Source organism: Aeromicrobium sp. MLTX1, assembly GCF_046452335.1.
In the GTDB taxonomy this organism is placed as follows: domain Bacteria; phylum Actinomycetota; class Actinomycetes; order Propionibacteriales; family Nocardioidaceae; genus Aeromicrobium.
In genome coordinates, this window is sequence record NZ_JBKFDN010000003.1 from 164,768 (window position 1) to 360,584 (window position 195,817).

The 195,817-nt window shown below is 71.9% G+C and carries 194 protein-coding genes, 2 pseudogenes and 2 riboswitches (1 of these 198 only partly in view); of the genes and pseudogenes, 99 read left to right on the forward strand and 97 right to left on the reverse strand.

Annotation, left to right across the window (positions count from 1 at the left end; translation table 11 throughout):
• A protein-coding gene (locus tag ACK99Q_RS16270; RefSeq protein WP_410187151.1) for a GNAT family N-acetyltransferase crosses the window boundary here: on the forward strand, window positions 1-341 show its 3' portion. The gene continues 697 nt to the left of window position 1, outside the view; the window shows 341 of its 1,038 coding nt (coding positions 698-1,038); its start codon lies off the left edge, out of view; its stop codon occupies window positions 339-341.
• A 3-nt stretch (window positions 342-344) separates the two neighbouring features.
• Here the strand turns inward: ACK99Q_RS16270 and ACK99Q_RS16275 are convergent, their stop codons facing one another.
• From ACK99Q_RS16275 to ACK99Q_RS16285, 3 genes are all read right to left on the reverse strand, one after another.
• On the reverse strand, window positions 345-605 hold the full coding sequence (locus ACK99Q_RS16275; protein WP_410187152.1) for a hypothetical protein: 261 nt from the start codon (window positions 603-605) through the stop codon (window positions 345-347).
• Between the two features lie 152 nt (window positions 606-757).
• Window positions 758-2,872, reverse strand: a complete 2,115-nt coding sequence (locus ACK99Q_RS16280; RefSeq protein WP_410187153.1) for a thiamine pyrophosphate-dependent enzyme — start codon at window positions 2,870-2,872, stop codon at window positions 758-760.
• Window positions 2,872-3,603, reverse strand: a complete 732-nt coding sequence (locus tag ACK99Q_RS16285) for an MBL fold metallo-hydrolase (RefSeq protein WP_410187154.1) — start codon at window positions 3,601-3,603, stop codon at window positions 2,872-2,874. The genes ACK99Q_RS16280 and ACK99Q_RS16285 overlap by 1 nt, the downstream gene beginning before the upstream one ends.
• A gap of 124 nt (window positions 3,604-3,727) precedes the next feature.
• Between ACK99Q_RS16285 and ACK99Q_RS16290 the strand changes: the two genes are divergently transcribed.
• The 3 genes from ACK99Q_RS16290 (at window position 3,728) to ACK99Q_RS16300 (ending at window position 8,329) form a co-directional block, all read left to right on the forward strand.
• Complete coding sequence (locus ACK99Q_RS16290; protein WP_410187155.1) at window positions 3,728-4,174, forward strand: OsmC family peroxiredoxin; 447 nt, start codon at window positions 3,728-3,730, stop codon at window positions 4,172-4,174.
• A 146-nt stretch (window positions 4,175-4,320) separates the two neighbouring features.
• Window positions 4,321-8,145 (forward strand): multifunctional oxoglutarate decarboxylase/oxoglutarate dehydrogenase thiamine pyrophosphate-binding subunit/dihydrolipoyllysine-residue succinyltransferase subunit, encoded by a 3,825-nt coding sequence (locus tag ACK99Q_RS16295; RefSeq protein ID WP_410187156.1) that lies wholly within the window; start codon window positions 4,321-4,323, stop codon window positions 8,143-8,145.
• A 7-nt stretch (window positions 8,146-8,152) separates the two neighbouring features.
• Window positions 8,153-8,329 (forward strand): DUF6104 family protein, encoded by a 177-nt coding sequence (locus ACK99Q_RS16300; RefSeq protein ID WP_179425593.1) that lies wholly within the window; start codon window positions 8,153-8,155, stop codon window positions 8,327-8,329.
• A 115-nt stretch (window positions 8,330-8,444) separates the two neighbouring features.
• Here the strand turns inward: ACK99Q_RS16300 and ACK99Q_RS16305 are convergent, their stop codons facing one another.
• The 3 genes from ACK99Q_RS16305 to ACK99Q_RS16315 all read right to left on the reverse strand — a co-directional run bounded on the left by ACK99Q_RS16305 (window position 8,445) and on the right by ACK99Q_RS16315 (window position 11,220).
• Complete coding sequence (locus ACK99Q_RS16305) at window positions 8,445-9,413, reverse strand: zinc-binding dehydrogenase (RefSeq protein WP_410187157.1); 969 nt, start codon at window positions 9,411-9,413, stop codon at window positions 8,445-8,447.
• 79 nt (window positions 9,414-9,492) lie between these two features.
• Window positions 9,493-10,707 (reverse strand): NADP-dependent malic enzyme, encoded by a 1,215-nt coding sequence (locus tag ACK99Q_RS16310; RefSeq protein ID WP_179425597.1) that lies wholly within the window; start codon window positions 10,705-10,707, stop codon window positions 9,493-9,495.
• A gap of 117 nt (window positions 10,708-10,824) precedes the next feature.
• The gene (locus tag ACK99Q_RS16315) at window positions 10,825-11,220 is read right to left on the reverse strand and encodes a hypothetical protein (protein WP_410187158.1); all 396 of its coding nucleotides are present in this window, start codon (window positions 11,218-11,220) and stop codon (window positions 10,825-10,827) included.
• Between the two features lie 179 nt (window positions 11,221-11,399).
• Between ACK99Q_RS16315 and ACK99Q_RS16320 the strand changes: the two genes are divergently transcribed.
• On the forward strand, window positions 11,400-11,651 hold the full coding sequence (locus ACK99Q_RS16320; protein WP_179425600.1) for a WhiB family transcriptional regulator: 252 nt from the start codon (window positions 11,400-11,402) through the stop codon (window positions 11,649-11,651).
• Between the two features lie 6 nt (window positions 11,652-11,657).
• On the opposite strand, the gene ACK99Q_RS16325 is transcribed toward ACK99Q_RS16320, so the two are convergent.
• The gene (locus ACK99Q_RS16325) at window positions 11,658-13,052 is read right to left on the reverse strand and encodes a sensor histidine kinase (protein ID WP_410187159.1); all 1,395 of its coding nucleotides are present in this window, start codon (window positions 13,050-13,052) and stop codon (window positions 11,658-11,660) included.
• A 51-nt stretch (window positions 13,053-13,103) separates the two neighbouring features.
• Here ACK99Q_RS16325 and ACK99Q_RS16330 point away from each other — a divergent pair, with 51 nt between their 5' ends.
• Entirely contained in the window at window positions 13,104-14,792 is a 1,689-nt protein-coding gene (locus ACK99Q_RS16330; RefSeq protein WP_410187160.1) for an acetolactate synthase, read from the forward strand.
• A 66-nt stretch (window positions 14,793-14,858) separates the two neighbouring features.
• Here the strand turns inward: ACK99Q_RS16330 and ACK99Q_RS16335 are convergent, their stop codons facing one another.
• Window positions 14,859-15,737: a siderophore-interacting protein gene (locus ACK99Q_RS16335; protein WP_410187161.1), complete on the reverse strand. Its 879-nt coding sequence runs from the start codon at window positions 15,735-15,737 to the stop codon at window positions 14,859-14,861.
• The gene (locus tag ACK99Q_RS16340) at window positions 15,737-16,717 is read right to left on the reverse strand and encodes an ABC transporter substrate-binding protein (protein WP_410187162.1); all 981 of its coding nucleotides are present in this window, start codon (window positions 16,715-16,717) and stop codon (window positions 15,737-15,739) included. Before ACK99Q_RS16340 ends, ACK99Q_RS16335 begins: the two co-directional genes overlap by 1 nt.
• A gap of 57 nt (window positions 16,718-16,774) precedes the next feature.
• On the opposite strand from ACK99Q_RS16340, the gene ACK99Q_RS16345 reads away from it, so the two are divergent.
• The 7 genes from ACK99Q_RS16345 to ACK99Q_RS16375 are packed head-to-tail and all read left to right on the forward strand — an operon-like array spanning window position 16,775 to window position 23,661.
• Window positions 16,775-17,806 carry a FecCD family ABC transporter permease gene (locus ACK99Q_RS16345; RefSeq protein ID WP_410187163.1) on the forward strand — a complete coding sequence of 344 codons (1,032 nt, stop codon included), beginning with the start codon at window positions 16,775-16,777 and terminating at the stop codon, window positions 17,804-17,806.
• Entirely contained in the window at window positions 17,803-18,891 is a 1,089-nt protein-coding gene (locus ACK99Q_RS16350; protein ID WP_410187164.1) for a FecCD family ABC transporter permease, read from the forward strand. The genes ACK99Q_RS16345 and ACK99Q_RS16350 overlap by 4 nt, the downstream gene beginning before the upstream one ends.
• A complete protein-coding gene (locus ACK99Q_RS16355) occupies window positions 18,884-19,726 on the forward strand; it encodes an ABC transporter ATP-binding protein (RefSeq protein ID WP_410187165.1) in 843 nt (280 codons plus the stop codon). Before ACK99Q_RS16350 ends, ACK99Q_RS16355 begins: the two co-directional genes overlap by 8 nt.
• Window positions 19,719-21,419 carry an ABC transporter transmembrane domain-containing protein gene (locus tag ACK99Q_RS16360; protein ID WP_410187166.1) on the forward strand — a complete coding sequence of 567 codons (1,701 nt, stop codon included), beginning with the start codon at window positions 19,719-19,721 and terminating at the stop codon, window positions 21,417-21,419. Before ACK99Q_RS16355 ends, ACK99Q_RS16360 begins: the two co-directional genes overlap by 8 nt.
• Window positions 21,416-23,164, forward strand: a complete 1,749-nt coding sequence (locus tag ACK99Q_RS16365; RefSeq protein WP_410187167.1) for an ABC transporter ATP-binding protein — start codon at window positions 21,416-21,418, stop codon at window positions 23,162-23,164. Before ACK99Q_RS16360 ends, ACK99Q_RS16365 begins: the two co-directional genes overlap by 4 nt.
• 14 nt (window positions 23,165-23,178) lie before the next feature.
• The gene (locus ACK99Q_RS16370) at window positions 23,179-23,547 is read left to right on the forward strand and encodes a thioesterase family protein (RefSeq protein ID WP_410187168.1); all 369 of its coding nucleotides are present in this window, start codon (window positions 23,179-23,181) and stop codon (window positions 23,545-23,547) included.
• A gap of 39 nt (window positions 23,548-23,586) precedes the next feature.
• Window positions 23,587-23,661, forward strand: coding sequence for a 50S ribosomal protein bL37 (locus ACK99Q_RS16375; protein ID WP_410187329.1), 75 nt, complete (start codon window positions 23,587-23,589; stop codon window positions 23,659-23,661).
• Between the two features lie 60 nt (window positions 23,662-23,721).
• On the opposite strand, the gene rsrA is transcribed toward ACK99Q_RS16375, so the two are convergent.
• The 4 genes from rsrA to ACK99Q_RS16395 all read right to left on the reverse strand — a co-directional run bounded on the left by rsrA (window position 23,722) and on the right by ACK99Q_RS16395 (window position 26,121).
• The gene (rsrA, locus tag ACK99Q_RS16380; RefSeq protein WP_179425608.1) at window positions 23,722-23,982 is read right to left on the reverse strand and encodes a mycothiol system anti-sigma-R factor; all 261 of its coding nucleotides are present in this window, start codon (window positions 23,980-23,982) and stop codon (window positions 23,722-23,724) included.
• Window positions 23,979-24,593: a sigma-70 family RNA polymerase sigma factor gene (locus tag ACK99Q_RS16385; protein WP_410187169.1), complete on the reverse strand. Its 615-nt coding sequence runs from the start codon at window positions 24,591-24,593 to the stop codon at window positions 23,979-23,981. The genes rsrA and ACK99Q_RS16385 overlap by 4 nt, the downstream gene beginning before the upstream one ends.
• An 84-nt stretch (window positions 24,594-24,677) precedes the next feature.
• Window positions 24,678-25,388, reverse strand: a complete 711-nt coding sequence (locus ACK99Q_RS16390; RefSeq protein ID WP_410187170.1) for an SOS response-associated peptidase — start codon at window positions 25,386-25,388, stop codon at window positions 24,678-24,680.
• A gap of 85 nt (window positions 25,389-25,473) precedes the next feature.
• A complete protein-coding gene (locus ACK99Q_RS16395; RefSeq protein WP_410187171.1) occupies window positions 25,474-26,121 on the reverse strand; it encodes a hypothetical protein in 648 nt (215 codons plus the stop codon).
• 273 nt (window positions 26,122-26,394) lie between these two features.
• Between ACK99Q_RS16395 and ACK99Q_RS16400 the strand changes: the two are divergent.
• Window positions 26,395-27,072 (forward strand): annotated as a pseudogene (locus ACK99Q_RS16400) (RNA polymerase sigma factor); the annotation flags it as partial.
• 98 nt (window positions 27,073-27,170) lie between these two features.
• Here ACK99Q_RS16400 and ACK99Q_RS16405 read toward each other — a convergent pair.
• The gene (locus ACK99Q_RS16405) at window positions 27,171-28,298 is read right to left on the reverse strand and encodes a glycine zipper domain-containing protein (RefSeq protein WP_410187330.1); all 1,128 of its coding nucleotides are present in this window, start codon (window positions 28,296-28,298) and stop codon (window positions 27,171-27,173) included.
• 188 nt (window positions 28,299-28,486) lie between these two features.
• On the opposite strand from ACK99Q_RS16405, the gene ACK99Q_RS16410 reads away from it, so the two are divergent.
• The 8 genes from ACK99Q_RS16410 (at window position 28,487) to cls (ending at window position 35,270) form a co-directional block, all read left to right on the forward strand.
• Window positions 28,487-28,972 carry a DoxX family protein gene (locus tag ACK99Q_RS16410; RefSeq protein WP_179425618.1) on the forward strand — a complete coding sequence of 162 codons (486 nt, stop codon included), beginning with the start codon at window positions 28,487-28,489 and terminating at the stop codon, window positions 28,970-28,972.
• Window positions 28,973-28,974: 2 nt separating this feature from the next.
• Window positions 28,975-30,231: a 3-phosphoshikimate 1-carboxyvinyltransferase gene (gene aroA / locus ACK99Q_RS16415; RefSeq protein ID WP_410187172.1), complete on the forward strand. Its 1,257-nt coding sequence runs from the start codon at window positions 28,975-28,977 to the stop codon at window positions 30,229-30,231.
• Entirely contained in the window at window positions 30,228-31,205 is a 978-nt protein-coding gene (rsgA, locus tag ACK99Q_RS16420) for a ribosome small subunit-dependent GTPase A (protein WP_410187173.1), read from the forward strand. The genes aroA and rsgA overlap by 4 nt, the downstream gene beginning before the upstream one ends.
• Before the next feature lie 35 nt (window positions 31,206-31,240).
• On the forward strand, window positions 31,241-32,137 hold the full coding sequence (hisN, locus tag ACK99Q_RS16425) for a histidinol-phosphatase (protein WP_410187174.1): 897 nt from the start codon (window positions 31,241-31,243) through the stop codon (window positions 32,135-32,137).
• A gap of 87 nt (window positions 32,138-32,224) precedes the next feature.
• Complete coding sequence (locus ACK99Q_RS16430; RefSeq protein ID WP_410187175.1) at window positions 32,225-32,653, forward strand: CBS domain-containing protein; 429 nt, start codon at window positions 32,225-32,227, stop codon at window positions 32,651-32,653.
• 115 nt (window positions 32,654-32,768) lie between these two features.
• Entirely contained in the window at window positions 32,769-33,359 is a 591-nt protein-coding gene (locus ACK99Q_RS16435) for a PadR family transcriptional regulator (protein WP_410187176.1), read from the forward strand.
• Window positions 33,349-33,753, forward strand: coding sequence for an alternative ribosome rescue aminoacyl-tRNA hydrolase ArfB (gene arfB / locus ACK99Q_RS16440; RefSeq protein ID WP_410187177.1), 405 nt, complete (start codon window positions 33,349-33,351; stop codon window positions 33,751-33,753). Before ACK99Q_RS16435 ends, arfB begins: the two co-directional genes overlap by 11 nt.
• 53 nt (window positions 33,754-33,806) lie before the next feature.
• Window positions 33,807-35,270 carry a cardiolipin synthase gene (gene cls / locus ACK99Q_RS16445; RefSeq protein ID WP_410187178.1) on the forward strand — a complete coding sequence of 488 codons (1,464 nt, stop codon included), beginning with the start codon at window positions 33,807-33,809 and terminating at the stop codon, window positions 35,268-35,270.
• Between the two features lie 4 nt (window positions 35,271-35,274).
• Here the strand turns inward: cls and ACK99Q_RS16450 are convergent, their stop codons facing one another.
• Window positions 35,275-35,718: a CAP domain-containing protein gene (locus ACK99Q_RS16450; protein ID WP_410187179.1), complete on the reverse strand. Its 444-nt coding sequence runs from the start codon at window positions 35,716-35,718 to the stop codon at window positions 35,275-35,277.
• A 32-nt stretch (window positions 35,719-35,750) separates the two neighbouring features.
• Window positions 35,751-36,077: a hypothetical protein gene (locus tag ACK99Q_RS16455; protein ID WP_410187180.1), complete on the reverse strand. Its 327-nt coding sequence runs from the start codon at window positions 36,075-36,077 to the stop codon at window positions 35,751-35,753.
• A gap of 106 nt (window positions 36,078-36,183) precedes the next feature.
• On the opposite strand from ACK99Q_RS16455, the gene ACK99Q_RS16460 reads away from it, so the two are divergent.
• Window positions 36,184-36,369 (forward strand): hypothetical protein, encoded by a 186-nt coding sequence (locus ACK99Q_RS16460; protein WP_410187181.1) that lies wholly within the window; start codon window positions 36,184-36,186, stop codon window positions 36,367-36,369.
• Window positions 36,370-36,376: 7 nt separating this feature from the next.
• Here ACK99Q_RS16460 and ACK99Q_RS16465 read toward each other — a convergent pair whose 3' ends face one another.
• From ACK99Q_RS16465 to ACK99Q_RS16475, 3 genes are read right to left on the reverse strand one after another with little or no spacing between them, the layout of a single operon-like run.
• Window positions 36,377-37,081 (reverse strand): VIT family protein, encoded by a 705-nt coding sequence (locus tag ACK99Q_RS16465; protein ID WP_410187182.1) that lies wholly within the window; start codon window positions 37,079-37,081, stop codon window positions 36,377-36,379.
• A 40-nt stretch (window positions 37,082-37,121) separates the two neighbouring features.
• Window positions 37,122-37,613: a DUF456 domain-containing protein gene (locus ACK99Q_RS16470; RefSeq protein ID WP_410187183.1), complete on the reverse strand. Its 492-nt coding sequence runs from the start codon at window positions 37,611-37,613 to the stop codon at window positions 37,122-37,124.
• A complete protein-coding gene (locus ACK99Q_RS16475; protein WP_410187184.1) occupies window positions 37,610-38,761 on the reverse strand; it encodes an acyl-CoA dehydrogenase family protein in 1,152 nt (383 codons plus the stop codon). Before ACK99Q_RS16475 ends, ACK99Q_RS16470 begins: the two co-directional genes overlap by 4 nt.
• A 34-nt stretch (window positions 38,762-38,795) precedes the next feature.
• On the opposite strand from ACK99Q_RS16475, the gene ACK99Q_RS16480 reads away from it, so the two are divergent.
• The 3 genes from ACK99Q_RS16480 to ACK99Q_RS16490 all read left to right on the forward strand — a co-directional run bounded on the left by ACK99Q_RS16480 (window position 38,796) and on the right by ACK99Q_RS16490 (window position 41,925).
• The gene (locus ACK99Q_RS16480; RefSeq protein ID WP_410187185.1) at window positions 38,796-39,824 is read left to right on the forward strand and encodes a Gfo/Idh/MocA family protein; all 1,029 of its coding nucleotides are present in this window, start codon (window positions 38,796-38,798) and stop codon (window positions 39,822-39,824) included.
• 58 nt (window positions 39,825-39,882) lie between these two features.
• Window positions 39,883-41,526 (forward strand): lipase family protein, encoded by a 1,644-nt coding sequence (locus ACK99Q_RS16485; protein ID WP_410187186.1) that lies wholly within the window; start codon window positions 39,883-39,885, stop codon window positions 41,524-41,526.
• 123 nt (window positions 41,527-41,649) lie between these two features.
• Window positions 41,650-41,925 carry a hypothetical protein gene (locus ACK99Q_RS16490; protein ID WP_410187187.1) on the forward strand — a complete coding sequence of 92 codons (276 nt, stop codon included), beginning with the start codon at window positions 41,650-41,652 and terminating at the stop codon, window positions 41,923-41,925.
• An 80-nt stretch (window positions 41,926-42,005) separates the two neighbouring features.
• Here the strand turns inward: ACK99Q_RS16490 and ACK99Q_RS16495 are convergent, their stop codons facing one another.
• Both ACK99Q_RS16495 and ACK99Q_RS16500 read right to left on the reverse strand, forming a co-directional pair.
• Window positions 42,006-43,802: an ABC transporter ATP-binding protein gene (locus tag ACK99Q_RS16495; protein WP_410187188.1), complete on the reverse strand. Its 1,797-nt coding sequence runs from the start codon at window positions 43,800-43,802 to the stop codon at window positions 42,006-42,008.
• Between the two features lie 208 nt (window positions 43,803-44,010).
• Window positions 44,011-44,595, reverse strand: a pseudogene (locus ACK99Q_RS16500) (trimeric intracellular cation channel family protein); the annotation flags it as partial.
• Here ACK99Q_RS16500 and ACK99Q_RS16505 point away from each other — a divergent pair.
• Window positions 44,507-45,706: an MFS transporter gene (locus tag ACK99Q_RS16505; RefSeq protein WP_410187189.1), complete on the forward strand. Its 1,200-nt coding sequence runs from the start codon at window positions 44,507-44,509 to the stop codon at window positions 45,704-45,706. The pseudogene ACK99Q_RS16500 and the gene ACK99Q_RS16505 sit on opposite strands and share 89 nt — an antisense overlap.
• On the opposite strand, the gene ACK99Q_RS16510 is transcribed toward ACK99Q_RS16505, so the two are convergent.
• The 3 genes from ACK99Q_RS16510 to ACK99Q_RS16520 form a co-directional block, all read right to left on the reverse strand.
• Entirely contained in the window at window positions 45,703-47,994 is a 2,292-nt protein-coding gene (locus ACK99Q_RS16510) for an FdhF/YdeP family oxidoreductase (protein ID WP_410187190.1), read from the reverse strand. The two genes, ACK99Q_RS16505 and ACK99Q_RS16510, sit on opposite strands and share 4 nt — an antisense overlap.
• Window positions 47,994-48,821: a formate dehydrogenase accessory sulfurtransferase FdhD gene (gene fdhD / locus ACK99Q_RS16515; protein ID WP_410187191.1), complete on the reverse strand. Its 828-nt coding sequence runs from the start codon at window positions 48,819-48,821 to the stop codon at window positions 47,994-47,996. The genes ACK99Q_RS16510 and fdhD overlap by 1 nt, the downstream gene beginning before the upstream one ends.
• A 266-nt stretch (window positions 48,822-49,087) precedes the next feature.
• Complete coding sequence (locus ACK99Q_RS16520; RefSeq protein WP_410187192.1) at window positions 49,088-49,756, reverse strand: TetR/AcrR family transcriptional regulator; 669 nt, start codon at window positions 49,754-49,756, stop codon at window positions 49,088-49,090.
• A 172-nt stretch (window positions 49,757-49,928) separates the two neighbouring features.
• Here ACK99Q_RS16520 and ACK99Q_RS16525 point away from each other — a divergent pair, with 172 nt between their 5' ends.
• From ACK99Q_RS16525 to ACK99Q_RS16535, 3 genes are all read left to right on the forward strand, one after another.
• A complete protein-coding gene (locus ACK99Q_RS16525) occupies window positions 49,929-50,972 on the forward strand; it encodes an ornithine cyclodeaminase (protein WP_410187193.1) in 1,044 nt (347 codons plus the stop codon).
• Between the two features lie 67 nt (window positions 50,973-51,039).
• Entirely contained in the window at window positions 51,040-51,396 is a 357-nt protein-coding gene (locus ACK99Q_RS16530; RefSeq protein ID WP_410187194.1) for an ArsR/SmtB family transcription factor, read from the forward strand.
• An 11-nt stretch (window positions 51,397-51,407) separates the two neighbouring features.
• Complete coding sequence (locus ACK99Q_RS16535) at window positions 51,408-52,385, forward strand: SRPBCC family protein (RefSeq protein ID WP_410187195.1); 978 nt, start codon at window positions 51,408-51,410, stop codon at window positions 52,383-52,385.
• A 9-nt stretch (window positions 52,386-52,394) separates the two neighbouring features.
• Here ACK99Q_RS16535 and ACK99Q_RS16540 read toward each other — a convergent pair whose 3' ends face one another.
• Window positions 52,395-52,535, reverse strand: a complete 141-nt coding sequence (locus ACK99Q_RS16540; protein WP_410187196.1) for a hypothetical protein — start codon at window positions 52,533-52,535, stop codon at window positions 52,395-52,397.
• Between the two features lie 36 nt (window positions 52,536-52,571).
• Here ACK99Q_RS16540 and soxR point away from each other — a divergent pair, with 36 nt between their 5' ends.
• The gene (soxR, locus tag ACK99Q_RS16545) at window positions 52,572-53,009 is read left to right on the forward strand and encodes a redox-sensitive transcriptional activator SoxR (RefSeq protein WP_410187197.1); all 438 of its coding nucleotides are present in this window, start codon (window positions 52,572-52,574) and stop codon (window positions 53,007-53,009) included.
• A gap of 3 nt (window positions 53,010-53,012) precedes the next feature.
• Here soxR and icmF read toward each other — a convergent pair whose 3' ends face one another.
• The 4 genes from icmF to ACK99Q_RS16565 all read right to left on the reverse strand — a co-directional run bounded on the left by icmF (window position 53,013) and on the right by ACK99Q_RS16565 (window position 61,188).
• On the reverse strand, window positions 53,013-56,159 hold the full coding sequence (icmF, locus tag ACK99Q_RS16550; RefSeq protein ID WP_410187198.1) for a fused isobutyryl-CoA mutase/GTPase IcmF: 3,147 nt from the start codon (window positions 56,157-56,159) through the stop codon (window positions 53,013-53,015).
• A 257-nt stretch (window positions 56,160-56,416) separates the two neighbouring features.
• Complete coding sequence (locus ACK99Q_RS16555; RefSeq protein ID WP_410187199.1) at window positions 56,417-57,088, reverse strand: TetR/AcrR family transcriptional regulator; 672 nt, start codon at window positions 57,086-57,088, stop codon at window positions 56,417-56,419.
• Window positions 57,089-57,145: 57 nt separating this feature from the next.
• Entirely contained in the window at window positions 57,146-60,034 is a 2,889-nt protein-coding gene (locus ACK99Q_RS16560) for an AAA family ATPase (protein ID WP_410187200.1), read from the reverse strand.
• Window positions 60,031-61,188 carry an exonuclease SbcCD subunit D gene (locus ACK99Q_RS16565; protein ID WP_410187201.1) on the reverse strand — a complete coding sequence of 386 codons (1,158 nt, stop codon included), beginning with the start codon at window positions 61,186-61,188 and terminating at the stop codon, window positions 60,031-60,033. The genes ACK99Q_RS16560 and ACK99Q_RS16565 overlap by 4 nt, the downstream gene beginning before the upstream one ends.
• 118 nt (window positions 61,189-61,306) lie before the next feature.
• Between ACK99Q_RS16565 and ACK99Q_RS16570 the strand changes: the two genes are divergently transcribed.
• The 3 genes from ACK99Q_RS16570 to ACK99Q_RS16580 all read left to right on the forward strand — a co-directional run bounded on the left by ACK99Q_RS16570 (window position 61,307) and on the right by ACK99Q_RS16580 (window position 63,360).
• Entirely contained in the window at window positions 61,307-61,990 is a 684-nt protein-coding gene (locus tag ACK99Q_RS16570; RefSeq protein ID WP_410187202.1) for a histidine phosphatase family protein, read from the forward strand.
• 66 nt (window positions 61,991-62,056) lie between these two features.
• Window positions 62,057-62,611: a DUF3090 domain-containing protein gene (locus ACK99Q_RS16575; RefSeq protein WP_410187203.1), complete on the forward strand. Its 555-nt coding sequence runs from the start codon at window positions 62,057-62,059 to the stop codon at window positions 62,609-62,611.
• Entirely contained in the window at window positions 62,584-63,360 is a 777-nt protein-coding gene (locus ACK99Q_RS16580) for an SCO1664 family protein (protein WP_410187204.1), read from the forward strand. The genes ACK99Q_RS16575 and ACK99Q_RS16580 overlap by 28 nt, the downstream gene beginning before the upstream one ends.
• An 89-nt stretch (window positions 63,361-63,449) precedes the next feature.
• On the opposite strand, the gene ACK99Q_RS16585 is transcribed toward ACK99Q_RS16580, so the two are convergent.
• On the reverse strand, window positions 63,450-64,022 hold the full coding sequence (locus ACK99Q_RS16585) for a hypothetical protein (RefSeq protein WP_410187205.1): 573 nt from the start codon (window positions 64,020-64,022) through the stop codon (window positions 63,450-63,452).
• 190 nt (window positions 64,023-64,212) lie between these two features.
• A complete protein-coding gene (locus tag ACK99Q_RS16590) occupies window positions 64,213-65,814 on the reverse strand; it encodes an AMP-binding protein (protein WP_410187206.1) in 1,602 nt (533 codons plus the stop codon).
• Between the two features lie 260 nt (window positions 65,815-66,074).
• Here ACK99Q_RS16590 and ACK99Q_RS16595 point away from each other — a divergent pair, with 260 nt between their 5' ends.
• Entirely contained in the window at window positions 66,075-66,758 is a 684-nt protein-coding gene (locus ACK99Q_RS16595; RefSeq protein ID WP_410187207.1) for an SDR family NAD(P)-dependent oxidoreductase, read from the forward strand.
• 2 nt (window positions 66,759-66,760) lie between these two features.
• On the opposite strand, the gene ACK99Q_RS16600 is transcribed toward ACK99Q_RS16595, so the two are convergent.
• Window positions 66,761-67,843: a class I SAM-dependent methyltransferase gene (locus ACK99Q_RS16600; RefSeq protein ID WP_410187208.1), complete on the reverse strand. Its 1,083-nt coding sequence runs from the start codon at window positions 67,841-67,843 to the stop codon at window positions 66,761-66,763.
• Window positions 67,844-67,931: 88 nt separating this feature from the next.
• Between ACK99Q_RS16600 and ACK99Q_RS16605 the strand changes: the two genes are divergently transcribed.
• Window positions 67,932-68,861, forward strand: coding sequence for a LysR family transcriptional regulator (locus ACK99Q_RS16605; RefSeq protein ID WP_410187209.1), 930 nt, complete (start codon window positions 67,932-67,934; stop codon window positions 68,859-68,861).
• Here the strand turns inward: ACK99Q_RS16605 and ACK99Q_RS16610 are convergent.
• Window positions 68,850-69,725 (reverse strand): LLM class flavin-dependent oxidoreductase, encoded by an 876-nt coding sequence (locus tag ACK99Q_RS16610; RefSeq protein ID WP_410187210.1) that lies wholly within the window; start codon window positions 69,723-69,725, stop codon window positions 68,850-68,852. The two genes, ACK99Q_RS16605 and ACK99Q_RS16610, sit on opposite strands and share 12 nt — an antisense overlap.
• Window positions 69,726-69,855: 130 nt before the next feature.
• Window positions 69,856-70,992: an acyl-CoA dehydrogenase family protein gene (locus ACK99Q_RS16615; RefSeq protein WP_410187211.1), complete on the reverse strand. Its 1,137-nt coding sequence runs from the start codon at window positions 70,990-70,992 to the stop codon at window positions 69,856-69,858.
• Between the two features lie 66 nt (window positions 70,993-71,058).
• Between ACK99Q_RS16615 and ACK99Q_RS16620 the strand changes: the two genes are divergently transcribed.
• From ACK99Q_RS16620 to ACK99Q_RS16635, 4 genes are all read left to right on the forward strand, one after another.
• Complete coding sequence (locus ACK99Q_RS16620; protein ID WP_395487122.1) at window positions 71,059-71,835, forward strand: SDR family NAD(P)-dependent oxidoreductase; 777 nt, start codon at window positions 71,059-71,061, stop codon at window positions 71,833-71,835.
• Window positions 71,836-71,881: 46 nt separating this feature from the next.
• Window positions 71,882-72,421: a cysteine hydrolase family protein gene (locus ACK99Q_RS16625; RefSeq protein ID WP_410187212.1), complete on the forward strand. Its 540-nt coding sequence runs from the start codon at window positions 71,882-71,884 to the stop codon at window positions 72,419-72,421.
• Window positions 72,422-72,654: 233 nt separating this feature from the next.
• The gene (locus tag ACK99Q_RS16630) at window positions 72,655-73,224 is read left to right on the forward strand and encodes a carboxymuconolactone decarboxylase family protein (RefSeq protein WP_410187213.1); all 570 of its coding nucleotides are present in this window, start codon (window positions 72,655-72,657) and stop codon (window positions 73,222-73,224) included.
• Window positions 73,221-74,090 (forward strand): RNA polymerase sigma-70 factor, encoded by an 870-nt coding sequence (locus tag ACK99Q_RS16635; protein ID WP_410187214.1) that lies wholly within the window; start codon window positions 73,221-73,223, stop codon window positions 74,088-74,090. Before ACK99Q_RS16630 ends, ACK99Q_RS16635 begins: the two co-directional genes overlap by 4 nt.
• Window positions 74,091-74,110: 20 nt before the next feature.
• Here the strand turns inward: ACK99Q_RS16635 and ACK99Q_RS16640 are convergent, their stop codons facing one another.
• The 5 genes from ACK99Q_RS16640 to ACK99Q_RS16660 are packed head-to-tail and all read right to left on the reverse strand — an operon-like array spanning window position 74,111 to window position 77,035.
• The gene (locus ACK99Q_RS16640) at window positions 74,111-74,347 is read right to left on the reverse strand and encodes a hypothetical protein (protein WP_410187215.1); all 237 of its coding nucleotides are present in this window, start codon (window positions 74,345-74,347) and stop codon (window positions 74,111-74,113) included.
• On the reverse strand, window positions 74,322-74,987 hold the full coding sequence (locus tag ACK99Q_RS16645) for a methyltransferase (protein ID WP_410187216.1): 666 nt from the start codon (window positions 74,985-74,987) through the stop codon (window positions 74,322-74,324). The genes ACK99Q_RS16640 and ACK99Q_RS16645 overlap by 26 nt, the downstream gene beginning before the upstream one ends.
• Window positions 74,987-75,850 carry an SDR family oxidoreductase gene (locus ACK99Q_RS16650; RefSeq protein ID WP_410187217.1) on the reverse strand — a complete coding sequence of 288 codons (864 nt, stop codon included), beginning with the start codon at window positions 75,848-75,850 and terminating at the stop codon, window positions 74,987-74,989. Before ACK99Q_RS16650 ends, ACK99Q_RS16645 begins: the two co-directional genes overlap by 1 nt.
• Entirely contained in the window at window positions 75,843-76,058 is a 216-nt protein-coding gene (locus ACK99Q_RS16655; RefSeq protein WP_179425699.1) for a CDGSH iron-sulfur domain-containing protein, read from the reverse strand. The genes ACK99Q_RS16650 and ACK99Q_RS16655 overlap by 8 nt, the downstream gene beginning before the upstream one ends.
• Window positions 76,058-77,035 carry an iron-containing redox enzyme family protein gene (locus ACK99Q_RS16660; protein ID WP_410187218.1) on the reverse strand — a complete coding sequence of 326 codons (978 nt, stop codon included), beginning with the start codon at window positions 77,033-77,035 and terminating at the stop codon, window positions 76,058-76,060. Before ACK99Q_RS16660 ends, ACK99Q_RS16655 begins: the two co-directional genes overlap by 1 nt.
• A gap of 148 nt (window positions 77,036-77,183) precedes the next feature.
• Between ACK99Q_RS16660 and ACK99Q_RS16665 the strand changes: the two genes are divergently transcribed.
• The 8 genes from ACK99Q_RS16665 (at window position 77,184) to gdhA (ending at window position 86,874) form a co-directional block, all read left to right on the forward strand.
• Entirely contained in the window at window positions 77,184-77,348 is a 165-nt protein-coding gene (locus tag ACK99Q_RS16665; RefSeq protein ID WP_179425700.1) for a hypothetical protein, read from the forward strand.
• A 7-nt stretch (window positions 77,349-77,355) separates the two neighbouring features.
• Entirely contained in the window at window positions 77,356-78,852 is a 1,497-nt protein-coding gene (locus ACK99Q_RS16670; protein ID WP_410187219.1) for an FAD-dependent oxidoreductase, read from the forward strand.
• Between the two features lies 1 nt (window position 78,853).
• The gene (locus tag ACK99Q_RS16675; protein ID WP_410187220.1) at window positions 78,854-79,684 is read left to right on the forward strand and encodes a DUF72 domain-containing protein; all 831 of its coding nucleotides are present in this window, start codon (window positions 78,854-78,856) and stop codon (window positions 79,682-79,684) included.
• Between the two features lie 95 nt (window positions 79,685-79,779).
• A complete protein-coding gene (locus ACK99Q_RS16680) occupies window positions 79,780-80,460 on the forward strand; it encodes a sigma-70 family RNA polymerase sigma factor (protein WP_410187221.1) in 681 nt (226 codons plus the stop codon).
• A 39-nt stretch (window positions 80,461-80,499) separates the two neighbouring features.
• Complete coding sequence (locus ACK99Q_RS16685; protein ID WP_410187222.1) at window positions 80,500-81,198, forward strand: GAF and ANTAR domain-containing protein; 699 nt, start codon at window positions 80,500-80,502, stop codon at window positions 81,196-81,198.
• A 108-nt stretch (window positions 81,199-81,306) separates the two neighbouring features.
• The gene (locus ACK99Q_RS16690) at window positions 81,307-84,378 is read left to right on the forward strand and encodes an efflux RND transporter permease subunit (RefSeq protein ID WP_410187223.1); all 3,072 of its coding nucleotides are present in this window, start codon (window positions 81,307-81,309) and stop codon (window positions 84,376-84,378) included.
• 84 nt (window positions 84,379-84,462) lie between these two features.
• Window positions 84,463-85,416, forward strand: coding sequence for an NAD(P)H-dependent flavin oxidoreductase (locus ACK99Q_RS16695; protein ID WP_410187224.1), 954 nt, complete (start codon window positions 84,463-84,465; stop codon window positions 85,414-85,416).
• 120 nt (window positions 85,417-85,536) lie between these two features.
• Window positions 85,537-86,874: an NADP-specific glutamate dehydrogenase gene (gene gdhA, locus ACK99Q_RS16700; protein WP_410187331.1), complete on the forward strand. Its 1,338-nt coding sequence runs from the start codon at window positions 85,537-85,539 to the stop codon at window positions 86,872-86,874.
• A gap of 119 nt (window positions 86,875-86,993) precedes the next feature.
• On the opposite strand, the gene ACK99Q_RS16705 is transcribed toward gdhA, so the two are convergent.
• Genes ACK99Q_RS16705 through ACK99Q_RS16745 form a run of 9 tightly spaced genes read right to left on the reverse strand, consistent with a single transcriptional unit; the run spans window position 86,994 to window position 97,789 of the window.
• A complete protein-coding gene (locus tag ACK99Q_RS16705; RefSeq protein WP_410187225.1) occupies window positions 86,994-87,158 on the reverse strand; it encodes a DUF5302 domain-containing protein in 165 nt (54 codons plus the stop codon).
• Between the two features lie 57 nt (window positions 87,159-87,215).
• Window positions 87,216-89,693 (reverse strand): DUF6351 family protein, encoded by a 2,478-nt coding sequence (locus tag ACK99Q_RS16710; protein WP_410187226.1) that lies wholly within the window; start codon window positions 89,691-89,693, stop codon window positions 87,216-87,218.
• Window positions 89,694-89,751: 58 nt separating this feature from the next.
• Window positions 89,752-90,453, reverse strand: a complete 702-nt coding sequence (locus ACK99Q_RS16715) for a hypothetical protein (protein ID WP_410187227.1) — start codon at window positions 90,451-90,453, stop codon at window positions 89,752-89,754.
• Window positions 90,454-90,469: 16 nt separating this feature from the next.
• Complete coding sequence (locus ACK99Q_RS16720) at window positions 90,470-91,468, reverse strand: NAD-dependent epimerase/dehydratase family protein (RefSeq protein WP_410187228.1); 999 nt, start codon at window positions 91,466-91,468, stop codon at window positions 90,470-90,472.
• On the reverse strand, window positions 91,465-92,304 hold the full coding sequence (locus ACK99Q_RS16725; RefSeq protein WP_410187229.1) for a glycosyltransferase family 2 protein: 840 nt from the start codon (window positions 92,302-92,304) through the stop codon (window positions 91,465-91,467). Before ACK99Q_RS16725 ends, ACK99Q_RS16720 begins: the two co-directional genes overlap by 4 nt.
• On the reverse strand, window positions 92,301-93,293 hold the full coding sequence (locus ACK99Q_RS16730) for a glycosyltransferase (RefSeq protein WP_410187230.1): 993 nt from the start codon (window positions 93,291-93,293) through the stop codon (window positions 92,301-92,303). The genes ACK99Q_RS16725 and ACK99Q_RS16730 overlap by 4 nt, the downstream gene beginning before the upstream one ends.
• Window positions 93,290-94,360 carry a glycosyltransferase family 4 protein gene (locus ACK99Q_RS16735; protein WP_410187231.1) on the reverse strand — a complete coding sequence of 357 codons (1,071 nt, stop codon included), beginning with the start codon at window positions 94,358-94,360 and terminating at the stop codon, window positions 93,290-93,292. The genes ACK99Q_RS16730 and ACK99Q_RS16735 overlap by 4 nt, the downstream gene beginning before the upstream one ends.
• Window positions 94,357-95,502 (reverse strand): glycosyltransferase family 1 protein, encoded by a 1,146-nt coding sequence (locus tag ACK99Q_RS16740; RefSeq protein ID WP_410187232.1) that lies wholly within the window; start codon window positions 95,500-95,502, stop codon window positions 94,357-94,359. Before ACK99Q_RS16740 ends, ACK99Q_RS16735 begins: the two co-directional genes overlap by 4 nt.
• A 10-nt stretch (window positions 95,503-95,512) precedes the next feature.
• Complete coding sequence (locus tag ACK99Q_RS16745; RefSeq protein ID WP_410187233.1) at window positions 95,513-97,789, reverse strand: catalase; 2,277 nt, start codon at window positions 97,787-97,789, stop codon at window positions 95,513-95,515.
• Between the two features lie 116 nt (window positions 97,790-97,905).
• On the opposite strand from ACK99Q_RS16745, the gene ACK99Q_RS16750 reads away from it, so the two are divergent.
• From ACK99Q_RS16750 to ACK99Q_RS16760, 3 genes are read left to right on the forward strand one after another with little or no spacing between them, the layout of a single operon-like run.
• Window positions 97,906-98,091: a hypothetical protein gene (locus ACK99Q_RS16750; protein ID WP_410187234.1), complete on the forward strand. Its 186-nt coding sequence runs from the start codon at window positions 97,906-97,908 to the stop codon at window positions 98,089-98,091.
• A gap of 29 nt (window positions 98,092-98,120) precedes the next feature.
• Window positions 98,121-99,203 (forward strand): glutamate--cysteine ligase, encoded by a 1,083-nt coding sequence (locus tag ACK99Q_RS16755; protein WP_410187235.1) that lies wholly within the window; start codon window positions 98,121-98,123, stop codon window positions 99,201-99,203.
• Entirely contained in the window at window positions 99,200-99,355 is a 156-nt protein-coding gene (locus ACK99Q_RS16760; protein ID WP_410187236.1) for a hypothetical protein, read from the forward strand. Before ACK99Q_RS16755 ends, ACK99Q_RS16760 begins: the two co-directional genes overlap by 4 nt.
• A gap of 13 nt (window positions 99,356-99,368) precedes the next feature.
• Here ACK99Q_RS16760 and ACK99Q_RS16765 read toward each other — a convergent pair whose 3' ends face one another.
• The 4 genes from ACK99Q_RS16765 to ACK99Q_RS16780 all read right to left on the reverse strand — a co-directional run bounded on the left by ACK99Q_RS16765 (window position 99,369) and on the right by ACK99Q_RS16780 (window position 102,151).
• Window positions 99,369-100,547: an alcohol dehydrogenase catalytic domain-containing protein gene (locus ACK99Q_RS16765; protein ID WP_410187237.1), complete on the reverse strand. Its 1,179-nt coding sequence runs from the start codon at window positions 100,545-100,547 to the stop codon at window positions 99,369-99,371.
• Between the two features lie 82 nt (window positions 100,548-100,629).
• Window positions 100,630-101,160, reverse strand: a complete 531-nt coding sequence (locus tag ACK99Q_RS16770) for a DUF488 family protein (RefSeq protein WP_410187238.1) — start codon at window positions 101,158-101,160, stop codon at window positions 100,630-100,632.
• Window positions 101,157-101,708 carry a DUF2231 domain-containing protein gene (locus ACK99Q_RS16775; protein ID WP_410187239.1) on the reverse strand — a complete coding sequence of 184 codons (552 nt, stop codon included), beginning with the start codon at window positions 101,706-101,708 and terminating at the stop codon, window positions 101,157-101,159. The genes ACK99Q_RS16770 and ACK99Q_RS16775 overlap by 4 nt, the downstream gene beginning before the upstream one ends.
• Window positions 101,705-102,151 (reverse strand): DUF4383 domain-containing protein, encoded by a 447-nt coding sequence (locus ACK99Q_RS16780; RefSeq protein ID WP_410187240.1) that lies wholly within the window; start codon window positions 102,149-102,151, stop codon window positions 101,705-101,707. The genes ACK99Q_RS16775 and ACK99Q_RS16780 overlap by 4 nt, the downstream gene beginning before the upstream one ends.
• Before the next feature lie 82 nt (window positions 102,152-102,233).
• Here ACK99Q_RS16780 and ACK99Q_RS16785 point away from each other — a divergent pair, with 82 nt between their 5' ends.
• Window positions 102,234-102,965, forward strand: coding sequence for a hemerythrin domain-containing protein (locus ACK99Q_RS16785; protein WP_410187241.1), 732 nt, complete (start codon window positions 102,234-102,236; stop codon window positions 102,963-102,965).
• A 6-nt stretch (window positions 102,966-102,971) separates the two neighbouring features.
• On the opposite strand, the gene ACK99Q_RS16790 is transcribed toward ACK99Q_RS16785, so the two are convergent.
• Entirely contained in the window at window positions 102,972-103,382 is a 411-nt protein-coding gene (locus ACK99Q_RS16790) for a VOC family protein (protein WP_410187242.1), read from the reverse strand.
• A 603-nt stretch (window positions 103,383-103,985) separates the two neighbouring features.
• On the opposite strand from ACK99Q_RS16790, the gene ACK99Q_RS16795 reads away from it, so the two are divergent.
• Window positions 103,986-104,498, forward strand: coding sequence for a hypothetical protein (locus ACK99Q_RS16795; RefSeq protein WP_410187243.1), 513 nt, complete (start codon window positions 103,986-103,988; stop codon window positions 104,496-104,498).
• Between the two features lie 71 nt (window positions 104,499-104,569).
• Window positions 104,570-105,265, forward strand: coding sequence for a hypothetical protein (locus ACK99Q_RS16800; protein ID WP_410187244.1), 696 nt, complete (start codon window positions 104,570-104,572; stop codon window positions 105,263-105,265).
• 217 nt (window positions 105,266-105,482) lie between these two features.
• On the opposite strand, the gene ACK99Q_RS16805 is transcribed toward ACK99Q_RS16800, so the two are convergent.
• Together ACK99Q_RS16805 and ACK99Q_RS16810 are read right to left on the reverse strand one after the other, a co-directional pair.
• Complete coding sequence (locus tag ACK99Q_RS16805; RefSeq protein WP_410187245.1) at window positions 105,483-106,256, reverse strand: MerR family transcriptional regulator; 774 nt, start codon at window positions 106,254-106,256, stop codon at window positions 105,483-105,485.
• Window positions 106,249-107,469: an MFS transporter gene (locus ACK99Q_RS16810; protein WP_410187246.1), complete on the reverse strand. Its 1,221-nt coding sequence runs from the start codon at window positions 107,467-107,469 to the stop codon at window positions 106,249-106,251. Before ACK99Q_RS16810 ends, ACK99Q_RS16805 begins: the two co-directional genes overlap by 8 nt.
• 104 nt (window positions 107,470-107,573) lie before the next feature.
• Here ACK99Q_RS16810 and ACK99Q_RS16815 point away from each other — a divergent pair, with 104 nt between their 5' ends.
• From ACK99Q_RS16815 to ACK99Q_RS16875, 13 genes are all read left to right on the forward strand, one after another.
• Window positions 107,574-108,731: a DUF222 domain-containing protein gene (locus ACK99Q_RS16815; protein ID WP_410187247.1), complete on the forward strand. Its 1,158-nt coding sequence runs from the start codon at window positions 107,574-107,576 to the stop codon at window positions 108,729-108,731.
• Between the two features lie 85 nt (window positions 108,732-108,816).
• Window positions 108,817-108,909 (forward strand): potassium-transporting ATPase subunit F, encoded by a 93-nt coding sequence (locus ACK99Q_RS16820; protein WP_179425759.1) that lies wholly within the window; start codon window positions 108,817-108,819, stop codon window positions 108,907-108,909.
• The gene (kdpA, locus tag ACK99Q_RS16825) at window positions 108,906-110,564 is read left to right on the forward strand and encodes a potassium-transporting ATPase subunit KdpA (protein ID WP_410187248.1); all 1,659 of its coding nucleotides are present in this window, start codon (window positions 108,906-108,908) and stop codon (window positions 110,562-110,564) included. The genes ACK99Q_RS16820 and kdpA overlap by 4 nt, the downstream gene beginning before the upstream one ends.
• Complete coding sequence (gene kdpB, locus ACK99Q_RS16830; protein WP_410187249.1) at window positions 110,561-112,576, forward strand: potassium-transporting ATPase subunit KdpB; 2,016 nt, start codon at window positions 110,561-110,563, stop codon at window positions 112,574-112,576. Before kdpA ends, kdpB begins: the two co-directional genes overlap by 4 nt.
• Window positions 112,577-112,581: 5 nt before the next feature.
• Window positions 112,582-113,193: a potassium-transporting ATPase subunit KdpC gene (kdpC, locus tag ACK99Q_RS16835; protein WP_410187250.1), complete on the forward strand. Its 612-nt coding sequence runs from the start codon at window positions 112,582-112,584 to the stop codon at window positions 113,191-113,193.
• Window positions 113,194-113,197: 4 nt separating this feature from the next.
• The gene (locus tag ACK99Q_RS16840) at window positions 113,198-115,705 is read left to right on the forward strand and encodes an ATP-binding protein (protein ID WP_410187251.1); all 2,508 of its coding nucleotides are present in this window, start codon (window positions 113,198-113,200) and stop codon (window positions 115,703-115,705) included.
• Window positions 115,702-116,385, forward strand: coding sequence for a response regulator (locus tag ACK99Q_RS16845; RefSeq protein ID WP_410187252.1), 684 nt, complete (start codon window positions 115,702-115,704; stop codon window positions 116,383-116,385). Before ACK99Q_RS16840 ends, ACK99Q_RS16845 begins: the two co-directional genes overlap by 4 nt.
• Window positions 116,386-116,445: 60 nt before the next feature.
• A complete protein-coding gene (locus ACK99Q_RS16850; protein WP_410187253.1) occupies window positions 116,446-116,775 on the forward strand; it encodes a PadR family transcriptional regulator in 330 nt (109 codons plus the stop codon).
• A gap of 1 nt (window position 116,776) precedes the next feature.
• Window positions 116,777-117,127 (forward strand): DUF1048 domain-containing protein, encoded by a 351-nt coding sequence (locus ACK99Q_RS16855; RefSeq protein WP_410187254.1) that lies wholly within the window; start codon window positions 116,777-116,779, stop codon window positions 117,125-117,127.
• Window positions 117,124-117,882, forward strand: coding sequence for an ABC transporter ATP-binding protein (locus tag ACK99Q_RS16860; protein ID WP_410187255.1), 759 nt, complete (start codon window positions 117,124-117,126; stop codon window positions 117,880-117,882). Before ACK99Q_RS16855 ends, ACK99Q_RS16860 begins: the two co-directional genes overlap by 4 nt.
• The gene (locus tag ACK99Q_RS16865; RefSeq protein WP_410187256.1) at window positions 117,879-118,664 is read left to right on the forward strand and encodes an ABC transporter permease; all 786 of its coding nucleotides are present in this window, start codon (window positions 117,879-117,881) and stop codon (window positions 118,662-118,664) included. Before ACK99Q_RS16860 ends, ACK99Q_RS16865 begins: the two co-directional genes overlap by 4 nt.
• The gene (locus ACK99Q_RS16870; protein WP_410187257.1) at window positions 118,661-119,296 is read left to right on the forward strand and encodes a class I SAM-dependent methyltransferase; all 636 of its coding nucleotides are present in this window, start codon (window positions 118,661-118,663) and stop codon (window positions 119,294-119,296) included. Before ACK99Q_RS16865 ends, ACK99Q_RS16870 begins: the two co-directional genes overlap by 4 nt.
• Window positions 119,297-119,327: 31 nt before the next feature.
• Window positions 119,328-119,756 (forward strand): hypothetical protein, encoded by a 429-nt coding sequence (locus ACK99Q_RS16875; RefSeq protein WP_410187258.1) that lies wholly within the window; start codon window positions 119,328-119,330, stop codon window positions 119,754-119,756.
• Here the strand turns inward: ACK99Q_RS16875 and ACK99Q_RS16880 are convergent.
• Genes ACK99Q_RS16880 through ACK99Q_RS16895 form a run of 4 tightly spaced genes read right to left on the reverse strand, consistent with a single transcriptional unit; the run spans window position 119,716 to window position 123,484 of the window.
• The gene (locus ACK99Q_RS16880; RefSeq protein WP_410187259.1) at window positions 119,716-120,195 is read right to left on the reverse strand and encodes a MarR family winged helix-turn-helix transcriptional regulator; all 480 of its coding nucleotides are present in this window, start codon (window positions 120,193-120,195) and stop codon (window positions 119,716-119,718) included. The two genes, ACK99Q_RS16875 and ACK99Q_RS16880, sit on opposite strands and share 41 nt — an antisense overlap.
• Window positions 120,188-121,045 (reverse strand): LLM class flavin-dependent oxidoreductase, encoded by an 858-nt coding sequence (locus tag ACK99Q_RS16885; protein ID WP_410187260.1) that lies wholly within the window; start codon window positions 121,043-121,045, stop codon window positions 120,188-120,190. Before ACK99Q_RS16885 ends, ACK99Q_RS16880 begins: the two co-directional genes overlap by 8 nt.
• Window positions 121,042-122,826, reverse strand: a complete 1,785-nt coding sequence (locus tag ACK99Q_RS16890; RefSeq protein WP_410187261.1) for an FAD-binding oxidoreductase — start codon at window positions 122,824-122,826, stop codon at window positions 121,042-121,044. The genes ACK99Q_RS16885 and ACK99Q_RS16890 overlap by 4 nt, the downstream gene beginning before the upstream one ends.
• Window positions 122,827-122,839: 13 nt before the next feature.
• Window positions 122,840-123,484, reverse strand: a complete 645-nt coding sequence (locus ACK99Q_RS16895) for a dihydrofolate reductase family protein (RefSeq protein WP_410187262.1) — start codon at window positions 123,482-123,484, stop codon at window positions 122,840-122,842.
• Window positions 123,485-123,552: 68 nt separating this feature from the next.
• Here ACK99Q_RS16895 and ACK99Q_RS16900 point away from each other — a divergent pair, with 68 nt between their 5' ends.
• Window positions 123,553-124,050, forward strand: coding sequence for a hypothetical protein (locus ACK99Q_RS16900; protein ID WP_410187263.1), 498 nt, complete (start codon window positions 123,553-123,555; stop codon window positions 124,048-124,050).
• Window positions 124,051-124,056: 6 nt separating this feature from the next.
• Here ACK99Q_RS16900 and ACK99Q_RS16905 read toward each other — a convergent pair whose 3' ends face one another.
• The 7 genes from ACK99Q_RS16905 to ACK99Q_RS16935 form a co-directional block, all read right to left on the reverse strand.
• Window positions 124,057-124,464: a hypothetical protein gene (locus ACK99Q_RS16905; protein ID WP_410187264.1), complete on the reverse strand. Its 408-nt coding sequence runs from the start codon at window positions 124,462-124,464 to the stop codon at window positions 124,057-124,059.
• Window positions 124,465-124,484: 20 nt separating this feature from the next.
• Complete coding sequence (locus ACK99Q_RS16910) at window positions 124,485-125,426, reverse strand: DUF1214 domain-containing protein (RefSeq protein WP_410187265.1); 942 nt, start codon at window positions 125,424-125,426, stop codon at window positions 124,485-124,487.
• Between the two features lie 3 nt (window positions 125,427-125,429).
• A complete protein-coding gene (locus ACK99Q_RS16915) occupies window positions 125,430-125,687 on the reverse strand; it encodes a GlsB/YeaQ/YmgE family stress response membrane protein (RefSeq protein ID WP_179425793.1) in 258 nt (85 codons plus the stop codon).
• A gap of 62 nt (window positions 125,688-125,749) precedes the next feature.
• Window positions 125,750-128,323 carry a LuxR C-terminal-related transcriptional regulator gene (locus tag ACK99Q_RS16920; protein ID WP_410187266.1) on the reverse strand — a complete coding sequence of 858 codons (2,574 nt, stop codon included), beginning with the start codon at window positions 128,321-128,323 and terminating at the stop codon, window positions 125,750-125,752.
• 55 nt (window positions 128,324-128,378) lie between these two features.
• Window positions 128,379-128,771 (reverse strand): SHOCT domain-containing protein, encoded by a 393-nt coding sequence (locus ACK99Q_RS16925; RefSeq protein WP_410187267.1) that lies wholly within the window; start codon window positions 128,769-128,771, stop codon window positions 128,379-128,381.
• Window positions 128,772-128,887: 116 nt separating this feature from the next.
• Window positions 128,888-129,448 (reverse strand): hypothetical protein, encoded by a 561-nt coding sequence (locus ACK99Q_RS16930; protein ID WP_410187268.1) that lies wholly within the window; start codon window positions 129,446-129,448, stop codon window positions 128,888-128,890.
• A gap of 85 nt (window positions 129,449-129,533) precedes the next feature.
• On the reverse strand, window positions 129,534-129,824 hold the full coding sequence (locus tag ACK99Q_RS16935) for a hypothetical protein (protein WP_410187269.1): 291 nt from the start codon (window positions 129,822-129,824) through the stop codon (window positions 129,534-129,536).
• Between the two features lie 88 nt (window positions 129,825-129,912).
• On the opposite strand from ACK99Q_RS16935, the gene ACK99Q_RS16940 reads away from it, so the two are divergent.
• From ACK99Q_RS16940 to ACK99Q_RS16950, 3 genes are read left to right on the forward strand one after another with little or no spacing between them, the layout of a single operon-like run.
• Window positions 129,913-131,874: an MFS transporter gene (locus tag ACK99Q_RS16940; RefSeq protein WP_410187270.1), complete on the forward strand. Its 1,962-nt coding sequence runs from the start codon at window positions 129,913-129,915 to the stop codon at window positions 131,872-131,874.
• On the forward strand, window positions 131,871-132,413 hold the full coding sequence (locus tag ACK99Q_RS16945) for a TetR family transcriptional regulator (RefSeq protein WP_410187271.1): 543 nt from the start codon (window positions 131,871-131,873) through the stop codon (window positions 132,411-132,413). The genes ACK99Q_RS16940 and ACK99Q_RS16945 overlap by 4 nt, the downstream gene beginning before the upstream one ends.
• A gap of 38 nt (window positions 132,414-132,451) precedes the next feature.
• A complete protein-coding gene (locus tag ACK99Q_RS16950; protein ID WP_410187272.1) occupies window positions 132,452-134,122 on the forward strand; it encodes an ABC1 kinase family protein in 1,671 nt (556 codons plus the stop codon).
• 1 nt (window position 134,123) lies between these two features.
• Here ACK99Q_RS16950 and ACK99Q_RS16955 read toward each other — a convergent pair whose 3' ends face one another.
• The 4 genes from ACK99Q_RS16955 to ACK99Q_RS16970 all read right to left on the reverse strand — a co-directional run bounded on the left by ACK99Q_RS16955 (window position 134,124) and on the right by ACK99Q_RS16970 (window position 137,558).
• The gene (locus ACK99Q_RS16955) at window positions 134,124-135,713 is read right to left on the reverse strand and encodes an ABC-F family ATP-binding cassette domain-containing protein (protein ID WP_410187273.1); all 1,590 of its coding nucleotides are present in this window, start codon (window positions 135,711-135,713) and stop codon (window positions 134,124-134,126) included.
• A 110-nt stretch (window positions 135,714-135,823) separates the two neighbouring features.
• Window positions 135,824-136,477: a DsbA family protein gene (locus ACK99Q_RS16960; RefSeq protein ID WP_410187274.1), complete on the reverse strand. Its 654-nt coding sequence runs from the start codon at window positions 136,475-136,477 to the stop codon at window positions 135,824-135,826.
• Entirely contained in the window at window positions 136,474-137,190 is a 717-nt protein-coding gene (locus ACK99Q_RS16965) for a cation diffusion facilitator family transporter (protein ID WP_410187275.1), read from the reverse strand. The genes ACK99Q_RS16960 and ACK99Q_RS16965 overlap by 4 nt, the downstream gene beginning before the upstream one ends.
• A complete protein-coding gene (locus ACK99Q_RS16970; RefSeq protein ID WP_413789753.1) occupies window positions 137,187-137,558 on the reverse strand; it encodes an ArsR/SmtB family transcription factor in 372 nt (123 codons plus the stop codon). Before ACK99Q_RS16970 ends, ACK99Q_RS16965 begins: the two co-directional genes overlap by 4 nt.
• Window positions 137,559-137,636: 78 nt before the next feature.
• Between ACK99Q_RS16970 and ACK99Q_RS16975 the strand changes: the two genes are divergently transcribed.
• Window positions 137,637-139,343 (forward strand): CapA family protein, encoded by a 1,707-nt coding sequence (locus ACK99Q_RS16975; protein ID WP_410187277.1) that lies wholly within the window; start codon window positions 137,637-137,639, stop codon window positions 139,341-139,343.
• Here the strand turns inward: ACK99Q_RS16975 and ACK99Q_RS16980 are convergent.
• Window positions 139,304-140,053, reverse strand: coding sequence for a helix-turn-helix domain-containing protein (locus ACK99Q_RS16980; protein ID WP_410187278.1), 750 nt, complete (start codon window positions 140,051-140,053; stop codon window positions 139,304-139,306). The two genes, ACK99Q_RS16975 and ACK99Q_RS16980, sit on opposite strands and share 40 nt — an antisense overlap.
• A gap of 112 nt (window positions 140,054-140,165) precedes the next feature.
• Between ACK99Q_RS16980 and ACK99Q_RS16985 the strand changes: the two genes are divergently transcribed.
• Window positions 140,166-140,507 carry a DUF1330 domain-containing protein gene (locus tag ACK99Q_RS16985; protein WP_410187279.1) on the forward strand — a complete coding sequence of 114 codons (342 nt, stop codon included), beginning with the start codon at window positions 140,166-140,168 and terminating at the stop codon, window positions 140,505-140,507.
• Window positions 140,508-140,512: 5 nt separating this feature from the next.
• On the opposite strand, the gene ACK99Q_RS16990 is transcribed toward ACK99Q_RS16985, so the two are convergent.
• Together ACK99Q_RS16990 and ACK99Q_RS16995 are read right to left on the reverse strand one after the other, a co-directional pair.
• Window positions 140,513-141,403 carry a homocysteine S-methyltransferase family protein gene (locus ACK99Q_RS16990; RefSeq protein ID WP_410187280.1) on the reverse strand — a complete coding sequence of 297 codons (891 nt, stop codon included), beginning with the start codon at window positions 141,401-141,403 and terminating at the stop codon, window positions 140,513-140,515.
• Complete coding sequence (locus ACK99Q_RS16995; protein WP_410187281.1) at window positions 141,385-142,011, reverse strand: BTAD domain-containing putative transcriptional regulator; 627 nt, start codon at window positions 142,009-142,011, stop codon at window positions 141,385-141,387. Before ACK99Q_RS16995 ends, ACK99Q_RS16990 begins: the two co-directional genes overlap by 19 nt.
• Window positions 142,012-142,259: 248 nt before the next feature.
• Here ACK99Q_RS16995 and ACK99Q_RS17000 point away from each other — a divergent pair, with 248 nt between their 5' ends.
• Genes ACK99Q_RS17000 through ACK99Q_RS17015 form a run of 4 tightly spaced genes read left to right on the forward strand, consistent with a single transcriptional unit; the run spans window position 142,260 to window position 144,496 of the window.
• A complete protein-coding gene (locus tag ACK99Q_RS17000) occupies window positions 142,260-142,646 on the forward strand; it encodes a cupin domain-containing protein (protein WP_410187282.1) in 387 nt (128 codons plus the stop codon).
• A 40-nt stretch (window positions 142,647-142,686) separates the two neighbouring features.
• Window positions 142,687-143,817, forward strand: a complete 1,131-nt coding sequence (ald, locus tag ACK99Q_RS17005) for an alanine dehydrogenase (RefSeq protein ID WP_410187283.1) — start codon at window positions 142,687-142,689, stop codon at window positions 143,815-143,817.
• A 35-nt stretch (window positions 143,818-143,852) separates the two neighbouring features.
• Complete coding sequence (locus ACK99Q_RS17010; protein ID WP_410187284.1) at window positions 143,853-144,065, forward strand: hypothetical protein; 213 nt, start codon at window positions 143,853-143,855, stop codon at window positions 144,063-144,065.
• A gap of 47 nt (window positions 144,066-144,112) precedes the next feature.
• Window positions 144,113-144,496 carry a hypothetical protein gene (locus ACK99Q_RS17015; RefSeq protein ID WP_410187285.1) on the forward strand — a complete coding sequence of 128 codons (384 nt, stop codon included), beginning with the start codon at window positions 144,113-144,115 and terminating at the stop codon, window positions 144,494-144,496.
• Here ACK99Q_RS17015 and ACK99Q_RS17020 read toward each other — a convergent pair.
• Window positions 144,466-145,080, reverse strand: coding sequence for a helix-turn-helix domain-containing protein (locus tag ACK99Q_RS17020; RefSeq protein ID WP_410187286.1), 615 nt, complete (start codon window positions 145,078-145,080; stop codon window positions 144,466-144,468). The two genes, ACK99Q_RS17015 and ACK99Q_RS17020, sit on opposite strands and share 31 nt — an antisense overlap.
• A 65-nt stretch (window positions 145,081-145,145) precedes the next feature.
• Here ACK99Q_RS17020 and ACK99Q_RS17025 point away from each other — a divergent pair, with 65 nt between their 5' ends.
• Window positions 145,146-145,769 (forward strand): SAM-dependent methyltransferase, encoded by a 624-nt coding sequence (locus tag ACK99Q_RS17025; protein ID WP_410187287.1) that lies wholly within the window; start codon window positions 145,146-145,148, stop codon window positions 145,767-145,769.
• Here ACK99Q_RS17025 and ACK99Q_RS17030 read toward each other — a convergent pair.
• The 11 genes from ACK99Q_RS17030 to ACK99Q_RS17080 are packed head-to-tail and all read right to left on the reverse strand — an operon-like array spanning window position 145,760 to window position 156,393.
• Window positions 145,760-147,043 carry a Glu/Leu/Phe/Val family dehydrogenase gene (locus ACK99Q_RS17030; RefSeq protein WP_410187288.1) on the reverse strand — a complete coding sequence of 428 codons (1,284 nt, stop codon included), beginning with the start codon at window positions 147,041-147,043 and terminating at the stop codon, window positions 145,760-145,762. The two genes, ACK99Q_RS17025 and ACK99Q_RS17030, sit on opposite strands and share 10 nt — an antisense overlap.
• Before the next feature lie 50 nt (window positions 147,044-147,093).
• Window positions 147,094-148,017 (reverse strand): biotin-dependent carboxyltransferase family protein, encoded by a 924-nt coding sequence (locus tag ACK99Q_RS17035; protein WP_410187289.1) that lies wholly within the window; start codon window positions 148,015-148,017, stop codon window positions 147,094-147,096.
• The gene (locus ACK99Q_RS17040; RefSeq protein ID WP_410187332.1) at window positions 148,014-148,628 is read right to left on the reverse strand and encodes a 5-oxoprolinase subunit B family protein; all 615 of its coding nucleotides are present in this window, start codon (window positions 148,626-148,628) and stop codon (window positions 148,014-148,016) included. The genes ACK99Q_RS17035 and ACK99Q_RS17040 overlap by 4 nt, the downstream gene beginning before the upstream one ends.
• 5 nt (window positions 148,629-148,633) lie before the next feature.
• A complete protein-coding gene (locus ACK99Q_RS17045; protein WP_410187290.1) occupies window positions 148,634-149,446 on the reverse strand; it encodes a LamB/YcsF family protein in 813 nt (270 codons plus the stop codon).
• Window positions 149,427-149,879 carry a GlcG/HbpS family heme-binding protein gene (locus tag ACK99Q_RS17050; RefSeq protein WP_410187291.1) on the reverse strand — a complete coding sequence of 151 codons (453 nt, stop codon included), beginning with the start codon at window positions 149,877-149,879 and terminating at the stop codon, window positions 149,427-149,429. The genes ACK99Q_RS17045 and ACK99Q_RS17050 overlap by 20 nt, the downstream gene beginning before the upstream one ends.
• Window positions 149,876-150,634 carry an SDR family NAD(P)-dependent oxidoreductase gene (locus ACK99Q_RS17055; protein ID WP_410187292.1) on the reverse strand — a complete coding sequence of 253 codons (759 nt, stop codon included), beginning with the start codon at window positions 150,632-150,634 and terminating at the stop codon, window positions 149,876-149,878. Before ACK99Q_RS17055 ends, ACK99Q_RS17050 begins: the two co-directional genes overlap by 4 nt.
• Window positions 150,631-151,089 carry a hypothetical protein gene (locus ACK99Q_RS17060; RefSeq protein ID WP_410187293.1) on the reverse strand — a complete coding sequence of 153 codons (459 nt, stop codon included), beginning with the start codon at window positions 151,087-151,089 and terminating at the stop codon, window positions 150,631-150,633. The genes ACK99Q_RS17055 and ACK99Q_RS17060 overlap by 4 nt, the downstream gene beginning before the upstream one ends.
• Window positions 151,086-152,735, reverse strand: a complete 1,650-nt coding sequence (locus tag ACK99Q_RS17065; RefSeq protein ID WP_410187294.1) for a GMC family oxidoreductase — start codon at window positions 152,733-152,735, stop codon at window positions 151,086-151,088. The genes ACK99Q_RS17060 and ACK99Q_RS17065 overlap by 4 nt, the downstream gene beginning before the upstream one ends.
• Before the next feature lie 38 nt (window positions 152,736-152,773).
• Complete coding sequence (locus ACK99Q_RS17070) at window positions 152,774-153,766, reverse strand: ABC transporter permease (protein ID WP_410187295.1); 993 nt, start codon at window positions 153,764-153,766, stop codon at window positions 152,774-152,776.
• A 54-nt stretch (window positions 153,767-153,820) separates the two neighbouring features.
• Window positions 153,821-155,275 carry a sugar ABC transporter ATP-binding protein gene (locus ACK99Q_RS17075; RefSeq protein ID WP_269305921.1) on the reverse strand — a complete coding sequence of 485 codons (1,455 nt, stop codon included), beginning with the start codon at window positions 155,273-155,275 and terminating at the stop codon, window positions 153,821-153,823.
• Between the two features lie 5 nt (window positions 155,276-155,280).
• The gene (locus ACK99Q_RS17080; RefSeq protein WP_269305919.1) at window positions 155,281-156,393 is read right to left on the reverse strand and encodes a sugar ABC transporter substrate-binding protein; all 1,113 of its coding nucleotides are present in this window, start codon (window positions 156,391-156,393) and stop codon (window positions 155,281-155,283) included.
• A gap of 227 nt (window positions 156,394-156,620) precedes the next feature.
• On the opposite strand from ACK99Q_RS17080, the gene ACK99Q_RS17085 reads away from it, so the two are divergent.
• Window positions 156,621-157,334, forward strand: coding sequence for a GntR family transcriptional regulator (locus tag ACK99Q_RS17085; RefSeq protein WP_410187296.1), 714 nt, complete (start codon window positions 156,621-156,623; stop codon window positions 157,332-157,334).
• Window positions 157,335-157,397: 63 nt separating this feature from the next.
• Entirely contained in the window at window positions 157,398-158,816 is a 1,419-nt protein-coding gene (locus ACK99Q_RS17090; protein WP_410187297.1) for an NAD-dependent malic enzyme, read from the forward strand.
• 9 nt (window positions 158,817-158,825) lie between these two features.
• On the opposite strand, the gene ACK99Q_RS17095 is transcribed toward ACK99Q_RS17090, so the two are convergent.
• Window positions 158,826-160,064 carry an alpha-hydroxy-acid oxidizing protein gene (locus tag ACK99Q_RS17095; RefSeq protein WP_410187298.1) on the reverse strand — a complete coding sequence of 413 codons (1,239 nt, stop codon included), beginning with the start codon at window positions 160,062-160,064 and terminating at the stop codon, window positions 158,826-158,828.
• 30 nt (window positions 160,065-160,094) lie between these two features.
• Between ACK99Q_RS17095 and ACK99Q_RS17100 the strand changes: the two genes are divergently transcribed.
• Complete coding sequence (locus ACK99Q_RS17100) at window positions 160,095-160,694, forward strand: DUF998 domain-containing protein (protein WP_410187299.1); 600 nt, start codon at window positions 160,095-160,097, stop codon at window positions 160,692-160,694.
• Here ACK99Q_RS17100 and ACK99Q_RS17105 read toward each other — a convergent pair.
• Window positions 160,646-161,377, reverse strand: a complete 732-nt coding sequence (locus ACK99Q_RS17105; RefSeq protein ID WP_410187300.1) for a PaaX domain-containing protein, C- domain protein — start codon at window positions 161,375-161,377, stop codon at window positions 160,646-160,648. The two genes, ACK99Q_RS17100 and ACK99Q_RS17105, sit on opposite strands and share 49 nt — an antisense overlap.
• 62 nt (window positions 161,378-161,439) lie before the next feature.
• Here ACK99Q_RS17105 and ACK99Q_RS17110 point away from each other — a divergent pair, with 62 nt between their 5' ends.
• Both ACK99Q_RS17110 and ACK99Q_RS17115 read left to right on the forward strand, forming a co-directional pair.
• Window positions 161,440-163,068: an acyl-CoA dehydrogenase family protein gene (locus ACK99Q_RS17110; RefSeq protein ID WP_410187301.1), complete on the forward strand. Its 1,629-nt coding sequence runs from the start codon at window positions 161,440-161,442 to the stop codon at window positions 163,066-163,068.
• Between the two features lie 3 nt (window positions 163,069-163,071).
• Window positions 163,072-163,836, forward strand: coding sequence for a crotonase/enoyl-CoA hydratase family protein (locus ACK99Q_RS17115; RefSeq protein WP_410187302.1), 765 nt, complete (start codon window positions 163,072-163,074; stop codon window positions 163,834-163,836).
• A 1-nt stretch (window position 163,837) separates the two neighbouring features.
• On the opposite strand, the gene ACK99Q_RS17120 is transcribed toward ACK99Q_RS17115, so the two are convergent.
• Both ACK99Q_RS17120 and ACK99Q_RS17125 read right to left on the reverse strand, forming a co-directional pair.
• The gene (locus ACK99Q_RS17120) at window positions 163,838-165,322 is read right to left on the reverse strand and encodes an MFS transporter (RefSeq protein ID WP_410187303.1); all 1,485 of its coding nucleotides are present in this window, start codon (window positions 165,320-165,322) and stop codon (window positions 163,838-163,840) included.
• A complete protein-coding gene (locus ACK99Q_RS17125) occupies window positions 165,319-166,212 on the reverse strand; it encodes an ABC transporter substrate-binding protein (RefSeq protein WP_410187304.1) in 894 nt (297 codons plus the stop codon). Before ACK99Q_RS17125 ends, ACK99Q_RS17120 begins: the two co-directional genes overlap by 4 nt.
• Window positions 166,213-166,420: 208 nt before the next feature.
• Here ACK99Q_RS17125 and ACK99Q_RS17130 point away from each other — a divergent pair, with 208 nt between their 5' ends.
• The 4 genes from ACK99Q_RS17130 to ACK99Q_RS17145 are packed head-to-tail and all read left to right on the forward strand — an operon-like array spanning window position 166,421 to window position 171,643.
• Window positions 166,421-168,010 carry an ABC transporter substrate-binding protein gene (locus ACK99Q_RS17130; RefSeq protein WP_410187305.1) on the forward strand — a complete coding sequence of 530 codons (1,590 nt, stop codon included), beginning with the start codon at window positions 166,421-166,423 and terminating at the stop codon, window positions 168,008-168,010.
• A 59-nt stretch (window positions 168,011-168,069) separates the two neighbouring features.
• Entirely contained in the window at window positions 168,070-169,122 is a 1,053-nt protein-coding gene (locus ACK99Q_RS17135) for an ABC transporter permease (protein ID WP_410187306.1), read from the forward strand.
• Window positions 169,119-170,033, forward strand: a complete 915-nt coding sequence (locus ACK99Q_RS17140; protein WP_410187307.1) for an ABC transporter permease — start codon at window positions 169,119-169,121, stop codon at window positions 170,031-170,033. The genes ACK99Q_RS17135 and ACK99Q_RS17140 overlap by 4 nt, the downstream gene beginning before the upstream one ends.
• A complete protein-coding gene (locus ACK99Q_RS17145) occupies window positions 170,030-171,643 on the forward strand; it encodes a dipeptide ABC transporter ATP-binding protein (RefSeq protein ID WP_410187308.1) in 1,614 nt (537 codons plus the stop codon). Before ACK99Q_RS17140 ends, ACK99Q_RS17145 begins: the two co-directional genes overlap by 4 nt.
• A 16-nt stretch (window positions 171,644-171,659) precedes the next feature.
• Here the strand turns inward: ACK99Q_RS17145 and ACK99Q_RS17150 are convergent, their stop codons facing one another.
• From ACK99Q_RS17150 to ACK99Q_RS17175, 6 genes are all read right to left on the reverse strand, one after another.
• Complete coding sequence (locus ACK99Q_RS17150) at window positions 171,660-172,748, reverse strand: LLM class flavin-dependent oxidoreductase (RefSeq protein ID WP_410187309.1); 1,089 nt, start codon at window positions 172,746-172,748, stop codon at window positions 171,660-171,662.
• An 86-nt stretch (window positions 172,749-172,834) separates the two neighbouring features.
• Window positions 172,835-173,278 carry a hypothetical protein gene (locus ACK99Q_RS17155; RefSeq protein WP_410187310.1) on the reverse strand — a complete coding sequence of 148 codons (444 nt, stop codon included), beginning with the start codon at window positions 173,276-173,278 and terminating at the stop codon, window positions 172,835-172,837.
• 98 nt (window positions 173,279-173,376) lie between these two features.
• Window positions 173,377-173,709, reverse strand: a complete 333-nt coding sequence (locus ACK99Q_RS17160; RefSeq protein WP_410187311.1) for a transposase — start codon at window positions 173,707-173,709, stop codon at window positions 173,377-173,379.
• 92 nt (window positions 173,710-173,801) lie between these two features.
• Window positions 173,802-174,233, reverse strand: coding sequence for a hypothetical protein (locus ACK99Q_RS17165; RefSeq protein ID WP_410187312.1), 432 nt, complete (start codon window positions 174,231-174,233; stop codon window positions 173,802-173,804).
• A gap of 36 nt (window positions 174,234-174,269) precedes the next feature.
• On the reverse strand, window positions 174,270-175,247 hold the full coding sequence (locus ACK99Q_RS17170) for a ribonucleotide-diphosphate reductase subunit beta (protein ID WP_410187313.1): 978 nt from the start codon (window positions 175,245-175,247) through the stop codon (window positions 174,270-174,272).
• A gap of 28 nt (window positions 175,248-175,275) precedes the next feature.
• Complete coding sequence (locus ACK99Q_RS17175; RefSeq protein ID WP_410187314.1) at window positions 175,276-177,786, reverse strand: ribonucleoside-diphosphate reductase subunit alpha; 2,511 nt, start codon at window positions 177,784-177,786, stop codon at window positions 175,276-175,278.
• A 118-nt stretch (window positions 177,787-177,904) separates the two neighbouring features.
• Window positions 177,905-178,113: riboswitch (cobalamin riboswitch) on the reverse strand.
• Window positions 178,114-178,214: 101 nt separating this feature from the next.
• Window positions 178,215-178,396, forward strand: a riboswitch (cobalamin riboswitch).
• Window positions 178,397-178,491: 95 nt separating this feature from the next.
• Between ACK99Q_RS17175 and ACK99Q_RS17180 the strand changes: the two genes are divergently transcribed.
• The 4 genes from ACK99Q_RS17180 to ACK99Q_RS17195 are packed head-to-tail and all read left to right on the forward strand — an operon-like array spanning window position 178,492 to window position 182,718.
• Entirely contained in the window at window positions 178,492-179,511 is a 1,020-nt protein-coding gene (locus ACK99Q_RS17180; RefSeq protein ID WP_410187333.1) for a FecCD family ABC transporter permease, read from the forward strand.
• Window positions 179,512-179,546: 35 nt separating this feature from the next.
• The gene (locus ACK99Q_RS17185) at window positions 179,547-180,347 is read left to right on the forward strand and encodes an ABC transporter ATP-binding protein (RefSeq protein ID WP_410187315.1); all 801 of its coding nucleotides are present in this window, start codon (window positions 179,547-179,549) and stop codon (window positions 180,345-180,347) included.
• Window positions 180,344-181,444: an ABC transporter substrate-binding protein gene (locus ACK99Q_RS17190; RefSeq protein WP_410187316.1), complete on the forward strand. Its 1,101-nt coding sequence runs from the start codon at window positions 180,344-180,346 to the stop codon at window positions 181,442-181,444. Before ACK99Q_RS17185 ends, ACK99Q_RS17190 begins: the two co-directional genes overlap by 4 nt.
• Window positions 181,445-181,485: 41 nt before the next feature.
• Entirely contained in the window at window positions 181,486-182,718 is a 1,233-nt protein-coding gene (locus ACK99Q_RS17195; RefSeq protein ID WP_410187317.1) for an MFS transporter, read from the forward strand.
• On the opposite strand, the gene ACK99Q_RS17200 is transcribed toward ACK99Q_RS17195, so the two are convergent.
• Complete coding sequence (locus tag ACK99Q_RS17200; protein ID WP_410187318.1) at window positions 182,651-184,735, reverse strand: hypothetical protein; 2,085 nt, start codon at window positions 184,733-184,735, stop codon at window positions 182,651-182,653. The genes ACK99Q_RS17195 and ACK99Q_RS17200 overlap by 68 nt on opposite strands.
• A gap of 153 nt (window positions 184,736-184,888) precedes the next feature.
• On the opposite strand from ACK99Q_RS17200, the gene ACK99Q_RS17205 reads away from it, so the two are divergent.
• From ACK99Q_RS17205 to ACK99Q_RS17235, 7 genes are all read left to right on the forward strand, one after another.
• On the forward strand, window positions 184,889-186,910 hold the full coding sequence (locus ACK99Q_RS17205; protein ID WP_410187319.1) for an Ig-like domain repeat protein: 2,022 nt from the start codon (window positions 184,889-184,891) through the stop codon (window positions 186,908-186,910).
• 89 nt (window positions 186,911-186,999) lie between these two features.
• Window positions 187,000-187,989 carry an ABC transporter substrate-binding protein gene (locus ACK99Q_RS17210; RefSeq protein WP_410187320.1) on the forward strand — a complete coding sequence of 330 codons (990 nt, stop codon included), beginning with the start codon at window positions 187,000-187,002 and terminating at the stop codon, window positions 187,987-187,989.
• On the forward strand, window positions 187,986-190,220 hold the full coding sequence (locus tag ACK99Q_RS17215) for a hypothetical protein (RefSeq protein ID WP_410187321.1): 2,235 nt from the start codon (window positions 187,986-187,988) through the stop codon (window positions 190,218-190,220). Before ACK99Q_RS17210 ends, ACK99Q_RS17215 begins: the two co-directional genes overlap by 4 nt.
• Window positions 190,217-191,011 carry a hypothetical protein gene (locus tag ACK99Q_RS17220; RefSeq protein WP_410187322.1) on the forward strand — a complete coding sequence of 265 codons (795 nt, stop codon included), beginning with the start codon at window positions 190,217-190,219 and terminating at the stop codon, window positions 191,009-191,011. Before ACK99Q_RS17215 ends, ACK99Q_RS17220 begins: the two co-directional genes overlap by 4 nt.
• 8 nt (window positions 191,012-191,019) lie before the next feature.
• Window positions 191,020-192,009 carry a FecCD family ABC transporter permease gene (locus tag ACK99Q_RS17225; RefSeq protein ID WP_410187323.1) on the forward strand — a complete coding sequence of 330 codons (990 nt, stop codon included), beginning with the start codon at window positions 191,020-191,022 and terminating at the stop codon, window positions 192,007-192,009.
• Complete coding sequence (locus tag ACK99Q_RS17230; protein WP_410187324.1) at window positions 192,006-193,049, forward strand: FecCD family ABC transporter permease; 1,044 nt, start codon at window positions 192,006-192,008, stop codon at window positions 193,047-193,049. Before ACK99Q_RS17225 ends, ACK99Q_RS17230 begins: the two co-directional genes overlap by 4 nt.
• On the forward strand, window positions 193,046-193,888 hold the full coding sequence (locus ACK99Q_RS17235) for an ABC transporter ATP-binding protein (RefSeq protein WP_410187325.1): 843 nt from the start codon (window positions 193,046-193,048) through the stop codon (window positions 193,886-193,888). The genes ACK99Q_RS17230 and ACK99Q_RS17235 overlap by 4 nt, the downstream gene beginning before the upstream one ends.
• Here the strand turns inward: ACK99Q_RS17235 and ACK99Q_RS17240 are convergent.
• Complete coding sequence (locus ACK99Q_RS17240) at window positions 193,812-194,513, reverse strand: FadR/GntR family transcriptional regulator (protein ID WP_410187326.1); 702 nt, start codon at window positions 194,511-194,513, stop codon at window positions 193,812-193,814. The two genes, ACK99Q_RS17235 and ACK99Q_RS17240, sit on opposite strands and share 77 nt — an antisense overlap.
• Window positions 194,514-194,557: 44 nt before the next feature.
• Between ACK99Q_RS17240 and ACK99Q_RS17245 the strand changes: the two genes are divergently transcribed.
• On the forward strand, window positions 194,558-195,697 hold the full coding sequence (locus tag ACK99Q_RS17245; RefSeq protein ID WP_410187327.1) for an alpha/beta hydrolase-fold protein: 1,140 nt from the start codon (window positions 194,558-194,560) through the stop codon (window positions 195,695-195,697).
• Window positions 195,698-195,817 lie beyond the last annotated feature (120 nt).

Here is a 195,817-nt window from a genome sequence, read left to right on the forward strand (position 1 = left end):
ACAGCTGGGACCACTGGTGGCTCGCGTACGTGGACACCGACGGGGGTCACCACGTGCCGGCCGGCACGGTCGTGTGCTCGTCGAGCGCGGCGCCCGAGGGTGGCACGCAGGGCACCTACGTGGAGTACATCGGCGTCACGCGTGCCGCTCGGGGTCGCGGCGTGGCCAAGTCGCTGCTCGCCACGGTGATCGCCGACGCCGCCCGCAACGGTCGCGACCGCGTCTCCCTCGAGGTCGACGCGGACTCGCCCACCAAGGCCGACGAGCTGTACCGCTCGCTGGGCTGGGAGACCGACTACGTCACCGAGTCCTGGTTCAAGGACCTCGACCTCGGCGACTGACGGTCAGCTCCCGGCGGGGCTGGTGCGCTCGCGCAGCCACGTCGTCGTGCCGGGCTCCAGGCCGCGCAGCTTCGGCCTGCGGTCGACCGGCGTCACGATGAGCGCCGCGTCGTCGGGCAGCGACCACTTGATCGCGTGGTAGACGACCGACAGCGTCTCGGAGCTCTCGACCAGCAGCAGCCCCGGCGCGACCTCGCGCGCCTCCACCCACGGCCCTTCGAGGTCCTCGGGCTCCCGTTCCGTCCACGCCAGGTACACGCTCACGCGACCATCCTGTCGGGCTCCGCGCACCCGCGCACGGGACCGCCGATTCCCCGGTTACGTGGGTTCGCCCTCACTTCCCGGGGATCGCAACCCCCGGGAAGTGACAGGAAACCCACGTAACCGGGGAAACCGTCACCGGCCGGCGGGGGGCGTCAGGCCATCAGGCCGAGGGCGGCGCGGACGATCTCGTCCTCGCCCAGCAGGACCTGGTCGGAGGCGGGTCCGAGGGGGATGAAGCTGTCGGCGCTCGCGACGCGGTCGATGCGACCCGGGTGGCGGGCCGCGACGAGGGTGCTGACGACGCCCTCCCCCACCCCGCCGGAGTGACGCGTCTCGTCCACCACGAGCACGCGGTCGAAGCCGCGGCACGCGTCGACGATCTGCTCCTCGGGCAGCGGCGCGAGCCAGCGCAGGTCGACGACGGTGGCCTCGACCCCTCGACCGCGCAGCACCTCGGCGGCACGCCGGCTCATGAACGTGCCGTTGCCGAAGGTCAGCATGACGAGGTCGCGCCCGTCGCCGTGCACGCCGAGCTCGCCCGGGGCGATCACCGCGTCTTCGGACGGCGGCGCGGTCCACAGCCCGTCGCCGTCCTCGTGGAGGTCGCGCGAGTGGTAGCGGGCGATGGGCTCGAGGTAGACGCAGACCCGACCCTCGCGCGCCAGCCGATGACAGGCGCGCAGCAGGCCGGGCGCGTCGGCGGGATGGCTCGGCACCGCCAGCACCAGGCCCGGGATGTCGCGCAGCACGGCGACCGAGTTGTCGTTGTGGAAGTGACCACCGAAGCCCCGCTGGTACGCCAGCCCGGCGATCCGCACCACCATGCCGTTGCGGTACTGCCCCGCCGAGAAGAACGCGAGCGAGGCGGCCTCGCCGCGCAGCTGGTCCTCCGCGTTGTGCAGGTAGGCCAGGTACTGGATCTCGGGGATCGGCACGAAGCCCGCGAGCGCGGTGCCCAGCGCCGTGCCCAGGATCGTCTGCTCGTCGAGGAGCGTGTCGAAGACCCGCTGCCCGCCGAACCGCTTGCGCAGCCCGCGGGTGACGCCGTAGACGCCGCCCTTGACCGCCACGTCCTCGCCGAACAGCAGCGTCTCGGGGTGGTCCTCGAGCAGCTCGCCGAGCGTCGCGTTGATCGCCTGCGCCAGCGTGCGCCGGGAGCCCTCGACCTCGCGCTCCGGCACCGACTCGAACCGCGGCAGCGCGAGCGGCGCGACGACGGCTGCCCGCGAGTCGAGTCGCGGCTCGCCGATGATCTCCTCGGCCTGGGCCATGACGCTGCGGCGCGTGCTCTCGTAGGCCTCGAGTGCCTCGGCGCCGGTCATCGCCCTGGCGTCCACGAGGGCGCGGGTCGTGGCGACGAGCGGGTCCTGGTCGTAGTCGGCCTCGATCCGCCTGCGCGTGCGGTAGGCGACCTCGGCGTCGGAGCCCGCGTGGCCCTGGAACCGCACGGTGCTGAGGTGCAGCACCCCGGGCCGGCGGCTGGAGCGGACGGCGTCGAGCGCGTCCTGCGTCTGACGCAGCAGGCCGACGGGGTCGTCGCCGTCGGCCGCGCGGTACTCGATCCCCGGCAGGCCCTCGAGCATCGCGCCGGGCCAGCCCTCGGGCGACGCCGTGCTGATGCCGATCCGGTTGTCCTCGCACACGAACAGCACGGGGCACGCGAGCCCACGGTGGGTCAGGTAGGCGGCCGCGTTGAGCGCGCCGACCGCCGTGGAGTGGTTGACCGAGGCGTCCCCGAAGCTGCACAGCACGACCGCGTCCTCGGGCCAGGCGGTGTGCCGTCCGAGGCGTCGCGCGAAGCCCAGACCGAGGCCCAGCCCCACCGCGCGCGGCAGGTGCGAGCTGATCGTGGAGGTCTGCGGAACGATGCTCAGCGCCGGGTGCCCGAACACCTTGTGCCGTCCACCCGACATCGGGTCGCTGCGCGCGCTGGTGAGGCTCTGCAGGATCGCCCGCACCCCGTCGTCGCGCCCCGCCCTCGCCGACCGTGCGGCGTACAGGCCGCCGGACCGGTAGTGCAGCAGCGCCGGGTCGCTCACCTCGGACAGCAGGCCCAGCGCCGCGTTGCTCTCGTGGCCGGCGGAGCCGATCGTGTAGTGCCCCTCGCCGCGCCCCTGCAGCCAGCGGGCCGCGAAGTCGAGGTGGCGGCTCTGCACCTGCGCCGCGAACAGCTGGCGCAGGGCCACCACGTCGACGTCGCGGGCGGCCTCGGCGTCGGGCAGCAGGTCGGGCAGGGTACGGACGACGTACTCGTCGATCGTCTCCATCAGGCACTCAGCGCCTGGCCGACCGCGCGGGCGATCGGGACGTGGGCCGCGGGACCGTGACCCGGCAGGACGAGGTCGGCGTCGAGCAGCGCGAGGTCGGGCAGCGTGGCCCGCAGCCGCGCCGTGTCGTGGTGGAAGAACGCGTCGATGGCCTGCGGCCCCTCGACCGGGCTCAGCGAGTGCCCCGTGACGAGCGCGTCGCCGGTGGCGACGGCGCGCTGCGCCGGGAAGTGCAGGGCGATGTGTCCCGAGGTGTGCCCGGGCAGCGACACCGGCACCGGGGAGCGCGGGATGTCGAGCGGCTGCCCCGGCACGACGGCCTCGACCGTTTCGACGCGCGGATGGCCCGACGCGCCCAGCCGTGCGATGCCGAGCGCCCACCGCAGCACGCGCGGGCGCCAGGCGCGCAGCAGGACGTCGGTGGTGGTGGCGCTCTCGATCCGCTCGCCACGCAGCATCGGCACCTCGTCGGCCCCCGCCAGCACGCGCACGCCGCGGGCTGCCAGGGCCGGCATGGACCCGGTGTGGTCGACGTGGTTGTGGGTCACGACGAGGGCCTCGACCTGCTCCATCGTGGCGCCCGCGCGCCGCACGGACTCCTCGACGAGGCCGGCCTGGCCGGGGTAGCCGCAGTCCACGAGCGCGGCGCGGTCTCCCTCCACCAGGACGATCCAGTTGACGTACTCGGTGCGGGCGAACCAGATCCCGTCGGCAACCTCGGTGACCTCCACGGCTCGAACCTAGGAGCCCGCGCAGGCCGTGTCCACGGACGCGCCGTGCAGACCCGCCGAAAGGTCGTTAGCGTCGAGAGGGAACCACCACGTGAGCACCAATCCCGAGCCACAGGAGGCCCTCATGCCCACTCGCACCGCACGCACCGCCTGGGACGGCGGCTTCGAGGACGGATCCGGCCAGGTCGAGCTGACGTCGTCCGGCCTGGGCACCTTCGAGATGTCGTTCCCCAAGCGCTCGTCCGACGACGGCGGCGGCGCCACCAACCCCGAGGAGCTCATCGCGGCGGCCCACTCGGCCTGCTACACGATGCAGCTGACCGCGCTGCTGGGTCGCGCGGGCGCCACGGTCAACGCCGTGGAGACGTCGGCCGACGTCACGCTGGGCCCCGATCCCGACGGCGGGTTCCGCATCACCCGCATCAACCTCACCGTGCGCGCCGAGGCCGAGAACATCGACGACGCGGAGTTCCAGCAGGTCGCCGAGGAGGCCAAGGAGACCTGCCCCGTGAGCAAGGCGCTCGACGGCGTCGACGACATGGGTCTCGACGCCACCCTCGAGACGCTCTAGAGCCCCGCGCCGGGTGCCGGCGCCAGGTTACCGACGGGTTCTGCGACCTGCCTGCGTCCCCGTGGGCGAGCGCGTTACCCTGTCTTGAGTCCACCATCCGTGCGCGATCACGCGAGCGATTTTCCCCGGAAGAGGCGATTCAGGCCGTGGCCGAGTCCTCCCCCACCGCGTCGGCGACCGACGCTCCCCACCCCGACTTCGGCAGCAACGAGTGGCTGGTCGAAGAGATGTACGACCAGTTCACCGCCGACCCGTCCTCGGTCGACGCCGAGTGGGCCGACTTCTTCCGCAAGGGCGGCTACGGCGCCAACGGCGCCGCCTCGTCCGAGCAGAGGTCGGCCGGGTCGAAGACGGCCGAGAAGCCCGCCCCGAAGTCCGAGTCCTCCGAGACCCGGACCGACGAGCCGGCGATCGAGCCGTCGCAGCAGCAGGCCGAGAAGCCGGCCACGCCGCAGAAGGCTCCGTCGGCGCGTGCCGCCGAGGAGAAGAACCCGCCGGCGCCGGCCGCCGCCCCGGCCTCGCCGAAGCCGGCCGCCAAGGCCCAGCCCACGAAGGCGCAGCCCGTCGCCGCCAGGTCCGCCGCGCAGGACAAGCCCGCCGAGACCCCCACGGGTCCCGGTGAGGTCGAGAAGGTCGTGCTCAAGGGCGCCTCGGCGCGCACGGCGACCAACATGGACGCCAGCCTCGCGGTTCCCACCGCCACCAGCGTCCGCTCGGTGCCGGTCAAGCTGCTGTTCGACCAGCGCGTCGTCATCAACAACCACCTCGCCCGCGCTCGCGGCGGCAAGGTGTCGTTCACGCACCTCATCGGCTACGCGGTCGTCAAGGCCGTCGCGGCGATGCCCGAGATGAACACCGGCTTCGAGTACAACGAGAAGGGCAAGCCGGTCCAGCTCAACCCCGAGCACGTGAACTTCGGCCTGGCCATCGACGTGCAGAAGGCCGACGGCTCGCGCCAGCTCATGGTGCCGAACATCAAGGCCGCCGAGACGATGGACTTCGCGCAGTTCTGGCGCGGCTACGAGACCATCGTGCGCAAGGCCCGCGACAACAAGCTCGAGGTCAGCGACTTCCAGGGCACCACCGTCAGCCTGACGAACCCGGGCGGCATCGGCACCAACCACTCGGTGCCGCGCCTCATGGCAGGCCAGGGCCTCATCGTCGGCGTGGGCTCGATGGACTACCCGCCGGAGTTCCAGGGCGCGTCCGAGGACACGCTCGCCCAGATGGCCGTCTCCAAGATGATGACGCTGACGTCCACGTACGACCACCGCGTCATCCAGGGCGCCCAGTCGGGCGAGTTCCTGCGTCGCGTGCACCAGCTGCTGCTGGGCGCCGAGGGCTTCTACGACGAGATCTTCACGTCGCTGCGGATCCCCTACGAGCCGATCCGCTGGGCGCAGGACATCTCGGTCCGCCACGACGACGACGTCGACCGTCAGGCGCGCGTCCTCGAGCTGATCCACTCGTTCCGAGTGCGCGGCCACCTCATGGCCGACACGAACCCGCTGGAGTACCGCCAGCGCACCCACCCCGACCTCGACATCGCGTCGCACGGCCTCACCCTGTGGGACCTCGACCGCGAGTTCCCGGTCGGCTCCTTCGGCAAGGCCTCGGGCAAGCGCTTCATGAAGCTGCGCGAGATCCTGGGCATCCTGCGCGACTCCTACGTGCGCACGATGGCCGTGGAGTACATGCACATCCAGGAGCCCGAGGAGCGCAGCTGGTTCCAGGAGCGCCTCGAGCGTCCGCACGTCAAGGAGCCCCGCGACGAGCAGCTGCGCATCCTGCAGAAGCTCAACCAGGCCGAGGCCTTCGAGACCTTCTTGCAGACCAAGTTCGTCGGCCAGAAGCGCTTCAGCCTCGAGGGCGGCGAGACGATGGTTCCGCTGCTCGACGAGATCTGCGAGGGCGCCGCCGCCGACGGCCTCGAGGAGGTCTGCATCGGCATGGCCCACCGCGGCCGCCTCAACGTGCTGGTGAACATCGCCGGCAAGGACCCGGCCAACGTGTTCCGCGAGTTCGAGGGCAACATCGACCCGCGCACCGTCCAGGGCTCGGGCGACGTCAAGTACCACCTGGGCGTCGACGGCGAGTTCACCTCGGTCCGCGGCGACAAGATCAAGGTCTCGGTCGCGGCCAACCCGTCGCACCTCGAGGTCGTCGACCCGGTGCTCGAGGGCATCGCCCGCGCCAAGCAGGACGTGCTGAACCGCGGCGAGGAGTTCCCGGTCCTGCCGGTCCTCGTCCACGGCGACGCGGCGTTCGCCGGCCAGGGCGTCGTCGCCGAGACGCTCAACCTGTCGCAGCTGCGGGGCTACCGCACCGGCGGCACGGTGCACGTCATCGTGAACAACCAGGTCGGCTTCACCACGAGCCCGTCCTCGTCGCGCTCGTCGACCTACTGCACCGACGTCGCGCGCATGGTCCAGGCGCCGATCTTCCACGTGAACGGCGACGATCCCGAGGCCTGCATCCGCGCCGCGCAGCTGGCCTACGAGTACCGCCGCGCGTTCCACAAGGACGTCGTCATCGACCTCGTCTGCTACCGCCGCCGCGGCCACAACGAGGGCGACGACCCGAGCTTCACGCAGCCGCTGATGTACGACACGATCGAGAAGAAGAAGTCGGTGCGCAAGCTGTACACCGAGGCTCTCGTCGGTCGAGGCGACATCACGCTCGAGGAGGCCGAGGAGGCGCTGAAGGACTACCAGAAGCTGCTCGAGCAGAACCTGGCGAAGGTCAAGCAGGCGCAGCACGACCCGGGCTACACGCGCACCCCGGACTACCCGGAGAAGCCGTACGACGAGGAGCTGGTCACCGCGATCAGCGCCGACACGCTCAAGGCCATCTCGGACGCCTACACGAACGTGCCCGACGGCTTCACGGTCCACCCGAAGGTGCTGCCCCAGCTGCAGCGCCGCGCGGCCTCGATCACGGCCGGCCCGATCGACTGGGGCACCGGCGAGATCATCGCCATGGGCTCGCTGCTCGCCGACGGTCGCCCCGTGCGCCTCGTCGGCCAGGACTCGCGCCGCGGCACGTTCACCACGCGCTTCGCCACGATCATCGACCGCAAGGACGGGGCCGAGTGGACCCCGCTGCAGCACGTGGCCGACGAGCAGGCGTCGTTCTACATCTACGACTCGCTGCTCTCGGAGTACGCGGCGCTCGGCTTCGAGTACGGCTACTCCGTGGCCCGTCCCGAGGCGCTCACGATGTGGGAGGCCCAGTTCGGCGACTTCGTGAACGGCGCCCAGTCGGTGATCGACGAGTACATCAGCTCCGGTGAGACCAAGTGGGGCCAGAAGTCGGGCGTCGTCCTGCTCCTGCCGCACGGCTACGAGGGCCAGGGTCCCGACCACTCGTCGGGCCGCATCGAGCGCTTCCTGACGCTCGCCGCGAACGACGAGATGACGATCGCCCAGCCGTCGACGCCCGCGTCGTACTTCCACCTGCTCCGTCGTCAGAACCTGCAGTCGCAGCACCGTCCGCTCATCGTCTTCACCCCGAAGTCGATGCTGCGCAACAAGCTCGCGGCGAGCCAGCCCGACGACTTCACCTCGGGCACGTTCCGCCCGGTGATCGGCGACGACACGGTCGACGCCGAGCGCGTGGAGAAGGTCATCCTCTGCTCCGGCAAGGTGACGTGGGACCTGCTGACCGAGCGCAAGAGCCTCGAGGGCGACAGCCCCCGTACGGCGATCGTGCGCCTCGAGCAGCTCTACCCGCGCCCGCTGGAGGAGATCAAGGAGGAGCTCGCGAGGTACCCCAACGCCCGTGAGATCCGCTGGGTCCAGGACGAGCCCGAGAACCAGGGCCCGTGGCCGCACGTCGCGCTGTACCTGCGCGACGCGCTGGGTCTGCCGATGACGCAGGTCACCCGCCCGGAGTCCTCGGCTCCGTCGGTGGGCTCGCACTCGGTGCACGTCACCGAGTTCAAGGACCTGATGAACCGCGCGTTCGCCTGATCGGTCGATGTACTTCACCGACCGGGGCATCGAGGAGCTGGCGGCCCGCCGCGGCGAGGAGGAGGTCTCCTTCGCCTGGCTGGCCGAGCAGCTGTCGATCTTCGTCGACCTGAACCCCGAGTTCGAGGTGCCCGTCGAGCGGCTCGCCACCTGGCTGGCCCGCCTCGACGACGACGAGGACTAGCCCGACCCGCACGACCCCGCACCGCCCCGCCACCCGCGAGTGGCGCAGAACGGCCCGCCACTCGACGAGTGGCGGGCCTTCTTGCGCCACTCGACGTTGGCCGGGCGGCGCGGGCTCAGCGGGTCAGGACGATCTTGCCGAAGACGTCGCCGTCGATGACGCGCTGGAGGCCGTGCGCGGCGTCCTCCATGGCGATCTCCGCGTCGATGAGCGGCTTGGTGCCCGTGACGTCCATGAACTCGGCGAGGCGGCGCAGCTCGTCGCGGGTGCCCATCGTGGAGCCGTGGACGCGCATCTGCTGGAAGAAGATGCGGGTCAGCTCGGCGTGCGAGGGGGCGTCGCCCGACGTGGCGCCGGAGATGACGATCGTGCCGCCGGGGCGCATCGCGCGGACCGAGTGCGACCACGTGGCCGCGCCGACGGTCTCCATGACTGCGTCGACCTTGACGGGCAGCCGCGCACCGGACTCGAAGACCTCATGAGCGCCGATCTCGAGGGCACGACGGCGCTTGTCCTCGTCGCGGCTGGTGGCGAACACGCGGAAGCCCGCGGCCCGGGCCAGCGTGATCGCCGCGGTGGCCACGCCGCCGCCCGCGCCCTGGACGAGCACGGAGTCGCCGGGGTGCAGGTCCGCCTGCGTGAAGAGCATGCGGTAGGCCGTGAGCCAGGCCGTGGGCAGGCACGCGGCCTCGGCCATCGACAGCCCCTCGGGCTTCGGGACCACGTTGCGCCGCGGGACCGCGACCTTCTCCGCGAACGTGCCCTGATGGCGCTCCGACAGCAGCGAGCGCCGCGGGTCGAGCGTCTCGTCGCCGATCCAGTCCGGGTCGCTGATGACCGCGTGCACGATGACCTCGTTGCCGTCCTCGTCGAAGCCCGCGGCGTCGCAGCCCAGGATCATCGGCAGCGACTCCTCGCGCAGGCCGACGCCGCGCAGGCTCCACACGTCATGGTGGTTGATCGACGCGGCCTTCACCGTGACCGTGGTCCAGCCGTCGGGGACCACCGGATCGGGTCGCTCCCCCACGACCAGGCCGTCCAGGGGGCTCTGCTTGTCCATCGAGGCGGCGTACACGGCGAACACGGGCGATCTCCTGGGGTCGGACGGCAACTACCGCTGCGACCCTAACCGGGTCCCGTCGTGCCCGCCCGCGAGGGGGTGATCAGTACGGGCGGCGCGCGAGGCCGTCGCGGCGCGCGGTGTCCGTCACGGCGCGGGCCACGGCCTGCGAGACCCGCGGATCGAACGGCGACGGGATGATGTGCGTCTCGGTCAGCTCGTCCTCGTCCACGAGGTCGGCGATCGCGCGCGCGGCCGAGAGCTTCATCGACTCGGAGATCTCGGTGGCCCGCACGTCGAGGGCGCCGCGGAAGATGCCCGGGAAGACCAGCACGTTGTTGAGCTGGTTCGGGAAGTCCGAGCGGCCGGTCGCCACGATCCGCGCGTGCCGGTGGGCGACGTCCGGGTGCACCTCGGGGTTCGGGTTCGCCAGCGCGAAGATGATCGCGTCGGGGGCCATGCGCGCGACGGCCTCCTCGGGGACCGTGCCGCCCGAGACGCCGATGTAGACGTCGGCGCCGTCGAGAGCGTCGGCGATGGTGCCGGGCCGGGCCCAGCCCGACGTCTCCTGCGCCAGCCACTGCTTGACCTCGTTGAGGTCGTCGCGCTCAGGCGTGATGACGCCGGCGCGGTCGGTGACGCTGATCTTGCGCACGCCGGCCGAGCGCAGGATCTTCGTGATCGCCACGCCCGCGGCGCCGGCGCCGGAGATGACGACCTTGACCTCGTCGGGCTCGCGGTCGGTGAGGCGCAGCGCGTTGTAGAGGCCCGCCAGCACCACCACGGCCGTGCCGTGCTGGTCGTCGTGGAAGACGGGGATGTCGAGGCGCTCGATGAGGCGGCGCTCGATCTCGAAGCAGCGCGGGCTCGAGATGTCCTCGAGGTTGACGCCGCCGAACGTGGGCGCCAGGCGCACGATCGTCTCGACGATCTCGTCGGTGTCGGTGGTGTCCAGCGCGATCGGCATGGCGTCGACGCCGCCGAACTGCTTGAACAGGATCGCCTTGCCCTCCATCACGGGCATCGCGGCGGCCGGGCCGATGTCGCCCAGGCCGAGGACGGCGGTGCCGTCGGTGATGACCGCGACGGTGTTGCCGACCCACGTGTACTGGTGCGCGACCTCAGGGTCGGCGGCGATCGCCTCGCAGACCTTCGCGACGCCGGGCGTGTAGGCCAGCGACAGGTCGTCGGCGTTCCCCACGGGTACCGTCGACGTGACCTCCATCTTGCCGCCGCGGTGCAGCGAGAACACGGGATCGTCGTCGTCGGTGAGCGTCATGAGCAGGTCGGTGTCGATCGGGTCGATGTGGGTGGACATGGTTCCTCGCGCAGCAGGGGGTGATCAGGTGCGGGCGGCGCCGATCCGGCTGCCGGGTGCGGTGTCGTGCCGCGGGTGAGGACGGGGTGTGCCCCACCGTCCAGTCTCCCACACGGGTCATTCCCCGTGGTCGTCGGCCAGCGCCCGCCGCGCCGGGCCGGTGGCCAGGCAGCCGAGCACGACCAGCGCCGAGACCGCGATCGCGATCCCGACGGCGCGGTTGTCGCCGGTGTTCGCATCGGGGTTGCGCAGGGACCACGCCAGCCCCAGGCCGATCAGCTGGGCGACCACCACGGGTCCGCGGGCGACGTGGGCGCCGCGCACGAGGCCCACGGCCGCGGCCACGAGGCCGGCGCCGAGCAGCAGCAGGAGCACCCCGATGCCCAAGCCCACGGCGATGCGTCCGGGGACGAGTCCGGTCAGGTCGAGCACCGCCAGGGCGACGAAGACCAGGCCCTGGAGGGCGACGACGACGGCGGCGATCCCGAGGGGGATGCGGGAGGACACAGGCACGCGCTCAGGCTAACGCGGCGTGAATGCAAGCATTTTCCACGTTACGAATATGTGACGTTTCCCTCAGGATCAGTCCGGGTACATCTGTTGTGGAGTGCGCAGAACCTTGCAAAACTGGTCGAGCGTGCGCCGCGGCGTACTCGATCCCCCCACGTAAGCAGCCCTAAGGAGTCATCCGCATGGATTGGCGTCATCGTTCGGCCTGTCTGGACGAAGATCCCGAACTGTTCTTCCCGATCGGCAACACGGGCCCGGCGATCCTCCAGGTGGAGGAGGCCAAGCTGGTGTGCCGACGGTGCGATGTTCGCGACCAGTGCCTGCAGTGGGCCCTCGAGTCGGGCCAGGACCACGGCGTGTGGGGTGGCCTCAGCGAGGACGAGCGTCGCGCTCTCAAGCGCCGCAACGCCCGCGCCCGCATCAAGACCGCCTGATCGTCCTCAGAGGCTGAAGGCGATCGTCACGGTCGTGCCGCCCGACGGCATCGACTCGTAGTCGAGGTCGCCCTTCAGCTCGCCACGCACCAGCGTGGACACGATCGACAGCCCCAGGCTCAGCGTCGGGTCGAAGTCGTCCGGCAGCCCCCGTCCGTCGTCACTCACCCTCAGCCGGATCCGTCCGCGGATCCGGTTGACGGCCAGTGTCACGCGCCCGCCCTCGGGTCCGAAGGCGTGCTCGGCAGCATTCTGCACCAGCTCGGTCAGCGTCATCGCCAGCGGGGTCGCGATCTCGGCGGGCACCAGCCCGAACGAGCCGACCCGCTCGGCCTTCACCACGCCACCGCCGACGTCCAGCACGGTGCGCAGCAGCGTGTCGGCGATCGCGTCGAACTCCACCGACTCGTCGAAGGACTGGCTCAGCGTCTCGTGCACGAGCGCGATCGAGCCCACCCGTCGCTCGGCCTCCTGCAGCGCCTCGCGCGCCGCGGGGATCTCCATCCGCCGGCTCTGGAGCCGCAGCAGTGCCGCGACGGTCTGGAGGTTGTTCTTCACCCGGTGGTGGATCTCACGGATCGTGGCGTCCTTCGACACCAGCTCGCGCTCGCGCAGTCGCAGCTCGGTCACGTCGCGCAGCAGGATGAGCGAGCCCGTGGCCGCTCCCCCGCTGCGCAGCGGCATGATCCGCAGCAGCATCGACGCGCCCGTCGCCTCGATCTCGGCCTCGGTCTCGCCGGCCCCGAAGAGGGTGGCGAAGGGCCGGTCGGCGTCGTTGCCGATGAGGTGGGTCGTCACGTCGATGAGGTCGGCGCCCTGGAGGTCGCCCACGTAGCCGAGCCGCCGGTACGCCGACAGCGCGTTGGGGCTCGCGTACAGCACGCGACCCTCGGCGTCGGTGCGGACGAAGCCGTCGCCCACGCGCAGCGAGTCGGCCAGCTCCGACGGCACGCCCGGCAGCGGGAACTCGCCACGCTGGATCATCTCGAAGAGCTCGTCGCTGGCGCGCTGGTACGCCGACTCGAGCGCGCTCGCGGTGCGACGGTCGGTGACGGGACGGCGCTTGACGATGACGCCGATGCGGCGGCCCGCCCACCGCACCGGCACGGCGGCCTGCGTGATGGAGGTGCCGTCGACCAGCTGCTCGTCCCCGACCGAACTGAGGTCGCGCGGGACGAAGGTGCCCACGACGTCCTCCAGCAGCGTGGTCGGGCCCGTCGTCGGGCGAATCTGCGCCGCGGCCCACATGCCCTTCTCCTCCGCGTCCTCCACCCACAGCACGAGGTCGCTGAACGAGAGGTCGGCGACGATCTGCCAGTCGGTGACCAGCAGCTGGAGCCGGTCGATCTGCGCCGTGGTCAGCGCGGTCTGCGCGTCGGCGATGTCTTCGAAGGAGGGCACGTTCCGAGCCTAGGGCTCCGCTGGAAGCGACTCGCGGGTAACCTGCGTCACATGACCGAAGACCAGCAGCAGGACGCCGCGTTCCCCGAGCCCACCGGGCCGCACGGTGGCCACCACGCACTCGACGTCGCGCGGGCCCACGGAGCCGAGGCGATGTTCACCCTTTCGGGCGCCCACATCTTCCCGATGTACGACGCCGCCGTGAAGTCCGACGAGCCGATGCCGATCATCGACGTGCGCCACGAGCCCTCCGCGGTCTTCGCCGCCGAGGCGATCGGCAAGCTCACGCGCACGCCCGGCCTGGCGGTGCTGACCGCCGGCCCCGGCGTGACGAACGGCGTGAGCCCGGTGGCGCAGGCCTACTTCTCCGGCGCTCCCCTCGTGGTCGTCGGCGGCCGCGCCGCGCAGTCGACGTGGGGCACCGGCACGCTGCAGGAGCTCGACCACCCGCCGATCTTCGAGACCATCACGAAGTCCGCCACGACGGCCAAGAGCCTGGCCGACATCGCGCCGGTGGTCGACGAGGCTTTCACCCTCGCCGGCTCGTCGCACCGCGGACCCACGTTCGTCGACATCCCGATGGACGAGTTCTTCAACTCCGGCCCGGTCACGCACGTGTCCAGCGGCCCCTCGACCGAGCGGATCGAGCCCGACCCCGACGCCGTCGCCTCGGTCGTGCGCCTGCTCGCCGAGTCCCGGCGTCCGGTCGTGATCCTGGGCAGCGACGTGTGGTCCGACCACGCCGAGGAGGCCGCCCTGCGCTTCGTGCAGGAGTCCGGCATCCCCGCGATCGCCAACGGCATGGGCCGCGGCATCGTCCCCGGCGGTCACCCGAACCTCGTCACGAAGGCGCGCTCGAAGGCGCTCGGCACCGCCGACCTCGTCGTGGTCGTCGGCACCCCGCTGGACTTCCGCCTCGGCTTCGGCCGGTTCGGCGGCAAGGAGGGCGGCGACCCCGCCGTCACGGTCCACATCGGCGACTCCCCCGGCCAGGTCTCGACCCACGCGTCGCTCGGCGCGTCGGCGGCCGGTGACCTCACCACGATCTTCGACGCGCTCCTGCAGGGACTCCAGTCCGGCACCAGCCGACCCGACTGGTCGCCGTGGCTGAGCGAGCTGCAGGACGTCGTCGCGGCGGCCGTCCAGCGCGACGCGGCGCTGCTGACCGCCGAGGCCGACCCGATCCACCCCGCGCGGATCTACGGGGAGCTGCTGCCGCGGCTGGCCGACGACGCGGTCGTGATCGGCGACGGCGGCGACTTCGTGTCGTTCGCGGGCAAGTTCGTCGAGCCGCAGCGGCCCGGCGGCTGGCTCGACCCGGGCCCGTACGGCTGCCTCGGCGCCGGACTGGGCGCGGCGATGGCGGCCCGGATCGCGCGGCCCTCCAGCCAGGTCGTCCTGCTGATGGGCGACGGCGCCGCGGGCATGTCGATCATCGACGTCGACACGCTGGTGCGCCATAACCTGCCGGTCGTCATGGTGGTGGGCAACAACTCCGCCTGGGGCCTCGAGAAGCCCCCGATGCAGATGCTCTACGGCTACGACGTCGCGGCCGACCTCGCCCCGAACACGCGTTACGACCAGGTGGTCCAGGCGCTCGGTGGCGGCGGCGAGTTCGTGACCGACCCGAAGGAGATCGGCCCGGCGCTCGACCGTGCCTTCGCCTCGGGCGTGCCGTACCTGGTCAACGTCGCCACCGACGTGAACGCGCTCTACCCGCGCAACACGATGGGCGTCTGAGCCGCACCACGCGACAGGGCCGCCCGGGGATCTCCCGGGCGGCCCTGTCACGTCCCCGAGGGCGTCTCAATGCGTGTGCTCCCGGCGGAGCAGGTGGTCGAGCCGGTGCTTCGCCTCGCCGACGATCCGCGCCGACAGCGCCGTGGGCACGCCGCTGTCCTTGCCACGGCGCCAGTACCCGCCGATGTCGCTGTCGTGCTTGACGAAGCCGTGGGCGCGCGCCCACCGCCGGACGGGCTTGATGCAGCCCGCCTCGCCCTGCGCGAAGACGTAGACGTGCTCGCCCTCGGGCAGCTCGATCGCCTCCGCGAAGTCGCCGAGCAGCGACGTCGAGCCGGCCGGGGCGCCCTGGCGCGAGAGCCAGTGCAGGCTGACGCCCTCGGGCACCTTCACGTCCTGGCGCTCGGCGTCCCCGTGGATCTCCACGGCGGCGACGCCCCGCGTGCCCGGCGGCAGCTCCTCGATCCAACGGGCGATCGCCGGCAGCGCGGTCTCGTCGCCGAGCAGGACGTGGAACCCGAACTCGGGCGGGACCACCAGGTCGGGACGCGGCCCCGCCACCCAGATCGTCGACCCGACGGGCGCGTTCTGGGCCCACTCGGACGCCAGGCCGCCGGCGTGCACCACGAAGTCGATGTCGATCTCGCGCGCCGCGGCGTCGTACCGCCGGATCGTGTAGTCGCGGGTGGGCGGGAACGGCCGCGGCCAGTCGAGGTGGTCGCCGTCCTGCGTCGGGTACCGGGTGACGCCGGTGTCCGGGTCGGGGAAGACGAGCTTCACGTGCTCGTGCGGCACGTGGCTCTCGAACCCGTCGAGCTGGGGACCGCCCAGCGTCACCCGCACCATCCGCGGGGTGACGTAGGCGCGACCCAGCACCGACAGCTGCCGGATCTTGATGTCGAACTCGGGCCAGTAGCTGCGGGGGCCCTCGACGGTCTCGGTCATCAGCGGGCCTTCTCGAGCGTCTCGAGCGCGGCCCGCAGGTCGTCGACCTGCTTCTGCGCGGCGTCGAACGTGTAGATCGTGCCCGAGGTCAGCGGGAAGGCGTGGCCGTCCTTCACCGCGGGCAGCCGCTTGAACGAGGCCTCCTCGAGGATCGTGTCGACGCCGGACAGGGTGCTGCCGTCGTAGTTGACGTCGTAGAACAGCGCCGACTGGTCGGCGAGGCTCGCCAGGTTCTCGCGGGTCAGCTCCTCGGCGTACCGCTCGGGATCGTTCGTGTAGGTCGGGTTGTACGTGAAGCCGGCCTTGTCCAGGCGCTCGTAGGTGAGCGACTTGCTGGTGTCGACCCAGATCGAGCTGCCGTCGTACTCGCTGCCGACCGACGTGACCTGTCCGAGGTCGGCGAGGGTGTCGGCGTGGTCCTCCGCGACCTTCGCCAGCTGGGCGTCGAGCTCGTCGTTGCGCTCCTCGAAGTCGGTCGACAGGCCGAGCACGTCGGCGACCTTCGGGTAGTTGGCCCACACGTCGGTCGGCTCGGCGATCTTGAAGATCACGGTCGGCGCGACCTCCTGGAGGGGCTCGTAGTCGATCTCGAGACCGCCGTGGTCCATGCCCACGATGAGGTCCGGCTTCAGCGCGATGACCTTCTCGACGTCGACGCCCTCGAACGTGCCGACGGTCGGGACGTCGTCGACCTTCGCGAAGGCCTCCGTCCCCAGCTCCTCCTCCAGCAGCTCTCCGTCGAGCTGGCCCACCGGGGTGACCCCCAGGTCGGCGACCTCGGAGCCGGTGCGCCACAGGACCACGACCCGCTCGGGCTTGACGGGGACGTCCTCGACGTCGCCCAGGAACGTGTCGGTGATCGTGCGCGTCTCGCCGCCGGCGGCGGCCGGGTCGGTGTCGTCGGTGCTGCCGCACGCGGCGAGTCCGAGCGAGAGGGCCGCCGCCAGGGCGACGGTGCGGACGAGGCGGAACTGGCTCATGGAACCTCCGGAAGGGTCGTGGTGGGCTCGTGCGGAGGTTAGGCTAGCCTGACCTTCGTGCTCGTCGTCACCGCGCCCCCCTCGACGCCTCGCCGGTCCCACCGGACCTGGCTCGTGCTCGCGGCCCTCCTGGCGCTGCTGCTGGTGGCTTTCCTGGCGAGCCTCGCGTTCGGCAGCCGCGCGATCCCCTTCGGCGACGTCATGGCCGCGATCCTCACGGACGTCGACTCCGACGACGCCACCGTCATCACCTCCCAGCGGCTCCCGCGCAACCTCGTCGCCGTGCTCGCCGGTGTGGCGCTCGGCGTCGCCGGAGCGCTCATGCAGGGCCACACGCGCAACCCGCTCGCCGACCCGGGACTGTTCGGGGTCAACGCGGGCGCGGCCTTCGCCGTCGCCCTGCTCGCATTCGTCGCCGGCTCCAGCTCCCCCGCCGCCCAGACGGTCGCGGCGCTGATCGGCGCGGCCGTCGTGTCGGTCCTCGTGTTCGTCACCGGACTGGGCTCGATGCGCGGCGGTGCGCTCGTGATGGTCGCGATCCTCGGCACGACGCTGTCGTCGCTGTTCGCCTCGCTGGCCACCGCCCTGCAGCTGCTGGACCGCGAGTCGCTCGACGCGTCCCGCTACTGGGAGGTGGGCTCCGTCGCCGGGCGCGACACCAGCCTGCTGTGGGCCATCGTGCCGCTCGTGGCGCTGGGACTCGTGCTCGCCGCGGTCAACGGCTTCGCGCTCGACGCGCTGGCCCTCGGCGACGACGTCGCGCAGGGCCTGGGGCACGACGTCCGGCGCACCCGGATCGCCGGCATCACCGCGATCGCGCTCCTCGCCGGGCCCGTGACCGCCCTGTGCGGCCCGATCGGCTTCCTCGGACTCGTCGCCCCGCACGCGGCCCGGGTCCTCACGGGTCACGACTACCGGCGCCTCGTGCCGTTCGCGGGGATCATCGGCGCGATCCTGCTGCTCGCGGCCGACACCGCCGGCCGTGTCGTCGCCTTCCACGGCGAGCTGCAGGCGGGCATCGTGATGTCCGCGATCGGTGCGCCCGTGCTCATCGCCCTGACCCGTCGTCGCCGGATGGTCTCGCTGTGAGCGCCACGACCACGGCACGCCCGCCGGTCCCCACGCGTCGGCGCACCACGCTCGCGCTCGGTCCCGTGGGCCTCGCGCTGCCCCGCCGCGTCTGGGTGACGTCCCTGGCCGTGATCGGCGTGCTGGTGGCCGCGACCGTCGCGGCGCTCTTCCTCGGCACCCTCGCGTTCGGCGCCGACCGCGTCGCCGCGACCCTCCTGGGCACCGGCACCCGCATCGAGCAGCTGGTGATCGTCGAGGGCCGGCTGGTCCGCGCCGTCGGCGCCCTGCTCGTCGGCTTCGGGCTCGGGATGTCGGGCGCGCTCACCCAGAGCATCACCCGCAACCCCATCGCGAGCCCCGACATCCTCGGCGTCACCGCGGGGGCGAGCGCGGTCGCGGTCTACTTCGTGACCAGCCCGGACACCGGACTGGGACCCTCGGACGCCTCGGCCACCTCGATCCTCACGCCCGCAGCCCTGCTCGGTGGCCTGCTGACGACGGCGCTGATCCTGGCGCTGGCCTGGCGCGGCGGCTTCGACGGCATGCGGCTGGTGCTGGTCGGCCTCGGCGTGAACGCGGTCGCCCTGGCCGCGATCAGCTGGATGATGACGCGCGCCACCACCGACGGCGCCGCCGTGGCCGCCCGGTGGCTGAGCGGCTCGGTCGCGGGCATGAAGGCCGAGGACCTCGCGCTGGTCGCCCCCGTCGTGCTGGCCGGAACCGTCGCCTGCCTGGCGCTCGGCCGCTCGGTCGCGAGTCTGCGGGTCGGGCGCGACGTCGCCGCCTCGCTGGGCGTGCGCACCGGACGCACCGAGCTCGCGGCGCTGGGCGTCGCGGTCGTGGCGGCCTCGGTGGTCACCGCCGTCGCCGGGCCGATCGGCTTCGTGGCCTTCGTCGCTCCCCAGGCCGCGCTGCGCCTCTTCCGCACGGCGGGACCCTCGCCCTTCGCCGCCGGCCTCGTCGGCGCCGCCATGCTCCTGCTGTCCGACCTGGTGGCCCAGCACCTGCTGTTCCCGCTCCCGGTCGGGGTCGTCACCTCGGTCGTCGGCGCTCCCTGCCTGCTCCTGCTGATCGTCACCCACCTGCGGAGGTCGAGTGTCTAGTCCCACCACCCGCACGGCACCCAGCGCGGTCCGTGCCCCGAGCACTCCCCCGACCTCGGCGATCCGCGCCACCGGGCTGCACTCCGGGTACCGCGGCCGCAGCGTCGTCCGCGGCGTCGACCTCGACGTCCCCGCGGGGCTGATCACGTCGATCATCGGGCCCAACGGCTGCGGGAAGTCGACCTTGGTCAAGACGCTGGGCCGGCTGCTGGCGCCCACCGCGGGCCGGGTGGAGCTGGGCGGAGAGCCCCTCGACTCGCTGCGGCCGCGCCAGATCGCCCAGCGGCTCGCGATCCTCCCGCAGAACCCCGTCGCCCCGGAGGGCCTGGTCGTCCGCGACCTCGTGGCACGCGGGCGCCAGCCGCACCAGCCCTGGTACCGCCAGTGGTCAGCGGCCGACGACCAGATCATCGATGACGCGATGGCCGCGACGGGCGTCCTCGACCTGGCCGACCGCGCGCTCGACGAGCTCTCGGGCGGCCAGCGCCAGCGCGCGTGGATCGCGATGAGCCTGGCCCAGCAGACCGACCTGCTGCTGATGGACGAGCCGACCACGCACCTCGACCTGGCCCACGCGGTCGAGGTCCTCGACCTCGTGGTCGACCTGTGCCGCACCACGAGCCGCACCGTCGTGATGGTGCTGCACGACCTGAGCCTCGCGGCGCGCTACAGCGACCACCTCGTGGTGGTCCGAGATGGTCGGGTGCACGCCGAGGGCGCCCCGGCCGACGTCGTCACGCCCGCGCTCCTGCACGAGGTCTTCGGCCTCTCGGCGCACGTGTTCGCCGACCCCGTCGACGGCCTGCCGACGGTCCTGCCGGTCAGCCATGCCTGAGGACGCTGCCGCGCCCCGCACCGGACCCGCGCTCATCCGCCGCGCGCTGCGGCGCCACCGAAGACTCCTCGCCTGCGGGTATCCGCTCATCCTGTGCTGGCAGCTGAGCGAGACGCTCGTGCCGGTCGTCATCGGCTTCGTCGTCGACCACGGCATCGCCACGAGTGACGGCCGGCGGCTGGTCGAGTCGCTGCTCGTCCTCGTGGTCCTGTTCCTCGTGCTCGCCAGCGCGTACCGCTTCGGCAGCCGGTTCGTCGTCCGCGCCATCGAGACCGAGGGCCACCTGCTGCGGCTCGAGATCGCCGGGCACGTCCTGCATCCGCGGGGTGCGCGCACCGACCTGCTGCCCGGTGAGGTGCAGGCGCTGGCCACCTCCGACGCGGCCCTCGTGCCGATGGTGTTCCGGCAGCTCGGCTTCGCCGTCGCATCGCTCACCAGCATCGTCGCGGTCGCGACCTATCTCATGGTCGTCGACGTCCTGGTGGGCCTGCTGGTACTGGTGGGCGTCCCCGCCGTGCTCGTGCTCGTGCAGGCGGTCACGCCCCTCGTGGCCCGGCGGACCGAGACCCAGCAGGAGCGCACCGCCGCCGCGACCGGCCTCGCCGCCGACCTCGTCCAGGGCCTGCGCCCGCTCAAGGGCATCGGCGGCGAGCGCACCGCCCTCGCGCGCTACCGCCTCCGCAGCCGCGAGGCGGCGGACGCGACGATCGGCCTCGCCCGGTCCTGGGGACTGCTCGGCGGTCTGACCACCGGCCTGAGCACCAGCCTGCTGGCCGCCGTCACGCTGGTCGCCGGCACGGCCGCGATCGAGGGCCGGATCACCCTGGGCGAGCTGGTGGCGATCGTCGGACTCACCCAGTTCCTCGCCGAGCCGATCAACGCCCTGGGCGACCTCAGTGCCCAGTTCGCCAGCTCGCGCGCGGCCGCCGGCCGCATCAGCCGGTTCCTCCAGACGCCCCGGCTGGTCTCGGTCGGCGACGCCCGTCCCGACCAGGCAACGGCGGTGGTCCTCCACGACGTCGCAGCCGGACCCCTCCGCTCACTCTCGCTCGCGACCCACGACGGGGAGGTCCTGGCCGTCACGGTGGACGACCCCGCCGTCGGCGACGCACTGCTGGCGGTGCTCGCCGGCGAGCGCACGGTCGACCGCGGCCGCGCCACCGTCGGCGGCGCCGACGTGACGCGACTCGACCTGGCGGCCCGACGCGCGCTCCTCACGGTGGCGCCGCACCACACCACGATCTCCGAGGGCACGCTGCGATCGGTCGTCGATCCCGAGGCGAAGCTGCCGCCCGAGACCCTGACGGCCGTGCTGGAGGCCTCCGCCGCCGAGGACGTCGTCGCCCTGCACGAGGACGGGCTCGACCGCCGCGTCCGCGCCGACGGCAGCACGCTCTCCGGAGGCCAGCGCCAGCGGCTGGCGCTGGCCCGCGCGCTGGCGCTGGACAGCCCGGTGCTCGTGCTGCACGACCCCACGAGCGCGGTCGACGCCGTCACCGAGCACACCGTCGCCGAGGGACTCGTCCGGCTGAGGCGACGCCCCGGCCGCTGCACCGTCGTGGTGACCAGCAGTCCCGCGTTGCTGCAGGCTGCCGACCGCGTCGCCGTCGTCCGCGACGGCCGAGTCGTGTCGGTCGCCATGCACACGACGCTGCTGGCCGACGCCGGCTACCGCGAGCAGGTGCTGCGATGACGGCCGAGCGCGTGCTCCTCCCCGTCGCGACCGGACGGGCCACCGCGCGCCGGTCGTGGGCGCTCGTGCGCGGCCGCGGCGGCTGGCTGTCCGTCACGGTCGGGGCGTTCCTCGTCGCGGGTGCCGCGGGCGTCGTCCCCGTCCTCATGATCGGTCGGGTCGTCGACGCCGCCGAGTCCGGCGGCGATCGCGGCGACGTCGTCCGCGCCGTGACGTGGATCCTCGTCGCCGGTGCCGTCGCAGCGGTCGCGACCGCCCTGTCCACCGCAGCGCTCGCCCGCGCGGTCGCGCCGTCGCTGGCCCGGCTGCGCGAGGACGTGCTCGACCGGGCGCTGCACCTCGACACCGAGCGGATCGAGGCGGCCGGCATCGGCGACGTCGTGTCGCGGGTCGGCGACGACGTCCGTCAGGTCACCGAGTCCCTCGACGAGGCGGTGCCGGCGACCCTCTCGTCCGTCGTCACCCTGGGCTTCACCCTCGGCGGTCTGTTCACGCTGGACTGGCGACTCGGCGTCGCCGGGCTGGCCGCGACGCCGTTCTACGCGGGCGCCGTCCGCTGGTACCTCCCGCGCTCGGGACCGATGTACCGCGAGGAGCGCCGCGCGCAGGGCGAGCGGGCCGATGCCCTCGTCACGGGCGTCCAGGGCGCGACCACGCTGCGTGCCTTCGCCCGCGAGCAGCCCGCCCTCGATCGCATCGAGAGCACCTCCGGTGCCGCCGTGGACGTGGCCCTGCGCGTATTCGTCATGTTCACGCGCTTCGGCTTCCGCATGAACCTGTCCGAGCTCGTCGGGCTGGCGGCCGTGCTGGCGGCGGGCTTCTGGACCGTGCGCTCCGGCGCCGGGTCCGTCGGCGACGCGACGGCCGCCGCCCTGTTCTTCCACCGGCTGTTCAACCCGATCGGCGCGCTGCTGTTCCTGTTCGACACCGTGCAGGCGGCGGGCGCGGCCCTGACCCGTCTCGTCGGCGTCGCCGACCTGCCCGCGCCCGACCCCGCGACGCTGGAGCCCCGCGACGCGACCCTCGAGCTCACCGGCGTGCACCACGCCTACGAGGCGGGACACCTCGTGCTCGCACCGGTCTCGCTGCGCGTGGAGCAGGGGCGCACCGTGGCCCTCGTCGGCGCGACGGGTGCCGGCAAGACCACCCTCGGGGCGATCGCGGCCGGTGCCCTGCGCCCGACCGGTGGCCGCGTGCTGCTCGGTGGACAGGAGGTGCACGAGGTCGCCGAGTCGCAGGCGCGCCGCCACATCGCGCTGGTGACCCAGGAGGTCCACGTGTACGCCGGCACGGTCCGCGACAACCTGCTGCTCGCGCGCCCTGACGCGACCGACGACGAGCTCTGGTCGGCGCTCGACGCCGGCAGCGCCCGCGAGTGGGTCGCCGCGCTGCCGTCCGGCCTCGACACCGTGGTCGGCGCGCACGGACACGCGCTCACCGCCCACCAGGCCCAGCACCTCGCCCTCGCCCGCGTCGACCTGGCCGACCCCACCCTCGTGGTCCTCGACGAGGCCACCGCCGAGGCCGGGTCGTCGGGCGCGCGCGACCTCGAGCGGGCGGCCGCCCGGGTGCTCGAGGGCCGCTCCGCGCTCGTGATCGCGCACCGGCTCACCCAGGCCCGCGACGCCGACCTCGTCCTCGTGCTGCACGACGGCGTCGTGGTGGAGCAGGGCACCCACGACGAGCTGGTGGCGCACGACGGCCGCTACGCCGCGCTCTGGCACGCCTGGTCGGCGCGCGGGTGAGTAGCGTGGGCGCCATGACTGACGCCACCGTCACGCACACCGTCGGCCCCGAGCACACCGCCCGCGCGGTGGGCAGCGGCGACCTCGAGGTCCTCGGCACGCCGGTCGTGCTGGCCTGGCTCGAGGCCGCCACGTGCGCCGCGCTCGACCTCGACCCCTCGCAGACCAGCGTGGGCACCCGCGTGGAGGTGCAGCACCTGGCCGCGAGCGCCGTGGGCGCCACGATCACCGCGACCGCCTCGGTCACCCAGCGCGACGGGCGCCTGGTGATCTTCGACGTCGCCGCGCGCGACCAGAACGAGGTGCTCGTGGCCAGCGGACAGGTGCGCCGGATCGTGGTCGATCGCGAGCGCTTCCTGTCCCGTGTGCCCGCGGTGGGCTGAGTGTGCGAGACTTGATGGTCAGCGTTTTGAGGAGGAACCATGGGCAAGACCGGTCGCAAGCGCCGGGCGCGTTGCAAGAAGGGCGCGAACCACGGTAAGCGCCCCAACGCGTGAAACCGCGCCGATAACGCACGAAACCCCATCCGGCGGATGGGGTTTCGTCGTCTCCGGGACTCAGCGCAGGTCGGTGATCTCGACCTGGACGGTGCGGATCTGCAGCCGCACCTTCTCGCGCAGGGGCTCGGGAGCGATCTCGGTGCACGAGCGACCGACGAGGGCCTTCACGATCTGCTCGAGGTGGTACTCGTTGAGGCAGTCCGAGCAGTCGTCCAGGTGCGCCTGGATCTCGTCGCAGCTGGCGCCGTCGATCTCCTGGTCGAGGAAGACGTAGAGGTTCTCGAGCGCCTTCTCGCAGTCGGGTCCGTCACAGCTCACTTCGCGTCACCTCCGGCCGGAACCTTCATCCCACGATCGCGGGCGTAGTCGGTGAGCAGGTCGCGCAGCTGCCGACGTCCGCGGTGCAGCCTCGACATCACCGTGCCGATGGGCGTGTCCATGATCTCCGCGATCTCCTTGTAGGGGAAGCCCTCGACGTCGGCGAGGTACACCGCGTAGCGGAAGTCCTCGGGAAGCGCCTGCAGGGCGTCCTTGACGTCGGAGTCGGGCAGGCGCTCGAGCGCCTCCATCTCCGCCGACTTCAGTCCCGACGAGCTGTGCGCCGCCGCCGCCGCGATCTGCCAGTCCTCGATCTCGTCCGTGACCTGCTGGGGCTGGCGCTGCTTCTTGCGGTAGTGGTTGATGTACGTGTTCGTCAGGATGCGGTACAGCCACGCCTTGAGGTTGGTGCCGGGCTTGAACTGGTGGAAGGCGCTGAACGCCTTCGCATAGGTCTCCTGCACCAGGTCCTCGGCGTCCTGGGGGTTGCGGGTCATGCGCAGAGCGGCCGAGTACAGCTGGTCGAGGAAGGGAAGCGCGTCGGCCTCGAATCGGGCCTGGCGCTCCTCCGGGGTCTCGTTCGACGGGTCCACGACGGTGTCGTCAGTCATCGTCGTCCAGCCTACTGTGGCCGGTCGTACGGGGCATGCGAGCATTCGTACCTCCTGTCAGGTCAAACGACTCGCGACGTGCCCCTATTCCCCCTCGATCGGGATCGGCTCGACCAGCTCGGGACCGTTGTTGCGGACGTTGTTGACCTCGGTGGACACGGGCCACGTGCGCAGCACGCCGGGCGTGGCCGGGACCAGGTGGTCGAGCGCCTCGGGCCACGGCTCGGCCGCCAGCCACCGGCTCGCGGCGTCGGGCTCGACGATCAGCGGCGCGCGGTCGTGGATGCGGCCGTCCTCGCCCTCGGCGGACGTGGTGAGGATCGTGTAGGTCAGCAGCCACTGCCCCTCGGGGTCCTTCCAGAACTCGTAGAGGCCGGCCAGGCCCAGGCCCGCCTCGGCGCTCATGAAGAACGGCTGCTTCGGCGGCTTGCGCTTCGCGCCGGGCTCTCCCTCGGGCTGGTACCACTCGTAGAACCCGTCGGCGGGCACGATGGCGCGCCGCTTCGCGAAGGCCTTGCGGAACGAGGGCTTCTCGGCCACCGTCTCGCTGCGGGCGTTGATCAGCCGGTTGCCGATCGAAGGATCCTTGGCCCACGAGGGCACCAGCCCCCACTTCGCCGTGACGAGCTCGCGCCGGACCGAGTCCCCGTCGGTGCGCTGGACCACGAGCGGGGCCAGCTTGGTGGGCGCCAGGTTGTAGTCGGCGCCGGTGTCCTCGAACAGGTCGCCCAGGTCGGCCTCGAAGTCGTCGACCAGGGTGGCCGGGGTCCGGGAGGTCGCGTATCGGCCGCACATGCGGCCATCGTAGGCGCGGGCACCGACGCTCCGGGCCGAGCCGGCGGGTTCCGCCACACCCGAGATGGTGGCGGATCCCGCCGGTTCAACCGGTGAGTGCGTCGAGCACCCAGGTCACGTCCTGGGCCACCGGCGGCAGCAGCTCGAGCCACACCCGCGGAGGGGGCGACTCGAACGTCCGGCGGAGCAGGACCGTGGCCAGGCTCAGCGTCGGCTGGTCCAGGCGCTGGCGTGCGGCCAGCACGCAGAACCGCCGCGGGCTCAGCTGCGCGATGACCTCGTCGCCGGGGAACGCGGTGCGCAGGGCGACGCTCACGTCGACCGCGTGCAGCGCCTGCTCCAGCGGGTGACCGGGCTCCGGAGGCAGCTCGACCACCACGAGGGCGTGACGATCCGTGACCGTCCCGTCGTCCCGGACCGCGCCGCGGTACAGCCCGTCCAGGCTGTGTCGCAGGTGTGCCAGGGTCGACAGCTGGGTCAGCGGGTCCTCGCACGACGTCTCGAGCTGCAGCGCCCGGGACGTCTCGGCCCACGCCACGGCGACCCCACGGACCATCGCGAACGACGGTTCGAGGCCGTCGAAGGCCCTCTCCACGCGGTCGAGGACCTCGTGGAGCGGGACTCCGAGAGACGCTGCACTCGCTCCCACCTCGTGTGCAACGTCCACTGCGTCCACCCGGCCGGCACGGACGGCCGAGTCGAGGTCGACATAGCTGACGTCGAAGGGATCCATCTCCGTGCCTCCTCTCACAGGTGCCGGGCGCAGTCGCCGTGTTGTTCACCCAAGAGACGCGCCGCACCGGGGGCCATGACGCGACTTCGGCGACGAGTTTTCGTGCAACCGTGAGTTCGTCCCGTGAAATCCGGGCAAAACGAGTCCGTCTCCGTAGTCACAAAGGGCCACCTGAACACCGGACAGCAGCGGATCGGCGACCTAGACTGAGGAGCGTGGCTGACCGAGGTCACGCGCGTTCTGCTTCGCGACCACTCGGGAAAGGGGCTGGCAGTGACCCTCGACGCCCCGCCGCCTGCCCTCGGGCAGGAGCGCAGCGACGCCGATCTGCTCACCGCGGTGCGCGGTGGTGACTCCGGTGCCTACGGCGAGCTCTACGCCCGCCACCAGGCCGCGGCCCAGCGCCTGGCCCGCCAGCTCATGCGCGGGCCCGACGCCGATGATCTCGTCGCCGAGGCGTTCACCAAGGTCCTCGTCACGGTGCAGAACGGCGGTGGCCCCCAGGAGTCGTTGCGGGCCTACCTGCTGACCGCGGTGCGCCGCCTGCACGTCGACCGCATCCGCGCCGTCACGCGCGAGCGTCCCACCGACGACCAGTTCGAGCTCGACGGTCGCGTGGACTTCGTCGACACCGCCGAGCTCGGCTTCGAGCGCACCACCACCGCCGAGGCGTTCGCGTCGCTGCCCGAGCGCTGGCAGATGGTGCTGTGGCACCTCGACGTCGAGGGCCAGAAGCCCGCCGAGATCGCGCCGATGCTCGGCATGAGCGCGAACAGCGTCTCGGCGCTGGCGTACCGGGCGCGCGAGGGACTGCGCCAGGCGTACCTGCAGAAGCACCTCGCCCCCACGACCACGCCCGACTGCCAGTTCGCGATCGGCAACCTCGGCGCGTTCGTGCGCGGCGGCCTCTCGCGACGCGACGCGGGCAAGGTGCAGCGCCACCTCGACGAGTGCCGCTCCTGCATGGGGCTGTACCTCGAGCTCCAGGACTTCAACCACGGCCTCGCGGGCATCCTCGCCCCGGCGATCCTGGGCACCGCCGCCTCGGGCTACCTGCAGGGCACCGGCGCCGCCGGCGCGCTGGCCGGTGCCGCGGGCGGCCAGGGTGGCGGCGGTGGTGGTGGCGGCGCGGGTGCCGGCGGTGGCGCGGGCGCCGTGGGCGGCTCGACGTCCGGCGTCATGGGCGTGCTGGGCACGATCGGTCCGGCCGGCATCGCGGCCGGCGCGGCCGCCAGCGTCGTGGTGATCGCCGGAGCGGCCGCCCTGATCACCGTGGACCGACCCCCGGCGTTCGACACCACCACGTCGGCCGACGGGCCGGGCTCGGTGCTGCGGCCGAACGGCTCGGTCGTCCCCCAGACCCAGGGCCCCGACGTGGGGCCGCTGCCGGATCCGCAGGTGTGGATGGACCCCGAGGAGCCCACGGACGATCCGACCGGTGACGACGAGCCGCCCCTGCCGGACGACCTCGCGCCCGAGGATCCGGTTCCCACCGACCCCGTCCCGCTGCCCCCTGAGCCCACGACGGAGCCGACGCCCTCCGAGCCGACCTCGATCCCGACCACGGAGCCGACGACCGAACCCACGACGGAACCGACCACCGAACCCACGACGGAACCGACCACCGAACCCACGACGGAACCGACCACCGAACCCACGACGGAACCGACCACCGAGCCCACGACGGAACCGACCACCGAGCCGACCACGGAACCCACGACGGAACCGACCACGGAGCCCACGACGGAACCGACCACCGAGCCGACCACCGAGCCCACGACCGAGCCGACCACCGAGCCCACGACGGAACCGACCACCGAGCCGACCACGGAACCGACCACCGAACCTACGACGGAACCGACCACCGAACCGACCACGGAACCGACCACCGAGCCCACGACGGAACCGACCACCGAACCCACGACCGAGCCGACCACGGAACCGACCACCGAGCCCACGACGGAACCGACCACCGAGCCCACGACGGCTCCGGTGGACCAGACCGTCCGCGCGTCCGCGACGACCTCGTGGTTCTCGACGAGCTTCGCTTTCACGGTCGGCCGCGACGCCCAGCCCGGGCAGGCGGCACAGATCCGCATCACCTTCACCGGCGGCTTCCCGGACCTCGAGATCATCACCGGCTGGTCGGGCTGGAGCTGCACCCGTCCCGGAGGCATCACGAGCCCGACCCTCACGTGCAACCAGACCGTCACCGCGAACCGCACGCTGCCGACCCTCACGGTCCGGACCCTGATCCCCTTCGCATCGGGCACCTACACCGTCACCAGCGGCGGCACCTCGCTCTCGGGCTCGTTCCGCTGAGCGCGACCTCGGCAGCGTCCGCATCCTGCGGCATGATGAGGGCATGACTCTCCTGCGCGCGGTGGCCCGTCCGATGCTCGCCTCGATGTTCATCTCCGGCGGGGTGATGGCGTTGCGCAAGCCCCAGGCCCTGGCCGCCAAGGCCCAGCCGGTGGCCGACGTCCTGCGCCGGATCGCCCCGCAGGCCGACCTGTCGGCCGCCAACCTCATCCGGCTCAACGGCGTCGTGCACGTCGCCGCCGGCGCCGCCCTCGCCACGGGTCACCTGCCGCGCACCTCCGCGCTCGTCCTGGCCGCCACGATGCCCGCCACCACGGTGTCGGGTCACCCGTTCTGGAACGAGACCGACCCCGTCGCGCGCCGCAACCAGTTCACCCACTTCGTCAAGAACGTGTCGCTCACGGGCGGCCTGCTGCTGTCGACCCTCGATCCCGACCCGCACAAGCCGTGGCTGGGCACCCGCGCGAAGAACACCGCCGTCGCCGCCAAGGACACGATCGTCGACCAGATCGACGACCTGCGGGGATGAGGATGGACTGGCCCGCCCCGCTCCCCTCGGCCGCCGTCGACGCCGACGTCCGGCTGCCGGGCTCGAAGTCGCAGACCAACCGTGCCCTCGTGCTCGCGGCGATCGCCGACGGCCCGTCCACGGTGCACGAGCCGCTGGCCGCCCGCGACACCGAGCTGATGGCCGAGGCGCTCGTCTCGCTCGGCGCCCGGATCGAGCGCGGGCCCCGCTCGTGGACCGTCACCCCGATCCGGCCCGTCGGGTCGGCCTCGGTCGACTGCGGCCTCGCCGGCACCGTGATGCGGTTCGTGCCGCCCGTCGCGGCCCTGGGCTCGGGCGAGGCACGGTTCGACGGCGATCCTCGAGCCCGCGAGCGTCCGATGGGCACCACGATCTCCAGCCTGCGCGACCTCGGCGTCCGCATCGACGACGACGGCCGCGGCAGCCTGCCCTTCACGGTCCACGGCGCCGGCTCGGTCCGCGGCGGGGCGCTCACCGTCGACGCCTCGGCCTCCAGCCAGTTCGTCTCGGCCCTGCTGCTCGTCGCGCCCCGGTTCGCCGAGGGCCTCGACCTGCGCCATGAAGGTGGCTCGCTGCCATCGCTGCCGCACGTCGCGATGACCGTCACCGAGCTGCGCCGCCGCGGCGTCGTGGTCGAGGAGTCCGCGGGCCGCTGGCACGTCCGGCCCGGGCCCGTGAAGGCGCTCGACGTCACGATCGAGCCCGACCTGTCCAACGCCGGCCCGTTCGTCGCGGCCGCCCTGGCCACCGGCGGCCGGGTGCGCGTGCGCGACTGGCCCGAGACCACCGACCAGGCCGGCGACGCCTGGCGCGACCTTGTCACGGCCTTCGGCGGAACCACCGAGCGCGACGGCGCCGACCTGGTCGTCAGCGGTCCCGAGAGTCTCGCCGGGGTCGAGCTCGACCTGCACGACGTGGGCGAGCTGACCCCCGTCGTCGCGGCGCTCGCGGCGCTGGCCGACGGCCCGTCCCGACTCACCGGCATCGGGCACCTCCGCGGCCACGAGACCGACCGGCTCGCGGCCCTGGCCACCGAGATCAACCGCCTCGGCGGGCAGGTCGAGGAGCAGCCCGACGGCCTCGTGATCACGCCGGCTCCGCTGCACGGTGGCACGTTCGCCACCTACGACGACCACCGCATGGCGCACGCCGGCGCGGTGATCGGGCTGCGCGTGCCCGGCGTCGTCGTGGAGAACATCGGCACCACCGCCAAGACCTACCCGGGCTTCGCCGACGACTGGGCGGCCGTGGTCTCGTGAGGGACGAGCACGACCAGTACGAGCGCCCCCGCCGGCGCACCCGGCCCCGCACGAAGGACCGGCCCGACTACTCCGACGCACTCGTCGCCGTCGTCACCACGGTCGACCGCGGCCGCTACACCCTGCTGCTGCCCGACGGCACCGTCCTCACCGCGATGAAGTCCCGGCCACTGGGCCGCCAGGGCGTCGTCGTCGGCGACGAGGTGCGCGTGGTCGGCGACGTCTCGGGCTCGGCCGGGAGCCTCGCCCGCATCGTCGAGGTGCTGGAGCGCCGCACGGTGCTGCGCCGCAGCGCGGACGACGACGACCCGATCGAGCGCGTCGTGGTGGCCAACGCCGACCAGCTCGTGATCGTGGCCGCTCTCGCCGACCCGCCGCCGCGTCCCGGCCTCATCGACCGCTGCCTCGTGGCCGCGTACGACGCCGGTATGGATCCGGCGGTGTGCCTCACCAAGGCCGACCTCGCGCCGGCCGACGAGATCCTGGCCCAGCTGGAGCCGCTCGGCGTGCGCGTCGTGACCACGCGGATCGAGGGCGACCTCGAGCCACTGCGCGACCTGCTGCGCGACCGCACCAGCGTCCTGATCGGCCACAGCGGCGTGGGCAAGTCCACCCTGGTCAACGCCCTCGTGCCCGACGCAGGCCGCACCACCAGCCACGTCAACGAGGTCACCGGCCGCGGCCGCCACACCTCCACGTCGGCGATGATCCTGCCCCTGCCGTTCGGCGGCCGGATCGTCGACACGCCCGGCTTCCGCTCGTTCGGCCTGGCCCACGTCGAGATCGACCGGATCCTGCGGGCGTTCGCCGACCTCAACACCGCAGCACGCGACTGCCCCCGCGGCTGCACGCACCTGGCGGAGGAGCCCGAGTGCGCGCTCGACGCCGCCGCGGCGGCCGGCGAGATCGATCCCGCACGGCTCGCGTCATTCCGCCGGATCATGGCCAGCCGCTCGCTGGCCGACGAGTACTGACCTGAGCGCGGCCGCCAGACCGTAGGGTGGGCCCCATGGCCAACCCGTACCTGGATGACCTGCGCCTGGCCCACGTGCTGGCCGACTCCGCGGACAACCTCAGCATGGACCGCTTCGGCGCCCTCGACCTCGAGGTCTCCACGAAGCCCGACATGACCTACGTGACCGAGTCCGACCGTGCCGTCGAGGAGGCGATCCGCCGCACCCTCAAGACCTCGCGCGGTCGCGACATCGTCCTGGGCGAGGAGGCCGGCGAGACCGAGGGCACCGCCGAGAACGCCGACCGCCGCTGGATCGTCGACCCCATCGACGGCACCTCGAACTTCGTGCGCGGCGTGCCCGTGTGGGCCACCCTCATCGCGCTCGAGGAGGCCGGCGAGATCGTCGTCGGCTGCGTGTCGGCCCCCGCGATCGGCCGCCGCTGGTGGGCGATGAAGGGCGACGGCGCGCACACGGGCAAGTCGTTCCGCCAGACGCGTCCCATCCAGGTGTCGGGCGTGCGCGAGCTGACCGCCGCGTCGATGTCCTACTCCTCGGCGCCCAGCTGGGGCCAGATCGGCCGCCAGGGCGAGTTCGACGCGCTGCTGCGCCAGTGCTGGCGCACGCGGGCCTACGGCGACTTCTGGTCCTACATGATGGTCGCCGAGGGCGCCGTCGACATCGCCGCCGAGCCCGAGCTGAACGTGTGGGACATGGCCGCCCTCGACATCATCGTGCGCGAGGCCGGAGGGCAGTTCACGAGCCTCGCCGGCGAGCCCGGCCCGTGGGGCGCGAACGCCGTCGCCACGAACGGTCGCCTGCACGACGCCGTGATGGCCTACCTGGGGCACTTCCCCGACGACGAGCCGTCGGCCTGGCCCGACGAGCCGGAGGACGACGACGAGCCGCTGGCCGACAACGTGACACGGCTGCGCTTCTCCCGCGACGACTGAGCCGTGAGACCGCCACCTGCGCTGCGGGTGTGATGCGGGCTACACTCCCCACACAGTCGAGTGTCGACGACAGTCGAGGAGGCAGCCATGCGCGTGCGTGACGTACTCACCGCCAAGGGCAGTGCGACCGTGTTCACCATCTCCCCCGACGCCACGGTCGAGGAGCTCCTCGACCTGCTGGCCGAGCACAACATCGGCGCCCTCGTGGTCAGTCCCGACGGCCGCTCGATGGCGGGCATCGTGTCCGAGCGCGACATCGTGCGCAAGCTGCGCGCCCTGCCCGAGCCCCGCTCGGCGACGGTGCAGCAGATCATGACCACCGACGTGCAGGTGTGCCACCCCGAGGACTCGTTCGGCTCCCTCATGAGCTCGATGACCGAGCACCGCGTGCGCCACATCCCCGTACTGGAGAACGAGGAGGTCGTCGGGCTGCTCAGCATCGGCGACGCCGTGAAGTTCCGCATGGACCAGCTGGAGTTCGAGCGCGACCAGCTGACGCACTACGTCCAGGGCTGACGCCCGCCCGCACCCGCCGTGACCGCTCTCACCTTGCATGTCGATATGAAATCGATATATCGTAAGTACATCGGAAGCCGCAGTGGCCTCCGTGGAACACCGAAAGGGGACGAGCATGCACCGCACTCCTCCCAACCCCGCCGGTCCGCACCGGCACCCCCGCCGGGCGCGTCGCGCCGGCGGACCCCGTGACTTCGACTGGGACCTCGGTCCCGGCCGCGGCCGTCCCGGACCTCGCGGTCCGCGTCGAGGCCGCAAGGGCGGCGACGTCCGCGCCGCCGCCCTGCTGCTGCTCGACGAGGCGCCCGCCCACGGGTACCACCTGATCCAGCAGATCGCCGCCCGAAGCGAGGGCGCGTGGTCGCCCAGCCCCGGGTCCATCTACCCGGTCCTGCAGCAGCTCGAGGACGAGGGCTTCATCGAGTTCGAGCGGGTCGACGGTCGCAAGACCGCCACCCTCACCGACGCCGGCAAGGCCTACGTCGAGGAGCACCGCGAGACCCTCGGCGAGCCGTGGGACCCCGAGCAGCTGCGCCGCGGCGGCGACGCCGAGTCCGGCGCGCTGATCACCTCGGTCAAGACCCTCAACGCCGCCACGCGGCAGGTCATGACCGTCGGCAGCCTGGCCCAGCAGGCCAAGGCCGCCGAGATCGTCAACGAGGCCCGGCGCCAGCTGTACGGCCTCCTCGCGGACGATGACGCCTGACGGACGCCTGAGGCTGCCCGAGTCGGAGCTGAGCTGGCGCTTCAGCCGCTCCTCCGGCCCGGGCGGCCAGCACGTCAACACCACCGAGACCCGGGTCGAGGTCCTCTGGTCCCCCGCGGACAGCACCGTGCTGACGCCCGACCAGCGCGACCGCGTGATCGCGCGCCTGCGCAACCGCCTCGTCGACGGCCGGGTCTCGGTGGTGTCGTCGACCCACCGCTCCCAGCTGCGCAACCGCGAGGACGCGCTGCGCCGGCTCGAGGAGCTCGTCGCCGAGGCGCTGCGCCCGGCCAAGCGCCGTCGCGCCACCCGACCCACCCGTGGATCGGTGGAGCGCCGGCTCGACGCGAAGAAGCGCCGCAGCCAGCTCAAGCGCGACCGCCGCGACTGGTGATCCCATCCGCCGGTGATGACCCCCGGCGGTCCCCCGGCCGATAGCCTGCGCCCATGGACTGGGGCACGATCATCTCGCTGGCGGCCCTGGTCGCCGTGGTCTCGATCAACATCGCGGCGCTGGGCATCATCCCGGAGAACCGTCGTCCCCAGACCGCGATGGCGTGGCTCATCCTCATCGTCTTCGCGCCGTTCCTGGGGATCCTGGCGTTCCTGTTCTTCGGCAGCGCGCGCATCGGTCACCAGCGCCACCGCCAGCTGACCGCGGCCAACGAGGTGATCGCGCGCGAGACGCAGGTCCTCGCCTCGGAGGTCCCCGCCGGCGCCCCCGACTACCTCGCGGGGATCGTGCGCCTCAACCACCGGCTCGCGCTGATGCCGCTCACCGAGGGCAACCACGTCACGCTGCTCCCGGACTACCAGGAGTCGATCGACGAGATGATCGCCGCGATCGACACGGCGCAGCGCCACGTGCACGTGGAGTTCTACATCATGGCGCTCGACGACATGACCCGGCCGTTCTTCGACGCCCTCGACCGCGCCACGGCGCGCGGCGTGACCGTGCGCCTGCTGTTCGACCACCTCGGCACGCGCGGCATCCCCGGGTACAAGGACCTCAAGGCGCGACTCGCCGCCTCCGACATCGAGTGGCACCTCATGATGCCGCTGCTGCCGTGGAAGCGGCGCTTCCGCCGGCCCGACCTGCGCAACCACCGGAAGCTCCTCGTGGTCGACGACGTCGTCGGCTTCACGGGCTCGCTCAACCTGACGCACCCGTCGTACAACAAGCCCAAGAACCTCGCCGTCGGCCGCGAGTGGGTCGAGCTGTGGATGCGGCTCGAGGGGCCCGTCGTCGCCACGATCGACGCGCTGTTCGCGGCGGACTGGGCGCTCGAGACCGAGGAGGTCCTCGGCGTCTCGATGCAGCAGGTCGACCAGGTGCCGCACTCCGAGCGCGACGTCGTCGGCGTGAGCGCCCAGCTGGTGCCGAGCGGCCCGGGCTTCGAGGCCGAGAACAACCTGCGCCTGTTCACGTCGCTGATCTACAGCGCGCGGCACCGGATCAGCCTCACCAGCCCGTACTTCGTGCCGGACGAGACGCTCCTCTACGCCGTCACGACGGCCGCCCAGCGCGGCATCAACATCGAGCTGTTCGTCAGCGAGCAGGCCGACCAGTTCATGGTCGGCCACGCGCAGGCCTCCTACTACCGCGAGCTGCTCGAGGCCGGCGTGCGCATCTGGCTCTACCCCAAGCCGTTCGTCCTGCACGCGAAGCACTTCAGCATCGACGAGGACGTGGCCGTCGTGGGCACGAGCAACATGGACATGCGCTCGTTCGCGCTCAACTACGAGATGAGCCTGCTGGTGGCCGACCCCGGGGTCGTGCGCCGGATCCGGGTCGTCGAGGACGACTACCGCGCGAAGTCACGCGAGCTGCTGCTCGACGAGTGGCTGGAGCGCCCCGCGCGCACGCGCTTCGTCGACAACGCGATGCGCCTCACCGCCACGCTGCAGTGAGCCGTCAGGGACGACCGAAGACCTGCACCGTGTAGGTGCGGCCGTCGGCCTTCGCGACGCCCGTGGCCAGGCGGGTGTACCCGCGGCTGAGCATGTTGCGGCGGTGGCCCGGCGACTTCAGCCACGCGCGCACGTTGGCCTTCGGCGACGTGAAGCCGGTGGCGACGTTCTCGGCGACGCGGCTCATGTTGCACTTCCTCAGCACGACGCCGAGGTTCTGGTGGTACATCCGGCGCTCCGCGGCCATGCGCTTGGCCTGGCGGTGGGCGTACCGGTTGAGGCACGAGTGGTGCTTCAGCTTCTTGATGTCACGGAACGCGCGCGACGTGTTGGTCTGCTGGAACAGCTTCTTGTCGAAGGTCGCGTTGGACATCGCCGACGCCTGTGGCGCCGCCGGGACGACGAGCAGGGCGAGAGCGGTCAGGAACGCTGCGATGACGTGACGCATACCTTCCAGTGTTGCGAGGGTGACCTCAGGGATCAAGCGCCGGAGTAGCCGTTCAGCAGCGCGAAGAAGACCAGGAGCGCGACTCCCGCAGCCAGCAGGCCACCCAGCGCGCCCAGGCCCGCGAGGCGTCCTCGGTCGTGTGGCCGCGACGACAGGCCGGGGATCAGCGACCACATGAGGGCGCCCACCACGACCATCACGACGACGAAGAGCGGCAGGATCAGGTTCTCGTTCGTCTCGTCGACCACCGCTGCCGTCGCCGGGAACAGGCCCAGCGCGAGCAGCATCAGGATGCCGCCGACGGCGAAGCGCCGATAGCCCCGGCGCTCGGGGGGCGAGTACCGCTCCTTGTCCTCCATGCCTCGAACCTACTGCGAGGTCCGGGCGCCCCGCACCCGCTCGCGGCACGCGCCCTGCGGGTGACCGCGCCGTGGGGCAGGATCGAAGGAGAGCGAAGGAGGCACCATGACCACGAGCCCTGACGAGCCCCTGCCCGACTCCCCGCTGCCGGAGGCCGACCCCGACCTCGAGCCCGCGGCCGAGCCCGCCGACGCCGCCGACCAGCGCCGCGAGGTCTGGCAGAACGAGGACGACGCCCTCGTCCCCGACGCCGAGCGCATCGTCCCGATCGACGAGGACGACGACGAGTGAGCGCGGCCTAGACCACCCCGGTCGTGCCGAGCAGCTGGCCGATCGCGTAGGTCAGCGCGAGGGCGAGCGCGCCGCCGATCACGAGGCGCCCGGCGGCGCGCACCTTGCGCCCGCCGCCGATGCTCGCCGAGATCGTGCCCGTGAGCGCGAGGGCGACGAGCACCGCCACGAACGTCACCGCCACGCGCCAGTCGGCGGACGTGAGCAGCATGGCGAGCAGCGGCAGCAGCCCGCCCACCGTGAAGGCGGTCGCGGACGAGAACGCCGCGTGCCACGGGCTGACCAGGTCGTCCTGGTCGAGGCCGAGCTCCACCTCCAGGTGCGCGGCCAGCGCGTCGTGCTCGGTCATCTCCTTCGCCGCCCGGAGGGCGGTGGGGGCGCTGATCCCGCGGTCCTGCAGCATCTGCGCGAGCTCGTCGAGCTCCCCCTCGGGATCCTCGCGCAGCTCGTCCTTCTCGATCGCGATGAGGTTGCGCTCGGAGTCGCGCTGGCTGCTGACCGAGACGTACTCGCCGAGCGCCATCGAGATCGCGCCGCCGACCAGGGCGGCCGTGCCGGCGGTCGCGATCGCGCTCGCGTCGTTGGTCGCGCCGGCCACGCCGACCACGAGCGAGGCGACCGAGACGATGCCGTCGTTGGCTCCGAGCACCCCGGCCCGGAGCCAGTTCAGCTTCTGCGACGTGACCGCGGCGTGCGGCTCTTCGACGACCATGCTCGAAGGCTAGGCCACGCCCCGGTCGGTGAGGACAGGCTCAGAGCCGCACGGACAACAGCGCCAGCAGCCAGGCCAGCGCGGTGAGCAGTGCCAGCGTCAGCTCGACCAGGATCGAGATGCCGGTGGCGCGCATCGCGTGGCCCGTGGCCCGCCGCGCCGCGACGGGATCGCCGAGGCGCTGCAGCTCGGAGAGGTAGGTGCCGCCGATGAAGCCGATGAACAGGCCCACGAACGGGATGACGAAGAACCCGATCACGCCCAGCACCGCGCCGATCAGCAGGCTGCGGTTGGGCACCCCGCGTCGCTTGAGGTAGCGCCCCGCGACGAGGTACTTCAGCACCAGACCGCCCACGGTCAGCGCGGCCGCGAGGACCGCGACCGTCCAGCCGGCCGTGCCGCCGGTGATCGCGCCCCACGTGAACACCGCGATGCCCACGACGAGTCCGCCCGGGATGACCTGGACGATCGCGCCGACGAGGCCGACGAGGATCGCCAGCGCGACCAGCAGGTCGAGGACGACACTGCTCACGAGAAGGCGCTGATCCCGGTCTCGGCCCGCCCGATGATGAGCTTCTGGATCTGGCTCGTGCCCTCGTAGAGGGTCATGACGCGGGCGTCGCGCATGTACTTCTGCACGGGGTACTCGTCGACGTAGCCGTAGCCGCCGAACGCCTGGATCGCGAGGTTCGCGGCCTTGACCGCCGCCTCGGAGGCGAACAGCTTGGCCTTGGACGCCTCGACGCTGAAGGTCTCGCCGCGGTCGATGAGGTCGGCCGCGCGCCACGTGAGCAGCCGGGCGGCGTCGGCGTCCACCGACATCTCGGCGATCATGTCCTGCACGAGCTGGTAGCTCGCGATCGGCTTGCCGAACTGCTCGCGCGACGTGCTGTACTCGACGGTCGCGTCGAGGCAGCCCTGGACGATGCCGACGCAGCTGGCGGCGATGCCCACGCGACCCTTGTCGAGCGTGGTCATCGCGATCCGGAAGCCCCGACCCTCCTCGCCGAGGAGGGCGTCGGCGGGCACGCGCACGTCGCTGAACGAGAGCGCCGCGGTGGCCTGGCCGCGCAGGCCGAGCTTGCCCGTGACCTCGGTGGCCTCGAAGCCCGGCGTGTCGGTGGGGACCAGGAACGCCGAGACGCCGCGCGCGCCGGGCCCGCCGGTGCGTGCGAAGACCAGCGCGACGTCGGCCCACGTGCCGTTCGTGATGAAGATCTTCGAGCCGTTGATGACCCACTCGTCGCCCTCGCGCACCGCACGGGTGGTGAGGTTGCCGGCGTCGGAGCCGTGATCGGGCTCGGTCAGACCGAAGCAGCCGAGGAGCTCGCCCGAGGCGATGCCCGGCAGCCAGCGCTGCTTCTGCTCCTCGGTGCCGAACGCCAGGACGGACTTGCCGAACAGGCCCGTCGACACCGACACGATGCCGCGGATCGCCGAGTCGGCACGGCCCAGCTCCTCCATCGCGAGGACGTAGGTGACGTAGTCGCCGCCGATGCCGCCGTACTCCTCGGGGATCGTGAGGCCCAGGAACCCGAGCTGTCCGAGCTTGGGGATGATCGCGGTGTCGACCGACTCGACGCGGTCCCACTCGGCGCGGAACGGCACGACCTCCTTGTCCAGGAACTCGCGCGCGAGCGCGCGGAAGCTGCGTTGGTCCTCGTTCAGGCTCAGATCCATGCCCCGATCCTGCCATCGACCTACGATGCAGAGCATGACCCTGCCCGTGGCACGCACCCCCGATCCTCGCGACGCGCCCGCCCTGCGCTGGGGCGTCCTCGGCGCGGGCGGCATCGCGGCGACGATGACCACGGCGCTGCAGGAGGGCACGCGGCAGCAGGTCGCCGCGGTGGGGTCGCGCGACCTCGGCCGGGCCCGCGCGTTCGCCGGCCGCTTCGGCATCGCACGCGCCCACGGCTCGTACGAGGAGCTCGTCGACGATCCCGAGGTCGACGCCGTCTACGTCGCCTCGCCGCACTCGGAGCACCACGACCACGCGCTGCTCGCGATCGCCGCGGGCAAGCACGTGCTGGTGGAGAAGGCGTTCACCCGCAACGCCGCCGAGGCCGACGCCGTGCTGGAGGCGGCGGACGACGCGGGCGTCACGTGCATCGAGGCCATGTGGTCGCGGTTCCTCCCCGGCTACGACGTCGTGCGGCAGGCCGTGCTGGACGAACTCGTCGGAGACGTGCGACTCGTCCAGGCCGACCACGGCCAGCTGCTCTACCCCGACGGACCCGAGCGGCTCGCCGACCCGGCGCTGGCCGGCGGGGCGCTGCTGGACCTCGGCGTCTACCCGATCCACCTGGCCGCGATGCTGCTGCCGGACATCGTCGAGGTGACCGCCACCGGCACCCTGACGCCGCTCGGCGTGGACGAGCAGGAGAACGTGACCCTGCGCGACGCGTCGGGTGCGCTCGCCGCCCTCAGCGCCACGATGTCCGCCACCTCGCCCACCGTGGCCACCGTGGCCGGCACGCGCGCCCGCCTCGACCTCGAGGGGCCGTTCTTCCAGCCGTCCACGATCCGCCTGGTGGACCCGAACGACCGCACGCTCGACGTGTGGGAGCCGCCGACGCGCGACGCGCTCTTGGGGCTGCGGTACGAGGCGGCCGAGCTCGCCCGGTGCGTGTCCGACGGGGCCCCGGAGTCCCCGTTGCTGCCGTGGTCCGAGACCCGGCGCGTCATGGCGCTGATGGACGAGATCCGCTCGCAGCTGGGCGTGGTGCTGCCCGGCGAGTGAGCCCCGACCGGCGGCGGCTGCGTCACCTCCGCCGCTCGGCCGTCTACCGTGGAGTCACATGCGTTTCGACCGATCCCGCCGCGCCGCCCCCGCGCTCGTCGCCGTGGCGATCGTCGTCGGCCTCCTGCTCGTGGCCCGGCCGCTCAGTGCCGTGGACGCGCTCGTCGTGGTCGTGGTCGGCCTGCTGGCGGTGGTGGGCGCACACGAGATCCTGACCGGCTCCCGTCTGCGCGACCGGCTGATCGGCGCGGGGGTGCTCGTCGCCTCGGTGGTGCTGGCGCTCGAGCCGCACTGGACCGTGCGCGTGCTGGTCGTGGTGTTCGCCGTGGTCCTGCTGGGCGAGGGGCTCGCCCGGGTCCGTCGCCGCCGCACCCGCTCCGAGCTGGCCACCGGTGCCGGACTGGCGATGCTCGGCGTGCTGGCGCTGGCCTGGCCCGACGTCACGGTCTTCGTGATCGGGCTCGTGCTCGGCCTGCGACTGATCCTGTTCGGGTTCCCGCGGCTGGGCGCCCGGGTGCCGCCGCCGGTCACCGCGACGTTCGTCCTCGGGCTCGCCCTCGCACTCGCCGCCTACACGGTCGCCGTCACGGCGATCGCGCCCCGGCCGGACACGTTCTACGCCGCGCCCGACGACACGCCCCGCTCCCCCGGCCTGCTGCTGCGCGCCGAGCCGTTCGTCACCGACGTGCCCGACGGCGCCCGCGCCTGGCGGATCCTCTACAGCACCACGCGCGCGGGCGACGAGCCCACGGTGGCGAGCGCGCTCGTCGCCGTCCCGCGCGAGCGTCTGCAGGACCGGCCGCCGGTGATCGCGTGGGCGCACGGCACCACGGGTTTCGACCGACGGTGCGCGCCGAGCCTGCGCCAGTCCAACACGATCGGCGCGGGCGGGATCGAGGCCGTGCACGCGGCGCTCGACGAGGGCTGGGCCGTCGTCGCCCCCGACTACCCCGGGCTCGGCACCCGCGGCGTGCAGCCGTACCTCGTCGGCTCGGGCGAGGCGCGGTCGGTGCTCGACGCCGTGCGGGCCGCGCGGCGGCTGCCGCAGCTGTCGCTGTCGCGGGAGACCGTCGTCTGGGGTCACTCGCAGGGCGGGCACGCGGCCCTGTGGACCGCGATGACGCAGCCGGGCTACGCGCCCGACGTGCCCCTCGCGGGCGTCGCCGCGATGTCGCCGGTCAGCAACCCGACCACGTTCCTGCGCGACCTCGGCCGGCGGCCGGTCGGCACGATCTTCGTGGCCTATGCGCTGGCGGCGTACAGCGGGACGTACCCCGACGTGGAGCCTGGCGACCACGTGCGCGCCAGCGCGCGGCTGCCGCTCGAGCGCATCGCCGACCGCTGCCTGCGCTCGCCGACCTCGGAGATCTCCCTTGCGCAGGCGCGGGTGATGGCCGACCGGTTCGTCTCGAACTCGCTGTACGAGGGTGCGCTCGGTCGGCGGCTCAGCGAGAACGACGCCACGGGCGTGATGGAGGCGCCCGTGCTGATCGCGCAGGGCGAGAGCGACCGCGTGGTGACCCTCGGACTCCAGGACGCGTACGTGCGCGAGCGGTGCGCGGCCGGACAGTCGCTGGACTACCGGACCTATCCCGGCCGCGGCCACGGCGACCTCCTGCGCGAGGGCTCCCCCTTCGTCGACGAGCTCCTCGACTGGACCACCGACCGCTTCGCCGACCAGCCCACCACGACCACCTGCTGACCTCCGCGCCTCCGGCGCGCCAGATGTGTAGCGCTGTCCACCCCTTTTCGGCCGATCAGACCGAAAAAGGGTGGCTACCGCTACAGATCTCGGTCGCCGGAGGCGACGAACTAGGGTGGGGGCGTGCGCCGCGTGCTGATGGTCCTCGCCGGGCTGGTGATCGTGCTGCCGCTGGTCTACCTCGACCCAGCCGCGATCGTGCTGCTCGACGTCGAGTTCCTGATCGCGCTGGTGTCCGTGGCGTGGACGATGACCCGCGAGAACCTCCGCCTGCTCTGGCATCGCATCGCGATCGGCGACACCGTGGCCTTCGTGCGCGCCGGCTGGCGAATGACCCGCGCCGAGCCGCGCTCGGCCTGGCACGGCACCGGCGACGTCAGCCGCATCCTCCCCGCCTGACCTCCGCGCCTCCGGCGCGCCAGATGTGTAGCGCTGTCCACCTCTTTTCGGCCGGTCAGACCGAAAAAGGGTGGCTGCCGCTACAGATCTCGGTCGCCGGAGGCGACGGAGCCGGTCTGGACGCGCCAGAGGGCGGCGTAGGCGCCGTGGCTGGCGACGAGCTCGTCGTGGGTGCCGGCCTCGACGATGCGGCCGGCGTCGAGGACCCAGATGCGGTGCGCGTGGCGGACGGTGGAGAGACGGTGGGCCACCATGATCGCGGTGCGGTCGCGCGTGGCGGTCTGGAGCGAGACCTGGATCGCGGCCTCGGTCTCGTTGTCCACCGCGCTGGTCGCCTCGTCGAGGATCAGCACCGCCGGGTCGCGCAGCAGCGCGCGGGCCAGGGCGAGCCGCTGGCGCTGGCCGCCCGAGAGCGTGACGCCGCGCTCCCCCACCCACGTGTCGTAGCCGTCGGGCAGCGCCTCGATGAACACGTCGGCCGCGGCCTGGCGGGCCGCCTCCGCGACGGCCTCGCGGTCGGCGCCGGGACGCCCGTAGGCGATGTTCTCGGCGATCGAGCCCGCGAACAGGAACACGTCCTGCGAGACGTAGCCGATCGAGCCGCGCAGCGACTCCCACTCCAGCTCGCGCAGGTCGCGGCCGTCGAGGCTCACCTCGCCCGCTCGGGGGTCGTCGAAGCGCAGCATGAGCCGCAGCAGCGAGGACTTGCCGGCGCCCGTGGGCCCGACGATCGCGTGCGTCTCGCCGGCGGGGACGACGAGATCGATGCCGTGCAGGACGTCCGGTCCGTCGGCGTAGCCCGCGCGGACGCCCGACAGCTCGAGCCGCCCGGCCACCGGCGACGGCAGCGCCACGGTGCCCGCGGGCACCTCGATCGGCTCGTCGAGCAGCGACAGGATGCGCGCCGTCGAGGCCCGGCCGCGCTGGTAGAGGTCGAGCATCTCGGCGATCTCGGTGAGCGGCCACAGCAGTCGCTGGGTCATGAACACGAGCACCGAGTACAGGCCGACCTCGAGCTCGCCGTTCAGCGTGGCCCAGCCGCCGAACAGCAGCGTGCACGTGAAGCCGACGAGGATCGCCATCCGCACGAGCGGCACGAACGCGGCCGACGAGCGGATCGCGTCGACGTTGGCCTGGCGGTAGTCAGCCGACGCCCGCTCCACCCGGTCGCGCTCGCGGTCCTCGGCAGTGAACGCCTTGATCGTCGTGATGCCGCCGAGGTTGGCCGCGATCAGGCCCGACAGGTCGGCCACCCGCTCGCGCACCGCGGCGTAGAGCGGCTCGAGTCGCCGCTGGAACCACAGCGAGCCGAACACGATGAGCGGGATCGGCAGGAACGCCAGCACCAGCAGCTCCCACGACGCCACGGCGAACACCGCGCCCACGAGCAGGATGTTGAGCGCGGTCTGCAGCAACGCCGGGGCGCCGATGTCGAGGAACCGCTCGAGCTGGTTGACGTCGTCGTTGATCGTGGCGAGCGTCGTGCCCTGCGGCCGGCCCTCGTGCCAGTGCACGTCGAGGCGCTGGGCATGGTCGTACGCCTCCACCCGCAGGTCGTGCTCGACCGACTGCGCCAGTCCGCGCCACGTCACGGCCGCGAAGTACTGCGAGGCCGACTCGACGATCCACACCAGCGCGTTGATCGCGGCGAGCCAGCCGAGCTGGGCGAACCGCGACTCGACACCGAGGACGTCGGCGACGAACGAGCCCTCCCCGCGGACCACGACGTCGACGGCGGCGCCGATCAGCAGCTCGGGGACGACGTCGGCCACCTTGTTGACCGTGGAGAGCACGACGGCGAGCACGAGCCGCTTGCGGTAGCGACCGTAGCGTCGCCACAGCTCCTCCAGGGGCGCGCGGTCGGCGCGGTCGGACATGCGGTCTCCTCGGTCGGTGGTTCGGGTCTCCGGCGTGGGGCGCCGAGAAGCGGGGCAGGTGCCAGTGCCAGTGGATGGCACCGACGCGGATCAGCAGGACGAGCGCGCCCGCGGACAGGGCGGCGGCGCCCGTGAGCCCCGTGGTCTCGCGCAGGATGACGTAGAGGGCGGCGCCGGCGACAGACGCCAGGGCGTAGATCTCGCCCACCAGGACGAGCGGCTTGCGGCGCACCAGCACGTCGCGGATCACGCCGCCGCCCGTGCCGGTGATGACGCCGAATACGACGGCGACCCACGGCCGGACGTCCTCGGCCAGCGCGATCGACGCGCCCGTGACGGTGAACGAGGCCAGGCCCACGGCGTCGGCGTAGAGCACGATGCGCCACGAGTCGACCTTGGACTGCGGGTGCCGCGACGCCACCGCGATCACCACGAGCGAGGTGACGGCGGCGACGACCAGCAGCCCGGGCGCGGTGACCCACCAGACCGGCTCGATGCCGAGCAGGAGGTCGCGCAGCGTGCCGCCGCCGACCGCGACGACCACGGCCAGCACGACGACGCCGAGCCAGTCCATGCCGGCCCGGACGGCCGCGTATCCGCCGGAGACCGCGAACGCGACGATCCCGACGACCTCGGCGGCCGCGAAGAGATCCTCGTTCACGGATTCCACCGTAGGGGGCCGTCCTGCCAGTAGCGTGCGCAGCATGGCCCGGACCCCCTCCTCGACCGACCACGCCTCCCGCGTCCTCGCGGCGCGCTGGCCGGCGCTGGCTGCCTTCGCCCTGCTGGTCATGACCACGCAGGTCCTGTGGCTGACGTTCGCCGCGGTGACCCCGCAGACCGCCACGCACCTGGGCGTCTCCGAGGGCGCCGTCGGCGACCTCGCCGTCGTCAACGCGGCGATGTTCGTGCTGCTGGCGATCCCGACCGGACGCTGGATGGACCGGTCCTACGAGCGCGCGCTGGCCGCCGGTGCGCTGTTCACCGCCGTCGGCGCGATCGCGCGCGCGTTCGACCCGTCGTCCTACGCGGTCATCCTGACCGGCCAGGTGATCATGTCGGTCGGCCAGCCCCTGGTCCTCAACGCGCTGACCAAGGTGGCCGCGCGCCACTTCCCCGACCGCGAGCAGACCACGGCGATCTCGGTGGCCGCGGGGGCCCAGTACGCGGGCATCCTCGTCGCGGTGCTGACCTCGGCCTGGCTCGTGGACGCCGGCGGGTTCCGGCTGCTCCTGGTCTCGCACGCCGTCCTCGCCGTGGTGGCCGCGGCGGCGGTGCTGCTGAGCCTGCGCCTGCCGGCGCACGCGGTCGACGTCCTGGGCCGCGCGCGGCTCGGCGAGCTCCGTCGCGATCCGCTCGTGTGGAAGATGGCGGGCCTGCTGTTCCTGGGCTTCGGCATCTACAACGGCATCGCCACGTGGCTGGACTCGATCCTCGTGGACTTCGGCCACCCGGGACTGGCCGGACCCGTCATCGCGACCATGACGCTGGCGGGCATCGCCGGAGCGGCCGTGCTGCCGGGGCTCGCGGCGGCCCGCGACGCCCGCCGCACCGTCGCGCTGGGCGCCACCGCCACCCTCGCGGTGGTCATGGTGACGCTCGCGGCCACGCAGCCGGTCTGGCTCGTGTACCTCGGCCTGGCACTCGTCGGCTTCATGCTGATGGGCACCCTGCCCGTGGTGCTGGACTGGTCCGAGATCCACGTCGGCCCGACCCGCGCGGGCACGGTCACCGGCCTGCTGCTGCTGGCCGGCAACCTCGGCGCCGTGCTCGTGGTGCTGACCGTGCAGCTGGCCATCGGCGACCCGACGGCCGCGCTGGTCGTGATGGCGGCCTGGGCCGTGCCGGGCTTCGTGGTGGCGTGGCTGCTCCCGCGGCGCCAAGCGGCCCGAGGTCGGGCCTAGGCCGCCTTCTCGATCCGGACGACCATGGCCTTCGAGACCGGCGTGTTGGACTCGCGGGCCGTGGAGTCCAGCGGGACGAGCACGTTGGCCTCGGGGAAGTACGCCGCGGCGCATCCCCGTGCGGTCGGGTAGGCCACCGCGCGGAAGCCGCGCAGCACGCGATCGGGCTGATCCGGCCACTCGCTGTACACGTCGATCGCGTCGCCGTCGGCGATCCCGCGCTCGGCGAGGTCGTCCGGGTGGACGAACACGACGTCGCGGCCCGACTTGATGCCGCGGTAGCGGTCGTTGCGGCTGTAGATCGTCGTGTTGAACTGGTCGTGCGACCGGACGGTCTGGAGCAGCAGGCGCCCCGGCTCGAGCTCGATCGGCTCGAACCGGTTGGCGGTGAACCGCGCCTTCCCCGTGGCGGTGTCGAACGTGCGCGAGTCGCGCGGGCCGTGCGGCAGGACGAACCCGTCCTCGCTCGCGACCTTGCGCTCGTAGTCCTCGCAGCCGGGGACGACGCGGCTGATGTGGTGCCGGATCCTCCCGTAGTCCGCCTCGAACGCGGCCCAGTCGATCGGCTGCCGGTCGGCGAGCGTGGCGCGGGCGAGACGGCTGATGATCGCCACCTCCGAGAGCAGGGTGTCGGCGACGGGATCGACCTTGCCGCGCGAGGCGTGGACGGCGCAGACGGTGTCCTCGACCGTGACGAACTGGTCGCCCGAGGCCTGCCGGTCGATCTCGGTGCGACCCAGGGTGGGCAGGATCAGCGCGGCGTCACCCGTGACCCCGTGCGATCGGTTGAGCTTCGTGGAGACCTGGACGGTCATCGCGGTGCCGCGCAGTGCCGCCTCGGCGGCCGCGGTGTCCGAGATCGCCGAGACGAAGTTGCCGCCCAGAGCCATCCAGAAGCGCACGTCGCCGCGCTGCATCGCGCGCACCGAGTCCACGGAGTCGAGGCCGTGCCGACGCGGCGGCTCGAAGCCGAACTCCGCGGCGAGGGCGTCCATGAAGCGGTCGGGCATCTTCTCCCAGATGCCCATCGTGCGGTCGCCCTGCACGTTGCTGTGGCCGCGGATCGGCGACGCGCCCGCGCCCGGCCGGCCCATGTGCCCGCGCAGCAGCAGGAGGTTGACGATCTCCTTGATCGTGGCGACGGCCTGCGTGTGCTGGGTGAGCCCCATCGCCCACGTGACGATGACCCTGTCGGCGGCGAGGTAGCGCCGGGCGAGCTCGTCGATCTCGGCCGAGGTCAGCCCCGTGGCGCGCAGCACCGCCTGCTCGTCGAGGTCGGCCACGCTCGCGCGCAGCTCCTCGAGGCCCGAGGTGTGCTCTTCGATGAACGCGTGGTCGAGCACGGTGCCGGGAGCGGCGTCCTCGGCGGCCAGGACGCGCTGGATGACCGCCTGGAGCAGAGGTCCGTCACCGCCGAGGCGGATCTGGCAGAACTGGTCGGCCATCCGCGTGCCCTTGCCGATCACGCCCCGCACGTTCTGCGGGTTCTTGAAGCGGATCAGGCCGGCCTCGGGCAACGGGTTGACCGCGATGATCGACGCGCCCGCCCGCTTCGCCCGCTCAAGCGCCGAGAGCATCCGCGGGTGGTTCGTGCCCGGGTTCTGGCCCATGATGATGATCAGGTCGGCCTGCGGGATGTCCTCGTAGGTCACGGTGGACTTGCCCACGCCGATCGTCTCCACGAGCGCCGAGCCCGTGGACTCGTGGCACATGTTCGAGCAGTCGGGCAGGTTGTTCGTGCCGAACGCCCGCACGAAGAGCTGGTACACGAACGCGGCCTCGTTCGACGCGCGTCCGGAGGTGTAGAACGACGCCTGGTCGGGGTGGTCGAGGCCGTTCAGCGCCTCCGCGGCGAGCCGGAACGCCTCGTCCCACGACACCGGCCGGTAGTGGTCCTCCCCCGGTGCCTTGTAGACCGGCTCGACGAGTCGTCCCTGCTGGCCGAGCCAGTACTCGCTCCTGCCGGCGAGGTCGTGCACGGAGTGCTCGGCCCAGAACTCGCGCGACACCGTCAGCGGCGTCGCCTCCCACGTCACAGCCTTCGCGCCGTTCTCGCAGAACTCCGCCGAGTGCCGCCGGCCCGGGTCGGGCCAGGCGCAGCTCATGCAGTCGAAGCCGTCCTTCTGGTTGATCGACGTCAGCAGTCGCGCCGTGCGCGCCACGCCCATCGCGCTCAGCGCGGGACGCATCGCGTGCAGCACGCCCGGGATGCCCGCGGCCCAGTCCTTGAGGCCGGTCACCTCGATGCCGTCGTCGTTGGGGTCCTCCACCAGCGGCTTGCGTGTCATCAGGCCTCCACCCGATCGGGACGTGAGTAGACGACCATCGACGACCCGCGCAGGAAGCCGACCACGGTCAGGCCGGCCTCCTCGCCGAGCTCGACGGCCAAGGACGAGGGGGCCGAGATCGCCGCGAGCAGCGGAGCGCCCGCCATCGACGCCTTCTGGACGAGCTCGAAGCCCGCGCGCCCGGAGACCAGCAGCACGCAGCCGGCGAGCGGCAGCTTCTCGTGCTCGAGCGCCCAGCCGACGACCTTGTCGACGGCGTTGTGGCGGCCGACGTCCTCGCGGACGACGAGGGGCTCCCCCGTGCGGCCGTCGAAGAGGCCCGCGGCGTGCAGTCCCCCGGTCTGGTCGAACACCGACTGGACGTCACGCATGCGGTCGGGCAGGGACGTGAGCAGGTCGGCGGGGACCGTCAGCGGGTCGGGACCGACCTCGAACGCCGACTTCGTCGTCACGGCGTCGATGCTGGTCTTGCCGCAGACGCCGCACGAGGACGACGTGTAGCCGTGGCGCTCGAGCGCGAGGTGGTCGAGGTGGGCGCTGGCGTCGACCTGGACGTCCAGGACGTTGTAGGTGTTGACGCCCTCGTCCGTGGCTCCGGCGCAGTAGCGCGCGGTGCGGATCTGCTCGCGCCGCGTGACGACCCCCTCGGACACGAGGTAGCCCAGGGCCAGCTCCACGTCATGGCCCGGCGTGCGCATGGTGACCGCGAGCGCGCGACCGTTGACGCGGATCTCGAGTGGCTCCTCGCCGGTCAGCCGGTCCTCGCGGACGCGCGACCGGCCGGCCTCGACCACGGTGACGAGGCGACGGACGGCGGGCTTGGTCATACGGCCACCGTATGCGAGATCGGTGGACCGGGCCGGGCGATGGGAGGCGGAGTCGGTGCCCCCGCCTCGGGGGGTGTGCAGGGGCACCGACTCACGACAGACACAGCTCGGCTGGGGGACCGAGCGCTTCCCTCCCGGCAGTCTCGAGTGGTGTGAGCTCGAGGCGCCGCGAGCCAAAAGTACCGGACTGGTACACAAGCTCGCCCGAAAATCGGACAATTTGTTCAGCACCTGCACAAAGCCTGCAACGGCAGGGGAAAATGGCCTCAGACCGGCCGGAGCAGGGTCGTGTGGATCGTGACGACCGGCGGCACGACCGAGGACAGCCGCAGTCGCCGACGCGGTGGGGTCCGCCGGATCTCGCGGGCGACGAGCTCCTCGGCGGCGCCGATCGCGCCGATGACCTCGAGCTCGGTGGGCACGCGCACGTCGGCGCCCGCCGCCGCGGCCAGCTCCGCCACGCGCGCGAGGCTGCGGGCGTGGCGCTCCACCACGACGTCGCGCTGGCGACGCAGGCGCTCCCCCGCGGCGTGGATCTCGACGACGAAGCTGCGCGCGAACGTCGGTCGCGCCTCGAGGCAGGCCGCGAGGCCGCGGACGCCGAGCTCGATCCGCTGCTCCCAGGCCGCGTCGTCGAGGGCCACTCCCTGGTCGCGGATGAACTGGACGAGCTGCTCGCTGATGGTCTCGTGGGCCGCGGCGAACGCCTCCTCCTTGTCGGAGAAGCACCGGTAGAAGGTGGTGCGCGAGACGCGCGCCCGCCGGGTGATGCCCGTGACCGTGGCGCCGGCGAACCCCGCGTGCGCCACCTCGTCGGACACGGCCTGCAGGATCCGGCCCCGCTGCGAGGCGGCGACCTCGGACTCCGGAAGTGCCGCGCGCCCCCGCGGGAGGTCGAGCCGCTCGGGCAGCAGGCTCAGGGCGTCTTCGGGCACCCGGCACACATTATCCGCAGGAATCCCGGGGTGTCTCGCACTTCTTCGGCTGTCCGAAGGCCGTCGCGACGCAGAAACGTTGCTCAGGAGCGTCTCGCACGCAACGTTTGCTACCTGAGCACGCAAGAAATTTCCGTTGTTTGCGCCCTGACCCCTGCGTAGCGTTGACTTCATGAGTTCCGTCCCCTTCCTCGACGTGGCCCACACCGTCCGCTGGGTCCGCTCCCGCGGCGCCGAGGCCGTCATCGCGGGCATGACCGACGCCGTCGAGGCCGACTTCCGCCGCTGGCCGTCCTTCGACAAGACCCCGCGCGTGGCCGCGCACTCGTCCGAGGGCGTCATCGAGCTGATGCCCACGAGCGACGGCGTCGCCTACGGCTTCAAGTACGTCAACGGCCACCCCTCCAATCCCTCGTACGGCCTCCAGACCGTCACCGCGTTCGGCGTCCTGGCCGAGGTGTCCTCCGGCTACCCGACCTTCGTGGCCGAGATGACCGTGCTCACCGCCCTGCGGACCGCGGCCACCTCGGCGATGGCGGCGCGCCACCTCGCCCGGCCGGACTCGCGGGTCATGGCGATGATCGGCACCGGCTCGCAGGCCGAGTTCCAGGCGCTCGGCATGCGCGCGGCGCTGGGCATCACCTCGCTGCGCGTCTGGGACGTCGACCCCGCCGCGATGGACAAGTTCGTGCGCAACTCCGAGCCGCTCGGCTTCGACGTCCACGTCGCGTCCAGCGCGGCCGACGCCGTCCAGGGCGCCGACGTCATCACCACCTGCACGGCGGACAAGCAGCGCGCCCTCGTGCTGACCGACGACATGGTGGCGCCCGGCGTGCACGTCAACGCGATCGGCGGCGACTGCCCCGGCAAGACCGAGCTCGACCCGGCGATCCTGCATCGTGCGGACGTGTTCGTGGAGTTCGAGCCGCAGACCCGCATCGAGGGCGAGATCCAGGCCGTCGCGGCCGACCACCCGGTCACCGAGCTCTGGCAGGTCGTCACAGGACAGGCGACGGGTCGCCGCGACGCGGACGCGATCACGGTCTTCGACTCGGTGGGCTTCGCGGTGGAGGACTTCGCGGCGCTCCGCTACGCGCACGAGTCCGTCGCCGGCACGGATCTCGTGAGCTGGCTCGACCTCATCGCCGATCCCGCGGACCCGAAGGACCTGTTCGGCCTCGTCGCCGGCGCCGACGTCCTGTCCGCCGCCCACTGACCCCGATCGGGACGAAGTCCGGCGTCGCTCTTGACGCCGGACTCCTCTCGGCATAACGTGCAACCAAATGGTTGTAGATTCTCAGAACGAGCTGACCGACGCCGAGGTCGACCGCATCTTCCACGCCCTCGCCGACTCCACTCGACGCGACATCGTGCGCCGCACCCTCGTGGGCGAGGCGTCGGTGTCCCGCCTGGCCGACTCGTACGACATGTCGTTCGCCGCGGTGCAGAAGCACGTGGCCGTGCTGGAAGGGGCCGGACTGGTGACCAAGCACCGACAGGGCCGCGAACGACTGGTCCGCGGCAATCCGCACACGATCGCCCGGGCCCAACAGCTGCTCGACGAGTTCGAGCTCATCTGGCGCTCGCGCGTGCAGCGCCTCGACGCCCTCCTGGCCGAGGACGACCCCGACCCCTCCTGAAAGGCACGACCATGCCCATCACCTCCGTGTCCAAGGACACCGACGACCTCACCATGACCGTCGTCGCCGACTTCCCCGTGCCGGTGCGCCGGCTGTGGGACGCCTACGCCGACCCCCGCCAGCTCGAGCGCTTCTGGGGGCCCGTCGAGTGGCCCGCCACGTTCAGCCGCCACGACATGACCCCCGGCGGCGAGTCCCACTACGTCATGACCGGGCCGGGCGGCGAGAAGAGCGCCGGCTACTGGAAGTTCCGCTCCGTCGACGAGGGCAAGGGCTTCGAGGTCGAGGACGGCTTCTGCACCGACCCGGGCGTGCCGAACCCCGACATGCCGTCCATGCGGATGACCTTCGCGTTCGAGGAGACCGGCGAGGGCTCCCGCGTCACGACCACGACGTGGTTCGCCTCCCTCAAGGACCTCGAGGAGCTCATCGCACAGGGCATGGAGGAGGGCATGACCTCCGCCATGAGCCAGATGGACGCCGTCGTGGCCGACCTGAGCTCGTTCGTCGCCTCCGTGGGCACCGAGAGCCAGCTGCTCGACGACACCCACGTGCGGATCACCCGCATCATCCGCGGCACGGTCGAGCAGGTGTGGCGCGCCCACACCGAGCCCGAGCTGCTGCGGCGCTGGCAGCTCGGTCCCGAGGGATGGACGATGCCCGTGTGCGAGGTCGCCACGAACGTCGGCGACACCTACCGCTACGAGTGGGAGCAGGAGGGGGGCGAGAACCGCTTCGGCTTCACCGGCGAGCTGCTCGAGGTGAACCCGCCGGTCCGCTCGGTCACCACCGAGCGGATGATCGGCATGGAGGGCGAGGGCACGATCAACGAGCTGACCCTCACGCCGGTCGCCGAGGGGACGCTCATGTCGCTCTACGTCACCTACCCGAGCCGCGAGCTGCGCGACCAGATCCTGGCCACCGGCATGACCGACGGCATGGAGACCAGCTACGCCCGGCTCGAGCGCGAGGTGCTCACGCCGGCGTGACCCACCGCCTCATCGCAGCCGCAGGCTCACCACCGCGGCTGCGATGAAGCGGTCCCGCGCCTCGGGCCGGATGCGGCCCTCGACGAGGCGGGCGGGGACGGACAGGGACGGGCGGACCCGGCGGCGCCGGGAGGGCTTCGACTGGAGCATGGTCTGATCGAACAACCTCAACTAAGGTTCAGGTCAATGACTGTCCTCCTGACTCCCTCCCAGGTCGCCGAGCGAGCCGGCGTCGCGGTGTCCGCCCTGCACTTCTACGAGCGCGAGGGCCTCATCACGTCCACCCGGACGGCGGGCAACCAGCGGCGCTACACGCGCGACGTCCTGCGGCGCATCGCGTTCATCCGCACGTCGCAGCGGGTCGGGATCTCCCTGGCGGAGATCCGCGAGGCGCTCTCGTCGCTGCCGACCGACCACGCGCCGTCGAAGGCCGACTGGTCGCGGCTGTCGCGACGCTGGCGCACCTCGCTCGACGAGCGGATCGCACGGCTCGAGCGACTGCGCGACGACCTCGACGGCTGCATCGGCTGCGGCTGCCTGTCGCTCCGGAAGTGCCGGCTGCAGAATCCTGACGACGCCCTCGCCACCGAGGGCCCCGGCCCCCGCCTCCTCGACCCCGACTGACGCTCAGACGTTGCGGCGGTACTGGCCGCCGACCTCGAAGAAGGCCTCGGTGACCTGCTGGAGGGAGCAGACGCGCGCTGCGTCCATGAGGACGGCGAAGACGTTCTCATGGCTCGCGGCGGCCTCCTTGAGCCGCTCGAGCGCGGCCTCGGCCTCGCCGCGGTGCGCCTGCTGGAACTCGTGCAGGCGGCGCAGCTGGGACTGCTTCTCGTCCTCGGACGCGCGGGCCAGGGCGAGCTTCTGCGGCACCTCGTCGCCGTGCGGGTTCTTGAACGTGTTGACGCCGACGATCGGCAGCGAGCCGTCGTGCTTGCGGTGCTCGTAGAGCATCGACTCGTCCTGGATGCGGCCGCGCTGGTAGCCGGTCTCCATCGCGCCCAGCACGCCGCCGCGCTCGCTGATCGCCTCGAACTCGCGCAGCACGGCCTCCTCGACGAGCTCGGTGAGCTCCTCGATGACGAAGGAGCCCTGCAGCGGGTTCTCGTTGGCGGCCAGGCCCCACTCGCGGTTGATGATGAGCTGGATCGCGAGCGCCCGGCGCACCGACTCCTCGGACGGCGTCGTCACGGCCTCGTCGAACGCGTTGGTGTGCAGGCTGTTGGCGTTGTCGTAGATCGCGATGAGCGCCTGAAGGGTGGTGCGGATGTCGTTGAAGTCCATCTCCTGCGCGTGCAGGGACCGGCCCGACGTCTGCACGTGGTACTTCAGCTTCTGGCTGCGCTCCCCCGCCCCGTACTTCTCCTTCATCGCGACCGCCCAGATCCGGCGGGCGACCCGGCCGAGGACCGAGTACTCGGGGTCCATGCCGTTGCTGAAGAAGAACGACAGGTTCGGCGCGAAGTCGTCGATCGCCATGCCGCGGGCGAGGTACGACTCCACGTAGGTGAACCCGTTGGCGAGCGTGAACGCCAGCTGGCTGATGGGGTTCGCCCCGGCCTCGGCGATGTGATAGCCCGAGATCGAGACGGAGTAGAAGTTCCGGACGCCCTGCTCGATGAACCACTCCTGGATGTCGCCCATCATCCGCAGGCTGAACTCGGTGGAGAACAGGCACGTGTTCTGGCCCTGGTCCTCCTTGAGGATGTCGGCCTGCACCGTGCCGCGGACCTGCCGCAGCGCCTCCGCCGCGTCGATGCCCTTCTCGGCGGCCTGGTCGATCACGGCGTTGAGGAAGAAGGCCAGCACCGTGGGCGCCGGGCCGTTGATCGTCATCGACACCGAGGTCGACGGGTCGAGCAGGTCGAACCCGTCGTACAGGACCTTCATGTCGTCCAGGGTCGCCACCGAGACGCCCGACGTGCCGACCTTGCCGTAGATGTCGGGGCGCAGGTCGGGGTCGCGGCCGTAGAGGGTCACCGAGTCGAAGGCCGTGGACAGTCGCGTGGCCGGCTGGCCCTCGCTGAGCAGCTTGAAGCGGCGGTTCGTGCGGAACGGGTCTCCCTCGCCGGCGAACATGCGCGCGGGGTCCTCGTTGTCGCGCTTGAACGTGAACACGCCCGCGGTGAACGGGAAGAAGCCGGGCAGGTTCTCGCGCCGCCAGAAGCGGACGAGGTCGCCGTGCGAGCGGTACCGCGGCAGGCTCACCCGGCGCAGCCGGTTGCCCGACAGCGTCTCGCGCACCAGGGAGAACCGCAGCTCGCGGTCACGGACCCTCACCACCTGCTCGTCGCCGGAATACGCCTCCACCACGCCGGGCCAGGCGTCGAGGGACTCGCGCACGGCGGCGGGGAGCTCCTCCTGGGCGCGCCGCGCAGACTCGGCGAGGGTCGCCTCGTCCGGCAGCGCGGCCGCCGCCGCGGCCAGGTGCTGCGCCCGGTCGGCCAGATCGGCCCAGCGCTCGGTCTCGTCGTGGAAGTCGCGCATGGTCTCGGCGATCTCGGCCAGGTAGCGCACCCGCTGGGGCGGCACGAGGTGGTGCTCGTCGCTGGAGTGCCGCACCGACACCTCCGGCAGGACCCCCGGCTCGATGCCCAGCACCGCCCGCAGCTCCTGGTAGAGCGCCGTGACGCCGTCGTCGTTGAAGTGCGCGGCCGACGTGCCGAACACCGGCATGTCCGACGGCTGCTGCCCGAACGCCTCGCGGTTGCGCACCAGCTGGCGGCCCACGTCGCGCAGCGCGTCCTTCGCGCCGCGGCGCTCGAACTTGTTGATCGCCACCACGTCGGCGAAGTCGAGCATGTCGATCTTCTCCAGCTGGCTGGCGGCGCCGAACTCCGGCGTCATGACGTAGAGCGAGGCGTCGACGTACGGCAGGATCCCGGCGTCGCCCTGGCCGATGCCGGGCGTCTCGACGATCACCAGGTCGTTCCCCGCCGCCTTCAGCACCGCGATGACGTCGGCGAGGTGATCGGGCACCTCGTGGCTGCCGCGCGTCGCGAGCGACCGGAACGAGACCGGGCCGCCGATCGCGTTCATCCGGATGCGGTCACCCAGCAGCGCGCCGCCGCCCTTGCGTCGCGTGGGGTCGATCGCCACGACGGCCACCCGCAGCTTGTCGCCGTGGTCGAGGCGCAGCCGGCGCACCAGCTCGTCGGTGAGCGAGCTCTTGCCCGATCCGCCGGTGCCGGTGATGCCCAGGACCCGCGCCGTCGAGCGCCCGGCGCCGGTCGTGACCGCCGTGGTGAGGTCGGTCCCGAGGCGCCCGGACTCGGCGGCCGTCAGCGCCCGCGCGACGGCGGCACGGTCGCCCGCCAGCACGGCATCCGCGGCCGGCAGCCCCGCCTCGACGAGGTCGACGTCGCAGGCCTCGACGAGCGTGTTGATCATGGCGGCCAGCCCGAGTCGCTGGCCGTCCTGCGGGCTGAAGATCGTCACGCCGACGCTGCGCAGGCGGCCGATCTCGTCCGGCACGATGACGCCGCCGCCGCCCCCGAACACGCGGACATGGCCGGCGCCGCGCTCGGCCAGCAGCTGCACGAGGTACTCGAAGTACTCCACGTGGCCGCCCTGGTAGGAGCTCACCGCGACGCCCTGGACGTCCTCCTCCACGGCGGCGTCCACGATCTCGGCCACCGACCGGTTGTGACCGAGGTGGATCACCTCGGCGCCCTGCGACTGCAGGATCCGCCGCATGATGTTGATGCTCGCGTCGTGCCCGTCGAACAGGCTCGAGGCGGTGACGAAACGCACCGGATTCACGGGAACGTGCATGGCGACCTCACCGATTACTAGGATGTCCTAGCAATATAGTCGGACGTCCGAGCATTGACCATGGGTCAACACCGCGCGATGCGGTGAGAAGTGAGGAGTGGACGAGGTCAGTGCCCCCGCGATCGGGGGGTGAGCGGGGGCACCGACCTGTCGGACGGGGTTCGGTCGGGGGAGACGAACCACACCGTCACTGGCAAAAGTACACGGTGAGTACAACTGTCCCCCACCCGCCTCCAGCGTGTCGGCTGTGGCCTGCGTCACGGTCGATGGATGACCGCGGCGACGATCTCCCGGATCGGCGGAGCCACGGCGGCCAGGTCGAGGGCCCCATCGTGACGCTGGCTGCGGACGCGCCGCGCCACGAGCTCGTCGAACGCGCCGATCAGGGCGCGCAGGACGTCGTGCTCGGGCAGCCGGATCGTGGGGTCGTCGGCCGCCGAGACCTTCGCCAGCTCGTGCAGGATCTGCACGTGCCGTTCGAGCATCTCCTCGCGCTGGCGCGCCAGCCGCTCCCCCGCCGCGAGGATCTCGACGAAGAAGCAGATGGTGAACGACCGCGCGGTCTCCAGCACGTCGAGGTAGCTCGCGAGGACCGTGGCGATGCGGTCGTCGAAGTCGAGGTCGGGCCGGGACAGCGCCGGCTCCCACACCCGCGTGAGGGCCAGGTCGCTGGCGTCCCAGTGCGCGGCGGCGAACGCCTCCTCCTTGTCGGCGAACGCGTCGTAGAACGAGGAGCGCGAGACGTGGGCCCGCTTCGTGATCGCGGCGACGGTGGCGGCGGCGTAGCCCGACTCCGCGACCTCGTCGAGCGCGGCCTGCATGATCCGTCCCCGGCGGGACGCCTCCACCGCGGACTTCGACAGGGCCGATCGGCCGCGGGGCAGGTCGAGGCGATCGGGCAGCAGGCTCAGCAGACCGTCGTCCTCCATTCCCGCAGAATAGGTCGGCGCGGACGGCCTGTCCGGCGCTTCGACAGACGCCTGCGATCAGGCGCGCGCCTCCACCCGGCTCCACCCGTCGGCGGTGCGCTCGACGGCCAGCTGCGCGGGGAGCCGCTCCTTCATCGTCTCGACGTGGCTGATGAGGCCGATCGTGCGGCCGTTCTGGCGCAGCCCGTCGAGCGTCTGCATCGCGACCTCGAGCGTCTCGGCGTCGAGCGAGCCGAACCCCTCGTCGATGAACAGCGTGTCCAGCGTGATGCCACCGGCGCGGTGGGTGACGACCTCGGCCAGACCCAGCGCGAGCGCCAGCGAGGCCAGGAACTTCTCGCCGCCCGAGAGCGACTCAGGGCTGCGGGTGACGCCGGTGTACTCGTCGCGGACGCGGACCTCGAGGCCGGAGTTCGAGCCGCGCGTGGCGGCGACGTCGCTGCGCTCGAGCGCATAGCGACCGCTGGACATCGCGTGCAGCCGCTGGTTGGCCGCGACGACGATCTGCTCGAGCTCGGCGGCGAGCACGTAGCTCTCGAGGCGCATCCGGCGCGTGTTGGGCGACTCGCCGTGGACCGACCGGGCCAGCCGGTCGAGCACCGCGAACTCCGCGCGCGCCTGCGCGTGCGTGGCCCACGCACGCCGGATCGTGGCGGCGAGCCGGTGTGCCGTGACGGCACTGGTCTCGACCGAGCCGTAGCGGATCGTGGCGGCCTCGCAGGTCTCGCGCGCCTGCCCGTGAACCGCCTGCGGGCCCTCGAGGTCGACCGGCTCGGTGGGCAGGTCCTGGAGCTCGGGAGCGGCGAGGGCGGTCTGGCTGGCCACCCGCAGCGCCTCGTGCTTCTCGATGCGCCGGCTGAGGTCGGCGATCGCGGCCGCGTCGAGCCGCGCCTGCGCGAACTCGTCCTCGTCGGCGAAGCCGTTCTGGTCCAGCGTGGCGGCGAGGGTCTGGCCGCACTCGCGGAGACGCTCGCGCGCGGTCTGCTCGGCGGCCCGCGCCTCGACGAGGCGACCGGTGGCCTCGAGGTGGCCGGTCACGACGGCGATCCGCTCCACGACCGAGCCGGAGTCACCGCGGATCTCGGCGACCGTGGCCGCCAGGGCCTCGGCCTGCTGCTCGGTGGTGGCGACGCGCTGCTCGACCGCCGCCCGCTGCTCGCCGAGATCGGCGAGCGCCGCGGCGATGCGCTCCTTGGCCGCGCGCGAGTCGACCCGCTCCTGCTCGGCCTGCTGGGCACGGGTCAGCCCAGCCTCGGCCTCGCGCACCGCGGCGGTGAGCTCGTCGAGGGGGCGGATCTCGGCCCAGCCCTGCACCGTGGCCCGCAGTGCCGCGGCCTGCTCGCCGGCTCGGCGCGCCGCGTGGTCGGCCGCGTCGAACGCCTGCCGCGCGTCGTCGAGCGCCTCCTCGGTGACGTGACCGTCGGCCAGGACGGCCGGTGCCGGGTGCTCGGCCGAGCCGCACACCGCGCACGGCTGGCCCGCGACGAGCTCCTGCGCGAGGGTGCCGGCGTACTCGGCGAGCCGGCGCTCGTTGAGCGAGTCCAGGGCCGTGGAGGCCGCCGTGCGGGCCTTGCCGCGCTGCAGCTCCTCGACCTGGGCCGCGGCGAGCTGCTTCTCGGCGGTGGCGCGCTTGCGCGCCAGTGCGAGCTCGTCGCGCAGCCGCTGGAGGGCCGACCCGGCCTGCTCCACCGTGACGTCGACCTCGCGCTCGAGGACGGCGTCGTGGTGGAGGGCCTGCGCCGCGAGATCGTCGGCGCGGCGACCGAGGTCGTCGAGCTGCTCGGCCAGCGTGCCCGAGAGCGCCCGCAGACGCTCCAGCTCCTGCTCGTCGGCCAGCCGGGCCGTGAGCACCGCGAGGTCCGACGTGAGCCGGTCGCGGTGCTGGACGAGGTCGGTCGGCGGCGGTCCGCCGACGACCTCGTCGAAGCCCGCCAGGGCTGTGGCCAGGTCGGCCGTGGCCTCCTCGGCGCGGGCTGCGGCGACGACCCGGGCGCGGTGGGCCACCTCGACCGCCTGCGCGGCCACGGCGAGGTCGCGACGCACGCGGTCGGCCGCGATCGCCGGCGCCTGCTGCACGACGAGGGCCATCGCCTCGGTGGCGCGCGCGAAGCGGCGCTGACGCTCGGCCAGCTCGGTGGCCTGCCGCAGCAGCTCGGCGGCGGCCTCGACCTCCTTGGTGGCCTGGTCGAGGTCGCTCCTGGCCAGCTCGACGTCGGCGTCGTGCGTCTCGAGGACCTCGGCGATCCACGCCTCGTCGACGTCCTCGGGCACGTCACGGCCGGCGTGCTGGGCCAGGGCGGAGATGGTGGCGGCCGTGCCGGACTCGGCCTCGCGCAGGGACTGGCGCAGGGCGCCGGCCCGGCGCTGGAGCTCGAGGTCGTAGTCGCTGAAGCGCTCGCTGCGGAACAGGGTGCGCAGCAGCTTCTGGCGGTCCTCGCTGGAGGCCACGAGGAAGCGCTGGAAGTCGCCCTGCGCGAGCAGGACGACCTGGAGGAACTGGTCGCAGCGCAGCGGCAGGATCTCGTGCAGCTCCTCGCCGACGGTGCGCGGCTGGGCGGCGATCCCGACCCACTGGTCGCCGTCGCGCACCGACAGCTCGGCGGTGGCCTTCTCGCGCGTCATGCCCGTGCCGCGCACCTTGGGGCGCAGGTACTCGGGCGTGCGGACCACGCGGTAGGTGCGGCCGGCCGCGCTGAAGACGAGCTCGACCCGGGTGGGCTCGTCGGGCGAGCAGTGCGTGCTGCGCACCTGCTTGCCGCCGCCCGAGGCGTAGCGCGGGGCCGAGTCGTAGAGGGCGTAGACGACCGCATCCAGGATGCTGGACTTGCCCGCGCCCGTGCGGCCGGTGATGAGGAAGATGCCGTGGTCGGCGAACGCGTCGAGGTCGACGGTCTGGGTCTGGCGGAACGGGCCGAACCCGGTCATCGAGATCTGGTGGATCCTCATCGCGCCGCCTCGGTGCCTGCCACGTGGCCGACGAGGTCGTCGAGGATCGCGGCCTCGGCCTCGGTGGGCCCCTCTCCCCCGCGCACGTACGAGAGGAACTCGGCCATGACCTGCTGGTCCGTGAGCGCGGCGAGGCGACGGGGATCCGTCGGCGCCGCGGAGTCGTCGACGCGGCCGGGACGGAACTCCAGGAGGGCACAGTGCGGGAAGCGGCGCTGGAGGCGGCGCATGGGGTCGTCGGGGCGGGCGTCGTCGGTGAGGATCGCGCGGACCCACGACGACTCGTGCACCGTGTGCGCGTCGTCGGTGAGCAGCTCGTCGAGGGTCCCGGTGAGCGTGGCGAGCGGCCGCGGCACCGGCAGGTCGAGCCAGTCGACCGCGCCGAGACCGTCGGCGTCGAGGGTGACGAGCCACGCGCCACGCGGCTTGTCCTGCTCGGAGAACGACAGGTGCAGCGGCGCGCCGCTGTAGCGGACGTGGGGCGCGAGCGTGTTGCGGCCGTGGATGTGCCCGAGCGCGGCGTAGGTGACGCCGTCGAACGTGGGCACGGGCACCCGGTCGAGCCCGCCGGCGGTGATGCCGCGCTCGGACTCGCACGACTCGCCCTCGGCACCCGACACGAAGGTGTGCGCCAGCACGACCGAGCGTCCGCCACGCTCGGCGAGGTCGGCCCGGATGTTGTCGAGCGCGAACCCGATCGCGTCGGCCTGGTGCGCGAGGCGCTGGTCGGGCCACACGTGGCGGATCAGCGCGGGCTCGAGGTAGGCGATGCCGTAGACGTGCACCGGACCGTGCTCGTCCTCGACCGTGACGGGGGTGACGTGGTCCTCGGGCCGGGTGATGACGTGGACGCCGGACTCGCGCGCGAAGGCGGCCTTGGCGCCCAGCCGCGCCGGCGAGTCGTGGTTGCCCGACGTGACGACCACCGTGGCGCCCGTGCGGCGCAGGGCGACCAGCACCCGGTCGAGCTCCTCGACCGCGGCGGCCGACGGGGTGGACGAGTCGAAGACGTCGCCCGCCACGACCACGACGTCGACCGCGTGCTCGCGCACGGCCTCCACGAGCGCGTCGAGCACCGAGGCGAGGGCCTCGGCGGTCGAGTGCTGGTGGAACGTCCGGCCGATGTGCCAGTCGGACGTGTGGAGGATCTTCACGTCTTCGACGCTAGCCAGCGGCTCGGACAATTCGGCGCACCCGCACCGGGCGGGTCGCCGTGGATCGCCGATCGGGATGCGGCGTCGGCCACATCGGGCTCCCGCTAGGGTTCAGGCCATGGCGATCGTCCTGCTGGTCCGGCACGGTCGGTCCACCGCGAACACGTCCGGCACGCTCGCGGGCCGGCTCCCCGACATCCACCTCGACGACCTCGGGCGCGAACAGGTCGAGACCACCGGCGCCCGCCTCGCGGACGTGCCCGTCGCCGACGTGGTCACCAGCCCCCTCGAGCGCTGCCGCGAGACCGCCGCCGCCATCGCCGGACGCCACGGCATCGAGCCCGCGGTCGACGAGGCGATCACCGAGTGCGGCTACGGCGACTGGCAGGGACGGGCCCTCAAGGAGCTCGCCGCCGAGGACCTGTGGAAGACCGTCCAGCTGCATCCCGCCGCGGCGGCCTTCCCCGGCGGGGAGTCGCTCGCCGCGATGCAGGCGCGCGGCGTCGCCGCCGTCCGCGGCCACGATGCGCGCGTCGCGGCCCAGCACGGCGACGAGGCCGTGTGGGTCGCGGTCTCGCACGGCGACGTCATCAAGGCGGTCCTGGCCGATGCACTCGGCATGCACCTCGACCTCTTCCAGCGGCTGCACGTGGACCCGGCCTCCGTGTCGATCGTGCGCTACGGGCCGCGCCGACCCGACGTCGTCGCCGTCAACACCTCGGCGGGCGACCTGTCGTGGCTCAAGGCCGCCGAGCCCGCCGCGGACGCCGCCGTGGGCGGCGGCGCGGGCCCCCGCGCCTGAGTCGCACGACCCGCCTCACGGCCGGGCGCCCAGCAGCGCGCGGCGCGGGCTCCTAGCATGGGTGGCATGGCGCAACGGGTGCACGAGTTCGACTGGCCGGACCGTCTGGTGATCGGCACGGTGGGCCGTCCCGGCGAGCGCTCGTTCTACCTCCAGGCGCGCACGGGCGAGCACCTCGTCAGCGCCCTCATGGAGAAGGAGCAGTCGGCCACCCTCGCCGAGAAGCTGGACGAGGTCCTCGACGAGCTCATGGCCCAGGAGGGCAACCCGTTCAGCGTGCCCGCCGAGGCCCCCGAGGGACTCGACGACGACGCCCCGCTGGACTCCCCCGTCGTCGAGCAGTTCCGCGTCGGGATCCTGTCGCTGGGCTTCGACCCCACCACGGCTCAGGTCGTGATCGAGGCGTTCCCGCTCGTCGAGGACTCCCCCGAGTCGCTGCTCGAGCCCGAGACCGAGGGTCCCTCGGAGGTCCTGCACGTCCGCATCCCCGTGGGTGCCGCCCGCTCGTTCTGCAAGCGCACCCGCGAGGTCGTCGGCGCCGGGCGTCCCCTGTGCCCGCTGTGCTTCGAGCCGATCGAGGGCGACGGTCACGTGTGCGGCGCCACGGACGACTCCTGGTGATGCTCGAGGGCGACCTCGAGCTCGAGGGCCGCATCCTGCCCGCGTCGAACGCCACGTTCGTCGGCCGGGTCGACGGCGTCCGCGTGGTCTACAAGCCGGTCGCGGGCGAGCGACCGCTGTGGGACTTCCCCGACGTCGTCCTCGCCCACCGCGAGGTCGCGTCGCGCCTCGTCTCCGAGGCCACGGGGTGGGACGTCGTGCCGCCCACCTGGTGGGGCGAGGGTCCCCACGGCCCGGGGATGCTGCAGGTCTGGCAGGACGCGGATCCCGGGTCCGAGGCCGTCACGCTGGTCCCCGCCGACGACCTCCCCGCCGACTGGTGCCACGTCCTCGACGGCCTCGACGCCGAGGACCGTCCCGTCTCGCTCGTCCACGAGGACACCGCCGGCCTGCGCCGCATGGCGGTGTTCGACGCCATGGTCAACAACGCCGACCGCAAGGGCGGCCACGTGCTGGCCATGCCCGGCGGTCACCGGCACGGCGTCGACCACGGCCTGACCTTCCACGAGGAGCCGAAGCTGCGCACCGTGCTGTGGGGCTGGCTCGGGCGGCCGCTGTCCGAGGACGAGCTCGACGGCGTGCGCCGGGTCCGCACCGGCCTCGACGCCGAGCTCGGCACGACGCTGGCGGACTGGCTCGGCGAGCCCGAGCTGACCGCCCTGCGCCGCCGCTGCGACCGCCTGCTCACCGAGGCGGTCTTCCCCTCGCCCGAGGGCGACATGCCCGCCGTGCCCTGGCCGCCCTTCTGACCCGAGCCTCAGCGACTGAACGAGGTTTCCTGTCACCGCGACGAGAAGCGGCCGCCCGGGGGTCCGGGCGGCCGCTCGTGTCGGGTCGGTCAGATGCTGGCCAGCTCGGCGTCGCGGGTCTTCGAGTGGCGCAGACCCAGGGCGGCGAGGACCGCCAGGACCACGGCTCCGGCGAAGGAGGCGATGGCCGTCAGCCCGGCGATGAGGCCCATGGTGCCGAACGCGTAGGCGTTCAGGAGCATCCCGCGCAGGGTGTTGCCCATGAAGAGCGACTGGCGCAGCGCGGCGACCTCCTGGCCGGCCTCGGACGCCTTCTCCTGGTCGGACAGGGCCATGAACTCACCGCTGACCTCCTCGTACGTGCGGTTCCCGCTGGAGGCGTTCATGTGGGCGAGGATGTAGTGGTCGGCGAAGGCGCGGGCCTCGGCGCCGGTGTCGAGCGGGCTGCCCGCGAAGGGCTCGAGCGCCTCGCGGTCCTCGTCGGAGAGGCTCGTCAGCGCATCGCCCTCGGGCATCGTGATCCGCTGCGCCACCAGCTGCGACTGCACCTGGTCGTCGATGAAGAAGTGGGCCCAGGAGGCCAGACCGCCCACGACCACCAGCAGTCCTGCCAGGGCCAGTCCGGTCCACGAGATGAGCTTGTCGAATGCCGAGCGGCGCATGATCTGTTCCTCCTGTGCGATGACTCCGCGTCGTTGCGTCGTCATCACTGACGCTACGGAGCGCCGCGGGTCCCGGGATGAGGCGAAGTGACCCACTTTCCCGGGCCCTTGGTCCCGGGTGCGTAGGGACCCCGGGACGCGACGACGCCCGGCCCCGCGGAGGGACCGGGCGTCGCGTGGACCTGCTGGGTCAGGACAGCGTCTCGAACGCCGGCAGGTTGCGCTTCATGACCTTGCCGGTGGGGTTGCGCGGCAGCTCGTCGAGGAACATCACCGCACGCGGCACGGCGAACCGGGCGACGTGCTGCTTGGCGTAGTCGACGACCTCGTCCTGCGAGAGCTCCTCGCCCTCGCGGACCACGACGTAGGCGGCCAGGCACTGGCCCCACTGCGGGTCGGGGATGCCGGTGACGACGACGTCCTGGACCTTCGGGTGCTCGATGAGGGCGTCCTCCAGCTCGCGCGGGAAGACGTTCTCGCCACCGGAGATGACCATGTCGTCGTCGCGGCCGGCGACGAACAGGCGACCCGCCTCGTCGAAGTAGCCGAGGTCGCCCGAGTGCATGAGGCCGTCGCGGAAGTCCTTCGTGCGGCCGTCGGTGTACCCGGCGAACATCATCGAGTTGCCCACGTGGATCACGCCGGTCTCGCCCTGCGGGACCTCGCGGCCGTTCTCGTCGAGCACCTTCACCACGGTGTGCCACGGCACGCGACCCGCGGTGCCCGGCGCGTCGCGCAGGTCCTTGGGGCCGGCGATCGTGACCCAGCCGGTCTCGGTGGCGCCGTAGAAGTTGTAGACCGAGTCGGTGAACGTGTCCATGAAGTGCGTGGCCAGCTCGCCGGCCAGGGCGGAGCCGCTGGACGCGGTGATCTTCAGGCTGGAGACGTCGTGGTTCTTGATGACCTCGGGATCGGCGTCGACGAGGCGCTGCATCATGAGCGGCACGACGACCAGGACCTCGGCCTTGTACTTCGCGATGTCCCGGATGACCTGCTCGGGCACGAAGCGGCGGCGCAGCACGTAGGTCGGGACGGTCGAGAGGCCGAAGCCGAAGTTCAGCAGGCCCCACGAGTGGAACAGCGGCGCCGCGACGACGACGGTGGAGTTGCCCTCGTACGGGATCGCGCCGAAGTAGGTCAGCAGCGGCTCGAGGTTCTCGGGCTCCTTGCGCTTCGCGCCCTTGGGCAGGCCGGTGGTGCCCGAGGTGAAGATGACGATGCTGCCCGGCTTGGCCGGCTTGGGGTGGTCGGCCGGCGAGAGGCCCTTGGCCAGGCTGCCCAGCGTGGGCAGGCCGTGGGTCTCGTCGTCCTCCCACGCCACGACGATCGACTCGCGGTCGATGTCGGCGGCGACGGGCAGGAACTCCTGGTCGAGGATGACCATCTTGGCGCCCTCGCGCTTGACCAGCTCGGTGAGCTGGCCGCCGCTGGCCATCGTGTTGAGCAGCAGCATGCGGCCGCCGAACTGGGAGATCGCGACCATGGCGATCACCATGTGGCGGTGGTTGCGGCACAGCACCGCGATCGGGTCGCCGGGGACGAAGCCCTTGTCCTTGAACGCCTGCGTCAGGCGGTTGATGGCGTCGCTCGTCTCGCGCCACGTCAGCTGGCCGGCGTCGTCGATGATCGCGACCTGCTGAGGCTTGCGGGCGGCCGCGGCGCCGACGGCGGACGGGAATCCGGGACCCCACGAGGCGAGCTTCTTGCCTGCCTTCACCAACCGGACGGGGTTCTGGGCCTTCAGCAGCCCGATTCGCCGCAGCACCTTCAACTTGTAACCGAGGTCGCCCATCTTCTCTCCGAATCCTGTGTGTACCGGCAGGTAATGTGACGAAGGTTACCAGCGGGTCACTTGATCGCGTCAGGGACTTGTCCAAGATGCGGCGGGTTCGCCCTCGAATCGCAGCGCGGATTCGCGCCCGGTGTAACTCCGGGTGACCCCACCGGTGGCGAAAGTCACTCGAATCCCAGCGGTTTCCAGATACTTCGGGAATGTCGCCGAAAGCCTCGCCCCGGCGTCCGCCCGCGCGCAGGATGGGTCGGGTGGGACGCGTGGCGCGTCCCGGGAACGAGGTCGACGTGACGCACCGGGTGGCTGTCGTGACGGGCGGGGCGAGCGAGACGGGGCTGGCCACCGCACGCCTGCTGGCGCGCGACCACCACGTCGTGCTCAGCGACGCGCGCGGCGAGCGGCTGGTGCGCGCGCTGGACCGCCTGGACTCCCTCGGCGTCTCGGCCGAGTCGATCGTCGCCGACGTCACCGACCTGCACTCCGTCGAGGCCCTGATGCTCGCGGCGCGCGAGGCCGGCCCGGTCGCCTCGGTCGTCCACGCGGGTGGCACCGCCGAGCCCGCCGACTCCCCCGAGGCCATCGTGCGCGCCCGGGTGCTGGGCACGATCAACGTCACGGCCGCCACCCTCGCGGTCGCCGGGCTGGGCACCACGCTCGTCCACGCCTCGTCCTCCGCCGCGTCGGCGCTGCCCGTGCTGCCGCGGTGGGTCTTCCGGCTCGCGCCGGCCGACCCGGAGGGTCTCGTCGCGACCCTCACGCGCCTGGCGACCCTGTGCCCGGCACGGCGCGCGCCCGCCGCGGCCCATGCGATCAGCAGCAGCTTCCTGCTGGGATACACCGCCCGGATGGGCGAGGTCTTCGACTCCTGCGGCGCCCGGCTGCGCTCGACCCCGGCCGAGTCCGTGGTCGAGCTGTGCCGCCACGACCTGGTCGCCGCGGCCTGAGGTCAGCCGCTGCGTCGTGCCAGCATCACCCGGTGGAACGGCGTCGTCGCCACCGTCTCGCACGAGGCGAACCCGGCGCCGGTGACGATCCGCGCCACCCGGGCGGGCCCGGCCTGGGTGCCGATCGCCGCCCGGCCGTTCTGCGACAGCGACGCCGGCGTGCACAGCAGCGTCGAGAACCCGTAGTAGGCGCGGCCCACCGGGTTGAAGTTGTCCTGCGGCGCGTCGCCCGCCATCGGCTCCACGATGAGCCAGCTCCCGCCGTCGGCGAGCAGGTCGAGCACGTGGCGGGCCGCCCCGGCCGGGTCGCCCATGTCGTGCAGGGCGTCGAACGTGGTGACGACGTCGAAGCCCTCACCCTCGGCCTCCGCCGCGAGCGAGGTCTCGAACGACGTGTTCGCGTCGACCCCGGCCTCCCGCGCCCGCTCGCGCGCGACCTCGATCGAGGCCTCGTGGTAGTCCGAGCCCACGAAGGTGGAGGCCGGGAACGCGCGCGCCATGAGGACGGTCGACGCGCCGTGCCCGCACCCGATGTCGGCCACCCGCACGCCCCGGCGCAACGGCTCGTCGAGGCCCGCGGCGGGCAGCCAGGCGTCGACCAGGTACGCCTGGTACGACGGCGCGAAGAACCGCTCGCAGCCGTCGATCACGTCGTCCCCGTGCTCGTGCCAGCCGACGCCGGCGCCCGAGCGCGCCGCGGCGGCCAGCCGGCCCGCGTCGGCCACCGTGCCCAGCGCGATCTGGAAGAGCCCCGGCAGGTACGCAGGGCTCGACGCGTCGGTGAGCGCGACTGCGTGCTCGGCCGGGAGCGTGAAGCGGCCGGACGCCTCGTCGTACTCTAGGAAGCCGCCGGCGGCCTGGGCGTGGCACCACTCGCGGGCGTAGGGCTCGGCCGTGGAGGTGCGCTCGGCCAGCTCGGCCGCCGTCAGCGGTCCGTGGTCGGCCAGGGCCCGGTACCAGCCGAGCTCGTCGCCGAGCACGACGAGCGCCGTGTTGAGCGTCGCGCCGACCTCCTCGACGGCACGGAAGACGAATGCCATGAGGCGGTCCTGGTCGATCGCGGGGGTGGTCTGCTGCGTGGTCATGATGATCTCCTGAGGGGTGCGTCCGGGGGCTCCCTCAGCATGCGTTCGCCCCGGCATCGCAGGCTGATCCGGTGCTAAAGTCCGATAAGTGGAGCTGATTCGATCGGTTTCCTCGCTGCGGGTGCTCGCGGCCCTCGACGGCGCCGACTCGTTCTCGGCCGCCGCGGACGACCTCGGCATGTCGCAGTCGGCCGTGAGCCAGCACATCGCCTCCCTCGAGCAGCAGGTCGGCCTGGCGCTCGTGCAGCGCGGCACGCGACCCGTCGACGTCACTGTGGCCGGCCGGGTCCTCGCGTCCCATGCCAACGCGGTGCTCGCGCGCCTCGACGCGGCCGGCCTGGACCTGGCCGAGCTCGCGGGCGCCCATCACCGGCGGCTGCGGGTGGGCGGGTTCCCGACCGCGCTCGCGACCTTCGTCCCGCGGGCCCTCGCCCTGCTGGCCAGCCGCCTGCCGGGGGTCACCTTCACGGTCGTCGACGACCACCTGCAGGGACTCGTGCCCCGACTGCTGAACCGCGAGCTCGACGTCGCGCTCGTCTTCGACGACGCGTCCGACCCGTGCCTCCCGGGTCCCGACGACGGCCTCGAGCTGACCCCGCTCTTCCGCGACCCCTACCGGCTCCTGCTGCCGCGGGCGCACCCGCTGGCGGGTCGCGACGGCGCGCTGGCGCTCGCCGACCTCGAGCGCGAGACGTGGGTCGGGGGTGGGCCGGCGAGCACGTGGTTCCAGATCGTGCGTGGTCACTGTCGCGCCGCGGGCTTCGAGCCGCGCGTCGGGATCGCCTCGGACGACTACCTCGCGGTGCAGGCGTTCGTGGCGGCCGGGCTGGGCGTCGCCGTGGTGCCCGGGCTGGTCGCCTCGCGGCGGATCGCGGGCGTCGAGGTCAGGACCCTCCACGGCCCGACGCCCACCCGCGAGGTGCTGGCGGCGTGCCCCGTGGACCCGTTCCGGCCGGCCGCCGCGACGACGATGGTCGAGCTGCTCCAGCAGGTGACGTCGAGCCGCTCAGCCGACTGAGGCTGCGACGCGCGGCAGCACATCCTGCGCCAGCCGCGTGAGCTGGCGCGTCTCGTCGCCCACGGGCCAGAAGTGCACGCGGCGGCAGCCGTGCTCGGCGTAGGCGCAGAGGAGCTCGGCGCAGGCCTGCGCGGATCCGACGCACACCCGGCCCCGCAGCGACTCGGGGTCGCGCCCCAGGGCCGGCGCGAGCAGTCCGGTGAGCACCCGCTCGGCGATGCGCTCGTCCTCGGTCACCCACGTCCACATCGTCACGAGGGCGTGGGGTGGCTCCTCCCGACCGCGACGGGCGCACTCCTGCGCGAGGGCGCGCCGGGCCGCGCCGAACTCCGCGGGCGTCGTGTGGAACGCCGAAGCGAGCCAGCCGTCGGCCGCGCGCGCGACCCGGTCGATCCCGGCGAGCGCGCCCCAGCTGGCCACCCAGAGGGGCAGCCGCGCGCGCGTGGGGTCGGGCTCGAACTCCGTGCGCAGCACGTCGAGCGCGGCATCGAAGCGCGACCAGCGCTCCTCCCAGGCGATCCCCGCGAGCGCGTAGTCGGCGCGGGACGAGCCCGGACCGGCCCCGGCGACGACGCGACCGGGCGCGAGCCGCTCGAGGGTGAGCATGGCCGCCGCGTACGACCGCGGTCCGCGCAGCACCGGCAGCGCGGCGGTCGTCATCAGCTCGAGCGAGCCGGCGCGCGGCGCCGCGGCCGCCAGCAGGACGAGGCCGTCGGCCCACGGGCTCGGGAACGTCAGGTGGTCGTTGGCCGAGATCCCGGCGAACCCGAGGTCGCGCGCGGCGTCCACCACCTCCGCGAGGTGGGCACCGTCCAACGGCGTCGCGGTGAAGTCGATCTGGGGCAGGTGGACACCGGCATCCACCCCTCCACGATGGCACGCGCCGGGCTCGCCAGACCTTCCCCACTTGTGGAACGCGTTGCACCGTTCCGCGCGCAGAAAGCGTGCATCCCGTTCCAAAAGTGGAGAGGGACGGGGCTGCGGCCCCTTGGGGTCAGCCGCGCTTCTTGAGGTCGCGCCCGATGACGAGGCGCTGGATCTGGTTGGTGCCCTCGAAGATCTGCATGACCTTGGTCTCGCGCATGTAGCGCTCGACCGGGAAGTCCTTCGTGTAGCCCGCGCCGCCGAGGACCTGGACGGCGTCGGTGGTGACCTTCATGGCGTTGTCCGTCGCGACGAGCTTGGCGATCGAGGCCTGCCGCGAGAACGGGCGGCCGAGGTCGCGCAGGCGCGCGGCGGCGAGGTACGTGGCGCGGGCGCTCTCGACCGCCGCGGCCATGTCCGCCAGCAGGAACGTCAGCCCCTGATGGTCGATGATCGGCACGCCGAACGCCTCGCGCTCCCGGGCGTAGGCGACCGCCGCGTCGAGCGCGCCCTGGGCGACGCCCGTGGCGACCGCGGCGATGCCGAGGCGACCGGAGTCCAGGCCGGCCAGCGCGATCGCGAGGCCCTGACCCTCGTCGCCGAGGCGCCGCTCGACCGGCACCCGCACGTCGTCGAACAGCATCGTGGCCGTCGTGGAGCCCATCAGGCCCATCTTGTCCTCGGGCACGTCCGCCGTGAGGCCCTCGGCGTCGGCGGGCACGAGGAAGCACGTGATGCCGGCCTCGGCGCGGGCCATCACCTTGTAGTAGTCGGCCTGGCCGCCGTGCGTGGTCCACGCCTTCGCGCCGCGGATCACGTAGTCGTCGCCGTCGCGCTTCGCGGTGGTGCGCATCGCCGCGGGGTCGGAGCCCGCGTGCGCCTCGGACAGGCAGTACGCGCCGAGCAGCTCGCCCCCGAGCATGTCGGGCAGCCAGCGCTGCTTCTGCTCGGGCGTGCCCGCGTGGTCGAGGCCGAAGCAGCTCAGCGCGTGCACGCTCGTGCCGACGCCGACGCTGGCCCACGCCGTGGCGATCTCCTCCACGACCTGGAGGTAGACCTCGTACGGCTGGCCGCCACCACCGAGCTCCTCCGCGTACGGCAGCCCCAGCAGGCCGGCGCGGCCGAGCGTGCGGAACACGTCGCGCGGGAACGTCGCCGACCGCTCGTCGGCGTCCACGCGCGGGCGCAGCTGGTCGTCGACGATCTGGCGGGTCAGGGCGATCAGGTCGGTCGCCTCGTCGCTGGGCATCACGCGCTCCACGGCCACGGTGGGTCCTCCTCGGTGTGTCGGCACCTCCAGCATGGACCACCGCCGGAATGGTTGGATCAGGACATGGAGATCACTGGAGCATCAGCCATCGTCACCGGAGGCGCCTCGGGAATCGGCGCCGCCGTCGTCCGCCAGCTCGCCGCGAAGGGCGCGCGCGTGGTCGTCGCGGACCTCAACGACGACGCGGGTCGCGCGCTCGCCGACGAGGTCGGCGGCGTGTTCATCCACGTCGACGTCACCGACACCTCGCAGATCGAGACGGCGGTCGCCGCCGCCGAGGAGCTCGCGCCGCTGCGCGTGCTGGTGAACTCGGCCGGCATCGGCTGGGCCCAGCGCACGGTCGGCCGCGACGGCTCGTTCGAGTCCGCGCACGACCTCGACGCGTACAAGAAGGTCATCGCGATCAACCTGATCGGCACGTTCGACGCGATCCGCCTCGCCGCCACCGCGATCGGCCGCACCGAGCCGCTGGAGTCCGGCGAGCGCGGCGCGATCTGCAACCTCGCGTCCGTCGCGGCGTTCGACGGGCAGATCGGCCAGGCCGCGTACTCGTCGTCGAAGGGCGGCGTGGTCGGCATGACCCTCCCCGTCGCGCGCGACCTCGCGGCGATCGGCGTCCGCGTCAACACCGTCGCCCCCGGCCTCATCGACACCCCCATCTACGGCGAGGGCGAGGCGGCCGAGCAGTTCAAGGCCAAGCTCGGCGAGTCGGTCAACTTCCCGAAGCGCCTCGGCCACCCCGAGGAGCTCGCGAGCATGGTCGTCGAATGCGTCACGAACTCGTACATGAACGGCGAGACGGTCCGCGTCGACGGCGCGATCCGGATGCCCCCGAAGTAGGTCGTCCCGGGAGGCGAGCACGCAGGGGCCCCGGCAGGATGGGCCCATGCGCGCTCTCCTTCTCATCGACCTCCAGGAGGACTTCTTCGACCCGCCGCCGCTGGCGGAACAGCGCTCGGACGTGGTCCGCGCGGTGCAGCGCTGGGCGGACTGGGCCCGCGACCACGACGTGCCCGTGATCGAGGTGCGCACGGTGCTGCCGGAGGACAAGTCCACGTGGGCGCTCAACATGCGCGAGGACGACCAGCCGGTGGTGCTCGAGGGCACGCCGGGCGCCGAGACGCTGACCGAGCTGGACCTGCGTCCCGACGTCGAGATCGTCAAGCGGCGCGACGACGCGTTCCACGGCACCGACCTGCTGGACCGGCTGCACGCGCTCGACGTGGACGAGCTGGTCGTGGGCGGCGTGGTGACCGAGGCCTGCATCGCGATGACCGCGGCCACGGCCTACGCCCACGACCTGCGCGTGGTGATCGCCGAGGGCGCCGTGACCTCGGCCGACCTCGACGCCCACGAGGCGGCGCTGACGTGGCTGCGCGAGCAGTACCGCCAGGACGTCGCCTCCCCCGAGGACCTCGACGACTGAGTCAGCCACTCCGCTGAGGAGCGGTGAGAGGTCAACCCTTCCCGCCGAGCGGCGGTGAGTCACCACCCGAATCGGGCTGCCATGAGGTTGACCACTCACCGCTCTGCCAGCCAAGCGGCGGCGCCAGGTCAGGCGGCGGCGCGAGCGGCCGTCGAGCGCCGGGTGTCACGGATCGGGCCCGACCGGTGTCTTGATGTCGGACGACCTCGCCGAGGTCCGATGAAGGAGACACCATGCCCAGCACGTTCCGCATCCCCGCCGCCCCGATGGACTCCCCTGCCGCGCGCGTCGTCAGCGCCGCCGCGCGACGGATGTACGGCCGTGTGCCCGACCTCGTGCCCGTGCTGTGGAACCACCGCAAGGTGCTGCGCGCCGTCCTGGCGTGGGAGCGCCGCGTCGCCACGTGGGACGCGCTCGACCCGCACCTGAAGTCCTACGCCGTGATGGCCTCGGCCGCGAGCATCGGCTGCAGCTGGTGCCTCGACTTCGGCTACTACCTCGCCCACGACGAGGGCCTGAACGAGCGCAAGGTGCGCGAGGTCCCGCGGTGGCGCGAGTCGGACGCGTTCACCGACCTCGAGCGCGACGTCATGGCCTACGCCGAGGCGATGACGGCGACCCCGCCGACGGTCACCGACGAGCAGGTCGCCGGGCTGCGCGCGGCCCTGGGCGAGCAGGCGCTCGTCGAGCTCACGATGATGGTGGCCGTGGAGAACCAGCGCTCGCGCTTCAACATGGCCGCCGGCCTGGCCAGCCAGGGCTTCAGCGACGTGTGCGAGCTGCCGCTGGCGGACGTCCGGTGACGTCCGTCCTCGACGAGTTCACGGCGCACCGCGCGCTGCTGTTCACGGTCGCCTACGAGATGCTCGGCTCGGCCGCCGATGCCGAGGACGTCGTGCAGGAGACGTGGCTGCGCTGGAGCGCCGACGACCGCGAGGACGTGCAGGAGCCGCGCGCCTACCTGGTCCGGATCGCGACGCGGCTGGCGCTCAACCGGCTGCGCACACTGGCCCGCCGGCGCGAGTCGTACGTGGGTCCGTGGCTGCCCGAGCCGCTCGTGACCGCGCCCGACGTCGCCGATGACGTGGCCCTGGCCGACTCGGTCTCCACGGCGATGCTGCTCGTGCTCGAGACGCTCGGCGAGACCGAGCGGGCGGTGTTCGTGCTGCGCGAGGTCTTCGACGTGCCCTACGAGGAGATCGCCGCCGCCGTCGACCGCACGCCCGCCACGGTGCGGCAGATCGCCCGGCGGGCGCGGGCCCACGTGGCCGCGCGGCGTCCTCGCGTGGAGGTGACGCCGCGCGAGCGGACCGAGGTGGTCGCGCGGTTCCAGCGCGCGATCGCCGAGGGCGACCTCCAGCAGCTGCTGGACGTCATCTCCCCCGACGTGGTGCTGGTGTCCGACGGCGGCGGCAAGGTCAGCGCGGCGCGGCGCCCGATCGTGGGGCGCGACAAGGTGCTGCGGTTCCTCGCGGGCGTCATGCCCGACGACGTGGTCGTCGAGGCGACGTGGATCAACGGCGAGCTGGGCCTCATCACCCGCGAGGCCGGCGCCATCACCGCGATCGCGACCGCGGTGGTGCAGGACGGAGTCGTCACGACGATGCACATCGTGCGCAACCCCGACAAGCTCGGGGCGACCGGCCCGGTGCCGCTCACCCGGGGCTGAGCGCCGCCTCGGGGCGAGCGTCAGGCGTCGTCGTCCTCGCCCTCGTCGCCCGGCCCGCCCGTGCCGGGGTCGTCGGGCGTCGGCAGGTCGGGCACCCCTGCGGGGCCCTCGACGCCGGGCACGGTCTCGGTGCCGGCCTCCTGCTCGTTCCCGCCCGGCTCCGAGACGCGCTCGTGCTGGGGGTCCACGGTGAGCTCGTCGGCCAGCTTCTCGGCCTTGCCCTCCGCCTGGTCACCGCTGTTCGGCGTGCTGTCCATGCTGTCCTCCTTCGGTGGCGCGGTGCAGCAGCAGGACGGCGCCGCCGTCGAGCTGCCGGCTCTCGGCGATCGTGAGACCGCGCTCGGCCGCGTCGGTCTCGAGATCGCGTCCTTGTCCCTCGTCGCGCAGCTGGAGCAGGCCGACGCCGCCGCGGCACAGGTGCCGGGCGATCACGGTCAGGCACTCGCGGGCGAGGTCGAGTCCGTCGGCGCCGCCGTCGATCGCGGTCAGCGGGTCCTCCGGGAACAGCGCGACGCCGTCCGAGGTCAGGTACGGCGGGTCGGCGATGATCAGGGGGAACCGCTCGTCGGGCTGCAGCGCCTCGGACATCGGGCCGTGGCGGATGTCGGAGTCCACGCCCCAGGCCCGCGCGTTGCGCGACGCCCACACGCACGCGTGCAGGTCGGCGTCGACCTGCACGAGGTGCCGATCGGTGCCGGCGACGGCGAGCAGGCCGATGTGGCCCGCCCCCGCGCACACCTCGAGCACGGGCCCGGCCGGCACGCGGTCGAGCCACTCGCGGGCCCACTCCGACTGCGCCTCCGTCCAGGGGCGGGGCGTCAGCACGCGCTCGTCGTAGCCGATCGACCGGCCGCCGAACGTCGTCGTGCGCGGTTCGGGCTCGGTGGCCTGGAGCATCAGAAGACCGGCTTTCCGCCGGTGACGCCCAGGACGGTGCCCGAGACGTAGCTCGCGTCCGTCTCCGACGCCAGGAACACAAACGCCGGGGCCACCTCGGCGGGCTGGCCCGCGCGTCCCAGCGGCGTGTCGGAGCCGAACTGCTCGAGCTTCTCCACCGGCTGGGTGGCCGGCTGCAGCGGCGTCCAGATCGGACCGGGCGCGACCGCGTTCACGCGGATGCCCCGCGGACCGAGCTCGGCCGCGAGGTTCACCGTGAGGTTGTTGATCGCGGCCTTGGTGGACGCGTAGTCCAGCAGGCTCGTCGAGGGCTCGTACGCCTGGATCGAGGTGTTGTTGATGATGCAGGAGCCCCGGCTCAGGTGCGCCAGCGCGGCCCGGGTGAGCCACAGCAGCGCGAGCACGTTGGTCGTGTACGTGCGCTCGAGGCGCTCGTCGTCCATCTGCTCCAGACCCTCGTCGCGCGCCATCTGGTAGCCCGCGTTGTTGACCAGGATGTCCAGGCCGCCGAGGCCGTCGTGGGCGTGCGCGATCACGCGGTCGCACGTGGTGCTGTCGCGCAGGTCGGCCTCGATGGCCAGGCACGTGCGACCGGCCTCCTCGACGAGACGCGACGTCTCGCGGGCGTCCTCGACCTCCTCGGGCAGGTAGGTGAACGCGACGTCGGCGCCCTCGCGGGCATAGGCGATCGCGACGGCACGGCCGATGCCGGAATCGCCACCGGTGATGAGCGCCTTGCGGCCCTCGAGCCGACCGGTGCCGACGTAGCTCTCCTCACCGTGGTCGGGCACGGGCTCCATCACGTCGGTGCGGCCCGGAGGCTCCTGCTGCTGCGGCGGGAAGCCGCTCTGTTCCTCACTCATGGGACTCTCCTTCGTCGTCGAATCGGGTCCTGATCGCCTGGTGGGTCGCGTCGCACCAGGGCAGCGACGCGGACTTGCCGCACCGGCACACGGCGCTGACGGGTCGCTCGGTGCGGTGGATCTCACCGTCGGGGGCGCGCACCCCGATGTCCCCGCGGATGAGCAGGGGTCCGTTGGGGCACACGCTCAGGTCGACGCGGCGCGACATCAGATCCCCCACTTCTCGAACATCGCCGTGGCGAACCGGCTCTCCTGGTCCAGGCACGTGAAGACGCCGAACGCGACGTCCTCGGCCAGGTGCGGCTCGGCCTCGACCAGCGCGCCGGCGATGAACCGCGCGGCGGTCTGCTCGTGCACCGCGTCGGCCTCGACGTGCTCGTCGTAGTAGGCCGCGATCTCCTCGGGCAGGCCCAGCCGGCGCAGGCCGCGCGCCATCCGGCGCGACGGTCCCGAGCTGGAGGCCTCGAACGCCACGAGGTGGCCCACCGAGGCACCGCGCAGGCGGCGCTGCAGGCCGAACATCGTCAGGGTCACGTTCATCTCGAGGACCTCGACCGGCACGTCGTCGATCGCCGCGCCCTCGCGGGTGTCGAGGCCGAGGGCGCGCATGCCCTCGGCGAACAGGTGCGCGTGCAGCCGCTCGGGTCGGCCTCCGCCGTACTCGTCGTACTGGAGCTCGGCCAGTGCGGCGCGCGCCGGACCGGGCAGCCGCGGCACGGTCCACGCGGTCGGGTCCGCCTCCTTGAGGTGGTAGATCGAGCGGTACCAGAGCAGCTCGCGCACCTGCTCCTCCGTGGCGGACCGCTGGACGTGCGCGGCCAGCGACGGCCCGTCGTCGGCCCGGACGTACTCGAGCAGGACGTCGGGGTCGGCGGACTCGGGCAGGCGCCCCACGGCGCGCTCGCGCAGTCGCGCCTCCAGGTCACGCTCGACCTCGTTGCGCACGGCGATCAGCTCGGGCGTCCACTCCGCGTCCTGCACGCCGGCGAAGCCGCGGTGGTGCAGCTCGTGGGCGATCCACGCCGTCAGCAGGCCGTCCTCCTCGCTCGACGGGCGGATCCGCGGGATCCGGTCCCACGGCATCGCTCCGGTGAGGGCCGCGACCGTCGCGGCACTCAGGTCGCCGCGAGGCTGCGGCAGGGTCGACGTCGTCGGTCCGCTGCCGGTGATGACGGCTGATGGCATCCGTGGTCCTTTCGATCTGCACCAGGGGGACACGGTGGGGGTACCCGCCGAGGCGGGCCTCATGCGCACCGCGCGCCCATCGTGCCCCGGCGCATGGAACCTCGCGAGTCGGGTACGTGAACCTCGACCGTCGAACCGAGGAGGATCCATGAGCACACCGCACCCCGACGCTCCCGCCGAGGGCCCCGATCCCGACGACCCGTCGACGCAGCCCGACCCGACCGAGCCGGACGACCCGCCGCACGACGCCGTCGACGCCGCGCCGAACCAGGACGTCCAGCAGCAGCTCCTCGAGCGCGACGGGCTGGCCTGAGGCGCCGATGACCGACGACAACCGACCTCTCTGGCTCGTGCCCGCGGAGGTCGCGGGCTCCGACGCGCTCCCCGACGCCTGTGACGACCTCGTCATCGGTGCTGGTGTGGTCGGCCTGACCACCGCCGTCCTGCTGGCCCGCGCGGGCCGGCGGGTCTGCGTGGTCGAGGCCCGCTACGTCGGCGCCGGCTCCACGGGTCACAGCTCCGCCAAGGTCTCGCTGCTGCAGGGCACGCGACTGTCCACGCTGCTGGAGCAGCACCCGCGCGACGTGGTGCAGTCCTACGTCGAGATGAACCGGGCGGGGTTCGACTGGCTGGTCGACTTCGCCACGGCGCACGACGTCCGCCTCGACCGTCGCACCGCGGCCACGTTCGCCGCCAGCCCGAACGAGACCTCACGGGCCCGTGCCGAGTTCGTCGCCGCGCAGTCCGTGGGGCTCCCCGTCGAGTGGACCGAGGAGCTCGACCTCCCGGTGCACGTGCACGGTGCGGTCACCCTCGCGGATCAGGCGCAGGTCGACCCCGGCTCGCTGCTCGCCGCCCTGGCGGCCGAGCTGCGCGCCCACCAGGGCGTGCTGGTCGAGGGCGCCCGCGTCGCGAGCGTGGACTGGGTCGGTCCGCCGACGGCCCACCTCGAGGACGGTCGCGAGGTGCGCGCCGAGTCCCTCGTCGTGGCCACGGGCTCGCCGATCCTCGACCGCAGCCTGGCCTTCAGCGATCTCGAGCCGCAGCGGTCGTACGTCGTCGGCTACGAGCTGGCCGACCCGCCCGAGATCATGGCGCTGTCGTCCGGCTCGCCGTCGGTGTCGCTGCGCGACGCCCGCACCGCCGACGGCCGGCCCGCGCTCCTCGTCGGCGGCTTCGGGCACGGCGTCGGACGCACCGAGTCCGAGCGCGAGCACGTCGAGGCCATCCGCACGTGGACCGCCGAGCACTTCCCGGCGGCCCGCGAGGTCGCCGCGTGGTCGGCGCAGGACTACACGACCGGCGACGGCCTGCCCCGCTTCGGGCGGATGCCCCGCGGCGGCGACCGGATCCGCTTCGCGACGGGGTTCGCCAAGTGGGGGTTCACGAACGGCACCGCCGCGGCCCTCGCGATCGCGCACGACGTGATCGGCGACCCGATGCCCTGGGCGGACAGCGTCGTCGACCACTCCTCGCCGCTGGAGTCGGTCAAGGGTCGCGCGTCGATCAACGCCAAGGTCGCCAAGGAGGTCGCCACCGGCGCCGTCCGCGCGCTGTCCGGGTCGGACACGCCACTGGAGCCGGGCGAGGGACGGGTGCACCGTGAGGGCGTCCACGTGGTCGCCGAGTCGCGATCCGAGGACGGCACCTGCCGGGTGTCCGGGCTCTGCTCCCACCTCGGCGGCGTGCTGCGCTGGAACGATCACGAGCGGTCGTGGGACTGCCCCCTGCACGGCTCGCGCTTCTCCCCCGAGGGCGACGTGCTCAACGGTCCCGCGACGAAGCCGCTCAAGCGGCTCGACGAGTCGACACCCTGAGGTGACCGCGCAGGGGCGCTTCCTGATCGGCGTGAGCGGCTGGAGCTACGACGGCTGGCGGGGCGACTTCTATCCGCAGGGGCTCCCCCGGCGACGCGAGCTGGAGCACGTGGCGTCGCGGCTGACGGCCGTCGAGGTGAACGGCACGTTCTACTCGCTCCAGCGACGCACGACCTTCGAGCGCTGGGCCTCGGAGGTGCCCGAGGACTTCGTGTTCGCGTTGAAGGGCAGCCGCTACGTGACTCACCTGCTGCGACTGGTCGGCGTCCGCACGGCGCTGGCGAACTTCTTCGCGTCGGGCGTGCTGGCGCTCGGCCGCACCCTCGGAGCGGTGGTCTGGCAGCTGCCCGCCTCGGTCACGTGGGACCGGACGCTCATCGAGGAGTTCCTGCGCCTCCTGCCGCGCACCACGGCGGAGGCGGCGGCGCTGGCGAGCGAGCACGACGACCGGCTGCCGCCCGAGCGCGCCCTCACCGAGGCCCTCGTCGACGCGCCGATCCACCACGCGCTCGAGGTCCGGCACCCGTCGTTCGCCGATCCCGGCTTCGCGTCGCTGCTGCACGACCTCGACGTCGCGGGCGTCTGGTCGGACGCGCCGAAGGACTGGCCCGTCCTCGACCTGCCCTCGAGCTCGATCGCCTACGCGCGCCTCCACGGGCACACCCGCCTCTACGCCAGTCGCTACAGCGACTCCTCCCTGGACGAGTGGGCGCAGTGGTGCCGCCGGCGGGCCGCCGAGGGCCGCGACGTGCACGTGTACTTCGACAACGACTCCGAGGGACACGCCCCGCACGACGCCGAGCGGCTGCTCGAACGGCTCCGCGGGATCTGACCTCCGCTCGGGTTGCCGACCCCCGGGGGCGGTGTGAGGCTGAAAGCGGTTGAACCCCCAGCCGCCCGGTTCTCTCCCGATCCGTCGGAGGCTCCATGACTGCGTTGTACGACCACCCGAACACCGCCACCTGCGAGGACCTCGTCCTCGAGCACCTGTCGCTCGCCACCGCACTCGCTCGCCGGTTCGGCAACCGCGGTGTCGACGCCGACGATCTGGAGCAGGTCGCGCGGCTCGCCCTCGTCAAGGCGGCGAAGCGCTACGACCCCGCTCACGGCCCGTTCCCGCCGTTCGCGACGGCCACGATCCAGGGCGAGCTCAAGCGCCACTTCCGCGACCGCGCCTGGATGGTGCGGCCCCCGCGCCGGGTCCAGGAGGTCCAGGCGCTCATCGCCGGCGAGCAGCTGCCCGAGATCACCACCGCGAACCTCGCCGAGATGGCCGCACGCCTCGGCGTCTCCCCCGAGGACCTCCGAGACGCGGCCGCCGCGCGGGGCTGCTTCCACCCCGACTCGATGGACGACGTCAGCCACGGCCGTCGCGAGCTCGTGCACGAGGACGACGACCTCGAGTTCGTCGACGAGTGGCTCACCGTCGCGCGCCCGCTGCGCGAGCTGGAGCGGGAGTCGCGCGAACTGCTGCACTGGCGGTTCGTCGACGAGATGACCCAGCAGGCGATCGCCGATCGACTCGGGATCAGCCAGATGCAGGTCTCGCGCCGGCTGTCCAAGGTGCTGACCTCGCTGCGTGGACATCCCGACCTGGCCGCGGCATAAAATGAAGGAGTTCCACCGGCTGTAGGAAGGATTGCGGGCGTGACCGGCGACACCACCACTCCCCTCATCAACCAGCTCGCGGACGTGGCCCTGTCGATGCATCAGGAGCACTCCGCCTCGGCGACCGTCGAGTCCGTGCTCGGCTACATCAAGACCGCCGTGGGCGCCCAGTACGCGGGCGCCCTGCTGTTCGGCGAGAAGGACAGGATCGACATCGTCCCGGGCTCGGACGACATCGTCGAGAAGGCGGGCACCGTCCAGGTGGAGGTCGGCGAGGGGCCGGACCTCACCGTCCTCGAGGAGGCCCAGTCCATCCTCGTCTCCGACATCCGCGCCGAGCCGCACTGGCCCCACTGGGCCCAGGCGGTCACGGAGCTGGGGCTGCGCAGCCTCATCAGCGTGAAGCTGTCCACCCGAGACCGCGCCTTCGGCAGCCTCACGGTCTACTCGATCCACCCCGATGCCTTCACCGACGAGGACCGGTCGATCGTGGAGGCGTTCGCGCGGCACGTCGCGATCGCGGTGTCGACCTCCGTGCGCGAGCACAACCTCAACGCCGCCATCGACTCGCGCAAGCTCATCGGCCAGGCGCAGGGCATCCTCATGGAGCGCTTCTCGCTGTCGGACGCGCAGGCGTTCGCGGTGCTGCTGCGCTACTCGCAGCACTCCAACGTCAAGCTGCGCGTCATCGCCGAACGGCTCGTCGCCGAGCGCACGCTGCCGCCCGAGTCCGACTGACCTTCCGCGGCGACACCTCCCCGTCGCCCCGGCTTGGTCCGGTTGTCGTAGTGGGGTGCAACACTTCAGTGTTCGCGCCCGGGCGAACGCGTCTTCTCGAGGAGTTCCGTGAATCTGTTCGCTCGCTTCAGCATGGCCAACCGCGCCCTCATCGCGCTGGTCACCGTGGTCGCCTCCATCGCCGGCGTCTACTCCGTGACCCAGCTGAAGCAGGAGCTGATCCCGGCCCTGGAGTTCCCCGCCGTCATCGTGGTCTCGCAGTACCCCGGCGCCTCCGCCGACGTGGTGGACGCCCAGGTCACCACGAAGGTCGACTCGGCCGCGAAGTCGCTCGAGGGCGTGGAGTCGATCCAGTCGACCTCCACCCCCGGCAGCTCGATCGTCATGGTCACGCTCGACTACGGCACCGACACCGCCTACGCGCGCCAGCGCCTCGAGAGCAGCCTGGGCTCCGCGCTGGCCGGCCTGCCCGACGACGTCGAGCCTCTCGTGATCGCCGGCAGCATCGCCGACATCCCGATCGTGCAGCTCTCGGTCTCGGGTGAGGGCGCCGACCTGGCCGACCTCACCTCGAAGGTCGACGAGGAGCTCGTGCCGCTGCTCGACGACATCTCCGGCGTCCGCGACGTCACCGTCTCGGGCGGTCCGGTCGACCAGGTCCAGCTCACGGTCCAGCCCGCGGCGCTGGCCGCCGCGAAGGCGAACGTCGGCGACATCGCCACCACGCTCCAGCAGAACGGCTCGCTGCTGCCCGCCGGCGCCGTCACCGACGACACCACCACCCTCAGCGTCCAGGTCGGCAGCGAGCTCCAGGACGTGAAGGACATCGCCGCGCTCCCCCTCGCGGGCAGCCCGGGCACCACGCTGGGCGACGTCGCCCGGGTCCGCCTGGCCGAAAAGGCCGCCACCTCGATCTCGCGAACCGACGGCAACCCCAGCATCGGCCTCGCGATCACCAAGACGCCCGACGGCAACACCGTCGACATCTCGCACGCCGTGGCCGAGGCCGTCGACGAGGCCGGCACCGCGCTTGGCGAGGGCACGTCGGTCGACGTCGTGTTCGACCAGGCGCCGTTCATCGAGAAGTCGATCGAGGACCTCACCACCGAGGGCCTGCTCGGCCTGGTGTTCGCGGTCATCGTGATCCTGGTGTTCCTGGCCTCGCTGCGCTCCACGATCGTCACGGCGATCTCGATCCCGCTCAGCCTGCTGGTCACCTTCGTGGGCCTGCTGGTGTTCGGCTACTCGCTCAACATCCTGACCCTCGGCGCCATCACCGTCGCGATCGGCCGCGTCGTCGACGACTCGATCGTGGTGATCGAGAACATCAAGCGACACCTCTCCTACGGCACGAGGAAGTCCGAGGCGGTGCTCACCGGCACCCGCGAGGTCGCCTCGGCGATCACGGCCTCGACCCTGGCCACCGTGGCGGTCTTCCTGCCCATCGGGCTGGTCGGCGGGCAGGTCGGCGAGCTCTTCCGTCCGTTCGCGTTCACCGTCGCGCTGGCGATGCTGTCCTCGCTGCTCGTGGCGCTCACGATCGTGCCGGTGCTGGCCTACTGGTTCCTGCGCGAGCGCCAGGGCGAGGTCGACCCCGTCGCAGTCGAGGCCGCCGCCCAGGAGAAGGAGCGTCGCACGCTGCTCCAGCGCGGCTACGTCCCGGTCATCGACTGGGCCCTGCGCCACCGCGTCATCACGCTGGTCCTGGCCGCGGTCCTGTTCGTCGGGTCGATGGCGCTCACGCCGTTCATGAAGACGAACTTCCTGGGCAACTCCGGCCAGAACACGTTCACGGTCGTGCAGTCGCTCGAGCCCGGCGCCTCGCTCGCCGCGATCGACACCGCCGCGAAGAAGGTCGAGGACGCGCTCACCTCGGTCGACGGCGTCGACACGGTCCAGGCCACGATCGGCTCGGGCGACGGCCTCGCCGCGCTCTTCGGCGGGGGCGGCGACGCCAACTTCGCGGTCACCACCGACGAGGACGCCGACCAGGAGGCACTCCAGGACGACGTCTCGGCGAAGCTCGACGACCTGCAGGACGTCGGCACGGTGCAGATCAGCGCCGCGGCCGCGATGGGCGGCTCGTCCACGATCGACGTCGTCGTCACCTCCGACGATCCGACGTCGCTCGACGACGCCGCCGCGCAGGTGCTCGAGGCGCTCACCGACGTCGACGGCTCGTCCGACGTGTCCTCCAATGCGCAGTCCGCCCAGCCGACGATCACCGTCACGCTCAACCAGGTCGGCCGCACGCTCGGCGTGAGCGAGCAGCAGATCAGCCAGGCCGTGTCGTCGCTCACCGGTCCCACGCCGCTGGGCAGCGTCGTGCTCACCGGCGCGCAGACCGACGTGGTCGTGCTGCCGGGTGGCGAGGTGCCCACCTCGGTCGAGGAGCTGCGACGGCTGCCGTTCGGCGACGCCACCCTCGGCGACGTCGCCGAGGTCGAGCAGGTCGAGCTGCCGGTGTCGGTCACGCGTCAGGACGGCGACCGCTCGATCACGGTCTCGGTCACGCCCGAGGGCGACGACCTCGGCACCGTGAACTCCTCCATCGCGAAGGCGATCGACGGGCTCGACCTGCCCGAGGGCGCCGAGGCCACCGTCGGCGGCGTGTCCGCCGACCAGGCCGAGGCCTTCGCCCAGCTCGGCATCGCGCTGCTGCTGGCGATCGCGATCGTCTACATCGTCATGGTGGCGACGTTCAAGAGCCTGATCCAGCCGTTCCTGCTGCTGGTGTCGATCCCGTTCGCCGCCACGGGCGCGGTGCTGCTGCTGGTGATCACCGGCGTGCCGCTCGGCGTCCCGTCGCTCATCGGCATGCTCATGCTGATCGGCATCGTGGTCACCAACGCGATCGTCCTGATCGACCTGGTGAACCAGTACCGGCGCCAGGGGGCCTCGGCCGAGGAGGCGGTCCGCGAGGGCTCGCGCCACCGTGTCCGTCCCATCGTCATGACGGCCCTGGCCACGATCTGCGCCCTGACCCCGATGGCGCTCGGCGTCACGGGCGGCAGCGCGTTCATCAGCCAGCCGCTGGCGATCGTGGTGATCGGCGGCCTGGCCAGCTCCACGCTGCTGACGCTCATCCTGGTCCCGGTGCTCTACCTCGTGGTCGAGCGCTGGCGCACGCGCAAGGAGCGTCGCCGCGCGCGTCGCGCCGCGCGCGCGGCCGCGGCCTGACGGTTGTGGTGCCTCCGGGCCACGGCTAGTATGCAACTTGTTGTATGCAACGAGTTGCATGAGTCCCGGCCCGGAGGTCACCCCATGTCCCTGCCCACCGTCCTCGAGAACCGCCTGTCCATCCCGGTGATGGCGTCGCCGATGTTCATCGCCTCGGGCCCCGAGCTGGTCATCGAGCAGTGCAAGGCCGGCGTGGTCGGCTCGTTCCCCGCCCTCAACGCGCGCCCGGCCTCGCTGCTCAACGACTGGCTCGACCGCATCGAGTCCGAGCTCTCCGGCACCGACGCGGCCCCGTTCGCGGTGAACCAGATCGTGCACCGCTCGAACAATCGCCTCGAGGAGGACATGGCCACGATCGTCGACCACCAGGTGCCGATCGTCATCACCTCGCTGGGCGCCCGCCCCGAGATCAACGACGCCGTCCACTCCTACGGCGGCATCGTGCTGCACGACATCATCAACAACCGCTTCGCGCACAAGGCGATCGAGAAGGGCGCGGACGGCCTCATCGCCGTGGCCGCGGGCGCGGGCGGCCACGCCGGCACCCTCTCCCCCTTCGCCCTCGTGCAGGAGATCCGTCAGTGGTTCGACGGACCGCTCGCGCTGTCGGGCTCCATCGCGCACGGCCGCTCGGTGCTCGCCGCGCAGGCCGCCGGCGCCGACCTGGCCTACGTCGGCTCGGCCTTCCTGGCCACCGAGGAGGCCAACGTGGTCGACGGCTACAAGCAGATGATCGTCGAGAGCTCCGCCGACGACATCGTCTACTCCGACCTCTTCACGGGTGTGCACGGCAACTACCTGCGCGGCAGCATCGAGGCGGCCGGCCTCGACCCGCTGAACCTCCCGGCGGGCGACCCGTCGACGATGGACTTCGGCTCGGGTGGCACCACCGACGCGAAGGCATGGAAGGACATCTGGGGCGCCGGTCAGGGCCTCGGCGTCGTCGACGCGACCGTGCCGACGGCCGACCTCGTCGCCCGCCTCGCCCGCGAGTACGACGAGGCCCGCCGCGACCTGCTCGCCGCCGTCCCGGTCTGAACGAGGCGGAGCCGTCGGACCGGGGTGCGGTCCGACGGCTCCGAACCGTAAGGCAGGCTTGGTCCCGCACGCCACGAAATCTGAACGTAACAAAGCAGACGGGAATGAAGCCTGGTGACCTTGCACGAGAGCCTCGGGACGATCTACGACGAAGTCCTGCACCGCAACCCCGGTGAGACCGAGTTCCACCAAGCCGTGCGCGAGGTGCTGGACAGCCTCAACCCCGTGGTCAGCAAGCACCCGCAGTACACCGACGCCGCCGTCATCCGCCGCGTCTGCGAGCCCGAGCGCCAGATCATCTTCCGCGTCCCGTGGGTCGACGACCAGAACAACGTGCAGATCAACCGCGGCTTCCGCGTCGAGTTCAACTCCGCGCTCGGCCCGTACAAGGGCGGCCTGCGGTTCCACCCCAGCGTCTACCTGGGCATCGTCAAGTTCCTCGGCTTCGAGCAGATCTTCAAGAACTCCCTCACCGGCATGCCGATCGGCGGCGGCAAGGGCGGCTCGGACTTCGACCCGAAGGGTCGCTCCGAGGCCGAGATCATGCGCTTCTGCCAGGCCTTCATGACCGAGCTCTACCGCCACATCGGCGAGTACACCGACGTGCCCGCGGGCGACATCGGCGTGGGCGGCCGCGAGATCGGCTTCCTCTTCGGCCAGTACAAGCGCATCACCAACCGCTACGAGTCCGGCGTCCTCACGGGCAAGGGCATCACGTGGGGCGGCTCGCTCGTGCGCACCGAGGCCACCGGCTACGGCACGGTGTTCTTCGCCGGCGAGATCCTGCGCACCCGTGGCGAGTCGTTCGACGGCAAGCGCGTCGTCGTGTCGGGCTCGGGCAACGTGGCCACCTACGCGATCGAGAAGCTCCAGCAGCTCGGCGCCACCGTCGTGGCCTGCTCGGACTCCAGCGGCTACGTCGTCGACGAGAACGGCATCGACCTCGAGCTGCTCAAGGACGTCAAGGAGGTGCGCCGCGCCCGCATCAGCGAGTACGCCGAGGGCCGCGACGGCGCGCACTTCGTGAGCGACTCCTCGATCTGGCACGTGCCGTGCGACATCGCGCTGCCGTGTGCCACGCAGAACGAGCTCGACGAGACCGACGCGAAGACGCTCGCACAGAACGGCTGCACGATCGTGGCCGAGGGCGCGAACATGCCCTGCACGCCCGAGGCGATCAAGGTCTTCGGCGAGTCGGGCATCACCTTCGCGCCCGGCAAGGCCGCGAACGCCGGCGGCGTCGCCACCAGCGCGCTCGAGATGCAGCAGAACGCCTCGCGCGACCGCTGGTCGTTCGAGTACACCGAGGAGCGCCTCGCCGAGACGATGCGCGGCATCCACGACCGCTGCCTCGAGACCGCCGACGAGTACGGCACCCCCGGCAACTACGTCGCCGGCGCCAACATCGCCGGCTTCACCCAGGTCGCCGACGCGATGCTGGCCCTCGGCGTCATCTGAGACCCAGCGAGAGCCGTCCGTCCCGGACGCGAGATGTGTAGCGCTGTCCACCCTTTCTCGGGTGGATCCGCCGGAAAACGGTGGATGCCGCTACACATCTCGCGCGGCGGAGCCGTGGGTCAGGTCGCCTTGCGGCGGAACTCCGGCTGCTCGATCGGCTTGCTGGAGCCGTGGGACTTCTCGCTGCCGTCGTGCTCGGCGCCCTCGGCCGTGGCGTGGTGACGGTGCTTCTTCTTGTCGAGAGCCTCGCGGAACTTGGCCTTCATCTCTTCGGAATCGGTCACTGCGGCCTCCTCAGGTCGTGTCCAACGTAGCCCGGCACACGGGTGGGCGCGAGGGCGTCACCACCAGTGCCCGTGTCCCTTCGGCTTGCCGACGTCGCCCTTGCGGTAGTCGCAGACGCCCTCGGGGAACACCTGCTCGAGGCGGGCGATCTCCGCGCGACTGGGCCGCCACGAGCCGTAGAGGCCCGACTTCACGGCCTTCGAGACCGGCTGGAGCGCGCACTTCCAGATGCCGCCCTCGTACGGGCCGCCGGCCACGCGACGCGAGCTGGAGTAGATCGGGAATCGCTGCGTGCACTCCCCCGCCGCCTTCGTGTCGAGGACGCCGTTCCAGACCTTCGACCCGGCGGCGATGACCTCGCCGCTCGTCGTGAAGCACGTGTCCACGGCGCGCGCCGGCTTGTTGCCCGAGACGCCCCGCTTCGGGTTCCGCGCGATGTTCGCCATCCACTCGTCGACGACCTCGAACGCCCGCAGTGTCGGGTCGTAGTCCTGCTGCGGCCGGGCGTCGGCGAACCAGATCACCTGGTTCGAGGCGTTGCCATCCACGTTGAGCATCCGCTGACGCGCCGCGAACGACTGCTGGGTGTTGTGCATGTCCAGCTCGTCCTCGAGGTACGGCCGCAGGTCGATGATCGGGATGTCGATGTCGCCCTGGAACTGCATGCCCGAGGTGTACGCCGCGCGGATGGCCTTCAGGTCGCCCGACCGTCGCGGCGCGGGTGCGTCGCCGCCGGGGCTCAGGTTCATGTTGCGCGAGCTCCACGGGTCGAAGTTCTGCGGCGTCGTGGCCCCCGCGAACGGAGCGCCCTCGGGCACCATGTCGCGGGCCTCCTTCCAGCTGCCCACTTTGGCGTTGAGGTCGACGAACTCCGCCGGCGTGATGACGCCGTCCTTCAGCGCCTGCAGGCCGTACTGGACACCGACGTTGTCCCACGGCACCCGCGCGTACCCGTCTGGGCCGGTGCCGTAGATGTTCACGAGGTCGGCGAAGTGGGTCCACTGGACGCCCTCGGTGCCCTGCGCGAGCTTGTCGAGGTCCTGCACGTCGGTGAACGTCGGGTTGAGCGCCAGCGGCGTGAGCCCGAACCAGCCGGGCTTGCACTCCATCAGTGGCGGCGCCGCGGAGCCGGGCGCCCGGTCCATCACCTGGTAGCCCAGCGCCTGCATCGCGCCGTACAGCTGGTTCCACTGCGCGATCTCGCCGGCCGACAGGTTCTTCGGCTCCTTCGTGCCGTTGAGGCCGATGATCGCCTGCCGGACCTCGGGGTCCTTCCACTTCGGGTTGGTCCGATCGGTGGCGTCGAAGTAGTGCTCCAGCAGCTCGCAGTCGCCCACGTGGATGATCTGCGTGACCATGTCGGGGTACGAGTACTGCGGGATCGCCGCGTCGATGATCCCCGGGTGGTTCTGCGCGTAGACGTACTGCTGGATCGCACCGCCCGAGCCGCCCACGGCCACCGTGTAGTCCGGCACGCCGTAGGTCTCGATCGCGCGCTCCTTGAGCATCAGCGCGGTCTCGCCGCCGAGCTGGAGGTTGTAGTGCGTGCTGGTGCGGGTGCCGCTCGACCACATGACGCCGTAGCCCTGGCCGAGCAGGTCGGCCGGCAGCATCGCGCTGTCGCTCGTCGTGCCCTGCGCGTGCCCGATGGCCACGCCGCCCTGGAAGCTGAACACGAGGCGGCGGTTCCACAGCGCGGTGTCGGGACGCTCGGGATCGGCCTCGCCCACGGGCGCGAGCGCCGCGATGCTGTAGACGAAGCGGTTGACCGTGCCGCGCTCCCAGCGCACCACGAACGGCACCTGCCTCCCGTCCTTCGTGGTCGTGGTCGCGGTGTCGGCCGGCGCGTTCGCCGGGTCGTCGAGCCAGTGGAACCGGTTGTCCGTGGTGGAGCGGTAGACGTAGCCGATGCGGCGCTCGGCGGCGCAGTTCGCGCTCCACCCGACGGTCTCGGCGTCGGCGGTCGGGTAGCCGCGTCCGTCCTGCGGGTAGTCGCCGTTCGCGTCCTCGCGCGCCACCGCGATGCCCTGCCGGTCCTGGTTGTCCACGATCGGCTGGCCGAGGATCTTGCGGCCGTCGAAGCGCCCCCGCGCCGTGGTGCAGACGAAGGGCTGCTGCTGGGGTCCGGAGAAGATCGGGCCGGACTCCGGGAAGTTGGTGACGCGCAGCGAGGCCGAACGGGCGCCGTGCCGGGCGCCGCGGCGGACCTCGGCCCGCAGCGTCGTCCGCCCGACCCGCAGGTCGTCGACGAGGCCGACGAGCGTGCGGTCGGGGGTCAGGGCGAAGGCGTCGGTGACGTCGGCCGCGCCGGCGCGGATCACCACGTCGGAGGGTCGCACCTGCTTCGGGATGCTCACCTCGACGAGCGCGTCGCCCGCGGAGACCTGGTCGGGTGCGCTCGACAGCACCTCGAGGCGCAGGGCGTTGCCGTGCCGCGGGCTGCCGGCCTCGGCGGCGACGGTGGCGCCGGCGACGAGCGCCAGCCCGGCGGCGCCGACGAGGACGAGACGAAGAGGACGGTGGTGTGCACGCATGGCCTGACTCCCCACAGGACAGCCCGAGAGACTCGATGTTCGAGCACCCTACTGTGACCTAAGTCACATTGTCACGCCCTGCGGACGAAGGCGGCTCGCCGCGGTCCTCCCGTGCCGTCTCGTAGGCGGGCTCGCGCAGGCGCACGACCCAGTCGTAGTTCTCCAGCCCCGGCACCGGCCGCCGGACGGGGTCGAACGAGGGCTGCTCGGTGGACTCGTGCAGCAGCCGCAGCACCGCGAACGCGACCCAGGCGCCCTGTCCCTCGGCGCGCAGCAGCACGTACTGGTGCGGCTCGGTCGGCGCGGCGGCCAGCAGCAGCGGACCCTCCGGCCCGCGGTACGGCAGCAGCGTCGTCGACAGGTGCCAGCCCGAGGACTTCACCGGGCGCAGCAGGAAGCGGCTGAACCGCCCCGAGCCCGTGCTGGCCAGCAGCACGTCGGCATCGCCCTGCTCGGGCAGCCGCAGGGCGATGCCCTGGATGTCGGGCCAGCCGTGCGGGAACCCGAAAGCGGCCGAGACGCGGACGATCGCGCGTTCGGTGCCCGGCTCGTCCAGCCACGGCACGCCGGTCGGCAGCAGCGTGCCGGTGCGGGTGAGCTCGGCCTCCCACACCGTGCCGCGCGGGTGCAGCGGCTTGCGGGCGCGGCGGGCCGCGGCGACGGCGTGCGTGGCACCCTCGAGCACCAGGCCACCGGCCCGCGCGGCCACGCGACCGGCTCCGGCGGCGAGGCGCTCCGCGGCGCGGGGCAATGAGGTCATGCGGGCTCCTGTCGGCTCACGGGTGCAACGGGGGCATCGTGCTGCCGGCGCGCTCGGGGATGCCCGACAGCAGCGCGTCGACGGCGTCGCGTCCCGAGTGCTCCGGGGTCCAGTCCAGCTCCACCCGGGCGCGCTCGGTGGACAGGAGGGGCACGCTCATGAGCGCGCCCAGCAGGCTGCCGGGCACGGGCGCGGCGTGCACACGCCACGCGGCGCCGAGCACGGCCTGCACGGCGCGGGCCGGGACCTCGACGGTCCGCGCGCCCATCAGCTCGCCCAGCTCGGGGCGCCGGAGCACCCCCTCACCGGCGAGGTTGAACGGGCCGCTGACGGGACGCTCGACCGCGGCCCGGATGGCGCGGCCGACGTCGCCGGCGTGGATCGCCTGGAACCGCAGTCCGGCAGGGACGGGCAGGATCGGGATGCGGCGCCGGTCCAGCAGGGCCGGCCGGGCGAGCGCGCCGCCGAAGATGCGCCGCTGCTCGCTCGCGGCGGAGCGCTGGAAGACGAACGCCGGACGCAGACGCACCACCCGCACGTCCGGGTGCGACGCCTCGAACCCGTCGAGCGTGCGCTCGACGTAGGCCTTCTCGCGGCAGTAGGTCGCCTCGGACGCGCCGTCCGTCAGCCAGGTCTCGTCGACGGGCGTGTCGTGCTCCACGGGCGAGTACGCCGCCACGGAGGACGCGACGACGACCTTCGGCACGCCGACGGCCTGGACCGCGTCGAGCACACGTCGGGTGCCCACGGCGTTCGTGGCCCAGGTGACGTCCTGGCGGTGGGTGGGCTGGAACTTCCAGGCCAGGTGCACCACCGCGTCGGCGCCGGTGAGGACGGTGGTGAGGTCGTCGTGCGAGACGTCGGCGGCGTGCCAGCGCACCGACGAGGCCCCCGCGTTCGAGATCTCCGGCAGGCGCCGCGCGACGGCGGTGAGCTCGTGCTCCCCTCCGGTGGACAGCTCTCGCAGGGCGGCGGAGCCCAGGTTCCCACTGGCACCGGTGATGACGATCCTCATGCAGGACACGTACCCGTGGCGCGGGCGCTCACACCCCAGCCGTCCCCGCGCCGCTCGACGAGGCCTTGCTCCTCGAATGCCTCGAGCCAGCCCGTCATGGGCCAGCGACCCCAGCGACGGTGGAACAGCGCGCCGTTGCGCAGGATGTCGTCGAGGTGGTCCACCGGGGGCCGCTGCACGGGGTGGTGCTGGTGGAACGCCCGCGCGCCGCCCGTCCAGCCGAGGTCGACGCCCGCCCGCGCGGCGCACTGCGCGAAGTCGGTGTCCTCGCCGCCGTAGCCGACGTACTCCTCGTGGAAGCCGCCGATCCGCGCCCACGTGTCACGGTGCACGGCGAACGAGAGCGACCAGAAGAGGTCGGGATCGCCGCCGCGGATCCGCTCCCCCGGGGCCGGGGCGGGACGCGCGCGATGGGGCGCGTCCCACCGCGCGAGGTCCTCCGGGTAGCCCTCAGGCGGCGGAGGCGGGAGATACGTGACCGGCCCGCACCACAGCAGGCCCGGATCGGCCGTGACGGCATCGACGTAGTCCTGCACGAGTCCCGGCGCGACCAGGCAGTCGACGTCGAGGAGCACCAGCACCTCGGCGCCGGCGCGGATCGCGGCGTCGGCACCCGCGTTGCGCGCGGCGGCCAGCGGCAGGCCGCGCGGGTCGCGGTCGATCGCGACGACCTCCACGGCGGGCGCCTCCGGGGTCCACTCCAGCAGCTCGGGGTCGTCCATCGCCACGAGCACGCGCTGGTCGGGCAGGCGGGTGCTGCGGGCGAGGCTCGCGTGCTGCGCCCGCAGGTGGTCGTGGCGCCCGTGGGCGACCGTGATCACCGCGACGGAGGTCATCGCGCGACCGACTCCCCGACGAGCCGCGCGACGAGGCCCGCGAACCGCTCGGGCGCCCGGCCGTCGCACCAGCGCTCCCAGCGTGATCCGTCGAGGCGCGCGGCGCGCTCCAGCAGCTCCGCCCAGCCGGTGGCGGGGAACGCGAACTCGACGACCGCCGGCCAGGTCTCCCCCGCCAGCACGCGCGCGGTGGAGTGCTGCTCGTCGTGCGGCCGGTCGGCGGGGACGACGATCGCCGGTCGACGGGCCGCGGCGACCTCGGCGATCGCGTTCTGGCCGGCGTGCGTCACCACGACGTCGGCCTCGCAGATCGAGGGGAACGGATCGGTGAGCCACGGTCCGTAGGCACCGCCCAGCACCTCCCACTGCCAGCCGGGCGTCTGGGCCCGGGCGACCTCGAGCTCCGCGTCGGTGAGGCCGCCGCCGCCCCGGCCGCCGAGCACGACGACGCATCGCGCCGCCGAGGTTCGCACGGCGGGCTCGTCGCACACCGGGAACCGCGAGACGGCCCCGACGCGGTGGAGCGGCTCGTCCACGCCACGCACCATGCCCTCGGCCTCCTCGGGCCAGAACGCGACGAGCGCGCTGGAGGCAGCGCGGCCGAGCCGGTGGGCGCGGTCGCCACGGTCGCCGGGCAGGACGACCGAGACCACCGGGATGCCGTGCAGACGCGCCAGCAGCGCGACCTCGACCGAGACGTCGCTGACGAGCAGGGACGGCACCGCCTCCGCGATCCAGGCGGAGATCGCGGCCATCCGCGAGCGCAGTCCCGGCTCGCCGAACGGCGCCCAGTGCAGGAAGCCGTCCGCGGTGTCGCCGGCCTCCTCGGCCCACGTGTCGTCGCGCTCGAGCCGGACCCACTCCCCCGTCCAGCCGTCCGGTCTCGGCAGGGACGACAGGCCGGTCACGGGCTCGTCGAGCGCCTGCGCGAGGACGGTGGCCCGGTGCAGGTGACCGCTGCCCTGGTGGTGGACGTAGTAGCCGATCATGCGGCGAGCGGCGTCGACACCGCCCGGTACAGGACCTCGTACCGCTCCACCATCGTCGCGATCGAGCAGCGCTCGACCGCGGCCCGCCGGACACGCGACCGGTCGAGCCGGGCCGCATGATGCATCGCGCGGGCCAGACCCTCGACGTCATCCGCTTCGGCGAGCGCGCCGACGGTGTCGTCGACGAACTCCGGCAGGGCTCCCCGCGCGAACGCGGCGACGGGCGTGCCGCAGGCCATCGCCTCGGCGGCCACAAGTCCGTAGGGCTCGTCCCACATCGGCGTCACCACGGCCACCCGCGCCGATCCCACGGCCGCCCGCAGCGAGTCGTGCGTGAGGTGGCCGAGGTACCGCACGTCGCTGCCGAGCCGCGGCTCGACCTGTGTCCGGAAGTAGTGCGCGTCCAGCGACGGCCCGGCGAGGTCGAGCGGCATCCCCGCCGCCCGAGCCGCGTCGATCGCCAGGTGCGGACCCTTCTCGGGCACGAGCCGGCCCGACCAGATCGCCGCGCGGCCGCCGGGCCCGGGACGCCACCACTCGACGTCCACCCCGTTGGGGATGGTCGTCGTCGGCGTGACGTGCGCCCACGCCTGCGCCGTGAAGCGGCTGACCGCCACGAACGTGCTGTCGGGCGAGGCGTACTTCAGGGCCGACTCCAGCCACGGCACCGGCGGCGTGTGCAGCGTCGTCACCATCGGCACGTCGAGCATCGCCGACATCGCGACCGGCAGGTGGTGGAGGCTGTTGTTGTGGATGACGTCGAACCGACGGGCGTTCCGCGCGAGGTCGAGCATGAGCCCGAGGTAGGCGTGGTGTTCGTCCATCCAGGCTCCGGGCGTCACGTCGACGTCCGGCCGGTTCACGTCCTCGTGGCGCAGCGCCTCCACCGGCAGCTCGGCCGTGCGCAGGCCCGGGTCCGATCCGGGCGCCGCGAACAGCGAGACCTCGTGGCCGCGCTCGGTGAGCTGGCGGGCGAGGGCGTGCGTGTGCGCCTCGAGGCCGCCGGCGAAGGGCTCGCTGATCGGGAACCGGCTCGAGGCGATGAGGCAGATCCGCAGGCCGCTCACGACAGCAGCCTCCGGTAGAGCTCCTCGTGGGCACGGGCCACGGCGATCCGCTGGGCTCGACGCTCGTCCACGTCGGCCCCGTGGTCGGGTCGGGCGGCGTGCGCGAACCGGATCGCGTCGCGCAGCGACTCGGCGTCGAAGTGCGACTCGTCGAAGCCGTAGCTCAGCACCGGCCCCTGGTCGGCGTAGAAGCCGCAGGTCGGCGCCACCACGGTGGTGCCGAGGTCGCGGCACGCCTCCAGCCAGCCCGAGTGCGTGCCGAAGCGGTAGGGCAGGACGGCCACGTCCAGGCTCGCGAGGTACTCCCACAGCTGGTCGTCGGGCAGGAAGTCGTGGACGCGCAGGTCGATCCGGCCCGCGGCGGCCTTCTGCTCCAGCCACCGCGCGAGCTCGTCGTCGCGGCGGGCGCCGTCGGCGTCCAGGACGTCGTGGTGACCATTGACCTGCAGGACGGCGTCCGGCAGACCGGCGAGCGTCTCGTCGAGCACCTCCAGCACCGGGAACGGGTCCATCGACTCGCGCAGGCTCTTGATGTGCACGCCCACCCGGAACTCGTCCGTGTCACGGTCGGCCCGCTCGCGCCGCAGCCGTGCCATCGTGTCGAGCTCGACGACGTGCGGGTGCGGCAGCACGAGCGCCTCACGGTCCCAGCGGCGCCGGATCTGCGCCGCGGCGCCCTCGGTGAGGGTCACCACCGCGTCGGCGGCGGTGATGAGGACGCCCAGCTGCTCCTCGTGCAGCTGCGGGGTCGGGTGGTGGGGGTTGCGCAGGTCGTGCGCCGTCAGCACGAGCGGCTTGCCGCGCTCCCGCAGCACGTCGACGAGCCGCTGGAGGTCCTCCGCCGAGCAGGCGTCGAAGCCGAACTGCACGTGGAACACGTCGAAGTCGGCCGTGGCGGCCCACTCCGGGCGCAGCATCACCGGGGGCCACCACGTGCTCGTGGTCGAGCGCGACGGGTGCTTCGGGTCGGGGTCCGGCAGGTGCACGAACGGGCTCGGCCCGTCCGGCGGACGCAGGTGCCGCACGTAGACGTGCGTCGAGGGGACCGAGGCGATGCGCAGCGGCTCGGTGGCGGCGCGCTCCGCCCCGGACCACGGACGGGCGTCCGTGGTCCGGAGCGGCGGGAGGGAGTGGGTGGTCAAGAGGCCCTCGTCACGACACGGCCACGGGGAACCGGTCCCACACGCGGTGCGAGGCCATCAGCTCCTGGACCTGTCCGAACACGGTGGTGGCGTCCTCCCCCGTGACGACGCCCGTCAGTCGGCCCGAGTAGCCCGCCGACTCCAGCGCCGTCACGCCGTCGCCCCACGCACCGATCACCTTCGCGTGGCGCCACATCTCGTCGATGAGCAGCTGCACGCGCGGGTCGAGCGCCGGGCCGCTGGGCGCGCCGGACTTGTCGTCGCGCGACGCCAGCGCGTCGGGCGCGGGCTTCGGGTGGCCGGCCAGGAGCAGCACGTCGAACTCGACCGAGCGACCGGTCGCGAACGTCCGCTGCACCGTGAGGGGTCCGACCGTGCCGCCGTGCGGACCCACCACGAGCGGGACCGCGCCGGCGGAGAAGATCGCCGCACGCAGCGCCTCGACGCCCGCCAGGTCGCCGTCCGGATCGACGACGATCCCGATCATGCGGCCGTCCGCGGGCCACGTGCCGCCGACCTGCGACAGCGCGGGGCTCGGCGTCTCCTGCGTGAGCTCGACCGTGGGGTCCGGCGCGGGCAGGCCGAGGGCCGTCGCCACCTCCTGGCACAGCACGGGATCGATGTTCGCGAGGTGCTGGAGCTGGCGCTCCTTGATCGCGTTCTCGTAGCACTTGCCCAGCTCGAACGAGTAGGCCCGGATGATGTGCTCCTTCTCGACCGGGCTCATGCTCGCCCAGAACAGCCGCACCTGGCTGAAGTGGTCGTCGAACGAGGCCGGGTTCGCGCGCACCTTGGTCGCCTCGGCGACGCGCACCGGCGTGTCCTCGAAGGCGCGGTCGTCGGCGCCGGCGAAGAACGGGCAGCCGCCGTCGAGCGAGTTCGGCTTGTACGGCGCGACGCCCGCGTGCACGGCGTGCTGGTGGAAGCCGTCGCGGAGCATGTCGTTGACGGGCGCGTGCGGACGGTTGATCGGGATCTGCGAGAAGTTCGGGCCGCCGAGACGCGTGATCTGCGTGTCGATGTAGGAGAACAGCCGCGCCTGCAGCAGCGGGTCGTTGGTGACGTCGATGCCCGGCGGCAGGTGGCCCGGGTGGAACGCCACCTGCTCGGTCTCGGCGAAGAAGTTCGTCGGGTTGCCGTTGAGCGTCAGGCGGCCGATCGGCTGCACCGGCGCGAGCTCCTCGGGGACGATCTTCGTCGGGTCCAGCAGGTCGATGCCGGCGAACTCCTCCTCGGGGTTGTCCTCGAAGACCTGGATGCCCAGCTCCCACTCGGGGAACGCACCCGCCTCGATCGCGTCGTAGAGGTCGCGGCGGTGGAAGTCCGGGTCCATGCCGTTGATGAGCTGCGCCTCCTCCCACGTCAGGGAGTGGACGCCCAGCTTGGGCTTCCAGTGGAACTTCACGAGCGACGTGCCGCCCTCGGCGTTGACCATCCGGAACGTGTGGACGCCGAAGCCCTCCATCATCCGGTAGGAGCGCGGGATGCCACGGTCGGACATGTTCCAGATCGTGTGGTGCTGCGCCTCGGTGTGCAGCGAGACGAAGTCCCAGAACGTGTCGTGCGCGCTCTGCGCCTGCGGGATCTCGCGGTCGGGGTGCGGCTTGCCGGCGTGGATGACGTCGGGGAACTTGATGCCGTCCTGGATGAAGAACACCGGGATGTTGTTCGCGACGAGGTCGAACGTGCCCTCCTCGGTGTAGAACTTCGTGGCGAAGCCGCGGGTGTCGCGCACCGTGTCGGCCGAGCCGCGCGAGCCCAGCACCGTGGAGAAGCGCGTGAACACCGGGGTCGTGACGCCCTCCTGGAGGAACTGCGCGTGCGTCACCTCGGACGCCGTGCCGTAGCCCTCGAAGATGCCGTGGGCGCCGGCGCCGCGGGCGTGGACGACACGCTCCGGGATCCGCTCGTGGTCGAAGTGCGTGATCTTCTCGCGGAGGTGGTGGTCCTGCAGGAGGATCGGCCCGCGCGGTCCGGCCTTGAGCGAGTGGTCGCTGTCGCGCAGGCGCGCGCCCTGCGAGGTGGTCAGGTACGCGCCCTGCTGGGTGCGCACGTCGTCGGGGGCGCCCGACGGAGCTCCGGTCGCGGACCGGGTGTCGGGGGCGCTCTGGTCCTTCTTGCGCGGCAGCGGCTCGCGCGGGGTGGTCGGCTCGTCCAGCGGAGCCGGCTCGGGGGCGGGTCGGCCCGGGATGTCCGGGCTCGCGAGCTCCGCCGCCTTGTCGAGCGCCTTCTCCGCCGTGCTCTCGACGGCGTCCTTGATGTTCTTCGCGGCCTTGCTCGGGTCCATCGTGGTCTCCTCGGGGAATCGGCGGTCGTGCTTCGAAGGGGTACCCCGGCCCCGGGTGGTCAATCACCGGTGAGTCACCTGGTCGCGAACGGGTACTGATGTCCAGAGGAGGCACGATGACCACAGATCCGCAGGACCCCCAGGACCGCCCCGACGACGACGAGCAGGAGGGCACCGTCAGCGAGTCGGCGGCCAACCCGCCGCCACCCGACACCGACGTGACCACGTCAGAGGACGTGCACGACATGCCGCAGACCCCCACCCGCCCCGACGTGGCCGAGGACGACCGCCGGCCCGATTGAGCGGCGCTCCTCCGGGGTACGTGTCCGCCGTGCATCGCGTGGGCATCGAGGAGGAGCTGTTCGTCGTCGACGACCGGGGGCGCGTGGTCCCCGAGTCCGAGGCCGTGCTGAGGGCCCACCGGCGGCTCGACCCGGGCGAGGAGCTCGACCACGAGCTCTTCCTCCAGCAGATCGAGCTCCAGACCGCGCCCCACGCGGACCATGCCGACCTGCGCGACGACCTGCTGACCCAGCGGTCAGGGGCCGTCGCCGCGGCTCGCGCGGTGGGGCTGCATGCCGTCGCGATGCCGGTGGACGTGCTGGGCGGCAGCGAGCCGCAGCCGACGCCCCACTCGCGCTACGAGCGCATGATCGCCCGCTACGGCGAGATCGGCCGCAACGGCATGACGTGCGGCATGCACGTGCACGTGGAGGTCCCCGACGAGCAGGCGATCGCCGTCATCGACGCGCTGCGCCCGTGGACGCCGATGCTGACAGCGCTGTCGGCGAACGCGCCGTTCTTCCACGGCCGCGACACCCACCACGCCAGCTGGCGCGGGCACCTGTGGGACATGTGGCCCACCGCCGGACCGGTCGAGCCGTTCCGCGACCTGGAGACCTACCGGGAGACGGCCCGTGGGCTGATCGAGTCCGGGGCCGCGCTCGACGAGCACATGCTCTACCTCGACGCGCGCATCGCCGAGAAGTACCCGACCGTCGAGGTGCGGGTGGCCGACGTGTGCACCGACGTCGACGACGCCCTCCTCGTGGCCGAGGTCGCCCGCGCGCTCGTGACGACGCTCGTCGCGCGCCCGGAGTCGGGCGAGTGGCGGCTCGAGACGCTGCGCGCGGCACGGTGGCGGGCCCGCCACGACGGGCTCGGCGGCACGCTCCTCGACCCCGTCACGCGCCGATTCGTCCCGGCCGAGCAGGCGCTCGAGTCGCTGCTGAAGTCCACCCGCGAGGCGCTCGACGCGGCCGGCACGACCGACCTCGTCACCGACGGCATCCACCGCGTCCTCACGCGCGGCAACGGCGCCGCCCGCCAGCGCGAGGCCGCCGGCGACCCGCTCGACCTCGAGGCCGTGATGGCCGACCTCATCGCCCGCACCGACCCGAAGGGGACCTCATGACCAGCGTCTTCCGCCAGTGGACGATCGAAGCGCACGACATCGAGCGGGACGTCGACGCCGAGGTCCGGCGGCTGCAGTCCCCCGACGACCCCTTCGTGGTCCTGCGCGACCCGGAGGGCAACGAGTTCTGCATCCTGCGCGACCCTCGCTGACCTCGGTGACCGATCAGGGCTTGAACAGCACCTTGATCGTGGAGTCGGTCTTGTCCTGGAAGTTCTTGTAGGCCGCGGGCGCCTCGTCGAGCGGCACCCGGTGCGTGGCGAAGTCGGCCAGGCCGAGCGGGTCGGACGAGTCCTCGGCGAGCGGCTTGACCTGGTTGACCCAGCGGCGCACGTTCGCCTGGCCCATGTGCAGCTGGACCTGCTTGTCGAACAGGGTCTGCATGGGGATCGGGTCGACCGTGCCCGCGTACACGCCGCTCAGCGAGATGATGCCGCCGCGACGCACCGCGTCGATGGCGAGGTGCAGGGCGCCGAGTCGGTCGACGGCCACCGTGGTCATCGCCTTCCGGGCGAGGAAGTCCGGCAGGAAGCCGACTGCGGTCTGGCCGGCGTGCGCCACGGGCGAGCCGTGCGCCTCCATGCCGACGGCGTCGATCACGCCGTCCGCACCGCGGCCACCGGTGGCCTCGCGGACGACCTCGGCGACGTCGACCTTCGTGACGTCGTAGGTCTCGGCGCCGCGCGCGGCGGTGCGGGCGAGCCGCTCAGGCACGAGGTCGGCACCGATCACGCGGGCACCGCGGTGCAGCGCCAGTCGCGCGGCCATGTCGCCGATCGGGCCGAGGCCGATGACGAGCAGCGTGTCGCCCTCGCCGACGGCCGAGTACTCGAGCGCCTGGAAGGCGGTGGGCAGCACGTCGGACAGGTACACGAAGTGCTCGTCGTCGAGGTCGGACTCGATCTTGATCGGCCCGTAGTCGGCGTGCGGCACGCGCAGCAGCTCGGCCTGGCCGCCGGGCACGGCTCCGTAGAGGCTCGAGTAGCCGAACAGCGAGGCGCCCATGCCGGTGTCGCGGTTCTGGGTGACCTCGCACTGGGTCTGCAGGTCGCGGCTGCACATCCAGCACGAGCCGCAGGCGATCTGGAACGGCACGACGACGCGGTCGCCGACGTCGAGGTTCGTCACGCCCTGGCCTACGGCGACGACGCGGCCCATCGGCTCGTGGCCGAGGATGTCGCCGGGCGTCATGAACGGCCCGAGCACCTCGTACAGGTGCAGGTCCGAGCCGCACAGTCCCGTGGTCGTCACCTCGATGATCGCGTCGGTGTCGTCCTGGATCGTCGGGTCGGGCATCGTCTCGACGCGCACGTCGCGCTTGCCCTGCCAGGTCACGGCCTTCATGTCTCCACCTCTGTCGTCGAAGTCACGGTCCCTCGGGGAGTACCCGACGGGGGCGGGGCTACACGGGACGCGGCCGCACCATTCAGGTGACGGGGTACGTGAGCTGGCCGCTCACGACGCGAGCGCCCTCGCTCGGCTCGTGCGCGGTGAGGTGGCCGTCGGGCATGACGTGTTCGACGGGGAGCCCGTGGAGCAGCACGGCGGCGTCCGCGACGAGGCGGCGGTGGCAGCGCCACCACACGAACTCCGAGCACATCACGGCGACGGTCGCGTCCTGGGCGCGCTCGACGACCTCGCCGAGGGCGGCCGCGAACTCCGGTGTGCGCGTGTACGCGGCGTAGGCCCGGAACGCCTCGACCCGCCACCAGGCGTCCGTGTCGCCGGCGTCCTCGGGCACGCGGCGGCGGCCGCCGAGGCGCTCCTCCCAGACGTACTCGACCTTCTCGTCGGGCAGCCACGCCTCGAGGGCGTCACGGGACACGTCGGGGTTCCGGCGGCTCCCGGGGAACCGCCGGATGTCGACGAGCACCTCGATCCCGGCCTCGTGCAGGCGTCGCGCCAGGTCGGGTCGGTCGGACGTGCCGTGCCCGATCGTCAGCAGACGCGCGCTCACTCGAACGCGGGGTGGCGGCTGGCGACCTCACGCACCTCGTTGAGGTGGGCGCCGAGGTATCCGGCCGCGGCGGCGACGAAGGCCGCACCGAGGGCCAGGTTGCGGCCGCGGCCGTGCTCGCCTCGACGACGCGCCTGCCACGAGGCGGCGTACCCGACCACGGCGGCCGCGTTGCCGACGGCGTGCACGACGCCGACGCGCCGCTCGGGCCGACGCGGGATGCTCGCCCACTCGGCCCAGCCGGTGATCGCGGTCGGCGCCGCCGACAGGACCCCGAGGCCGACCAGACGTTGCGCGGCGTGACGCGAGTCCTTGCCGCCGACGAGGTCGAGCACGCTGGCCGAGGTCCAGAGCCCCAGCGGCAGGTCGGTGAGCAGCGGGTGGATCGCGTGACCCAGCCAGTCGCCCTGCAGCAGCCGGCGGCGGTCCTCCGAGCCGATCAGCGCCCCGGCCACCGGGCTCAGCGCCCGGACGGCGGGGTCCAGCACGCGGGCGCCCTCGAGTCGCTCCGTGATGCGGACGAGGATCGGTGCCGAGTCGGTGCTCATCCCCTGACCCCATCCGTGCGGTTGCGGCCCAGCAGCAGGCCGAGGCCGATCATGCCGACCGAGAGCACGAAGTGCAGCCAGTCGTCGGCCGAGTTCAGCGGCACGAAGTTGGCCTGGTGCTCCTTGTCGACCAGCAGGCCGTAGATCCACAGCAGGCCGTAGATCGCGCCGCCGGCGATGAGGTAGAGGCGGGCCGTGCTCCACGCGCGGGCCAGCGCGAGACCGGCGACGCCGAAGAGCAGGTGCACGATGTTGTGCAGGATCGAGACCTGGAAGATCCCGAGCAGCATCGCCTCGGAGTGGTGGCCGGCGAACTGCATCGTGTCGTAGTCGGTGGTGATCCCCGGGATGAATCCCAGGATGCCGACGAGCAGGAACACCGCGCCGACGACCGCCGCAGCGGTCTGCACCGGCGTCGCGGTCATGGACGTTCGTGCGCTCATGATGACTTCCCTCCTTCGGTGGGACATCCCTGAAGTACCCGTTTCGCGGCGTAGTCCACGCGTGCGCGGGTACACCCCGGTCATGACGTCACTCGCCCACCAGACCCGCGCGCAGCTGGGCGGACCGCTCAGCGTGCTGACGCGCCAGAAGCAGGACCACGTCCGGCTCGATCGGCTGCTGAACGAGCTCGCCGTCGCGCCTCCGGGTGACGAGGAGGAGCGGGTGCTACGCCGCCTGGCGCGCCTCGTCTTCCCGCACGCGTTCGCCGAGGAGTCGGTGCTGTGGCCCGTTCTGCGGCGCGTGCTGCCCGACGGCGAGGCGCTGACGCTCCAGGTCGAGCAGGAGCATCAGGAGGTCACCGAGATCTGGACGTCGCTGGAGGTGCACTCCCAGGACGACCCGCGGCGCGAGCCCCTGCTGGACCGGCTGACGCGGGTGCTCCAGGACGACGTCCGCGACGAGGAGGACGAGCTGTTCCCGCGGTTGCAGGAGCGCGTCACTGTGGGTCAGCTGCGGCTGCTCGGCATCGCGTGGGAGATCGTGCGCCGGCTCGCGCCGACGCGCCCGCATCCGGTGGTCGCGCGGCGTCCTTCGGGCAACGTCCTCGCGGCACTCCCCCTCGCGCTGACCGACCGGACCCGCGACAACCTCGACCGGATTGCGCGCCACTCCCAGCGGCTCCGCGACCCTGCCACCCGGGCCAGCTCGGCCCTCGGGCGGCTGGCTGGTCGCATCGAGCAGCTTCCTCCGCTGCGCGCGGGCGAGCGCGGCGTCACCTCGGGCGAGCCGGGTCCCGCCGCCTGGGCGTCCTGACGGCGGTCAGTCGCCGACGAAGATGCAGAACGGGTGCCCTTCCGGGTCCGCGAAGACGTAGAGCGGCTCCTCGGGGTCGTCGGTGCGGTCGAGGATGATCGTCGCCCCGAGCGCCTCCGCGCGCTGCTTCTGGCGCCCGAGCGCCTCCGCGTCGGGCACGCTCGTGTCGAGGTGGATCTGCATCGGCACCTCGGGATCAGGCCACGTGGTCCGCTTCAGCTCGTCGGCATGCTGGAACGCCAGCCCGTGCCCGCCGTCGCGCCCCCGCAGCACCAGCCACTCGACGTCCTCCTCGCCCTTCGTCGGCTCGTCGCCCGCGCGGTACTCCAAGCCGAAAAGCTCGCGATAGAACTCGGCCGTCCGCCGCACGTCCGTCGCGTCGATGACCGTCTGCAGGATCCGGGGATGCTCACTCATGCTCCGAGGTAGCCACAGCCTGGGCGTTCAGGCAAGCCAACACTGTTGCCATCGGTCGGGCGCCTCAGCATGGGGCACGACCCAAAGAGCGGGCTCGAGCGCTACGGCAGTGCGTCTATCCGTCGTGATCGATTCAAGTTGTCGACTCCCGTTAACTACCGGGCAGCCGGCCACTAACGGTGCGCGGTGTCACGAACGTCCCCTCCTTCGCGCGATCACCGGCCCACTGGCATCCTCGCGACGCCGACCCCTCCTGAACCGAGCCTCCTACGCCGTTGAAGGCACGACTCTTGCCATCATGGCGAGCCCGTACTTCGCGATGATGTATCAACGACTGAAGTATTGGCTGATCATTCTCGCTAACGAGGCTTATTGAAACTGCAGGTCAGAGCCGGTTTCGTGTCGCTATTGCCTGCGATGATGAAGTAGCAACGCTGGCTATATGCAGTACCGGATCCCTACAGCATGGGATACGCCGCGCATTTATGGCTTTCTTCTCAACGAAGAGCGCTCTACCGAATCGCTTGACGGGAGTACGTGACGTATGCATGCTTGTTATGCCGCGATAGTCCGCGCTACTAGATTGAACCCAGGAGGCACCGAATGGCCGAGTCCGCCGGGCAGACTGCCCGCATCCGCATCAGCTTGACCGCAGGCGAACTGGAGATCGAAGGGCCAGAGTCCTTCGTCTCCCAGTACGAGGAGTCTATTGCAGCAGTGCTCGAGAAACTGCGAGAGGAAGGTGTCGTCGTAACTAAACACCAGCACGCTCCCGTCACGACCGTGTTCGACGGCGTGGGAGAGAACGCGATCACCGGCCCTGCGACAGTGGCAGACGAGCCGTTCGGAGAGGTTCTTCACTCGCTCACCACGAAGTCGGGGACCGACCAAATCCTCTTGGCGGGGTACTACGTCGGCAAGAACGCGGCAGACGGGACGTTCTCGACCACCGAAGCTCACAAGCTCCTGATCGAGCAGGGCGTGAAACTCTCCAACGCTTCGCAATCGTTGAAGAACAACCTGACCGCGAAGCGTGCTTTCAAGGTCGGTAGCCGCTTCAAGATCTCGAAGGCCGGCATCGACTACCTCAACACCCTTGGGGCGACGGTCGCGTGAGTACTGATTCCGGGGCCGTCGTGGACGGCTTGGTCCAGAGCGGCGTGCCCCGGACCCTCGCTGAGGAGTTGATGGAGTCCTTCGTCGAGGCGAAACGTCGCTTCTACCTAGAGGACCTCCGACCAAACGCTGTAGAGGGCGGCCGTTTCGCAGAGGCGGCTTTCCGAGTACTCCAGTGGGCAACGCGGAACGGCGCATTCACGGCCCTCGGCAAGACGTTGCCGAGCGTCGACGTGCTGATGAACGACCTGATTAACGCGCAAGGTCCGGAGAGCGTTCGCAAGCACATCCCGCGCGCGCTGCAGGTCATCTACACGATCCGCAACACACGGGACGCCGCGCACCTCGGGGACGGAATCGATCCGAACTTGCAGGACGCTTCCCTGGTGGTCCACATCATGGATTGGGTCTTGGCAGAGTTCGTGCGGCTCTACCACTCGGTTTCAGCCGACGAGGCGCAGAGGATGATCAGCGAAATCGTCGTGCGCGAGGTGCCGGCGATCCAAACTGTCCGTGGAGTGCCGCGAGTCCTGCGCGACCTGCGCGCTGGCGAGCATTGTCTCGTCTTGTTGTACGCCGCAGGCGCGCACGGGGTGAGTTTCGCTCAACTGCGGGAGTGGGTTCGTCCGACTATGCGAGGACATCTGCGCAGGACCCTGAAGGCGCTCGTTGATGACGACATGGTGCACATGGACGGGGACTGCTATCTGATCTTGCGACCCGGCGAGCGTTACGTGGAGAGCAACAGGCTTATTGAGCCCAGATAGCTAGCGACGCTCGCTTCGCGGTGGAAAGCGATTCACGCAGATTCGGCGCGGCGCCGTGTAAGAGCTACGGCTGCGCGGAGCATGGCTGGCAGGGTCGCCGGGTTGCGCGAAAGCGAAGCGGGCTTCTGCCTGGGTGCCGTTCCAGGATTAGCCCCGTCGAGCTGGGCCAGCGAGATGGGCTGACGATCGGGTCGAGTACCAATCTTGGGCTTCCACATCATGAGCCTGGGGCACGCCGCTCGTGTGGCCGAGGCGCGCCCATCGCGAGGCGGTCGCCGATCTCTTTGAGGACCCGGACTTGGACCGGGTTGAGGTGAGTGGCGCCGTGCTCGTCGAAGAGGGTCTCGGCGGTGCCGAGGTCGAGGGGCGCGCCGAGATCGAGGCCGGCGACGACACCGGCCAGGGCGTCGACGGACTCGGCCACCAGCCGCTCCACCTCGGCCGCGGGCGTCGACTCGGAAAGGGCGTCGAACCGCTCGTAGATCGCGCCGAACGACTCCATCAGCGAGGGCTCGGAGAAGCGCTCGTACATCTCCTGGATGAGCCGCGACGCCTCCTCTCCCCCGAGGTGCGCGAGGAGGAGCAGCTGCTCGCGCTCGAGCTTCGCGAGCCGCGGGGGCAGGCCGATCGCGGAGACGAGGGCCGCGTGGGCGGCCAGCTCGGGCGGCAGGTCCGGCGCCGCCCCGCCCGCACGCAGCGCCGCGACCACGGCGCGCTGCTGCGTGAGGCGGTCGATCTGCGCCGCGAGCTCGGCGTCGAGGGACTCAAGCCGCGCGTCATGGTCGGCGTCGTCCTCGAGCGGGAGGTCCTGCAGCGCGAACCCGAGGTCTGCGAGCCGCTTGATCCGCAGCACCCGCACGAGGTGGCCGACGTCGTACTCGCGGTACCCGTTGAGCGACCGCGACGGCTCCTCGAGAATCCCGATCTGGTGGTAGTGCCGCAGCGTCCGCACCGTGACGCCCGCCAGCTCGGCGAGCTCCCCACTACGCATCGATGGACTCCGGTTGGCTCGGCTCGAGGTCGCGCAGCACGGGACCCGCGACCGCGACGACCGACGTCACGACCCACAGTGCCACGAAGCCGACCGCCGCAGCCGTCAGGCTCACGTGCTCGATCGTGACCGCGGCGAGCAGGATCGCGGCCGGCGCCGCCGCGGTGACGAGCGCGTTCTGCGTCCCCATCACCCGGCCGAGCGCCCGCTCCGGCACCGCGCTGATCGTCAGCAGCCCCAGCAGCGCACCGGACAGCCCACTGCCGAGCCCGAGCACGAAGCCGGCGCCGAACAGCAGCCACGTGGGCGGCAGCAGCCCGATCACCACGAACCCGACCGACGACACCAGCAGCCCCATCACGAGCCACGTCCGCCGGGCCAGACGATCGGCGAAGGCGACGTACAGCCCACTCCCCACCAGCAGCCCCGCCGCGATCGACGTCAGCACGAAGCCCAGCAGGCCCGGCCGGTCGATCAGCGTGAAGTGCACGGGCAGGATCAGCGCCTGGAACGCCGACAGCACCATCACCGACAGCAGCGACAGCCCCGTCACCATCGCCACGAGCCGGGTCCGCGTGAGGAGCTGCCAGCCCTCCACGAACTCCCGCCACGCCCCGAGCGGCGCGGTCGCCGGCACGTCGTCGGTCCGACCGACGCTCCGCGGGATCCCGAGTGTCAGCAGCGCCGCCAGGAACGACGTGCCTGCCGTGATCCACAGGACCGTCGAGCCCTCGAACACCGTCATCAACAGGCCCGCGACCGCCGGACCGATCAGCAGCGAGATGCTGCCGAGCGACTCCCGCAGCCCGATGAGCCGCTCGGTCGAGAGGCTCGAGCTCCTCGCGATCCCCGGCAGCAGCGCCTCGCGCGCGGTCATGCCGGGCACGTCGCCGAGCGACCCGATCACCCCGAACAGGACGAACCAGCCGACCTCGAGCCCCACCAGCCCGTCCACGATCGGCAGCGCCGCGATCGACGCCGCCGAGACGAGGTCGGTGACCACCGACGACGTCACGCGGTTGATCCGGTCGATCACCACGCCCATGAACAGGCCCGCGAGCACCGCCGGCACCGCGGTCGCGGCCGCCACCCAACCCGCCGACATGGCGCTGCCGGTGGCCTGGAGGACGATCAACGGCAGGGCGATCGCCGCGATGGAGTTGCCCAGGACCGAGACGAAGTAGGAGCCGAGATAGAGCACTGATGTCCGCATGGGACCAGTCCAAACCCTGACGTCGCGTCAGGGTCAAGCCGACCGATCCACACCCCTGCAACGGGCCTGAGGTCTTGTCGGTGGTGCTCACTACGTTGGGCTTCATGGACTTGAGCCGAGCGGTCGTCACGGGTGACGCGGTGCGTCGCGCGCGTGCCGTCGCGGAGTTCGAGGAGTGGGAGTTCGTCGTCTCCCACCACGCCATGCGGGTGGCCGAGATCGACCGGGTGGATGACATTCCGCTGTCGAAGGACCTGGCGCGGCGTGAGGTGACGCTGGATCTGGCGCGGGCGCTGCGGACCACTGAGCACCAGGTGTGGGGCATGGTCCATGAGGCCGACACGCTGCAGACGCGGGCTCCTGGGGTGTGGGAGTCGTTCCGGTCCGGTGACATCGACGCCGACCGCACGTCGGCGATCGCGTCGACGGCCGAGCGGCTCCAGACGCGCGAGGCGTGGGCGGCGCTGGAGCACTCGGCTCCGGAGTACGCGGCCACCCACACCCTGGCCGAGCTGCGCTCCTGGCTCCGGCGGCTGCGGGCGCGGCTCGAGCCTGAGGAGACGCAGGCCGAGGCCGACCGCGCGGTCGAGCAGCGCCGGGTCTCGATCACCCACAACGACGACGGCACGTCGTGGTTCAACGCGCTGCTGCCCACCGGGCTGGCGATCGCGATCGGCGAGCGGCTGCGCAAGGCCGCCCGCGCGATCCCGGCGATCGACCCCGTCACGGGTGAGCGCGACCGCCGCACCCGCGACCAGAAGCAGGCCGACCTCGTCGCCGACTGGCTGATCTCCAACACTGGCACCGTCGGCGACCTGCGGGCCGAGATCGCGATCAGCATCAGCGCCACCGACCTGCTCGGCTACACCAACGGCCCCGGACTCACCCTCGACGGCGAGCCCGTCGGCGCCGCATGGGTCCGCGAGCTCGCCTCCTCCGAGCACGCCGTGCTCAGGAGACTGGTCCTCGACCCGATCGGGCACGTGCTCGACACCGAAGTCCTGAAGTACCGACCACCCGAATCACTCCGACAGGCCCTCCACTGGAGAGACGGCACCTGTCGGGTCGCCGGCTGCCGAGCACCCGTCCACGAGACCGACCTCGACCACGCGCAGGCCTACGACTCCGGCGGCCAGACCTCCGGAAACAACCTCAGGTGCCTGTGCCGCAAGCACCACAACATGAAGTCCCACGGTCACCTCCACGACCGCCACCTCGACGCGCCCCTCCAGCACGCCGAGCGGTACCGCACGGCCCCGTAGGCCGGGCCGACAAGCCTGCGTCAAGCCGCGTCAAGAACGCGTCAAGACGGGCGGGTTCCGGCCTGCGCGGGTCTTGGCTGGCGGCATGAGCATCGAAAGCGTCCTCGTGACGGCCGTGGTGGTCGTCCTGGCGATCTACCTGCTGGTCGCCCTCGTCCTGCCGGAGCGGTTCCAGTGACCGACACCCTCGCGGGCCTCCTCTCCCTCGCCCTCCTACTGGCGCTGCTGGCCGTCGCCTACGTGCCGGTCGGCGACTACATGGCGCGCGTCTTCACCAGCACCCGGCACCTGCGCGTCGAGCGCGCGATCTACCGGCTCACCGGCGTCGGCCCCGATTCCGAGCAGAGCCCACGGTCGTACGCCACGAGCGTCGTCGGCTTCACGCTCGTGAGCGTCGCCCTGCTGATGGGCGTCCTGCTCGCGCAGGCACACCTGCCGCTCAGCCGCGACCTCGACGGCGTGCCGTGGTGGATGTCCTTCAACACCGCGATCTCGTTCGTCACGAACACGAACTGGCAGTCCTACGCGGGCGAGTCGACCCTCGGCTTCACCGCCCAGATGGCGGGCCTGGCCGTGCAGAACTTCCTGTCCGCGGCCGTCGGCATCGCGGTGGCCGTGGCGCTGATCCGCGGCTTCGCCCGCTCACGGTCGGGGTCGCTCGGCAACTTCTGGGTCGACCTCACCCGCGCCACCGTGCGCATCCTGCTGCCGCTCGCCTTCGTCGGAGCCGTCGCCCTCATGGCCGGCGGTGTCATCCAGACGTTCAGCGACACCCCGGCGACCACCCTCACCGGTGTCTCGCAGGTCATCCCCGGCGGGCCCGTCGCCAGCCAGGAGGCCATCAAGCTGCTGGGCAACAACGGCGGTGGCTTCTTCAACGCGAACTCCGCCCACCCCTTCGAGAACCCCACGGCGTACACGAACCTGCTCGAGGTCTTCCTGATCCTCGTCCTGCCCGTCTGCCTGACGCGCACCCTCGGCACGATGGTCGGCAACCGCCGTCAGGGCCTCGCGGTGCTCGGCGCGATGACGGTCCTCGCCGGCACCGCGCTCGCCGCCGCCACGTGGGCCGAGTCCGGCGCCCACGCACCGTCCGCCCAGGCGGCCGGCGCGGCGATGGAGGGCAAGGAGACGCGGTTCGGCGAGTGGGCCTCGTCGCTGTTCGCGGTGGCCACCACCGGCACCTCGACCGGAGCCGTCAACGCCTCGCACGACTCGATGACCCCGGTCGGCGGTGGCGCCACGCTCGTCAACATGATGCTCGGCGAGGTCGCACCCGGAGGCGTCGGCGCCGGGATCTACGGCATCCTCGTGATGGCCATCCTCGCCGTGTTCGTGTGCGGGCTCATGGTGGGCCGCACGCCCGAGCTGCTCGGCAAGAAGATCCGCGCCCGCGAGATGACGTGGGTCGCCCTCTACGCCCTCACCACGCCGACCCTCGTCCTGCTCGGCACCGGCGCGGCGATCGCCCGCGACTCCACCGCCGATGCGATGGGCAATCCGGGCGGCCACGGCTTCAGCGAGGTCCTCTACGCCTACACCTCGGCCGCCAACAACAACGGCAGCGCGTTCGGCGGGATCACGGTGACCTCGGACTTCTTCCAGATCACCTTGGGCCTGGCGATGCTGCTCGGCCGGCTGATCCCGATCGTCCTCGTCCTGCTGCTCGCCGGCTCGCTGGCCCAGCAGGCGAAGGTCCCGGTGACCGCCGGGACGCTGCCCACCCATCGCCCTCTCTTCGTCGGGATGCTCGTCGGCGTGATCGTCATCATGACGGCGCTCACCTACGTCCCGGCCCTCGCCCTCGGACCCATCGCGGAGGCCCTCGCATGAGCACCACTCTGACAAGAACCGGCAGCACGCTCGGACGACAGGCGCTCGAGCAGCTGCCGTCGGCACTGCGCAAGCTCGACCCGCGCCACCTGTGGCGCTCCCCCGTCATGTTCATCGTCTGGCTCGGCTCGCTGGCCGCCACCGTGGCCGCAATAGCCGATCCAGGCACGTTCACCGTCTCGATCGCGGTCTGGCTGTGGCTGACGGTGCTCCTCGGCAACCTCGCCGAGGCTGTCGCGGAGGGTCGCGGCAAGGCGCAGGCCGCCTCGCTGCGGGCGACGCGCACCGACACGATGGCCCGGCGGCTGACGGCCAACGGTGAGGAGCGCGTGCCCGGCACCGAGCTCGCCGTCGGCGACCGCGTCGTGGTCGAGGCGGGCGAGGTGATCCCCGGCGACGGCGACGTCGTCGAGGGCATCGCCTCGGTGGACGAGTCCGCCATTACGGGAGAGTCGGCGCCTGTCATCCGCGAGGCCGGGGGCGACCGCAGCGCCGTCACCGGCGGCACGCGCGTGCTCTCGGACCGCATCGTCGTGCGCATCACCGCGGCCGCCGGCAAGACGTTCCTCGACCGGATGATCGGGCTCGTCGAGGGCACCTCGCGACGCAAGACGCCGAACGAGATCGCCCTGTCGATCCTGCTCACGAGCCTGACGTTCGTGTTCCTGATCGCGGTCGCGACGCTCGCGCCGATGGCCGACTACGCCGGGGCGCCGCAGGACCCGGTCGTGCTGGTGGCGCTGCTGGTCTGCCTGATCCCCACCACGATCGGCGCGCTGCTGTCGGCGATCGGCATCGCGGGCATGGACCGGCTCGTCCGGGTCAACGTCCTGGCCATGTCCGGCCGCGCCGTCGAGGCCGCGGGCGACGTCAGCACCCTGCTGCTCGACAAGACCGGCACGATCACGCTGGGCAACCGCCGGGCGACGCTCCTCATCCCCGCCCCCGGCATCGATGAGGACCGGCTCCGTGAGGCCGCGCGGCTGGCGAGCTTGGCGGACCTCACGCCCGAGGGCCGCTCGATCGTGGAGCTGGCGCACGGCGGCGACGAGGCACCCACGGGTGCGGAGTTCGTCGAGTTCACCGCCCAGACGCGCATGTCGGGCGTGGATCTGCCGGATGGGAGGGCCATTCGCAAGGGCGCGGGCTCGGCCGTGACGGCATGGCTCGGGGTCGCCCCGTCGGACATCGTGACGGACACGATCGACTCGATCGCGCGCCTCGGCGGCACGCCGCTCGTGATCGCCGAGACCGACCCGGACGGCAAGGGCACGATGCTGGGCGTCGTCCAGCTGACCGACGTGGTCAAGCCCGGCATGACCGAGCGCTTCGAGGAGCTGCGCGCGATGGGCATCCGCACCGTCATGGTCACGGGCGACAACACCCTCACGGCGCGGGCAATCGCGAAGGAGGCGGGCGTCGACGACTTCCTCGCCGAGGCGACCCCCGAGGACAAGCTCGCCTTCATCCGCCGGGAGCAGGAGGGCGGACGGCTCGTCGCGATGACCGGCGACGGCACGAACGACGCCCCGGCCCTCGCCGCGGCCGACGTGGGCGTCGCGATGAACAGCGGCACCGCCGCCGCGAAGGAGGCCGGCAACATGGTCGACCTCGACTCCGACCCGACGAAGCTCATCGACATCGTCGAGATCGGCAAGCAGCTGCTCATCACGCGAGGCGCGCTGACCACGTTCTCGATCGCCAACGACGTGGCCAAGTACTTCGCGATCATCCCGGCGATGTTCGTGGCCGCCTATCCGTCGCTCGACGCGCTCAACGTCATGGACCTGGCGACTCCGGAGTCGGCGATCCTCTCGGCGGTGATCTTCAACGCCCTGGTCATCGTCGCCCTCATCCCACTGGCGCTGCGGGGCGTGCGGTTCCGCGCGGCCTCGGCCGTGTCGGTACTGCGCCGCAACGTCCTCGTGTTCGGCCTGGGCGGCGTGCTCGTCCCCTTCGCCGGCATCAAGCTCATCGACCTGCTCGTCTCGAACCTCCCCGGAATCGGCTGATCACCATGCTCCTCACCACGCTCTCCGACCTCGGTCGCCAGTCCCTCGCGGCGCTGCGCCTGCTCGTCGTCCTCACGCTCGTCCTCGGCGTCGGCTACCCCGTGGCCACGTGGGGTGTCGGCCAGGCCTTCGGGGACCGCGCCGCCGGTCAGCCGGTGGAGGTCGACGGCGAGATCGTCGGCTCGCGCCTGCTGGGACAGTCGTTCGATGGCCCGAACTGGTTCCACTCGCGGCCGTCGGCGAACGACCACGACCCGCTCGCGTCGGCCCCCAGCAACCTCGGCCCCCTCAACGAGGACCTGATCGCCACGATCGCGCAGCGTCGGGCGGAGGTGGCCCAGCGGGAGTCCGTCCCCGAGTCCGACGTCCCGCCGGACGCCGTCACCGCGTCGGGCTCGAGCCTGGACCCTCACGTCTCCCCCGCCTACGCCGAGCTCCAGGTGGAGCGCGTCGCCCGTGCGAACGGCCTCACGCCGGCGGCCGTGCGGAGGCTCGTCGCGGCGCACACCCAGGGCCGGTTCCTCGGCATCCACGGCGAGCCGGGCGTCAACGTGCTCGAGCTCAACGTGGCCGTCGAAGAGGCGGCTGCCGGGAGCGCCGGCGCGGGTGGAGACTGAGCACGTGGGAACGGCGAACGAGCGCGGCACGCTGCGCGTGTACCTCGGCGCCGCCCCGGGCGTGGGCAAGACGTTCAAGATGCTCGACGAGGGCAACCGCAGGCTCGCCCGCGGCACCGACGTCGTGGTCGGCTTCGTCGAGACCCACGGCCGGGCGCACACGATCGACGCCCTCGCCGGGCTCGAGGTCGTCCCTCGGGCCCGGCGGCGGTACCGCGGCACCGTGCAGGAGGAGCTCGACCTCGACGCGGTCCTCGAACGGCGCCCTGCGGTGGTGCTCGTCGACGAGCTCGCCCACACGAACGTGCCGGGCAGCCGTCACGAGAAGCGCTGGCAGGACGTGGAGGCGCTTCGCGACGCCGGCATCGACGTCATCACGACCGTCAACATCCAGCACCTCGAGTCCCTGAACGACGTCACGGAGTCGATCACCGGCGTCCGCCAGCGCGAGACCGTGCCCGACGAGGTCGTCCGCGGCGCCGACCAGATCGAGCTCGTCGACATGAGCCCGCAGGCGCTGCGGCGGCGCCTCGCGCACGGCAACGTCTACGCCGCCGAGAAGGTCGACGCGGCGCTGCACCACTACTTCCGCGAGGGGAACCTCACGGCCCTGCGCGAGCTCGCGCTGCTGTGGCTCGCCGACCGCGTCGACGAGGGCATGGACCGGTACCGCGAGGAGCACCGGATCACCGGCACCTGGGCCACGCGTGAGCGGATCGTCGCCGCGGTCACGGGTGGCCCCGAGTCCACCACGCTGATGCGCCGCGCGGCCCGGATCGCCTCGCGGCGGGCGGGCGGCGAGTGGCTCGCCCTCTACGTCACCCGCCACGACGGGCTCAGCTCGATCTCGCCCGACCGCCTGACCGAGCTGCGCGCGAAGACCGAGGAGCTCGGCGGGACCTTTCACACCGTCGTCGGCGACGACGCCGCCGAGGCCATCCTCGCGTTCGCGCGGGCCGAGAACGCCGACCAGGTGATCATCGGCGCCAGCCGGCGCGGACGGCTCTCCACCCTGCTGCGGCCCGGCATCGGCGAGCGCGTCATCAGCACGTCGGGCGACGTCGACGTCCACATCGTCACGCACGACCACGCCCGGGGTCGCGGCTCGGCGCCGCAGCGCCCGGACCCCGCCCTGAGTCCCCGACGCAGGACCGCGGGCTTCGTGTTCGCCGTGCTCGCGCCGAGCCTGCTCAGCTTGCTGCTGTGGTGGACCGACTCGCTCCACGGGCTGCCGTCCGAGGCGATGCTGCTGATGACCGTCGTCGTGGCGACCGCGCTGATCGGAGGCCTGTTGCCCGCGGTGCTGTCCGCCGTGCTCAGCGGGGTCCTGCTGAACGTGCTCTTCACGCCGCCGCGCTACACGCTCACGGTCGCCGAGCCCGAGAACGCCGCGGCGCTCGTCCTGTTCGTGCTCGTGGGCATCGCGGTGGCCAGCGTCGTCGGCATCGCCGCGCGACGGGCGGCCGAGGCCCGCCGGGCCCGCGCGGAGGCCGACAGCCTCACCGTGCTGGCGCACACCCTGCTGACGTCCGGGCACGACCTCGAGGCACTCCTGACCTCGGCCGTCGAGCTCTTCGGTGCTGACGGGGCGGCGGTGCTACGCCGCGCCACCGGGTGGGACGTCGTCGCGGCGGTCGGGGACGCGCCGACGAGTCCCGAGACAGCCACGACCAGCACGTCCATCGACGAATCAACCGTCCTCGTGCTGCGTGGTGGCGCCCAGTACGCCGACGAGCGCGGCCTGCTCAACGCCTACGCCGCCTACGCGAAGGTCATGGCCGACCGCTCGCTCGCTCAGGCGGCGGAAGTGGACCGCCACCGCCTCGAAGACGCGAACCGGACGCGCACGGCGCTGCTCGCCGCGGTCTCGCACGACCTGAGGTCGCCGCTGGCCGCGATCAAGGTCGCGGTCGCCAGCCTGCGCGGCACCTCGGTCACCTTCTCGCCCGAGGACGAGGCCGCCCTGCTCGAGACGATCGAGGAGTCCACCGACCGACTCACGGCGCTCGTCACCAACCTCCTCGACATGAGCCGCATCCAGGCCGGTGCCGTGACGGCGCACCCGAGCGTCGTGGGCCTCGAGGACGCCGTGCGGTCCGCCCTGTCTCCCCTCGAGTCCGGCGAGCGGATCCACGTCGACGTCGCACCCGACCTCGACGTGCTCGCGGACCCCGGCCTGCTGGAGCGGGTGCTGGCGAACATCGGCGAGAACGCCGTGAAGTACACGCCCGCGGACACCCCGATCCGCGTCGACGCCGCGGCGGTCGGCGGCCGTGTGACCCTGCGCGTCGCCGACACCGGTCCGGGCATCGGCGACGGCGACCTCGACCGCATCTTCGCGCCCTTCCAGCGGCTCGGTGACGTGCCCGGCCAGGACGGCGTGGGCCTCGGCCTGGCCGTAGCGCGCGGCCTGACCGAGGCCATGGGCGGGACGATCGCCACCGAGCCCACCCCCGGTGGCGGACTCACCTTCGCCATCGACCTCCCCCGAGCGACCGAGGAGCACCCATGACGTTCGTGCTGGCCGTCGACGACGACCCCGCGATCCTGCGCACGCTCGGGATCAACCTGCGGGCGCGCGACTACGACGTCGAGACGGCGGGCGACGGTCGCTCGGCGCTGCAGATCGTCGACGAGCGCATGCCCGACGTCGTGCTGCTCGACCTCGGCCTGCCCGACCTCGACGGCATCGCCGTGCTGCGGCGGCTGCGCGAGTTCACCCAGGTCCCGGTGATCGTGGTCTCGGCACGCACCGAGCCGGACGACAAGGTCGAGGCGCTCGACCTCGGCGCCGACGACTTCATCACCAAGCCGTTCTCGATCGAGGAGCTGATGGCGCGGATCCGCGTCATGACGCGTCGGGCCCCCGCCGCCGAGCCAGCACTGGTCGTCGAAGGACTGAGCCTCGACGTCACGGAGTCCCGCGCCATCCGCGACGGCGAGGAGATCCACCTGACGCCGCTCGAGTGGAGGATCGTGGCGGCGCTGGTCCGCCGGCGCGGACGGCTGGTGCGCCAGAACGAGCTGCTCCGCGAGGTCTGGGGACCGGGCTACGAGGGCCAGTCGAACTACCTGCGCGTGCACCTCGCGAGCATCCGTCGCAAGCTCGAGACCGACGCCTCCCGCCCCACGCTGTTCGTCACCGAGCCGGGGATCGGGCACCGCTTCAATCCATTTCCTCGAACCCCTTGACCACTACTCAGTGATGCTATCTACTGGTACTCAACAACACTGAGTAGCAGCAGGAGTGACGTGGGCAAGCAGCTGACCGAGATGCTCAAGGGCACGCTCGAGGGGATCGTCCTGGCGATCCTGTCGGACCGTCCGGCGTACGGCTACGAGATCACCTCGTGGCTCCGCGACCGGGGGTTCGCCGAGATCGCGGAGGGCACGGTCTACGCCCTGCTCATCCGCATCGAGAAGCGCGGGCTCGTCGACGTGGCCAAGGCGCCGTCCGAGAAGGGCCCGCCGCGCAAGGTCTACTCGCTCAACGACGAGGGCCGGAAGTACCTCGAGGAGTTCTGGGAGACGTGGAGCTTCCTGACCGAACGACTCGCCCAGCTCCACGAAGGAGAGAACTGACATGACCAACCCCATCTCCCGCATGATCGGCGAGAAGAAGCAGTGGCGGCAGTACAAGGCGCGTGTGGCGGCGCTCCCCCAGCCGCACCGCGCGGCCGCCGAGGCCGTCGAGCACTACCTGATGCGCGTCGGCGCGGTGTTCGTGAGCGACGCCCAGGGCCTGATGCAGATGTTCGACGACCTGGCCGAGCTCTTCGAGCAGTCCGCCGCCGACGGCACGCCCGTCCGCGACATCGTCGGCGACGACCCCGTGGCCTTCGTCGAGGACTTCATCACCAACTACCCGTCCGGCCGCTGGCTCACCAAGGAGCGCGAGCGGCTGAACGAGGCCATCGAGAAGGCGGAGTCATGAGTGCGATCAGCGTCCGCGACGTCCGGAAGTCGTTCGGCACGGTGGAGGTGCTGCGCGGGGTCGACCTCGAGATCGAGACCGGCAGCGTCTTCGCCCTGCTCGGCTCCAACGGCGCGGGCAAGACCACGCTCGTGCGGATCCTCGCCACCCTGCTGCGCGCCGACGCCGGCGAGGCCACGGTCGAGGGCTTCGACGTGGCCACGCAGAGCGGCGCCGTCCGCGGCGCGATCAGCCTCACCGGGCAGTTCGCCGCGGTGGACGGGATGCTCACGGGCCGCGAGAACCTCGTGCTCGTCGCGCGGCTCCGCCACGTCGACGACCCCGGCGCCGTCGCTGACGAGCTGCTCGCGCGGTTCGACCTCGTCGAGGCCGGCGGCCGGCGCGTCGGCACGTACTCCGGCGGCATGGTGCGGCGCCTCGACATCGCGATGAGCCTCATCGGCGACCCGCCGGTGGTCTTCCTCGACGAGCCCACCACGGGTCTCGATCCGCAGGCGCGGCTCGAGGTCTGGCGCACGATCGAGCAGCTCGCCGCCGGCGGCACCACGGTGCTGCTCACGACGCAGTACCTCGACGAGGCCGAGCACCTCGCCGACCACATCGCGATCCTGCACGGCGGCCGGATCATCGCCAACGGCACGCTCGAAGAGCTCAAGCGGCTGCTGCCGCCGGCGAAGGTCGAGTACGTCGAGAAGCAGCCCACGCTCGAGGACGTCTTCCTCGCCATCATCGGCACGCCCGAGGAGGCGGCATGACCACCCACTCTGTTCGATGGACCCTCATCAGCGACACCGCGGCCCTGACGGGCCGGTCGCTGCGGCACGTGCTGCGCAGCCCCGACACGATCATCACGACCACCGTCATGCCGATCCTGTTCATGCTGCTGTTCGTCTACGTGTTCGGCGGCGCGATCGAGGCGGGCACCGACGACTACGTCGACTACCTGCTGCCCGGCATCCTGCTGATCACGGTCGCCTCCGGCATCGCGTACACGGCGTTCCGGCTGTTCACGGACCTCCAGGGCGGGATCTTCGAGCGCTTCCAGTCCATGCCGATCGCTCGCTCGGCGGTGCTGTGGGCGCACGTGCTGACCTCGCTCGTCGCGAACCTCGTGTCGCTGGCCGTCGTGGTCGGGGTCGCGCTGCTGATGGGTTTCCGGTCGAGCGCGGGCGTGCTGGAGTGGCTCGCGGTGCTGGGCCTGCTGGTGCTGTTCACCCTGGCCCTGACGTGGCTGGCCGTGATCCCCGGGCTTACCGCCAAGTCGGTCGACGGCGCGAGCGCGTTCGCGTACCCGCTGATCTTCCTGCCGTTCCTCAGCTCGGCGTTCGTGCCCACCGCGACGATGCCCGGACCCGTGCGCGCCTTCGCCGAGAACCAGCCCGTGACGTCGATCGTCGACGCCCTCCGCGGCCTGCTCGACGGGCAGCCCGTGGCCTCCGACGTGCTCATGGCCACCGCGTGGTGCGTCGCCCTCCTGGTCGCCGCCTGGGTCCTCGCGACCGCGGTCCACCGGCGGAAGGTCAGGATGGGGGCATGACCTCCTCGCCGCAGCCCCGTTGGTTCACCGACACCCAGCCCGGCCACTCCCAGTGGTTCATCGAGCGGTTCCGGGCGCTGGAGGCCGACGGCGCCGACCTGCTGGGCGAGGCGAGGTTCGCCGACATGCTGGCGGCGCGCGGGTCCCGGATCCTCGACGCCGGCTGCGGCACCGGACGGATGGCCGCGGCGCTGCACGAGGCGGGACACACGGCCTACGGCGTCGACGTCGATCCCGAGCTGATCGCCGCCGCCGGGACCGACCACCCCGGTCCGACCTACGGCGTCGCCGACCTCAGCGAGCTGACGCTGGCGGACGTCGGCGGTGAGCCCGTGGACCTGGTCATGTGCGCCGGCAACGTCATGGTCTTCCTCGCCCCGGGCACCGAGCAACGGGTCCTCGAGCGGCTGTGCGCGGTGACCCGCCCCGGGGGCCGTGTCGTGATCGGCTCGCGACCCGGTGCCGACTACGGCTTCGAGGCCTTCGACGCCGACCTCGCCTCAATGGGAGAACGCGGCATCGCGACCGTCCAGCACCGCTTCGCGACGTGGCACCTCGACCCGTTCGAGCCCGGCGGCGACTTCGCCGTCACCGTCCTGGAGCGCGGAGAGGCGCCGATCGACGTAGCGTGAAGGGGAACCCGATCCTCGAAGGAGACTCCCCATGAAGCTGGCCGAACTCCCCCTGCGCCTCGCCACCGGAGCGTTCATCCTCAACAGCGGCCTGAGCAAGCGGAACCTGCCGCCCGAGGCGGCCGAGGGTCTCCAGGGCATGGCGGCGAACGCCGTGCCGCAGGCCAAGGAGATGGAGCCGACGGCGTTCGGCAAGGCGCTCAGCAACGGCGAGATCGCGCTCGGCGCGGCCCTGCTCGCGCCGTTCGTGCCCTCAGCGATCGCCGGCGCCGCCCTGACCGCGTTCGGCGGCGGGCTGATCAAGATGTACCTCAGCACCCCCGGCATGACCGCCGAGGGCTCCAGCGTCCGCCCCAGCCAGGACGGCACCGCGATCGCCAAGGACATCTGGCTCGTCGGCGCCGGCCTCAGCCTGCTGATCAGCGGTCTGACGCCGAAGAAGCCCCTGATCGGTCACTGAGCCGGTCGATCACCGTCTCCGCCGCGTCGCGCAGCGCCTCGCGCTGCGCGGGCGTGAGCGCGTCGAAGAACAGCTCGCGCACCTGCGCCACGTGAGCCGGCGCGGCGGAGCGGACGGTCGCCCAGCCTGCCTCGGTGATCGCCACGAGGGGCGCGCGTCCGTCCTCCACGCACGCCTCGCGACGCACCAGACCGCGCTGCTCCATGCGCCGGACCTGGTGCGCCAGCCGGCTCTTCTCCCAGCGGAGCCGGCACCGCAGCTCGCGTGCCCGCAGGACGCCGTCGGGCTCCTCGGAGAGGTGCGCCAGCACGGCGTAGTCGGCGGCCGAGAGGTCCGCGTTCGCCTTGAGACCCTGCGCCAGCTCGGCCATCAGGTCGTCGTGCATCGCGAGCAGCGCGCGCCAGGTGCGCTGCTCCTCGTCGTCGAGCCAGTCAGCCACGGGCGACCAGCTCGCGCACGGCGGGGGCGACCTCGGCCGCGAAACGCTCGGTCGTGGCGGTGTCGTCGGACGCGGCGATGAACCCGCTCGTGCCGTAGGTCAGCGCGATCTCCGCGATCTGCTCGGCCGAGAGATCCGGTCCGATGTTGAGCAGGCGGCGGATGTCGCGCGGGTCGCGACCCGCGCCGACGGCGGCATCGTCGATGCGCCGGTTCATGTCGGCCAGGTCCGACGCTCCGCCCTCGAGGTACGACAGCGACGGCAGCCAGCCGTCGGCCACGCGTCCCGTCATCCGCAGGATCCGCGGCTTGTACGCGCCGACCCAGATGCCGACCGGGTGCGCGGGCGCCGGGCCGCGCTTGGCGCCGTGCACGTCGTAGTGCTTGCCGCGGACCGAGAGCACCGTCTGGTCTCCGGTGTCCCAGATCCCGCGGATGATCTCGATGGCCTCCTCGAGCGCCTCGATGGACTCGCCCGGCGTGCGGCGCGGCCCGCCCATGGCGACGATCCCGTCCCAGAACGCGCCGGCACCGAGACCGAGCTCGATGCGGCCGCCGCTGAGCTGGTCGAGCGTGGCGACCGAGCGGGCCAACACGGCCGGCGGCCTCAGCGGCAGGCTCGTGACGTTCGCGGCCAGCGTGATCCGCTCGGTCCTCGCCGCCGCGAAGGCCAGCAGGGTGGAGGTGTCGTGGAACTTCGCGACGTACGGGTGGTCCTGGAAGGTCACGAGGTCGAGGCCCGCGCGGTCGGCCACGACCGCCTGCTCGACGGCGTGATGGACGGGCCGGTTCGTCGGGGTCACGAACGTCCCGAACAGCAGGTCGTGGCCGTAGTCGGTGGTGTCGGTCATGAGGCGCTCCTGGTGTCGGTGACGTCGATGTTGAAGTTGTCGCGGAAGAGGTTGTCCGGATCGAGCTCGGCCTTCAGCAGCCGCAGTCGTGCGAGCGTCGCCGGCGGGAACGCGTCGGCGAGTCGCGCCGGGTCGGTGCTGCTCTCGAAGCTCAGGTAGAGCCCGTCGGACTGACGACGCACGGAGTCGAACCAGTAGTCGAGCCGCTGCGCGTTCGAGCCCATCGCCGTGATCGAGTAGGTCGCGTCGCGGTGCGCGTAGGCCGTGGCGTCGACTGACACGTCGGCGATCGCGCCGCCGACGGTGCGGACCTGGAAGAAGTGCGAGGCACCGCTGTTGATGAGGTCGGCCGAGGCGGACGCCAGGCCCGGCGTCATCTCGCGAGCCAGGACCGAGCGCGAGACCGGCTCGCCGCGGCCGTGGTGCGGAGTCTCGGGGAACATGTTCATCACCGCTGCGTACGGCGCGACGACGACCTGCTGCTGCACGAGCGGCGCGGCCTCGGCGAACGGCTGGAGCTGGCTCACGATGACCTCGGGGTCGGAGGAGTCGACCATCGCCATCACCTGGGCCATCCCCTGCCCGAGGATGAGGAAGGGCGTGGTCTCGCGCGGCAGGTCCGCGACGACGCGACCGAACGACTCGAGGTAGGCGGCGGGGCCGGGAGCCCGGAACGCCAGCTGCGCCCAGCCGACGTCGGCGACCTCGTCCACCTCGAACTCGAATGCGACGGCGATGCCGAAGTTGGCGCCGGCGCCGCGGGCGGCCCAGAACAGGTCCGCGTGCTCGTCCGCCGTCGCGCGCACGAGGCTGCCGTCCGCGAGCACCATCTCGACGGCGCGCAGGTGGTCGATGGTCAGGCCGTGCGCACGACCGAGGAAGCCGATGCCGCCGGCCGTGGCGAGCCCGCCGACGCCCACTCCCCCGTAGTCGCCCGAGCTCAGCGCCCAGCCGTGCGGCTGGAGGGCCGTCGCGACGTCGCGCCACCGCGCGCCCGGCTCGATGCGCACCCGTCGGGTGGCCTCGTCGAGGACCGTGATCGCGTTCATCCGGCCGAGGTCGATCACCAGGCCGCCGTCGTTCGTCGAGCGGCCGCTGATGCCGTGACCGCCACTGCGGATGCCGAGCGGCAGGTGGCGGTGGGTGCGCGCGAAGGCGATCGCGCTGGCGACCTCGTCGACGTTCGTGGGTCGCAGGACGAGGCCGGGATCGCCGCCGCGCAGGTAGGTCGAGCGGAGCCCGGAGAACTCTCGGTCGCCGGGCTCGACCACACAGTGCGCGAGATCCGCCGGGACGTGGTCGTAGCCGATGCCAGGGCGGCGCAGGGCGCGCCGGCGTGGCTCCTCGACGGCACCACGCACCTTCGGGACGACGTCCTCGATGAACGTCCGCATCGCCGTCTCGTCGGCCCGCAGGACGAACGAGTCCACGCCGTGCTTCAGTGCGAGCGTCGTGAGCTCGTCGGCGCTAGCCGTGGTGATCGCGACCGCGTTCGCGGCCTCGCCCGGCCAGGCCGCGCTGACGACCTCGACGCGATCCTGCGACAGCCGCTGCAGGCTGCTCACGGCGTGAGCCGTCATCTCTGGCGTTCGCTCGGTCGGGTCCACGCGCGCCACGAGGCGCAGCGACTCGGTGCGCGCGGCCACCCAGGCGGCCGCGGTGAGCGCGTCGTCGTCGGTCAGCAGCGCGAAGTCGTAGCCGAGCGCTTCCGCGAGCTCAGCCGTCTCCGCCGTGGCCTCGATGCCGAAGCGGAGCGGATGGTCGTTCGCGTTGGTTGACACGTCAACATCTTAGTCACCGCCTGGTGAACGTCACGTGCACGACACCGCTCTCGGCGGTCTCGGTGTGCGGCTCGTGGGTGAGCTCGAGGCCCCGCAGGTCGTCCCACAGCCGGATGCCGTCGCCCAGGATCATCGGCGTGATGCCCACGTGGAGCCGGTCGACGAGGCCCGCCTTGAGGAACTCGCGCACGGTCGAGGCACCGCCGCCGATGCGCACGTCACCGCCGTTCGCGGCCTCCGTCGCCCGCTCGAGCGCCTCCTGCGGGGTCGCGGTGAGGAAGTGGAAGACGGTGCCGTTCTCGAACTCGATGTCGGCTCGCGGGGTGTGCGTCAGGACGAACACGGGGACGCGGAACGGCGGCTCCTCGCCCCACCATCCACGCCAGTCCGGGTCGTCGGGGAAGGTGTGAAGGCCAAACATGCCGGCACCCATGATCTCGGCGGCGATGCCCTCGAAGTAGGCGGCGGCGTACCGGTCGTCGACCCCGGTGGTGCCCTCCCCGCTCGTGTCGCCGAAGACGCGCTCGCGGAACGTGCGCGTCGCGGCGTAGGCGGCGACGAGACGCATCCAGTCCTGGCCGATCGGGTCGTCCGGCGTCCCGTCGGTGGTGGTGGCGAAGCCGTCGAGGGAGATGTTCAGATCCACGCGCACGCTCATGGGTCCTCAGTCTGGGGGCCGTGGGGCACCCAGACAAGACCTCGGTGCCCGTCCACTAGCGTGGGCCCGTGACCACGACGACCCGCCGCTTTGGCCACCGTCTCCTGCGTGACATCGGCGCTCCGGTCGAGGGCACGATCGTCGGCGCCGCGGCCGTGACGATCGCCGGTACGCACGCCCACTCGGCCACTCGCGTGGTGATCGCCTGGGCGGTCGTGACGATCGTGTACTGGCTCACCCACATCTACCTGCACGCGCTGCGCGACCAGCTCAGCCTCGAGGCCGCTCCCCTGCACCGCCGTCTGGCCGACAACGCCGGTCTGCAGATCGGCGTGCTCGTCGGGGGCGTGCCCGTGATCCTGGCCTACCTCGCGGCGGTCGCCGTCGGCGCGGATCTCGACACGGCCGTCTACGTCGCGCTCGGCTGGACCATCATCCAACTCGGCGCCACTGTCTTCATCGCGTCGTACGCGGCGCGCCTCTCGACGCGCCGCGCACTGCAGGAGTCGCTGATCGCCTCGCTGCTGGGCTTCCTGCTGATGGCCGCGAAGGTCTTCCTGCACTGACCTCGCTCAGCAGCTGAAGCCGGCGGCGGCCCGGTCGCGCGCCGCCTGCAGCTGGGCGAAGTCGTCGACGAGGGACGCACGCGCCTCCTCGGGAGTGGAGCTGCCGTCCACGTTCTCCACCGCGTCCTCGAAGCGGTCCCACGCGTCGTCCACCTCGTCCCAGGACGCCTCGTCGGCCTCCTCGATCCGGTCCTCGGCCTTCTCGACCGCCTTGCGGACCTCGAAGCGGGCGTCGCGCCACTCGTCGACCGTGGACTGGGCGTTCAGGGTCGAGCCGACGTCGGTCAGCGTGGTGCGCAGCTCGTCGATCGCCTCGCAGGCGGCGGCCTCCTTCTCCTCCTGCGACTGGCCGCAGGCGCTCAGGCCGAGGGTCAGCGCACTGGCGGTCAGGACGGTGGCGAGGGTCTTCTTCATGGTGCTCCTGCTCGGGGATGTCATGGGACGGGGACGAGTGCGGGGACCTGCCACGTGCCTTCGAGGACCTCGCGGCGCGGGCGGTAGAGGCGGACGAGGAAGTTCCAGCCCTCGGGCGTGGGGATCACGTTGGGCACCTCGGGCCCGAAGTCGCCGAAGCGCACGGTGACCGAGCCGTCCTCGTTCCGGGCGGCGGTGATGTCGTTGAGGTTGTAGGCGTCGCGGTCGTTCTTCGCGAAGAAGCCCTTCGCGTCGTAGACCGAGACCGACCAGAAGCCGTCGACGGGCACGTCGCGCATCGTCAGCTCGAAGCGTCCGTCGCCCTCCGGCTGGACGCCCACGTAGGCGGCCTCGGAGCTGGGCAGTCCGCCCCAGCCCGCGGCCGTGCCGATGAGGTGGCGGACGGGATCGACGTCCTCGGGACGGCCGAACATCCGGTCGAAGCCGGTGAGGCCGCGGGCGAGGTCGAGCAACGCGTCGCGCGTGGCGTCGAAGCTCGACGTGTCGTAGTCCGACGAGGCGAACGGCTCGTCGGATCCGGCCTCGATCGTCACCTGGTCCTGCAGACGGTTGACCTCGGCGACGTCGGCGGGATCCTGCGAGTCCACCAGGATCCGCAGCGCCACGGCGGCATACCGCGAGCCGACCTCGGCCTGCGTGAGGCGGTGGGTGCCGGGGTCGTGCAGCACGAGCGGGACGAAGTGGCCCTCGTTGACGACCATCGCCGACAGGTACCGCTCGCCGCAGTCGGGCAGCGTCAGGATCGCGTCCTGCGCGAGGTCGACGACGGCGAAGCTGTAGAGGGTGTCGCGATTGAGCCGCACGACGAGCTGGTGGTCGACGGGCGAGGGCTCGCGCACGTGCGAGAACTCGTTGACGCCGCCGGCATCGGCCTGCAGGTCGCGGAGCATGCGGGAGTTCTCGGCGTCGACGAAGTTGTCGACGTTGACGTGTACGGGCATGCGTCAGGCCTTGCGGGAGGCGAGGGCGCCCCAGGCCGCGGTCACCACGAGCGCACCGAGGAACGAGCCGATGAGGCCACTGGCCCGCAGCTCGATCCCGTCGCCGGCGATGAGGCTCGACACGAGGCCGCCGAGCAGCGAGCCGAGCAGGCCGGCGACGATCGCCACCGTCCAGTTCACCGACTCCATGCGACGGCCCAGGACCATCTGCGCCAAGCCGCCTACGAGGATTCCGAACACGATGATCGCGATGATGAGCATGCGGCCAGCGTAGGGGTCAGACGCCGCCACGGGCAGCCGTCGACGAGCGGTGACGCCCGCATTCACCCTCCCAGGGTGAGTCGCACGGCCTCGCGCCGCGTCGAGGCGCCCAGCTTGCGGTAGATCGAGCGCTGGTGCGTCTTGAGCGTGTTGGGCGAGACGTGCAGCGCCGCGGCGATCTCGGCGTTCGTCAGGGTGCTGCGCATGTAGGCCAGGATCTCGCGCTCGCGCGGCGAGAGCGCCGCCACGCCGGACGTCTCCTCGTCGGCGGCGCCCGTGGCCAGCAGTCCGGCCACGAACTCCGGATGGTGGGTGCCGCCCTCCAGGTGGGCCTCCAGCATCCGGCGCATGCCGGGCAGCGACAGGTCGTACGGCTGGGCGATGCCGAGCGGGACCGCCAGGTCGAGGCTGCGCTCCAGCAGCCGCGCGGCCGACGCGTGCTGCGCGCGCTGGCGCTGGACGAGGGCGTTCAGGGCCAGCGCCGCGACGCGGAGGTAGAGGGGCAGCTGCTCCAGCGGGGACAGCCGGCGCAGCTGGGCCGCGACCTCGGGCCAGCGACGCGCCCGGCACATCAGCACGGCGGCCTGGAGTCCGATCACGGGCACGTGGCCGCGATCGACGGCGGCCCGAGCGAGCTCGAGCGCGGTCGCGAGGTCGCCCTGGGCCGCGCGGATCATCGCCGCAGCCATCGTGGAGTAGTGGCCCCACGGCACGCCGTGCTGGTCGACGCTCGGGACGTCGCGCCGCAGCGCCTCGGCGCGCTCCAGCCGGCGCGGGTCGCCGGTGTCGCAGGCCACGAACGTGCACATGATCCGTGCCAAGGGCGCGTACGCCGCGGCCTCGTGCCGCTCGAGGACCTCGAGGAACCAGGCCTCAGCTGTCGTCGGGTCTCCCGACCAGTAGGCGATCCACCCCTCGGCGAAGGCCTCGATGCCGCCGTCGTAGACGTTCCACAGGTCGGTGCCGCGGCGCGTTCCGGGACCGAGCAGCTCCAGCTCACGCCTCGCGACCACGAAGTCACCGGCGAACGCGGCCGCGAAGGCGGCGTTGGCGTGCGCCCGGTGGGCCAGGACCGTGGCCCCGCGGCGCTCGGCGAGCTGGCTCGCACTGCGCAGCAGCTCGAGGGCGACGAGTGGCTTCCGGCGCAGTCGCATCTCTGCCCAGCCCAGCAGGAACAGCGTGTCCGCGTGCGCCGGGTCGCCGGGAGCGAGGTGGGTGCGCAGCAGCTCGTCGAGCTCGTCGCAGGCCGCCGCCAGCTCGGCGCCGTCGTCGATCACCAGCAGGCGCCCCCGGGCGAGGGCGAGGCACGCGTGGTCGGAGGGCTCGGCGGCCCGTCCCGTCGCCTGCTCCAGCAGCATCGTCGCCACGGCGCGCTGCCCGCCGAGGTCGGCGCAGACGGCCTCGACGACGAGGATCACGGGGTCCTCGCGGTGGCTCTGCGGCAGGCCGTCGACCGCCGCGCGCAGGATGTCGAGGTCCCCCTCGATCACGAGGGACAGCCAGTGCGCGGCGATCGTCTCCAGGACGAGGTCCGGATCGCCGGCGACGCGGGCCACGTCGAGCGCGGCCAGCGGGTCCGTGGGCCCGGCGAGGCGTGCGGCCGTGCGGCACAGCCGGACGAACTCGGCCGGATCGCTGCGCCTCAGGAGCGCGCGGCAGACCTGGGCGAAGCGGGCGTGCCAGCGGTACGCCACGTGGCCGTCGTGGGAGATCCGGGTGAGGAAGAGGCCGCGCGCCTCGGCGTCGGCCAGCAGCTGCTCCACGTCGTCGCGACCCGACAGCTCGCGCGCGGTCCAGTGGTCGAACTGGTCGAGCACCGTGGTGCGCAGGGCGACCTCCCGCAGCGGCGCGGGCAGCCGGGCGAGGACCTCGAGCTCGATGTACTCCCCCACCGACTCCTCGGTGCCCGGAAGGGTCGAGCCGGGCGTCAGCAGGTCGAGGCGCACGGCGACGGGCCAGCCGCCCGTGGCCCGCACGATCTGGTCGGCGTCGTCACCATCGAGCCGGGCGTCGACGCGCCGCCCGACCTCGATGACCTCGTCGAGCGTCATCCGCAGGTCGTCGGCCGCGACCTGGACGGCACGGCCGGTCGAGCGATGGCGGACGAGTCCGGGTGCGGGCGCACGCGTCGCCAGGACGATCGCGAGGTGGCTCGGCGCCGCCGCGAGGAGGTCGGCCACGAGGCCGTGCTCGGTGAGGCCCGGCACCTCGTGCGCGTCGTCGAGCGCCAGGACCACCAGGTCGGGAAGCGCATCCAGCGCCGTCAGCAGCTCGCCGAGCAGCTCCTGCAGCGGTGCCGCCCGACCACGGAGCCTGGCGAGCGGCGCGTACTCGTCGCCCGCGGTCGCGGCCGCCGCGGCCAGCGAGGCGAGGACGACGTTCGCGAGACGCTGGGGGTTCTGGGCGTGGGTGCTCAGGGAGACCCAGCCGACGGGGCACGACTGGGCGCGCGCCCACTCCGCCAGCACCGTGCTCTTGCCGAACCCGGCCGGCGCGACGATCTCCACCGCCGATGTGCCGGCCACGGCCTCGGTCAGGACCTCGACGAGCCGAGGTCGCGGGACGATCCCGGGCGCCGGCTCGGGCGGGCGGATCGCCATCCACGGCGCCGACCCGTCGACGATCGGCTGCCCCATGCGGGGCAGGCTATCGCAGGCGCTACGCGCCCCGGTCCAAACGTCCGACGGTCGATCAGGCGAGCGCCTTGGCCTTCAGGACTTCGAACTCCTCGGCCGAGATCGTGCCCTCGTCGAGCAGCGCCTTGGCGCTCGCGATCTGGTCGGCAGGACCGGCCGCGCCGGCCGGGGATGCGGCCACCTCGCGGATGTAGCTCTCGGTCGCGCGACGCGAGCGCTCGGCCGCCGCGATCGAGCGCTCCGTCATCCCCCGACCCCGGAAGATCACGTAGACCAGCGCCGTCAGCGCGGGCACGAAGATCAGGAACAGCAGCCAGACGGCCTTGAGCCAGCCCGACAGCTCGTGATCGCGGAACAGGTCGGCGATGACGTTGAACAGCACGATCAGGTAGGCCACGAAGAAGAAGGCCCACAGCATCAGCAGCACGAAGTCCCACACGTCGTTCATGTCTCTCCTCGGAGTCGGGGCGCGAGCGCGCCGGCACGATCCTCGCGGCTGGGACGCGCCGCGAGGACCGTTCGGCGCCGAACTCACCCTCGGCGGGTGAGTCGACTCCAGCTCCCTCAGAACCTCGAGAAGGGCCTCGGCGTGGCGTAGCCGAAGGTCGCGTTCTCGGCGAAGGCGTCGACGCCGAAGGTGGCGTTGAGGGCGCCCGCGGCGGTGTCGGTGAGGGTGAGCCTCACGGCACCGAGGTCACGACGGTCGGACCGCCGGATCTTGAACAGGTCGACCCGGCCGACGTCGCCGATCGTGCCGGTCACCTTGCCGCTGACGCGCAGGCGCGCCAGGTCGATGGTGAAGTCCGAGACTGTGATCGTCGCAGCCCCGGCGCTCAGGTTCAGACCCCCGCTGTGACGGATCTGCAGGCCCTTCAGGCGGTATCCCGTGATCGGGAACCGCGCGGCGAGCGTGCCCTTGTACGCGAACGCCTTCGCGCCCGCGGTCGGAGCGGGGGTGATGCCCGCGCCGGCGATCAGGTCGTAGACCGGCGGCGACACGACGACCTGCGTGTAGCCGACCTTCTGGTGGGTGTGCTTCGACGCGGCCTGTGCCGGCGTCCCCAGGGCGGTCGCCATGCCCAACGCGAGCACGACCGTCATCAACGCGAGAATTGCCTTCCTCATGATGAGTTCCCCTTTCGGCGACCGGCCGATCCGGCCGCTCGAGGGGGCTTCGTAGAGGACATCGATGCGGATGGGTCCGCATCGGTCAGGCTCGGTGGGCCTTCCAGATGCCCATGAGGAACAGGCTGATCGCCGACGCGATGGCCAGGGCGGTCCATCCGGCGGTCACGCCGTCGACGGCTCCTGATCGAGCGGGACCGAGGCTGAGCAGCGCGACGACGGAGGCCGCCCAGCAGCCCACGGCGACGAGCATGCCGATGCCGAGGATGATGCCGCCGACGTGGGAGGGTCTGGTGCCGTCGCGGTGGGCCTGGTCCTGCGGCTGACCGACGTGCGGCACGTGCAGGTGCGGCAGGTGGAGGTGGGCAGTGGCCATGATGCTCTCCTTCGCTCGAGGTCGCATCGACCGGTCCTTCGACTGTACGCCCGGTGCGCGAGGTCGACAACGGTGATTGAATGGCGCCGTGAACAAGCGTTCACGGCGCAGCGAGGCGCCGGCTCCCAGTGCGGCGCTGATCGTGACGACGCTGTCGCTGTGCGGCATCGTGGTCTCGCTCCAGCAGACGCTGCTCCTGCCCCTGCTCCCGGTCCTGCCCGACCTCCTCGACACGTCGGTCGACAGCGCCTCGTGGCTCGTCACGGCGACCCTGCTGGCCGGAGCCATCGCCACGCCGACCGTGACGCGCCTGGCCGACATGTACGGCAAGCGCCGCATGCTGACGCTGGCCCTCACGATCTCGGTCGTCGGCTCGCTGCTGGGCGCGTTCAGCCAGGACCTCGCGCTGCTGATCGTCGCGCGGGCGCTGCAGGGCGTCGGCACGGCAGTCGTCCCGGTCGGCATCGCGATCATGCGCGACGAGCTGCCGCGCGAACGCATCCCACTCGGCGTGGCCCTCATGAGCGCGACGCTCGCGATCGGAGCGGGCGTCGGGCTGCCCGTGGCCGGACTGATCTCCGAGCACCTCGACTGGCACGCGATCTTCTGGGTGACCGGCGCGGTCGGACTCGTCCTGCTCGCGGCGGCCATGGCGGTGCTGCCCGAGTCCCCCGTGCGGACGCGCGGCACGTTCGACATCCGCGGCGCCGTCCTGCTGTCGGCGGCGCTGACCGCGCTCATGCTCGCCATCTCGAAGGGCTCGATCTGGGGCTGGACCTCGCCGACCACGATCGGCCTCGTGGTCTCCGGCCTCGCGCTGCTCGCCGTGTGGGTCCCCATCGAGCTGCGGACGCCGAGCCCGCTCGTCGACCTGCGCGTGTCGTCGCGGCGGGCCGTCGTGCTCGTGAACTCGACGTCGATCCTCGTCGGCTTCGCGATGTTCGCCAACATGCTGCTGACCACGCAGCTGCTCCAGCTGCCCGAGGAGACCGGGTACGGGCTCGGCCTCGGCGTTCTGGAGACCGGCTGGTGGATGGTGCCGAACGCGGCCGCGTTCGGCCTCATGGCACCGGTCTCGGCGTGGCTCACGCGCCGCTTCGGCCCGCAGGTGACCGCGCTCTCCGGGACGCTCGTCATGGGCGTCGCATACGTCGTGCGGGTGTTCCTGAGCGACGACCTCGCCCAGGTCGTGATCGGCTCGGTCATCGTCGGCATGGGCACCGCCATGGTCTACGGCGCGCTGCCGACCATGATCATGCGCGCGGTGCCGGTCACCGAGACCGCGTCGGCGAACGGCCTCAACGTGCTGCTGCGGTCGATCGGCACCACGAGCGCGAGCGCGATCGTCACGGCCGTCACCTCCGCCTTCGTCGTGACGGTCGGCGGCCAGGAAGTGGCCAGCGAGCGCGCCATCACGGTCCTCTTCTGGCTGGCGGCGGCCATGTCCCTGGCGGGCGCGGCGGTGACGATCCCGACGCTGCGGATGCCGGACTTCTCGCCCGACGCCGACCGCGCCGGCACGGCGACCACGAGTCGCCCGACGCGCGTGGTGCGCGGCCAGGTCGTCGACGAGAACGCGCGCCCGGTGCGCAGCGCGGTGGTGACCGTGCTGACCACCGACGGCTCCGCCGTGGACTGGGGCCAGGCCGACTCCGAGGGTCAGGTGGCCGTCGCCGTGCCGGGCCCGGGCGACTACTTCGTGGTCACCTCGGCCGACGGCTGGCAGCCGCGGTCGCGCGTCGTCGCGCTCGGCGACGAGTTGCGGATGCCGCCGCTCGTGCTGCGCCACCGGCTGACGCTCGAAGGCACGATCTCCGACACCGACGGCGCGCCGATCCCCGGCGCGCTCGTCATCCTGACCCACCACGCGGGCGAGGCGGTCCACTCCACGCGCACCGACCACGACGGCCGCTACGCGGTGCCGCGGCCGCCGAACGGGCGCTACGTGCTCAGCGCGATCGCCGACAACGGCGCCACGGGCGCGCGGCCGGTCACCGTCTGGGAGGCCAACCGCACGGCCGACCTCACCCTGGGGACTCCCCTCGCATGACCGAGCCCGGAGATCCCGAACTGCGCACGTCGGTGCTGCAGGCTGCCGAAGAGCTGTTCGCCCGCAACGGCTTCCCGGAGGTGACGATCCGGGCGATCGCCGCGCGAGCCGGCACCTCCCCGGCCCTCGTCATGAAGGTCGCGGGCAGCAAGGAGGAGCTGTTCCACCGCACAGCGACGATCACCGCGCCGACCCTGCCCGACGTGCCCACGACCGAGCTCGGCGCGACCCTCGTCGAAGAGCTCGTCGACCGCCAGCGGCGCGGGGACCTCGAGCACCTCGGGCGCGCGCTGATGCTCCGCGTCAACGCGCCCGATCCCGACGCGGTCCGCGAGAAGTTCCTCCGCGGCTACGTCGACCCGCTGGCCGACCGGCTGGAGGGTCCCGACGCGCGCCGGCGCGCCGAGCTCGCCGTGGCGGCGCTCACCGGTCTGGCGACCGTGCTGCGCTTCTTCGAGAGCCCCGGGCTGCTGGCCGACCTCGACGGGGTCGAGCAGGCCTACGGACCGATCGTCCAACGGCTGCTCGACGGTGCGTGAGGGAGCGACCGCCGCCCGACTTGGGCATGCTTGCGGTCATGACGATCCTGGACGACAACCGGTACGTGGCGCTGGCTCGACTCGTACGGCGCCACGGCCGGTCCGACCTGCTCGCCGGGGCCCACCTGGACGAGTTCGACATCGACGACGAGACCCCGCTCGGCGACGCCGAGCGTGCGGAGGCGTTCGCCGCCGACCTCGAGCGCATGGGCCCCACGTTCATCAAGCTCGGTCAGCTGCTGTCGACCCGCTTCGACCTGCTGCCCTCGTCGTACACCACCGCCCTGGAGCGCCTCCAGGACGAGGTCGAGCCCATCGACTTCGAGAGCGTGCGCGAGGTCGTGGAGACCGAGCTGGGAGCCACCCTGAAGGAGCGCTTCAGCGACTTCGACCCCGAGCCGCTCGCCGCCGCCTCGCTCGGACAGGTGCACCGGGCGGTGCTCCGCAACGGGCGCGAGGTCGTGGTGAAGGTGCAGCGGCCCCACGTCCGCGAGACGGTCCGCGAGGACATGAAGGTGCTCGGCCGCCTCGCCCGCGTCGCCGACAAGCGCACCGAGACCGGGCGCAGCTTCGGCTTCGGTCGCCTGCTCGACCAGTTCCGCCGCTCGCTCGCCGGCGAGCTCGACTACCGCCGCGAGGCGCGCAACCTCGTGACCTTCGGCGAGCTCACGGCGGCCTACGACCTGTTGGTCGTCCCCCAGCCCGTGCCGGCGTACACGACCTCGAAGGTCCTCGTGATGGACTACGTCGAGGGCCGCAAGGTCACCGACATCGGCCGGCTGGGCCTGGTCGACATCGATGCGCGGCCCATCGTCGAGCAGCTGTTCAGCGCGTACCTGCACATGATCCTCGACGCCGGCATCCTGCACGCCGACCCGCACCCGGGGAACCTGCTGCTCACCGACGACGGACGGCTCGCGCTGCTCGACCTCGGCATGACGGCCTCGGTCCCGCCGCGCGTCCAGCACGACATCATCAAGCTGCTCCTGGCCATCAGCGACGGCGACGGCGAGGAGGCCGCCTCGATCCTCGCGAGCGCCGGACACAAGCTGGACGGGTTCGACGCCGCGGCGTTCCGCGACGACGTCGCCCACCTCGTCTCCGAGGCCGTCGCCAGCGGCTCCGACGTCGAGGTCGGCGCCGTGCTGGTCGACCTGAGCCGACTGTCCGGCGGCCACGGGCTGCGCCCGCCCGCCGAGATGTCGATGGTCGGCAAGGCGCTGCTCAATCTCGACCGGGCCACCTCGCACCTCGACCCCGGGTTCGCACCCGCCGAGGCGATCCGCGAGAACGTCTCGAGCATCTTCACCGCCGGCCTGACGATGTCGCCGGGCGGGATCGTCGCGGCGGCGATCGAGTCGCGGACCTTCGTGGCCGAGCTGCCCAAGCGCGCGAACCGCATCATGGACGCGCTCGCCGAGGGCGAGTTCCGGGTCAAGGTCGACGCCGTCGACGAGGAGCGCCTGCACACCGTGCTCCAGCGCGTCGCGAACCGGCTGACGCTCGGCATCATCATCGCCGCCACGATCCTCGGCGCCGCCCTGACGATGCGCGTCCCCTCGGAGTGGACGCTGCTCGGCTACCCCGGCCTGGCGATGCTGCTGTTCCTCTTCGCCGTGTGCGCCGGCGTCGCCCTGGCCGTCTGGATCGTCATGACCGACCGCAAGGTGGCCCGCACGGAGCATCCGACGGGGCCACCTCGGACGTAGCTCACGCCGGGGCGAGATCGATCCGCGGCCAGGCGCCCACGTCACGCAGCAGCTGGCGATCGTGGGTCGAGACGACCACGGCCGCCTCGGTCGCACGGAGAGCCTCGGTGAGCTCGTCGACGAGCGCGATCGACAGGTGGTTGGTGGGCTCGTCGAGCAGCAGGACGTGGGGGCGCGCCGCCAGCACGAGTGCGAGGTCGAGCCGTCGCTGCTGGCCCATCGACAGCTCGCCGATCCGCCGGCCGGCATCGCGCGCGCGGAGCAGCCCGAGGGACGAGAGCCCGATCCCGTCCGCGCGCTCGGCGAAGACGTCCGTGGCCCGGCGGTCGGACGGCAGCGTCGCCTCCTGGCCGAGGAGACCGAGACGGGTCCCGGCGGCTCTCCTGACCGAGCCCGTGTCCGGAGCCAGCGCGCCCGCCACCACCCGCAGGAGCGTGGACTTCCCGACGCCGTTCGGCCCCGTGACCACGAGCCGGTCCCGGGCCGACAGCACGAAGGAGACGGGGCCGGCCAGTCGCTCTCGCACCGCGACGTCCTCGACCGTGAGCAGGGTCGCGCCCGCGCGCGTCGGCAGGTCGGGGAAGCGGAGCTCCTGCGGAGGCTCGGGCACCGAGATCGCGTGCGCCTCGAGCGCCTCCTGCCGCCGGTGCACGCTCTGCACCAGCCCGCCGGCGCGCGTCGCCCGGCCGTGCTTGTTCGTGCCCTTCTCCGGACGCCAGCGCGACACGAGGCGATTCTGTGCCTCGCTCAGGCTCGCCCGGAGCCTCACCGCCTCGGCCTGCTGACGCTCGTACTCCTGCTCCCAGCGCTCGCGCTCGGCGAGACGGCCCGCGCGATGGCCCGCGTAGCCGTCGCCGTGGACGCGCGGGCGCCCGTCGGCGGTGGGGTCGAGGTCGACGATCGTCTCGGCCACGTCCGACAGCAGCGCGCGGTCGTGGCTGACGAGCACGACACCGCCGCGGCGACGGCGCAGGTGCTCGGTGAGGAAGTCCAGGCCGCTGCGGTCGAGGTGGTTCGTCGGCTCGTCGAGCAGCAGGAGGTCGTCGTCCGCCCCGAGCAGGCAGGCGAGTCGCACGCGGTAGCGCTGACCGACCGAGAGCTCGGCCAGCGGTCGCTTCCGGTCGGTCTCCGCGCTGAGGGCCTCGAGCGCGATCTGCACGTGACGCTCGGCGTTCCAGGCGTCGAGCGCCTCGGCGACCTCGAGAGCCCGGGCATAGGACTCCTCCGCTGCCTCCCCACCTTCGGCGAGGTCGAGCGCGGCGGCATCGAGGGCATCCAGTGCGGCGAGCGCGGGAGCGATGGCCTCGGCCACCGCCTCCCCGACGGTCCGCTCATCGGCGGGCATCTCCTGCTCGGCGACGCCGATCGTGCCGACGCGCTGGACGGTGCCCTCGTCGGGCAGCAGCGTCCCGGTCAGGACGTGGAGCAGCGTCGACTTGCCACGGCCGTTCTCCCCCACGATCGCGAGGCGCGACGTGGGGCTGACGGTGAGGTCGACGTGCTGGAGGACGGGATGGCCCCCGCGTGTCACGGACACGTCGGAGACGGTGATCTGGGCGCGACGGCGCGCCGGAAGAGGGTGGGTGTGCATGCAACGTTCCTTCGGGACTGACGGGACCCCGCGCAGGGGTCTGGACGAGCGGTGAGCCGCTCGACCGTCAGAGGAAGTACAGGTGCATGTCTCCAGCCTAACCTGCGCTCTCAGCCACGGGCGGCGATCGCGGCGTCGAGGCTCCGCGCGAGGTCCTCGACGGTCCGGGGCTCGAGGCGCTTCCCGTCGACGAAGAAGGTCGGGGTGCCGCTGACGTCGAGCGCGAGACCGTCGGCCATGTCCCGCGCGACCAGCTCGGCCACGGCCGGATCGGCGAAGTCGTCGGCGAATCGATCGACGTCGAGGCCGAGCTCGGCGGCGTGGCGTCGGAAGGTCGCGTCCGCGGGCCCGTCACGGTGGCCCCACTGCTGGACCGACTCGAAGAGCCTCCGGTACATGGGCTCGAACGCTCCCTGCCGACCCGCCGCCTCGGCGGCACGGGCGGCGCGCTCGCTGTTGCCGTGCAGGGGGAAGTGCCGGACCACGAAGGTCACGCGACCCGCATACGTCTCGCGCAGTCGCTCGACCACCGGGTAGGCGGCGAGACAGCCCTCGCACTCGAAGTCGAGGAACTCGACGAAGGTCACCCCGGAGGTGCCTTCGGGACCGAGTCTCTGGCTGTCGCCGCGGACCACGCGTGACTCCCCCTCGGAGACCGGCGGCGCCTCGGACCCACCGCGCGTCGCCGAGACGCCGAGCAGTCCAACCACGGCGATCACCAGCACGGCGGCGGCGACCAGTGAGATCCTGGCCTGCCTCGTCACCGTGCGTCTCCAGTTCCCTTGGCGGGACCACAGCACGAATCGCCGCACCCGCACGTCTCAGGCTCCGCCCCGATGACTACGGCTGCCGGACCACAGCAGCCCTCGCCTCGCCAGGCATCGCGGCCTTCCTTCACCGCGACTGCGGCGATGACCAGGCCCGCGACCGGGTCGGCCCACAACCAACCGAGGGTCGCGTTGAGCACGAGTCCAGCCAGGAGAACAGCGGACAGGTACGTGCACAGCAGCGTCTGTGTGGAGTCGGCGACGACCGCGTTTGACCCCAGCGACCGGCCGGTACGGCGCTGCGCCCAGGACAGGAACGGCATGATCAGCAGCGAAGCCACTGCCAGCCAGATCCCCACGCGCGAGGAGTCGGTCTCGTGGCCCGTCGCGAGCGCCCGGAGGGACTCGAAGGTCACGTAGGCCGCCAGCGCGAAGAACGAGAGAGCCATCAGTCGCAGCGCGCGCCGCTCGCGGGACTCGGGCAGGGGGTGGCGGAACTGCCACAGGATGATGAGTCCGCTCGAGACCTCGACGACGGAGTCCAGCCCGAACCCGACGAGCGCAACCGACCCCGCGACAAGTCCCGCCGAGATGGCGATGACCGCCTCGACGACGTTGTAGGAGACGGAGGCCGCTGCCAGCCACTGGGCCCGGCGACCGAGTCGCGCGCGATCCTGCGCGTCTAGGGTGGCATGCGCGTGCGCGCTCACTGCTGACTCGCCTCGGCGCCGAAAGTGGGGCACAGAGCGACGGCGTCACCGGTCAGCGCGAGCAGGCGCTCTGCCGCGGCGAGCAGATCCATCACGGTCTCGGTGTGGCACAGCGACCACATCGATGCGCGTCCCTCCGGACGCGAGGTCACCAGGCCACAGTCCTTGAGGCACGCGAGGTGCTTGGAGACCGTGGACTGGGCCAGGCCGAGATGGGTGGTCAGGTCCACGACCCGGTGCTCGCCCAGCGCCAGGTGGCGCACGATCGACAGCCGGGACGGATCGGAGAAGCCGTGGAAGAGACAGGAGGCCGCCATCAGGGCTGCGCCCTCGTCCACCGGATCGTTCGAAAGGACCACATCTTGCATCGCCATATGGCGATGTTATCGCACAGCCACCCCATCACGTCCACGGCGTGGTGGCATGCTCGTTGCAGGAGGTGCCGCATGCGCCGCGATCCCGTGCTCGCCATCGTGCTCGCGCTGGTCGTCGCGGCCTCGCTCGCCACGTGGGTGTCGACCTCCCCGGCCGACGGTGAGGCTGACGCTCCGCACGAGGGCGACCCGGCCGCGCTGCCGCGGGCCGAGGTGACGCTCGCGTTCGCCGGCGACGTCCACTTCGAGGACCGGCTGGCGCGTGTGGTCCGGCGGTCCGACAGCACGCTCGGGCCCCTGTCCACCGTGCTGCAGGACGCGGACGTGGCGGTGGTGAACCTCGAGACCGCGCTGACGAGCCGCGGCTCCCCCACCCGCAAGGAGCTCGAGACGCCCTCGGCGCGCTACTGGTTCCGCGCGCCGGCCGCGGCCCTGGACGTGCTCGACCGCTCCGGCGTCGACGTCGTCTCGATGGCGAACAACCACGCGGGCGACTACGGCGGGGTCGGGCTGCGGGACGCGCTGCGCGCCGGACGGCGCGGGCCCGTGAGCATCGTCGGCATCGGGGAGGACGCGGCGGAGGCCTTCCGGCCCTGGGAGGAAGAAGTCCGCGGCGTGCGAGTCGCCGTCCTGGCCGCCGACGCCTCCACACGCGAGAGCCGCACCCCGATCTGGGCCGCGGGGCCGACGTGGGGCGGGATCGCGGCGGCACGCGTGCCCCGGACCGAGCGACTGCTCGAGGCCGTGCGCGACGTCGCCGGCCGCGCGGACATCGTCGCGGTCTACCTGCACTGGGGCGTCGAGGGCTCGACGTGCGCGACGGAGGACCAGGTCACGCTCGCCCACGAGCTGGCGGACGCCGGGGCCGACGTGGTCGTGGGCGCGCACTCGCACACGCTGCTCGGCAGCGGACTCCTCGGCGACACGTACGTGAACTACGGACTCGGGAACTTCCACTGGTACCACGGCAGGAACGCCGACACGGGCGTGCTGCGGCTGCGGTTCCGCGGCGACGAGCTCGTCGAGGACGAGTGGGTGCCGGGCACGACTCCCGTGGCCGGCGGCCCGGCCCGTGCGCTGGGCGGCTCCGCGGCGACAGCCGCCTCGACGCGGTGGGCGAACCATCGAGGCTGCACGAGCCTCGCGGCGGTCGACGGGAAGCTGGAGGCCGGCACCGAGCTGCCGCCGTTCGAGGGCACGGTCGAGCCGATCGGGACCGCCCTGGCCAGCCGGATGGCCAGCAGCCACGACGCGTCGATGTGCCCGGTGCCGCTGGCCTCGCTGCGGTACCTGCGCGTCACACACGTCGGCTTCGACGGCCGCGCCCGGCAGGGCGAGCTCGCCGTGCATGCCGACCATGCGGACGACCTCATCGGCGTCTTCCGCGAGCTCTACGAGGCGCGCTGGCCGATCGAGCGGATGCGGCTCGTCAGCGACTACGGCGGGGACGACAACGCCTCGATGGCCGCCAACAACACGTCGGGGTTCAACTGCCGCCGCGTGCTCGGCCAGGAGGGCTGGTCACGCCACGCCTACGGCGCCGCGATCGACCTCAACCCCGTCCAGAATCCGTACCTCACGATGGGACGGGTGCTCCCGGCCGCCGGTTCTGCCTTCGAGGACGTGGACCGCTCCCCCGGCGCCGAGACCGCGCCCGGCGTGATCCACGACGGCGACGTGGTGGTGAACGCGTTCGAGCGGATCGGCTGGACGTGGGGCGGGCGCTGGCCGGAGCCGGACTACCAGCACTTCGCGGCAGTCGCCTCGTCTGCCGGGTAGAACGCCTCGATCGCGAGCTCGGAGAGCGTCACCTCACGTGGTGTCCCGAAGACCGTGGTGGTGGAGATGAACGAGAGCACCCCGGCCTCGGTGCGCAGCTGGAACGGCACGACGAGCGCGGGTGAGGTGACCGGCTCGATGCCGCCGGCGACGACCTCGTCGTACAGCTCGCCGAGGAACGGGTCACCGGTGGTCGTGTGCTCGCGATGCAGGCGCTCGGCCAGGTGCGCGCGCCACTCGTCGAGGTTCGCGATGCGCGGCGCGAGGCCGCGCGGGTGGATCGACAGCCGGATCACGTTGACCGGCGGCTCCAGGACGTCGGCGTCGATGCCGGCCAGCAGTGCGTAGGTCGCCTCGTTCGCCGCGACGAGGTCCCAGCGGCGGTCGACCACGAGCGCCGGGTACGGATGGTGGGCCGCGAGGATCGCCTCGAGCGCGCGGTTCACGTCAGCCATCGGCGGATCGGCCAGGCCGTGCTCCGGATGGGCGGGCGCGTGCCCCGCGGCGAGCAGCACCTGGTTCTGCTCGCGCAGCGGCACGTCGAGCTGGGTGCACAGGCGGAGCACCATCGAGCTCGTCGGACGGCTGCGTCCCGTCTCGATCCAGCTGAGGTGCCGCGTGGACACGTCGGCCCGGTTGGCCAGGTCGAGCTGGGAGAGGCGGCGGCGCTGACGCCACTCGCGGATCAGGGTGCCGGCGGTTGCGCTCACGATCGTCAACCTAGCCACGCGAAGGCATCGTGACCATGACCTCGGAGGTCATCGACCGTTCGGCGCGCAGGAGGTGTGATCGAGCCATTCACCCCGACGAACGGAGCACCTCATGACCACCACGACCAAGGCCTACGCCCTCGCCTACCTCCGCGAGGTCGACCTCGGGCCGGAGATCGTCGAGTACATCGAGCGGATCGACGCGACGCTGGAGCCCTACGACGGCCGCTTCCTCGTGCACGGCGGGCAGCTCACCGGCATCGAGGGCGCCTGGGACGGCGACCTCGTGATCATCGAGTTCCCCAGCGCCGACGCGGCTCGCGCCTGGTACGACTCGGACGCCTACGCCGAGATCCTGCCGCTGCGGACCGAGCACTCGAACTCGATGACCTGCATCGTCGAAGGCGTGCCCGACGGCTACCGCGCCGTCGACAAGCTCGCCTCGCTCGCCTGACCGGCTCAGACGTCCCACATCGCCGCGACGTGACGGGCGTCGGTGCCGCAGCAGCCGCCGAGGACCTGCAGGTTCGGGAAGGCGTCGACGAGCGGACGCTGGTCCGCGGCGAGCTGCGCGGGGTCGCCGTCGTCGAGGGTCTCCGACTCGTCGAGCTCGGCGTGGCTCATCGTCGAGGCGTTCACCCGCAGGCCGCCGATCCGGTCACGCCACGGTCCGTCGGTGAGTCCCTGCGCGATGTGGCTCGGGTGGGCGCAGTTGATCAGGAAGTACGCCGGAGGGGCGACGTGGTCCACGCCCTCGATCGCGGCATTGAGCGTCTTCCCGTCGGGCAGGCGTCCGTCGGTCTCCACCGTGAAGCCGATGCCGACGTCGAGGCCCACGTCCGCGGCGGCGCGACTGATGCCGATGGCCTCGCCGACCTCGGTCAGCGTGAGCGCCGTGGCCCGCCCCGCGCCCGCCGCGGCGAACGCCTCGAGCTGCGGCCGGTGGTACTCGGCCGCGGCGTCGGGATCGACGGGACCGGACGAGGCATAGCCGTCGCCGCGAGGTCCGATCATCCCGCCGACCTCCCAGCCGACCAGCTCGTCGGCGCGGGTGTGCGCGAGCTCGGTCAGGAACTCGACGCTCTTGCGGTTGACCCGGTCGAGCGCCGCCTGCCCGTAGCCGAGCAGGCTCGCGTGGTCGGGGTTCGCCCGCCAGGTCGGCGTCTCCAGCAGGACCGGCGCCTCGGCCCGCACGGCGATGTCGACGTAGGCCATGAAGTAGTCGGCGAGCACGGCCCGACCCTCCTCGCTGTCGAGGAGCGGGAACGACGCGAACTCCGGCAGGTCGAAGCCGCGCAGGAAGATGAGGTCCGTCTCCAGGCCCCCGTCGGTCACGTGCCGCGTGCCCATCCTCTCGTTGTACTCCCGCGGCTGGACGCCGACAAGCCCTCGCGCAGCAGCGACTCGTGCAGGGCACGGGTGCGCAGGTCGGGGTCCGATCCGAGGTCCTCGGCCAGGCGGATCCGCAGGTCCTCGTAGGCCTGGAGCGCCCGCGCGTGCCGGCCCGCCGCCGCCTCGGCGCGCATGAGGGTGCGCACCGCGGCCTCGTCGTAAGGGTCGGCGTCGCGGTCGGCCGCGGCGAGGTCGAGGGCCTCGGGCCAGAGGCCGGCCTCGAGCAGCGCCCACGCCCCGATGCGGCGCGCCTCGAGCACGAGGCGGATCACGGCGGCGTGGTCCGCGACGACCCAGTCGGCGACGGACTCCGGCTCGGGCGGCGCGCGGTGCGCGAGCGCCAGGGCGACGCGCGCGGCCGCGAGCGCCCCGGCCGCGTCCGAGGCTGCCGACCGGCGCTCCGCCTCGGCGACGACGGCGCGCAGCATCGCGAGGTCGGTCGGGACGCCGTCGAGCCGGTAGCCGCCGTCCTCGTGACGGACCGTGTCGCGACCGAGGAGCCGCCGCACCCGACTGGCGAGGACGGCCACCTGGTCGGCCGGCCGCGAGGCGCGTGGTCGGCCCACAGCGCGTCGGCGAGGGCGGCCGCGGAGACGGGCCGCCCCTCGGCCTGCACGAGGAGCCGCAGCAGGACCCGCGCCTTGCGGTCGAGGCCGTGGACGTCCGCGCCGTCGACCGACAGCTCTCCCAGGATGCGCACGATGGCCGCGCCCATTCTCCTGATCGTAGTCCTGCAACCGGAGTGCAAGGAGGCCTCGAAAGGGTGGTTCCGTCAGCGCCATCCGGGTGCTGGCGCCACCCCGAGGAGCACGTCATGAGCACCGAGACCCACACCCCCAAGACGGCGGCCGAGACCGAGCAGAAGAGCTTCGAGTCCCCCGACGAGACCCGCTCCTTCGACCGCGGCAAGGCGGAGATCCTCTCGATGGCCGGCGCCGAGATCGGCCGGCTGACCCTCCAGCCCGGATGGCGCTGGTCCGAGCACGTCAAGCCAATTGCCGGCACCGAGCTGTGCGAGGCACCCCACTTCCAGTACCACGTCCAGGGCACCCTCCACGTCGTGATGGCCGACGGCACCGAGCTGGACGCGCGGCCCGGGGACGTCACCGCACTCCCCCAGGGTCACGACGCCTGGGTCGTCGGCGACGAGCCGGTCGTGGTCGTCGACTGGTGGGGAGCGTCCGACTACGCGAAGCCCTGATCGCATGGTGACGCGGGTCACATGATGAGAGGCTGAAGCCGTGAAGATCGGTGTCCCGCAGGAGATCAAGAACCACGAGTACCGCGTCGCGATCACGCCCCTGGGCGTGCGCGAGCTGACCAGTCGAGGTCACGAGGTCCACATCCAGACCGGTGCCGGCGTCGGCTCGTCGATCAGCGACGAGGACTACGTCGCCGCGGGCGCCACCATCGTCGGCGACGCCGAGGCCGCCTGGGGCACCGACGGCGGGATGGACCTGGTCATCAAGGTCAAGGAGCCCGTCGAGGCGGAGTACCACCGGATGCGCGAGGGTCAGCTGCTGTTCACGTATCTCCACCTCGCGGCCGACCGCCCGCTGACCGAGGAGCTGCTCGCGCGCCGGATCACCGGCGTCGCCTACGAGACCGTCACCGGGGCCACTGGTGGGCTGCCGCTGCTGTACCCGATGAGCGAGGTCGCGGGCTGTCTCGCGCCGCAGGTCGGGGCGCACGCGCTGATGAAGGCGCAGGGCGGACGCGGCGTGCTGCTCGGCGGGGTGGGCGGCGTCGCGAACGCGAAGGTCGTCATCATCGGCGCCGGCGTCTCGGGCCAGAACGCGGCCAACATCGCGCTCGGCATGGGCGCCGACGTGACGCTGCTCGACACCGACCTCGACAAGCTGCGGATGAGCTTCTGGCGGTACGACAACCGCGTCCACGGGCTCGCGTCGTCGATGCTGGCCATCGAGCAGCAGGTGCTCCAGGCCGATCTCGTGATCGGCGCCGTGCTGCTGCCGGGCGCCGCCGCGCCGAAGCTGGTCACCAACGAGCTGGTCTCGCGGATGAAGCCCGGCTCCGTCCTCGTCGACATCGCGATCGACCAGGGCGGCTGCTTCGAGGACTCGCACGCGACCACCCACGACGACCCGACCTTCACCGTTCACGGCTCGACGTTCTACTGCGTCGCCAACATGCCCGGCGCGGTTCCGAACACCTCCACCTACGCGCTCACCAACGCGACCCTCCCCTACGTGATCGCGCTCGCCGAGCACGGCTGGGTCGACGCGATGCGCGCCGACCCCGGGCTCGCGCAGGGCCTCAACACGCACGCCGGCGAGGTCACCCACGCCGGCGTCGCGGCCGGCGTCGGGCTCGCCTCGGTCGACGTGGCCGAGGTCCTCGCCTCGGCCTGACGCGTCACCGGCCGCGCGAGGGGTACGTCCCTCACATGAGCGACTCGACCCTCTACGCCGCCCTCGCCGCGACCCTCATCGCCACCGGGTGGCTGCTGCCGATGGGCGTGATCCGGACGATGGCCTCCCACGAGGTCGACCGCACCCCCGGCATGCGGAACCTCGCGCGGATCTCGCTCGCCCTCGGCTGCGTCTCAGCGATCGCCTGCCTGGTCATCGCCATCGTGATCCTCAGTCGTGCCGGCTGAGTCATGATGGTCCGGTGCCGGACACCACGGGAAGCGAAGACGCTCGGATGCTCGCGACGTCGATCCGCTTCGACATCGCGCGGGCCAACGACGGCGGGCCCAACGGCCGCCAGCTGCTCGTCTTCGTCGACGGCGTGGAGATGACGTCCGAGGGCGCTGGAATGGGCACCGACCCGCGCGAGCTGCTGGTCCGTCGCAACAGGCTGATCGCCACCGAAGTGCCTCACCGCATTCCGATCGCGCGGTGCTCGTGCGGCGAGTACGGCTGCGGCTCGACCGACGTGACCATCGTCCGCGAGGGGGACGTCGTCCACTGGGACTGGCACCTGGAGGCACCTCTGCCGCACGGGATCACCTTCGACGCCGAGACGTACGACCGGGAGGTCGCCCGGATCGGCGCTCAAGACCCCTCAGTGGCCTCCGCAGACTGATCGCGGAACCGCTTCGGCGCCACCCTGAGGTGGGCGCGCTCGCCCTGCTTGCCGACGAGGCTGAGGAACTCGACCGGGCCGGCGCTCGTCGCGCCGAACCAGTGCGGGGTGCGGGTGTCGAACTCGACCGCCTCGCCCGGCTTGAGGATGATGTCGTGCTCGCCGAGCACCAGCCGCAGCCGGCCGTCGAGGACGAACGCCCAGTCGTAGCCCTCGTGCGTGCGCAGCTCGGGCTCGTCGTCGTCGCGACCGGCGGGCAGGACGAACTTGTAGGCCTGGATCCCTCCCGGGCGTCGGCTGAGCGGCACGATCGTGCGCCCGTCCTTCGTGGCGAGGGGCTTCATGGTGACCCGTGGATCGCCGGTCGGCGGGGCGTCGACGAGGTCATCGAGGGTGACCCCGTGCGACTTCGCGAGCGGGAGCAGCTGCTCGAGCGTTGGACGCCGCAGTCCGGCCTCGAGGCGCGACAGGGTGCTGGTCGAGATGCCGGTCTCGGCCGACAGCTCGCTCAGCGTGACGTCGCGCCGCTGGCGCAGCTCCTTGAGCCGAGGGCCGACGGCATCGAGCGTGCGGTCGAGATCCATGGACCTAGTTTGCCATTCGGCAACAAAGGTTGCCGGACCGACGGCACGCGGGTCATGGTCGACGCATGGAGCACAACTTCGACGACCACTACTGGAACGCCATCTGGACGGGCGACCGCGCCATCGCGATGAGCGCGAGCGACCCGAACCCCCACCTGCAACGCGAGACGCGCGACCTCGAACCGGGGACGGCACTCGACGCGGGCTGCGGCGCCGGAGCCGAGGCGATCTGGCTCGCAGGTCAGGGCTGGACCGTGACCGCCGCCGACATCTCCCCCGTGGCGCTCGCCTTCGGGGAGGAGCGCGCCGCGGCCGCGGGCCTCGCCGGGCAGGTGGAGTGGCTGAGCGCCGACCTCTCCACGTGGGACCCCGGCACCACGTACGACCTCGTCACCACGCACTACGCCCACCCTGCGATGCCGCAGCTGGACTTCTACGACCGCCTCGCCGAGTGGGTCGCACCCGGCGGCACGCTGCTCATCGTGGGACACCTCCACGGGCACGACTCACCCGACGAGGCCTCCGCAACGGCCGCGAACATCACCGCCCGCTTCGACTCACCCGGCTGGGAGATCGTGACGGCCGAGGAGTCGCAGCGGACGGTCAACGGGCCCGGCGGCCACGGGACCGTCCTCCACGACGTCGTCGTCCGCGCAAAGCGCGCTGCCCGGAACGCTGCTCACGGGTAGAGCCCTCGCGCGAGGTGAGCCGTCGCCACGGTCTCGATGGCCAGCACCGTCGCCGCCTGGCGCAGGCTGACGTCACGCCGCTGGGCCGTGCTCAGCACTCGCTCCCATGCGTGGTCCATCCGCTCCTTCAGCCGGGCCTCGACGTCCAGCTCGCTCCACCAGTACGCCTGGTTCGCCTGGACCCACTCGAAGTAGGACACGATGACGCCCCCGGCATTGGCGAGGATGTCAGGGACCACGAGGCATCCGGCATCCTCGAGGATGCGATCGGCTTCCGGCGTCGTCGGGCCGTTCGCGCCCTCCACCACGATGGACGCTCGGACGCTCTCCGCGTTGCCGGCGTGGATGACGCCTTCGACCGCCGCGGGCACGAGGAGATCGACATCGGCGACGAGCAGATCGTCACGATGCGGCAGGTCGTCAGCACCGCTGAACCCCACGACGCTGCCCGACTCGTCGACGTGTCGCTCGAGCGCGGGCACGTCGATGCCGAACGAGTTCTGGATCGACCCGTACTGGTCGCTGATCGCGGCAACCTTCACGCCCGCCCTCCAGAGGAAGAGCGCGGCGTCGCGCCCCACCTTGCCGAAGCCCTGGACTGCAGCCGTGGTCCGTTCCGGCTCGAGACCGCGATGTCGCAGCGCGGCGAGGGCGACCAGGACCACACCTCGCGACGTCGCGCTGGCGCGGCCGAGGGAGCCGCCGAGTTGCGTCGGCTTGCCCGTCACCACTCCGGGGATCGTGAATCCCTTGTTGACGGAGTAGGTGTCCATCATCCACGCCATGACCTGGCTGTCGGTTCCGATGTCCGGCGCGGGGATGTCGGTCGTCGGTCCGAGGATCGGCATCAGCTCGCTGGTGTACCGCCGGGTCACTCGTTGGATCTCGGCACGGGAGTACTGGCGCGGGTCGAACGCGATGCCGCCCTTCGCGCCGCCGTAGGGAATGTCGACCAGCGCGCACTTCCAGGTCATCCACATCGCCAGCGCCCGGACCTCGTCGAGGTCGACGGTCGGGCTGTACCGCAACCCGCCCTTGGACGGGCCGCGCGACATGTTGTGCTGGACGCGGTGGCCGACGAGGAGCTCGACCGAGCCGTCATCGCGCCTCAGGGGTACCGAGACGGTCACCTCGCGTCGCGGCGTCGCGAGCATGTCGTACATGCCGTCGTCATAGCCGAGGATCTTGACGGCTTCGGCGAGCTGGGCTCGCGCGTCCTTCAGCGGGGTGGGAGTCGCGTCCGCGACGAGAGCGCTCGAGGGGTGGGTGGACATGGCTACCGGTCACTCCATTGTGTCGGTGGGGATGGGCGGATCGAGGGTGGTCAGTGGGAGATGCGCTGGCGGGCTGCCTCGTGGGCGACGAAGTCGACCGGGACAGGACGGAAGACGACGGTGTCTCCCGCACGGGCCTGGGCGAGGGAGTCCAGTCCCTCGCGTGTCACCACGCCGATGACGGGATAGCCGCCGGTGACGGGGTGGTCGTCGAGGAACACGATGGGACCCGATGAGGGCACCTGAACGGCACCCACCGGGACGCCTTCGCTGGGAAGCTCGCCGGACACGGCGCGGGTGAGCTCAGGTCCGATGAGACGCACGCCGATGCGGTTGCTCGCGGCGCCCACCGTCCACCTCGCCGCCGCGAGCGTGGACAACGCGGCGCCGGTGAACCAGTCGTCACGCGGCCCGAGCACCAGCGGCAGCTCGATGGGAGCCCCGGAACGCCCGGTCGACACCGGCGCGTGGTCGACGGGAGGAAACCGTCCCCAGTCCGTGCCGAGGGTGATCTCGTCGCCGCGCTCGAGCGGAGCGGGGCCGATGCCGGCCAGCGTGTCCCGCGAGCGCGAGCCCAGCACCTGCGGGACGTCGAGGCCTCCTCGGACTGCGAGGTAGGTCCGAAGGCCCCACGCCGGCTGGCCGAGTCGGATGGTCGCACCCGCGGGGACGTGGACGCGCGAGTTGGCGCCGTGCCTGACGCCATCGACCCACAGGGGCGCCGTCGCACCGGTCGTGGCGATCCAGGTCGCGCCAGTCGTGACGGCCTCGAACCCGCCGAAGGTGACCTCGAGCACGGCGCATCCGGGCGAGTTGCCCACCAGGCGGTTCGCGAGCGCATAGGCGGACCGGTCGACGGCGCCGGAGACGGTCACGCCCATCGCGGCGAGACCACGGCGGCCCTGGTCCTGGACGGTCGTGAGAATCCCGGGCTCGACGATGCGCAGGACCGGTGTTGTCGCAGGGCGCCTCACGGACGCTCCTCGAAGCGAACGGCCGTGCCCGGCATGAGCGTCACCGGCTCGGGTCGGTCGACGTCGAACAGGAGGTGGTCGGTGTGCCCGACGATGCGCCAGCCACCCGGGGACTCGGACGGATAGATGCCGGTGAAGTGGTCGGCCATCGCGATGGATCCGGCAGGCACCCGGGTGCGTGGCTCGCTCAGCCGAGGGATCGAGGCGGTGTGACCCGGTGCGACCAGGTAGCCGAACCCGGGCGCGAAGCCCGTGAAGGCGACCCGCCACGACAGCCCCGTGTGCCACTGCACGAACGCTGCACGCGTCATGCCCAGCTCCTCGCACGTCGCGTCGAGGTCGACGCCGTCATAGACGGCCTGGATGGTCAGGACCTCCCCCGCGTCGTCGGACACGGTCGCCAAGGACTGCTCCGCCGCGATCTCCGCCACGCGACGTGCTGTCGTGGTCGCCGCGTCGAACTCGATGAGGACGGTCCGCACCGCCGGCACGAGCTCGGTGATCCCGCGGCCCTCAGGCGTGTCGCGAGCCTGCTGCAGTCCGCGGTACAGCGCCATCATCTCCTCGAGGTCGGCGACCTCGGCCAGCACGGCTGTCGTGCCGGCGGGCATCAGCCTCACCGCGCGCTCCCGACCGGCTCGTCGACCGCCGAGGCGATCTCCACGCCGGCGGCGGACAGCGCCGAGCGCACCCGACGCGCCAGCGACACGGCACCCGGCGAGTCGCCATGGACGCAGATGCTGGCGGGGCGGACGGGCGTCGTGCCGCCGTCCATCGTCCCCACCACTCCACGGGTCACGACCTGCACCACACGGTCCGCGACCGTCTGAGGGTCGTGAATGACCGCCCCTTCCATGGAGCGTGGCGCGAGGCGACCGTCGGCGAGGTAGGCCCGATCCGCGAAGCCCTCGGTGATCGTCGTGAGCCCTCGAGCAGCCGCCGTCTCGAGCAGCACCGATCCGGGCAGGGACATCACGCTCAGCGACGCATCGATCCGGCACACGGCATCGACGATCGCCGCGGCCTGCTCGGCATCGTGCACCGCCGTGTTGTACAGCGCGCCGTGAGGCTTCACGTACCGGACCTCGCCGCCCTCCGCGCGGGCGATCCCGGACAGGGCTGCCAGCTGGTAGACGACGAGATCCGACAGCTCCTCGCGCGCGATCGTCATGGGTCGCCGGCCGAACCCGGCGAGATCGGGATAGCCGACGTGCGCACCGATGCGCACGCCGTTGGCCACGGCCCGGGCGACGGCACGGCGCATGACGGTGGGGTCACCGGCGTGGAAGCCGCACGCGATGTTCGCCGAGGTGACGACGTCGAGCAGATCATCGTCCGTTCCGAAGCCCCACCGGCCGTATCCCTCTGCGAGGTCGGCGTTGAGGTCGATCCGCGGACGTGCCAGGGACTCAGTCGTCGAGTCGCTCACGAGCAGCCTGCTGGGATCGTGCGTCCTCGAACGCGCTCACGGCGGCGGCGCTGATCTGCGTGTCGTCGTCGAGCGTGCCACCGGACACGCCGACGGCACCGATGACGTTCCCCGTCTCGTCCATCAGGGGACGACCGCCCGCGAAGGTGACGAGCGGTCGCCCGCTCAGCGCCGTGTTCAGCCCGTAGAACGGACCTCCGGGCTGGACGGACGAGTCCAGGGCTCCGGACTCGGCGCGGAGCGACAACGAGGTGTAGGCCTTGGCCACGGCGAGGTCACGCGCAGCCAGGATCGCGTCGGGGTCCGCGGCGAAGGCGAGCAGATTTCCGCCGAGATCGACCACGGCCACCGCGGAGGGAGCCTCCCGCTGAGCGGCGTGGGCGAGAGCACCGGCCACCGCGGCCTGGGCGAGGTGGAGCTCGAGTCGAGTCACAGCAGGCCTCCATCGATGATGACCGTCTGACCGGTCATGTAGGACGAGTCGTCCGTCGCGAGGAACGCGACGGCCTTGGCGATCTCTTGCGGGGTCCCCTGACGCTTCATCGGCACGGAGGAGGCGACCATCTCGTCGAGCACCTCGCGACCACCCATGTTCTCGATCGCGGGTGCGTTGAACGGCGTGTCGACCCAACCGGGCGCGAGGCAGTTCACGCGAATGCCGTGATCCGCGAGCTCGTTCGCCAGCGCTCGCGAGAACGCCACGATCGCGCCCTTCGACGCCGAGTAGGCCACCTGACCGGGTCCGCCGCGCACACCGGCGATGGACGAGATGTTGACGATCGCTCCGCCGCCACCCTCGGCCAGGAGCGGCACGCCGTACTTGGCTGCCAGGAAGCAGGTCTTGGGGTTGACGCCCATCAGCTGGTCCCAGGTCCCCTCGTCGAACTGGGTGATCGGACCGGACCGCTGGATCCCGGCGTTGTTGACGACGGCGTCGAGTCGGCCGGCCCACTCCCGGACGCGCTCGATCAGCGCCGCCACGTCCGCCGCCGAGGTCATGTCCGCGTGGACGAAGATCGCCGTGCCGGTTTCGGAGAGCTCGGCCGCCGCGGCGTTGCCGTTCGTCTCGTCGAGATCCGCGACGACGACCGCGTATCCACGCCCCACGAGCTCGCGCGCCGACGCCAGTCCGATGCCCGATGCCGCTCCCGTGACGATCGCCACGGGCTGTGTGAACGTCTCGCTCATGCGTCTGCTCCTTCGGCGGGGGTGGGTCGGAAGATCGCTCCGCGCTCGACGACGCGCTCGAGCATGTCGAGGTAGTCGCCGGTGTCGTCGACCAGCCGGCGGTCCTCCTGGCCCGGGTATCCCAGGGCGAGGCGGGCGCGGTCATCCATGTAGTAGGCGCCGGACACCAGGACACCGACGGCGACGAACGCCTCAGGGTGCTGCTTCGCGTAGTCGCGCAGCGCGTCCTCGAGTCCCGAACCGACCGCGTCGAGGGTCTCCAGCGCGTGCAGGAGGTCGCCCCGGAGGTCGGGACGCAGCCGCAGCGCCTCGTCGATCCACCGATCGGCAACGCCGACCTCGGCACCCGAGGGCATCCCGGCCGCCGCGGGGATCAGCACGTCGAGGACCCGGACCAGCGTCTCTCGCTGCGTCGCGTTCAGGGCAGTCGGACTCATGCCGATGGGCGTCGTCACGATGCGACCTCCTGGTCCCGGCGGCCGGCGATGAGGTGGCGGACCGCGCGCAAGGTGAGCGCCGCGATGGTTGCCGTCGGGTTCTGACCCGTCGAGGTCACGAAGGTGCTCCCGTCGTAGATGTAGAGGTTCGCGATGTCGTGCGACCGGCCGTACTGGTCGACGACGCTCGTCTCCGGGTCGTCTCCCATGCGCGTCGTCCCGAGCAGGTGCCAGCCACAGTCCCGCATCAACGGCGTGTCGTAGGTCTCGATGGCCCCGGCGGCCAGGTGCGCCTCGCGCGCCCGCGCCAGGTGGAAGTCGAGCAGCCGGCGCGTGTTCTCGCTGGTCTTGTAGATGATCTTGGGAGCGGGGAGCCCGTCGGAGTCGACGAGCGAGTCCGAGAGGACGACACGATTCGCCTCGTCAGGGAGGTCCTCGGCGATGATGCCCCACTCGAACGACCGCCCGAACGTCCGGCGCGCCGCCTCGTGGAAGGACGGGCCCCACGCCGCGAGCGGGTCGGGCTCGCCGTCCGCGTCACCCTGCTCGGCATGCCCGCCGTAACCCGAGCGGTTGCCCAGCGGACCACCTGCCGGCATGACCTGCCACTTCGCGCCGCGGACGAATCCACGGGACAGATCGGTCTCGTAGAACTCGTGGGAGACGATCGACTGACCGGCAGGACCCAGCCAGCTCTCCAGGTCCTCCTCGTAGACGCCGTTCACCGCCGCGTACGGGTGCATCATGAGGCGGCGCCCCACCAGGCCCGAGGAGTTCGCCAGACCGTGGTCGAACCTGTCCCGGCCCGACATCTGCAGCAGACGCGGCGTGCCGACACCGTTCGCCGCCACGATCACGGTCGAGGCCGCCACGTGATGGCGCACGCCGTCGCGATCGATGTAGACGGCGCCGTCCGCCAACCCCTGCGCGTCGACGGTGATCTCGGCCACGCGCGCTCCGGTGATGAGCCGCACGCCTGCCCGAATGGCCTCCGGCCAGTGCGTCAGGTCGGCGCTGCCCTTCGCGCCCTCGGGGCACCCGGTCTGGCACGTGCCACGCCGCACGCACGCCTCGCGGCCGCGGTAGGCCTTGGACGCGATGGCATTCGGTGCAGGCCACCAGTGCCAGCCCAGCTGATCCATTCCCCGTGCGGCTCGCAGGCCGATCTTGCCGATCGGCAACGGAGGCAGCGGGGGCGCCTCCCCGTCCGGGTACGTCGGGTCGTCACCGAGCCCTGCGGTGCCCATCTGCTGGTCGATGTCCTCGTAGAACGGCTGCAGGTCCTCGTAGGTCAGCGGCCAGTCGTCGGCGACCCCGTCGAGCGTCTTGACGCGGAAGTCGGACGGAAGGGCACGCACCCAGTGGGCGCCGTAGAGGATCGTCGCTCCACCGACGCCGGCGTACATGAGCGGGTTGACGTCGGACTCGGTGACGTCGATCGGGTAGTCCGCCGCTCGGCCACGCACGTTCGGGTTGGGGTGCCAGTCACGCTGGGCGGACAGCTCCCAGTCCTTCGTGGCGCCCTTGAACGCAGCGCGATGGGTCCAGTCGCCCTGCTCGAGGCAGGTGACGGAGAAGCCGGCGGCGATGAGCTCGCTGGCAGCGATGGCTCCGGTGGGTCCGGCGCCGACGATGAGGACGTCGACTCGGTCGGGCTGTGCCATGGGATGACGCTCCTAGCGTTGCGTGGTGGGGATGGTGCTCAGGCGCCGACGAGCCGGCGAGACTTGCCGATCGACAGACGAGCGAGTCCGATGGCGACGATGAGGGCGGTGCCGTTGAAGACCGGCTCGACCCAGGACGGGACGCCGAGAATGGTCAGGCCGTTGACGCCGACAGCGAGCAGGTAGACCGAGAGCACGACGCCCAGGGGGTTGAAGAAGCCGAGCCGGAACGCCGCCAGGCTGAGGAATGCCGCCGCGAACGCCGGCAGGAAGTACGCGTTCGAGATCGACGGATTGCCCGATCCCACGCGGGCGGTGAGGACCAGGCCCGCCAGGGCTGCGAGCGTGGAGCAGGCGATCAGCGCCGTGGCGCGCGTCCGCGCGGTGTTCACACCGGCGAGTCGGGCAGCCACCTCGGAGGAGCCGACGGCGTACAGGTTGCGGCCCCACGGTCGGCGCTCGAGGACGAACCACAGAACAGCGGCGACGACGATCATGTAGTAGACCGGCAGCGGCAGGCCCAGGAACGACTTCGAGCCGAGGTTCGTCAGTGCGGCGGGCACGCCCTCGTAGAGCACTGCTCCCCCGGTGTACCAGAGCACGAGTCCGCCGAGGACGGTGCTGGTGCCCAGACTCACGACCACCGAGGGCAGGTCGAACTTCACGATGAGGAGCGCGTGGAGGAGTCCGACCACCGCGCCCACGGCGAGCACGGCCACGATCACGACCGGAACGGGAAGTCCCTGCTTGGCGGGCAGGCCGGCGGCCAGGATGGACGCCAGCCCCAGGACCGACGCCACGGACAGGTCGAAGTCGTTGGCGATCAGCGGGATCATCACCGCGAGCGCCAGGATCGTGAGGACGGCGCTCTCGACCAGGATCGTCCGCAGGTTCGCGCTGTTGGCGAACGACACGGGCCGCAGGATGCTGAAGACGACGATGAGGACGATGAACAGGCCCACCATGCCGAAGCGGGGCAGGATCGCGCGAAGTCGGTGCGCAGGCGGGACGGCGGTGGATGCGGTCGACACGTCGGTCGTCTCCGATCGGGTGCTGGATGTGGTCACGATGCTCTTCCTGGTGGGTCAGTGCATCGCACTGAGAATGTCGGTGATGACGACGTCCTCGCGCCGGGCGTCGAGGACGACGCGACCCGCGCGAAGGACGACGACGCGGTCGCAGAAGTCGATGATCTCTTCGGGCTCGACCGCGGTCAGCAGGACGCCGGCACCGGTCTCCGCCGTCATGCGGAGCCGGCGCAGGATGTCCTGCTTCGCCCAGACGTCGATCCCCTGGGTGGGCTCCTCCGCGACGATCGCGGCCGGCTCGATCGCCAGCCAGCGACCGAGGATCGCCTTCTGCTGATTGCCGCCGCTCAGCGTCAGGATCGACGCCTCGGGGTCGCGCGGCTTGACGCTCAGCTCCTCGGTCCACCGGGCCGCGAGCGCCTGCTCGCGACGTCGCGAGATCCCGCCTGCCCGGATGGTCCGCGCGAGACTGCGGACCGAGATGTTCTCCCGCACGGTCAGTCCCGGCAGGACGCCACGGCGCGGCCGATCACTGGGGACGTAGCCGATGCGGCGCGCGCGGGCGTCGCCCGCGGTGAGCGGCCGGCCCTCGAACTCGACGCTGCCGGCGCGAGCGATCTCGCGCCCAGCGGCCAGCGCGCCGAGGCGCTCCAGCCCGCTGCCCACCATGCCGAAGGCGCCGACGATCTCGCCTCCGTAGATGTCCAGGTCGAGGTCGTCGATGGTGTCGTCGTGCAGGGCACGAATCGACAGGACGGGCTCGGCGGTGCGCACACTGGCCCTGGCCTCGTGCGTGGAGTGCACCGGCGCGTCCCCGACCATCAACTGGACCATGTCCGGGATGGCCAGGTCCGCGGTCGGGCCGGTGAAGACCGACTCGCCGTTGCGCAGGACCGTGACCGTGTCGGCGAGATCCTTGACCTCCTGCAGGCGGTGGGTGATGAAGACGATGCCGACCCCGCGTGCCGCGAAGGCCTTCATGGCATCGGCGAGCAGACCGATCTCGTGCGAGGGAAGCGCTGACGTCGGCTCGTCGAGGACGAGGGAGTCGATCGCCGCCCCGCGGGAGCGGTCCAGCGCCCGAGCACAGGCGATGATCGCCTGGTTGGCGAGGCTCAGGCTGGCGAGCTGCTGGTCCAGCGTGTTCTCGAGACCGAACTCGGCGAGGGCGTTGCGGGCTCGCTTCGCCTCGGTCTTCCAGTCGATCTGTCCGAAGCGCATCGCCATCGGTCGACCGATGACGAAGTTCTCCAGGACGGTGAGACTGGGGAGGAGGCCCAGGTCCTGGTGGACGAAGGCCACCTCCCCCATGCTGACGGTGCCCTCGTCCGCGCTGTGGTAGCCGTCCATCACCTTGACGAGGGTCGACTTGCCGGATCCGTTGAGGCCGATGAGGGCATGGATGGAGCCGGGTGCCACCTCCAGCGAGACGTTGCGGAGCGCCTTCGTCGCCCCGAAGGTCTTGCTGACGTTCTCGATCCGGATGGGCTGATGACCTGCGGTCGAGGGCACCTGACTCACTTCGCGTCCCAGATCTTCTGGTACTCGGCGGCGTAGTCGATGTCGCCGGTCCACGGACCGCCGGGCTCGATGCTGTCGATGTTCTCCGCCGTGATCAGGCGGATCGGGACGTTCTGCTCGACGGCTTCCTCGCCGGCCAGCATGCGGTTCATGTTGTCCATGGCCGCCCAGGTGCCCCACTCCATGGCGCCACCGACGCTGGCGGCGAGATCGCCCTTGCGGATGAGGTCGAGCGCCGGGGAGACGCCGTTGAAGGTGCCGACCTTGACCTGGTCGAGGATCCCGGCCTGCTTCATCGACGGAATGGCGGCGAGCATGGCGGCGTCGTAGGACGCGATCATGACGTTGAGGTTCGGGTCCTTGCGCGCCGCCGTCACCGCGAGCTGCGGAAGTCGGGTCGCCGCGTCACCTGCGGTGAAGTCCTGGCTGCCGACGAGCTCGCACGAGGAGCACGACTCGATCTCCTGCTGCGCGACCTCGGTCCAGGCGTAGGGCGCGTTGAACTCGGGCGAGTTGAGGACGTAGGCGTTCGCGGCGCCCTCGGACTTCCAGATCATGTAGGCGGCCATGGCCTTGCCCTGGTCCTCGATGCTGGCCTGCACGTCGTAGGAGGCGCCCGACTCGGAGACCTCGTTGAGCGAGTCGTAGCTGCCGACCACCAGACCGGCGTCGCGGGCGGCCTTGACCTGCCCCTTCACCGAGCTGGCCGACACGGCGTCGAGGATGATGCCGTCGGCGCCGTCGTCGATGGCCTCCTGGATGGTGCGACTGTAGACGCGCGGATCGAACTTGCCGTCGACGACCTTGACGTCCCATCCGAGAGCCTCGCCCGCCTCGGCGGCAGCCTTGCCGGGAAGGTTGCAGCCCTCCGCCTCGAAGCCGCACGTCAGGAAGACCACCTTCTTGCCGGGCTGCGCCGCGGGTCCTTCGGTGGGACCGGTGAACTCGCTGACCGGCTCCATGGCCTTCTCGGCGACGGCCTGGTACTCCGAGGTGTCCGCCGCGCTGCCGCTCGCGGCACCGGGATCCTCGCTGCACGCGGCGAGCAACAACAGGGGCACGGCGGCCAGGGCCGTCACCGCCATCCGCACAGGGCGCTTCTTCAACATGCCGTTCTTCCTTCTCGTCAGGAGTCGGGGGTCCCGCATCTCGGGGGGAGGTGGCGCAGGCCACAGCAGGAACATACGGATTGTTCACACATTAGGCAATAAGAATCATCAGATGCCATCCACTTTTTACATCCATGCAACATGGCCCATTGTGCGTAGGACAATGTCCCCATAGCCTGAGCCCGCACCGCGAACAGCAGTTGTTCACGCATTAGAAGAAGGATCTCATGACCGATCTGACGTCCGAGGAGGCCGTCGCGGCACTCTTCGCCGGCTCGAACAAGCCGACGTTCGCCACGACGGGAGAACGCGTCGCCGACGTCTTGCGGAATCTGCTGATCGAGGGCCGCCTGGAGCCGGGGTCACACCTGCCGGAGGAGGCCTTCGCGCATGGTCTCAACGTCTCGCGCAACACGTTGCGCGAGGCACTGCGACTGCTGGCCCACGAGGGCCTGGTCGTTCACGAGCTCAATCGCGGGATCTTCGTCCGGAAGCTCACGGCGGAGGACATCATCTCGATCTACCAGGTGCGCGAGTTCATCGAGGTCGCAGCGGTGCGCAGCGCATCGACCCACTCCCCCGCCGGCATCTCCCGCGCCCGCCTGGCCGTCACGCAGGCCCTGGAGGCGGCCGAGGCCGGCGACTGGAACGGCGTGGGCACGGCCAACATGCGCTTCCACAACGCCTTGGTGGCACTGGCGGGGAACGAGCGGATCAACGCCATGACACGCCAGACCCTGGCCGAGCTGCGCCTGGCCTTCCACGTCATGCAGCCGCTCAAGCCGTTCCACGAGCCCTATCTGCCGGTCAACCAGACCATCTGCCGACTCCTGGAGGACGGTCGCACCGACGAGGCCGCGGACCACCTGACGTCCTACCTGCACACGGCGCGGGACCAGCTCGTCGACGCCTACCGCGCGCCCGCCGGCGACGAGCCCTGAGGAGTCGCACGCCACACCTGCCCGACTCGCGAGTAACGGAGATTGCAGGGTAGAAACGCTGTCGTGTCTGCCCCCGGAGTGTCCAACTCGATCACCGTCCGCCTGACCGTCCCCGCCGGCGGCTCCGGCGTCAGCGCGCTGAGCGCGTGCGTCGAGGAGGCCGGTGGGCTCGTCACCGCGCTCGACGTGACGGGCTCGGGCGTCGACGTGCTGCAGATCGATCTCACGTGCGCCGCGTCCGAGGGCGACGGCGCCGCCGAGCGCGTCGTCGACGCCCTGCGCCACCTCGAGGACGTCGAGATCCTCAAGGTCTCGGACCGGACGTTCCTCATGCACCTGGGCGGGGTCATCGAGACCGCCTCGAAGCACCCGCTGCGCAACCGCGACGACCTGTCGATGATCTACACGCCCGGCGTCGCCCGGATCTGCAACGCCATCGCCGCCGACCCCGAGGACGCGCGCCGGCTCACGGTGAAGCGCAACAGCGTCGCCGTGGTCAGCGACGGCTCGGCCGTACTCGGCCTGGGCAACATCGGACCGTACGCGGCGCTGCCGGTCATGGAGGGCAAGGCGGCTCTGTTCAAGTCGTTCGCGGGCATCGACGCCTGGCCCATCGTGCTCGACACACAGGCCGTCGACCAGATCGTCGAGACGGTCGCGGCGATCGCGCCGGGCTTCGCGGGGATCAACCTCGAGGACATCTCGGCGCCGCGCTGCTTCGAGGTCGAGCGACGCCTGCGCGAGCGGCTCGACATCCCCGTCTTCCACGACGACCAGCACGGCACGGCGATCGTCGTCCTCGCGGCGCTCACCAACGCCCTGCGCGTCGTCGACAAGGACCTCGCGCAGGTGCGCATCGTGCTCGCCGGCGCCGGCGCGGCCGGCACGGCGATCCTGAAGCTGCTGCTGACCGCGGGCGCGCGCAACGTCGTGGTCTGCGACGTGGACGGCGTGGTCCACCGCGGCCGCGAGAACGACCACGAATCGCTGCGCTGGATCGCCGAGAACACCAACCCCGACGACGTCACGGGCACCCTCAAGGAGGTCCTGCCCGGTGCCGAGGTCTTCATCGGCGTCAGCGCCCCGAACATCATCGACGGCGACGACGTCGCGGCCATGGGCGAGGACGCGATCGTGTTCGCGCTGGCGAACCCGACGCCCGAGATCGACCCGGCCATCGCCCGCCGCACCGCACGCGTCGTGGCGACCGGCCGCTCGGACTACCCGAACCAGATCAACAACGTCCTCGCGTTCCCCGGCACGTTCCGCGGCCTGCTCGACGCGCAGAGCCACGACATCCCCGCGGGTGCGCTCGTGGCGGCGGCCGAGGCGATCGCCGACGCCGTCACCCACGGCGAGCTCAACGCGAACTACATCATCCCGAGCGTGTTCCACCCCGGCGTGCACCACGCCGTCGCCAAGGCCGTGCAGGACGCCGCCGATCCCAGCTTCACGTTCACGGAGTTCGGCGAGTCCTGGTGAGACCGGCGGCTACGGTCGGTCGAAGGGCACGAGACGCCGCAGCTGGGTGACGTGCGCCGGCTCGAGCTCGGCGATCGTGGAGGCCCCGAGCAGCTTCATCGTGCGCACGATCTCGGTCTCGAGGATCTCGATCGTGCGGTCCACGCCCTGGCGCCCGCCCGCCATCAGGCCGTACAGGTAGGCGCGGCCGATCATGGTGAAGTCCGCCCCGAGCGCCATGCACGCGACGATGTCGGCGCCGTGCATGATGCCGGTGTCCACGCCGATCTCCAGGTCGGAGCCCACCTCGCGGACGACGTCGGGCAGCAGGTGGAACGGCACCGGGGCGCGGTCCAGCTGGCGGCCGCCGTGGTTGGACAGCACGATGCCGTCCACCCCGCGGTCGGCCAGGGCGCGCGCGTCCTCGAGGTTCTGCACTCCCTTGACCACGATCTTGCCCGGCCACAGGCCACGGATGATGTCGAGGTCGTCGTAGGAGATCGTCGGGTCCATCGCGGCATCGAGCAGCTCGCCCACGGTGCCGCCGGTGGAGCTGAGGGAGGCGAACTCGAGCTTCGGGGTGGTGAGGAAGTCGTACCACCACCACGGCCGGACGGCCGCGTTGAGGATGGTCTTCAGGGCGATCTGCGGCGGGATCGAGAACCCGTTGCGCCGGTCGCGCAACCGGGCCCCGGCGACGGGCGTGTCGACCGTGAAGTGCAGCGTGTCGAACCCGGCGGCGGCCGCCCGGCGCGTCAGGTCGTAGGAGATCTCCCGGTCGCGCATCACGTATAGCTGGAACCAGTTGCGCCCGTTCGGGTTCGCCGCCTTCACGTCCTCGATCGACGTGGTGCCCAGCGTGGAGAGCGTGAACGGGATGCCCGCGGCGCCCGCCGCGCCGGCCCCGGCGATCTCCCCCTCCGTCTGCATGAGGCGGGTGAAGCCCGTCGGAGCGATCGCGAACGGCAGCCGCGAGGGCCCGCCGAGGATCGTGGTCGACGTGTCCACCGAGACCGCGGGACGCAGGACGCGAGGGCTGAACTCGACGTCCTCGAACGCCTGGCGAGCGCGCGCCAGGGACAGCTCGGTCTCGGCCGCGCCATCGGTGTAGTCGAAGGCGGCGCGCGGCGTCCGTCGCGCCGCGATGCGCCGCAGGTCGTGGATGGTCAGCGCGGCGTCGAGCCGACGCCGCTTGGCGCTCCAGACCGGCTTCTTGAAGCGAAGGAGGTCGAAGACCTCCCTCGGTCGCGGCAATTGGCGTTGGACCATGACTCAACCTCTCACGACTACGGTGGACGGATGCCGACCGCTTCCCGCTGGGGCGCCCTGGCGCTCGTTGCGCGTCCGCTCTACATCGCCACCGAGATCATCGTCGCCGCCGCGGCGATCGGCGACTACAGCTTCGTGGCCGACACGGTGAGCAGACTGGGAGAGACCGACTGCACGCCCGACTACTGCTCCGTCCGCCACGCCTGGATGAACGGATCGTTCGTGGCGTTCGGCCTGCTGCTGGCCGGCGGTGCGGTGGCGCTGAGCCGTCGGCTCGGCCCGTGGGCGACGGGTCTGCTGGTGGTCTCCGGACTGAGCTCGGTCGCGACAGGCCTGACGCCACAGGATCAGCACCCCACCGCCCATGTGATCGCCGCGACGCCTCTGTTCGTCGCCCAGCCGGCAGCGCTCGTCGTACTGGCGTTCCGTGTCCGCGGAGACCAGCCGACCCTGGCGCGCGTGCTGCTGGGCGGTGGCGTGGTCACCGGCGCCAGCGCCGCGGCGTTCATCCTGGCCGGGGACGAGTACGCCGGCCTGTTCGAGCGCCTCGCGCTGTGGCCCGTGGTGGTGCTCCTGTCCGCCTACGGCGTCGTCCTGAGCAGGGCGAGCCGCTGGAGCTCGTCCTGGTAGGCGCGGTAGGCGTCCCTCAGGTCGGCCGCGGGCCAGCGCGTCGGGCGCAGGGCCGCGGGCAGCAAGGGATCGGTGCTCAGGTGGTGGACGAGCATCGCGGCCGCCGCGAGCCGGGCCGCCGGCGCCCGCACGGAGGCGAGACGATCCAGCAGCGCCTCGCCTTCTCGGGCCCAGCCGTCGAGGTCCCACAGGCGTGCGGCGAGCTCCTCGGGATCCTGCTCCGGCGTGGCCCTGAAGGTCCGCAGCACGGGGTCGACCGGGGTCGCGCGGCTGAGGTTCGCCGGACGGGTCCAGACGCCCTCGCGCAGCTCGGCGAGCCGGCGGGCGGCGAGGGTGTCACGCAGGGAGGCGCGTTCCGCGCCCGAGCGTCCCGAGACGACCACGACCGCCATCTCCCACGTGCCGTCCCACGCCGTCTCGGCGTCCCGCACGGCCTCGTCCTGGTGCTCCTGCCGTCGCAGCAGGCGTTCGCCGAGCCCGTAGCCGGCGTCGGTGCGTCGGAGGTCGCCGTCGGCCACGGCGCGGGTGACGGCGACGCGCACCGTGGAGGGCGCGATGCCGAAGTACTCGCCGGCGCGGGTCAAGTCGGCGGGAGCGAAGGGCTCGGGATGAGCGCCCAGCACCAGGCTCAGGACCGTCGACCGCGCGGAGAGCGGCGCGGGAGCGACACGCTGGGAAGCCACGACCTCATCCTCTCACGCTACACATCTGGACACGGCTGTTGAAGAATATGTAACATCACGGCATGACGAGTGCCACCCACGAGGTGTTCAACCAGGTGCCGCCGCTGACGGGGCACAACACGGCCGCGGACCCCGCACTGCGCGAGGGCCTCGAGCGCGAGGGCGCCGGCTGGGCGCTCCCCGAGATCGACGAGCTGGGACGGCTCGCCGGCACGGCGGAGGCGCAGGACTGGGGCCGGCTCGCCGAGCGCGTGCCGCCGCGCCTCCACACGCACGACCGCTACGGGAACCGCGTGGACGAGGTCGAGTACGTCCCGGCGTACCACCAGCTGATGCGCACCGCGGTCGAGCACGGCCTGCACGGGGCGCCGTGGGCCGACGACCGTCCGGGTGCGCACGTCGCCCGCGCCGCGAAGTTCTTCACGTGGAACGTCGACGCCGGTCACGGCTGCCCCATCTCGATGACCTATGCCGTGGTCCCCGCGCTGCGCGCCCACCCCGAGCTCGCGGCGCGGTTCGAGCCGCTGCTGACGAACCGCGAGTACGACTTCGGCCTGCGCGACCCCGAGACGAAGCGGGGCCTGATCGCCGGCATGTCGATGACCGAGAAGCAGGGCGGCTCCGACGTGCGGGCCAACACCACGACCGCGACCCGGCAGGCCGACGGCACGTACGTCCTGCGCGGGCACAAGTGGTTCACCAGTGCGCCGATGAGCGACCTCTTCCTCACCCTGGCCCAGACCCCCGCCGGCGTCTCGTGCTTCCTCGTGCCGCGCGTCCTGCCCGGCGGCGAGCGGAACGCGATGCGGTTCATGCGCCTCAAGGACAAGCTGGGCAACCGGTCGAACGCCTCCTCGGAGATCGAGTACGACGCGGCCGTCGCGTGGCTGGTCGGCGAGGAGGGCCGCGGCGTGCGCACCATCGTCGAGATGGTCAACATGACGCGCCTCGACTGCGTGATCGGCTCCGCCTCGGGCATGCGCTCGGCGCTCACGATGGCCGCCCACCACGCGCGGCACCGGTCGGCGTTCGGGAAGCGGCTCGTCGACCAGCCCGCGATGCGCAACGTGCTGGCCGACCTGCAGGTCGAGTCCGAGGCCGCGACCACCGCGATGCTGCGCCTCGCGGGAGCGAACGACCGCGCCACGCGGGGCGACGAGGGCGAGGCCGCGCTGCGCCGCATCGCGCTCGCGGTCACCAAGTACTACGTCTGCAAGCGCGCCCCCTCCATGGTCAACGAGGCGCTGGAGTGCCTCGGCGGCAACGGGTACATCGAGGACTTCGACGTCGCGCGCATCTACCGCGAGATGCCGCTGCTCTCGATCTGGGAGGGCTCGGGCAACGTCGCCGCGCTCGACGCGCTGCGCGCCATGACCAAGGAGCCGCACACCCTCGACGCGTTCTTCGCCGAGGCCGAGCTCGCGAGCGGCGCGGACCGTCGGTACGACGCCGCGGTCGACCGGCTCAAGAAGGAGTTCACCTCGTTCGACGACCTCGAGTTCCGCGCCCGGCGGATCGTCGAGCAGATGGCCCTCGTCTTCCAGGGCAGCCAGCTCGTCCGGCACGCGCCGGCGGCGGTCGCGGACGCCTTCACCGGCTCGCGCCTCGACCGGGACTGGGGCGGCGCGTTCGGCACGCTCCCCCCGCGTGCCGACGCCGGCGAGATCATCGACCGCGCGATGCCGGCCTGACCGATGTCCGTCACGATCACCCGGGACGGCGCGGTCACGACGATCGGGATCGCCCGGCCCGAGGCGCGCAACGCCGTGGACCGGGCCACGGCGGAGGCACTCGCCGAGGCGTTCGCGGCGTTCGACGCCGACCCGGAGGCGAGCGTCGCCGTGCTCCACGGCGAGGGCGGGACGTTCTGCGCCGGCGCCGACCTGAAGGCGCTCGCGGCCGGTGACCCCAACCGGTTCGAGCCCGACGGCGACGGACCCATGGGGCCCACGCGGATGCGGCTCGGCAAGCCCGTCATCGCCGCGATCGAGGGTCACGCCGTCGCGGGTGGCCTCGAGCTGGCGATCTGGGCCGACCTGCGCGTCCTGGCGCAGGACGCGGTGCTCGGCGTCTTCTGCCGGCGCTGGGGCGTGCCGCTCATCGACGGCGGCACCGTGCGCCTCCCGCGCCTCATCGGCACGAGCGTCGCGATGGACCTGATCCTCACCGGACGTCCGGTCGACGCCGACGAGGCCCTGCGCATCGGCCTGGCCAACCGCGTCGTCCCCTCCGGCGAGGCGCTCGCCGCCGCACAGCAGCTCGCGCGCGAGATCGCCGCGTTCCCGCAGACGTGCCTGCGTGAGGACCGCCTCTCGGTGCTCGAGCAGGAGGGCCTCGACGAGCAGGCGGCTCTCGCCGTCGAGTACCGCCACGGCGTCGCGTCCATCGACGCCGGCATGGTCGCCGGCGCGGCCCGCTTCGCCGGCGGGGCCGGCCGTCACGGCACCTTCGGCGACTAGCTCACCGATGGCGCGTGCGGCGCAGGTCGAGCAGCACCACGACGACCGCGACCAGCAGGAAACCCACTGCGACGGCGGTGGATCGGACGAGCGCCTCGGTGTGCAGCGCCGACGACGCCGACGTGAGCGTGGCGCCCGAGCCGTAGATCACGGCGTAGTAGGCCACCGAGGCCGAGGCGACGCCGAGGCTGTTCGCGACCCGCTGACCGAGCTGGCCGATCGACGAGGCGGCGCTGCCCTGGTCGCGCGGCACGTCCTGCAGCGTCATCGAGTGGTTGGGCGAGACGACGAATCCGGCGCCCAGGCCACTCAGCAGCTGCAGCAGCGGCAGTGCCGTGACGACGAGAGCGAGTGACGGCTCCGACACCAGCACGATCAGGGTGCCGAGCACGCTCACGAGCGTGACCGACATGCCCGTCAGGGTGAGCGCCCTCCCCCATCGCTCGACGACGCGACCGCCGAGCCAGGCGCCGAGCACCGCGGTGGCCGACGACGGGAGCAGGAGGAGGCCGGCCGCGAACGGGCTGAGTCCTTGGGCCTCCTGGAGGTGGATCAGCAGCCCCAGGTTGACGCCCGGTCCGCTCGCGAACCACGTCAGCGAGACCAGCACGCCCGTGCGGAACGACGGGATGCGCAACAGGTTCGGGTCGATCACGGCCGCGCGGCCCGACGCGACGCGACGGCGGCTCCGGTGCACGAAGGCCACCGCCAGCACGACGGCCGGGAGGAGGGCGAGCCATCTCAGCTCGACGTCACCGGGGCGGCCCGTCGTGAAGATCAAGGGAGCGAGCAGGAGGACCAGGGCCACACTGCCCAGCCCGAGTCCCACGAGGTCGAGGTCCGGGCGCAGCGTGCGGTCGGCACGCGCGGGCCCGACCGCGGGCAGGAGCCGGTGCGCGGCCACCAGCAGACCCACCACGACCGGAAGGTTGAGCACGAACACGCCGCGCCACCCCAGCAGCGGCGTCGTGAGGAGCAGGCCTCCGACCGTCGGACCGAGCGCCGTCGCCAGACTCACGCAGACCCCGTAGGTGCCGAACGCCCGACCGCGCTCCTCCGGGGCGAACAGGTGCTGGACGAGCCCCATCATCTGCGGCATGAGCAGGCCCGCCGAGACACCGAGCAGCGCCCGGCCCAGCACCAGCACGGGCGCCGTCGGCGCCACGGCGCACAGCACGCTCGCGGCGAGCGACAGCCACAGCCCCACGTAGACGAGCTGGATCCGCCGCCCTCCGTCCCCGAGGCGGCCGGCCGGCACCAGGGTCACCGCGAAGGCCACCACGTACGCGGCCGAGACGAGCTGGATCCACACCGGTCCGGCACCCAGGGCTCGCTCGATCGACGGAATCGCGATCGTGACCTTGTGGATGTCGAGCAGCAGCATCCCGGCGGTCACGCCGCACAGCACCAGGATCGCCGAGCGCGGCGCGGACCGCGTGCTGGTCCGCGCCGCCGGCGGGAGGTCTCCCCTGACGGGGAGGCTCACGCGTTCTGCAGCAGCTTGGTGTTGTCGACCAGCTGGACGAACTGGTTCTGGCCACCGATCAGGCCCCAGCTGGCGACCCAGTCGAGGGTGCGGTTGAAGTGGTCCTCCGGGTACGGGCCGGCGTGGATGTAGCGGAGGCGACCGAGCTTGAAGTCCTCGGGCTGCAGGTCGCCCTCGCCACCGGCGGCCGCGATGAGGTGCTTGAGGTACGGACGGATGTCCTCGCGGATCTTGTCGACGCCGCGGTTCACGGCGCGGTTGATCTTGGTGAACTCCTCGTCGGTGAGCGACTCGCCCGCGATCTCGGCGCCGAAGTAGTGCCCCTCGGCGAGGACCTTGTAGCCGAGCTTCTCGGCGACCGTGATCCACGGCTCCATGACGGCCACGGCGTCGATGTCCCCGTCGCGGAGCGCCTGGAAGCGCCCCTTGCCCTTGATGCCGACCAGGTTGATGTCGGTGCGAGCCAGGAATCCCTCGAGCAGCTGCAGCACCAGGTAGTGCGAGCCGTGGTGGAAGTTGACGCCCACACGCACGCCCGCGAGGTCACCGGGAACCTCGTACGGCGAGTCGGGACGCACGATGATGGCCTGGCTGGCGACGGCGGAGCGGCGCGCGACGACCTTGCCGGCGACCTGGCTGTCCTGCGAGCGACGCAGCTGGCCCCACTCGCAGGCGTTGTAGAGCTGCGACTGGCCCTGCTCGAACAGCTTGAAGCTGCTGAAGGACGACACGGCGTCGGGACGCTCGACGAAGCGGAGCTCGGTCTCCTCACCGGCGCGCTCGCGGATGAGCTCGACGTCGAGGCCCTCGTCGGCGAAGAAGCCCTCCTCCTCGGCGACGTAGTAGGGCAGGTAGAAGACCGCACCTGCGGCCTCGATCTTGATGGTCATGGTGAGGTCCTTGCTGTCGTCGGTGGCGGAGTGCGGGCATCGCGGGCACTCCGTAGAAGAACGGCCCTCACGTTAGAAGATTTACTAGGTCACTCTGTAGAATTTCATATAGTGAGATCACGATCTTCTACCCTGGACCCCGTTCTACGTTGGCTGCGCACTGCGACGCCGAACCGTCGGCGCGCGCCAACGAGAGCGAGATCCCACCATGAAGCGCCACCCCCGTCGCGCCACCACGGCCCTGCTGGCCGGCGTCGTCTCGGCCGCCCTCCTGCTGTCCGCCTGCGCGGGTGGCGGCTCCGAGACGACCGGCTCCGAGGACCCGATCCAGGGCGGCACCCTGAAGTACCGCTCGACCAACGTCCAGTCGGCCGATCCTGCGGCCAACACCGGCTACGGACCCGTCATCCCGCTGCGCGGCCTGGTCGACTCGCTCGTCTTCAACGCCTACGACGGCTCCTTCGAGCCGTGGCTCGCGACCGAGTGGACGGTCGACGAGAAGGCGACCCGCTACGAGTTCACGCTGCGTGAGGGAGTGACCTTCAGCAACGGCGAGGTCCTCGACGCCGCGGCCGTGAAGACGAGCTTCGACGCGCTGCGCTCCCAGGGCGCCAAGTACGCCGTCGTCAACTCGTGGATCGGCGACCTCAAGCAGATCACCACCCCCGACGACCAGACCGTCGTGTTCGAGTTCTCCAGCCCGAACTCCTCGTTCCTGCAGGCGGTGTCGTCGACCTCCCTGGGCATCGTGGCACCCGAGACGTCGGCGCTGTCGTTCGACGAGCGCCAGGAGGGTCTGAGCATCATCGGCAGCGGCGCGTTCACGCTGACCGAGAACCGTGGCGACGAGGGCTACACCCTGACCCGCCGCGACGACTACGAGTGGGCGCCCGCCCCCGCCGAGAACCAGGGGCCGGCGCACCTCGAGACCATCGAGGTGTTCACGACCCCCGACAACTCGATCGCGGCCGCCGAGCTGCGGGCCGGCAACCTCGACCTGATCCACAACACCGAGCCGGCCGACAAGACCGAGTTCGCCGCGAGCGACGAGATCACGATCCGTCGCGAGCCCCTGCCCGGCACCGCGCTGGGCTTCGTGGTCAACACCGAGGTGCCCGGGCTCGACGATCCGGAGGTGCGCCGGGCGCTGGCCCTGGGCGTCGACCGCGACGCCGTGCTCGAGCGGGCCTCGTCGATCGACATCGCGCCCACCAGCGCGTTCACCGCGAGCAACCCGTTCTACACCGACCAGTCCGAGCTCATCTCGAGCGACGCGAAGAAGGCCGCGGCCCAGCTCGACGCGGCCGGCTGGACGAAGGGCGCCGACGGCATCCGCGAGAAGAATGGCGACCGGCTCTCCTTCGAGCTCATCTACGGCGCCTCGACGGTCTCGCACGAGCCGAACATCGCGGTCGTCCAGTCCCAGTGGAAGGACCTCGGCGTCGAGCTGAAGTTCAGCAGCCTGACTCCGGCCGAGCTCAACCAGCGTCAGATCGCCGGCGACTTCGGGCTGACCTGGGCCTCGGGCACCCGTCCTGACACCGACGCGCTGCGCACCAACTACAAGGGTCTCGACCCCCAGCTGGACGACCTGTTCGAGCAGATCCTCGCCGAGCCCGACTTCGAGGGCCGCAAGGCGCTCGCGGCCCAGGCCTCCGAGCTGATCCTGACCGAGGCGTACTACATCCCGCTGTACGACTTCATCCAGCCGATCGCCTACCGCAACACCACGAAGCTGCCGACGTTCGAGGCGAGCCACATCCCGTGGCTCGGCGACGTCTGGCTCGACAAGGCCTGACCCACTGCCGGCGGCACCCCTGGGGGTGCCGCCGGCTCCACCTGCTTCGGAGAGAACCCATGACCACCACGATCGACCTGACCGAGCCGTCACCGGTCGCGACACCCGTGACGCCGCGGTCGGCAGTGGTCCGCCACGCCGCCCGCCTCACCGCGGGCAAGATCGCCCACGCGGCGCTCGTCGTCTACGCGGCCTACTCCGTGACGTTCTTCCTGCTGTTCGTGCTGCCGGGTGACGCCGTGCTGGCGCGCATCGGCACGACCGACACGATCGGCGTGGCCGACATCTCCGACCTCGACCTCGACGTCCTGCGCGACGAGGTCGGCCTGAACGACAGCCTCTGGCACCAGTACTGGGACGGCATCACGGGCCTGCTGCGCGGCGACCTCGGTCAGTCGCTGGTCAACGATCGCGCCGTCACCGACCTGCTGGCCGAGGCGCTGCCCAACACGCTCGCGCTCGCGGGCCTCTCGCTGGTCTTCTCCGTGCCGTTGGGCTTCCTGCTCGCCGTGCTCGCGGTGAACCCCCGCTCACGGGTGGTCCGCTCGGCCGCCGCGCTGATTCCGTCGGCGTACGTGAGCCTGCCGGTCTTCTGGGTCGGCATCCTGTTCATCTACCTCTTCTCCATCACGCTCGGCTGGTTCCCGTCGGGAGGCAGCCAGAGCGCCTCGGCGCTCGTGCTGCCGACCGCGGTCCTCGCCCTGCTGGGAGCAGCACAGTTCGCGCAGGTGCTCATCAGCAGCCTGCGTACCGAGCTCGGCACGACGTACGCCTCGGTCACGGCGCCGGCCAAGGGCGCGAGCCGCTTCCACACGGTGTGGCACCACTGCCTGCGCAACGCGGCCTTCCCGTTCCTGGCCGTGTTCGGCCTGCGGGTCGGACAGCTGCTCGGCGGGACGGTCGTGATCGAGGTCGTCTTCTCGCGCACCGGCGTGGGCCGGCTCATGGTCGACTCCGTCAAGGCCGTCGACCTGACCGTCGTCCTCGGCCTGGTGGTCGTGCTCGCCCTCGTGTTCGTCGTCGTCAACGTGCTGGTCGACATCGGCTACGCCCTGCTCGACCCTCGCCTTCGCCGCCGTCCGGCCCCCACCCCGAAGGGCTCCGCCTCATGACCGACACGCTCGTGCCCGACACCATACAGACCCCGGGCTCGCCACCGGCGCCCACCGTCGCCGACGCCGTCGCGCGCGCCGCCGAGCCCCCGCGGCGCGGCAGGGGGCTGCTGCGCGGACGACGGATCAAGGAGATCCACGTCCACCTGCTGCTGTTCGCCGCGCTCGTCGTGATCGGGCTGTTCCCGGGACTCGTCACGAGCCACGATCCGTACGAGCTCGACGGCATCCCGTTCACCTCGCCCAACGGCGACTTCTGGTTCGGCACCGACGAGATCGGCCGCGACCTGTACTCACGTGTCGTCCACGGCCTGCAGATCTCGCTGTTCTCTGCGGCCCTGGCCGTCGTCGTGGCGCTCGTGCTCGGCGGGATCGTCGGCATCCTGTCGGGCCTGCGCCCCGGCAGCCTCCTCGACCGGGTCCTGGGCGTCGGCACCGAGGCGATCATGGCCGTGCCCGCCGTGCTTCTCGCGCTGGCCGTCATCACGACCTACGGCCGCGGCGCGTTCGTGGCCGCGATCGCGATCGGCATCGGCGAGGCGACCGGCTTCGCCCGGCTCATCCGCGGTGTCGTGATCCAGTCGAGCACGTTCACGTTCGTGGAGGCCGCCCGCACCTGCGGAGCCGGGCCGATCCGCACGATCACGCGCCACATCGTGCCCAACGTGTTCCACCCCGTGCTGTCGTACACGGCGCTGCAGTTCGGCCTCGCCCTGCTGGCGATCGGCTCCCTCAGCTACCTCGGCTTCGGCGAGGCACCGCCGTCGCCGGAGTGGGGCGTCCTGATCGCCGGAGGACAGAAGTACCTCGCCCACGCGTGGTGGGTCGCGATCATCCCCGGCCTCGCCCTGACCGCCGTCGTCGTGCTGCTCAACCGCATCGCCTACCTGCTGCAGGAGGACCACTCATGAGCGAGACGCTCCTGGACGTCACCGACCTCACCGTGACCTACCACCGCGATGGCGACGACGTCGCGGCCCTGGACGCGGTCTCGATCAGCGTGCCGAGGGGCAGCGTGACCGCCATCATCGGCGAGTCCGGCTCCGGCAAGAGCACGCTGGCCCATGCGATCGTGCGACTCCTTCCCCGCAACGGTGAGATCCCGTCGGGACGGATCGACTTCGGCGGCGAGAACGTGCTGGAGCGGTCGGACAAGGCCTTCCGCCCGCTGCGCGGGCGGAACATCGGGTTCGTGCCGCAGGACCCCATCGCGTCGCTCAACCCGACGCGCACGATCGGCGCGCAGCTCCGGGAGTCGTTCTCGCTCGCGCACTCGCCGCTCTCGCCCGAGGCCGTCCGCGAGCGCATCCTGCAGGACCTGCGCGACGTGGGCTTCACCGATCCCGAGTCGCTCCTCACGCGGTACCCGCACGAGCTGTCGGGCGGCATGCGCCAGCGCATCCTCGTCGCCATCGCGTTCAGCCAGCGTCCCGCGCTCGTGATCGCGGACGAGCCGACCAGCGCGCTCGACGTGCTGGTCGGCCAGGACGTGCTGCGCAGCATCCACGAGGCGCGGACCAAGCACGAGAGCACGGTCGTGCTCATCACCCACGACCTGGCGCTCGCGAGCCGCAACGCCGACCACGTCGTCGTGCTGCGACGCGGTCGGGTGGTGGAGGCCGGACCGGTGGCCGAGGTCTTCGGCTCGCCCAGCCACACCTACACCCGCGAGCTGCTCGCGAGCTCGGCCCGAGTCGCCGAGGGTCGCGTGCTGAGCATCGCCGAGGCGTACACGCGCCGCGACCGTGCTCAGGTCGGCGAGGCGCACCGGGAGGCCGCGATCACGCTGACCGACGTGCACAAGTCGTTCACGAGCGGGCGCGGCACGACCCGCGCCGTCGACGGCATCTCGCTGTCGGCACCGCGGGGCTCGACGTTCGCCCTCGTCGGCGAGTCCGGCTCGGGCAAGACCACCACGAGCCGCATCATCCTCGGGCTGGAGAAGCCCGACTCGGGCGCCGTCTCGGTGCTGGGCCGCGACGTCGGCGCGATCGGGCGGCGCCAGCTGCGCGACCTGCGCCGCCGCGTTCAGGTCGTCTACCAGAGCCCGTTCGAGTCGCTGAACCCTCGCCTCAGCCTGCGCGGCATCGTCGGCGAGCCGCTCGACGCGTTCCGCGTCGGCACCAGGACCGAGCGGCGGGCGCGGGTCGCCGAGCTGCTCGAGCTCGTGCAGCTCCCGGCCGCGTACGCCGACCGGCGGCCACGCGAGCTCTCCGGCGGCCAGCGGCAGCGCGTCGCCATCGCTCGCGCGCTGGCGATCAGCCCCGAGGTGCTCGTGCTCGACGAGCCCGTCTCGGCGCTCGACGCCACGGTGCAGGCACAGGTGCTCAGCCTGCTGGGCGACATCCAGCGCGAGCTCGGCCTCACGTACTTCCTGATCACGCACGACCTCGCGGTCGTGGCCGACGTGGCCCAGCACGTCGCCGTCATGCGTCACGGCCGCATCGTCGAGCACGGCGCGACGGCCGATGTCGTCCTCTCCGCCCGGCACCCCTACACCCAGGCCCTGCTCGCGGTCTGAGCGGACGGGCTCGTGCCTAGACGGTGGCGGCGAGCCGGCCGCGGACGCGGGACGGGGCGGGAAGCTGCTGCGTGCCGATGTGGGGCAGGATCTCGTCGAAGATCAGCGAGAAGGTCTCCTCCCGGTCCTCGGCACGACCGGCGACGACGGCGGGGATGAGGCGCAGGGCGTGCGACCCGGCGTCCTTCATGCGCAGGATCTCCTCCACGATGCGGGCCGGGTCGCCGACGAGCGAGCCCGAGGCGCGGGCGACCTCGCGGTGCGTCCACTCCTTCTCCCACGCCGCCGCACCGCCGAGTCGTCCCGGCTGCGGTCCCTCTCCCCCGACCTCGACGTACTCGCGCCAGTTCCGCTCGGCCTGCGCCTGGGTCGGGGCCACGACGATCGTGAGCCCGAACCCGAGCCACCGCAGGCACTCGTCGACGGTCTCCTGGTCGTGCCCCGCCCCGAGCAGGGCATGGGTGTAGATGGCGAGCTGGTCGCGCGCGTCGCCGTCCTGCGTCAGCCACTGGCCGAAGATCGCCGGCGTGCCCTCGCGGCCGAGGCGCGCGATGGTCTCGGGCGTGCGGGTCGCGCGACCCACGAGCGGTCGCGGGTAGCGGTACGACGCGGGGTTGATGCGGGCCTGCACGACACTGCGGTCGACGCTCGTCCCGAGGTCGACGGGCTCCTCCCCGTCCCACTCCCAGGCGCGCATCACCGCGTCGATGCGCTCGGCCGTGACGACGTTGCGGTCGAAGGCGTCCGCGCCGAACGCCTGCAGCTCGACCGGCGAGGCCGAGCCTGGCGCGAGCGCCACCATGCTGCGACCCCGGGCCAGCACGTCGAGGAGGTTGATCCTCTCGACGAGCTTGAGCGGATGCTCGAGGGCGACCTGCGCGACCGTGACGGACACGTACGCCTGCTCGAGCACCGCCGCCAGGTGCGCCCCCAGCAGGAACGGGTCGACGTAGGTGTTGAACCCTGCCAGGTGGTGCTCGGTCAGCCCGATCGACGCACAGCCTGCCTGCTCCGCACGCTTCGCCTGCTCGACGATGCGGTGGATGATGCCCCAGTCGTCGTCCGCGTCGCGGCTCTGCGGGCTGAAGTGGATCGAGGTGTACACAGAGGCATCCTGTCGTAGAAGTTCTATCAGAGATTCTACGATGAGAGCCCGTCTGCTACGACGGGGGTATCACCGACAGGAACGCCTCAGGCCGCGAGCTCGTCGGCCGCCACGGCGCGGATGCGCACGTCCAGCACGGTCTCGACCGCCGGCAGCACGAGGCAGCCGTCGCGGTACTGCTCGAGCAGCACCTCGGTGTCGATCGCGTCAAGCTCGTCGATCACGACGTCGATCAGCAGCTGGCCCGCCTTGAGGCGGTCGGGGAGGTACCGCGAGACCCGGGCGCGCACGTGCACGGCCCGCGTCTCGACCTCGTCGAGGTCGGGGTCACCCGCGCCGCGCAGCACGTTGAGCATGTTCGTGACGAGCGCCGACACCAGGAAGTCGAGGGGCCCCGGCGCTCGACCGGGACCACCCGTGGCGACCGAGCCGTCGGCCAGCATCTGGAACGACGACCCGTTCAGCGTGAACCGGCCGCGCACGTCGGTCGTGCAGCCGGTGATGGCGCTGGCGTAGTCGTATCCGGACATGGAGTGCTCCTGAGGTCTCGTCCCTCGAAGTCTGCTCCGAGGTGGTGGCCTCGAGCGCCACGTCCCGACATCTGGACAGCGGTTGACGCGCGAGCGGATTACCTCTTGGCGAGCTCCGCCGCGAAGATCGCGGAGGCGCGCTTGAGGACCTCGATCTCCTCACGGGCCGTCGCGAGCTGTGCCTCCAGCTCGGCGATGCGAGCGAGCAGCTGCTCCTTGGGAGCCTGGCGCAGCCGCGCTCCCTCGCCGGCGGCGAACATGCCGTCGTCGAGCCGCTTGACCCAGATGCGCAGCGACTGCTCGCCGACCTCGAACTCCTCGGCGACCTCCCGCAGGATGGAGCGATTGCCGGGCTCGGCCTGCCGACGGTCGATGACGCGACGGACCGCCGCGTCCCGCACCTCGTCGGTGTACTTCTTCTCGAAGGCCATGCCTCTCCTCGCGCCTCGCCCTGGCCACACCCTATCGACCTTCACTGCTCCCCACGGGAGGCGACGCGATCGGGCACCAGCACCTCCGCCGGTCAGCGGCAGTGCCAATCGCGTGCCCAGTCCACCACTGCGCGCACGAGCTCGCTGGAATCCCTGTCCAGGTCGCGGAGGACGTCGCCCGGCACGAAGGGATGTGCGGCCACCCAGCCCCGGACGCGCTCCTGGTCGTCGGCAGCCAGCGACCGAAGCGCTTCGGCCGGGCAGGCGGGATTGCGGGCCACGGCGACCCGAACACCGACGTCGCCGTCGCGCGCGAGCACGGTGAGGACATCGGCCGGGAGGTGGACCCCCGACGCCGCACTCGTGCGGATGCCCGCGTTGGGGCTCAGGGCCATGAGGCGCAGCCTCCTGACCTTGGACTCCGTCGCGGCCGGGGAGAGGAACCGCGACACCGGTCGCGGGTCGAGCGCGGCGGCGCGCAGCCGCGCCCTCTGGCTCTCGGTCCAGAACGACACACAGCTCATGCGGTTCCTCTCCCCACCTGCGGGTGACTGCCTGCGTCAGGCCTTCGCGTTGACCTCGTAGGAGGTGTTGATCGACTCGAAGAAGTTGACCAGCTGGAGCGTGTCGTTGGCCGTCGCCATCCACTTGGCGGGGTTCGCGACGCGGTAGTGCGCCTCGAAGCCCAGCTCCTCGAGCCGGCGGTCCGCGAGGTACCGCACGTACTGGTTGATGTAGTCGGCGTTGAGCCCGAGGATGCCGTTCGGCAGCAGGTCGCGGTTGTAGTCCTCCTCCATCTCGACCGCGTCGAGGATCATCTGGCGGATCTCCTCGGCGAACTCGGGCGTCGCCACGTCGGGGTTCTCGTCGAGCACCGTCAGCACGAGGTTGATGCCGAACTTCAGGTGCAGGCTCTCGTCCCGCACGATCCAGTCGATCAGCGACCCGAAGTTGCGCAGCAGGTTCCGCTGGCGGAAGCTCAGCGCCACCATGAATCCCGAGTAGAACCAGATGCCCTCGAGGATCACGTTGTAGGCGATGAGGTTCCGGACGAAGTCCTGCTTGCCCTCGGTGGTGGAGATGTCGAGGGTCTGCTCGGTCATCCGGGTGATGTAGCCGACCTCGAACTCCTCCTTGCGCGCCATCGAGGGGATCGTGACGTGCGACTCGTAGGCCGCCTCGCGGTCGATCGGGAACGTCTCGAGGACGTACTCGAAGCTCATGCAGTGGTTGGCCTCCTCCCACATCTGCTTCGCGAGGTAGAGGTGACACTCGGCAGCGTTGACGTACGGGTAGACCCCGAACGCGAGCGCCTTGTTGACGAGGAGCTCGTTGGGATTGAAGTACGACATGAGGTGCGTGAGGGCGTGCCGCTCGTCGTCGCTCATCCGCTCGAAGTCGGCCAGGTCCTCCCCCAGCTGGACCTCGTTGGGGAACCAGGTGTTCGCGACGGCCTGGTCGTACAGGTCCATCGCCCACTGGTAGGTGACGGGCTTGAGGAGGAGTCCCTCCTGGATGCCGGAGCCGAGAATGCTCATGGGTCTTTCCTTTCGGTGGTCGGGACGCCTACTGGCAGGACTCGCAATTGAGGCGCTCCTGCGGGTCGATGGGGCACGCGGCACCGTCGACCACCTCGAGCTCCTGGACCACCTCGGGCACGACGGGGGTGGCGGTACGGGCGGCACCGAACCCGCGGCGCGCTGCTCCCCCGCCACCGGACGGCGCGGAGGCCTCCGCCTTGTTGACCTTCACGGTGCTCTGCTCCGCGGTGTGTCGCGGCATCATGTGCAGGTAGTAGGTGGTCTTGACCCCCTTGCGCCAGGCCGCCGCGTAGAGGTCGACCATGCCGTCGACCGACCGGTCGGCGAGGTAGATGTTGCGGCTGATCGCCTGGTCGATCCACTTCTGGGCCCGGGCCGCCACCTCGACGAATGCGTGCGGCGTGAGCTGGAAGCTGGTCTGGTAGATCTCGACCAGGTCGGCCGGGATGCCCTCGACCTTCGACAGGTCTCCCTGGTGCCGCAGCAGGTCCTCGCGCACCCGCTCCCACAGTCCCCGCTCGCGCAGGTCCTCGACGAGGTTGCGGTTGACCTCGAGGAACTTGCCCGCGCTCGTGGCCCGGCTGAAGATCTGGCTGAACTGCGGATCCAGACCAGGCGTCGTGCCGGCCACGAGACCGATCGACGCGGTCGGCGCGATCGCCATCAGCGTCGAGTTCCGCATGCCCACCTGCACCTTGCCGCGCAGGGCGTCCCAGTCCAGCCGGGTCGTGCGGTCGACGTCGACGGGGACGCCCCGGTCGGCCTCGAGCGCGTCGAGCGTGTCGATCGGGACGAGGCCTCGGCTCCAGCCCGAGCCGTCGAAGTTCGGGTAGACGCCCCGCTCGCGAGCCAGGTCGGCCGAGGCATCGATCGCGTGCCAGCTGACGAACTCCAGCAGCCGGTCGATCAGCTCGTACGACTGCTCGGACGCGTACGACAAGCCGAAGCGCTCGACGATGTCGGTGAACCCCATGACCCCCAGGCCCAGCGCACGGTTCAGTTCGTTGGAGCGCTCCGACTGTGGCACCGAGCTGATCGTGATGTCGATGAGGTTGTCGAGCTGACGCACGGCGCGACGCACCGACGCTGCGAGGCGGTCCCATTCGATCTTCGCGTCGCCGTGACGGCCCGTGACGTGGCGCGACAGGTTGATCGAGGCCAGGTTGCAGACGGCGATGTTGTCGCGGTCCTGCGGCAGCGTGATCTCGGTGCACAGGTTCGACAGGTGGATCGTGCCGGTGTTGTCGTTGAGGGCACGGGTGTTGATCGTGTCCTTCCACGTCAGCCATGGGTGGCTCGTCGACTGCAGCGAGAGCAGGATCGCCCGGTACTGCTCACGCGCGCCCATCCTCTTGTGGCGGAGCTCGCCACGCTCGGCCATCGCGACGTACTCGGCGTAGCGGCGGCTGAACGCCTGACCGGTCAGCTCGACCAGGTCCGGGACCTCCAGCGGATCGAACAGGTACCAGGGCTCGCCGTTCTCGACGCGCTTCATGAACTCGTCGCTGATCCACACCGCCGTGTTGGCCGTGCGGGTCCGGCGGTAGGGATCGCCGGAGTTCTGTCGCAGGTCGAGGAACTGGGCGAAGTCGAGGTGCCAGTTCTCCATGTAGAAGCACAGCGCGCCGAACTTCTTGCCACCGCGGCTGATGGCACGCAGGGTCGAGTCGATCGTGTGCATGAACGGGATCGGGCCGGTGCTGGTGGTGTTGTTGGAGCGGATCGGCGAGCCCTCGGAGCGCAGCTTGCTCACGGACAGGCCGATGCCGCCCGTGCCCTTCGTCAGCCACATCACGTCGCGCACGCTGGTCGCGATGTGCTCGATGTCGTCCTCCATCTGCATGACGAAGCAGTTCGAGAGCTGCGCGTACGACGTGCCGGCGTTCACCAGCGTCGAGCCCGCGGCCAGGTACTCCAGCCGCGACATCGAGTCGTAGAACTCGAGCGCTGCCGACGTCGGATCGGCCTCGTTCAGCGACAGCCCCATGGCCACCCGCATCCAGAAGAACTGCGGCGTCTCCAGCGGCGTGCCGTCCGGCTCGGTGATCATGTAGCGGGTGCGCATCGTCTGCGCGCCGATGTACCGCAGCAGGTCGTCGCGATCGGGATCGAGTGCCGAGCCGAGCCGCTCCAGGTCGAAGAGCTCGGGGATGCGGGTGTCGAGCAGACCCAGCTCGACACCACGGATCATCGAGGCCACGAAAGCCGGGCCGCACAGGGCGATGACCTCGTCGCGCGTGACGCCCTCGCCGAAGATCTTCTTGTACAGGCTCTTGACCAGCAGGCGCGCCGCGATCGTGTCGAACGCCGGATCGTCCTTGACGTTCTGCAGCGCGACGCCGATGACGGCCTCGTCGAGCTGCTCGCTGGTGATCCCGTCGAACAGCGTGATCTCGAGCTCGGCCCGCAGCTGCGTGGCATGCGTGACCGGGTCGGGCAGGCCGGCTGCGGCCTCCTCGATGGACTGCGCGATCTCGTAGCCGTCGTACGGGACTCGGGAACCGTCGCGCTTGACGACGTGGATGGTGGAGGACATCTGCTCACCCCTCGTGAACGAGTGCAAGTGCACCCCACGAACACGGGGACGAGGGTTCACCGGTCACGCGACCGGTCAGCCCTGGACCTTCCCACGAGGTCGCGGACCCTCGGCGACATCGGGTCACCAAGGCACTGGCAGGTCTTCGGACTCGTGGGCGTCCTGCTCGCTCCTACTGGATGTCGCTTCCCGGGCCCGGAGGCCCAGTGCTTCATGACACCGTTCGTTCCCACTCACCGCTGCGGGGCAGTTCCGGTCTCACACCGGATTCCCTCTTACGACGACTCCCTCTCGCGAGGGAGCCGAACCAGCTGCGTGATCACCATATACGGAAATCACACGGATGTAACCCACTAGATGTAGTGGCTGTCCCGCAAGCGTGGAATCGCGGCACGAATCGGGTCCGGCGGAGCACCGCCGAGGTCGTGGTACGTTGCCGCCGAGTCGAACGCATCCTCTGGATGCCAGGGAACTCCGGTGTGAATCCGGGACTGGCGCGCAGCGGTGAAGGGCGAGGACGGCACCACCACGTCACTGGGAGCGATCCTGGGAAGACGGTGTCGCCCGCTGACCCCGAGTCCGAAAACCTGTCGGCTCCTTGTTGTCCGACGACCCTCGCGCACAGGGTCGACGACCCGAGAGGCCCCTGTGGTGGAGTCCCCTACGTCCGTCGTGCCGTCCTGCGACGCGCCGGTCCGGCGAAGGCTGCCGGCCTGGCCCGTGCTGTGCGTCCTGGCCAGCCTGTCCGTGACGACCGCAGTGAGCTCGCTGGCCTTCGGCTCCGAGCGCATTCCGATCGGTGAGGTCGTCTCCGCGATCACCGATCGGTTCGAAGGTCGCCCGCCCGGACGCTGGGACGTCATCGTGTGGGAGCTGCGGATGCCGCGCGCACTCATGGCGTTGATCGTCGGCGCCGGACTGGCGGTGGCCGGAGCGGCGATGCAGACACTCGTCAGGAACTCACTGGCCGATCCCTACCTGCTCGGGATCAGCTCAGGTGCCGCCGTCGGCGCCACCGCGGCGCTCACCACCGGAGCATTGACCGGCCTGGGCATCTACGCCGTCTCCGGTGGTGCACTCCTCGGCGCCTTCGGGGCCTCGCTGCTCGTGTGGCTGGTCGCCACGGCGCAGGGAGGGCTGACGCCGCTGCGACTCGTCCTGTCGGGCGTGGTGCTGTCATCGGGCCTGTCGTCGATCGCGTCCTTCCTGGTCTTCGTCAGCGACGATCCCCGGGCGGCGGACTCCGTGATGTTCTGGATGCTCGGCAGCGTAGGCGGGGCCACGTGGGCGAAGCTCTGGGTGCCAGCGCTCGTCGTCGCAGTCGTCGGTCTCGTTCTGCTGGCCCTGCACCGGTGGCTCGACGCTCTCGCTCTCGGTCCCGAGACCGCCGCCGCGCTCGGCCTCAACGTCGCAGCGATGCGCGTCGCCCTGTTCGTCGCCCTGGCCGTTCTGGTCGGCGTGCTGGTGGCGGTCAGCGGAGGCATCGGATTCGTCGGCCTCATCGTGCCCCACGCCGCCCGCCTGGTCGTCGGTGCACGACATCGGGTGGTGCTGCCGGTTGCGGCGGTCGGGGGCGGCCTGTTCCTGCTGTGGGTCGATCTCGTGGCCCGGCTCGCGGTCCGACCCCAGGAGATACCGCTCGGCGTGGTGACCGGCGTCGTCGGGGCCCCGCTGTTCCTGCTGCTGATGGGACGCAGCTCGTACCGCTACGGATCCGAGCGATGACCAGCGGCTCCACGCCGGCCCTTCGCCTCCGCGGCGTGAGCGCCCGGCTGGGCGGCCGCGAGATCCTGCGCGACGTCGACGTCGACATCGCCCACGGCTCGCGGGTCGGCGTCCTGGGCGTGAACGGTGCCGGCAAGTCGACCCTGCTGCGCGTCATGGCCGGCGTCCTGGCGCCCAGCACCGGATCGGTCCTGCTTGCAGGTCCGAGCGGAGCACTGGACGACGTCTACGCGATGCGCTCTCGCGAACGAGCTCGTCGCGTCGCGTTCGTCCCGCAGGAGGAGGTCATCTCGGCCGATCTGCTCGTCGGTGAGATGGTCGCCCTCGGGCGAGTGCCCATGACCCGTCCGTGGTCACGTGGCGGCGCCGACGAGCGATCGATCGTGCTCGACTCCCTCGCCGCGGTGGGCATGGCCGATCACGTCGACGCACCGTGCGACCGGCTCTCGGGCGGCCAGCGCCGCCGGGTGATCCTCGCCCGTGGGCTGGCGCAGCGGTGTCCGACGATGCTGCTCGACGAGCCCACCAACCACCTCGACGTGGCCTGGCAGCTGCGGCTCATGGAGGCCGTCTCGGCGCGGGCCCGCACGCTCGTCGCCACGATGCACGACCTCGACCTCGCGCTGCGCACGTTCGACCAGCTGCTGATCGTCGGCTGGCCCGACGGCGATGATCACGGCCCCGCGACCGTCGTCGCGGCGGGTTGCCCGGCCGAGGTCCTCACCTCCGACCTCGTCCACCGTCACTTCGACGTCGGCTCCCTCCAGGTGCCGCACCCCGAGCTGGGCCAGTCCCATCTCCTCGTCCACTCCCGAAAGGAAGTCCACCGCCCATGACCCCTCACCCCACCCTGCGGGGATGCCGCCGTCCGCTGACCGCTCTCGCAGCACTGGGCCTCGGTGCCTCGCTGCTCGGCGCCTGCGGTTCCAGCGACCAGGACAGCACCGCCGCCGGCACCGGCGCCATCACGGTCGAGAACTGTGGCGAGGAGATGACGGTCGACCAGCCGGTCGAGACCATGTACGCCTACGACGGCGGCATCATCTCCATCGCGCTCGCCGCGGGCGCACGCGACCAGATCGTCGCCGTCACCGGCATGGACTACGAGACGCCGCTGCTGAAGCTGGCCTACCCCGACGATCGCGTCGACGAGCTGAAGGAGGTCGGCGACGACTTCCCCACCCTGGAGAACGTCCTCGCGGTCAACCCCGAGCTGATGTTCGCGGGCTACGGCTACGGCTTCAGCGAGTCGCGCAACCTCATGCCGGAGATGCTGCACCAGCGGGACATCGCGACCTACCTGCTGAGCGAGACCTGCCAGCAGGAGGACGGTGCGCGCGGCACCATGGACCCCTGGACGGCGCTGGAGACCGACCTCGCCAACATCGGCGAGCTCACCGGCCACCGCGAGACGGCGGACGCGGTGGTGGCCGACATCAAGGAGCGACGCGCGGCCCTCGAGTCCGCGCCGGGCGCGAAGGAGAAGCCGACGGCGTTCCTCGTCGACTCGACCGGCGACGCGATCTTCACCTCCGGCAAGTTCGGCGGCCCGCAGGCGATCTTCGACACGGCCGGTCTGCGCAACGCCGCCGAGGACGTCGAGGACACCTGGACCGAGGTCGCCTGGGAGCGCCTCGCCGCGTCCGACCCCGACGTCATCTTCTTCGTCGAGTACCCGGGCCAGTCGTACGAGCAGAAGGTCAAGGAGCTCCAGGCCAACCCCGCGTCACGCAACCTCACCGCCGTGAAGGAGAAGCGCTTCGTGAACCTGCCCTACTCGATGTGGGTCTCCAGCCCGCTCAACATCGACGCGGCCGAGTGGATCCGGCAGGCCGCCGAGCACTGGGACCTCCTGCCGGACACGGACATCGCCTCGGACCTCGACATCACGAGCCTGACCGAGACGCTGCCCGGCAACGAGTGGGCGCGCTGACACCGGCCCGACCGTCCGGCTTCGCCCGCCTGTGGGTGGCGATGACGGCTTCGGGCCTGGCGACGTGGGCCCTGCCGTGCGTCCTGGGTCTGGCCGTCGTCGAGGGCGCGCTCACCGGCACGCAGCTGGGCGTGGCGCTCGCGGCACGCACGATCGGATTCCTGACCGTGCTGCCGGTGGCCGGGGTGCTCGCCGACCGGCACCGCCCCCGGATCGTCGTCGCGTGGTCCAGCGGGGTGGCGGCCATCGGCTCCGCCCCGCTGGCCGCCACCGACCTCGCGGGTCCTCTGGTGCCCGTCGCCCTGCTCCTCGCCGGCGCGGGCCAGGGAGCGTGCCGACCGGCGTTCCAGAGCCTCGTCCCCCGGGCCGTTCCGGAGCACGATCGCCAGGCGGCGAACGCGGCGATCTCCGTCTCCGTGCGCACGAGCGTGCTCGCCGGTCCGGCGGTGGCGGGCCTGGCCTCCGCGGCGCTGGGCCCTCAACCGGTCCTCGGAGCCCTCGTGGCGCTGTGGACGGTATCGGCGCTCCTGCCCCCGTGGCCCTCGTCCGCCACCAGGGACCGCTCCCCCGGAACCGGTTCGAGCGGATCGCCTCGCGGCTTCGCCGCCGACTTCGTCGAGGGGCTTCGAGAGGCGCGACGACACCCCTGGCTCGTGGTCGGACTGGCGGCCCTCGCGGCCGTCATCACGACGGGCTACTCCATCACGGCCGTCGCCCTGCCGCTGGTCAGCGGCTCGACCACCCTGCTCGCGGCCGCGAGCACCGCCTACACCGCCGGCGCCCTCGTGGGAGCCTCCGTGATCGCGAGGTGGCGTCCTCGCTCCGCCGGCTGGTGCGCACTGGCCGGGCTGGGCGCCTACGCACTGGCACCGGCCTCCCTGGCCGCAGGTCTGCCACCGGTCGGCATCGTCGCTGCCTACGTCGTGGTCGGGTTCGGCATCGAGATGTTCAACGTGCCGTGGTTCACCGCGATCCAGCGCGAGATCCCGCCGGACCGGCTCGCACGCGTGTCGTCCCTGGACTTCCTCCTGTCCTACGGCCTGGCACCCGTCGGGCTGGCCGCGACGGCACCGGCGATCGACCAGTTCGGCGTCACGCCGGTGCTCGTCGCGACGACGCTCGTGTGCGTCCTCGGACCTCTCGGGGCCGCGTGCGTCCCGACCAGCCGCCACTTCCGAGCGGCGACGGGCGCCTCCGCGGTCGCGACTACTTCGGCACCTTGCGGGCCTTCGTCAGGAGGTTCCGCGTCGTGTAGCCCGGCTTCGAGATCGTGACGCGGACCCGGATGGACTTGCCGCGGTCGGCCTTGGTGAGCCGGTAGCTCGCCTTCGTCGCGCCGGGGATGGCCTTGCTGCCGCGCATCCAGCGGTAGCGGACCTTCACTCCGGTCGTGCCCCAGCGGCCGGTGTTCGCCTTCACCCTGGCTCCCGCCTTGACCTTCCCCGCGATGGTGGGCTTGCGCTTCACGCTGATCACACCGGCCGAGACCGCGCGCGTCGCCGAGACCGACTGCACGCGGGCGGCTCCGGCCGTCGCCACGAAGCGCACACTGATCCGCTTGCCACGATCAGCGGCAGTCAGCACGTAGGAGGCTCCGGTCGCTCGCGGGATGGCCGCGTCGTTGCGCAGCCACTGGCGGGTCATCGACTGCGGTGTGCCACGGAACGTCGGCGCGACCGCCGTGACGCGCTGCCCGACGCGGGTGGTGCCCCGGACCGAAGCGGCCCTCGTGACCGCGAGGCTCGGCGCCGCGGCGACCACGGTGAAGTCCGCGTACAGCGAGCGGATCGTGTCCCCCGCGACGGATGATCCGGTGAGGACGCGGATGCGGTGCACGTCGCCGGGCTTCCAGGCCTCGACCAGCGAGGAGTTCTGCGGCGTCGGGAACGGGAACCGGGCGGTCCAGTCGCCGCTGGCGTCCGCCTTCACCTGCGCGTGGAGTCGCTTGTCGGCGATCACCTGACCCGTGATCCCGCTGACCACGTCCCGTGTGGTCGACACGGCCGCGCCGTTGGTGGGCGGGGCGCCCGTCGGAGCGTTGACCAGGACGGAGACGCCCGAGCCCTGGCTGCCGTCCTCGGTCTTCCAGCCCGTGCCGGAGATGACGATGTCCTGGCCCTCGGCGACGGTGGCCGGTGCGGTGAACGTGTCGGACACGGACAGCGGGAGGGTCGATGCCCGCGCCGGGAGCTCCTGTCCCGTTCCGCAGGCCGTGCCGGACCGGACCTGCAGGGAGTGCGCACCCGGGGCGGTGCCGGCCGGGATCGGCACCGTGGCGGTCCCGTTGCCCTGGGCGTCGGTCTGCACGCACGTCGTGCCACCGCCCGAGGACAGTCCGAGCTCGACCCGCTGGCCGCCTCCGCCGCCGTTGCGGACGTATCCCGCGAGCTCGACCCTCGCCGCGCCACCGGCGGTGTGGGTCGTGCTGGTGAGCGTGGCCTTCGTGACCGCGAAGGTCACGGCGGTCGAGCGGGCGGGCGGCTGGGGGCCGTCACCGCAGGACGAGCCCGCCAGGACGTTGAGCACGTGGTCTCCGCCGGCGAGCGCCGTGGCGGGCAGCGGCACCGTCGCGTCCGCGTCGCCCTCCCCGTCGGTCTGCACGCAGGCCAGGACACCGCCGGCGCCATCGACCATGAAGGCCACGCGCTGTCCGCCGAGCCCGTCCGCGCGCTGGTAGTTGCGCAGCGCCACGTCCACCGCGCGCTGGGCCGGGAGCTCGCTGTCCTGCTGATGAGCGGTCGAGACGACCTTCGCGAGCGGCTGGTCCTGGCGCAGCAGGCTCACCGGCACGTCGAGGCTGATCGGCTTGAGTCGCCTGCCGCCCTCGACCGTGCTGAGGCTGCCGCCCAGGAAGGTGAGGAACCACGACGGCTGGGCCGCGGGGTCCCAGTCGGCGGGCACGGTGACCGTGCCGCTGAACGACCCGTTCACCACGCGGAAGACGGCGTACCCGTCCGAGCCGCCCGAGACGGGCACCGTGTCGGGGTCGACGACCGAGGGTCCGCCGGCCTCCCACGGGAAGTCGCCGCTCTCGTACGACGTGCCGTTGAGCTTGACCGCCAGCAGGGCATCGCCGGGCGCCGACTCCGACCCGGCGTCGGTCACGAACCCCGATCCGGTCAGCGTGATCGTCCCGCCGGGATGGACGTGGTCGTCGTCGAGCGTGACGGTCGCGCCACTGGAGTGCGTGACCGGCACGGGCCGAGGCACGGCGGCAGCGGGGACCATCAGGGCTCCGACCAGGGCCAGACCGGTGGACAGGAGCGCCGCGACGCGGGCCGTCTTCTTCATCATGAGTACCTCGAGGGACATTCGTGGGGGGGCGATTTGCTGAGGGTACCCTATCCATCATCTGATCTTTTGCGACCCCGTCGCTCTCCTCGGTCATACTTAGGCTAGCCTCTGCTTCGTCTGATTAACTCATCCCCCTCGGAAGGCACCCCGATGAACGTCCTGACCCCGACGACACCGCGAGCACGGCGGGCCGCCACGGCCCTCACCGGACTCGCCCTCGTCGCCGCGCCCCTGGCGCTGACACCCAGCGCGAGCGCGGCCGACGACCAGTGGTCGTACCGCATCGACTCCGTCGCCACCGGCGTCAGCCAGGCCTACCAGGCCGGTTTCGACCCGGTGAACCGCACGCTGTACCTCACGGACGCGCAGGCCCGCACCGACCGCCGCGCGAAGACCCCCGTGTACGACTCCTCCGGCGCCGAGATCGGCTGGAACTGGACGTACACCTCGACCGGCGGCTCGGCCAGGGTCGTGGCCGTCGATGCCGCCACGCGCAAGGTCAGCGACACGTACGACTACACGAACCTGACCCGTCTCAGCGGGAAGAAGGAGAGCGAGGCGCACAGCTGGGCCGGCCTGGCCGACACGGTCCTGTCGCAGTCGAGCCTGCGGACGCACTTCTCCCCCAACGGCTTCGCGATCGATCCGCTCACCGAGTACGACGGCACGACCGATCCCACGATCATCACCACGCACGTGCGCCAGCAGGGTCTGCAGCCCGACGGCACGAGCAAGGGCTACGGCGGTGGCATCGTCGTCTTCCGCGCCTCCCAGGGCGCGCCGACCGACGCCGATCGCATCTGGCAGTTCGACGACACCGAGCCCGTCTCCGACGGCTCGCGCCGTGTCGTGGTGAACACCCGCACCCACAAGGCGTTCATCGGCAACATGGGCACCGGCCGCAGCGCCGATCCGAACGCTCGCCGCGGCTACGTCACGGTCATCGACCTGCCGACCAAGAAGGTCGAGGCCCGGATCGCGATCCCCGCGCCGACCGACGGCAGCGCCAAGGATGGCGGCGTGATCGGCCTGGACGTCGACGAGGCCAACAACCACGTCTACGTCGGCATGATCTCCCAGACCCTCGCCTCGGACCAGACCAAGCTGTTCCGCATCGACGCCGCGGGCCTGGACACGAGCGCCCCGCAGGACAAGACCCTCAACGCCTCCAAGGTGACCGAGCTCGACGCCGTCGTGCCGACCAACGCGCGACCGCACTACAGCCCCGAGGACAAGCGCATCTACGTCGCGTCCTACGACCAGGGCAAGGTCACCGTCGTCGAGGGCGACACGTCCAAGGCGAACTACGGCGCCGTCCTGGGCACCGTGGACAGCCCGTCGGTCAACTCCGTGGCCGCCGATCCCGCGCGCGGCGTCTTCTACACCGCCAACCTCGGCGAGCAGAAGGTCACCGCCTACAGCACGAAGACCTTCGAGAAGCTGCTCGACGTCCCCACCGGCGCCAACACGCGCCCCAACGACGTCCACGTCGACCCGGTGACCCACGAGGTCTGGGTCGGGCACTTCAGCTTCGGCGGCTCCTCCGCCCAGCAGGCGCAGGTCATCAAGGTGTTCGAGCCGGGCGTCGACCCGTCCGGCAACGGCACCGCCGAGCTCGAGGTCGCGAACAGCTCCTCGGTCTTCGGCAAGGCCGCCCGGACCACCGTGACCGTGACCGACGAGGACGGCCGCTCGGCCACCGGAAACGTGACCCTGACCGGCGCGGGTGCGGCCCAGACCGTCCGTCTCAAGCGGGGCCAGGCCACGTTCGCCCTCCCGGCCTCGCTGGCCCGGGCCACGCACACGCTGACGTTCCGCTACGCCGGCAACGGTGACCTCGACGCGGCCACCGCCACGGCGAAGCACACCGTCGGCAAGGCGTCGACCTCCGTCGCCGCCAAGGCCACGAAGCGTCCCACCACGAAGGCCAAGGGCAAGCTCGCGGTCAGCGTTCGTCGCGCCAGCGGCGCACCGGCCGCCACCGGCACGGTCCGCGTGGTGCTGAAGCAGGGAAAGAAGACCAAGCGCGTCAACGCCACCCTCGTGAAGGGCAAGCGCACGGTCGCCCTGCCTCGGCTGTCGAAGGGCACATGGCGCGTCACGGTCCGCTACAGCGGCAACGGCAACTACTCCGCCTCCGCGAAGACGGTGAAGGTCGTCGTCAAGAAGTGAGCACGTCCTGACGGTGGGGTCCCGCCTGCGGGCGGGACCCCACCGCATCCCCAGACCGAGCTCAGCCCATCCCCAAGGAGTCACCTGTCATGTCCCTGCGCCCGATCGCGCTCCTGCTGTTCGTCGCTCTGCTCGGCCTCGCGGCGGCCTGCTCGGCCAGCGGCGACGGGCGCGCCGCGGGACCCGTCCGCACGGTGACCGACATCGACGACCAGCCGGTCGAGGTGCCGGAACGACCCGAGCGCGTCGTCGCCCTGAGCGAGCCGACACTGGACGCCCTCGTGACGCTCGGCGTCACCCCGGTGGGCGCCGTCACCGGACGCGGCCAGGGAACGGTGCCGGCCTACCTCGCCGACGAGCTCGAGGGCGTGCCGGTGCTCGGCGGGATCGCGCAGCCGAACTACGAGGCGATCGGCCGGGCCGAGCCGGACCTCATCCTCGTCGATGGCACCAGCATCAACAACAACGCCGACGCCCTGGAGGCCCTGCGCCGCATCGCCCCGACCGTGTACACCGGCTACGCCGGCGGCGACTGGCGCACGAACTTCGAGATCACGGCTGATGCGCTCGGACTCGCCGACCGCGGCGCCGAGGTGCTGGCCGCCTACGACGACCGCGTGACGGACCTGCGCACGCGCCTCGCGCCAGACCACTCCGACGCCACCTTCTCGATCGTGCGCTGGCAGGGCGGCGCGCCCTCGCTCATCCTCAAGGAGCTGCCCGCCGGTCGCGCCCTGACCGATCTGGGACTGCGACGTCCCCCCTCCCAGGACCGCGACGGCCGCGGGCACTCAGAGCCCGTGTCGCTGGAGAACCTCGACCAGATCGACGCCGACTACCTGTTCTTCGGCACGCTCGGCGGAGCGAGCGTGGACAATCCCGAGGCCGGCGGCGAGGCCGACGCTGACGCCGCCCTCACCGCCCTCGCCACCGCGCGACGCACTCCCGGATTCGACCGCCTCGAGGCCGAGCGGGCGGGTCGCGTGATCCCCGTCGACGGGTCGGCCTGGACGTCCACCGGGGGTCCGCGCCTGATGAACCGCATCATCGACGACATCGAGAGTGAGCTGCTGCCATGATCGTGCGCCTGCTGCTGTCCACCGTGCTGACCCTGCCGTGGCTCCTCCTGTCGGCTCCGGCCCAGGCGGCAAGTCCGCCGGTCGACGGGCCCGGGTCGATCCGCGCCGGCGAGAGCATCACCCTGTCGGGCACCGGTTGGACCACGGCCGACGGCACCGCGGGCTCGGTGCTGGCGTTCAAGCTCGACGAGGGCGCGATCAGCACGAAGGGCGAGGTCCGCCATCCCGTGACCGACGCGGTCATCGGGAACAAGACCGTGTGGGCGGTCGTCCGGGCCGACGCCGCCGGCGACTGGTCGGTCGACCTCCCCTTCCCGACCACGCAGAACGGCACCGGCACGTGGGAGCCCGGCCGCCACGGGGTGCGCATCCTCACCGGCTCGATGCTCGAGGGCGACACTCCGAGGACGGTGCTGGTCGACGTCGACGTGGAGGTGGAGCCCGCGGAGCCGGAGGCTCCCTCATGGGCGCACGAGACGATCCGCGCCGGCGAGGCGACCGCGTGGGTCGAGAGCCGTGTGGAGGCCGGCGGCGGACGTGCCCTGCGCATCGCGGGCCGAGACTGGCGCACCCGCGACGGACGCGGCTCCACGATCGCCGTCAAGCTCAACCGCAGCGCCACGGCGCAGTACACCCGCAGCGGCGACGACATCGTCGACCATCCGTCCGCGGCAGGCGACGACACGATCTGGGCGCTCATCACCGCTGACGCGGACGGCACCTTCTCGGCCACCCTGGACGCACCGGATGGTCTCACCGCCGGGCAGTACCTGTCGGCGACCGTGCTGAGCGGACGGTTCGACCCGGCCGACGTCCAGCGCACGGGCACGTCGGGCCTGCTCGTGGTGGGTGGCGTCCCGCACGAGGGTCCGGGCGGTCCGGGAGAGGAGGTCACCTGCGTGCCCTCGTCGCCCGTGACCTCGGCCCGGGCCGAGGTCGTCGCCGACGGTCTCGGCGGCACGCTGCACCTGACCGGAGCGGGCTGGTGCCACCCCGAGGCGGGACGCGGCGGGTCCACCGTCGGCGTGAAGATCGACGAGGGCGCCTACAGCCGCACGGACACGACGGTGCACCAGAACCGCACGATCTGGGCCGTCGTCGAGGCCGACCCCGCCACGGGCGAGCTCGACGCGAAGATCAGGCTCCCCGACGGGACGACCGCCGGCACCGGGGGCTCGGTGCCCGCGTTCGGCGAAGGGGCGCACACGCTGCGTCTGCTCAGCGGCTCCCTGAAGCCCGGCGACACGGTGCGGACCGTGCAGACCGACACCTTCGTCGTCGGCACCTACCGCCCGACCACGCTGCCCGAGCCCGTCGAGTACACCGAGGACCTCACCGCCGGCGCCCGCCGCGGACTCACGGCCGTGCGCTCGGGTGGCCGGCTCGTCGTGACGGTGGCGGGCGCCCGGGCGGGCACGTACGTCGCCCTCAGCACCTACCGCGCCGACGGATCCCCCGAGTACCCCTGGGGTGGCACCTGGTTCCGCACGGACACCTCGGGCCGGATCAGCGTCCGTGCCGCGGTCCTGCCGGCCGAGCGGGTCAAGCTCGTGGCGCAGTCCGGCGACCAGGAGGCGTTCGGCGACCTGCTGGGCTGGACGTGGTGGGGAACGACGGCAGCCGCCGCGCCCCTCACTCCACAGCCGGAACAACCCTCAACGTTCACCCGCGAGCGGTCCGCGCCGAGGCCGGCTCCGACGACGCCGGCCGCGCCCGTCCCGGCCGCCGTGGTCCCGGGACCGCCCACCGCCGCACCGGTCGCCCCGGGAGCGGGCGCGTCCGACCTCACCGGCCTCGATCGAAGCGGCGTCGAGGCGACGCTCGACCACGGAGTCGCCACGGTGACCGTGCCGAACGGCGCGCCGGGCGACTGGGTCCACCCGTTCGTCTACCTCGACGACTCGGCGCCGGTGGCCGTCGGCTGGCTCCAGCTCGATGCCGCCCGCGCGGTGCGGCTCGACGTCTCGGCCTTCGGCGACGGCGATCTCACGATCGCCCTCGTCCGCCCCGACGGCAGCCTCGCCGGCTGGGACCGAATCGTCGTCGGCACCACCAGCTCCGCTCCCCCGTCGACCGCCGACTCCCCCGTGCTCCCCGTCGTGGGCGCCGGCGTCGGCCCGCAGGACGACTCCCTCCTCACGGACGCCGACTGGTGGCTGCTCGCCGCCGGCGCGGCGCTCGCCCTCGGCATCGCAGGCGGATCCCTCACCCCCAGGAAGACCACCCCATGACGCACCACCTCACGGCCCGCCTGCTCGCAGCGGCCACCCTCGCCCTCGCCACGATCGGCCTCGCCGCGCCCGCCACGGCCCTGCCCCCGGGAGGCGCCGACCCGGACACGCCGGGCACGTCCGTCACGGTGGGTCCCACGCAGGTCGCGCCCGGGGACCGGCTTTCCTTCACCGTCACGGGCTTCCCGGCGGGCGAGACCGTCTACGTCAAGATCGACGACGGCACGCAGTGCGACGAGGCGGCCGTGCACGGCGCGTGCGTGTACCACCAGCAGCGGATCTCCTCGTCCGGGAGCGTCTCGGGCTCGATCGCCGTCCCCGCCCTCAAGCCCGGTCGCCACTGGCTGCGCTTCCTCGCCAGTGAGCCCGTGATGCGCGACGGCGAGCAGGTCGGCGTCAAGGGCTACACCGCCCGCGGCCGTTCGGACTTCACCGTCGTCGCCGCGTCGGGTGCAGCGGCTGGATCGGACCAGGGCTCGGACTCCGGCGGCGCCGCGGGAACGGCACCCGGCGAGGACGAGGGCTCGGCCGGCTCGCCCGCCGCGTCGAGCGCCGCCACCCAGGCCGCGACGCCCGGCGAGGTCGTGAAGGTGGCGCCCCCGGCCACGACGAAGCCCACCGAGGTCGCCCCCACGCCCGCCGCGACGGACGAGCCCGTGGCCGCGCCGGCCACCGAGACCACCGCGACGTCGGACGACGCGGGCTTCCCGTGGGTCGGCGCCCTCGGGCTCGTGGGCCTCGTGGCCGTGTCGTTCGCGGGCACGCGCCTCGCGCTGGCCCGTTGCTCCTGAGCCCCGACGTGACCCGACCTCGTGCCCTCGCGCTGGCCGCGGCAGCCGTCGCGGTGGCAGCGGTGCTGAGCATCGCCGTCGGGTCCCATCCGCTGTCGCCGGCGCGGGTCTGGGAGGTGTGGTGGCAGCCCGACGGGACCCAGGCGTCCGTGACGGTGCACGAGCTCCGGTGGCCTCGCACCGTGGTCGGCCTCGTGGCCGGGGCCGCCCTCGGTCTGGCGGGTGCGCTCATGCAGACACTGACCCGCAATCCCCTCGCGGACCCGGGGATCCTCGGCGTCAACGCCGGCGCCGCCCTCGCCGTCGTCGTCACCAGTGCCGTCACCGGCGTCGCCTCCGTCGGGGCGTCCCTGTGGCCGGCCCTGGTCGGGGCACTGCTCGCCGTGGGCGCCGTGCACGTTCTCGGCGAGACGGGCAGCACCGGCGGCAGCCCCGCGCGGATCGCCTTGGCCGGCGTGGCCGTCACCGCGGCGCTCTCGGCCATCGTGCAGACCGTGATCCTCGCCGACCAGGAAGTCTTCAACGAGTTCCGGTTCTGGGCGGCGGGCTCGCTGGACGGGCGAGCACTCGGCACGGCCTCGACGATCCTGCCCTTCGTGGCGGTCGGAGTCGTCCTTGCCGCAGCGCTCGCGCCCCGCCTCAACGCCTTGGCCCTGGGCGAGGACACGAGCCGGTCCCTGGGTCTCGACGTGCGGCGGACACGCCTGCTCACCGTGATCGCGATCGCCCTGCTGTGCGCCGCCGCGACGGCGGCCGTCGGCCCGATCGCCTTCGTCGGCCTCGGCGTGCCGCACGTCGCGCGGGCGCTGTGCGGATCCGACCAGCGGTGGGTGCTGCCGTGCTCCGTCCTGCTCGGCGCGGCGTTCCTGCTGGTCGCCGACGTCCTCGGCCGCGTGCTGGGAGGCACGGCCGAGGTCCAGGCCGGCATCGTCACGGCGATCATCGGCGGTCCCGTCTTCGTCGCGGTCGTGCGACGCCGGCGGATCGAGGCGCTGTGAGTGGGCAGGTCCGGGTCGTCCTCCGCAACCGGCTGGTCGCCTGGCGGATGGAGTCGCGCGTCATGGCGTTCGCGGTCGCCGCCACGGGGGTCTCCTTCGTCCTCGCGGTGCTGGCGATGACGATCGGCGACTACGGCCTCACGCCGTCGGAGGTGCTGCGAGCGCTCGTCGCGGACGGCACGAACCCGCTGGCCGAGTTCTTCGTGCGCGAGCAGCGCGCCCCACGCGTGATCGCCGCGCTCCTGGTCGGCGCCGCGCTGGGAGTCTCGGGCGCGATCATCCAGCAGGTCTCGGACAACCCCCTCGGAAGTCCCGACATCGTCGGCTTCACGGTCGGGGCGGCCACCGGCGCGCTCGTGCAGATCACGCTCCTCGGCGGAGGCCCGGACGCCACGGCGCCCGCCGCGCTCGTCGGTGGCCTCGTCACCGCGGCCGTCGTCGCGGGCCTCGCGTGGCAGGGCGGGCGGCACGGAGGCGTCCCCGGCGTGCGCCTGGTGCTCGTGGGCATCGGCGTCGCCGCCGTGCTGCAGGCGGTCAACACACTCCTCGTCGTGCGCGCCGACCTGTCGGCCGCCCAGGACGCCGCGCACTGGCTGGCCGGCTCCTTCAACGCGATGACTTGGCGCGACGTCGGCCGCCTCGCCGTCGTGGTCGCCCTCGTCGCACCGTTCACCGCCGCTCTCGCCCGCACGCTGCCGGTACTGGCGCTCGGCGACGACGCCGCGCGGGGTGTGGGCGTTCGTGTCGAGCGCTCCCGACTCGGACTGGTCGTGTGCGGAGTCGTGCTGGTCGCGGCGGCCACGGCCACCGCCGGGCCGATCGCCTTCATCGCACTGGCGGCGCCCCAGCTCGCGCGGCGGATCACCCGCACTCAGGGGTCGGGCCTGGCGTCGGCCGCACTCATGGGCGCGGCGCTGACCCTGGCCAGCGACCTCGTCGCCCAGCGGCTGTTCGCGCCGACCCAGCTGCCGGTCGGCGTCGTCTCGGGCTCCCTCGGGGGCCTCTACCTGATCTGGCTGCTCACGAGGGAGAAGCGATGACCGCCACCGCCCGCCTGCAGGCCCGCGGACTCACCGCCGGCTACGACGGCCGGTCCGTCCTGACCGACCTCGACGTGGCGATCCCCGACGGCCGCTTCACGGCGCTCGTCGGTCCGAACGCGTCCGGGAAGTCGACGCTCCTGCGCGCCCTGGCCCGCATGCTCGTGCCGACCTCCGGCGAGGTCCTGCTCGACGGCCGGCCGATCCAGGAGTACGGCAGCAAGGAGGTGGCGCGGATCCTGGGTCTGCTGCCGCAGACGCCCGTCGCGCCCAGCGGGCTCGGTGTCGCCGACCTCGTCGGGCGCGGTCGCTTCCCGCACCAGACCTGGCTGCGTCAGTGGACGCGCGAGGACGAGCGCGCCGTGGACGCGGCCATGGACCGCGCGGGGGTGGCCGACCTGCGCGACCGCTCGATCGACGAGCTCTCCGGCGGTCAGCGCCAGCGCGTGTGGATCGCCATGGCACTGGCCCAGCAGACCTCGATGCTGCTGCTGGACGAGCCGACGACGTACCTCGACCTCTCCCACCAGCTGGAGGTGCTCGACCTGTGCCGGTCGCTGCAGCGGGACGGCTCGACCGTGGTGGCCGTGCTGCACGACCTCAACCTCGCGTTCCGGTACGCCGACCACCTCGTGGTGCTCTCGACCGGACGGATCGTCGCGCAGGGGGCGCCGGGCGACGTCGTCACGGCGGAGCTCGTGGAGGAGGTCTTCGACGTCCCGTGCCGGCTCCTGCCCGATCCGGAGACCGGGACGCCGATGATCATTCCGCGGTCGTCAGGTCGTGGTCCACGTGCTCCGCGGCCGCCTGCTGCGCCCGTGCCGGATCGCGCTCCCTGATGGCCTCGAGGATGCGGCCGTGATCGGCCACCCGCTCCGTCTCGGTGATCGTGGGCACCATCTCACCGCGACCCATCGCCGTGCGCACGCCGCGCATGAGGCCGGCATGGAGGTCGGCCATGAGCGAGTTGCCGGCGGCCTCGAGGATGATCGCGTGGAACTCTCCCGGGGTGTCGCCGCGGACGACGCCCTGCGTGGTGTCGCCCTTCAGGTCGCGCTCGTGCGCCGCTTCGAGTCGCTCCAGCTGCTCGTCGGTGCGCAGGAGCGCGGCGAGCCGCGTGGACTCGACCTCCAGCAGCCGGCGCACCTGCAGGATCTCGTCGTTCTCGTGCCGCCCGATGAAGTCCGACAGCACGGCACTCACCGGACTGAGCGAGCGGACGAACGTTCCCCGGCTGCGGGCCGGCTCGAGCATCCCGAGTGCGGTCAGCGAGCTCACGGCCTCGCGCAGGGTGCTGCGCCCGACGCCCAGCTCGGCCATGAGCTCGGACTCGGTGGGGATGCGGCTGTTCAGCGGCCAGCGGCCCGACGTGATGTTGTCGGTGAGGATCCGCAGCGTCTCGCGCGACCGGTCCGTGCCTCGCGCGGTGGACGAGCGGGTGGGGCGCGAGGCGTGAGAAGTCATGGTTCGTCGAGTCTAGGGCTCGCGCACCACCGCCGGGAGTGATCATGAGCCAGCCTCCCAAGGTGCCTCGGCCCTCCCCCGTCCCGCGGGTCCCGCTGCCCGAGCGCCTGCGCGACCCGGACCGGCTGCGCGCCGCGAACGGGCCGGTCATCGACGTCGACGGCGACTCCTGCGTCGTCACGTTCGTCCGTGACGCCCCGGCCGCGACCGCGGTGCTGCTGTTCGCCAACCGGCTGACGGACGAGTCGGACCCGGGCGCCACCGAGATGGAGCGCGTCGGCGCCGTCGGCCCGTGGGCGCTGAGCGTGCGGATGGCCTCGACGTGGCGGGCGTCGTACGCCTTCCTCGTCCACGAAGGACCGGGAGCGCCTCCGTGGCGACGGCCCGACGGCCACGTGCGACTCCGGGCCCTGCTGGACCGGGGGCTGCCCGACGCCGGTGACACCGACCGCGTCTTGAACCGAGCAGGCACCGAGATGTCGGTGGTGTCCCTCCCCCACGCCCCTGCTCAGCCGTGGCGCGGTGACCCGTTCGCCAAGAGGCCGCCGGCGCACCGGGTCGCGGGTCGCGACGTGTGGGTGCACCGTGTCGGCGACGGTCGCGACCTGCCGGTCGTCGTGCTCCTCGATGGCGAGGTGTGGCTCGACCACCACGGGCTCCACGGCGCACTCGACCTCGCCCACGAGTCAGGCGCCCTGCCTGCCCACGTGGCAGTCTTCGTCGCCTCGGGAAGTGTGGCCGACCGCTGGGCCGACGTCGGCACCCGCGAGGGAGTGACAGCGTTCGTCGCCAGCGACCTGCTCCCCTGGCTGCACGCCCGCGAGGACGTCTCGCGGGAACCCGACCGGACCGTGGTGGCCGGACAGAGCCTGGGCGGGATGTCCGCCCTCTGGGCCGTCGCGCTGCACCCCGACCGCGTCGGCGTCGCCGTGGCGCAGTCCGCGTCGCTGTGGAAGGACGATCCCGCGCCTGCCCTGGCAGCCTCCGGCGGGCGGGTGCTGCTCGACGTCGGGCTCCAGGAGTGGACCCTGCTGCCCCTGCACCGCCGGCTCGCCGGCGACCTCGCGGCGTCCGGGGCCCGGGTCGAGCTGTCCGAGTTCGACGGAGGTCACGACTACGCCTGCTGGCGAGGGAGCCTGATCGACCTGGTCGCGCGAGCCCTGTCGTCGTCCCCGCACGCCTGAACCAGGTGGCGGGCCCGCTGATCCGGCCCTTTCAGTCGGACGGGACGCCGGTCGCCCGGCGCATCACGGAGTCGAAGGCGCGGTCGGGCAACACGTCGTGCATCACGATCATGGGCTTCG

Bases quoted from the DNA above. Each gene is read 5' to 3' on its own strand.
- ACK99Q_RS17125 (WP_410187304.1), bottom strand. From the start codon at position 166,212: ATGACCATCAAGATCGAGGCCGCAGGTGCGGTCTTCTACCTGCCCTAC.
- ACK99Q_RS17115 (WP_410187302.1), top strand. From the start codon at position 163,072: ATGTCCGTCACGATCACCCGGGACGGCGCGGTCACGACGATCGGGATC.
- ACK99Q_RS17245 (WP_410187327.1), top strand. From the start codon at position 194,558: ATGAGCCAGCCTCCCAAGGTGCCTCGGCCCTCCCCCGTCCCGCGGGTC.
- ACK99Q_RS16475 (WP_410187184.1), bottom strand. From the start codon at position 38,761: ATGGATCTGAGCCTGAACGAGGACCAACGCAGCTTCCGCGCGCTCGCG.
- ACK99Q_RS16800 (WP_410187244.1), top strand. From the start codon at position 104,570: ATGGAGTCCTTCGTCGAGGCGAAACGTCGCTTCTACCTAGAGGACCTC.
- icmF (WP_410187198.1), bottom strand. From the start codon at position 56,159: ATGCACGTTCCCGTGAATCCGGTGCGTTTCGTCACCGCCTCGAGCCTG.
- ACK99Q_RS16650 (WP_410187217.1), bottom strand. From the start codon at position 75,850: ATGAGTGAGGAACAGAGCGGCTTCCCGCCGCAGCAGCAGGAGCCTCCG.
- ACK99Q_RS17215 (WP_410187321.1), top strand. From the start codon at position 187,986: ATGATCGTGCGCCTGCTGCTGTCCACCGTGCTGACCCTGCCGTGGCTC.
- ACK99Q_RS16360 (WP_410187166.1), top strand. From the start codon at position 19,719: ATGCCTGAGGACGCTGCCGCGCCCCGCACCGGACCCGCGCTCATCCGC.
- ACK99Q_RS17095 (WP_410187298.1), bottom strand. From the start codon at position 160,064: ATGGTCCAACGCCAATTGCCGCGACCGAGGGAGGTCTTCGACCTCCTT.
- ACK99Q_RS16630 (WP_410187213.1), top strand. From the start codon at position 72,655: ATGCCCAGCACGTTCCGCATCCCCGCCGCCCCGATGGACTCCCCTGCC.
- ACK99Q_RS17065 (WP_410187294.1), bottom strand. From the start codon at position 152,735: ATGGCACAGCCCGACCGAGTCGACGTCCTCATCGTCGGCGCCGGACCC.
- ACK99Q_RS16485 (WP_410187186.1), top strand. From the start codon at position 39,883: ATGCGTTTCGACCGATCCCGCCGCGCCGCCCCCGCGCTCGTCGCCGTG.
- ACK99Q_RS16805 (WP_410187245.1), bottom strand. From the start codon at position 106,256: ATGCGTAGTGGGGAGCTCGCCGAGCTGGCGGGCGTCACGGTGCGGACG.
- ACK99Q_RS16450 (WP_410187179.1), bottom strand. From the start codon at position 35,718: ATGCGTCACGTCATCGCAGCGTTCCTGACCGCTCTCGCCCTGCTCGTC.
- ACK99Q_RS16670 (WP_410187219.1), top strand. From the start codon at position 77,356: ATGACCGACGACAACCGACCTCTCTGGCTCGTGCCCGCGGAGGTCGCG.
- ACK99Q_RS17175 (WP_410187314.1), bottom strand. From the start codon at position 177,786: ATGTCCTCCACCATCCACGTCGTCAAGCGCGACGGTTCCCGAGTCCCG.
- ACK99Q_RS17135 (WP_410187306.1), top strand. From the start codon at position 168,070: ATGACCACCACGATCGACCTGACCGAGCCGTCACCGGTCGCGACACCC.
- ACK99Q_RS17235 (WP_410187325.1), top strand. From the start codon at position 193,046: ATGACCGCCACCGCCCGCCTGCAGGCCCGCGGACTCACCGCCGGCTAC.
- ACK99Q_RS16525 (WP_410187193.1), top strand. From the start codon at position 49,929: ATGAGTTCCGTCCCCTTCCTCGACGTGGCCCACACCGTCCGCTGGGTC.
- ACK99Q_RS16795 (WP_410187243.1), top strand. From the start codon at position 103,986: ATGGCCGAGTCCGCCGGGCAGACTGCCCGCATCCGCATCAGCTTGACC.
- ACK99Q_RS16715 (WP_410187227.1), bottom strand. From the start codon at position 90,453: ATGACCTCATTGCCCCGCGCCGCGGAGCGCCTCGCCGCCGGAGCCGGT.
- ACK99Q_RS16280 (WP_410187153.1), bottom strand. From the start codon at position 2,872: ATGGAGACGATCGACGAGTACGTCGTCCGTACCCTGCCCGACCTGCTG.
- fdhD (WP_410187191.1), bottom strand. From the start codon at position 48,821: ATGACCAAGCCCGCCGTCCGTCGCCTCGTCACCGTGGTCGAGGCCGGC.
- ACK99Q_RS16625 (WP_410187212.1), top strand. From the start codon at position 71,882: ATGCGCGCTCTCCTTCTCATCGACCTCCAGGAGGACTTCTTCGACCCG.
- ACK99Q_RS16745 (WP_410187233.1), bottom strand. From the start codon at position 97,789: ATGGACCCGAGCAAGGCCGCGAAGAACATCAAGGACGCCGTCGAGAGC.
- ACK99Q_RS16990 (WP_410187280.1), bottom strand. From the start codon at position 141,403: ATGGGCACGCGGCACGTGACCGACGGGGGCCTGGAGACGGACCTCATC.
- ACK99Q_RS16480 (WP_410187185.1), top strand. From the start codon at position 38,796: ATGACCCTGCCCGTGGCACGCACCCCCGATCCTCGCGACGCGCCCGCC.
- ACK99Q_RS16985 (WP_410187279.1), top strand. From the start codon at position 140,166: ATGACCACCACGACCAAGGCCTACGCCCTCGCCTACCTCCGCGAGGTC.
- ACK99Q_RS17170 (WP_410187313.1), bottom strand. From the start codon at position 175,247: ATGAGCATTCTCGGCTCCGGCATCCAGGAGGGACTCCTCCTCAAGCCC.
- ACK99Q_RS16865 (WP_410187256.1), top strand. From the start codon at position 117,879: ATGACCACCCACTCTGTTCGATGGACCCTCATCAGCGACACCGCGGCC.
- ACK99Q_RS16815 (WP_410187247.1), top strand. From the start codon at position 107,574: ATGGACTTGAGCCGAGCGGTCGTCACGGGTGACGCGGTGCGTCGCGCG.
- ACK99Q_RS17100 (WP_410187299.1), top strand. From the start codon at position 160,095: ATGCCGACCGCTTCCCGCTGGGGCGCCCTGGCGCTCGTTGCGCGTCCG.
- ACK99Q_RS16875 (WP_410187258.1), top strand. From the start codon at position 119,328: ATGAAGCTGGCCGAACTCCCCCTGCGCCTCGCCACCGGAGCGTTCATC.
- ACK99Q_RS16885 (WP_410187260.1), bottom strand. From the start codon at position 121,045: ATGACCGACACCACCGACTACGGCCACGACCTGCTGTTCGGGACGTTC.
- ACK99Q_RS16385 (WP_410187169.1), bottom strand. From the start codon at position 24,593: ATGACTGACGACACCGTCGTGGACCCGTCGAACGAGACCCCGGAGGAG.
- ACK99Q_RS16915 (WP_179425793.1), bottom strand. From the start codon at position 125,687: ATGCTCATCATCGCGATCATCGTGTTCGGAATCCTCGTAGGCGGCTTG.
- ACK99Q_RS16555 (WP_410187199.1), bottom strand. From the start codon at position 57,088: ATGGAGGACGACGGTCTGCTGAGCCTGCTGCCCGATCGCCTCGACCTG.
- ACK99Q_RS16365 (WP_410187167.1), top strand. From the start codon at position 21,416: ATGACGGCCGAGCGCGTGCTCCTCCCCGTCGCGACCGGACGGGCCACC.
- ACK99Q_RS16300 (WP_179425593.1), top strand. From the start codon at position 8,153: ATGTACTTCACCGACCGGGGCATCGAGGAGCTGGCGGCCCGCCGCGGC.
- cls (WP_410187178.1), top strand. From the start codon at position 33,807: ATGGACTGGGGCACGATCATCTCGCTGGCGGCCCTGGTCGCCGTGGTC.
- ACK99Q_RS16905 (WP_410187264.1), bottom strand. From the start codon at position 124,464: ATGAAGAAGACCCTCGCCACCGTCCTGACCGCCAGTGCGCTGACCCTC.
- ACK99Q_RS16775 (WP_410187239.1), bottom strand. From the start codon at position 101,708: ATGAGCACCGACTCGGCACCGATCCTCGTCCGCATCACGGAGCGACTC.
- ACK99Q_RS17080 (WP_269305919.1), bottom strand. From the start codon at position 156,393: ATGTTGAAGAAGCGCCCTGTGCGGATGGCGGTGACGGCCCTGGCCGCC.
- ACK99Q_RS16435 (WP_410187176.1), top strand. From the start codon at position 32,769: ATGCACCGCACTCCTCCCAACCCCGCCGGTCCGCACCGGCACCCCCGC.
- ACK99Q_RS17155 (WP_410187310.1), bottom strand. From the start codon at position 173,278: ATGTCCGGATACGACTACGCCAGCGCCATCACCGGCTGCACGACCGAC.
- ACK99Q_RS16510 (WP_410187190.1), bottom strand. From the start codon at position 47,994: ATGACACGCAAGCCGCTGGTGGAGGACCCCAACGACGACGGCATCGAG.
- ACK99Q_RS16855 (WP_410187254.1), top strand. From the start codon at position 116,777: ATGACCAACCCCATCTCCCGCATGATCGGCGAGAAGAAGCAGTGGCGG.
- ACK99Q_RS16665 (WP_179425700.1), top strand. From the start codon at position 77,184: ATGAGCACACCGCACCCCGACGCTCCCGCCGAGGGCCCCGATCCCGAC.
- ACK99Q_RS17025 (WP_410187287.1), top strand. From the start codon at position 145,146: ATGGAGCACAACTTCGACGACCACTACTGGAACGCCATCTGGACGGGC.
- ACK99Q_RS16950 (WP_410187272.1), top strand. From the start codon at position 132,452: ATGACGATCCTGGACGACAACCGGTACGTGGCGCTGGCTCGACTCGTA.
- aroA (WP_410187172.1), top strand. From the start codon at position 28,975: ATGGACTGGCCCGCCCCGCTCCCCTCGGCCGCCGTCGACGCCGACGTC.
- ACK99Q_RS16945 (WP_410187271.1), top strand. From the start codon at position 131,871: ATGACCGAGCCCGGAGATCCCGAACTGCGCACGTCGGTGCTGCAGGCT.
- ACK99Q_RS17145 (WP_410187308.1), top strand. From the start codon at position 170,030: ATGAGCGAGACGCTCCTGGACGTCACCGACCTCACCGTGACCTACCAC.
- ACK99Q_RS16930 (WP_410187268.1), bottom strand. From the start codon at position 129,448: ATGAGGAAGGCAATTCTCGCGTTGATGACGGTCGTGCTCGCGTTGGGC.
- ACK99Q_RS16725 (WP_410187229.1), bottom strand. From the start codon at position 92,304: ATGACCTCCGTCGCGGTGATCACGGTCGCCCACGGGCGCCACGACCAC.
- ACK99Q_RS16320 (WP_179425600.1), top strand. From the start codon at position 11,400: ATGGATTGGCGTCATCGTTCGGCCTGTCTGGACGAAGATCCCGAACTG.
- ACK99Q_RS16640 (WP_410187215.1), bottom strand. From the start codon at position 74,347: ATGGACAGCACGCCGAACAGCGGTGACCAGGCGGAGGGCAAGGCCGAG.
- ACK99Q_RS16505 (WP_410187189.1), top strand. From the start codon at position 44,507: ATGGCCCGGACCCCCTCCTCGACCGACCACGCCTCCCGCGTCCTCGCG.
- ACK99Q_RS17140 (WP_410187307.1), top strand. From the start codon at position 169,119: ATGACCGACACGCTCGTGCCCGACACCATACAGACCCCGGGCTCGCCA.
- ACK99Q_RS16655 (WP_179425699.1), bottom strand. From the start codon at position 76,058: ATGTCGCGCCGCGTCGACCTGAGCGTGTGCCCCAACGGACCCCTGCTC.
- ACK99Q_RS16710 (WP_410187226.1), bottom strand. From the start codon at position 89,693: ATGCGTGCACACCACCGTCCTCTTCGTCTCGTCCTCGTCGGCGCCGCC.
- ACK99Q_RS17000 (WP_410187282.1), top strand. From the start codon at position 142,260: ATGAGCACCGAGACCCACACCCCCAAGACGGCGGCCGAGACCGAGCAG.
- ACK99Q_RS16390 (WP_410187170.1), bottom strand. From the start codon at position 25,388: ATGTGCGGCCGATACGCGACCTCCCGGACCCCGGCCACCCTGGTCGAC.
- ACK99Q_RS17220 (WP_410187322.1), top strand. From the start codon at position 190,217: ATGACGCACCACCTCACGGCCCGCCTGCTCGCAGCGGCCACCCTCGCC.
- ACK99Q_RS17160 (WP_410187311.1), bottom strand. From the start codon at position 173,709: ATGGCCTTCGAGAAGAAGTACACCGACGAGGTGCGGGACGCGGCGGTC.
- ACK99Q_RS16730 (WP_410187230.1), bottom strand. From the start codon at position 93,293: ATGATCGGCTACTACGTCCACCACCAGGGCAGCGGTCACCTGCACCGG.
- ACK99Q_RS16935 (WP_410187269.1), bottom strand. From the start codon at position 129,824: ATGGCCACTGCCCACCTCCACCTGCCGCACCTGCACGTGCCGCACGTC.
- ACK99Q_RS16895 (WP_410187262.1), bottom strand. From the start codon at position 123,484: ATGAGCGTGCGCGTGGATCTGAACATCTCCCTCGACGGCTTCGCCACC.
- ACK99Q_RS17055 (WP_410187292.1), bottom strand. From the start codon at position 150,634: ATGAGCGAGACGTTCACACAGCCCGTGGCGATCGTCACGGGAGCGGCA.
- ACK99Q_RS16845 (WP_410187252.1), top strand. From the start codon at position 115,702: ATGACGTTCGTGCTGGCCGTCGACGACGACCCCGCGATCCTGCGCACG.
- ACK99Q_RS17205 (WP_410187319.1), top strand. From the start codon at position 184,889: ATGAACGTCCTGACCCCGACGACACCGCGAGCACGGCGGGCCGCCACG.
- ACK99Q_RS16540 (WP_410187196.1), bottom strand. From the start codon at position 52,535: ATGCTCCAGTCGAAGCCCTCCCGGCGCCGCCGGGTCCGCCCGTCCCTG.
- hisN (WP_410187174.1), top strand. From the start codon at position 31,241: ATGGCCAACCCGTACCTGGATGACCTGCGCCTGGCCCACGTGCTGGCC.
- ACK99Q_RS17210 (WP_410187320.1), top strand. From the start codon at position 187,000: ATGTCCCTGCGCCCGATCGCGCTCCTGCTGTTCGTCGCTCTGCTCGGC.
- ACK99Q_RS16660 (WP_410187218.1), bottom strand. From the start codon at position 77,035: ATGCCATCAGCCGTCATCACCGGCAGCGGACCGACGACGTCGACCCTG.
- ACK99Q_RS16765 (WP_410187237.1), bottom strand. From the start codon at position 100,547: ATGAAGGCCGTGACCTGGCAGGGCAAGCGCGACGTGCGCGTCGAGACG.
- ACK99Q_RS16645 (WP_410187216.1), bottom strand. From the start codon at position 74,987: ATGCTCCAGGCCACCGAGCCCGAACCGCGCACGACGACGTTCGGCGGC.
- ACK99Q_RS17010 (WP_410187284.1), top strand. From the start codon at position 143,853: ATGAGCGACTCGACCCTCTACGCCGCCCTCGCCGCGACCCTCATCGCC.
- ACK99Q_RS16785 (WP_410187241.1), top strand. From the start codon at position 102,234: ATGACGTCACTCGCCCACCAGACCCGCGCGCAGCTGGGCGGACCGCTC.
- ACK99Q_RS17040 (WP_410187332.1), bottom strand. From the start codon at position 148,628: ATGCCCGCCGGCACGACAGCCGTGCTGGCCGAGGTCGCCGACCTCGAG.
- ACK99Q_RS16495 (WP_410187188.1), bottom strand. From the start codon at position 43,802: ATGTCCGACCGCGCCGACCGCGCGCCCCTGGAGGAGCTGTGGCGACGC.
- ACK99Q_RS17110 (WP_410187301.1), top strand. From the start codon at position 161,440: ATGACGAGTGCCACCCACGAGGTGTTCAACCAGGTGCCGCCGCTGACG.
- ACK99Q_RS16430 (WP_410187175.1), top strand. From the start codon at position 32,225: ATGCGCGTGCGTGACGTACTCACCGCCAAGGGCAGTGCGACCGTGTTC.
- ACK99Q_RS16465 (WP_410187182.1), bottom strand. From the start codon at position 37,081: ATGGTCGTCGAAGAGCCGCACGCCGCGGTCACGTCGCAGAAGCTGAAC.
- ACK99Q_RS16760 (WP_410187236.1), top strand. From the start codon at position 99,200: ATGACCAGCGTCTTCCGCCAGTGGACGATCGAAGCGCACGACATCGAG.
- ACK99Q_RS16870 (WP_410187257.1), top strand. From the start codon at position 118,661: ATGACCTCCTCGCCGCAGCCCCGTTGGTTCACCGACACCCAGCCCGGC.
- ACK99Q_RS16955 (WP_410187273.1), bottom strand. From the start codon at position 135,713: ATGCACACCCACCCTCTTCCGGCGCGCCGTCGCGCCCAGATCACCGTC.
- ACK99Q_RS16790 (WP_410187242.1), bottom strand. From the start codon at position 103,382: ATGAGTGAGCATCCCCGGATCCTGCAGACGGTCATCGACGCGACGGAC.
- ACK99Q_RS16335 (WP_410187161.1), bottom strand. From the start codon at position 15,737: ATGACCGAGACCGTCGAGGGCCCCCGCAGCTACTGGCCCGAGTTCGAC.
- soxR (WP_410187197.1), top strand. From the start codon at position 52,572: ATGACTGTCCTCCTGACTCCCTCCCAGGTCGCCGAGCGAGCCGGCGTC.
- ACK99Q_RS17190 (WP_410187316.1), top strand. From the start codon at position 180,344: ATGACCCCTCACCCCACCCTGCGGGGATGCCGCCGTCCGCTGACCGCT.
- ACK99Q_RS16750 (WP_410187234.1), top strand. From the start codon at position 97,906: ATGACCACAGATCCGCAGGACCCCCAGGACCGCCCCGACGACGACGAG.
- ACK99Q_RS17195 (WP_410187317.1), top strand. From the start codon at position 181,486: ATGACGGCTTCGGGCCTGGCGACGTGGGCCCTGCCGTGCGTCCTGGGT.
- ACK99Q_RS16310 (WP_179425597.1), bottom strand. From the start codon at position 10,707: ATGTCCACCCACATCGACCCGATCGACACCGACCTGCTCATGACGCTC.
- ACK99Q_RS16530 (WP_410187194.1), top strand. From the start codon at position 51,040: ATGGTTGTAGATTCTCAGAACGAGCTGACCGACGCCGAGGTCGACCGC.
- ACK99Q_RS16910 (WP_410187265.1), bottom strand. From the start codon at position 125,426: ATGCCCGTACACGTCAACGTCGACAACTTCGTCGACGCCGAGAACTCC.
- ACK99Q_RS16405 (WP_410187330.1), bottom strand. From the start codon at position 28,298: ATGCCTCCGGGACGGGTGCAGCTCCAGCCCGACCAGCCGGTGATGATC.
- ACK99Q_RS16575 (WP_410187203.1), top strand. From the start codon at position 62,057: ATGGCGCAACGGGTGCACGAGTTCGACTGGCCGGACCGTCTGGTGATC.
- ACK99Q_RS16460 (WP_410187181.1), top strand. From the start codon at position 36,184: ATGACCACGAGCCCTGACGAGCCCCTGCCCGACTCCCCGCTGCCGGAG.
- ACK99Q_RS16680 (WP_410187221.1), top strand. From the start codon at position 79,780: ATGACTGCGTTGTACGACCACCCGAACACCGCCACCTGCGAGGACCTC.
- ACK99Q_RS16720 (WP_410187228.1), bottom strand. From the start codon at position 91,468: ATGAGGATCGTCATCACCGGTGCCAGTGGGAACCTGGGCTCCGCCGCC.
- ACK99Q_RS17240 (WP_410187326.1), bottom strand. From the start codon at position 194,513: ATGACTTCTCACGCCTCGCGCCCCACCCGCTCGTCCACCGCGCGAGGC.
- ACK99Q_RS17085 (WP_410187296.1), top strand. From the start codon at position 156,621: ATGACCGATCTGACGTCCGAGGAGGCCGTCGCGGCACTCTTCGCCGGC.
- ACK99Q_RS16395 (WP_410187171.1), bottom strand. From the start codon at position 26,121: ATGGATCCCTTCGACGTCAGCTATGTCGACCTCGACTCGGCCGTCCGT.
- ACK99Q_RS16620 (WP_395487122.1), top strand. From the start codon at position 71,059: ATGGAGATCACTGGAGCATCAGCCATCGTCACCGGAGGCGCCTCGGGA.
- ACK99Q_RS16330 (WP_410187160.1), top strand. From the start codon at position 13,104: ATGACCGAAGACCAGCAGCAGGACGCCGCGTTCCCCGAGCCCACCGGG.
- ACK99Q_RS16370 (WP_410187168.1), top strand. From the start codon at position 23,179: ATGACTGACGCCACCGTCACGCACACCGTCGGCCCCGAGCACACCGCC.
- ACK99Q_RS16585 (WP_410187205.1), bottom strand. From the start codon at position 64,022: ATGCGCCGCTCGGCATTCGACAAGCTCATCTCGTGGACCGGACTGGCC.
- ACK99Q_RS16925 (WP_410187267.1), bottom strand. From the start codon at position 128,771: ATGAACGACGTGTGGGACTTCGTGCTGCTGATGCTGTGGGCCTTCTTC.
- ACK99Q_RS16535 (WP_410187195.1), top strand. From the start codon at position 51,408: ATGCCCATCACCTCCGTGTCCAAGGACACCGACGACCTCACCATGACC.
- ACK99Q_RS16695 (WP_410187224.1), top strand. From the start codon at position 84,463: ATGTCCCTGCCCACCGTCCTCGAGAACCGCCTGTCCATCCCGGTGATG.
- ACK99Q_RS16590 (WP_410187206.1), bottom strand. From the start codon at position 65,814: ATGGGCGACCTCGGTTACAAGTTGAAGGTGCTGCGGCGAATCGGGCTG.
- ACK99Q_RS17165 (WP_410187312.1), bottom strand. From the start codon at position 174,233: ATGAGCTGTGTGTCGTTCTGGACCGAGAGCCAGAGGGCGCGGCTGCGC.
- ACK99Q_RS16410 (WP_179425618.1), top strand. From the start codon at position 28,487: ATGACTCTCCTGCGCGCGGTGGCCCGTCCGATGCTCGCCTCGATGTTC.
- ACK99Q_RS17130 (WP_410187305.1), top strand. From the start codon at position 166,421: ATGAAGCGCCACCCCCGTCGCGCCACCACGGCCCTGCTGGCCGGCGTC.
- ACK99Q_RS16810 (WP_410187246.1), bottom strand. From the start codon at position 107,469: ATGCGGACATCAGTGCTCTATCTCGGCTCCTACTTCGTCTCGGTCCTG.
- ACK99Q_RS17015 (WP_410187285.1), top strand. From the start codon at position 144,113: ATGCTCGCGACGTCGATCCGCTTCGACATCGCGCGGGCCAACGACGGC.
- ACK99Q_RS16560 (WP_410187200.1), bottom strand. From the start codon at position 60,034: ATGAGGATCCACCAGATCTCGATGACCGGGTTCGGCCCGTTCCGCCAG.
- ACK99Q_RS16455 (WP_410187180.1), bottom strand. From the start codon at position 36,077: ATGGAGGACAAGGAGCGGTACTCGCCCCCCGAGCGCCGGGGCTATCGG.
- kdpC (WP_410187250.1), top strand. From the start codon at position 112,582: ATGCTCCTCACCACGCTCTCCGACCTCGGTCGCCAGTCCCTCGCGGCG.
- ACK99Q_RS16975 (WP_410187277.1), top strand. From the start codon at position 137,637: ATGCGCCGCGATCCCGTGCTCGCCATCGTGCTCGCGCTGGTCGTCGCG.
- ACK99Q_RS16340 (WP_410187162.1), bottom strand. From the start codon at position 16,717: ATGAGCCAGTTCCGCCTCGTCCGCACCGTCGCCCTGGCGGCGGCCCTC.
- kdpB (WP_410187249.1), top strand. From the start codon at position 110,561: ATGAGCACCACTCTGACAAGAACCGGCAGCACGCTCGGACGACAGGCG.
- ACK99Q_RS16860 (WP_410187255.1), top strand. From the start codon at position 117,124: ATGAGTGCGATCAGCGTCCGCGACGTCCGGAAGTCGTTCGGCACGGTG.
- ACK99Q_RS16570 (WP_410187202.1), top strand. From the start codon at position 61,307: ATGGCGATCGTCCTGCTGGTCCGGCACGGTCGGTCCACCGCGAACACG.
- ACK99Q_RS17200 (WP_410187318.1), bottom strand. From the start codon at position 184,735: ATGAAGAAGACGGCCCGCGTCGCGGCGCTCCTGTCCACCGGTCTGGCC.
- ACK99Q_RS16600 (WP_410187208.1), bottom strand. From the start codon at position 67,843: ATGACCACGCAGCAGACCACCCCCGCGATCGACCAGGACCGCCTCATG.
- arfB (WP_410187177.1), top strand. From the start codon at position 33,349: ATGACGCCTGACGGACGCCTGAGGCTGCCCGAGTCGGAGCTGAGCTGG.
- ACK99Q_RS16970 (WP_413789753.1), bottom strand. From the start codon at position 137,558: ATGCAAGATGTGGTCCTTTCGAACGATCCGGTGGACGAGGGCGCAGCC.
- ACK99Q_RS16780 (WP_410187240.1), bottom strand. From the start codon at position 102,151: ATGAGCGCACGAACGTCCATGACCGCGACGCCGGTGCAGACCGCTGCG.
- ACK99Q_RS16820 (WP_179425759.1), top strand. From the start codon at position 108,817: ATGAGCATCGAAAGCGTCCTCGTGACGGCCGTGGTGGTCGTCCTGGCG.
- ACK99Q_RS16290 (WP_410187155.1), top strand. From the start codon at position 3,728: ATGCCCACTCGCACCGCACGCACCGCCTGGGACGGCGGCTTCGAGGAC.
- ACK99Q_RS17020 (WP_410187286.1), bottom strand. From the start codon at position 145,080: ATGGATCTCGACCGCACGCTCGATGCCGTCGGCCCTCGGCTCAAGGAG.
- ACK99Q_RS17030 (WP_410187288.1), bottom strand. From the start codon at position 147,043: ATGTCCACCCACCCCTCGAGCGCTCTCGTCGCGGACGCGACTCCCACC.
- ACK99Q_RS16920 (WP_410187266.1), bottom strand. From the start codon at position 128,323: ATGGGGCAGCCGATCGTCGACGGGTCGGCGCCGTGGATGGCGATCCGC.